We start from the raw sequence: 230,686 nt of genomic DNA, 5'->3' as shown, positions 1-230,686 counted from the left end.
GTTTTTTGATTGTTGTAAAACATTTTTTGTTTACCTTTGTGGCTTATCAAAACTGATTTTGTGTTAGCAAAGCAACATTTATTTTAGTTCCGAATCCGAAACAAAACTACAAATAATTTAGGTAGAACGGTCGGAGGCCGTTCTATTTTGTTTTTTAACACAAACATATATCGTTGTTAATTATGGCAAAGTTTCAATATTATACTGCAGAGGCCTTAGACAAATTGAAGGCAGAATTACACCACTTGAAGATTCAAGGACGTTCTGACATGGCCAAGCAAATTGCAGAGGCACGTGACAAGGGCGATTTGAGTGAGAATGCAGAATATGATGCAGCTAAGGATGCGCAGGGCTTATTGGAATTGAAGATTTCTAAATTAGAAGAAATCGTTTCAAATGCGCGCGTTTTGGACGAATCAACCATTGATTTGACCAAGGTTTCGATCTATTCCATTGTGGAGATTCGCAATACGAAGAATAATGCAACCGTAAAATATACCATCGTATCGGAGGAAGAAGCTGATTTACGTGCCGGTAAGATTTCGGTGTCCTCGCCGTTTGGCAAAGGCCTATTAGGCAAAAAAGTGGGGGAGTTAGCGCAGATTCAAGCGCCTGCGGGTCACATGGAATTTGAGATTATGTCGCTTTCACGCTAATATCTACCCGTTGAACTAATTTAAAAGCCTCTTCGTGAGGCTTTTTTTATGCTCTCGGTCCAAATATTGCGGAACCTACACGTACCATGGTAGAGCCAGATTGTGCGGCAAGTAGATAATCGCCCGACATGCCCATGGAGATTTCTTGCCATTTAACTCGTCCGCTTTCTGTTCCCAGTTCTTGACTTTTAAATGAATCAAATAATCTTTTTAGGTTTTCAAATTCCTGTTTGATTTGTGCTTGATTTTCAGTGAATGTAGCCATTCCCATCAGCCCAATGATTTCGATGTTAGTTAACGTGGATAAAATCGGGTCATTTAATAATGCGGCTGCCTCTTTTTCGTCCAATCCAAATTTGCTTTCTTCTTGAGCAATATACATTTGCAGGAGGCAAGGAATCGTCCGATTATTTTTTTCAGCCTGTTTGTTGATTTCCTTCAGGAGATTCATGGAGTCTACTGAATGAATGAGGTGGATGAAAGGAGCGATGTATTTTACCTTGTTCGTTTGTAAATGCCCAATTTGATGCCAGCGGATTTCAGAGGAAAATTGGTCTTGTTTGTCGACCATTTCTTGAACCCGGTTTTCCCCAAAATCAAGGATTCCTGCCGCATGAACGGATTTGAGTTCATCGATGCTGCGCGTTTTTGTCACCACAATGAGTTTGCTTGAATAGGGCGCCAACTCGTTTTGTATTTTATTGATTTCGGTAGCTATGGACATCGGGTCTTAAAAAAATTGTGATGTAAAATTAATTTATTATTTTTGATTCTACGGTACGCTATGAAGAGCGGCCTCAATTCGTTATAACAATGCAATCAGATTCGATGAATTCCCGAGAAAAACGATTGGAGCGCCTGGTCTATCTGTTGACCTTTTTGGTGGTTCTTTTGGGTGGGTTATTTTTTATCGAAAAATATCAACCGGGTTTTTGGAATCTCGGTACGGAACAAGAAACCTTTGTCGAGGATGCGAAAGAGCGTTTGGATTCTATTTCCAAGCAATTACAAGTTCGCATGATCCAGATTAAACGATTGGGGGGACGTGTCAATGAATTGGAAAAAGCGCGCTTGCAAATCGAGGGAGATCAGAAGGAATTAGCAGAACATCCGGAAATGGGGCAGGCGGAACTTCAAAAGAAGTTGGCCTATTACTTGCGTTTATTGGGTATCAAAGATCAAGAAATCAAAAAATTACGTCGGGAAAATGTGGTATTGATCGCACGAAATGATTCCCTAAGCCGCGAAGCGAAAATATTGCAAGATGGCCTTTCGAATGTGCAGAAGGCTTTGCGTGATTCCAGCACGACCTTCGGTTTGGAGAAAAAGGAATTAAATGAGCGTTCTCGTATTCTCGAGGTGCGTAATCAAGAGTTGGCCGAAAAGGTTTCGGTGGCAGCAGCGCTTCGCGCAGAAGGCGTAAATGTTTATGCCATATCTTCTCGGGGTAAGGAGACAGGGATGCAAAATCAAAAGGCAAAGCGAATTGATAAGATTCGTGTCATTTTCCATTTGCAGAATAATCCCTTGGCTACGCGCGAGATAAAGACGATTTATTTACGGATTATTGAGCCGACGGGTAATACGTTGTCAGATTATGCCTTGGGCTCGGGAACGGTATTATTTAAAGGGAAGGAGCTGGTCTATACGGCCAAGCAACGTATTTTTTACGAGAACAATCACCAAACGGTGGAATTTATTTACGCCCGTTCGACCCCATATCGCGAGGGTAAGCATGAGATCGAGCTTTATTCGGAAGGATTTCTGATCGGCTTGGGCACCTTTGAAGTCCGATAATTTCAATTTATTTCAAGCTAAGTTTTTGATTGTTAAGTATTATTCCTACTTTTGCAATCCAAATTTTTTTTAAGTTTTTAAACAACAATTTTGTATGCAATTAAAAAACTACGAGACGGTGTTCATTTTAACTCCCGTTTTGTCTGAGCAACAGACAAAGGACGCCGTTGAAAAATTCAAAAAATTATTGGTAGATAATGGTGCTCAAATCGTACATGACGATGCTTGGGGCTTACGTAAGTTGGCTTACCCAATCCAAAACAAGCACACAGGATTCTATCAAATCTTTGAATTTGCAGCGGATCCTCAACTAATCGCGAAATTAGAGCTTGAGTACAAGCGTGATGAGCGTGTTATTCGTTTCTTAACTACTGCGCTTGATAAGCACGCGGTATTGTACAATGAGAAAAAGAGAAAAGGTTTAGTAGGTAGAAAACCAGAAAAAACAGAAGCATAATATGACACTAGTTAACGAACCAGTAGATAAAAATAGTAATCGCAAGAAATATTGCCGTTTTAAGAAAGCGGGCATTCAGTACATTGATTACAAAAACCCAGACTATTTATTGAAGTTGGTAAATGAGCAAGGTAAAATCTTACCTCGTCGTATTACAGGAACTTCATTGAAATTCCAACGTAGAGTGGCTCAAGCGATCAAACGCTCACGTCATTTAGCCTTGATGCCATATGTGGCGGATGGTTTAAAATAAACTGGGGATAACCTGATAAACATTTGATTGTAAAATAAGATGGAAATTATATTAAAAACGGATATTGCTGGATTAGGATATAAGAACGATGTGGTAGCGGTGAAAGCTGGATACGGTCGTAATTACTTAATTCCACAAGGGTTTGCTGTGATGGCAACTCCATCCAATCGTAAAGTATTAGCTGAGAACATTAAGCAAGCAGCGCACAAAGTGGAGAAGATCCGTCAAGATGCGTTTGATTTAGCTGCTGCCATCGGCGAAATGAGTTTGACTATCGCTGCAAAAGCAGGAGATAGTGGTAAAATCTTTGGTCGTGTAACGAGCTTGCAGGTTTCTGAGATGTTAAAGGAAAAAGGATTCGATGTAGATCGTAAGAAAATTTCATTTGATTCAGAAGTTAAGACAACTGGCGATTACACAGCGACTTTGGATTTGCACAAAGATGTAAAGCACAAAATTGCTTTCTCTGTAGTAGGAGAGTAATTAGATTACGCTTAATAAGTATTGAAGTCGTATTGGTGAACCAATACGACTTTTTTTGTATTTTCGTTTTCTAATAAACTTTGCGACATGAAATTTTGGGCTTTGGGTGTTTTGTTCCTTTTAACGCATTGGGCGACAGCTCAAACCAAAGTTCTTTTTCCCTATGAACGCCAAGTTTTCCAACGGAATCAGTCTAACGAAGCCACGATTTCTATCTTAGGGAATTGCTCAGTCGAGGCAAATCGTGTACAAGCCAAATTAGAGGTTGTGAAAGCAGGTCAGGGGGAATCCACTGCTTGGCAAGATATCAGCCCTCGTCCTGCGGGAGGATTATTTAATGGCAAGATTCAAGCTAAAGGAGGCTGGTATACCTTAAAGATCCGTGTTTTTAAAGGACAGACCTTGCTTGATTCAGCACAAGTATCCCGCGTAGGGATAGGCGAAAACTACCTAATTGCCGGTCAGTCGAATTCGCAAGGTACCATTCGTCAGACAAATGAAAAAGGAGCTACGGATGACCGCGTTATTGCGGCTAATTTCTATTCCAAAGACTTGGAGTCTAATCAAGGGGGTAATTATCGCTATTTAGGCGAGCAAAATTTGGATTTTCCGATGGATCAGTTTGTTCAGATGGATAGCCTCTCAACCATTGGTCCCATTGGTTTATCGCCCTATTATTGGGCTGCCTTGGGGGATAGTTTAGTCAAAACCTATCAAGTGCCCGTGTGCTTTATTAATACCGGGTGGACGGCTACCTCTATTCGTAATTGGGTGGAATCGGCAGAGGGCTTAGCTTCGACTAATCCATGGGCATCTATATTTTCGTATCCCAAAGGATTCCCATATGAAAATCTAAAGCGTTCTCTGCAAGTATTCGGAAAAAATATGGGCTTCCGGGCAGTTCTTTGGCATCAAGGCGAAACGGATAGTAATTTCGATATGCCCAAGCTTGAATACCAAAATTACTTGAAAAAACTTATTCAATACTCCCGCCGGGATGCCGGTTATAACATTCCATGGCTAGTATCTGAAGCGTCCTATTTCGCCGCATTGAAAAGCACAGGATGTACGCCTGGCAAAATAAACGCCGACATCATACAGGCGCAAAGAGACATTCTAAAGTTGGACGACTTGCCATCTGTTTTCGCCGGCCCAAGTACCGATGACGTTGAAATTCCGCGAAAAAGCGATGATATTTCGCTTTGTGTGCATTTTACCAAAGAGGCTTATGGAGAACTCGCTCAGCGGTGGTTAAGTAAAATCAAAATCTTAGTTGACACGAAGGATGCGAAGCCACTTTTGGCCGACAACCTACCCGTTATTTCAGCCGCTTGTTTGACGGATACGTCAAAAATTGGCGTAGCTCAACTAATTGCTTTGCCGGGTAGAAATGTGGACTGGGTTGATGCGAATGGTACAGTCATTGCATCTGCTAGCAAGAGTCAAAGCCTATCAGCTGGGAAATACCAACTAGCAATTTCCGACTCGTTAGGCCAAAAGCAATTGACTCCTTATTTTAGTCTGAGTCAAATTGCTAAGCCAAGTCCCCCAACGATTACAGCTTTGGGTTCTTTGCAGTTTTGCCAAGGCCAACAAGTCACATTAGAGGCAAAGTCGGGGGAAAAGAATTTCATTTGGACTTCTGGAGAAAGCACATCCGCGATTACCGTTTCTAATTCTGGAATCTATCGGGTACAAGCTAAGGATGAGTTGAATTGCATCTCTAGTTTCTCCTCGAGTGTTACAACACGTATGTATTCAAATCCAAACAGCCCTACGGTTAGTCAAATAAGCCCTTATTTCTTAAATGGGGGTGTGAAATTAACGGATATTGAATTTAACTGGTCGGTTAACAATGGGCCTATTTTACCTGATAAAGGAGTGAATTTACGGGTCAATCAGTCTGGCGTCTATAAAGTATTTGCCTCTAAGCAATACATTGATGGGCCCAAGTGTGTATCAAATGCTGTTGAGTTAACCTATGCGCTGCCGAATGATGGTGGTGTGACGGTTTATCCGAACCCTGCGACAACTTCCGTGGTAATTCAATCGAAGGCAAATTTGGCTGGAGCTAAATTTGAATTATACTCAATAGACGGTCGAATGATTCTCGATGGAACGATCAATCAGGATGGCGCATTTGGACTAAAGACAGATGGATATGCCGCTGGTGTCTATAAATTGGTCATTCGATCACAGTCGAATGAAATTCTTCAAAAGACCATTGTGATTGGTCAATAAAAAAAGCCATCCGTTGAAAAACAGATGGCTTTTTAATTTAATTCCTTAACAGCTTATGCCAAGGCAGCCTTAAGGTTAGTATCCAAAGCTTCCAAGAACTCCTCTGTGTATAAGTAGTGCTCGCCATGATTCACTTTGTTTCCGTGAATACATACGGCAAGGTCTTTAGTCATTTTACCTGACTCAACCGTTTGAACACAAACCTTCTCAAGCGTTTGGCAGAAGTTAACCAAAGCTGCGTTGTTATCTAACTTACCACGGAATTCCAAACCTCGTGTCCATGCGAAGATCGATGCAATTGGATTCGTAGAGGTAGGCTTTCCTGCTTGGTGATCACGGTAGTGACGAGTCACTGTTCCGTGTGCCGCTTCAGCTTCCATTACTTTTCCATCGGGTGTGATTAACACAGATGTCATCAAACCTAATGAACCGAAACCTTGTGCAACCGTATCTGATTGAACGTCTCCGTCATAGTTTTTACATGCCCAAACGAAATTACCATTCCACTTCAAGGCAGACGCAACCATGTCATCAATTAAACGGTGCTCGTAAACGATACCCGCCGCATCAAACTTAGCCTTGTAATCATTTTGGTAGATTTCCTCAAAGATATCTTTGAAACGACCATCGTATTTTTTCAAGATCGTATTCTTTGTAGATAAGTATAATGGCCATCCTTTGCTCAAAGCCATGTTAAAGCATGAGTGAGCGAATCCTTTGATCGACTCATCCGTGTTGTACATGGTCATCGCAACACCATCCCCTTTGAAGTTATATACCTCAAACGTTTGTGCTTCGCCACCATCTTCTGGTTGGAACGTAACCGTTAATTTTCCTTTTCCTTTTGTAACGAAATCTGTTGCTCTGTATTGATCACCGAATGCGTGACGACCAATCATGATGGGAGCTGTCCAGTTAGGTACTAAACGTGGAACATTTGCACAAACGATTGGCTCACGGAATACCGTACCATCCAAGATGTTACGAATCGTTCCGTTGGGTGATTTCCACATTTGCTTCAAATCGAACTCTTTTACACGTGCCTCATCCGGTGTGATGGTTGCACACTTGATACCCACACCGTATTTTTTGATTGCTTCTGCAGCCTCGATCGTCACTTGGTCATTGGTCTCATCGCGATATTCTACACCTAAGTCGTAGTATTTGATATCTACATCCACGTAAGGTAAGATCAACTTATCTTTGATAAATTTCCAAATGATGCGAGTCATTTCGTCTCCATCAAGCTCAACGACCGGATTGGCCACTTTAATTTTTTCCATTTTGATACAGATTGTTTATAAGCTTTCAAATCAACCAAGCTTAGGCTTGATTAATCTTGCAAAGGTAAATAAGGAATTCTTTTTTATTCATGATTTTGAGGTAAATTTGAAGGATTTACCGAATATTTTTTATGGAAACCGTAATTAAGATTGCCTGTCAGGATGAAAAAGGACTTGTGCATAAAATCACAGGCATTTTATTTGAAAAATTATTGAATGTCACACGTACGAATGAATTCGTAGACGAGGCATTTAATCAGTTTTTTATGCGGGTCTCCTACGTGGGGAATTGTGATATCGAGCAATTAAATGCCGAATTGAAAGCCGTTCTACCCACGGATGCGACGGTCGATATCATTCCACCTGCTGTCAAACGTGTCGTTTTACTCGTTACCAAAGAACATCATTGCCTAGGTGATTTGCTCATCCGCTCTCAATTTCAAGATCTTCCTTTTCAAATTGAAGCGGTTATTGGGAATCATGCGACCCTGGAAGGACTCTGTAGGCAATTTCAAATCCCATTTCATCTGATCAGTGCGGAAGGGGTGACGCGCGAAGCGCATGAAGATTTAATTCAACAACAAATCGATGCCTATCAGCCTGATTATATTGTTTTGGCGAAGTACATGCGGATATTAACTCCTGATTTTTCTGCGAAGTACTTGGGTAAAATGATTAATATTCACCATTCATTTTTGCCGGCTTTCATTGGGGCGAAGCCTTACCAACAAGCCTTTGACCGTGGCGTAAAAATCATTGGGGCTACCGCCCATTTTGTGACGGATGATTTGGATGAAGGTCCCATCATTTGCCAAGACGTTGTTGCAGTTAATCATACCTTCTCGGCCAAAGAGATGGCCAAAGCGGGGAAGGATGTGGAGAAAATTGTATTGGCCAATGCGCTGAAAATGGTCTTTGAGGATCGTGTATTTTTGCATCAGAATAAGACCATCATTTTTGAATAAGAATTTGCGCCAAAATGCGTAAATTGCATTCCTTTTTTATAGCACTATGTTTGAAAATCTAAGTTCCAAGTTAAGTACCGCGATGCGTACCCTCAAAGGAAACGGACGCATCACCGATGTGAACGTTGCCGCCACCGTCAAAGAAATTCGACGGGCTTTGATGGATGCCGACGTAAACTATAAGGTTGCCAAGGAAATCACCGATCGCATCAAAGATCAGGCCATGGGCCAAAAAATCTTGATCGCCGTTGAGCCAGGCCAACTCCTCGTGAAGATTGTTCAGGAGGAATTAACCCAATTAATGGGTGGAACTAAACAAGATATCAACCTAAAAGGAGACCCTGCCGTTGTGTTAATCGCCGGTTTACAGGGTTCAGGTAAGACAACCTTCTCAGGGAAGTTGGCCCAACACATTAAAAAAGGGGGACGCAACGTCCTATTAGTTGCCTGCGATATCTATCGCCCGGCAGCGATTGACCAATTGAAAGTATTAGGTGAGCAAGTAGACGTCGAAGTTTATGCTGAACCCGAAAATAAAGATGCTGTTTCTATCGCTCAAAATGCGCTATCCTATGCGCGTAAAATGGGCAAGAAAGTCGTTATCGTCGATACTGCGGGCCGTTTAGCGGTCGATGAGGCGATGATGAACGAAATTGCCGCGGTCAAAGAGGCCATTCGCCCAACAGAGATTTTATTCGTGGTGGATTCCATGACGGGTCAAGATGCGGTAAATACGGCAAAGACCTTTAATGATCGTTTGAATTTTGACGGTGTTGTTCTAACGAAATTGGACGGTGATTCACGTGGTGGAGCAGCACTTTCTATTCGCCAGGTAGTTGATAAGCCGATTAAGTTTATCTCGACGGGAGAGAAGATGGAGGCGCTGGATTTGTTCTATCCAGATCGTATGGCCAACCGGATTTTGGGGATGGGAGACGTGCTATCCTTGGTGGAGCGTGCCCAACAAGCCTTTGATGAGGAAGAAGCGGCACGATTAAATAAGAAGATTCGTCAGAATAATTTCTCATTTGAAGATTTCTATGCGCAATTGCAGCAAATTAAGAAAATGGGAAATATCAAGGATTTGATGGGTATGGTTCCGGGCATGGGACAAGCCGTCAAGGATGTTGATATTTCGAATGATTCATTTAAACCCATCGAGGCGATTATCCAATCGATGACTTTGAAGGAGCGTCAAAATCCAGATATCTTAAACCCGACTCGCAAGAATCGTATTGCGGCAGGTTCAGGAACTTCGATTCAGCAGGTTAATGGCTTATTGAAACAGTTCGAGGACATGCGTAAAATGATGCGCATGATGAACAAAGTGCAAGACGGAAAAATGAAAATGCCGAACATGGGTAACATGTTCAAACGATAAAATTTGGCAAAGCCTTGATTCTATTTACGAATCAAGGCTCCCAATTCCTTCTCAAAGCGCGTGATCAATCGATCCATCGTCGCATCAATAACTTTATCAGTGAGTGTTTGCGTCTCATCTTGTAAGATGAAGGATACCGAATAAGCTTTCTTGCCTTCGCCGAGATTTTTTCCTACATACACATCAAACACGGATACGTTTTTCAATAGGTTTTTCTCCGTTTGTTCTGCGACACGCTGTATGGCTTGCAAGCTAACACTTTGGTCAATGACTAATGAAAGGTCCCGACGTACTTCTGGGAACTTCGAAATCTCTTGATAGACAAAATTTCCTTTCTCCTGTTTCACCCAGAAATCCCAATCGAAGTCTGCCATAAATACTTCCTGCTTCACATCGAATTGCTGAGCCAATTTCGGATGAACCAAGCCCAAAGAAACACAAGCCTTTTTGTTTACCGTTATCGTTAAACCATAAGCGAAAACATTGGATTGCTCAATTACGCTGGTATCAAATTGAGATACACCCAATTGCTTCATGGTCGCAATCACCTGTGCATATAATTGATGCAACTGACTCTTTTGTGGTGCACGTGACCAGGTTTCACCCTCCGAAAGTCCCGTCATGTAAAGTGCCAAGTGGCGCTTTTCGATGAACTTTTCTCCCTTCTTGTGATAGGTCTTTCCGAATTCAAAAAGCTTCAAATCTTTTTGACGGCGGTTAATGTTGTGTGCAAGAACTTCCAAGCCGTGGAACACCAAATGTTGGCGCATAACACCTAAATCCTCCGATAATCGATTGAGAATTTCGACTGTATCGAAGCTTAAATCTTTAGCGATTAAGCCATGGTATTCGCCTTTGGTTAAGGAATTGCTGATGATTTCCTGGAATCCACGTGCGGCTAGACTTTGGCCAAGGCTTAATTGTACCTTTTCTTTGTCTAAAGCAGGGAATTCAGAGATGAATTTAGCGCTTAGATTCTCCGACAAGGGAATATTGTCTAATCCATGGATACGTAAGATTTCCTCGATAATATCAGCTTCGCGCGACACATCCACGCGATAGGCCGGTGCGATGGCTAAAAATCCTTCGTTCGTTTTATTCTTTAATTCAAAATCCAAGGCCATTAAGATCTCTTGGATTCGCTCCGCTCCAATTTCGATACCGATGAGTTTCTTTACGCGCTCATAGGTCATCGGAATTTCAGCTAAAACAGGTTTTTCGGGATATATATCGACCAATTCGGAGCTGATTGTACCCCCCGCAATTTCTTGAATTAACAATGCCGCATATTGTATCGCAAAGGCTTTCGCCTCGATGTCGGTTCCGCGCTCAAAACGGAAGGAAGCATCTGTTTTTAAGCTGTGAATTTGTGCCGCTTTACGAATACGCTCCGGTTTGAAGTAAGCAACTTCGAGATAAATTCTGGTTGTCGAATCTTGAATGGATGAATCCGCTCCGCCCATCACACCAGCTAATCCAATAGGTCCTTCCGCATCACAAATCATAATTTCCTCGCCAGACAATTTGCGCTCCGTTCCATCCAAGGTAACGAATAGGCTATCTGCTTTCGCTTGTTCTACGATTAATTTTCCGCCACGTATTTGATGCCAATCATAGGCATGCATCGGTTGGCCCAACCCATGACAGATATAATTTGTCACGTCGACAATATTGTTGATGGGACGCAAGCCAATGGCCGTCAAGCGTTCTTGCAACCAGGCCGGTGAAGGAGCTACTTTTACGCCATCGATGCTTAAACCACAAAAGCGCGCGCATCCCGTGTCTTTAATTTGTACATCGATTGGGAATGCGTTGTTTGCTATCTTAAATGCAGCGACATCCGGTAACGTAACTTCGATGCCACTGACTGCTTTGATGTCACGCGCCACGCCCCAATGCGAGGCGGCATCTGCACGGTTGGGGGTCAAACCAATTTCTAAAACTAAATCTGAATCAATCTGGAAATAGTGTGCTGCCGGTGTCCCATTAGGTAGTTGAGTGTCTAACACCAAAATACCATCATGCGAGGTGCCAATACCGATTTCATCTTCTGCGCAAATCATGCCTTCGGATGGTTGGCCGTATACCTTCCGTTTTTCGATGGTGAACAAAGCTTTTCCGCTGGCATCATATAAGGTGGTGCCGGGTGTTGCTACGATAACTTTTTGGCCGGCTGCGACATTGGCTGCTCCACAAACGATGGTTAATATTTCTTCTAAACCGGCATCTACGGTTGTTAAGCTTAAGGTCTTTTCTTTGACTTGGAATTTTTCACAGGTAAGTACTTCCCCCACAACGAATCCACGTAATCCTCCCGGGATTTTTTCGTGAGATTCCACGGCTTCTACTTCTAATCCCGTGTTTGTCAACAAAACATCGAGTTCCTCGGCAATACCTTGTTGGGGCAAACGAGCCAAATCGATAAAATCACGTAACCAATTAATTGAAATCTTCATGTTGCTGAATTAGCGGGATAACTTCATTTTATAGTCCACAGAAACCTTCCCGCGGGTAATGTCACTTAATTTATTTTTGATCATTCGTTTCTTCACCACATTGAGGTGGTCGGTAAATAAGATACCTTCAATATGATCATATTCATGTTGGATAATGCGCGCAGCAAATCCTTCAAATACATCGGTGCGTTCTTCCCCACGCTCTGTCCAATAGTGAATTTTTACGTATTCTGGTCGGAAAACCTCTCCCCGAATTCCCGGGATGGAAAGGCATCCTTCCTCGAATCCCCATTCTTCCCCTGTTTCATCTAAGATCGTTGCGTTTACAAACACCTTTTTGAAATCAATAAGAGACGGGTCGATATCATCGTCTTCTTCACCTTCATTCATGGGTCTGCCATCGACCACGAACAGCCGAATATCCATCCCGATTTGGGGTGCGGCTAGTCCGACGCCACTGGCGGCATACATCGTTTCGAACATGTCTTCTGCAAGTTTCACCACGTCGAGACTTTTGAAGTCCAAGGGTTTTGCCACTTTTCGAAGAACGGGGTCACCGTAAGGAATGATGGGGTATATCATGATATTAATAAATCAAACGGCAAATTTAACGAAAAAACGGGAAAATGTGGAATTTTTAAAAGGCTTTGGACTCTCTCCAATTCCTTATTTTTTTGTAATTTGCGAAGATTATACAACCTAAGTTGATTTTTAAAGTTTATAAAAATATGAATCGTAACTTTTTTAAAGCTCATCCATGGCACGGAATTCAGATTGGAGACCAGATGCCTGAACAAGTAACTGCTTTTATTGAAATCGTACCAACGGATACGGTAAAATATGAAATTGATAAGCAAACGGGATATTTGAAGATTGATCGTCCTCAAAAATTCTCGAATATAGTCCCTGCCTTGTATGGCTTTTTGCCGCAAACCTATTGTTCAGATGGAATCGCGGAGTTGGCACGAAAGTATTCCGGCAAGGATATTACACAAGGCGATGGTGACCCCTTGGATATTTTAGTGCTTTCTGAGCGTGCGATTACCCATGGAGATATTTTATGCCAGGCGATTCCCATTGGTGGAATTCGTATGATAGATAAGGGAGAGGCGGATGATAAGATTATTGCGGTTTTAAAAGATGATCCGATTTACGGCAAATGGCGTGATATTTCGGATGCTCCGAAAGATATAGTACAGCGTTTGCGTCACTATTTTTGGACCTATAAAATGTTGCCCGGAGAGACGACTTCGCCGGCCGTAGACATTGATGATGTATATGGTCGTGAGATTGCGCATGAGGTGATTCGTCAGTCACGTGAGGACTATCGGAAAAATTTCGGATAGCCCTTTTGACCGTTGGTCACATTTGCTTGCCTAATTAAATGAAAGGATTCGATATTCGAATTAACTTAAAAGATTACTATGTGGCAATTTGTTAAATATTCGTTGGCAACCCTGGTGGGGATCTGCCTTTTCTTTGTCTTCGCATTGCTTATGCTTGCGGGTTTAGGCGCTGCTATGGGTGATTCAAGCGCTGAGTTTGAGGTCAAGGAGGAATCCATACTTCATTTGGATCTGAATAGACCCATTGTGGAGAATGCCTCGACGGATGAAAATCCCTTGTCGGACCTTCCAAATCCTATCTTTTCCAGTACGGATAATTTAGGTTTGATACAGGTTTTGTCTGCTTTGGAGCGCGCTCGGGTGGATTCCAAGATTAAAGGTATCTATCTGAATGTAAGCTTTCCAATGGCAGGTTATGCCAAATTAACCGAGATTCGGAATGCCTTGTCGAAGTTCAAAAAGTCAGGAAAGTTCATTTATGCCTATGCGAATTCCTATTCAGAAAAGGCTTATTACATCGCTTCAGTTGCGGATGTCGTATACTTAAATCCGGCTGGTTTGTTAGACTTTAATGGAGTGAGTGTACAATACATGTTCTATAAAAGGGCATTTGATAAGTTAGAAATTGAACCCTTGGTTTTCCGTGTCGGGCAGTATAAATCTGCTGTCGAACCCTTCATTCGCGAAGACATGAGTCCGGAGAATAAGATGCAAACGCTATCCTTTATTCAATCGGTCAATAAAGAAATCTTCCAAAAAATCTCCGAAAGCCGTGGCATTTCCGCGGGAAGATTAAATACGATTGCTGATAGTTTACAGGCCTTTGATCCCAAGAATGCCGAGCGTTTAGGGATGGTGAAGTTGGGATATTTCGATGAGCTTGAAGCGAAATTGAAATCCTTGACGAAGAAAAAGAAGGACGAGGAATTGAATCTAGTCAAGTTGGCCGATTACCTACATGCCAAAAACCCTATTCCGGCGGTTGAAGGAAATGCTAAAATCGCGGTTTTAGTAGCTGAAGGTGAGATCGTGGGAACGAAGGGTGGCGATGGAAGTATCGGATCCGATGATTTTGTGAAGGAATTACGAAAGTTACGTGATAATAAATCGGTGAAGGCCATTGTCCTACGCATCGACTCGCCAGGAGGTTCTTCTTTGGCGTCTGATATCATGTGGCGCGAGATTGAATTAGCCAAAAAAGTGAAGCCCATTATTACCTCCATGTCCGATTATGCGGCATCGGGTGGCTATTACATGGCGATGGGTACGGATGTGATTGTGGCGCAGCCGACAACGATTACCGGGTCCATTGGTATTTTTGCGCAATGGTTAAACTTCGACAATTTCTTCAAGAATAAATTGGGGATTACGCAAGACCATGTGAATACGCATGCGCACTCCAACTTCATGTCTTCGCCGAGCGCATTGACCGATTTTGAGAAAAACGTTGTGCAAAATATGGTCAATCAAGGATATTTGAGTTTTACCTCGAAAGCAGCGAAGGGGCGTAAAATGTCCTTGGAAAAATTGCAATCCTTGGCGGGTGGTCGAGTTTGGACGGGTGTGCAAGCCAAGCAAATTGGTTTAGTGGATGAATTGGGGGGATTAGATCGGGCCATTGAGATTGCGGCGGATCGCGCGAAATTGACACCTTTGAGTTATAAGGTTGCCGTGTATCCGAAGGCTAAATCGTTCTTCGACGAATTAGTTGCGAGTGCTTTTTCGGAAAGTTCGATGGAGTCACGTTTTGTTCAGAAAAATATGCCGTGGACAAAGTCGATCTGGGAGTTGGATCGCATGAAGAAGCGGGAAGGATTTTTGGCTTTGATGCCATTTTTGATGGAATTGGAATAGTAAATACGAATATGGAAATTAGAAATAATTGGACACGCGAAGAGGTTGAGCAGATTTTCAACCAACCTTTTTTGGATTTAGTTTATCAAGCGGCAACGGTGCATCGGGCTTTCCATGACCCGAATGAGGTGCAAATCAGTACCTTGTTGTCGATTAAAACAGGAGGCTGTCCAGAAGATTGCTCGTATTGCTCGCAAGCAGCCCGTTATCATACCAATGTCAAGGTACAAAAGTTGCTGCCTTACGAGGAAGTTATTCAAGCCGCAGTTCGTGCAAAGGATAATGGAAGTTCTCGTTTCTGTATGGGAGCTGCTTGGCGCGAGGTGCGTGACAACAAAGATTTCGATCGTGTTTTAGACATGGTAAAGGGTGTCAACTCCTTGGGGATGGAAGTATGTTGTACCCTAGGGATGTTGTCGGAGGATCAAGCACAGAAGTTGAAGGACGCAGGTCTTTATGCCTACAACCACAACATCGACACGAGCGAGGAATATTATGATGACGTGATTTCGACACGCACCTACGATGATCGATTAGAGACTTTGGGAAATGTCCGCAAAGCAAAATTATCTGTTTGTTCGGGTGGTATTATTGGAATGGGAGAGAGTACGGCAGATCGAATTGGGATGTTGTTAACCTTGGCGAATTTGCCAGAGCATCCAGGCTCAGTTCCCGTGAATAACTTGGTACCTGTGGAAGGTACCCCTTTCGAAAACCAAAAGACTGCATCGGTTTGGGATTTAGTTCGTGTGATTGCTACAGCCAGAATCATGATGCCTAAGTCGGCCGTTCGTTTATCTGCAGGCCGACTCGAGTTGAACTACGAAGGTCAAGCTTTTTGCTTCATGGCGGGTGCTAATTCGATTTTCTCGGGAGATGTTTTATTAACAACACCGAACCCAGATGCAAAGTCGGACAAAGAATTGTTCCAAATTTTAAATATCAAACCGAAGGAAGCCTTCAAGGATGAAAAGAAATTCGGGATTGAATTCAACCAGATCCCAAGTGCCCAAGGCCTAGAACATAAACACTAAGAGCGAGGCGCTATTCCGAAAGGGGTAGCGCTTTTTTCATGCGGTAATGCTGAATCTCCCCGAACAGCAAATAGGATTCCTGTTCAATTTCATAACCTAAACTTTGGTAAAAAGGAACGGCATTTTCACGGGCCTCTAACACGATTTCATTCCACCCCAATTTGGCTGCTTCTCCTTCGAGTGCAAGCATGATTACCTTGCCGACCCCTTTTCCTTGCTGGTCCGTTGCCACCGCCACACAGCGTACTTGTCCTTGCTGAGGAGCTGATTCGTGCATACGAGCAACCCCAATTGCCTTGTCTCCCTCCAACGCCATGATATGAATTGCCGATGGTTCATCCCCTAGTACCTCGGAACCTAGGGGTTGATTCCATGGTTCACGCAAAACGGTATAGCGTAGGGCATAATAAGCCTTCCAATGAGCGTCTGTATGTGGTGAGATGAGTTCCATAAAAAGTAAACGCTGCTGGGATGATGGTTCCAGCAGCGTTTGCAAATTACTAGTTTATTACTTGATTCAAAATAGTCGGCCCGACTACTTGGCAAAATTCACGGCCCGCATTTCACGGATAACCGTTACTTTGATTTGGCCTGGATATTGCATTTCCTTCTCGATTTTTTGCGAGATATCAAATGATAGCTTCGATGCCTTATCGTCGCTTACGTGCTCGGAATCAACCAAGATACGTAGCTCACGACCTGCTTGAATTGCATAACATTTTTGTACCCCTTGGAACGATGTGGCTAAGTCTTCCAAGTCGCGTAAACGCTTCATGTAAGACTCCATCATTTCCCGACGGGCACCTGGGCGTGATCCTGAAATCGCATCACATACCTGAATAATCGGAGAAATCATCGATGTCATTTCACATTCATCGTGGTGAGCTCCAATCGCGTTACATACTTCTGGATGCTCCTTGTATTTTTGTGCAAGCTCCATTCCCAACAATGCGTGTGGTAGTTCAGGCTCTTCGTGCCAAACTTTACCAATATCGTGAAGTAAACCTGCACGTTTGGCTAACTTAGCGTTAAGTCCTAATTCAGCGGCCATTGTTGCACATAATTTAGCTACTTCACGGGAGTGCTGTAACAAATTCTGTCCGTACGATGAACGGAAACGCATACGTCCCACCATTTTAATCAATTCCGGATGTAAACCGTGAATCCCTAAATCGATGACCGTCTTTTCCCCAATCTCAATGATTTCATCGTCGATGTTCTTTTTGGTTTTATTAACTACCTCCTCGATACGTGCGGGGTGGATACGGCCATCTTGTACCAAACGGTGCAAAGATAGGCGGGCAATTTCCCGACGAACCGGATCGAAACCGGAAATGATAATAGCTTCTGGGGTATCATCTACGATAAACTCAACTCCGGTAGCCGCTTCCAGTGCGCGGATGTTACGTCCTTCCCGACCAATGATTTTACCCTTGATGTCATCTGACTCAATATTGAAAACAGATACACAGTTTTCGATGGCATTTTCCGCTGCCGTCCGTTGGATCGTCTCGATAACGACCTTCTTCGCCTCTTTCGTCGCTGTCAATTTCGCTTCCTCGATGGCTTGTTTTACCAATGAGCTTGCCTTGCTTTCCGCCTCAGCTTTTAGGGCATCTATCAATTGCTGACGAGCCTCGTCGGCAGATAAATTCGCAATCTTCTCTAATTGATTGATTTGATTGGCCAACATCGCTTCCGCTTCCTCACGCTTCTTCTCCACGTCTTCCATCTTCTTGCGATAGTTTTCTTCTTTGGATTGAAGGCTCTGCTTTTGAGCGTTCAAGTCTTGCTCTGCCTGCTTTTGTTGTTCTTGTTGCTGCGTTAAACTACGCTCTTTCTCGCGTAATTTTTGCTCATTCTCCAATAGAATACCTTTCTTCGCTTGAGTCTCTTCCTCGAATTCCCCGCGCAAACGCAAGAAATTTTCTTTGGCTTCAAGCATGCGGTCTTTTTTCAAGTTTTCCGCTGCGAATTCTGCATTTTTTAGGATTTCAGCGGCTTTGCGCTGTGCTTCTTCTTCGTAATTTTTGTTTGATTTGGAGGAAAATGTTTTTCCCACAAATAATCCACCCGCTGCCGCGATGATGGATAAAATAATGGATATCGTAATGGTCATTATATGTTAGTTTATGAACATCGGCGACCTAAACGACTGAAATAAAAAGGGGGATTATAGTTTGAATTCTTCTACGAGCGATAATAATTGCTCGTTTTCCGAATGAACATTGTTATTTAATGATCGTGTCTCCGTCTCGAATTTCAATCCACACATAGCCAAATCCAATGCCACCAGGGCCATAATCTTACTCGGATCTGAACTATTTGTCTCTTTCTCGTAAAATTTTACAAGTCGGTTAACCAAATTTGCCGCTTTCCGCACACAGGACTCCTCCTCTTCACTAACCTTTAGCGCGACATTTTGAATGCCCAAAAGGAGGTTACAAGGTAGTTTAGTACTCATGGTTTGCGTAATTGCTCAATACAATGATCTATACTTACTATATATTCGTCTAACTTTTTCTTCAGTTCAGCTTTTGCTGCCTCTGTATCTTCTGTATTAACTACAAGTTTACCAATTTTATCTGATTTTTTAAAGCTTTTCTCCAATTCTTTTATCTGGCTCAAAGCGGTTTGTAGTTCTATCGTTTGCTCATCATATTTTCGTTGGAGCGCCGCATGATTCCGCTCTAACTCCTCGATTTTCCCGTCATTTTCTTGCAAACGCGCAAGCATCAAACTTATTTTTAGTTTGAGTTGAAGGTATTGCGTTTTCAATTCTTGCTTCATGCGGGACTATTCAATTAATTTAGGTTTTCCTGTTTTCCAAGAAAATTCACGGCCTAATACAAGGGCCATTAAACCGATCACGGCTAAATTTTGTGCCAGGAATTCGGGTATCACACCTGTTTTGCTTAAGGTATTCGCCCCATAAATCAAGATGGCTCCCAACAAGATATAAAATAAATCACTTTTCCAGCGATAGGGTGTTGGGGAATATTTTTGCCCACCCAAATAACAAAGCACTGTCATCACAATGCTTGATGCCAAAAACGAGTACGCGCAGGCCATGTAACCATAGCTAGGGATAAATAAAATATTGCCGATTAAGGTGACAGCTAAACCGATTAATGTGATTACGGTACCAAAGTAGGTCTTATTTGTTTGTTTAAACCAAACCGATTGCGTGTAGTATATTCCTAAGAACAAATTAGCAAGTAATAAAATCGGAACGATACCCATGCCTTCCCAATATACCGCTCGACGAAGAAATAAGGTTTTGATCCAAAATAAATTACACGACACCCCCACCCAAAGAAAGGTACACACAATCACAAACCAATGGGTGATAAGAGCCAGGTTTTCTTTGCTGTTTTCGGCTGTTTTCTTACCTAAAAAGAAGGGTTCGGCAGAATACTTAAATGCCTGAATCGCCAAACTCATAAAGACGGAAAGCTTATAACAATTGCCATAAATGCCTAACGCATCTTGGGATGTCTTTCCTGGATAATAGCCTTCCGGCAAGTAAGATTCCAGCAACAATCGATCAAACATCAAATTAAACATAGCCGCCAAGCTCATGAACATGATTGGATACGCATATATCCAAAGTGCTTTGAATTCCGTCCAATCCCAACGCCATCGATATGCTTTGAATTCAGCTGAAAGCCAATAGAATAAACTCGCATTCGCGATTAAGTTGGCTAAAAAGATATACCCCGCCCCAATTCCCGGTTGGTATAATTCCCGGAAAAAGCGCGGCACATCGAGCTGAATTTCCCCTTCGGCTAAGGGCTTTAAGAGCATGAGGAAAAACAAGTTCAGGCCAACATTCAAGAGGATTGAAACGATCTTTGCCTTGACAAATGTTCGGATTTTATTCTCCAAACGTAGTCTAGCAAATGGGATTGCTGTAATCGCATCAATGGCTAAAATGAGAGCCAACCAATTTAAGAATATCCCCTTTCCCGGGTAGCCCAATTGGACCATAATCGGATCCGCAAATAAGAATAAAAACAGTGTAAAGCAGCCTGAAGTGACAATGATTGCCGTCAGGATGATATTGTAGTACTTTTCCGGGGCTTCTTTGGCGAATCGGAAATAGGCCGTTTCCATGCCATAGGTGTAAATAATGTTTGCGATGGCCACGTAGCCATAAAGCTTCACATTGACTCCTAGTTCTGCCGGAAGAAATGCCCAAGTATGGACGAATACCAATAAAAAATTAAGGGATCTTCCTAAGATGGTGCTAAAGCCATAGGAAAGTGTTTCGCCCGCTAATTTTTTCAGAATGGACATAGTTGTATATTTGCCAAAAATCAAAGTTACATAAATTGTTAGTCCCAATCAAAACCTCCGATTTTCGTAACGCAAAACCCTATTTGATGAAAAAATCACTCGCCATTCTTGGCTTTTTGTTTGCCTCCACATGCCTCGTTCAAGCACAATCCATTTCCTATTACCCTTTCAACTCCCAATTGGCGATTTCGACGAATCCGACAAACACAGCTTGGGCAGAAATGCGTATGCAAATGAATTCAGCGACATCCGCTTTGACGTCTGAATTTGGCCCAATGCTTACTGTTCACAAAACCAAAGATGCTCTATTTTATGTAGGGGGTGGAGTCAATGTGGGCTGGATGTCCAATGTGTTCAACCAATCCTCGATTCTGAAGGGATATTACGGGAGCGTAGGCGTGCGTGCGTTTCCATTCACAGCAGTACCTCGTCTCGGTTTGAATTTTGAGGTAACTCCCTACACTGATTCCAAAGTGCAAACGGGTTTATTGCGTGCTTGGTTAGGGGTGAATTACCACTTTGGGAAAAAGAAGCTAAAATAATTACTCTTTTTGGTAGCCAATCGTCTGATAGAATTGTTCGGAATATGAATCGCTCAACGGGATATGATTCTCCCCAATTTTGACTTTTTGATTCCGAATGGATTCGATTTTTTTCAGCGAAACGATGAAGGATTTGTGTATCCGCAGGAATTCATCTGATGGTAGTTTTTCGCTGATTAGCTTCATGGTCATCCGACAAACAATCGGGAATTTCTGATTCCGCAAATGGATTTTGATGTAATCCTTCAAACCCTCAATGTATAAAATATCCTCAAACATGATTTTCATGAGGGAGTAGTCGGCATGTATGAAAATATAATCTGCCTTCACCTCCGGCTTATTCAAATTGCCCAACAGCGCTTGCTTGCTCTTGTAGAAATCCAAGGCTTTATGGCTCGCCTTGAGGAATCGCTCGAACGATATCGGTTTTAAGACATAATCGATTACATCCAAGTTAAAACCCTCCAAAGCGTATTGTTGGTAAGCCGTCACAAAGATCACCATCGGTTTCTGCGTCAGCCCTTCCAAGAATTGTACACCCGTCAAACCGGGCATTTGAATGTCTAAGAAAATGAGGTCTACTGCGTTATTTTGTAGGTATTCGATCGCTTCAAAGGCATTTCGGCAACGCGCCTCCAATTTCAAAAAAGGTACTTTGGCAATGTTGTCCTCCACCAAGTCCAAGGCCAAACTCTCATCGTCAATGGCGATGCACCTTAAGATGGTGCTGGGCAGTTCTGAAAATTGTTCGTTTTCTTCCATTGGATTAGCTGTGTGTGATCATCAAATCGACCAAGTAGGTATTATCTTTTTCGGTGATGACCAATTTATGGGATTCGGGATAAAGTAATTCCAAACGTCTTCGCACATTCGTCAACCCAATTCCCGAACTCTCATCTTTTTTCTCAGTCGAATGGGGACCTATTTTGTTTTTTACGACAAAGTGAAGGTATTGTGTGTTATCGATGAGTTGAATGGTAATTGTGGGTTTCTCCATCATTCCCACCCCGTGCTTAAAGGCATTTTCCACAAAGGGGATGAGCAACATGGGTTCGATAGTTCCCGAGGAGCCTGAAATCTCGTTTTTGAATTCAATCTCGATATCGTTTCCAAAGCGTAAACGCTGCAATTCGATGTAAGACTCTAAATAGTTTGCTTCTTTTAGGATGGCTACCTTGGCGTCGCTCGTCTCGTAAATCATATAACGCATCAATTCCGATAATTTGATTACGACGGGCTCCACATTATCCGGTTTTCTCCTTGAAAGTGAAACGATACTATTCAACACATTAAACATGAAATGCGGGCTAATTTGCGAACGAAGAAAGGAAAGTTCCGATTTCAAGCGCTCGTTTTCTTCCTCTTTTTTGGCCTCTTGTTCCTTCATATTGTCCGACAAGAATCGGTAACTGATTCCGATAGCGATGATGAAAAGGTATTGAAAAATAATCCGTAGGTAGGTGAATCGCTTCATGCCGCCACCACCTCCTCGAGGGCGTTGTGGGGGAGTTAAATCTTTGAAGAGAATTTCAAAAATTAAATCATTTAACCCCACCATGATAAAATACCCAACTACTAGGAAAAGCAGGTAAACAACGAGTTTTTGGCGTTTGAGGACTTTCGGGATTAAAACTTCCGTGTTGATGTAGAAGATGGGAATATTGGCTAATCCAAATACGAAAAAGAATAAATTCCACTGAAAATGACGTTGGATTTCCTCCGGGTTTTGTGATTGCGAGCTAGGTCCTAATAGAATCGGCAATGCCAAAAGACATGCCCAGAACAGGAGATGCAATAAAATGGGCCTCGAAAGTAACTTGAATTTTGCCATGTATTCACGAATTTGGATTCGAAGTAAACAATTTGCAAAATATTCTTTGAAAATATGCTACCAGTATACTGATTGTGCCGATGAAATAGTTCATACTTTTTTGTTAGATTTGCTAGAAGAACCTTTTTAACTATGCTTATGCGCAACATTCTCTTGCTCAGCCTATTGTCGTGGGCCTGTTTGGCCCAACAACCGGTTAACCTCATTGATTTATCCGCCTTTAAGTCTCCAAGTGCTAATTGGACCATCGAGGGAGCTGTACAGGCTGCCTACTCCGACAGTTCCTTTCAAGTAGCTACAGGGAAGGGTATTTTAGTAAACACCATCCGAAACGGGAAGTACCATCGCACGGATGATCTTAGCTTCGGATTTTCACATGGAGATATTCATTTGATGTTTGACTTTATGTTGCCTAAAAAAGGGAATTCAGGCGTTTACCTGCAAAGTCGCTATGAAGTTCAATTAGCTGATTCATGGGGTAAAAAGAAGTTGAATTTTGGTGATTGTGGCGGAATTTACGAGCGTTGGGATGATGCACGCGGTAAGGGAAAAGAAGGTTATGAGGGCTATGCACCGATGCAAAATGCTTCGAAGGCGCCAGGCCTTTGGCAAACCATGGAAATCGATTTTCAAGCGCCTCGTTTCGATGCTAATGGTAAGAAAATTCAAAATGCGATCTTTAAGAAAGTCATACTTAACGGCATATTAATTCATGAGAATATCGAAGTGCTGGGTGTAACGCGTGGCGCGGTATCTACCCAAGAAGTTGCCTCGGCACCTATTCTTGTGCAGGGTGATCATACGCAAGTCGCTTTTAAAAACATTCGTTACGAAACCTATGATAAACCCTCTGTCAAGATGGGTCCGGTAACTTTTGATTATTACACAGGTAAATTTACCGAACCTGTCATTGGCAATGCTAAGGCCGTTGAATCTGGAAAATTAGATCGCTTGACCTATAAGGTTATCAAAGCTAAAAATGATTATCTGATTCATTATAAATCGGAGATTGAGGTGCCTGAAACAGATGAATACGAATTTCAGTCATACTGGACCGGTTCAGGTGTGGTGAAAGTAGATGGGATCGAACTTAATCAAGGAGCGCATTGGTATTCCGAAATGGTGTCGGCCAAAACGAAGTTAACAGCTGGCAAGCATCAATTAGAGGTCATTCAAATTAAGGATTTTCCTTGGGGTCCGCAGGCCTTGGGTTTGTATGTTAAGCGTATCGGTTCTCACCCAGTTGCTATGCATGAGCGAACTTCTTTACCTGACCCAGAAGCGGTCGGACTCATTGAAGTAAAAGCAAATGCTGAGCCTGTATTCCAGCGTTCATTTGCCTTTCATCAAGGAAAGAAAAAGACGCATGTTATTCAAGTGGGAGATCCCTCGGGAATGCATTATTCCTATGATTTGAAACAAGGGGCCTTACTTCATATATGGCGTGGCCCCTTCTTAAATGCGACTCAAATGTGGGAGAATCGTGGTGAGCCACAAACCTCTGAGCCTATGGGTGTTTCGGTTTCATTGGATGGCCAATTTCCATTGGTTTTAGCACATCAGGTGCAAGCTGATTCGACAGAGCTTGTTTATAAAGGTTTCCGTTTGAAGGACGGCCGACCGGTATTTATGTATCAATGGCCTGCTGCCAACTTAATGCTGGAGGATTACATTCGTCCAAACGCATCTGGAACGGGTCTCGAGCGGACCTTGACTTATAAGTCAACGAGCTCCATGCAATCGGCCGGTGAATTGGTGTTAGGCAATAGCTATCATGGCATTGCTCATGTTCAGCCGAATCTAATTGGCTTACAAGGTCAATCCTATTTTGTTCAGTGGGATGGTCGGTCAGGTGAGGTATTAAGTCCGAAAAATGGCTTGAAGCAGCAGCGTATACCGGTGCAGGGAAATGAAATTTCGTATCAGTTGATTTGGTAAGCAGATGAAAAACATACACTATACAATCGCATTATTATTAATCTCTATTTGTGCTATTGCACAGAAGCCGGCACAAAAAACGGAAAAGGATTATTATGAAATTAAAACCCTTCCGATTCCGAAGGAAATCTATTTGGAGATAGGGGGGATTGCCACGATGCCAGATGGCCGATTGGCCGTAAGTACGCGTCGGGGAGAGATTTGGATTATCGAAAATCCATATCAAACCACGAATCATCAGGTGCATTACAAGCGCTTCGCTTCGGGTATGCATGAGGTATTGGGGCTTGCCTACAAGGATGGGGCTTTCTATTGTTCACAGCGTGGGGAGTTGACGAAAATTACGGATACCGATCGCAACGGCGTGGCGGATTTGTATGAACCGATTTATCAATTTGAGTTGTCGGGAAATTACCATGAGTACACTTATGGGCCTGTCTTCGACAAAAACGGGGATATGCTCGTTACGCTAAACCTAGCATGGGTTGGATTTGGCGAGGGTAAATTCGCTAAATGGCGCGGTTGGTTAGTAAAGATTCATCCGGATGGTACTTTGGAGCCATTCGCAGCAGGCTTGCGTTCTCCTGCGGGTTACAGCATTAATCAAGATGGGGATATTTTTTATGGCGAGAATCAAGGGGATTGGGTAGGATCTGGACGTGTAACTCACTTGGCAAAAGGTGATTTTGCAGGAAATCCAGGTGGTTTAAAATGGGCCAAAGAGCCGAATAGTCCTTTCCGTCTAACCCTAGAGGAGATCCAAGATAATGGTGCTCCAATGTATGAGGCGGCAGCCAAGGTGAAGAATTTGAAGTTACCAGCTGTTTGGTTTCCGCATGCAATTATGGGTATTTCGACTTCCGATATTTTACAAGATACCACGCGCGGGAAATTCAGTCCATTCCCGGGGCAATACTTTGTGGCCGACCAAGGGCAATCCAAGGTGATGCGCATGGGTTTGGAAAAAGTGAATGGGGTTTATCAAGGATTTTGTATCAATTACCGGGAAGGATTTCAGTCGGGTATTTTACGTGAGCGATTTGGCTTAGATGGGTCGATGTTCGTCGGGATGACATCACGTGGATGGGGTTCTACGGGTAAGGAGGAGTTTGGTTTGCAGCGTCTGGTTTGGAATGGAGTGATGCCATTTGAAATTCAAGATATTCAAGCAAGACCGGATGGTTTTGAGATCAGCTTCACGCAGGCGGTGGATGTGAATTCGGTCAAAAAGGCAGCGTCTTATGCCTTGAGATCGTATATCTACAAATACCAACATCAGTACGGAAGCCCGATTATTGAATTGAAAGATTTGAAGATCGCTGCGGTGGATGTTTCATCCGACAAGCGTAAAGTGCGTTTGGTGATCGATGGCCTACGTCAATATTACATCCATGAATTTAAATTGGAAGGCATTCGCAACGAAGCCGGAGAGCCACTCTTGCACGAAACAGCTTATTATACCTTAAATCAAATTCCATCAGGGAGCAAATTATCCGTGCAAAGTGCAAATCGTCCGGTACAGGTAGCTGAGGTAAAGCAAGTTGAGGCGAAGCCCACCAAGAAAGCAAAAACAACTGTGATTAGCGATGCGGAGGCGATGGCTTTATTGAAGAAACATACTTGTTTAGCTTGCCATGCCAAAGAGGCAAAGGTTGTAGGTCCTTCGTATGCAGATATCGCGAAGCGCAATTATACGGATAAACAAATCTTGGAATTGGTTTATAAGCCTAATCCGCAGAATTGGCCGGATTATGCGACGGAGATGGCGCCAATGAGTCATGTGCCAGCAGGCGATGTCTTGAAGATAGCTTCGTGGATTAATGGATTGCGCGGTAAAGCACTGTTGAATCACGACTAAATAAAAAAGGGACGCTCGAGTGAGTGTCCCTTTTTTGATTGTGATAATTTTGGCCTATTTCTTGGGCTGAACCGTACCTGAGATAAACAATTGGATTTGCTGAACCTCTCCGTTATTTACCACAGTGATGGATTTATTAAAGTTCCCTGGGCGACCGGTTGAGTTGTAAGACGCGGTTACTTTCCCTGTTTTTCCTGGCATAATTGGCTCACGAGTCCATTCCGGTGTTGTGCAACCACAAGAAGGTTGTACGTTGGAGATAACTACGGGTGCTTTACCTGTATTCGTGAATTCAAAGCTGTAAGTAGCTTGCGTTCCTTCGACAATTTTACCAAAATCGTGTTTTTCCGACTTGAATTTGATAGCACCTTGTGCATTTGATTGAAAAGCGAATCCAATGATTAGCGCTAACACGCCTAAAAATTTCTTCATGGTTGTTTTTATTTTGGTTTACTAAGTGGGCAAATCTAAAACAATGTAAAGATTCGGCAAAAGAAATGTTCGAGTTTTTCTGAAATAAATGGCTTAGGACTTATTTGGTCGCCGATTATTTTGTTGTATTTTTACATGTTAAATTTAACAGGATACCGTTGACTTCGTTGAATCATTATTCCTTTTCTAATCCTGCTATTTCATTTGATCCTGAAAGGGTATTAGATGACTACCGGCTCGCTTCAATCAGTAGAGCATGCAGTATGTTGGTTCGAAAGGAAGTCTTTTCAGGACGGGCTAAATTTGGAATTTACGGGGATGGAAAAGAGCTTTGCCAATTGGCTTTGGCGCGTTCCATGCAGCCTGGGGATTATGTCTCGGGTTACTACCGTGATCAGACGATTGGGGTGGCTATCGGTGATTTAACCTGGCCCCAATATTTTGCACAATTGTACGGACATCCCGATATTCAATTCGATCCCCATTCAGGCGGTCGGCAGATGAATAATCATCACGCCACCCGCTGGTTGGACGATAAGGGAGAGTGGATTGATCAAACTACGCGCTATAATTCGGTTGCAGGTATATCTTCTACAGCAGCCCAAGCACCACGTGCTTTGGGAATTGCATATGCGTCCAAATTATATCGTGAGCGTGCTGATTTGGAAGCCCATAGCGCCTTGTTTTCGAAGGGTGGTCAAGAGGTTTGTTTTACGACGATCGGGGATGCCTCGACTTCGGAGGGGATGTATTTGGAATGTATTAATGCTGCAGGAGTTCTGCAGGTTCCGATTGTTTTTTCGGTTTGGGATGATGGCTATGGTATTTCGGTTCCGATTGAATATCAAACGACTAAGTCATCCATTTCGAAGGCATTGTCTGGTTATCAACGAACGGACACGGAGAAGGGATTAGAGATTATTCAGGTGAAGGCTTGGGATTATCCAGGCTTAATTGACGCATATCAGCGGGCTGCTCGTTTGGCACGTGAAGAAATGGTGCCATGTATGGTTCATGTGATAGAATGTACTCAACCACAGGGTCATTCGGCGTCTGGTTCACACGAAAGATATAAGTCGGCTGATCGCCTTCAATTCGAGCAGGATGCCGATTGTAATTTACATTTTGCTGCTTGGATTGTTTCACAGGGTTTTGCGACAGAGGAGGAGATACAGGCCATTGATGTGGAGTCGACGGCTTTAGCGAGGAAGTATCAAAAAGAAGCTTTTGCGGCCTATATGGCGGCGATTGATGTTGATAAGAAAGCTTTTTTACGCATAGCGAAGAATCTTTATGATTCGACGAATGAGCCGGGCTTGTTGGAGCCTATTTTGGCGGAATTGAATGAATTGCCTTATCCGATATTTAGTGATTTGGTGCGTGCGGGTCGTAAGGCATTGCGGGCCTTCCGCTTCTTTCAGGGACCTGCAGTCAAGTTGCTGAGAAAGTGGTTAGCTGAATTAGAGGCGCGGAATCACCGCCGGTTTAGTTCGCATCAGATGAGCGAATCGAAGGATAGTCCGCTATTAATTCAGGAGGTAAAGGCGGTATATGACAAGGAGCCTATGATGGTGGATGGTCGGGAGATTTTGAATAAGAGTTTTTCGAAGTTTTTGGAGGATCCTCGCGTGTTTATTTTGGGAGAGGATGTCGGTCAAATCGGGGATGTGAATCAAACCTTAGCGGGCTTGCAGGAAAAATTTGGTCCTTTGAAAGTTACAGATACGGGAATTCGCGAAATTAGTATTGTGGGTCAGGGATTGGGGGCTTCCATGCGTGGTTTGCGTCCGATTGTGGAGATACAATACTTGGATTATATTTTTTATCCCTTCGCGGTATTGTCGGACGATTGGGCCTGTTTGCACTATCGTACGGCAGGAGGTCAAAAGGCGCCGATGATTTTGCGTACACGTGGGCATCGATTGGAGGGTATTTGGCATTCGGGCAGTCCGATGGCGGTGTTATTGAACGGTTTGCGTGGGGTACATTTTTGTGTGCCTAGAAACATGACACAGGCTGCGGGTATGTACCGAACCTTATTGGCCGGGGATGATCCGGGACTTGTTGTGGAATGTTTAAATGGATATCGCTTAAAGGAGCCGATGCCTGCTAATTTAGAGGAATTGGTGGTGCCTATGGGGGTGCCCGAAATCTTACGTGAAGGGAATGATTTAACGGTGGTTACCTATGGTTCGATGTGTCGGATCGTTATGGAAGCGGCGGAGGCATTGTCTGAGATGGGTATTTCGGTGGAGGTAATTGATGTGCAGACCTTGTTGCCATTTGATCGGTATCATCATATTTTGACGTCGATTCAAAAGACGCATCGTGTCTTGTTTGCGGATGAGGATATGCCGGGAGGTGCCTCGGCTTATATGATGCAGGAGGTGTTGGATAAGCAGGGAGCTTTTGCGTGGTTGGATAGTCCAGCCAGATGTTTGGCGGCTAGGCCTCATCGTCCTGCCTATAGTTCGGATGGAGACTATTTCTCTAAGCCTAATGTGGAGAATGTTGTAGATACAGTTTATGAAATGATGCGGGAGTCTGATCCCTCTTCATTCCCAGCAATTTATTTTTAAGATGTCTGCGATTGGAACCTATTTCAAGGAGATTTTCGAGGTGGTTCAAAGCACCCGCAAGGGGATGGCGTTGACTTGGAAACATGCTTGGAATGCGAGAAAGCGGCGTTCGGTACATCAAATTCAAGATTCGGCATATTTTCAGAATCCAGATGGAATTGTAACTTTGGAATATCCCAATGTTGAGATTCCAACACCGGTAAATGGGCGTTATCAGTTGCACAATGAGATGGACGATTGTATCGTTTGTGATAAATGTGTGAAGGTTTGTCCGGTAGATTGTATTGATATTGAACCGATTAAAGCTACAGGCTTGGTGGGGCATACTTCTGATGGTTCGCCAATTCGTTTGTATGCAGCTAAGTTTGACATAGATATGTCGAAATGCTGCTTTTGTGGTTTGTGTACGACGGTTTGTCCGACGGAATGTTTAACCATGACTTCGGAATATGATTTTTCCGTATTTGAGGTCAAAGATCATAATTTCTCATTTGCCAATTTGACGCCTGAGCAGGCTGATGAGAAGCGGAAATTGTATGAGCAGTTTGTAGCGGAGAAGGCGGAGATGAAAGCGGGTGCTAGTCAACAGTCGCTAGTCGCTAGTCCCCTTTCTGAAGGGGAGCGTCCGAAGGAGGATAATGATAGTTCGGAGTCCGAAGTCCAAGGTCCAATGACCAATGACCAAAGTCCAACGACTAAATCCAAGCCTGCGTTCAAGCCCGGGTTTAAGCCGAAGGCGGTGGCTAGTCAACAGTCGCTAGTCGCTAGTCCCCAGTCTGAAGGGGAGAGTCCGAAGGAGGAAAATGATAGTTCGGAGTCTGAATTCCATGGTCCAATGACCAATGACCAAAGTCCAACGACTAAATCCAAGCCTGCGTTTAAGCCCGGGTTTAAACCAAAGGCGGTGGCTAGTCAACAGTCCGTAGGGGAAAGTCCGAAGTCCGAAGTCGTAAGTCCGAAGGAGGAAGGGGAGAGTCCGAAGGTGGATAATGATAGTTCGGAGTCTGAATTCCAAGGTCTAATGACCAATGACCAAAGTCCAACGACTAAACCGAAGCCTGCGTTCAAGCCTAGTTTTAAAAAGCCAGTCATTCCAAAGTCTGATGACCCAAGTCCAACGTCTAATGACTAACATCTAAGCCCATGTCTCCCATTATCCTAGCTTTTTTGTTTCTGGTTTTGCTCACGTGCGGAAGTGCGTTGGTAATGCTATGGACGAAAAACATTTTGCATGCGGCATTGGCTATGTTTATGACCATGTTGGGTTTGGCTGGGCTGTATGTGTTAGCCTATGCGGATATCATGGCGGTTTCTCATTTGTTGGTCTATGTAGGAGGCGTGTTGATCCTAATTCTTTTTGGAATCATGTTGACCAATCAGTCGGGACGTGGGGATAAAAATCAAAATGATTTGCTTACCGAGGAGTCTTCACGGTTTTGGCCTTTACTGATCGGCGGAATTGTATTTGCTTCCTTGGTCTGGGTGATTTGCCGAGGAAATTTTGAAGGTGCTGAGATTGCCAATTCAGGGTCTAAACTAAGTTTTGTCGGTGTGGCTTTGTTGACCGATTATGCTATGCCCTTTGAACTTGTTGGGATTTATTTATTAATCGCCTTGATTGGCGCGACTTATATAGCTAAGCATCATGACTGAGATACCCTTAGTATTGTTTTTATGGGCGGGTGCTTTGTTGTTTGCGACAGGATTTAGCATGCTATTGCTGAAACGAAATGCCATTTTCGTATTGATGGGTATTGAGTTGATGTTGAATGCGGCTAATTTAAATTTGATTGCTTTTTCGAGGCATGACAGCTCGAATCAGGGTTTGATGCTTGGAATCTTTGTCTTGGTGGTAGGGGTTTGTGAGATGGCTGTAGCTTTGGCCTTGGTGATACAGGTCTACCGTCAAGTACAGCATATTGATATTGGACGATTTAAATCGAGAGATTAGGCTTTTTCGTCGAGCCATATTTTGATTTGGCTTCGGAGCATTGGGGCTTTGGCTTTTCCTACAACCTTTTCGAGTTCATCCATCGGGGCTTCGTACATCTGGCGAATGGTCCCAAAATGTTTTAATAATTTTTGTGCAGTGAGTTTGCCGATGCCCTCGAGTTCTTCGAGTTGGCTGACGAGGAAATTTTTACTTCGCCGATTTCGATGGGCAGTGATGCCAAAGCGGTGTGCCTCATCCCGGAGTTGTTGGATCAATTTGAGTGACTCAGACTTCTTATCGATATATACGGGTAGGCTATCCTCGGGAAAGTAGATTTCCTCTAATCTTTTGGCGATTCCGATGATGGGAATTTGTCCGTACAGGCCGATGGCTTTTAAGGCATCGCAGGCAGCGCTGAGTTGGCCCTTACCTCCATCGACAATAATGAGGTCGGGCAATTCGGCTTCTTCTTCGAGGAGGCGGGTGTACCGACGGGTGATAACTTCATGCATGGTGGCGAAGTCGTCAGGTCCTTCTACTGTACGTGGGGTAAATAGTCGGTATTCCTTTTTAGCAGCGGTGGCTTGGATAAAACAAACCATGGCGGACACGGGATTGGTTCCTTGCAGGTTGGAGTTATCGAAGCATTCGATGCGTTTAGGTAATTGAGTTAAGCGCAAATCGTTTTTCAAGGTGAGCATCACGCGCATTTTGCGGTCGCCTCCACTTTCTTCGGCGGCTTTTCGGTCGGCCTTTTCTTTTCGGAAGTAAAGGACATTTTTCAATGACATGTCGAGAAGCTTTTTCTTATCCCCCATTTGTGGGATTGTATTTTTGGCTCCTTTGAATTCGATAGTCATTGGGATGTTGGTGAGAATCTCTTTCGCTTCACTGTGAAATTGGTCGCGCTTCTCCCAAATCATCATCGTCAATAAATCAGCTTCGTCTTCGTTGAGTTTTTTCTTGACTTCCCAAGTCTGTGATTGCAAGATGGTACCGTTGATGACTTTCATGAAGTTGATGTAAGCCAATTGTTCGTCGGAGACCATGGTAAAGACATCCACGTCATGGATAGCGGGATTAACGACGGTGGATTTAGCTTGGAAGTTTTCTAGGAGTTCCCATTTCTCCTTCCATTCCTGGGCTTCTTCAAAGGCTAAACGTGACGCGGCATTTTGCATGCGTTCGATGAAGAGGCCTTTGGGTTTTTGGTAGTTGCCTTTGAGAATGTTGCTTATTTGGTCGATGTACACGAGGTAATCGGCTTCGGATTGTAGGCCTTCACAGGGGCCTTTGCAATTACCGATATGGTATTCGAGACAGACTTTGAATTTTCCTTGTTCGATATTACTAGGCTTTAAGGCTAGTGAGCATGTTCGAATGGGGTATAATTGGTGAAGCATTTCCAACAGGCTGTTCATTGCCTTGGGATTTGCGAAGGGGCCGAAGAAGGTGCCTATTTTATGATCAATGCGCCGCAGGGTGATGAGGCGAGGGAAGTCTTCATTCGTTAGGCATATAAAAGGATAGGTTTTATCATCACGCAGAAGGATGTTGTATTTGGGTTGGTACTGCTTGATGAGTGTGTTCTCCAATAGTAGTGCGTCAAACTCGGAATGGACAATGGTAAATTCAATTTTGCGAATTTGCTGTACCAATTTCCGGGTTTTGGTATTGTGGTTTTGGATGCTAGTAAAATAGCTGCTGACCCGGTTCTTGAGATTTTTGGCTTTCCCTATATATATAATGGTATCCGTTTCATCGAAATAGCGATAAACCCCTGGTTGTTCGGGGAGCGTGGGTAAGATGCTTTTCGGATCGAAGTTGGACATGTCTCAAAATTAGGGAATTATATGGAATGTGCTTTTGGATTTTTTGGACAATTGTAAATTTTAGACAAAGCGCAAGAAAAGGACAGTTTGTAGGATTATTAACCGATTTGGTCGCAGGAATTGTAATCGTTTACATCGGCTTCGTTCCCGTTTTATTGAATTTCAATGTATGAAATTGATAAAATAGGGCTCATTTAAAGCGCATTTAGTGAATAAATGACATTTTTGCTTTAAAAAGTTAAAAAATATCATTAAAAAATTTGCAAGAGTTCTTGCCTTTATACATATTTGAGGGCTTGGAACAGCATAGAACAGTTGTGATATTGTATGATTCCGATAAATTGAAAGTTTAACCTTTAAGCCTATTTATTGTACTATTTAAAGAAGAGCTTTTAAACCTATTTTAACTTATCATTTATAAACCTATTAATTAACTAAAAAAGAAAGGAGACCAGTTATTGAAGCAAAAACTCGATTAAAATCATTTAAATCTTATTTAGAAAACTAATTAAAACGTATTATGAAAAACAATTTTTACCAAAGTCTTCGAAGCTTCTTATTGCTCGCGATTGTGATGCTAGGGAGTTTTTCGTCATTTGCGCAAGATCGTAAGGTAACAGGTAAGGTTACTGATGCGAACTCTGAAGGAATTCCAGGTGTGAGTGTTGCTGTAAAAGGAACAACGACTGGAGCTACAACAGATGCTAATGGTGCATTCTCGGTTACCGTTAAATCGGGTAACGCTGTTTTGACAATTTCAGCAGTAGGTTACAAAACAAAAACGGTTTCAGTGGGATCTCAATCTTCAATCGCAGTTTCTTTAGATGAAGATGTGTCTCAATTGAGCGAAGTAATCGTAACGGGTTACTCAGTGACAAACAAAAAGGAGTCAACTGCGGCTGCTTCAATCGTTAAGGCGGCGGATTTGCAAATTGCACCAACGGGTAACGTTGAGCAAATGTTGCAAGGTCGTGTTGCCGGTGTGACTTTGATCACAAACGGTCAGCCAGGAACTAACTCAATCATTCGTGTACGTGGTTTTGGTGCCTTCGGTGGTAACGAGCCTCTATACGTAGTGGATGGGGTTCCCGTTGGTTCTACTGATTTCTTATCTCCAGATGATATCGAGTCAACAACTGTATTGAAAGATGCGGCTGCGGCTTCTATCTATGGTGCTCGTGCAGCCAATGGTGTAATCGTATATACGACCAAGCAAGGTTCACGTGGTAAGAAAGGTTTGAGCATTACTTATAATGGTATGTACGGTGCTACAGATCCAAACGTAGCAGGTGCTCCAAAAATGTTGACTCCACAAGAGCAAGCAGATTGGACACACGTAGCATATCGTAACAACGCAGCTGCTAACGGTACTGCTGTTGCTTACACTCACCCTCAATATGGTTCTTCTGCACAAGCGGTTATTCCAACTTATTTGCATGCAAATGGTCAAAATGCCGTAAATAACGTAGATTTAGCAGCAATTACAGCTGCACGTGCTGCAAACCCAGAGAACGTTTTCTTAATTAAAGCAAACAAGGCGGGTACTAACTGGTATGATGAAATTACACGTTTGGGTGCAACTCAACGTCATTCATTAGGATTTTCAGGAGGTTCTGAGTCAGGCCGTTTCTACTTAGGCTTATCGGGTCAAAAGCAAGATGGTATCTTGATTCAAAATGATTTCTCTCGTTATTCAGCTCGTTTCAACTCTGAGTTTAGCTTAGGAAAGAAAGTGAAAATTGGTGAGAACTTGCAGTTCACTTACCGTTCGGTACGTGGTCAAGCAGGTGGTAACAACGGTTTAGGTGTTGCAGGTGATGAGTCAGTAATCTTATCTGCTTATCGTATGCCAACGGTTATTCCAGTATTTGATGAGTTTGGTGCTTATGCGTCGACAAAGGCTGCAGGTTTCAACAACCCACGTAACCCAGTTCGTCAAATTGTGTTGAACAACTCAAATGATAATAACTACAATGCAAACGCAGTAGGTAACATTTATGTTGACTATGAGCCAATCAAAGATTTGACATTGCGTACAAGCATCGGTGGTCAATACAACGGTTCTGCTTACAAGAACTACAACTACCGTTACTTAGGAGACTCTGAGCCAGAGGCTTCGAACTCATTCTCTGAGGGTCAAGCTTACTCATTTGCTTGGGTAATGACTAACACAGCGAACTACAAATTCCAGTGGAGAAAGCATGGTTTCAAAGTGTTAGCTGGTTTAGAAGCCTTGAATACAGGAGCTGGTCGTTCAATCAACGGTTCAGGTATTAACCCATTCTCAATGGACTTGGATTTCGTGACAATGAACTCAGTTCAGTCACCAGTTGTTAACTCAAACTTGTTCTCAGGTGTTAACTTCTTCTCGGTATTCGGTAAGTTAGATTATAACTTCAACGAGAAGTATTACTTCACAGGGGTTGTTCGTCGTGACGGTTCATCTCGTTTCGGTTCTGAGAATCGTTACGGTATCTTCCCAGCATTCTCAGCTGCTTGGCGTGTGACTTCAGAAGAATTCATGAAGGATCTTCCTGCAATCACAGATTTGAAAATCCGTGGTGGTTGGGGTACAATGGGTAACTCAAACAACGTAGACCCAGCTAACCAGTACTCTTTATATGCTGCGAACAGAGGTAACTCATTCTACCCAATAGATGGTCAATCATCTGGAGCGAACGAGGGTTATTACCGTTCACGTATCGGTAACCCTGCTGCGAAGTGGGAGACTGCAGTAACTTCTAACGTCGGTGTTGATGCAACCTTGTTAAATGGTAAGTGGGAAGTTGTATTTGATATTTGGAGAAAAGATACAGAGGATTTGTTGTTCAACGTACCACTTCCAGCGGTTGTTGGTCCGGCAGCGTCTGCACCTTCAGTTAACGTAGCAAAAATGCGTAACCAAGGTATTGATATGCAAATCATCAACCGTGGTAACTTGACTTCTGACATCAAGTATGAATTGACATTCAATAACTCATTCTTGAAGAACGAAATCGTTCAATTTGCGCCAGGTATCACGAACTTAATTGGTGGTTCATTCCGTGGAATTAACCCAATTCGTATGGAAATCGGACGTTCATTGTCTTCTTTCTACGGATACCAAGTTATCGGATACTTTAACTCAGCTGCTGAAGTAGCGTCTTCTCCTGAGCAATCAGGTAAGGGTGTAGGTCGTTTCCGTTATGCGGATACCAACGGTGATGGCAAGATTACTCCTGCTGACCGTACTTACTTAGGGTCACCAGTACCAACTTACACTGGTGGTGTTAACGTAGGTTTGACTTACAAAGATTTCGATTTGAACATGTATTGGTATGCTTCTGCTGGAAACAAAATTTGGAACCAGTCTAAGTGGTTTACTGATTTCTACGGAACATTCGAAGGATCAGGAAAAGGTGTACGTGCGAAACAATCTTGGACTCCAGCATTGGGTAACGCTGCTGAAGCACCAATTTGGGAATCAGCATCTAACATCTCAACTTCTGCAGCAGAAAACTCTTGGTACGTAGAGGACGGTGATTACATCCGTTTACAAAATATCTCTTTAGGTTATAACATCCCTAAGAGCATCATCTCTAAAATCGGAGTTAAAAATGCTAAGTTGATCGTTTCAGGTAACAACTTGATTACTTTCACTAAGTATAAAGGATTGGATCCAGGAGTTGGTGGAGCTGCTGATACAAGCTTTGGTATTGACGTAGGTAACTACCCAGTTACGCGTTCATTTACTGCTTCTATCAACTTGAATTTCTAATTTTGCGAAAGCCAATTTTAAAAATTAATAACATGAAAAAATATCAGATTTTAAAGCGATTAAGTTTAGTTAGCGCGTCAGCGTTTATGTTGACGTTCGCTTGTAAGGATCAGTTTTTGGAGGTTCCGCCGACAGCTTCTTTGGCTCAGGCGCAGTTATCTTCAAAGGCTGGTGTGGAAGGTGCCTTGATCGGTACTTATGCACAGTTGGCAGGTAAAGGATTCTCTCGTTTGGCTGCACCTAACAACTGGGTGTGGGGTTCTATTCGTGGTGGCGAGAGTAACAAGGGTACTGACCCAGGTGACTACTCAAACATCAACGTAATGCAACGTTACGAGGTTCCTGCAGTAGACGGAGACTTGAACTCAACTTGGCAAGCAAAATACGAAGGTATTGCGCGTGCAAATGCGACGATCAACTTAGCGAATGGTTCGAAGGAATTATCTGCTTCGGACAAGACTCGTGTTGTAGCGGAGGCTCGTTTCTTACGTGGACACTACTACTTCGAATTGAAGCGTTTGTTTAATTCAGTTCCATATGTAGATGAAACTCAAGATTACGGAAAGGGAATTGAGAAAGTTCCTAATTCACCAGATATCTGGGGTAAAATAGAAGCTGACTTCAAATTTGCTTACGACAACTTGCCAGAGACTTCTTCTTCTGCAGGTCGTGCAAACAAGTGGGCAGCAGGTGCTTACTTAGGTAAGACATATTTGTATCAGAATAAATTTGCTGATGCAAAAGCAATCTTTACTACGGTAATTGCTAATGGTAAGACTACGAATGGAAAGAAATACGGTCTAGTTTCTAAGTTTGCTGAAATCTTCAACGCGGAGAATGATAACAACGAGGAGGCTGTATTTGCGGTTCAATCTGCGATGAACACAGGTAACGTGAACAACGCGAACGGATTCGATGACTTGAACTACCCATACAACACAGGTTCTGATGGTCCTGGTAACTGCTGCGGTTTCTTCCAGCCTTCATTCTCGATGGCGAATGCATACCGTGTAGACGCTTCAGGTCTTCCATTATTGGGTGAGCAAGCGGATGGTACTCCAGATTATAACTTGGCTGCGAATGCAGTGAAGCATGACTATGGTGTTGCTTCTTCAGCTCCATTCACTGAGGATGCTGATCCATTAGATCCACGTATTGACCACACGATCGGTCGTCGTGGTATCCAATACTTAGACTGGATTGAGCATCCAGGTGCTAACTGGATTCGTGCTCAGCCTTATGCTGGTCCATATTCACCTAAGAAGTATATCTACTACAAGCGTCAAGAGAATACCTTGACTGATGGATCTTCTTGGACTCGTGGTTATGCGACTATGAACTTCAACATCATCCGTTTCGCGGACGTATTGTTGATGGCTGCTGAAGCTGAAATCGAAGCAGGAAGCTTAGCGACTGCATTGGGTTACATCAACCAAGTTCGTGCTCGTGCTGCAAATCCAGCTGGATTTGTTAAGAATGCGAAGACAGGTGCTAACGAAGCAAACTATTCAATCTCGACCTATTCTTCATTAGGCGACCAAGCAAACGCTCGTAAGATCGTTCGTATGGAGCGTTTATTGGAGTTGGCGACAGAGGGTCACCGTTTCTTCGACTTAGTTCGTTGGGGTACTGCAAACAAGACTTTGAATGCATACTTGAAGCATGAAGCTAAGTTATTAGTAACTAAATTTGGTGGTGCATCTTACCAAGATACAGATGCTTACTTGCCAATTCCTCAATCACAAATTGATATTCAAGGTACTTCTGTATTGAAGCAAAACCCTGGTTATTAATCGATTGATTTTTATTAAAAAAAGGTGGGGAGAAGTCTCCACCTTTTTTTATTTTAGTAGTTCAAAGAATTAGCCCAATATGTATACTCGTTTATTATCTGCCTTCCTAATTTTAAGCCTTTTGGCATCTTGCAAGAATAAAACCACATTCGAGCAATTATCCGGTGATGATACCGGTATTCATTTTTCAAATTCGATTGCTGAAAACGATACGCTCAATATTTTGAAGTATGAATACCTATACAACGGAAGTGGCGTAGGGATGGGTGATTTTAATCAAGATGGACTGCTGGATATATTCTTTTCGGGAAGTCAGGCCAATGGAGCTCTTTACCTGAACAAGGGTCAAATGAAATTTGAGGATGTTTCCAAGCTAGCAGGTATCGATACTAAGAATCGTTGGTGTTCGGGTGTTTCTATTGTGGATATTAATGGAGATGGCCTCTTAGATATCTATGTTTCAGCAACGATGAAAACTTCGATTAAAGACCGTGAAAATTTATTGTTTGTTCACCAGGGTGTAAAAAATGGTACGCCGACATTCAAGGAAATGGGAGTCGAGTATGGTGTGAATGATGCCGGACATAGTGAACATACTGCCTTTTTTGATTACGACCGTGATGGAGATTTGGACATGTATGTCTTGACGGACGTTATTGATCAATTTCCTTCCTTATATCGTGCTAAAGTAACGGATGGGTTATACCCGAATACCGATCGACTTTATCGTTGTGATTTCTCCAAAGAAAAGGGGCATCCCGTTTATACCAATGTATCCAAAGAAGCAGGAATTACGATTGAAGGTTATGGACTTGGAATTAATATCTGTGATATTAACCAAGATAATTGGCCAGATATCTATGTGACAAACGATTATTTGTCAGACGATATTCTGTACATCAATAACCACGACGGTACCTTTACGGATCAAGCCAAAGTGTATTTTAAACATACAAGTTTAAGTGCGATGGGTAACGATGTTGCGGATATTAACAACGATGGCTTACAGGATATTGTGGCGCTGGATATGTTACCGAAGGACAATGAACGCAAAAAGCAATTAGCGCCTCCTAATAGTTATCAAACCTATCAAAATTCTGATTTGTATGGATATACCTATCAATATATGCGAAATACTTTGCAGGTAAATTCGGGGAAAAGTGCAGCAGGGGCGGCCTTGCCTTTCCAAGAAATGAGTTTGATGGCTGGGGTCGCAGAGACTGAATGGAGTTGGTGTCCTTCCTTGGCAGATTTTGACAACGATGGATATCGTGATTTGTTGATCACGAATGGATTTCCGCGTGATGTTACCGATCGGGATTTCATGTCCTATCGGGCAGATGCCCAACAGCTTGCTTCGGATGCGGTGCTTTTAGAGCAAATGCCTGTCATCAAAGTCAAGAACTATGCGTTCAAAAATAAAGGTGGATTAAAGTTTGAGGATGTAAGTGCGGTATGGGGAATCAATGTTCCTTCTTTTTCGAATGGTGCGTCATACGGAGATTTAGATAATGACGGGGATTTGGATTATGTAGTAAATAACATCAATGATGAAGCCTTTGTCTATCAGAATAATACGATGGAAGAAAGTCCTGAAAAGGGTCGTTATCTCCGCGTGAATTTTGAGGGGAAAGGACTAAATAAACAAGGTATCGGCGCGCGCATTGAGGGCGAATTTGTGGATGGGACGCATTTTTATTACGAGAATAATCCATATCGTGGATATTTGTCAAGTGTTGAGCCCGTAGCTCACATCGGTTTAGGAGCCAAGCAAAAGATCAAGGAATTGCGAATTATATGGCCCAATGATTCCATGCAAGTGATTAAGAATCCAGGTAGTAACCAAGTTCTTCATGCTTCGATGGCAAAAGCAAATCAGGCTTATGTCAGCTTGTTTACTCAGCCGAAGGCCTTATTTACAGATATTAGTGAATCGGTTCAATTAACAGATATTCATAAAGAATACGATTTTATCGATTTCAATTTCCAAAGTACGACACCACAAAAATTGTCTCAATTGGGTCCAGGAGCCTCCGTGGGGGATGTGAATGGAGACGGTAGAGAGGATTTATTTGTCGGAGGTGCGAAATTTTATTCTGGGATATTTTATCTCCAACAAGCGAATGGGACATTTACCAAGAAATTCCTAGAAGGAGCTTATGATGCACCAAAGAAGTTGGGAGAGGATTTGGGAAGTTTATTGATTGACATGGATAAGGACGGCGATTTGGATCTCTATGTTGCTCGAGGTGGAACAGAGGAAAAAGTGGGTTCAAGTTCCTCTCAAGACGTTGTTTACCAGAATGATGGTAAGGGCAATTTTACGCTGCAAGTATATGCGTTGCCAATTTTTACGGAGAGTAACTCAGCCGTTCGGGCATCAGATATTGACCACGATGGGGATTTAGATCTGTTTGTTAGTGGACGTAACGTTCCATTCCAGTATCCTAAGGGAACCGTTTCTCGTTTATTACGAAATGATTCGAAAGCGGGGCAGATTAAGTATGTAGATGTTACGAAACAAATAGCCCCAGAATTATTGCAAGAGGCTTTGATTTGTGATGCGGTTTGGAGTGATTACAATCAAGATGGTTGGGCCGACTTAATCGTTGCTGGAGAGTTTCTGCCTATTCAAGTTTATGAAAACGCAAAGGGCCGCTTGAAGAAATTGACGGATACGGGATTGGAGCAAGCCTCCGGGATGTGGGGATCGATTACCTCAGCTGATTTCGATCAAGATGGCGATATGGATTTTGTCGCAGGAAACATGGGTAAAAATACCCTATTGCGAGCAAGTGCGAAACAACCTGTCGAGGTAGTACATGGCGATCTAGATGGAAATGGGGTTTACGATGTTTTCCCGTTTGTCTATTTCCAAAATGCGGAGGGGACTCCCGTTTCTGCGCCTTTATTCGGAAAAGATGACACGCACAAACAAATGAATTCAACACGTGCAAGATTCGTTTATTACAAGGATTTTGGCAAGGTAACTCAAGAAACATTCTTGAATGATTCGGAGAAGAAAAAGGCACAAAAATTATCTGTAACAGAAAATGCTTCCATGTATATTGAGAATAAGGGGGGAGGTAAATTCGAATTACATGAATTGCCTGCCATGGCTCAGGTTTCGGCCTTAAATGGTATGCAGGTCATGGATGCCAACCAGGATGGTTACCTAGATATTATTTACATCGGAAATAACTTTGGGAATGAGGTTGCCATGGGACGTTATGATGCTTCGAATGGTGGCGTTTTATTGGGCAGTCCCAAGGGCTTTCAATACATGCCTAATTCAGGGATTTTGGTTCCAGGAGATGCTAAATCTTTCGTCGGAATTCAAGTAGGGAATGAGCTTGCTTACGTGGCTTTGCAAAACCGAGGAGCGATGAAGGTGTTCAAGCCGGTCGCGCCTTTGGTAAAAGCGGCCGTTCCGGCAGGGAAGGACTTTAGCTACACATTTAAAGGCCGTAAGCAAAAGATTGGATGGACTTATGGAGCGTCCTATTTGAGCCAAAGTAACCTAGGGCAAAGTTTTATCCCCGCCGGGGCAAAACTAGCGCAATAGATTCTTTACATAATGCATTTGTAAGCCAGGTGGGACATGCTCGCCTGGCTTTCTTTTGCCAAATTGGTAATTTCCTAATAGAATATCTAAGTCTCCGTCCTTATCTACGTCCCCCGCGTCCATGACGATGTAATGTGGGCCCTCTGCGATGCCTAAATTACTAACTTTAAAAGTCATGTTTCCTTGATTTTGGAAATACAGAAATCCTTCATTTTTCCCTTTATCGTTTTCGGCAAAAAAGGCAATCATGGCGAGATCGAGATCTCCATCTTGGTCAAAGTCACGCGCAATTGTTTTCGAGGCCCCGTAAGCAGGGAAGAAATAGGATTCTTTGAAATTGTTCCGACCGTCATTTAGGTAAATGTGGACACCATGAAAAGCCTTCTTTGAGAAAGAGTAATCAGCATTATCTCCATTCGAAACGATGATGTCGGCATAGCCATCTTTGTTCATGTCGGCTACCTCCATGTAACTACTTCCAAATACAGCGTCAAATTGTAACAAAGGTTTTTCGATAAAAGCCCCCTTGCCTTTATTAATGAACAACGAAACGCCTTCTCTCGATTGTGCCGTTAAGACCATCAAATCAGGCTTTCCCTCCCCGGTAAAATCTCGAATAACGACATTTCGGGCGCCAGCCTGCATTTTGAGTGGATGTTTTTCTTTTGTTTTTCCGTCTAACCAGATTAGTTGGCCCTGTTCAAAGCCATATTCACAAATGACATAATCAAGTATACCATCTTCATTTAAATCAGCTACCTGAAGGTCAACTGGCCTTTTCAGTGAATCTAAAATAGTTACGGGCTTTGATCCCTGTAATTCATACATGGTTCCCAGTTTTTCGTCATTGGGATACATTTTCCCGATTCCCGTTAGGAAGGTACGAGATCCGATAAATTGGGTAGAAATATTAGAGCTCCGGGTTTCGAAATGACCTTTGGCTTTAAGGTTTTTATCCAGAACGACCGTTTGGTGCGTTCGCATACCTACCCAAACCTCCGGTTTGGTCGGATGAATTTTAATGGAGGTGACCCCCGCAATTTGGTCATTCGGGGTGATGTAATTCTCCACCTTAAAGTGGAATGCATCAAGATTGATCGATTCTTTTTTCTTCTGTGGAGTAGGTTTCGCGGGGGCGTTTCGTGTGTAATAATTGACAATGGCCTGCCATTCTTCGGGTGAAATAGTCGGGGTCTCGGGATAGATATTGAGCTGCATCGCGCTTTGATATTGTTCCTCTGAGATGCGCGTCATTAATTCAAATCGATTCCCCAATCCCAAGCGGTAAGACATCTCGGGCAATACACCGGTCTCCCAAGTCTTTTTGTCCAAAAGATTGGGTTCTGGAAATTTATGGCAAGAGCCACAGGTCTTCTTTGCGATTGCCTCTTCTTTCTCTTCTTGGGTTTGTTGGCACCCCATCAGCCATAAACCGACAAAACTTAGGTATAGAATGGATTTCATTTTCATTACTTAGGGATCAACGATGGCGGTCGAATCTGCTCCAGCAGGACGGCCTAAACACGTTAGGTCAAAGGCAAAATTTTCCGGTTTCGTGAATGGCATTTTTCGATATCCTTCAATGGCTAAGGATTGGTCGCTGTACACTTTTTCCATGAATTTGGCATAGGCTGGCATGGCCATTTTAGCGCCTTGACCGAGCGCCAAGCTACGGAAGTGGATACTTCGGTCGTCTCCACCTACCCAAACGCCAGCAACGATTTTTTGGGTTACCCCCATAAACCATCCATCCGAATAATTCGACGTCGTCCCTGTCTTTGCCCCGATCTCATTTCCATTCACTAGCGAGGTTCGTTTTAAGCCTTCCGCTGTTCCTCCGGGTTCTTGCACGGCACCTTGAAGCATATAGGTCATCAAATAGGCTGTCTCGGGTTTAATCACAGCTTTTACCGGTGGAGAATATTCTTTTAAAACATTGCCCACCTTATCCGTAATGCGCAAAACCAGGATTGGGTCAATGCGTTCTCCTGCATTAGCCAGGGTACTATATCCAGCTACTTGTTCATACAAAGATACTTCCGAGGCACCTAAACAAAGTGATGGAACTTCATGCAATGGACTTTCAATACCACATTTATGGGCGAATTCGGCGACTTTATCTGGCCCTAATTTTTTCATCAATTTAGCAGAAATTGTGTTGATGGATAATCCCATGGCCCGACGGAGTTTCATGCTTTGGTAGCTGTATTTCCCGTCTGAATTATGAGGTGTCCACGTTCCGCCGCTCAAACCATCTTCTTCGCCAAAGGTTACTGGTTCATCCACCAGCGCATCGCATGGCGTTACGATTTCATTTTCAATCGCAGCGCCGTAAACAAATGGCTTGAAAGTTGAGCCAGGTTGTCGTTTGCTTTGCGAAATATGGTCGAATTTAAAATACTTGTAATTGATACCACCCACCCAGGCTTTCACATGTCCGTTCGTTGGGTCCATGGCCATCATGCCACAATTCAAGATTCGCTTATAATAGTTCAAGGAGTCCATTGGGCTTAAGGTCGTGTCTTTGTCACCATCCCACGTAAAAACGGTCATTTTGATGGGTCTGCGTAGCTCTTCCCAAACCTTGAATTCATCGTTGTTATAGGCTGCCATCAGGTCGCGGTAACGTTGCGTGCGCCGCATCGCATCCTTTAGGAATCCTTTGATTTCCTTCATTTCTTCATTTACCCAGGGATTACGTCCCCTCCAATGGTCGTAGAATAACTTTTGCTCAGCACGCATGTGTTCCTTCACGGCTTCGTCTGCATATTTTTGCATGCGCGAATCGATACTTGTATAAATACGTAAGCCACTCGTGTATAAGTTCAGTTGCTGGTCCTCCGGTCGGTCCTTGTTCAGTTCTTTGAGGGCCGACAAAACCTGTTGGCGAATCGCCTCACGGAAATAGGGTGCTGCTCCCGTATTTTGGTTTTCAACTCGGTAGTGCAGATTAAGATCCTCCGCTTGCATTTTTGCCAAGTCCTCTTGAGGAATGAATTCATATTTGGCTAATTGCCCCAATACCACATTGCGGCGCTCCAAAGTCCTTTCCGGGCGAATTCGTGGGTCATATAAAGAGGGGTTTTGTAACAAACCAATCAGGGTAGCGGATTCCGTGAGGCTAATGTCTTTTAATTCTTTTTGGAAATAAGTCTTACATGCTACCTGTATTCCAAACGCATTATTTCCAAAACTCACCTCATTGAGGTACATAGCAAGGATTTCTTGTTTCGTGTATCTTCGTTCCAAACGTATCGCTAAAATCCATTCCTTCACCTTTGCGATGACGGTGCGAATCCCGTCTATTTTCATCAATAATCCCATGTAAAGGGGGTCGTCCTCCCCAAATTCCATGGAGCGTGTGTGAAATAGGTTTTTAGCTAATTGCTGGGAAATGGTACTTCCCCCACCCGAGGTACCAAACGAGAAAAGCACGCGGAACATCGATCGAATATCAATCCCCGAATGCGTGGTATATCTTGCATCCTCGGTTGAAATTAATGTATTGACTATGTTGTCGGGTAGTTCCTCAAAACTCAAGGGATTACGATTTTCACGAAAATATTTGCCAATTTCCTGTCCGTCTTCCGATATGATTAAGGAAGCCACTTGGCTTTTGGGATTCTCTAATTCTTGAAGACTTGGCATGCCGCCAAAGAGCCATAAAAAATTGAAGTTCACCGCCAAAATGAGCAATATTAAACCTAAAGTCGACCCGATAAAGAATCGATACATAAATCGGATGAATTTTTCGTATTTCCCGGTTTCAAGCATACGCATTAGTTTTTAGGGATAGCATTCAATCTTTCCGCTGCTTCTTTCTTCAAAGGACTTGCAGGGAAAAGTTGGATGAATTGAGTTAAGGTTTTCACATATTGCTCCCGTTCTTTAAGTCCGGCATAGCATAAGGCACTTAAAAATACAATTTTATCCTCCGATTTGCTACCCGGGAATTGTATTCTTAGCGTTTGGCATGATTTTAAACATAAATCGAATCGGTTAGCCTTAAATTCTGAGTAGGCCGATTCATAGGCTTTTTCTGCCTGTTGCTCTTTCGAATCCGATAAAGTTCCGGATTCAAGTTTCAAAATGGTTAGACGGTAAATTGAATCGGGAAAGCGATCAAACAAAAGCGTTTTGTACTTATTTTTCTGCGTCTGCGTTTCAGAACTCAGGTATTGTAAATAGAGCGCTTCAGCTTCCAAGGATGTGTACGGAAATTCGTTCATTAAGCGTTCCAAATGAAGCAATGCCAGCGCATTGTTACTCATTTGTGTCTTTACGTGTTTTCCAAGTTCAAATAAGGCTTGCTCTTTCTTTTTGTTTGATGCTAGCATTTTTGTATCGTTTCTTGGAATCGCGTCAATCCATAATTGCATGGAATCGGTGCTGCTAACGTTGGAAGAAACTAACGAGCTATCCTTTATGGATGTGGCGGACAGGGAGTTAACGACGGTCGGGGCGTTTTGCTTATTCTTTCGGTCCCAGTAATCCTCCAACGTACGTATCCCCCATTTCATGGTGAATTCTTGTTCTCCACGTAAACGCGCTTGTTCATTGTAGAAATAAAAACTTTGTTGATCGGCGCTCGGCGGTCGGCGTGTAAAGGTAACTGCTACTTTGATGGTCTTGCTTTGCGACTTGGCAAGGGAATCATTGCGTGTACTTTTTTTGGCTTGTGCTTTTTCATAGATCGCCTTTAATTCTGACATGGACAGCTTTGCTAGCTTTTGAAGCGAATCTTCTTGTTGAATAATCTGTTCCAAAGCTACATATTTATTCCAATTTTTTTGGGCTTTGACCGCCAATGGATAATTCGGATTTGAGTTTGATAAATAGGTAGTTGCGGAGTCAAAATAGGCCGATGCACGGGCATATTCATGAAGTTGATCGGCATAAAGGCTTCCCAATTGAAAATAGAGCTCCCCTCTATTGGGATTATTTTTCGTGGCTTGTTGCCAAGCATTTTTTGCCTTCGCTAAATCTTTTTCCTCCAAATAGATCTTTCCTAAGGCGATATAAATTTCCGATTTTTGATCTTCGTTTTTAGGGTCTTCTAGAAGTTTTTCTAATGAGGAAACCGATTTTTCCAAGGCTTTATTGGCAATATTTGCCCGAAGCGTTAATTCATAATTTGATTTTTGGCGCATGCTGCTTTGATAGGCTTGCTGCGCTAGGCCCGACTGATTGTTTCGTTCAAGCATTTGGCCTAAGATGAAATAGAGCCGACTACGATCTTGGCGATTTTTGGTATCTCCAACGAGTTGGTTGACTAATTGAATGCTCGATTTCACCTCGCCTTTCAGTTGGTGTTCGTAGGCTTTAACTAGGAAGTACGCCCAAGATTCCAGGCCATTTTCAAGAATGAAATTTTCTGTTTTTTCAGCAGATTCAAAATCTCTTTGCACGAGGTAGACCTGATACAATAAGGTCATTGCTTGACGCTGTGTTTGTTTGTCGGGATTGAGCGTATTGATGTATTTTAGCGTTTCTAGTGCGTTTTTTAAGTCACTTTGGAAGTACCTTCCTTGCGCGATTAGTAGGTAGGCGTCGTCGACATACTTGGAATTTTGATGTCTATCGATCACCAACGAGGCTTTTCGTATTAGGTTCGCAATTTCTAATTTGTGGGTTATGCCGAAACTGGAGTCAACAGGGGCGATGATTGGTAATTCATTCGCGTAATTTTCAATGCGCTCGTTTCGGAATTGGCTCTGTAGATTCTGGAGGAGTTGGTCAGCTTGCCAGATGGCATTGTACTTCGAATTGATGTTATGAAACGTTACGGCAGCGGGTTTGGTGCTGTTTTGAGAACAGCTCCAAGTTATCAAAAAGATAAGGGCTACCAAAAGGAGACGAATCATAGGTATTGGGGCATACAATTTTCAAATTTACGATATATATAAGTGAAAATTCATAAATTTAGTATGTCCAACGAGGAATATTTTTAAATCGATGAATTCATACCAGCGTTTTATTGGAGCGGCTTTTCAAATGTTAGTGACCATATTGGTGGGGGTGTATCTCGGGCGCTACTTGGATGCTTATTTTCATACGATAACGCCATGGTTTACCCTTGGATTTTCGTTGGGATCTATCGCTTTTGCCATGATTGCGTTGATTAAAAGTCTTCCCAAATAATTCGTATTTATTCCGTAAATTGGGATTATTTTTCATCTAATTTCACCTGCGCGTGTTCGAAGGTCGCCGTCTGATTCTTTTCTTGGTATTTGTGAGCATTGGTTTGGTGTTCATCGGAAAATTATTTTATCTACAATTATTGGATGATACCTATGAGAAGGCGGCGGATAATAATGCCATTCGGAAAATTATTCAAGTACCATTTCGAGGCGAGGTTTATGACCGTCATGGTAAATTAATTGTCTACAATACGCCGGTGTATGATGTTTACATTACACCACGTAAAGCGGTTGTGCAGGATACGAATCGCTTTTGTCGCTTATTCGGAGTTACCCGAGGCTATTTTGATTCGGTGACGAAACAAGCCTATGCCTATTCAAGGGTTAAGCCCTCGCTTTTTATTAAACATTTAACGAAAGAGGACTTTGCGCGTATTCAAGATGCCATGGTGGACTACCCCGGTTTTTCGATAACAACCACGGCCTTTCGGACCTACCAATCCAATGCTTTTTCGAATGCCTTAGGCTATGTGGCTGAAATTAATCCAAATTCCTTGAAAGATCAGCGGGATGATTATTATCGGCAGGGTGATTACGTCGGTATTTCGGGATTAGAGTCCTATTACGAAGATGTTTTACGTGGACAGCGGGGTGTAAAGTACCGAATGGTCAATAGCAATGGGGTCGAAAAGGGGGATTATAAAAAGGGGAAACTGGATGTGGATCCTGTTGCCGGCCGGAATTTATATACATGCATTGATATACGATTGCAGGAGTATGCGGATAGTTTGATGATGCATAAGGTGGGTAGTGTGGTGGCTATAGAACCGTCTACGGGAGAAATCTTGGCCATGGTATCGGCTCCATCCTATAACCCTAGTTTGTTAGCAGGGCGAAACTTCTCTAAATATTATCAGAAACTTGCGCTTGATCCTTTGAAACCCTTGATTAATCGACCGCCATCCGCGTATTACCGGCCGGGGTCGACTTTTAAATTGGTTCAGGCATTAGTGGGCCAACAGCTTGGCATTATTTCTGAGAACTCCGTTTTTGGTCATGCAGGAGCACCCGTTAAGTGTCACGCACACAACACATCTCACAACGATTTGCATAATGCAATTCAGTGGTCATGCAATCCTTATTTCTACCACGCATTTCGTAAAATTTTGTATGATGGAACCACAGGGGATACCTATGAACGTTCGGCACAAGGTTTGCAACGTTGGACAGAGTTGGTGGCCAACTTTGGATTTGGGCGCAAATTGGGGGTTGACGTGAGTAATGAGAAAAAGGGAATTTTACCCAATGTCGACTATTACAATCGTGTCTATAAAGGGGAGAATACATGGAAATTCTCGAATATTTATTCGTTGAGTATTGGGGAAGGCGAATTGGTCGTAAGCCCTCTTAAAATGGCTAATTTTGCTGCGATCATTGCAAACAGAGGTTGGTATATTCCGCCGCACCTCGTGAAAGGAATTGGGGAGAAACGTACGATGGATCCTTTTTACAAAAATCCTATTTCTGTGGGGGTTGATGCCAAGTATTTCCCTGTGGTCATCCGGGGTATGCAAGATGCGGTTCTGCATGGGACCGTTGGAGCGGATGGACGTATTCCGGATATTACCATGTGTGGTAAAACGGGAACTTCACAGAATCAAAAAGGAAAAGATCATTCTATTTTTATTGCCTTTGCGCCCAAAGATAATCCCAAAATTGCCATCGCGGTTTTCGTAGAAAATGCCGGATTTGGGGGATTTGCAGCGGCTCCGATTGCCTCATTAATCGTGGAGAAATATTTGAAAGGTCGGGTCGATCGCAAGGCAGTTGAAACGAAATTTATGAATATGAGTTACCTGGCGAATGTGACATACAATCGTCCGATCAAAAAAAACACGAGCGATAGTTTACGAAAATGAGTCAATCATCTGGAAATATGGCAAGTCGGTTGGACTGGTGGAGCGTCGGTTTGTACGCACTTTTTGTCTTGTTAGGCTGGATGAGTGTTTACTCAGCTGTATACAATCCTGAAGCTCCGCTCAGCTTATTTGATCCCGCTTTTTATACCTCCAATGCGGGGAAACAACTTATTTGGATCGGGGCTAGTATGGTTTTGATCATGTTCATTTTTGCCTTAGATTATCGCTTTTTTGAGTCCTTTGCTCCGGTAATCTATGGCTTATTTATCTTGCTTTTGATTCTCGTTCCATTTTTGGGCGTAACCATTAACGGCTCACATTCTTGGTTTAAGGTAGGAACAGCGACTATTCAACCCGCTGAGTTTGCCAAAACGGCGACCGCCCTGTTAATTGCTAAATACTTGAATGATCCGCAGGTGAGTTTAGTCCGTTTTCGAGATCAATGGAAAGTAGCGTTGATTATTGGGCTACCCATCGTACTCATTGTTGCCTCTAATGAAACAGGCTCTGCCTTGGTTTATGTATCCTTTATCATTCTATTGTACCGAGAAGGGCTACCTGGAGAATATCCTGGCCTCTTGTTGGGTGGGATTTTTTTGTTTGTCAGTGCGTTGATTTTGAAACCATTAACGATTTTGATTCTCCTCCTTATTTTGGCTGGACTGTTAATCTTAGCCATGCCGATTTATTTACAACGTATGTATCAAACCTACGTAAAGGCAGCATTGGGAATAACGGTCATTATGACACTTGCCATGTTGGTTGAATGGGTTGTAAACCATGTGTTAAAAGAGCATCAGCGTAATCGTATTAAGGTCTTGTTGGATCCAGATTTTGATCCACGCGGACTGGGATATCAGGTAACTCAGTCGAAAATTGCCATCGGTTCCGGTGGTTTTTGGGGCAAGGGTTATTTAGGGGGTACACAAACTAAATTTGATTTTGTTCCGGAGCAAAGTACCGACTTTATTTTTTGTACCATTGGAGAGGAATTTGGGTTTATCGGAGTAGCTGGAATCATTATCTTATTTTTAGTCTTTTTGTGGCGTTTGATGTATTTGGCAGATTTGCAGCGCTCTCGTTTCGCCCGTGCTTATGGCTATGGGGTGGTCGGGGTATTATTCTTTCACTTCTTGGTAAATATTGGCATGACCATTGGTCTGATGCCCATTATGGGGATTCCATTGCCATTTTTTAGTTATGGGGGATCATCACTTTGGTCCTTCACCATTTTACTTTTTATATTTCTAAAATTGGACTCTCATCGGTCTGATATGCTTTCTCGCTAGTATGGAAAACGAAACAATTTCTTCCAAAGCCAAAATGCTCATCGCAGTGGCCGCTCTCGGTTACTTTGTTGATGTCTACGATTTAATCTTATTCTCGGTCGTACGAAACCCGAGTCTAATGAGTTTAGGCTTAAAAGGCCCTGAACTGTTAAATCAGGGTCTCAATTTGATGAATATTCAAATGGGAGGAATGTTGTTAGGCGGAATTTTGTGGGGGATTTACGGCGATAAGAAAGGACGAAAGTCCGTTTTATTTGGTTCTATTTTATTGTACTCCTTGGCGAATGCACTGAATGGTTTGGTGACGGATTTGAATCTCTACGCCTTATTGCGGTTTATTGCTGGTATCGGATTGGCCGGGGAATTAGGTGCCGGAATTACGTTGGTCAATGAGACCTTACCTCCTTCAAAACGAGGAATTGGTACCTTGATTATTGCGGGTGTTGGAGCTGCAGGTGCCGTGTTTGCCCCTATTATTGCAGGATTGAGCTCGGATCCCGAATGGTGGAGGACTTGTTATTTTATTGGTGGCGGAATGGGATTGGTCTTATTGCTTTTGCGTTTAGGCACCTTTGAATCATCGATGTATTCGCACATGGATGCGGATGTCGAGAAAGGGAATTTCTTTCAATTATTTTCTTCGCCAGCTATTTTTAAGAAATACCTGTATTGCATTTTGATGGGATTGCCCATTTGGTACATTATCGGAATTTTGGTTTTTTCGGCTCCTGAGATTTTAAAAGGGAAAGTTAATGCAGGAGATGCGATTATGTTCTGTTACTTGGGCTTGGCAATAGGGGATTTTGCTTCCGGGGCATTGAGTCAATGGCTTAAGAGTCGTGGAAAGGCTGTTCTAACTTATTTGTTTATCGCCGTTATCCTATGTGTATATTACCTATTTGGAATTACAGAAGTTTCCTCCGCCCAAGCAAAATTAATCATTACATTACTGGGTTTCTTTGGTGGCTATTGGGCTGTGTTTTTAACGTATTCGTCTGAGCAGTTTGGGACAAATGTTCGTATGACGGTGACAACGACGGTGCCTAATTTTGTGCGTGGGGCATTGATTCCCATTTCATTACTTTTTAAGTTTTTAATTCCTACCAATGGCTTGATTCATGCAGCGGCCTATGTAGGGGTCTTGTGTTTTTCTTTAGCGATTTTTTCCGTTTCCCAATTAAAAGAGACCTACGGTAAATCTTTAGACTACGTCGAATAATGGCTCTGATTTCCAAGAAAAAGTCCCCTTTTCGGATTAATAACCAGTTGCGCCGGTATTTGCATAAATACAACCGCGAGCATGCGATGAACATTTCCTATCAGGATCTATTGCGCTATGAGAATGCCATCGTGTTATATGATAAGAATGGGCAGGATACGCTCTGGGAATCGGTCTTTTATTCTCCCTCAGATCAGGAGGAGGTTTATGAGTCCTTGAAACAGATTTATGCCGATTTGAAGACAGATGGAAATGAGGAGGTTATCAAACACTTGGTCATTGATCGCGTGGATTATTGTACCTATGGGAATACGCATCCTTTTCGTATTCGCATTGTGAATCGCGTGAATGATAACTTCGATTATTTCTACATTAAAATAGCGGATGCCTCACGGGTTTATGGATTGGAATTGGAACATATTTTGTCCCCTAATCGGATTAATTATGTGACATACGATAATACCTTGGTCGAGGAACATATTGCGGGAATTCCCGGGGATGCGTTTTTAAAACAAGATCTGGAGAATGATTTAGAGTCTCCCATTCGTTTGGCCAAAGAATTTGTCAAGTTCAACGAACGATGTTTGGTTCAATTGTTGGGCGATATGCACAGTGCCAATTTTGTAATCATTACGAACCCTGATTTTGAGGAGATTTACTATCGGATCCGACCGATTGACTTCGACCAACAGTGTTATGAGGGGAAGAAATCGGTCTATATGCCGCAATATTTCAAGCAAAACAATGCTTTGATTGAATTAGGTATGAAATACATGACTCCTGAGTCGGTTTGGCAATACCAGATAGAAGAGCGATCTATGATTGCGAGCCGCTTGAAGTCGGAGAGCCAACGCGTCTCCGATCTCATGACCGTGATGTCCAAAGACGAAATTGCACCACCCGAGAATATCGAACAATTGAAATCCGAATTAGCGAAACATTACGATGATGTACGATTCTTGCAATGCAAGACGATGGGAGAGATTGTTTGGAATAGCCTTGAATTAGTGATGCGTCACTAATTACTGTTTCAACGTTGCGTAGGCCATTAATCCTAGCCCTGTGATATAGGCCAATCCGCCAAGCGGAGCTACAGCACCCCAAAGGACATTTTGTGTGATACAGATCAGGTACAGGGCGCCTGGGAAGATGATACTCCCCGTAAATACTAGATATCCCGCCGTTTTCAAGAATTTATTGGAGATTTGCATCTGCCAAACCCCGAGCAGAATCAGAATAAGTCCTCCATACATTTGATACCGCGCCGCCGTTTCAAAGGTCTCTAATCGATTAATCGCCCGTAAATAATCTTTCCAGGCATGGGCTCCAAAGGCGCCCATTGCGACAGATAAAGCTGCGATTAATGATCCGGTAAAAAGCGAGAATTTTTTCATGGGGGAGAGGAACAAAAAAGGCCCTGTTTCCAAGGCCTTTTCAATTAAGATGCTAAAGAAACTTTTAAATCATTGAGTTTCCGCTTAATCGAGTCGTCGATTTGTTGGTCACCCACTTTCAAAATGAATCCACCGATTAGACTTTCATCAATTTTCTCGATCAACTCAACTTCTTTACCTGTGTAATCTTTGACAATTTTAGACACTGTTGCTTTCTGTTCTGCCGTTAGGGAAGAAGCAGTCGTTACAGTTGCTTTTTGAATTCCTTTGTAATCTGTGTACATGGAAATAAATTCCTTGGCAACAGCTGGCAGGATTTGCTCACGGTTTTTGTTCGTGATAATCACGAAGATACCGTAAGTAACAGGGTTAAATTTATCCTTAAAAAGCTTGGCTAAAATGGCCAACTTGGTATAATGCTTGATGATTGGGCTCTTCAGCGCTAATACTAGATCATAGCTTCCTTCGCATGTATCTGCGAAGTCAATCATGTCTTTAGCTACAGCTTCTACCGCATTTTTTTCAATGGCGAAGTCGAGTAGTGATTTAGCGTAACGGTGAGCGACAATTAATTCTGACATGGTCGTTTCGATTAAGATAATTTAACGTCAGCCATCCACTCAGTGACTAATTTCTCCTGAGCTGCTTTGTCTTTTAATTGACTTTTTAACACTTTTTCCGCTAAATCTAACGAAAGGGTAGCTGCTTCTTTACGAATAGCAGCAACTGCACTTGCTTTTTCTTGTTCGAAGGCAACGCGTGCTTTTTCGATTTCTTGATTAGCGGCTGCTTGAGCGTCTAATTTCGCTTGCGCAATCATTGCATCGGATGCTTCTTTTGCTTGCTTAATTAAGGCGTCACGTTCAGCACGAGCTGATGCGATTAATTGTTCGTTACCTGCTTTTAACTCGGCCATTTCAGCACGTGTTGTTTCAGATAATTTGATCGCTTCGTCGATGGATTGCTCACGCTCGGCTAACGATTGAATGATTGGTTTCCAAGCAAATTTGGCTAATAGGAAAAACAAAATTCCAAAGACAAGTAATTGCCAGAAGATAAGTCCAAAGTCTGGGGTGATTAACTCCATAGTATTTTTATTTTTTATAAATCGAGTTGAAAAACGCAATTTGGCGCCTAATGCATTCCAAATTGCGTTTCAAGTTTTTTGAACGAGTATTCCAAGGCTAACCCTTGGGCTCATTCGATTGGTTTCTTATTTCAAAGTTACCAATAGACAAATTACAGCAGCGAATAACGCAACCGCCTCAACGAAGGCAGCAACGATCAACATCGCACCCTGAATTTTTCCAGATGCTTCTGGTTGGCGAGCGATAGCTTCCATTGCAGAACCACCGATACGACCGATACCCATTCCAGCTCCTAAAGCAGCTAAACCAGCACCGATACCTGCAAGACCAAGACCTACAGAAACTTCTAATAAAATCGATAAAATAGACATACGATTTGGGTTTATATAAATTAAAAAAAATACAAATTATTAATGATGATGCTCCTCAACCGCCGCTCCGATGTAGGTAGAAACCAACATCGTAAAGATAAACGCTTGAATAAAGGCAACAATCAGCTCGATCACGTTCATGAAAAGCGAGAAAGGAACTACTGCTAGACCCAATGCCGCATTTTCAAAAATGAAAATCAAGGAAACTAAACTCAATAAAATGATGTGACCTGCCGTGATGTTCGCAAATAAACGAACCATCAAGGAGAATGGCTTCATGAAAATACCTACGATTTCAACAGGTGTTAAAATCACCAACATCCATTTCGGTACACCTGGCATAGCGAAAATGTGCGTCCAATACGTTGACCGACCATTGAAGTTGGTCACGAAGAATGCGATAATCGCTAAAACTAGTGTAACGGCAATATTACCTGTTAAATTGGCCCCGCCTGGAACTAAGCCCAACATGTTATTAAACCAGATAAAGAAGAATACCGTCAATAAATACGGCATAAAACGGCGATAATGCTTCTCTCCGATGTTGTTTTTGGCAATCTCATCACGTACAAAGATGATAATAGGCTCAAACATCGATTGGATACCTTTCGGTGCACGGTGCGGATTTTCTTTGTAGCGCTTGCCGATTCCGATGAAGATGGTTAACAATAATACTGCTGAAACTAATAAAGAGGCTACATTTTTAGTAATGGAGAAATCATATACCCTCTCGCCATTTTCTGCATGGATTTTGCCGTGTTCTAAAACGAAGCCGTTGTATGGAATTTCTTCATGGTGTTCGTTTTTGAAATTAGCCGATGAAAATACTTGAAGACCTTGTGATGCGGTATAAACGATGCAAGGTAAGGGTAAAGTCGCGTGAAAATGTCCGATGGTAAAGAAATGCCAATCATGCTCATCGGCAATGTGATGCAAAATTAGTTTACCTGGATCGAATTTGGTGGATTCTGCTTCATGCGCAGCAGGTGCCGCAGCATGTGATGCTGTGTCAGTATGCGCTTGGGTTGTATCGTGTACCGCTTCACCCTCGTTGGCAAGCAAAGAAAAGCTTGAAAAACTGAATAATAATCCGAGGATTATATTTGAAAAATACATTTTCTTGAAAAAAGTCTTAATCGGCATCGTAATTCTTGCTTTTACTTTATTGTTTTCAATTGATTCGCTAATTCGTTGATTAGCTGAGTTTTGGGCAGAAAAAAAAGAAAAATTTTATCAGTCTTTTCTAAAAACGTCGCAAGTTACGAAGCAAGCCAATTATTTCAAAATTTGCACTACATAAATAGAGTGCAAAAAAGTTGATTACGAATAAGAATATCTGGGGGGTGCCTGAATAGGCGAAAAATCCGATGAATGAAAGGCTTAATAGGAAGCGTATGGTTAGGTTTATCATTTGAAACTGAATGAATTTCTCTTTTCCATCTTTTAAGCCAATTTGTGCGATGCTGTAGGTTAGGTAGGATTGAAATGCTAAAAAAACAACGATAAAGGAAATATTGGGATGAAGGATGTGTGCCCAAGAACTTTGATTGATCCCGTAAAGGATAGCTGCTATTCCGACATAAACGAGAATAAGTTGTTTCATGGGGCAAATATCATGAGAATTTTGGAATTTCCTGATTTCATGATTTACTTTGTCTCCTCGTTCAGTCGCTGTGAGGCATTGAATTATAAAGAAGAAGGGAGAGACTAGGCTCATTGATCTTCTGGCAACCCGTCAAAATTTGACCCCGGTGCTAATTCCTACCCCAGGCGTTTGCCTGTTTAGGGAAATATAAAGCTTTGATGATGCAAGCAGAATTTAGACACTATCACTATCCCCATACTTTTCCCTTAGAGAGCGGAGCATTTTTGCCCCAACTTGATTTGGCTTACCAAACCTGGGGTCAAATGAATTCGGTGAAAGATAATGTGATTTGGATTTGCCATGCATTTACGGGTAGCCAAGATGTGGCAGATTGGTGGCAAGGCTTGGTGGGTCCGGGCAAATTGTTCAATCCTGAGAATAATTTCATTGTTTGTGTGAATATTTTGGGTTCGCATTATGGCTCGACGGGTCCTTTGTCGGTGAATCCGCAAACAGGAGAACCCTATTACAGTTCATTCCCGGATATTACGATTCGAGATGTGGTGCACTCCTTCGAATTATTGCGAAAGGAATTAGGAATTAAGCGCATCAAGACCTGTATCGGTGGTTCAATGGGAGGTCAGCAAGCTGTTGAGTGGGCCATCATTCATCCGGATTTGATTCAAAACTTGATTTTAGTAGCGACCAATGCAGTACACTCCCCATGGGGTGTCGCATTTAATGAGTCCCAACGGATGTCGATTGAGTTGGATAAAACCTGGGGTGATTCAAATCCCAAGGCTGGGATTGAGGGGATGAAGGCGGCACGTGCAACGGCTTTGATTTCGTATCGAAATTATGAAACCTATCAAATTACGCAGGCCCGTCAGGATCATTCTTTAGAGAAGACGCTTCGTGCAGTGTCTTATCAACGGTACCAAGGCGAAAAATTAGCACAGCGCTTTAATGCCTATTCGTATTACATACTATCTAAAATGATGGATTCCCAAGATGTGGGAAGAAATCGGGGAGGAATTATTCCCGCATTAAAATTGATCAAATCAAATACCTTGGTCATCGGAATCAAGTCTGATGCCCTTTTTCCGATTGTTGAGCAGGAGTTTCTGGCAAAACACATTCCGGGTGCGTCGTTTCAAGTCATTGATTCCTTGTATGGTCATGATGGTTTCCTAATCGAGAGTGGCTTAATGACCAAAGCGATTCGCTTGTGGCAGAAGTTGCAACTGCTCGAAGTTAACCCAATGGCAGAGTTTTTCAGGGAGCTGGAAAGTTTGTAGAGACGCGATACTTCGCGTCTTTGGTGGTTTAGATGTGGTTTAACTAGACGCGAGGTATCGCGTCTCTACGAGTTTATTTGGCTCATCTGGGATACGGTTTTTCATTAATGTAGAGACGCGATACTTCGCGTCTTTTTTTTGGGACACGAGGTATCGTGTCGCTACTTTTCTATATTTGACACATGGATTTCAAAAACAAAATTGTCTGGATTACAGGTGCATCCTCGGGAATCGGGGAGGCAATAGCCTATGAATTTGCCTCAAAAGGTGCTCATTTGGTGCTATCGGCTCGTCGGGAGGCAGAACTCCAACGGGTAGCCAAGGCTTGTGAGGTGCACGGAAACAGTGTGCTGGTCTTGCCCTTTGATATGGTCGACTTGGATAGTCATGCGCGCCAAGTGGAGCAGGTAATACAGACATTTGGCCGACTGGATGTCTTGGTTTTGAATGCTGGGGTAAGTCAGCGATCTTTTGTGTTGGATACGAAGTTCGAGGTTTACCGACGATTATTTGAGATTAATTTCTTTTCCATTGTGCATTTGGTGCAAAAAGTTATCCCGCAATTTCAATCTCAGAAATCCGGAATATTCGTGCCGATAGCCTCTGTTGCCGGGCGTATATCGACGCCCCGTCGCGCTGCGTATGGCGCGACCAAGCACGCATTAATTGGCTTTTTTGATTCGGTTCGTGCTGAATTACACAGCTATGGCGTGCAAGTAAGTACGATTTTGCCGGGTTATATTCGCACCGAGATATCCATCCATGCGATGAATGAACATGGGGAAAAATATGGCAAAATGGATCCGAATCAGGCCAAAGGGCTAGACCCTGCTTTGACGGCGAGGAAGATTGTCGACGCAGTAGCCCAAGGCAAAAATGAATTTTTTGTGGGTGGTGCGCTGGAACGATTTGGTCTTTTGGTGAAACAATTCGTCCCAGCGATTGTACCCTGGATGCTTCGAAAAATCAAGAATACCTAGGCGATTTTTTTCTTGTCTTGGAAGAATAAAATAAACAAAATCAATACCAATAAGGCGATTCCAGCGGGTACCATCCAAACGGATTTCCAATCATGAATGCCATTTTGAGTATACATATCCAATACAATTCCGGATAGTTTAGAGCCTATTCCCATGCCGATTCCGTAGGTGGCTAGGGTGATTAAGCCTTGTGCCGAATTCTTGATATGCGGACCAGCTTTTTGATCGGTGTAGATTTGGCCGGTTACGAAGAAGAAATCGTAGCAGACTCCATGTAAGATGATTCCGATGAAGAGAATCCATTCACTCGAAATTCCATCTCCATACCCGAAGCATACAAAACGGATAATCCAAGCGATTAAGCCGACGATGAGCATCTTTTTTACGCCAAGTCTGGTAAATGCAAATGGAATTAACAACATGAATACGACCTCGGATACTTGACCGAGCGACATTTTGTTTTCCACATTGCTCATGTGCGAATCTGTTAGGGACGGATTAGCCATGGCATAATAGAAAGACAATGGGATACAGATTAAGATGGAAGAAATAAAGAAAATTAGGAAAGATCGGTCTTTAAATAATTGCAGGGCATCTAATCCAATTATCTGTGCAATTGAGGCATCTTTGTCAGCTTTTGGGGGAGTGTCTGGTAGGAAAAAAGCATAGATACCTAAAACAAATGAGCTGTACATGGCAATCTGAAAAATTGCCACATTGTCACCCAAGGCATAAAATCCAATGATATTGGTTACGACAATCCATGCGACTGTGCCGGTCACTCGGATATTCGCAAATTCTTTCTCGGGATTGTTCATTTGCTTCATCGCGATCGAATTTGATAAGGCCAAATTGGGCGCGAAGCAAAGTGTATAAGCTAAAATATACCAAAAGAATACCTCTGGGTCTTTGGTTTGTGCCAACAAATAAAGTAGTATACCTCCTAGGATGTTTAATACCCCCATCACTTTTTGAGCGGCGAAAAAACGGTCGGCAATGAGTCCCACAAAAAATGGAGCTACTAGGGATGCAATGGCAAAGGTTAAATAGGCGTTGCCCACTTGGTCGCCTGTGGCGTGTAAGGTGCTTAGTAGGTATTTACTCATCTGACCGTACCAGGCTCCCCAGCCGAAGAACATGAGGAACATCATGGTCATGAGTTGTAATCGAGTTGAATTTTTCATTTTAATAGGTTTCTTGTAGGTCAAAAATACGAATTTGAAAGAAATATCAAATTTTCGAAAAATATATTTTTGGGCTTATTCTATTGATTTCGAAAAGCAGTTTTCGCATAATTCTCCAATTTTTTCCAAGAATTGGTCAAAATAAAATCCTGTTTTTCGGAATTTCGCAAAAAATGTGTTTTAGGCCTTTAAATTGCAACCTCACCTGTTTTTTTGTCAACCTGTTAAGTATTTGATTTTCAGATTTATTTGTCATTCTTTTGATGAAATATTTAGATGTAGTACATGCAATTCGCAAATGTTTTATTGATTTCAGCTCGGCCAACGGGTTCCTTTCAGGGATCCATGACCTTGTTTTTGGTGCTGTTTTCATTCATTGCTTTTGCCTTAATCGGCGTTGGGGTTGTGTTGTATAAAAAGCGTCAATCTTGGATTGCACATTCCAAGATGACTTACGGGAAAATTGTTGAAATTTCTAAGCGTTATGCACGGGATGATCACTCAGGTCGTTTCCCGATTTATTTTCCGATTGTGTCGTACTATGTGAATGGTTCTGAATTTCGTCGGGAGGCGGATAAAGGTTTAGCTCGTAATTGCGAGGTGGGCCAGGAAATACCAGTACGTTATTTAATGGATAATCCATATGAGGCTTCTCTGAATGAAACATCGATTCCGGTTTTGAATCCAACGGTATTTTTTGTGTTGGGGATATTGATGTTGATCAGCTCGATAGCTTTATCGTTTTTGCATAAATAGGAGTTAAGACTTTAGACGTTGGACTTTAGACGTTAGTCTATTCCATATATAAAAAAAGACGCGAAGTATCGCGTCTCTACAATGTTTAACGTCCAACTACCAACCATCATCTTTTTTAGGTTTAGCATTGGCCGTATTCTTCTTAGCGGGTGCGGGTGTGCTTACGGCTTTTGAGGCTGTCGAGGCGCTACCTTTTAGGCTAACATCTAAATTTACCCGACTGAACACGCGCGTTACGATTTTCCATTCTCCGTTTATTTCTAGTAGGCTCAATAGATCGAGGTATTTGAAGTCGGCAAATTGCAACTCGACCGCCGCAAGGCCTGAAATGCCTGCATAAGAATAGCTGATTAGTTTCCCGCTTGCTTTTACTCCGCCTACGGGAGTTTTGGAGATAAAGGTTTTGATCGGAAAGTCTTGAACTTTACCCGAACTAGCATTCACGGTGCGTAGAATTGCTGCGCTATGAAAGGCCTTGTTCAATTTTGCGGTATCTCCGGTTGTAATGCCTTCAAAGTAATTAGCAACGGTCGCTTTGATCGCATCATCTGTATTTTGAGCGAAGGCAATTGTGCTTAGGCAAAATAAGCAGAGGCTGAGGATGAGTGATTTTTTCATATCGGTTGATTTAATTGCCGCCTTGTACAAACTCAGCGGGTAGGGCTTCTCCTTTCAGGAACAAGTTAGCCTTTTCTGGGTATAAAATGGATTGAACTATATTTACTTTTGATAATGCGTGATTTGCCATATTTCCTAGGATAATGATCGCTGAATTGTCCTTGGGATTGTGTAGGTAATAATTTTTGAAGCCATGCCACCAACCGGTATGGTAGGTTAGCCACTCGCCATTGTCTAATTGGGCGAGTCTCCATCCAAAACCGTAGTTTTTAGGAAGGACTTTGGGCGAAGTGTGTTGCGGGGTAAAAGCCTCTTCTAGCGTAGAGAACTTCACGAGTTTTTCTTCATTGAGTGCCGTGTCCCAATGGTAGAGATCCTCGACTGTCGAATATATCCCTTTGTCTCCTGTCACGCCATCGAGGTGATTAAATTCAGAAACGACGGGTCCTCCTCGCCTAGGTACGTAACCTGTCGCGGCGGTTCGAAGCATCTCTGGGTGCAAAGGGTCATAAACAAATGACTCCGACATACCCGCTGCTTCAAAAAGGTTTTTCTTCGCGTATTCTCTGAAATTCATACCACTGAGTTTTTCTACGATGTAGGCTAGTAGCATGTAATTGGTGTTGTTGTAACTGAATTTAGCGTTCGGGCGGTAATCGATGTGGGGTTTCAGTCGAACCATCATTTCGACAACTTTCTGATTTGTCAGAGGAACTTTTTTGTCATAAATCTTATCCATATTATACGCATAATCGGATAATCCTGAACGATGCGTTAAGAGACTGCGGATCGTTAGGCTGGAATCATAAGGAAACCCCGGGATGTGTTTGTAAATGGGATCGTCGTAATTCAGCAGGCCTTTTTCTTTCAATTGCATAATTGCCACTGCGGTAAACTGTTTGGAAACAGAGGCTAATTGAAAATGGGTATGCGTATTGATATTGCTTTTGGTGAAGTAATTTGAATAGCCAAAACCCTTTTTGTAAATGATTTTGCCATATTGGGCAACCAAAACAGCTCCATTAAATCCATACGTGGCTTTTAATTTATTGAAGAATGTGTCGAGTTTGATTGACTTTTGTTTAGCAACCTCGGGATTAAATAAATTAGCCAAAGAATCATTTCGTTTTTCGGCCAACGTTTTGTTATGGAAAAAACTTTGTGTGGGATGAGAGGCGGCTAATAGTCCTAATAATATACAAATTGAAATGGCGCCAATGATTTTTGGCATTTTAGGTAAGTGAAGCATGTAATCAAGCAAGCGTTTCATTTCAAAGCAATTTAGCTTAAATCGTTTTTTAAATCAAGGGCTGATTCTCTTTATTTACAGGAAACTCTGTAACTTGAAAGCCTAATTAAGCATGTTGGATGAAGTATATATTTATCTTATTGATCAAAATTTACCAGGGGGGCATCTCTCCATTCCTTCCTAACGCTTGTCGATATCAGCCCACCTGTTCGGAATACGCTAAGCAGGCCTTTATGAAGTATGGCTTTTTAAAGGGTTTTCGACTCAGCGTTAAACGTATTTCCTCCTGTCATCCTTGGGGTGGAAGTGGCTATGATCCGCTGCCCTAATGGGAGTTGAACAGTTTAGCACTGTCCAAAAAATACAACAAATTGGATTATTCCGTTTTTGATCAAATTCTTGACAGGTAATTCATTGCCGATAAATAATTTGATTTTTTTTCAAAAAATTTTCTATTGAAAAAATACAATCCCTTTTGAGCATTTTTAGGCACATTCAGGAGCTAAATATACCTTGCTGAATATATATAAGTATAAATTAGATTATTTCGAGAATCTGTCCTACACTGTGCTACTTTTCAAGAAATTCTAATTTTCGTCCTATTTGTTTGGGCAGAATCTCCGATTCATTAATGAAAATCATTTTTTTATTCAATTTTTTATTCTTTTTTTTGCCTTGGTTTTGAAATTAGCCATGGACTCTAAACGTTTACATAGCAGTTTTTGGTCGAAACAAAACCACAAAGAATCATTAATCATTTTTAACCCTTAATTTTTCACTTATGATTCATTCTTACAAAAGAGTGGGTCGCCTTGTGCGATCAAGTGTAAGTAACCTAGGCTTCAAACAAGCTTTTAGTGTTGCTGTAGCACTGTTAATTTCCTTGGGTGCTTTTGCTCAAGATGTAGTAACGGGAAAAGTTACTGATGCTGCTGATGGCTCAGGTATCCCAGGTGTTTCTGTAGCTGTGAAAGGTACTACTCGTGGTGCTCAAACAGATGCAAATGGTAACTATAAAGTGAATGCAGGTGGCAATGCTACTTTGGTATTCTCTTTCGTAGGTTACACGTCAAAAGAAGTTGCAGTAGGTTCTAAATCTGTTGTTAACGTTTCTTTAGCTGCTGACAACAAATCTTTAGAAGAGGTAGTGGTCGTAGGTTACGGTACACAAAAGCGTAAAGAGATCTCAGGAACGGTAACTTCTTTAGGTTCTCGTGATTTCAACGCCGGTGTTGTAACAAACCCATTAGCTGCTGCGCAAGGTAAGGTTGCTGGTTTGGTAATCACACAGGCTTCTGGTGATCCTAACGCTCGTCCTACTGTTCGTTTACGTGGTACGGGTTCATTGAACGCAGGTTCTGAGCCTCTATACGTAATTGATGGTGTGATTGGTGCTCCGATCGAAAACATTGCTCCAGAAGATATCTTATCAATGGACGTGTTACGTGATGCTTCATCTGCTGCGATCTACGGTTCTCGTGGAGCGAATGGTGTTATCTTGATCAACACGAAACGTGGAAAGTCAGGTACTCCTTCAGTAGATTATTCAGCTTATGTAGGTTCTGAGTCTATCTCACAACGTCCAGAGTTGTTAAATGGAGCTGAATTCCGTGCTGCTGCTGCTAAATATGGTCAAAAATTTGATGATTTAGGAGCAAATACAGATTGGTTAGATGTTATTACGCAAACTGCTTTAACTCAAAACCATAACGTAGGTGTTTCGGGTGGATCTGAAAACGTATCTTACCGTGCTTCCATCGGTTATTTAGATCAAACTGGTACTTTAAAAGGTTCAGGTAAGGATCGTTTAACAGGTCGTTTGAACTTAGATGCGAAAGCATTGGAAGGTAAATTGGTTATGAAAGTAAACATGTCTGCTTCTCAAACGAACAACCAGTTTACAGATAACCGTGCAGTAGGTTTCGCGATGAACATGCGTCCAACTGACCCAGTTTACAATGCGGATGGAACTTATTTCCAGATTCCTGGAACATTTGCCAACTTCAACCCATTGGCTACTATTGAAAGCAAGACAAACAAGCAACGTTTACATGACTTCTTGTTTAATGCTTCTGCTGGATACACAATCTTAGATGGTTTGGTATTTAACGTATCAGGAACTTTGCGTACGCAAACAGCTGATGGTTCTTATTTCGCTAAATCTACTCCAGGTAACTTATTAGCTACTGTAGGTGGTAATGCGGCTAACCGTCAGTTAAACTCAATTACGGATAGACAATTAGAAACTACTTTGAATTACTCGAAGAAATTGAACGATGTTTCTACATTGAACGTATTAGCGGGTTACACATACCAAGATGTAGTTGCTGATGGTTTCGGTGCTGGAAATAACAACTTCTTAACAGATGCCTTCGAAGCAAATAACTTAGGAGCTGGTTTAGGTATCCGTACGAATCCAAACTTGTTGTTCTCTTACAAGAATGAATACAAATTGGTTTCTTTCTTAGCACGTGCTCAATATTCATTATTGAACAAATATTTCGCTACTGTTAACGTTCGTCGTGACGGTTCTACGAAATTTGGTGATAACAACAAGTGGGGTATCTTCCCTTCAGTTTCAGTGGGTTGGGCATTATCTGAAGAGCCATTCTTGAAAGGTAACGCAACTATTGATAACTTGAAATTGCGTGTTAGCTGGGGACAAACAGGTAACTCGGAAGGTATTCGTCCGTTGTTATCTAAGTCATTCTACGGAGCGTCAGGTTCTTACTTTGATGGTTCTGCAAACGACTTCTTGCCTGCATACTCGATCCAATCTAACCCAAATCCAAACTTGAAGTGGGAGATCAACGAAAACTACGGTGGAGGTATTGACTTCTCATTGTTCAAAGGTAAATTGACTGGTAACTTAGATGTTTACACACGTACGACAAAAGACTTGTTATACACTGTAAACGTACCACAAGAGAAAGGTTATGTATACCCAACCATGTTGGCTAACATCGGTTCGATGCAAAACCAAGGGGTTGAGGTTTCATTAACTTACCAAATCGTTGAGAACAAGGATTGGAACATTGCCACGACGTTAGCTGCTTCATTCAACAAGAACGAAATCGTTTCATTGAAGAATGATTCATTCGCTGCTCCAGACCAAGTATTCTTGTCTACCTCTTTAGGTTCATTTATCCGTGGTACATCAGCTGTTAACTTCTCAGTATTACAAGCTGGTCACCCAGTAGGTGAGTTCTACGGAGCGAAAGTTGCTAAAATCGAGAACGGTAAATATGTATTCCAAGACTTGAACGGTGACGGTGTAGTAGATCCTAACGCGAAAGACCGTACGTATTTAGGAAATCCTAACCCTACTTTCGTAGGTGGTTTGACTACAAACATCCGTTACAAAGCTTTCGACTTACAATTCCAATTGACAAGCCAATTAGGTGCTAAGATCGTTAACACGAACGCATTGTTATTAGGTCGTCAAGATGGTCGTTTAGCTGAATCAGGTGCATTGAAATCTGCATTGACTTCAATCATCAATGATGAGCGTACAATCCCAATGGATTACTATGTAGAGTCTGGTGACTTTTTACGTATCAACAACGCTTCATTCGGTTATACATTGCCTGTAAAAGGTGTGTTTAAGCGTGCACGTATCTACGTAGCAGGAAACAACTTAGCTGTGTTCACTAACTACTCAGGTGTTGATCCAGAGGTTAGCCAAAACTTAGCAATTGGTGCTGCTGCTCCAGGTATCGACGTTCGTGAGACTTACTACAAAACTCGTGCGATTACTGCGGGTGTAAATCTTTCGTTCTAAGCAAACAAAATCGTATTCAATTAGTTAAATAATCGAATCAATAAATTTATTAATAAAATGAAAAAATATATCTATAAAGTACTCTCAGTAGGTGTTTTCGCTTCGTTAGCCCTATCGTCTTGTACAGATTTAACTGAGCCGGTTTACGATGCGATCCCAGCGGATCAATTCTTGAAAACAGATGCTCAGATTGCAGCTGCTTTGGGACCTGCATACGGTGGTCTTCGTGGTATCACTTGGGATTGGTTCAATCCAAGTGAGGCTTCTTCAGATGAGTTGATCGTTCCTACACGTGGTGGTGACTGGTACGATGGTGGTGACTGGTTGGCATATTCTCGCCACACTTGGACTCCACAACACGGTCCTATCAACGGAATGTGGGGATTCATCTTTGGTAACATCTCTCAGATTAACCAATTGATCCCAGTTGTTAAGACAAACCAAAAAGCAGTAGATGAGTTACGTGCAGTACGTGCTTTCTATTACTTTATGGCAATTGACGCGTTTGGAAACGTCCCTATCGTAACTGATAATGCTTCAGTAGGTGGTACTAAAACGCGTGCAGAAGTTTATGCTTTCATCAAGTCTGAGTTAGAGTCAGCAATTCCAAACTTGGTTGCTGGTAAGGCTTATTCCCGTATGACGCAAGATGCTGCTCGTATGTTGTTAGCTAAGTTGAAGTTGAACGCCGGTGTTTATTCAGGTACTCCAGATTGGCAAGGTGCTTATGATGCTGCTAACGCGGTAATCAACTCGAAAAACGGTTGGTCATTATCTTCTTCTACTGTTTCTAACTTTATCGTAGCGAACGAAGGATCAGGAGAGAATATTTGGACTATTCCTTTCGATAGCTTCAAAGCAGGTGGTATGAACTTCCAAATGAGAACGTTACACTATGCAAACCAACAAACATATGGTTTGGGTAACTCACCTTGGAACGGTTTCTGTACATTAGCGGATTTCTATAACTCATTCGAGTCTAAAGATTTACGTAATGCAATGTGGATCAAAGGTCAGCAATATGCTGCTTCAGGTGCTGCATTAACAGATGCTAAAGGTGCTCCATTGGCGTTTATCGCTGACTTCAACAAGGATCAAATGACGGATGCAGATCCAGAATTCCAAGTTGCTGGTATCCGTTCGCAAAAATATGAGATTCAAAAGAACAACCCGAACGGGGATCAATCAAACGACTACGTAGTATTCCGTTTGGCTGATGCGATCATGATGCGTGCTGAAGCTGCTTTCCGTTTAGGAAAAACTGCTGAAGCTTTAGCTGACGTGAACACAATCCGTAAGCGTTCAGGTGTAGATCCATTGACTTCGTTAACTGCAGCTGATATCTTAGCTGAGCGTGGTCGTGAGTTTGCATGGGAAGGATGGAGACGTAACGATATGATTCGTTTCGGTACATTCTCTTTAGAGCGTAAGTTCATGAAGAATTTAAACAAGACTCGTGAGTTGTTCCCAATTCCACAACCACGTATCGATGCGAACCCATTGTTGAAACAAAACCCTGGGTATTAATTCGTACTTAATTTAGTAAAAAGGCAGAGCCATTGGTTCTGCCTTTTTATTTTATATCTAAGGCCTTTTTTGTATTTTTGCAGTCCATTTTTGATCGTTCCATGAAGCATTTTGTACTCCTTTGTAGCGTTGCTTTTTTAGCCTTCGCTTGCTCAACCAAAGAAGATACCCTCTTCGAAGAATTACCTGCATCTGAAACTGGTATTGACTTTGTCAACCGTAGTTTGGAGAAGAAAGAATTCAACATCTTCAATTACCGAAATTTCTATAACGGAGGCGGAGTTGCCATAGGAGATGTTAACAACGATGGATTATCCGATTTATTCGTCACCTCAAATTTCGAGGACAACAAACTCTACCTTAATAAAGGGGGAATGCACTTCGAGGATATTACCAAACAAGCAGGTATTGTGGGTAAAAAATTCTGGTCGACCGGCGTAACTTTCGCCGATGTGAACGGTGACGGTCTCATGGATATCTACGTGTGTAACTCAGGTTCACGTGACGCTCGTGGTAATCAATTATACATCAATCAAGGAATCAAAGGTGGCATTCCACAATACAAAGAAATGGCCAAAGAAGCTGGCCTAGAAGACGGCGGTCTTTCGACACACGCTGCCTTTTTCGATTACGATCGTGATGGGGATCTAGATATGTATCTATTGAACAACAGCTTCACACCCATCGACAAGTTAGGATATACCAACCTGCGCGATATGCGTGATAAATTAGGCGGCGACAAATTGTTCCGCAATGACAGTCCAGACGGCAAGAGCATCAAGTTTACGGATGTTTCCGAAAAAGCAGGCATCTATGGCAGCTTAATCGGTTTTGGTTTAGGAATTACAATCGGGGACGTGAATAACGACAACTGGCCCGATATTTATATATCAAACGATTTCTACGAACGTGATTATTTGTACATCAATCAACACGATGGAACTTTTAAAGAGGATCTAGAAAATCAAATGCCGCATACCTCCTTGAGTTCCATGGGAGCCGATATCGCGGATATCAACGACGACGGAAACCTCGATATCTTTGTGACCGACATGCTTCCTGGCGATGATCGTCGTTTGAAAACGACATCCATCTTTGAGGGATATAACCTGGTTGAACTTAAGTTGAAACGCGGCTTTTGGCATCAATACATGCGTAATAACCTCCAGTTAAATAACGGAGACGGTACTTTCAGTGAAGTTGGCCAATTAGCAAGCGTACATGCGACCGATTGGTCTTGGGGTGCATTGATCTTCGATATGGACAACGATGGTCAAAAGGATATTTTCGTGGCGAATGGAATTGCCAAAGATTTGACCGATCAGGATTTCGTGGATTTCTTAGGTGATCGCAATACAATGCAACAGATGTTGAACGGGAAGAAGTTCGACTACAAGGAATTTACCGACAAAATTTCATCCGTACCTATTCCGAACTACGCCTTCAAAAATGAAGGAAGCCTTAAGTTCTCAAACCAAGCAAAATCTTGGGGATTGGAAGGACCTGGATTTTCGAACGGTTCTGCCTATGGCGATTTGGATAACGACGGTGATTTGGATTTAGTGGTGAATAACGTGAACGCTCCTTTGTCTGTATTTAAAAATAAGACGAACGAAAAATTAAAGAATCATTATTTAACCATTCATCTAAAGGGAACTGGCCGTAATTTGAATGGAATTGGTGCGAAGGTTACTTTATACCAACAGGGTAACATCAAGGTGCTCCAACAAATGCCTAACCGTGGTTTTCAGTCCTCGAGTGATCATCAGATGCTATTTGGTTTAGGTCAAAATGGGAAAATCGATTCACTTCAGATCATTTGGCCGGACGACAAGATGCAAGTTTTGAAGTCGGTGAAAGCAGATCAAGTCTTAACACTCGATTACCAGAAAGCATCCCAACAATTCAACTATTCACCCTTTGTAGCCAAGCAATATTTCGCAGATGTTACATCGACAAGATTAAATTATACCCATCAAGAAAGTCTCTTCAACGATTGGGACCGTGATGTATTATTGAAGCAAAAATTCTCCACTCAAGGGCCAGCCATGGCCGTGGGAGATGTGAATGGCGATGGCTTGGATGACTTATATATGGGAGGAGCTGCCGGCCAAAAGAAACAATTGTTTATTCAGCAAGCGAATGGGCAGTTTAAGGAGAGTGCGCAGGCCGACTTCAATTTAGACCAAACCACGGAGAATACGGATGCCTTATTCTTTGACGCGGATGGCGACAAGGATCTCGACCTATTTGTGGTGACGGGAAGTAATGAGTTTGAGGTGAATGCGCCTGAGTTACATGATTTATTGTATTTGAATGATGGTAAAGGGAATTTCAAGCGTGATTTACGCTTCCCAACAATCTTTGAGAATGGATCATGCGCAACAGCAGCCGATATGGATCACGATGGAGATCTCGATTTATTCGTGGGTTCTCGAATGATTTCAAGCAAATATGGATTTAGCCCTAGCAGTAATTTGTATATCAATGACGGAACAGGTGGCTTCAAAAATTATTCGAAACGTTTCATGCCAGAAATTACCGAGTTAGGCATGGTGACGGATGCGGAATGGGCCGATGTGAACAAAGATGGTTATGCGGATTTGGTCGTGGCTCAGGATTGGGGTGGAATTGTAGTGTTCAAAAACGAACGCGGACGTAAACTCGTGAAGCAAGAAATGGTACCCGGCTCAGAGGGACTTTGGGGATGTTTGAAACCTGCGGATATCGATGGCGATGGCGACATGGATTTCATTGCGGGGAACTTTGGCCTGAATTCAAAAATCAAGGCTTCAGCTGAATTCCCAGCTACACTATCAGTCAATGACTTCGATAAAAATGGTACCGTGGAACAGATTATCTCGTGCGTAACTGAAGATGGTAATTCCTACCCGATGGTCTTGAAAGGGGAATTGCAGCGGGCGACACCGGCCATCAAGCAGAAGTTCATCAAGTACAAAGATTATGCGAACAAGACGGTAGAGGAATTGTATTCCGATGATCAACGTGAGGGGATGGTTCTTCGCCAAATCACAACGACTGAATCGGCCTTCCTAATCAATGATGGAAAAGGTAATTTTAGCCTTCAGGCATTGCCTTATGAAGCACAATTTTCTCCGATTCGGGGAATTGAGGTGTCTGATTTTGATCACGATGGAAAGGTAGATATCCTCTTAGCCGGAAACTTCTTCGATTCATTGCCTGAATGGGGTCGTTTCGACGCCATGTATGGTTTGATGCTGAAAGGACTAGGTAAAGGGAAATTCGTTGCGCAACGATCAAAAGAGACCGGCTTCCAGACGCGTGGTCAGGTTCGCAAGATGTCTATCGCGAAATCAAAAGGAGGGAATTTTGTTATCCTCGCTAAAAACAATGACAAAGCACAAGTGTTTCAAGTAAAATAATAAGTAGTCTATGAACAAGTATCTCGCATTTTTCATTTTATCCATCGGTTTTCTTTCATGTAAATCAGGCGATGACGTGCAATTGTTCGAGAAATTGCCTGCCTCGAAAACACACATTGATTTCACCAATCAAATCAAGGAAACCCCTGATTTCAATATCCTGGATTACCTCTATTTTTACAATGGAGGAGGAGTTGCTTCCGGGGATATCAATAACGACGGCTTGGTCGATTTGTTCTTTACCTCAAACCAAGGCAAGAATAAATTGTACCTGAATAAGGGTAACATGGAGTTTGAAGATATCTCGGTGAAGGCGGGGATTGAGGGATTCTCTGACTGGAAAACGGGTGTCACCATGGCCGATGTCAATGGAGATGGTTACATTGATATTTATGTTTGCTCAGTGAGTAATTTTAAAGGGATGGAGGGTTCGAATGAGCTTTACATCAATAATGGAGATAATACGTTCACAGAGAAGGCGAATGAATATGGCCTAGATTTTACAGGATTTTCTACGCAGGCCGCATTCTTTGATTACGACAAGGATGGCGACTTGGATTGTTATTTGCTAAACCACGCCGTTCACAATACCCGTTCATACGATCGTGTGAATACGCGTATGTTGAAGGATAATGAAGCTGGCGATTACCTATACCGTAACGACGGCGGCAAGTTTAAAGACATCTCCGCAGAATCCGGAATCTACCAAGCGGCGATGGGATATGGATTGGGAATTTCAGTTGCGGATTTGAACAATGACGGTTGGCTCGATATCTATGTCAGCAACGACTTCCATGAGGATGATTATTATTACATCAACCAAAAAGACGGCACCTATAAAGAAGGCATCAAGGAGCATTTCAAACATTTGAGTCGCTTCTCCATGGGTTCAGACATTGCCGATATCAACAACGATGGGTATCAAGACGTCATGACCTTGGACATGTATCCCGAGGACGAAAAAGTAGAGAAATCATCGGTGGGAGAGGATCCTTTGGATATCTACATGTACAAGTTACAGTTCGGTTATTTCAATCAATACAGTCGGAACTGCTTGCAGTTAAACATGAGCGGTCAAAAATTTGCCGACATCGCTGCTTCCTCAGGTGTAGCTGCCACGGATTGGAGTTGGAGCACCTTGATGGCCGATTACGATGGGGATGGCTTAAAGGATATTTTCGTTTCGAACGGAATCCTACGTCGGCCAAATGACTTGGATTATTTGAAATTTGTGATAGGGGATTCTTTGCACTACGGTTTACCGACTTCGCATAAATTAGACCAACAGGCCATTGATTTAATGCCAAGTGGAAAGGTTCACAATTACCTTTTCCAAGGCTCCAAAGATTTACGATTCAAGGATAAATCTTTGACTTGGGGATTTGAAGAGGAAGGAATTTCGAATGGTAGCTCCTATGCCGACTTGGATAATGATGGGGATTTGGATTTGATTTCGAATAATTTGAATGAGCCGGCTGGTATCTATGAAAACCACTCGCGGGAATTGTTGAAGAATAATTTCGTGAAGGTGAAATTCAAAGGAGAGGGCATGAATACCTTCGGGATTGGTGCGAAAGTAATCTTGAAAACGAAGGACGGGCAGCAGCTTCAGCAAATGATGCCTACGCGTGGATTTATGAGTTCGGTGGAGCCGACTTTATTATTTGGTATTGGACAATTGACCCAAGTTGATTCGTTGATCGTCATTTGGGAAAATGAGAAAATGCAGATAATCAAGAACCCGAAGATCAATGAATTATTGACATTAGATCAGAAGAATGCACAGATGTCGGTGAATGATTATCAATTCTTCATTCTGACCAAACCGATGTTTGAGGAGGTGACGAATAGCATTAACATCCCTTATTTACATCAGGAAAATACTTATTTTGATTTTAATCGTGAGCTTTTGGTTCCGTTTAAAGTATCGATTGAAGGACCAAAACTAGCTGTGGGTGATGTGAATGGCGATGGTTTGGAAGACTTCTATGTGGGTGGTGCGAAATACCAGGCAGGTCAATTGTATGTTCAAAAAACCAACGGCTTTGCCTTGTCTCCGCAAACCTCATTTAAGGTCGATAGTATTTACGAAGATGTGGATGCCTTGTTTTTTGATTCGGATGGCGACAAGGATTTAGATTTATACGTGGTTACGGGTGGAAATGAGTTTTACGATAAGATGCCTGAACAATTTGACCGTCTGTATAAAAACGATGGAAAAGGAAATTTCACGCGCGATTTCAAGGCTTTGCCCGCGATGTATGATAATAAATCCGTTGTGCGACCATGCGATTTTGATCGCGATGGAGATATCGATTTATTCGTAGGGGGTCGTGTCGTAGGGTATCATTATGGCTATTCGCCAAAATCTTATTTATTGGTGAATAATGGCAAAGGCCAATTCGCGGATCGTACGCAGGCTTTGGCGCCCGACTTGCGTGAGGCGGGGATGTTGACAGAGGCGATATGGGCGGATATTGATAAGGATGGTGATCAAGATTTAACGGTTGTTGGGGATTGGATGCCGATCAAGACTTACGAAAATCAGAAGGGTAAATTTAGTCTGATTGAGAATGGTTTGGAGGAATTTACCGGATTTTGGGGTGGATTGACGAGTGGCGATTTTGACAAGGATGGGGATGTCGATTTCGTCGTGGGGAATCTTGGAACAAATACCAAATTACGCAAGCAAGTAGATGGCAAGTTGCGCATGTTGATTAAAGACATTGATAAAAATGAAACCGAAGAGCATATCATTTCCTACAATCGCGGGGATGATTGGTTCCCGATCAACAGCAAAGATGAAATGGGTAAGCAGATTCCAAGTATCATCAATAAGAAGTACACGAAATACAATGAATTTGCTGGGAATACGTTGGAAGATTTGTTTGGCGATGACGAATTGAAAGATGCCACGGAGCGTATGGTGAATACCTTTGAGTCGGTATATATCGAGAATAAAGGAAAAGGGAAATTTGAGATGCATTTCTTGCCGGCATTGGCGCAAGTTTCCAAAGTCATGGTACTTCGCACAGAGGATGTGGATCAGGATGGGAACTTGGATGTCTTGTTAGGCGGCAATTTCAATGGAGCATCGATGTACCAGGCACGCTATGATGCCTTCTTTGGATTGATTTTGAAAGGAAATGGCAAGGGTGGATTTAGTCCAATGATTCCTACGGAAACAGGATTCTTACAGGATGGTGATGTTCGTGATATCAAGATTGTACATACGCCAAAAGGTCCCTTGTTCTTTGTGACACGTAACTCGGCGAATATGCAAATTTTTAAACGCTTGTATTGATGCGTATCATTTACGGCTTACTGGCGGTATTTTTTCTGACGTTTGCGTCTTGCAAACCTGACGTAAAGGAAGGGGAACAATTAGCGAAACAATACTGCCAGTCATGCCACTTATTGCCTAGCCCTGCCTTATTGCCTCAAAATGTATGGAAATATTCGACACTTCCGTACATGGGAATTATGCTAGGAGTTTCGCATGAGATTGACCAGTTGGAAAAGCCACTTTCCGATTATGCCATTTTGCGCCCAGCTTCTCAGTTGATCCCCGACGATGACTGGGAGAAAATCAAGGAATATTATTTGACCGAGTCCCCTAATGGATTAACGTTTCCAGCTTATGCGGCACTTCCCGTAGAGAATTCTTTATTCTCCATCGAAGATTTGTCGGTCGCTTTACCCAAAGCGACAATCCCCAATTTTACAGCTGTTCGTATTGATTCGAAGAAACACCAGATCATTGCTGGGGATCAATCGAATCGCGTGATTTGGCTTTTGGATGCCAAAGGAAAACCCTTGAAGCAATTGGAAAATCAGGATGCCTTGACTTATGTGGAGCCTTGGAAAGGACAATATCTATTTACGTTTATTGGTACAACGACCCAGGCGAATCCGGATGTCAATGGTTCCGTTCAAGTGTATGGGGGCGATTCCCCGACGAGTTTAATCAAGGGTCTTAATCGCCCAATTGAATTGAAAGCCGTTGACCTAAATGGCGATGGTCAAGAGGAGTTAATTTCCAGTGAGTTCGGATTCAAGGAAGGTGGAATGACTGTATGGGCGAAGCAGGGAAAAACTTGGAATAAGCAGGTCCTGAATCCCCAAACGGGTGCGACCCATGTCGATGTTCGCGATTTTGATGGTGATGGACGTTTGGATATTGTGGCGCTTTTTGCCCAAGGGGATGAGCGAATTATGCTTTACTCGAACAAAGGGGGGCTGAAATTTGAGGAGCGGATGTTAATGCGTTTCCCATCGATATATGGAACAAGTTCCTTTGATATGGGCGATGTAGATGCTGATGGGGATTTGGATATTGTTTGTACGGCGGGAGATAATGCAGATTTCTCAACGATTTTAAAACCTTACCATGGGGTTTATGTCTATACGAATCAAGGTCAAATGCGCTTCAAGCAACAGGCATTTTACGCTCAAAATGGCGCAACCAAAGTGATGCTGGCTGATGTTGATCAGGATGGGGATTTAGATATGTTATCCATTGCCCTGTTCCCAGACGTGGAAAAACGTCCGGCCGAGGGATTGATTTATTTTAAAAATATGGGTAAGCAATTTGCCCAAATGACGATTCCTGTAAATCATCTAGGTCGCTGGTCGGTGATGGATATTGCCGATATTGAAGGCGATGGTGATTTGGATGTCGTGTTAGGAAGCCATGCTGTGGCGAAATTCCCTGCGGGTGCTTTTGATCCGGCATGGAAGAATGCTAAAGGAATTTTAATCTTGCGAAATAAAACGAAATGAGGCAGATATTTCTATTGGTTTGCCTGTTGATTTCATTCGTTTCGTTTGGTCAAAAAAGAGGTTATTTTATTTTTTCAGGCACCATTCAAGATATGGAAACCAAGGTGCCAATTGAAGGTGCGTCTGTCTTGTTTTCGGGATTATCGATCGGCGCGCGAACCGATTCCACGGGTCATTTTTCGGTAACGCTTCCCTCACGGTCCTATCAAATGGTTTTCCGAAGTTTGGGTTACAAATTCAAAACCGGGAAAGTTGATTTGAAAGAAAATGCGAGCATGAGCGTCTTCTTGGAGAAATCAGAACAGATTTTAGATGAGGTAGTCATCTCCGCGGAGAAGTCGGACGCGAATGTCAATCGAACCATCATGGGGGTGGAAAAGATGTCGAGCAAGACACTCAAAAAATTACCCAATCTGATGGGCGAGGCCGATGTCATTCGGTCCATTATGTTGTTGCCAGGCGTCTCTACCGTAGGGGAAGGTGCTTCGGGATTCAACGTCCGGGGTGGCAACGTCGATCAAAATCTTGTTTTATTAGATGGCGTTCCTCTGTTTAATACCTCCCATTTATTTGGTTTTTTCACAGGATTTAATGCCGACATGGTTCAGGATTTAAGTCTTTACAAGGGCGGTATCCCGAGCATGTACGGCGGCAGGGCCTCATCTGTGTTAGACGTTCGGGTAAAAGAAGGAAATTTCGATAAATGGAGTTTGCAAGGTGGGGTAGGTCCTATTTCGAGTCGTTTGTTAATTGATGGTCCTTTAGTGAAGGGCAAAACCTCCTTGATTTTAGGTGCGCGGGGTTCTTTGTCCGACTTCTATTTGGGTTATTTTCCGAATCCTTCCTTGCAGAAAAGTAAGGCCGATTTTTACGACGTGAATTTTAAGTTGACACACCGGATTGGGGAAAACCAACGGATATCTTTGTCGGGCTACATCAGTCACGACGGCTTCAAATTTGCGTCCGACACACTTTATTCATGGCAAACGAAGACCTTGAGTTTTCAGCACCACGCGCTTTGGAAGAATTGGTCACATCATTTTACGGCTTTTACAAGTGATTATTCGTACGGAATTGATGGTTTAAAATCAGGTTACGAGTTCACTTGGCGGCCTTCGATTAGCCAGAAAACGTTACGGGAAGATTTGAGTCTGGATCTGAAAGAGCGGGGACGAATTGATTTTGGTGCGGAGATTAACGCCTATCAAAATGATGCGGGAACTTTTCGTCCGAATGCGGAGAAGTCAGTCGTTAACACCTTCCCCATGCAAGCGGAAAGTTCACGCGAGATGGCCGTTTATGTGGGACATAGTTTGCCCATCGGAAAACGTTTGAGTTTAGATTATGGTATACGGTATGCCTACTATCAGTTGGTGGGACCGCAAAAATTCATTCAATATAAACCGGGTATTCCTCGAGTTTTCAATTCCATCATGGATACGCTTCAATATGCCTCGGGCGATGTGATTCAATCGTATGGAGGTTTTGAGCCACGTCTTTCATTGGCCGTTAAATTGGATACGAACACATCCGTTAAATTTGGATTTAATCGGATGCAGCAGTTTATGCATTTGTTGTCAAATACGATGGCGGTTTCGCCAGTGGATATTTGGAAGAATTCGAATCCCTATTTACCTCAGCAAGTGGCGGATCAATATTCAATGGGTCTATTTAAGAATTTTACGAATGCCCAAAATGCCGTCTTCGAGGCTTCGGCGGAGTTTTATTACAAGCGCTTATCGAATGTGATTGACTACATCGACGGGGCTGCCTTGTACTTGAATCCGACGGTGGAGACTCAGTTGCTTGTGGGTAAGGGCCGTGCGTATGGAGCTGAATTTTTCTTGAAGAAGGCAAGAGGAACGCGATTGACGGGGTGGGTTTCATATACCTATGCGCGTTCTTTTCGTCTGATTGAGGAGAATGAAAATCAGCCGGCGGCGAATTTTGGGAAAGAATTTCCGGCCAATTTTGACATGCCGCATAACTTCAAATTTGTGTTAAATAATCGTTTGACCAAACGGATATCGTTTAATGCGAATTTTACTTATACATCTGGCCGACCGATCACCTATCCCAATGCTCGCTATAAGGTTTATGCTTACAATGATTTATATGATTATGAATATGCATCGGGTAATTTTCCGCGGCCGGGTTATCAACCCAATAGCTATGTGTATAATGGAAGTACATTTACCTATTTAAGCGGCACGACGATCGCACCGGTTTTGGATGGTTACTCCTCTCCGAGTTTTACCTTACGAAATCAAGAGCGAATACCATTTTACATGCGTTTAGATGTAGGATTTACGATTGAGCCGAAGGAAGGAAAACGTTGGCAGGGAAGCTGGAATTTTTCGGTTTATAATTTACTCGCCCGACAAAATGCCTATTCGATTTTTTTCCGTTCGTCGACGGGATTAATTAATCAAGCACGAACGTATCAGCTGTCTGTCTTGGGATCTGCCATACCATCCATCACCTATAACTTTAAATTCTAATGAAAAGGCTTTTACTATTTTCATGGATGTTGTTGTTGATGGCCTGTGAAACGGAGATCACCGACTTTAAGACGCAAAATTTGAGCAATGCCATTGTCGTCTATGGTGAAATGACCAATATGGCTGGGCCCTATTCGGTTCGATTGAATTATACTTCGGGATATTCACCCTTTGATGTGACGGAGTTTCAAGGACAAGCAATTCAGGGTGCGGATGTTCGCATCGTGGATGCGTCAGGAGCTGCGATAAGTCTCAAGGAGACTACTAAAGGATATTACCAGACTCCTAGCTCGTTTGTCGGCATCATAGGCAAAAAATACCAGTTGAAGATCATGACCAAAGCCGGTCAAGACATTGCCTCGGATTGGCAAACGCTATCATCACCTACAGCGGCAGAGGGTTTGGATTATACATTTGTGACGGCCGAAAAAGTTGAAAATATACGCTTTGATTTAGCTGGCTATGTGTCAGATAAAAAGCAGGTTGAAAATTATTATTTCATCAAGCGTCAAGATTTCATTCAGTTTTTGACTACTTGTCCAGAACCACCGCCGCCACCAGCACCGGTTCCTGCTTGTGATTGTAAATGTTGGCAAGCCCCTCAAAATACCCAACCCATTTTACTCACGGATTTTTTAGTCGACGGCAGTAAGATTAAGCTTCCCCTCGGTTCCATTGATTACCGTGATTTTACGGATTGGGTTGTGCAATTAGAGGTTTATTCGGTGGACAAGGCCACACATACCTATTGGCAGCGCCAGGAGGATCAGCGTAAATTGGGTGGCGGGATTTTCGATAAGGTACCTGCGCAGATTATTGGGAATTTGAAATGTTTGAATAATCCGGACCAACAGGTATTGGGCTACTTTATAGTAGCCGGAAAAACGAAATCACGTTTGACCGTCGATCGATACAATGGGATCCCCTTCGAGACTTACAATAAACTGGTCAATTACGTCGAATTCAATAACATTCGGTATAAAAATTATCCCCTGTGGGATTGTCGGAAAGCAGCCTGGATTCCTTACAATATCGGGTTAAATTTACCAGCTTATTGATCGTTTTTTTACTTCTGTGGCTTTACCTTTGGCAAACCGGGAAGGATTGCCAAAGGTAGCGTTTCGATGTAAAATATAGTATGCTTGCATAATAAATTTTTTCTCTGCAAATTTGTTTCCATCTAAACTGAAAATTTATGCCGAGAGAATATGACCGCCGTAACCTCGACTTCATTCTGAAAGAGGTATTCAATTATGGATCTTTGTGCCAATATCCCCGATATGCGGATTATGCACCTGATATGTTTGATATGGTGTTGGATTCCGCCGAGCAGATCGCGGAGCGCCACCTTCGTCCCCATTATGTAGATTCTGATCGCAAGCAAGCAGAACTTGTTGACGGTACTGTTCAGGTACATCCAAGCGTTGAGGCTTATGTGAAAGAAATGGGGGAATCGGGTATGATTGGAGCCACATTTTCCTATGAAAAAGGGGGCCAACAATTACCATCGATTGTCGGCGGAGCCCATGAATTTATCCGTGGAGCAGCCAATAATTCTATCGTTATGTTTACGGGATTAAGCAATGGTGCGGCGCATTTGATTGCGAGCTTTGGTTCCGAGGAATTGAAGCAAGCCTTTGTTCCCAATATGCTATCCGGAAAATGGACTGGAACCATGTGTTTAACCGAACCCCAAGCGGGCAGTTCGTTGAACGACGTGACAACTTCAGCAAAGGATTTGGGCAATGGAACTTATTCCATCAAAGGTCAAAAAATATTTATTTCAGGGGGTGATAATCACTTTTCAGAAAACATCATTCACTTGGTATTGGCACGCTTGGAAGGTGCGCCTAAGGGTACAAAAGGTATTTCGCTTTTTGTGGTTCCGAAGCGCCGACAAGAAAATGGGCAGTGGGTTTCCAATGAGGTTATTTCGATGGGACTTTACCATAAAATGGGCCAAAAGGCAACACCAGCCTTACACCTTTCCTTTGGGGATAAAGGGGATTCAATTGGGTATTTAGTCGGGGAGCCCAACAAAGGTCTTTCCTACATGTTCCAAATGATGAACGAAGCGCGCCTTGGCGTGGGAATGGGCGGTGCTTACATTGCATCGGCGGCCTATCATTTCTCAAAACAATATGCGTCCGAGCGGAGCCAAGGAAGAAAGTTGACCAATAAAGATCCAGAAACCCCGCCGACACTCATTCAAAATCACCCGGACGTACAACGCATGTTGTATTACCAAAAATCGATCGTCGAAGGAGCCATGGGTCTTCTATTCCAATGTTTCCTTTGGGAGGATCTATCCAAATGCCTCGAAGGCGAAGAGAAGTTGGAAGCCCAATTACTTCTCGATCTCATGACCCCAGTCGCGAAAACCTATCCGGCCGAAATGGGAATCTTGTCGGTCAATCAAGGTTTACAGGTTTTAGGTGGCTATGGATACACTGAGGATTTTCCTTTGGAGCAAATGGCACGGGATGTACGGATTATGTCAATTTATGAGGGTACGACGGGTATTCATGGCTTGACGTTATTAGGTCGCGGAATTCCAAGTGCCCAAGGTAAAGCGGTACAGGCTTTGGTGAAGCAGATTCAGGCGGATATCCAACAAGGGATGCAGCATGAAATGACGAAGCCCTATGCGGAGGCATTGGCCACAGAGCTTGCGAGTCTTAATAAAGTGACGATGCATAAATTGAGCAAAGCGGGTCAGCCGGATGTTTTCTTGGCGGATTCTACCCTGTATATGGAACTATTTGGTTTGATTGTGGTGGCTTGGCAATGGCTGAAGCAAGGGATTGTGGCGGCTGCTAAACTGGATTCACCTGAAAAATCATTCTATCAAGATAAGATTCATACGATGAAGTTTTTCTATCATTATGAGGTTCCGAAAGCACTTGGTTTAACAAAACGTTTGCTTGACGATGAGATTTTGACGATTTTTGAATAATTATAGACTTTAACCTTCATCACTATGCTTAAAAAGCTTTTGGCATTCGGTCTTTTGTTAGGCTCTTTGCAAGTTTCAGCGCAATATAATGCGTACGAATTATTCCATCCATTATGGAACTATGGTCCCGTTTCTTCCGCTCGCTCCGCGGCAGGTGTTCCAGGTCCTGCATATTGGCAGAATGTAGCTGATTACAAGATTTCGGCTTCATTAGACGATACCAAGCACAAAATTTCGGGCGATGTAGAAATTACCTACAAGAATTACTCGCCGGATAAACTTCCTTTTCTTTGGTTACAATTAGACCAAAACTCATTCAACACCAATTCACGCGGTGGCAAAACAACGCCTGTTTTAGGTGGTCGTTTTGGGAACGTAGGGTTCGATGGTGGTTATCAAATTGAGAGCGTCTTGGTTGATGGCCAACCTGCCAAATACATCGTGGAAGATACGCGGATGCAGATTCGTCTGGCCGCACCTTTGTCGGAGAAAACAGGCATCGCTAAAATCAAAATCGTTTACTCATTCACGTCCCCTAAAAACGGTTCCGACCGCATGGGTATTCAAGAGACGAAAAATGGAGATATCTACACGGTAGCGCAGTGGTTCCCACGCATGTGTGTCTATGATGACATCGAAGGATGGAATGTATTGCCTTATTTGGGAGCAGGCGAGTTCTACTTAGAATATGGAAATTTCGAATACTCGATTAACGTTCCTGCGTCTCACATCGTAGTGGGTTCTGGTGAATTATTAAATCCTGCGGAAGTTTACACAGCCGAGCAAATGAAGCGTTGGGCTGCTGCGAAAACGTCTGAAAAAACGGTGATCATTCGTTCAGCTGCTGAGGTAAAAGAAGCGTCCTCTCGTCCTGCCAAGGATCGTTTGACTTGGAAATTTGCTTGTAAGAATGCCCGTGATGTTGCCTTTGCTTCGTCTAAAGCCTTCATTCAAGATGCGGCGATGATTAATTTGCCGAGCGGTAAAAAGGCGACAGCCGTTTCCGTTTATCCGGTGGAGTCCGATGGAGAAAAAGCTTGGGCGCGTTCAACGGAATATGTGAAAGCATCGATTGAGCATTATTCAAATTGGTTATATGAATACACCTATCCCGTGGCGACCAACGTGGCGGGTATCGTTTCTGGGATGGAATATCCAGGCATTATCTTCTGTGGATACCGCGATGAGACGGCCTCACTTTGGGGGGTAACTGATCATGAATTTGGTCATAACTGGTTCCCTATGATCGTGGGAAATAATGAGCGTAAATTTGCTTGGATGGATGAAGGCTTTAATACCTTTATTAATTTCTATTCAACGGATGCGTTCAACAAAGGAGAATATAAGAATCCGAAGTTCGATATGCACCAGTTGGCCCCTCGTATCTTCCGTGCGGAGGCGGATCCGATCATGAGCATTCCGGATGTGATTCAAGCGCGTAATTTGGGTTGGGAAGCTTACAATAAACCGGGTTTTGGTTTACGTATTTTACGTGAGAACATTCTAGGACCGGATCGTTTTGATTATGCTTTCCGTAACTACATTAAGCATTGGGCATTCAAACACCCAACTCCTCGTGACTTCTTCCGTGCGATGGAAGACGGAGCCGGTGAAGATTTGGGCTGGTTCTGGCGTGCTTGGTTCTACGAATTGTGGAAACTTGATCAATCCGTGAAAGATGTGGTTTACATCGATCAAGACCCTGCGAAGGGAGCTCTCGTAACGATTGAAAACCTAGACAAAATGGCGATGCCAGCGATTGTTGAGGTAGAAGTTGCGGGTGGTGCGAAAGAGCGCTTCAACTTCCCAGTGGAAATCTGGCAGCGTGGCGGTTCTTGGACATTCAAGACAGCGACCAATTTGCCTATCAAATCTGTAACCATCGATCCGGACCATGTCTTCCCAGACATCAACGGAAAGAATAATACGTGGAAACCGGTTGCTTACAAAGCACCGAAAGCCAACTAACAAAAAAGCCCCGATGCGAGTCGGGGCTTTTTTTATTGCTTGTTTAAAATGCGACCAATGTCGTTCGCCTTGCCTAATTCCTCTTTCAGTTTATCGTAGCTGCCTGAGAGCATAAGTCCTTTGTATTTCAGCAGGGTATTAATGTATTCGTCCAGTACGTCCATGAGGTTGTCTTGGTTTTGATGGAAGATTTGTGACCACGTTTCCGGAGATGATTTGGCCAAACGGACGGTCGACTCAAAACCCGTGGACGCCAATTCAAAAATCCGCTCCTCGTTTTTCTCTTTTTCCAAAACCGTATTCGCCAAAGCGAACGAACAGATGTGCGAGATGTGTGAAATATAGGCCGTGTGAACATCATGGTCAATCGAATCCATGTAGATCAAATTCATGCCCAATCCATCGCGGTATAATCGTTCGATGGTCGCAGCAGCCTCCGGTGAACTCAATTCCTTATCACATATCACACCGCGTTTTCCCGTAAATAATCCATCTACGGCAGCCTCGGGTCCTGAAAATTCCGTTCCGGCCATCGGGTGTGTTGATACGAATTGTGTTCTTTTGGGGTGATTTTTAAGCGACTCGTAGACCGGTGTTTTCGTCGAACCCACTTCAATGACCATTTGATGGGGTTTTAGAAGGTCTAAAACCTGCGGGATGATTTGTACTAATATATCCACGGGAGTCGCGCAAACAAATACATCCACGGATTGTACTGCCTCTTCCAAGGTCTGAACCTTATCGACTAAACGTAAGGAGAGTGCTTTTGCGGCGTGAACTGGATTGGCTTCAATACCAATTAATTCCGATGCCCAGCCCGAGGTCCGCAAGGCTTTGGCAATGGACCCTCCGATTAGTCCGATTCCGATGATTCCTACTTTCTTAGATTCCATTGCTTTGATTTTTGATGCGATCAATCGCCGTTTGAAATACCTCTTCCTTTGCACAGAGTGAAATTCGGACATAGCCATTTCCCTGTGTACCGAAGATTCCCCCCGGTGTAATAAACACCGCATTTTCATCTAAAATTTTATCTGAAAGCGCATAGCCCGATTCAAAATGGGCCGGAATACGAGCCCAAACGAACATGCCTGTTTGTGCTGGATCGTATACGCAATTCAATAAATCCAAAAGTTCAAATACCTTCTTTTGGCGCGATTGGTAGATCTTGTTTTGTTGGGCAAACCAGGTTGCATCGGCCGACAAAGCCTTTACCGCTGCCTCTTGCAAAGGCAAGAACATGCCTGAATCCATGTTGGATTTAAACTTCAAGACAGGTGCTAATAATTCCGCCCGACCGAATGCTGCACCAATCCGCCAACCCGCCATGTTGTGGGACTTGGACAAGGAGTTTAATTCGATCGCCACGTCTTTCATGCCGGGCACGGCCAACAGGCTTATTGGGTTTTCGTTGAGAATAAAGCTATATGGATTGTCATTCACGAGTAGGATCGAATGCTTGATGGCAAAATCACGCAACTTCGCGAAGAATGCTAAATCCGCTTTGGCCCCTGTGGGCATGTGTGGGTAATTGACCCACATGATTTTCACCTTGGATAAATCTTGTTGGTCTAATGCCTCTAAATCCGGCAACCAGCCATTCGCCTCACTTAATTCATAGGCCTGAACGGTCGCACCGGCCAAGGAACATGCCGCTTGGTAGGTTGGATAGCCCGGATTCGGAATCAATGAGACATCCCCGGCTTCCAAATAGGCCATGGCGATGTGCATGATGCCTTCCTTGGAACCGATGAGGGGTAAGATTTCATTGGCAGGGTCCACGTTCACCCCATAATGTTTCGCATAAAAGGCTGCAAAAGCTTCGCGCAAAGCGGGAATTCCTTGATAACCTTGGTAGGCGTGATTCGCAGGATTTGCGGCGGATTGGGTCAATGCCTCGATCGTTTCCGAAGAAGGAGCGAGGTCTGGGCTGCCAATTCCCAAGTTAATCACGGGAATGCCGGCAGCACGTAAGGACGCAATCTGCTTGAGTTTCGTGGAGAAATAATATTCCTCAACGGACTTTAAACGAGACGCGGGTGAAATGGAAAAGCTCATAAAATAAAAATGCCGACTCACAGGCCGGCGAAAATAAGTTAACATCAAAAACCTATCAAACCGGTTATGCGCAGACGTAATATCCTGCGTAATAATAACCTGCGTAATAAGTAGTCGAATTGAAATTCATGTCCCAAAGGTATGAAAAAAATGATTTTATGCAAATCCCTTCGGGAAAAGACCCTTTAATACTTGCGATATGAGTCCGGGCTCAAAGCCTTTCGACAAGCCGGTTCGATAGCATTTTTGGTATTTTTCGTTCGGTGTGCCTGTTTTTAGGGAAGCGGCTTTCTTTTCGAGCAATTGTTTGAGGGCCTCACTGTAATCCGTCTCCTCGATTTCATCCCAATGGGCCTGTATCTCCGAATCGGAAATCCCTTTTTTGCGCAATTCGAATTGAATCTTGCCACGCCCCCATTTTTTCTGGTTGAATTTTGATCGGATGTAAAGACCTACGAACCTGCTTTCGTTTAGGTAATTATTTTCTTGAAGCCAGTGAATGTATTCCTGCTCGTCGGCAGTGCCATCTAATTCGGTGATTTTCTGTTTGATTTCCGCGATGCAACGTTCCTGATAGGCGCAATAACGGGCCAATTTATTCAGAATTGCGCTATCCATGGGATTAGGATTCTTGCTCGTCGTATTGTTCGAGGTTGAATAAATCATTCAAGACATCCACCATTGCCTCTGAATCGCCACGTTTACAAGCAGCTTTCAAATGTATGATGGGTTGTTTGATGATTTTTTGGACTAATGAGGCCGTAATTTTTTCAAGCTTCTCTACTTCCTCCGCAGATAAACCTTTTAGGTGACGATTGATCTCTTCCTTACGAATTTGTTCCAAGGCACCTTTTAGTTTGTGGATGGTTGGGGAAACTTCCATTTCCTTCGACCAGTCATTGAAACTCTCAATGCTTTCTGTGATGATACGCTTCACATCGGGAATCGAAGCCATACGTAAGGCCAAAGCCTCATCCGCACGCTCCTTCAACGAGTCAATGTTGTACAACAAGACACCGGTGACTTTTTCAACGCCTTCTTCGATGCTACGGGGTACCGATAAGTCGATGAAATATTTGAATGAAAGCAATTGCATCGCCTTCAATTTTTCCTGTGTTATAATTGGAGAATCTGTCCGAACCGATGAGATGATGATGTCCGCTGCTTCGACTTCCTTACACATGTCCTCGAAAGGCGCCACGCGGAAGTTTTTTCCTTGGGCGATGCGTTCCGCTTTCTCCAAAGTACGGTTCATGACAGTTACCTCAGCGAAATCCTTGTCTTCGAAGTTTTTGCAAACATCGATGCCAATTTCACCAAGTCCTAAAATAAGGATTTTCGGTGCGGGTAAGGCTTGGGATAATTCCTCCGACAAGGCTACGGTTGCGTAAGAAACGGATGCCGCTCCATCACGGAACGAGGTTTCTTGTGCCACCCGCTTGTTGGAGTAGAAAATGGTATGCATTAAGCGATGCAAATAAGGGCCCGCCATGTTGTGGTCGGCCGCTAATTGATACGCTTTTTTGATCTGATTGGGGATTTGTAAATCACCTACCACCTTCGACTGTAAACCTGTAGCTACCTCAAACAAATGGTTTAAGGATTCATTCGTTTCGTTCATTTGAACGAAATAATTCAGGTATTCAGCGGTGTTAGGAATTCCCTTTTCGATTAAGAGAGCCTTGATCAAGGATACAGAGATATCTTCCTGGGAGGTGAAATAGAGTTCTGTACGATTACACGTAGAAACGATCAACAATTCTTGCAGGCCAAAAAGGTCCTTACATTTCAATGTAAAAGCTTTGCATTCTTCCTCATTGAGTGCAACCATCTCACGAATGGTGAGTGGGGCGCTGCGGTGTGAAATACTGACTGACTTAAACGGTGTGATCATTAATTATTCGGGATCAAAACTAGTTCACAAAAGTACAACGCAAAAATTAAATTTTGTCAAGTCTTTGCAATAAAATCGTAATTTAGATAAAGTTTAATTTCAACAACATGGACTTCAAAAACAAAACGGTTTTTATTACGGGCGCTTCGCGTGGAATTGGTTTGGCAATTGCTAAAAAACTTGCTTCAGAGGGCGCCAACGTGGTTATTGCAGCTAAGACGGCTGAGCCCCATCCCAAATTACAAGGCACTATTTTTTCCGCTGCCGCTGAAATCGAGGCATTGGGTGGGAAAGTGTTGCCCTGTGTTGTCGACATACGTGATGAAAATCAGGTTTTAGCGGCTGTGGCCAAGGCGGTGGAGAACTTTGGGGGCATCGATGTTTTGATCAATAATGCTTCCGCCATTCAATTGACTGGTACGCTAGAAACGGAGATGAAACGCTTTGATTTGATGCATGGCGTGAATGCGCGCGGGACCTATTTGGTTTCTCGGGCATGTTTGCCTCATTTATTGAAGTCGGCTAATCCGCATGTGCTCACGCTTTCTCCTCCTTTGAATTTTGAGGCGCGCTGGTTTCAGCACCATGTGGCATATTCGATGGCGAAATTTGGGATGTCCTTGGTAACCTTGGGTATGGCTGCCGAATTCAAAGGCAAAGTAGCCTTTAATTCCTTATGGCCACGAACCATTATTGCGACGGCAGCCATTGAATTTGCGGTGGGAAATGCGGAGATGTTGCGTTGTGCGCGTAAACCGGAAATCATGGCGGATGCTGCCTTTGAGATTTTAAAACGTGATGCTAAGGAGTGTACGGGCAATTATTTTATCGATGATGCGGTGCTAGCTGAGGCTGGCGTGACAGATTTTGCGCCGTATCGCGTGGACCCATCGGTCGACGAAAAATCCTTAATCCCTGACTTTTTTATTTAATGCGCGCATACAAAGCTCCATTTTGGTTGCCGGATGGTCATAGTCAGAGTATTTATCCGTCCTTATTTCGAAAAGTACCCTTGACACATTCGCATTCCGAACGATTGGAATTGCCGGATGGGGATTTTTTGGATGTGGATTGGCATTTGCGAAATGGGGAATTGCATGAGAAACCCTTGTTGATTGTCTCACATGGGTTAGAGGGAAACAGTCGGCGACATTACATCACCGGATTAATTCGTTCGTTTCCGGATTTTCATGCCTTGGCCTGGAATTACCGAAGCTGTTCAGGCGATCCCAATCAGAATCTTCGATTTTACCACAGTGGGGCAACGGACGATTTGGATTTTGTGATTCAGGAGGCCTTGTCGCGGGGGGTAAAGGATATCTATCTGGCGGGTTTTAGTTTAGGTGGCAATTTGAGCTTAAAATGGTTGGGAGAAAATGGCAAAAAAGCATCGCAATTCGTTCGAAAAGCTGTGGCATTTTCTGTACCTTTGCATCTTTCCAGCAGTAGTCAGCAATTGACTCGTTGGGAAAACAGACTCTACACACATCGCTTCTTACAAACGCTATTAGAAAAAGTTACCGAAAAGTCGGCCCGGTATCCGCAGGATATCACGCCGTCTATGTTGGCGTCTATACGCAGTTTGTATGAATTTGACAATGTGATAACGGGTCCCTTGCATGGATTTAAGGATGCGGAGGATTACTATGAACGAAATAGTTCCTTGTATTTTTTGTCGGGAATTCGGGTGCCCACATTAATTGTGAACGCGAAGAACGATCCATTTTTATCGCAGGAATGTTTGCCTGATCAAATTGATTCGGATTTTGTCCAAATCGAATTACCTGATTCAGGGGGGCATTGCGGGTTTTATCCGAGTAATTATCGGGGGCAAACCTGGGCTGAGCAAAGAGCTGCTGCATGGTTTAACGGAAATTGAAAATTGAAAAACATGTCAACCAAAGAGTTAGCGCAATTAACCATCGTCATTGATTTTGACAGCACATTTACGAAAGTAGAGGGTCTTGATGAATTAGCCCGAATCGCCTTGGAAGGGAATCCCAAGCAGGCCGAAATCGTAGGCAAGATTCGTGAAATCACCGATAAAGGCATGACGGGGGAATATTCGTTTGCGGATTCATTGCGTGAGCGTGTGGCTTTATTGCCGGCGAATCGTTTGCATGTAGATCAATTGATTGCTTACCTCAAAGGAAAAATTTCGGAATCCTTCAAGCGCAACAAGGCATTTTTAAAGGAGCACGCAGATCGTATTTTGATTGTTTCGAGTGGCTTTAAGGATTTTATTGTACCGGTTGTTCAGGAAATGGGAATCGCTGCCGAGAACGTGCATGCGAATACATTTACCTTTGATTCTGATGGCAATATTACGGGTTATGATCATACGAATTTATTGTCTCAAGATAAGGGCAAGGTTCGTTTATTGCAGGCCTTGGCTTTGGAGGGGGAGGTTTTTGTGATAGGGGATGGCTATACGGATTATGAATTACGTGAGGCTGGATTGGCCAACAAGTTTTTTGCGTTTACGGAAAACGTATCGCGCAAGGCGGTGACGGATAAGGCGGATTTTGTGGTTCCATCCTTGGATGAGTTCTTATACATCAATGGATTGAGCCGTGCGCAATCTTATCCCAAGTCTCGCATCAAAGTTTTATTGTTGGAGAATGTCCACCCGAAGGCCGTTGCTTTGTTTACCAAAGAGGGTTTTCAAGTGGAGTTGTTGAAGGGAGCTTTAGATGAAGACGAATTGATTGAAAAAATCAAGGATGTCTCGATCATCGGATTGCGTTCCAAAACCAATTTGACGAAAAAAGTATTGGAGCACCCGAACGCATCACGCTTGATGTGTGTGGGCGCTTTTTGCATTGGTACCAATCAAATTGATTTGGCGGAATGTGAGAATCGTGGTATCGCGGTGTTTAATGCACCGTATTCGAATACACGAAGTGTAGTGGAATTATCGATTGGTCTGATGGTGATGTTGACGCGTAACATTTTCGAAAAATCAACGAAAATGCACGCAGGTGTATGGGATAAATCCGCAACGAACTCTTACGAGATCCGTGGAAAGAAAATTGGTTTAGTGGGCTACGGAAATATCGGTACGCAGATTTCGGTCATTTCAGAGGCTTTAGGCATGGAGGTTTATTTCTACGACATCGTTGATAAATTGGCACTAGGAAATGCGAAGAAATGCAATAGCTTGAAGGAATTGTTGTCGACGGTTGATTTCGTGAGTTTACACGTGGATGGCCGTAAGTCCAATACCAATATCATCGGAAAGCAGGAGTTTGGATGGATGAAGGACAATGCTATTTTCTTGAATTTGTCGCGTGGCCACGTGGTGGAGATTCCGGCTTTGGTGGATGCGATTAAGTCGGGTAAGGTTTGGGGAGCTGCCGTAGATGTATTCCCGTACGAGCCTAAGACAAATGATGAGGAATTTATCAATGAATTACGTGGCTTGCCGAATGTTATTTTGACGCCACATATTGGAGGAAGTACGGAGGAGGCGCAAGCGAATATTGGGGAATTTGTTCCTTCGAAATTATTGCAGTTTATGAATAACGGTAGCACCTATGGTTCGGTGAATTTCCCCGAATTGCAATTGCCACCCTTGGAGAATGCACACCGTTTGTTGCACATTCACCACAATGTTCCGGGTATTTTGGCGCAGATTAATAATGTATTTGCGAAATACCATGTGAATATCATTGGTCAGTATTTGAAGACGACTGAGAAGACAGGTTATGTGATTACAGATGTGGCGAAGGAATATGCGGATGATATCGTGAATGAATTGAAATTGATCGACAATACGATCAAATTTAGAATGTTGTACTAATATGAGCACTTTTTTTACACCGGGTCCTGCGGCATTGTATCCTACTGTGGAGGCGCATTATGCCGAGGCATTTCGTCAAAACATCGGTTCGATATCGCATCGTTCGTCGGCGTTTCGTAAGATTTACCAGCATGCTGATGAGCAGTTGCGCATTCTTTTCGGATTACCGAAGGAGACTGCGGTTCTATTTACGGGTTCAGCTACGGAGATTTGGGAGCGTGCCATCATGAATACGGTGGAGCATGAGAGTTTTCATTTAGTCAATGGCTCATTCTCCAAGAAGTTTTACGATTTCTCGAAAGAGTTGCATAAGTATGCACATGCGATGCACAAACCATTCGGGGAGGGGTTTGATGCCTCGGAGGTAGAGGTTCCGGAATATGCGGAGTTGATTTGTTGCACGGCAAACGAGACGAGTTCGGGCGTTCAAATGAAGGCGGCGGAGATTCACAAAATCAAGAAAGCCAACAAAGACAAATTGGTGATGGTGGACATGGTTTCCTCGGCACCGTATACAAACCTGGATTTTAAACTAGTGGATTCGGCCATGTTCTCGGTTCAGAAGGCATTTGGTATGCCGGCGGGTTTGGGGGTTTGGTTAGCCAACGAGAAAATGTTGGAGAAATCTGAGCGCATGAAATTACATGAGGGTATTGTGGGGACATATCACTCGTTGCCGAGCCTTTGGGAAAATTACAAGAAGTTTGAAACACCGGAAACGCCAAATGTGATGGGGATTTATGTGTTGGGGAAAGTAGCAGAAGATTTCAATAAGATTGGGGTTGAGGAGATGCGGAAGGAGACGGATCGCAAGGCGAAAGCTTTGTATGATTTCGCTGCCAAATCATCGAATTTTGAAATATTTGTCGAAAATGTGAATCATCGTTCAGCGACGGTGGTGGTGTTAAATTGCAAGGGATTAGCGGGGGATATCATCAAGCAAGTACAGGCGAAATCGGATATGATTTTGGGTTCGGGTTATGGCAAGATGAAGGAAACACAAATTCGAATTGCGAATTTCCCAGCCGTTAATTTTGAGCAAGTTCAAGCTTTAATTGCTACATTAGGAACTTTATAAGTACAATTGTCTAAACCTATGATTCAAACTGGAAAGCCCATTCGTTGGGGTATTTTGGCGTGTGGTGGTATCGCTACCAAATTTGCGGATGATCTCGTTCATGCCAAACACGGATATTTATCGGCTGTCTCATCACGTGATTTAGGACGTGCCAAAGCTTTTGCGGCGAATTACGGTTCGGAGGTAAAGGCCTATGGTTCCTACGAGGAGATGTTGGCCAGTGGCGAAATCGATGTCGTATATATCGCATCGCCCCATGGATTACATTACGAACATACGTTGATGTGTTTGGAGGCAGGCGTACATGTGCTTTGTGAGAAGGCTTTTGCGATTAATAGCCATCAAGTTAATGCGATGATCGCCAAAGCGCGGGAAAAGAAACTCTTCTTAATGGAGGCCTTGTGGACGCGTTTCCATCCTTCGGTGGCCAAATTACAAGAAATCATTGCCTCGGGGGTCATCGGGGAGATTAAGCATGTGGTGGCGGATTTTGGCTTTAAAGCTGCATATGACGAGGAGGCTCGTTGGTTTAATCCGCATTTGACCGGAGGATCTTTGTTGGACATCGGTATTTATCCTTTGTTTATCTCCAAGTTATTGTTGGGCCAACCCTTGGAAATGAAGGCTACGGGCGTCATGGCACCCTCGGGTGTTGATATGAATTGTTCGATTGCGACGAAGTATGCGTCGGGAGCGACAGCAAGTTTATTTTCGACCTTTGCGGCACAGACCGATACAACTTGTACAATCTATGGAACATTAGGTAAGATATACATGCATCCCCGTTTTCATGAAACGAAGGGGATGACCTTGACGATTTATGGTGGTGAGGAAACCGTGTTTGAAACGGAACGTAAGGGTTGGGGCTATAGTTACGAGGCCGATGCCGTGCAAGAAGACTTGTGGGCCGGTCGGACAGAGAATGCTTGGATGTCGCATCAATTCAGTCAGGAGTTGATGGGTTTATTAGATGAAATACGTGAACAAATTGGTTTAAAATATCCCAATGAATAAGATACTACTCGCTTTATTGCTTTTTGTCAGCACGAGTGTGTTGGCTCAAAATCCGTTTGAAAAGGAGATTTTGGCTTACGAGAAACAGGACTCTTTGTCGATGCCTGCCAAAGGGCAAATATTGTTTATCGGAAGCTCCAGTTTTCGTTTGTGGAAAACTTTTGAGGCCGACATGAAAGGTCTTCCCGCTTCGTTTAATCGGGGTTTTGGGGGATCCACTTTGGCGGATGCCTTGTATTATTTTGATCGGATGGTAGTGAAATACCAGCCAAAATGGATCATGATGTATGAGGGAGATAATGATTTAGCTAAGGGGAAATTGCCCCAGCAAATCGCTGCAGAATACGATGAATTCAAGGCGCGTTTGAAAAAACAGGTACCGGGTGCGAAATTGGTTTTTGTGGCGGCACGTCCGAGTTTGGCACGGGTAGCTTTGGTGGAAAAGCAGAAGGAGTTAAATGCCTTGATTAAGGCCAGAGGGGATTATTTCATCGATATGCATTCCCCCTTTTATTTGGCGGATGGGAGTTTGATGATGGATATTTTTGTGGCGGATAAGTTGCATTTGAATGAAAAGGGTTATGCCATTTTCGCGAAACAAATTCGTCAATTTGTTCAATCAACAATTAAGTAAATGGAACAGAAGGAGCAATGGTTGCCGGGTATTTCTGTGGATTGTGTGATATTCGGTTTTCATGAGAATTCATTGAAGGTCTTGCTTTTGAAATTCAAGAGGACCCCTGTTTGGGCTTTGGCTGGCGGATTCGTAGGTCCAGAAGAGGATGTTGATCAAGCGGCTCAACGCATTTTGGCGGAGCGGACGGGTTTATCGGATATCTATTTAGAGCAATTTTACACCTTTGGGGATTTGGCTCGTAATTATCGGGCGGTGGATGAACATCGGGATGTAAACAATGCCATGGGCGGTTCTCCTTTGAAAATGGATTGGGTGGATCAGCGATTTATCACCATCGGCTATTATGCCTTGGTAGATTATTCCAAAGTTGTGGTTAATCCGGGAGGTGTTTCTGATGCCTCAGAGTGGATGGATGTGTCGGCTTTACCCAAATTATTCTTGGATCACAATCGAATCGTATTGAAAGCGCTCGAATCGTTACGTCGTAATTTGGATGAGAAGTTGGTTGCCTTCGAGTTGTTGGGGGATACGTTTACGATGTCCGACTTGCAAATGGTCTATGAAACGATTTTAGGAAAGCGATTGGTGCGAACGAATTTCCAGCGTAAGATTTTGAGTCTTGAGATCTTGGAGCGCATTGAAAAGAAATATACGGGAGGGGCTCATAAGGCACCTTATTTATATCGCTTGAAAAAGTAAACGTATTAAAAAAGGCCATCCGCAGATGGCCTTTTTTGTTATCCCATATTGTGGTAGACGTTCTGTACATCGTCATCCTCTTCGAGACGCTCAATAAGCTTTTCTACATCCGCAACTTGGGCGTCAGATAATTCTTTGGTTTCGTTGGGAATGCGCTCAAAATCGGCTCCCAACAATTCAAATCCTTGTCCTTCGAGGTATTTCTGAATGCCACCGAAAGCGGTGAATTCGCCATAAATATTGATTTGATTCGTTTCGTCGTCCAAGAATACCTCGTCTACGCCTAAATCAATTAATTCAAATTCTAATTCTTCTAAATCGATTTCCGGTTTTGCCGCGATTTTGAATACGGACTTGCGGGTGAAGATGAAATCAAGCATCCCGGTAGTTCCCAAAGAGCCACCGCATTTGGTGAAGGAAGAACGGATGTTGGCCACGGTCCGGTTGATGTTATCCGTTGTCGTTTCCACCAGAATCGCGATACCATGTTGTGCGTATCCTTCGTATACAATCTCTTTATAGTCTTCTTGGTCTTTCGACGTGGCGCGTTTAATTGCACGTTCCACGTTTTCTTTCGGCATGTTGACCGCCTTCGCGTTCTGTATAATCGCTCTTAAACGGGAGTTGGAAGTGGGATCTCCGCCACCTGCTTTCACGGCGATGACAATGTCTTTACCGATTTTGGTGAAGGTTTTGGCCATTTGGCCCCAACGTTTAAATTTTCTTGCTTTCCGGAATTCAAAGGCTCTTCCCATGCGTTTTTCGATTTAATGTGCTGCAAAAATAATCAAGCCCTATAAGACCCACAAGTCTGATGTGAAAATAACTTACCTTTGTTTGTTAACCGAAGTTTAAATCGATGAAAAGAATTCTCATTCTCCTTTGTTTGTTCATCATTCCCTTCTTGTCTCAGGCACAGAAAATCAATGAGCATTTTCAAATGAACATTCAAAAAACAACCGGTAGGGTTCAGATTGATGGGATTTTGAATGAACAGGCTTGGTTTGATGCGGCAGCTGTCAGTGATTTCATGATGTGTAACCCTTTCGATTCCCTCTGTGCTCAGGTACGGACGGATGTGAAGATGGCTTACGATGATAAATACCTTTACATTTCAGCCGAATGTTTTTTGAAGGAGCCGGGTGCTTTCGTGGTCGAGTCCATGAAGCGGGATTTTTCCTTTGGAGTGAATGATAATTTTTTGGTCTTTATTGACACCTTTGAAGATAAGACAACGGGTTTTGCTTTTGGGGCGAATGCGGCGGGGGCACAGTGGGACGGACAGATGTCGGAAGGCGCGAAGGTTAACCTCAACTGGGACAATAAATGGGAATCTGCGACGACCTACAAGAAGGACTCGTGGGTTTTTGAAGCAGCGATTCCCTTTAAATCGATACGTTACAAGGATAATGTGAAGCGCTGGGGGATTAACTTCTCTCGCTATGATTTGAAGGCCAAAGAGAAGTCGGCCTGGGCACCCGTCCCTCGTCAATTCCCCACGGCATCCTTAGCCTATGCGGGGGTCTTGGTTTGGGATACACCGCCGCCGGCACCGAAGAAGAATATCTCCATTATTCCCTACGGTCTTTCGGGCTTAGCGGCAAATTATGAAACCAAGGACCCAACTTCGGTTCGGGGCCAAATTGGTGGAGATATTAAGGTGGCGATTAATTCGGGCTTGAATTTGGATATGACATTGAATCCGGATTTTTCGCAGGTAGATGTGGATCGCCAACAAACGAATTTGGATCGATTTGAATTGTTTTACCCGGAAAAGCGGCAGTTTTTTATTGAGAATTCGGATTTATTTGATGGATTTGGGACGGAGAATATTCGGCCATTTTTCTCGCGACGAATCGGTTTGGCATTGAATAATAAGACGGGAATTTATGAGCAGACCCCGATTACTTATGGGGCTCGGGTCAGTGGGAAGTTGAATCCTGATTGGCGCATTGGGGCCTTGAATGTACAATCGCAGCGGATCGATGCAAAGGGGGTTCCCACGCAAAATTATTCAATGATTGCTTTGCAACGGAAGTTGTTCGCTCGTTCGAATTTTGGGGCATATATGGTGAATAAAGAGTCCTTTATTGATACGGATTTACAGAAGGCGAATGGTTATCAGCCATTTAATCGCGACATCGGTTTTGAGTATAATTTGGCTTCGAAGGATAATTTTTGGACCGGATCTTTGTTTTATGCCAAGACCATTAGTCCACAGAGTCTAGGTCAGGATTTTTCACAAGCAGCATCTTTGGCTTATGCGGATAACAATTGGGCCTTTTCGATTAAGCAGCAGTGGGTGGGTCAAAACTATAATCCGGAGGTAGGTTATGTGCCTCGGGTGAATTATTTCCAGATTCAACCAGAGGCGGGGAAGATCTTTTATCCGAAAAATAAGTCGACCAATGTATTTTATACCAGCCTCAAAATGATGTCGGTATCCTATTGGAACAACCAAGGGGATTACACCGAAAATACAAGTTTTGTGGCATATGATGGTACGATGAAGGATCGGTCGACTTTCGGAATTTATTTATCCTATGACTACGTGAAATTGCAATACAATTTTGATGCGACTCGCATGGGCAATACGGCGTTGCTAAAAGGAACAGAACATGATTGGTATGCGGTTAATGCGCGTTATGGTTCCTCGCCGATTAAATTGTTTACCTATGCATTGACTTCGCGTTTCGGCGGGTATTTTGGAAATGGCTGGCGTACAGGAATTACGGCAGATATTGGATATCGTTTCCAGCCATATGGCTCGATTTCAATGGCCTTGGATTTTAATGATATTCAAGATGTGGAAATACCGGGGACAGCCCTGATGATGGCCAAAAAGGTTTCCTCGCGGTTTTGGATTGTTCGTCCGAAGTTGGACATTACGTTTTCAAATAAATTATTTTTTGCCACCTTTTTTCAGTTGAATCAGCAGACGAAAAATGTGAATTTAAATGCACGTTTACAATGGCGTTACAAGCCGGCGTCTGATTTATTTTTGGTGTATACGGATAATTATTTTCCAGAAATCATGCAAATTCGTAACCGGGCCATCGTGTTAAAACTAAATTATTGGCTTAATTTGTAATCTCAATAAACATACATAACCATGAAAAAGTATTTAGCAATTTTATTTAGTGTAATGACATTTGGAGCATTTGCTCAAAAGGCGCCTGCTTCACCTCCAGCAGTCGTAATTCAGAAGGTAGGAACGACAGAGGTGATGATTAAATATGCACAACCCGCTGTGAAAGGTCGTTTGGTATTTGGCGATAAAGCAGCTAAACCCTTGGTTCCATACGGAGAAGTTTGGCGTACGGGTGCCAACGAGGCAACAACCATCGAGTTTTCTTCGGATGTTACGGTACAAGGTAAGCCATTGGCGAAAGGAGTTTATTCGTTGTTTACGATCCCTGGCCCGACTGAGTGGACGGTTATCTTTAATAGTGACGCGAAACAATGGGGAGCTTATACGTACAAAGCAGAAAAAGATGTTTTGCGTGTGACTGGAAAAGTTAGCGAACATGCGATGACAGAAAAATTCACGATTGGTGTCAGTCCTACGGGACAAATTACCATGGATTGGGATAAAGCATCCGTTTCCATTTACGTGAAATAAGGAAATTGAATTCATTTTAAAAGCGACTCCAAATGAGTCGCTTTTTTATTGCGTAATTTCAATTGTTTCCCTATTTTTACTCGTATGTGAGGTTTATCCTCGAATAATCAAATCGAATTTTATGAAAAAAGTATTAATCGCCGAGGACAGTTCTGTTATTCAAAATTTAGCGCGCAAGATTTTAGAATTTCAAAATTTTGAGATTCATGCGGTGAAAAATGGCCAACAGGTGTTGGACGAATTAGCGAAAGCAGATTTTGACATCATTTTATTGGACATCAACATGCCGGTAATGGATGGAATGGATTGCGCAAAAGCGGTTCGTGCTTTGGCTGATCAGAAAAAAGCAGCGATTCCGATGATTGCCATTACAGGGAATGCACGTAACTATACAATGGAGGATTTCAAGGCGGTCGGTTTTGATGATTTTTTGGCGAAGCCTTTGAATTTTGATGCATTAGTTTCACAAGTGAAGGCATTAACTGAATAATTCAATGTCCCCAATCCAGGTACGCTTTTTAGGGACTGGAACATCGCAGGGGATTCCTATGATCGCTTGTAGCTGTGAGGTATGTAGCTCGGAAGATTCTCGTGATCAACGGCTTCGTGTCTCCATGCATATTGAGGTGGATGGGAAGAGTTTTATCATTGATACGGGTCCGGATTTTCGGCAGCAAATTCTTCGGGCCGGCATTCGTCATGTGGATGCCGTTTTGTTTACCCACGAACATAAGGATCATACTGCGGGCCTCGACGATATTCGGGGATTTAATTTTGTGCAGCAAAGGGCAATTCCATTGTATGCGCGCCAACAAGTAATCAATCAATTAAAACGTGAATTTGCGTATGCATTTGGGGAAAATAAATATCCCGGGGTGCCTGAAATTGATGTGTATGAGATTGATGATAAGCCATTTATTGTGGAAGGAATCGAAGTGATTCCGATTTTGGTCAAGCATTATTTCTTGGATGTATTAGGCTTTCGTTTCGGGGATTTTACTTACATCACGGACGCGAATTTTATTGCTGACGAGGAGTTAGTGAAAGTCAAAGGAACTAAAGTCCTTGTCATCAATGCGCTTCGCAAGACAAAACATATTTCGCATTTTACGTTGGATGAGGCTCTGGAAGTCATTGAAAAAATTCAACCGGAGCAAGCCTATATAACTCATATTAGTCACATGATGGGTCTCCACGCGGAGGTTCAGCGTGAATTGCCTCCAAATGTATTTTTGGCGCATGATGACTTACGTCTTACGATATAAATCATGAAAGCAGTATTATTTGACATGGATGGAGTCGTAGTCGATAACTTGCCTTATCACGTGGATGCTTGGTTACTGTTTTGCGAACGCCATGGTATCCCTTTAACCCGTGAGGTATTTTATCGAGAACTAAATGGGATGAATTCCAAAGATACCTTTGAATGGTTTTACAAGCGTGAGATGACAAGGGAAGAGATTGAAGTGTTGGAAGAGGAAAAAGAAATTTTATACCGAGGTTTTTACCGAGATCACCTAAAGCCTGCGAATGGCTTATTGGTATTTTTGAAATTATTGCGTTCGCAGGGTATTAAGACTGCCCTTGCCACATCTGCAGGTCCTGGAAATATTGATTTTATTGTGGATGGCCTCGGAATTCGCGATCAGTTTGATGCGATTATCGGTGGGGCTGAAGTAAAAAAAGGAAAACCGGATCCTGAGATTTATTTGAAGGCAGCTGCCATGGTTCAAGTTGACCCCGCTGATTGCTGGGTCATCGAGGATTCGCTGCAAGGTATTTCGTCTGGTTTAAATGCTGGAATGCAAGTTGTAGGCATCACTACCTCCCATACGGAGTCCGAATTAGCTCATACTCATTTGATTGCGGCGGATTTCGTCGATTTGTTTGAAAAATTACAGGCAAAAAGTGCCTGATACCACTATCTTCGTCTTATGAAAAAATACGTCTACTTCATCCTGTTCTTTTTGCTTGGTTCATACGGGCTTTTAGCTCAAAAGCTTAAAATGGAATTTAAGCCGGGCATCATGGTGGAGGAGTATACTCCAGAAAAATCGGGGATACATCGGGAATTGCCGGAGGGCTATTCGAAGCGAATTTTGGAGGAAATTCAGAACCGCAACGCGCGAAGTACACAATCTCAGCAGGCGACTCAAGCAGGTACACAAGTGATTGTTACCTATGAGGTTCCGCCTCCAGCCGATGTTAAGGCGATTTTTGAGCGCGCGGCTAATCTTTGGGCCACCTCCTTGAATTCGGATGTGACAATTAATATTTATGTTCGATGGAAATCACTCGCTTCGGGTGTTTTGGGTAGTGCGGGTGCTTCGACGAATGTCCGAAACTTTGTAGGCTGTAATCGATTGAATACTTGGTACCCAATTGCTTTAGCCGAGAAAATGGCTCATAAAAACTTAAATGGAGATAATCCGGATATCGTTGCCACGTTTAATTCGGATTTTACGGATTGGTATACAGGTTTAGATGGGGTACCAAAACTGAATCAGATCGATTTATATTCCGTCGTGCTGCATGAATTTGGACATGGCCTAGGATTTATCGGGCAGATCAATGAATCGAGTGCAGATAATACGATTGCTGGTTATGGATATCCTGGGATTTTTGACCAATTTATTGTCAATGCGGCCAATGCAAATTTAACTGATACCACGAAATTTGATAATCCGTCCACGACGATTAAAAGCCAAATAACCTCCAACGGTTTATTCTTATCCTCTCCAAGTATCCAACGTTTGAACGGAGATAAGGCTAAATTATATGCGCCTACAACCTATTCCAGTGGTTCGAGCGTTTATCACGTCGACCAGGCTAAATATAAAGTTGGGGATATTAATGCCCTAATGACTCCACAAATAGCCCGTGGTGAGGTGACTCGTGATATTGGGCCGATTGTACTTGGGGCTTTTAATGATTTCGGGTGGTATTCCTCGAATATTATTGCGGATAACTTTACCGATACGGAGGATACGAGTAAGGACATTGTATTTACTGCGAAAGTTTACTCGGATACTCTCATTGATGAATCTTCGGTGAAGTTAATGATGGCGATTGATAAGAGTATTTTGTCGGCGACTTCCATGCCCTTAGTGAAATCAGGAAATACCTATACATATACTTTGCCTAAATCGCCGGCACGCCGACAAATTAATTATTACTGGACAGCGAATGATGCGGGGGGTAAGAAATTCACAACACCTGCGGAGGCGCCTGTCATTGCGGGCACGAACTTTGGAAGTTATTTTGATTTTGTGGTTGGCGCAGATACCGTCAAGCCGGTGGTCATTTATGCCAATCCGCTGAAGTACATCTTTACCTCACAAACCAAGATTGATTTGCCTACCCTGTTAACCTCTGACAATATTGGGATCAAGGATGTTTACTTAGAATATTCCATCAATGGGGCATCATTTGTCCGTCAAGATTTTACCAAGGTTGTCGGAGAATCCTTTAGCTACACGAATGCATTTAATTTTACTCCGGGACAATTGAAATCGGGTGATGTCATTCGATACCGTGTCGTCGTTTCGGATGCTGCAAAGGTAGCCAATGTGGTTTATAGTCCAGCAGCAGGTTATTATGAATTTAAGGTGTTGGCATTAGCCCAAGCGGTGCCGGCCTATTCTCAGAATTTCGATAGCAATGCATCGGATGACTTCTTTTTGAAGGGATTCAGTATTACCCAAACGACGGGATTTTCAAGTCCGGCCTTGCATTCAGCACATCCGTATGCGGATGGTTCGGAGGAATCCTATGATGGAGAAGGGGGGTCCGACAAGTTTACGAATAGCGATGCAATTCTGTTAAAACCCATCAAATTGTCAGCAGAGAATCCAAAAATTGTCTTCGATCAGATCGTCTTGGTAGAGCCGGGAGAAGCAGGGGAGCCTTTCCTAAATGCGGATGGCACGGTGAATCGGAGTTTCTTTGATTACGTTGTAGTTCAAGCTTCGAATGACCAAGGTAAATCCTGGTTTAATTTTACGAATGGATGGGATTCCAATTTGAATTCAGCCTGGGCAGCTCGTTGGAATAGTTCCGTGGATAAGGATGGGAATTCGACAGCCTTGCCAACTAGCGCATTGGTTCGAAGTCAGGAAATCGATATGTTGGCTTCAGGCAAATTCAGCGTCAATGAAGAGGTGATTATTCGTTTCCGTTTACATGCGGATGTAGGAGCGCATGGCTGGGGTTGGGCTGTGGATAACTTGAAAATTCAAGCACCCAAGGTCGACCCGATACTGGGTTTAGAACCTAGTTCGCTAATCACTGGCTTGCAGGTTTCTCCCAATCCAAGTTCGGGGCGGATTCAAGTGAGCTACCGTCAGGCAGGGGATTTGAATGGGGTTCAAGTACGAGTGTTCGATTTACAAGGGAAATCGGTCTACCTTCAAAATTTTGCTACCCAAGGGAATATATTTGAGCAAAACTTAGATTTGGGATATTTAGGCTCCGGTACCTATGCCTTGCAATTACAGGTTCAGAATCAATGGGTTTTGAAGCGATTTGTGCTCGTTAAATAGGGAAGTAAAAGCCTTTTTTATTTATCTTTGCAAACATTTTAATTTAGCATTATGTCTTGGTTTACAAGAAAAGATAAAGGGATTCAAACCCCCACCGAATTTAAACGAGAAGCTCCAGACGGCCTGTGGTATCAGTGTCCATCATGTAAAAAAGCATTGCATACCCGCGAGCACCGTTTATTTTCATTTACCTGTTCAAGTTGCAATTACCACGAGAAAATAGGTTCACAAGAATATTTCGAATTGTTATTTGATCAATCTCGTTACACGGAATTAGATCCGATGTTAAGTTCGGGTGACCCATTGAATTTTACCGATACGAAAAAATACACGGATCGTGTGAAAGCGACCGAATATAAAACGGGTTTGAAGGATGCGGTTCGTGCCGCTTATGGGGAAATGAACGGTCAGCCCATCACCATCGCCGCGATGGATTTCAGTTTCATCGGGGGATCGATGGGTTCGGTAGTAGGGGAGAAAATCTCACGTGCGATTGATCATTCTTTAAAAACAGGGACTCCATTCTTGATGATTTCGCGTTCGGGCGGTGCTCGAATGATGGAGGCGGGTTTTTCTTTGATGCAAATGGCAAAGACATCTGCTCGCTTGGCCTTGTTAGCGGAAGCCAAGATTCCTTACATTTCGCTGTTGACGGATCCAACGACGGGTGGAGTTACCGCTTCTTTCGCGATGCTAGGTGACTTTAATATTGCGGAACCTGGTGCATTAATTGGTTTTGCCGGTCCTCGTGTTATTAAGGAGACGATAGGTAAAGATTTGCCGAAGGGTTTCCAAAGTGCCGACTTTGTTTTAGACCATGGTTTCTTGGACTTTATTGTCGACCGAAAGGATATGAAAGACAAACTGAGCGCCCTACTCGGGATGTTGAAGAAATAAGAAAAAGCCCTGCCGAAAGACAGGGCTTTTTTATGGCCCAATAAAAAAGCCTAACAGGAAGTTAGGCTTTTCAATGTATGAATGGTGTTTGCTTATTCAGCTGTTGCAGCGGCGGCTGCAGCTTTACCACGTGTTTTCTTTTCTTTCTCTGGTGCTGGGATTGGATCTTCAACACCGGCTAGAATACGACCACAGTGCTCGCAAACAATCAATTTCTTCTTGTCCTTGATGTCTGTTTGACGTTGTGGAGGTACCGAGCTGAAGCAACCGCCACAAGCACCACGTTTCACCATGACCACGGCTAAGCCGTTGATCGCGTTTCCACGTAATTTTGTGTAAGATTTCAATAGGCGCTCTTCAACGCTCTTTAACGCCTTCTCGCGATCTTTTAAGAATTTTTGCTCATCTTCTTCGCTTTCGCTGATGATAACCTCTAATTCTTTTTGCTTAATTTCTAAATCCTTTTTACGCTCAAACAAAGCAGATTCTACGGAAGCGATTTCGTCATTCTTGTTTAAGACTTTGAAATCGATTTCTTTGATGCGCTTATCTGCGATTTCCATCTCCAAGCCTTGTAATTCGATTTCTTTCGAAATTGCATCGAATTCACGGTTGTTACGAACGTTCATTTGTTGCTCCTTGTACTTAACAATAAGCTTCTCAGAATCCTTTTTCGAGATTTTATAGTTCGAAATTTGTTCCTCGAAAGAAACGATTTCCGACTGGAATTTAGTTAAACGTGTTTCTAAACCAGCGATTTCATCCTCTAAATCACGAACCTCTTCGGGTAAATCACCTCGTACTTTCTTGATATTGTCTAAGGCTGAATCAATGGTTTGAAGCTTTAATAATGCTTCTAACTTTTGGGCAATTGTAGTTTCGGTAACTGTAGCCATTCTTGTTGTTGCGTTTGAATTATTAATTCGCTCTAATTTTAAGCATAACTCACAGGATTGCTGTTGGTCATACTTTTCAGAACGGCAAAAGTACTAAAATTATTTGATAAATACGCATGGATAGCATCCTTTATCATGACTTCCGATTCATAATGCCCAATATCGCAAATGGTGCAATGATTTTCCGCATCAAAGAATTCATGATATTTGAAATCTCCGCTGATATAGACATCCGCCCCCGCTTTCTTGGCATCCCCTAACAAAAAGCTACCTGCTCCACCACATACGGCAATGCGCTGAATAGGTCGACCCAACCAAGCCGTATGACGAAAGTGACTCAACCCTAAGGACTGCTTCAGGTGTTTCGAAAACTGATCAGCATCCATGGCATGTGGCAATTCTGCTACATATCCAGAGCCGACTTCATTCCATGTATTGTCCAAGCTTGTCAAAAAATAGGCTACCTCCTCGTAGGGATGTGCTTGGAATAAAGCCGCTAAGACCCCATTCTCTAAGTGTGCCGGAAAGATAACCTGAACTTGTTCCTCGTTCACCTCTTCTGCTTTTTTTGCCGATCCTATCGTTGGGTTAGCCAATTCATTGGGCGTAAATCGCCCTATCCCTGTCTGGCTAAAACTGCATTCCGAATAATTTCCAATGTTTCCCGCACCGGCGGCATGTATCGCTTCACGGGTTTTTGCAGCAGATTCTGCAGGGACAAAATAACTTAGTTGTTTCAAAGCTTGCTGGAAGGGGCGAAGAACTTTGCCATTGATTAGGCCTAATTTATTTGCTAAATGAAAACTCACTCCCTGAGGGGCATGGTCTAAATTCGTGTGACTCGCATAAATGGCAATGTCGTTTTTAATGGCCAAAATCATCGTCCGCTCTACATAATCCTTACCCGTTAAGGATTTTAAACCCTTAAATACAATGGGGTGATGGGCGACAATCATGTTACAACCTTTTTCGATTGCTTCTTGAACGACAGCTTCCGTGCAATCCAGGCTAATAAGTACTCCACGAACTGTTTGGTTTCTACTCCCGCATAAAAGTCCTGCGTTGTCATAGGATTCTTGCCAACTCAATGGCGCCCATGTTTCCATGGAATGGCAAACGTCTTGTACGGTCATTTGGTGTGTTTTAATTGTACAAAGGTAGGACAATTCGAAAAATAATATTAATTTGAAGTGTATTACCCTAATTTATGCGTTGCCGTCCTGCCTTAGTCTTACTTGAAAACAATCATGTACTCGTCATGAAGTATCAATATAGCGAACAATTTATTTATAATCTTCCTGGTGGGAATCCCGATCCCGGCGAATTACTAAGCGAAACCATTTCCCGTGAATGTAGGGAGGAATTGGGAATCGATGTAGAGGTAGGTCAAATGCTGCTCATGGGACAAGTTAGTGGTACCGAGAACCGGGACGATGTTTTGCATATCCTTTTTGAAGGTGAGCTGATTGGCGGGATCCCCGAATTGCAAGTGGGCGAAACCAACGCCCAAGAAGTCCTTTGGTTGCCCATCAATCAGTTGAGTCAAGTAACCATGTATCCCAACATCGGAATGGAATTAACCGACCTCTTAATTACTCAGCAAAAAGGGAAATATGTCGGCGCTATTCAGCAACCTTGGTTGGCCTAGGAAATAGGTAGGTTCCGGCCAACAGCCCCATCAAACTTGCCGCCAAACCGAACCAGATGGATGGAATTTCCTGGGGTGCCATGAAATTAAAGTAAGCCCAAACGAATAATCCCAATAACATACTCAGGTGGCTGCCCATCGCACTGGCGCGCTTCCACCACAATCCAGCATTCAAAGGAATAAATAGTGACACCAAGCTGAAAGCGGAGGCTTCACCTACCAGTTCAAAGATGTTTTGCCGACTCACCGCCATCCAGATACATGCTAAGGTCACCCAAACGACAGAGAATCGGATAATCAGGAGGACTTTTTTGTCGGAAGGATGTTTTAACAATGGTTTCCAAAGGTTCTCTCCGAGCACGGATGCCGGCGCTAAAATGGCTCCGCTTGTGGTGCTTAATAAGGCCGATAGCAAAGCCCCTAAAAATAGAATCTGTATTCCATAAGGCATGAACTGCATGACCAAATGTGGAATCAAAAGGTTGTCATCGGACAATAAACTTGGATATAATCGAACGCCTATTAAGCCGATTAGCAAGGGAAGTAATGCAATCGTGAGGTACATGCCTCCTGCGGCTAGACTCGCTTTAGCTGCAATTGGGCTGCTTTTTGCCGACATGACCCGTTGGAAGATATCTTGTTGCGGTATACTGCCCAACCCGATAACCATCCATGCGCCGATGTATTTTAACCACTCGACCGGTTCGGTGCTTTGTGGGGTGAATCGGAAAAAACCTTTTGGCTGTAGGGCCAAAAACGCATTAAAATCCGGAATCTTATCGAGCAAAACATAGGCCAATAAGAGGAGCCCCATAATCAATATAATGTTATGAAGGAAGTCGGTAATGGAAATCGACCACATGCCCCCCATGAGCGTATAGGTCATGACTAGGAGCGCACCAATCACAATGCCCATTTCGGTGCTGATAGGTAATAACAAATGAAGTGTTAGACCTAGGGCCACCAATTGCGCTGAGATCCAACCAAAGTAGGAGGGGATCATGACGAGGGCGGAAATCTTCTCGGATAAGCCGCCGAAACGGATTCGGAAGAAATCGCTGAAGGTTAAAACGGGTAATGGGTAAAGTTTGCGCGCGTAGATGGCGCCTACGATGAAGAGCCCCAAAGCTGCTCCGAAAGGTTCTTCGATGACAGCGTACAATCCACCATGGACAAATTCTCTCGGCGCGCCAAGTAGTGTCTCTGATCCGAACCAAGTCGCGAAGGTAACCATGGTGGCGAGTCCCAATGATAGCGTTCGGCCCGCTAGCACAAAGTCGGTCGTTGTCCGCACTTTCCTACTGGCAAACCAGCCCACCAATAAATTCAGTACCAGGTAAAAGATGACAAAACCTACGAGCATTCTTCAAAAATAAGCACGAAAATACAGATTTTTTTTACCTTTAAGCTATGAAAAAAATCTTGCCATTCTTGGCTCTTGCTTGTTTTGCCTTTTCTTGCACCACGCAGCGCGTGAATCATGCCTTTAAAAAAGGAGGACTCAAGAATCAGGCGTCAGGGATATTGGTTCAGGAGCTGCTTACGAAGAAAGTGGTTTATCAGCATCAGGCCGACCAGTATTTTATGCCGGCATCCAATGCGAAGTTGGTGACTTTTTTAGAGGCCAATCGGATTCTAAAGGATTCAATTCCCGCCTATCGGTATTATGAAACGCCGGACACCCTATTTTTCTGGGGTACAGGTGATCCAAGTTTGCTGCACCCTCAAATGAAGGGAGATGTTTTGTTAAAAAAGCTTTTGTCATCATCAAAGGTTTTGGTCTTAGCGGATTCAGATGAAAATGTTCGTCCTCTTGGTGATGGCTGGGCGTGGGATGATTATACGGATGATTATTCGGCTGAGATATCTTTACTTCCCGTTTATAACAATCAAGTTTTAATCTCAATCAAAGATAGGAAAACTACCGTTGAGCCAGTTTATTTTGAACCTAGTACACAGGTATGGAACAAGTCCTTCGCTCAAAGGGATCGTAATACGAATCGATTTCAAATTCCTTCGGTGGCAAATTATGCCAAAGTTGCGCTCCCATTTATTACCTCATCACAGCAATCTGCTGAACTTCTAAGTGCGCTGATCAAAAAAACGATACATACCATCCCTAAATCCTTTGATGCGCAATCTAAATTAGTCTATGCAGGGAAGATTGATAGTTTATTTCGGCCAATGCTACATGATAGTGATAATCAAATTGCTGAGCAATTGCTGTATTTGATTGCAGCTAATCGAAACTGGGTAGGGCCGAGCGCTCAGATAATTAATAAACTCCAAAAAGAAGATACGCTGCTTGCTTCCTTAAAATGGGTCGATGGCTCCGGATTGTCTCGCTATAATTTGATGCGTCCAAAGGATTTGGTGGCTACACTTTTCCAGTTGAAAAATGAGATTTCAGAGGACCGACTATTTCGTCTATTGCCTGAATCGGGAAAAACAGGAACAATTCGCAAGATGAAACCCTTGCAACCAAGTTCATCATTTTGGGCGAAGTCAGGTTCTTTTGGAAATACTTATAACCTCGCGGGTTACTATAAAAACGCCCAAGGGAAAATGTATGTGTTTTCCATCATGGGCAATTTGGGTAATCGACCAGCTTCAGCTATCAAGCAAGATGTTATGGCTATTTTAAACGCGCTCAGATAAATTGAAGCGGTAAATCAGATAGCTTAACAAGATAAAAGCAGCCACAAATGGAATACTGGCAGAATTCTGCACTAAAGTTCCCAATAAAAATAAGCTTGAGATGAGTACGAGTGCTATCGGCAAATAGGGGTATGCCCAGACACGATAGGGTCGAGGAAGATTGGGTTCCGATTTTCTTAATTGCAACAAGGAGGCGAATCCTGCCAAATAACTTGCCACAAAAAAGAAGGTAGCAATGTCGGAGAGTCGGTCGCTAATCGATTGACTACTGATTAAAAACAAACAGGCTAAGCCCACGGTCATGTGGGTTGCTACCGTAGGACTACCGTGCTTATTCACTTGTCCAGCACTCGCAAAAAATAGGCCATCCCGACTCATTGAAAAGATAACGCGCGGGGCAAACATTACCTGCGTATTCAAAATGCCAAAAATACTGAGCATCAAGAAGGTAGTCACCCAGCGACCTGTTTGCGCACCTAATATTTTCTGCATGGCATCGGCGGCGGCAAGTTTACTTTGGCTTAATTCAGGAAACGAGAGCGTATAAAGAATTCCGATGTTGATGAGCAGGTAGATGACAGCAACGACGATCACGCCGATGAACATCGATTTTGGCATACTTTTTACGGGATCCTTGTTTTCCTCAGTGAAGTAAGAGGCGGTGTGCCAACCGTCGAAGGCGTAAAAAATAGAGAGTAGTGCGGTTAAAATTCCCGACCAAAGCGGCATTCCCGTGGGAGCTGCGGGGCTGGAGGTCCAGGTGCCACCTTCGCCTGCGAAGAGGCAAATGAAAATGAATCCGACTAAGGCAAGGGCCTTGATACCACTAAACCATTCTTGGGATTTACCGGCCACGATAACGCCTAATTGATGAAAAAACCATAACAACAATAACATTCCCACAGCGCTATAGAGTACATAATCCTGTAAGGCAGGGAATAAAATTGCGAGGTATTCGCTGCATGTATAAGATCCAAAACCCAAAGCTGTCACCGTGCCGAGCCATGAACTTAAACCGACGAGAAAACCAATGTAACGCCCAAAGGCACGTTCCGCATAGCCATACCAGGATCCTGCTTTAGGGATAGATAAACTTAATTCCAAGACGCAGGAAACGCCTAGTAGGGCATAGATGGCAACAATTACCCAAAGCGCAATGATTAGGGTAGGGTTATGTAATTGCTCAGCAATAGGTCCAGGCTTGCGCAAGATTCCGGTTCCCACCGTGCCCCCCAATGTAACCGCAACGCCAAAGCTGGTGCCCAGCACTTTCCACAACTGATTATTTGATTTTTTCTGCATAGCTAATGACAAAAATAGATGAATTTTTCGTTTTACCTGAGTAGATTTAAACTCGATGAAATACCTTTTAATCTTATTGGCAGTGATGGGTCTTTCATACCCGGGAAATTCCAGTTCCCTGGATTCTTTGAAAGAGTATGGTTTGGGCTTTCAATGGAATCCCAAACACAAGCGTCTCGTCATTCCTTTTGAGATGTATGCTAATTTGATTGTCATTCCGTTGCATATCAATCATTCAGATACTTTACGGTTTTTAGTTGACACAGGCCTTGGAACCACTTTGTTGACGGATTCAAGCGTCTACCAAAAATTGGGATTGCAATCACTCAGAAAACTAAGTCTTTTGGGCTTGGGAACCGGAGATCCGATCGAAGCGGATGTCATTATCGATAACCAGATAAGGATTGGGAAGGCTATCGCTTTGCACCAAAATTTAATCTATGTTTCAAGTGATCAGTTGAATTTATCTGAATTTGTAGGTACCCAAATCCATGGAGTGATTGGCTATGAATTATTTGCCAATTTAGTCGTCACGATTGATTATGTGCACCATCAATTGATATTGACCCAAGCAAATCGATACCGTTATCGTAAACGCAAGGGTTTGCGATTTGACTTGGAGGTTGCGGAAAACAAACCCTATATCCATACAATGGGAATTCAAAGTAAACAGGGGGAATTGACGAATCGCTTGTTGCTGGATTCAGGTGCAGGACATGTGCTTTTTTTAGAGGGGGACGGTATCGATTCGAGCCAGTTTAATCGTGCGGATCAATTTGTTTATCTCGGAAAGGGATTGAATGGAGCCATTGTTGGACAATGGGGCCGGGTGCCCTCGGTGCGTTTGGGTCCTTGGAAATGGTCAAATGTTCCAGCGGCTTTCCCACAAAGTAAATTGCGCATGGACTTTTCGCGTGCCAAACTTCAAGGTAGTTTAGGTGGCGAATTTATGCGTCGATTCGTCATCACATTTCATTATTTGGATCAATATGTTTTGTTCCAACCGATTGGTAGAAAATGGAAAAGGGATTTTGACTTGGGGATGTCAGGGCTAAATATTCGTGCCAAGGGGCCACAATTCAAGGTTTTTGTGGTTGAGGCGGTTCAGGAATTTTCGCCAGCGGCCATCGCTGGCATCTTAGCTGGCGATGAGATTTGGATGATTAATGAAATTCGGGCCGATAGTCTTAGCCTAGGCGACATTAACCGTATGCTGCGGAAAAAGTCGGGGCAAAAAATTGAGTTAATTATTCGTCGGGGAAAAGAATATCACTGGATTCAGTTCGAGCTAAGACCCTTATTTTAACTCGTAATCCGCTGCGATGGGGAAGTGATCCGAATATTTGATGTTTCGTAGGGTAACAAATTGATTTATCCGGAAGTCTTTTGAACAAAATTGATTATCAATTCGCACAAGATAAGGACTTCGGTTTAGCGTAAATCCGAATCCGCGTCCGGCCTCCTCATAAGAATTTTGTAAGCGTTCGCGCAAGGTTCCATAAGCCCAGCCGTAGGGCGTTTCGTTTAAATCACCCACTAAGATTACGGGATATAAGCTTTCTTGAATGAGTCGGTTAATTTGCGTCATTTCATCTCGATGATGAATGAATCCCTTGCGAAGTGAGTTCATGATTCCTCGACCTTCTTTTTTGGCATCCTCGTAATCTTGATCACGAATTTTTCCAGTTACCCGACCAACCCTTATGCCCATTGACCATAATTGGACATTGATGATGCGAAAAGTATCCTCTTTCGCAACGATGTCGGCATATAAATAACCGTTCGCTGAATTCCCGAACTGCTTACCCGCCTGTTTGATGATGGGGTATTTAGAAAAAATAGCCAAGCCCATTTTCTCTTTGGCCTCAAAAAAATCTTCTTTCAAGGGAATAAAGGCATAATGTGGATAGTTTTCCTTCATCATGTTGATTGTGCGAAACGCTTTTCGATCCGCATGCGAATAGAGTTCTTGGAAACATTTGATATCCGCTTGATAGTCTAGCATAAAGCTTTTTAATGCCTTTACTTTTTCCTCGTTACCCGCATAATTGTTCGAGTACATGCCATAGACGTTATAGCTCAATACACGTAAATCATTTTTGGATGGAGTTTTTGCCGTGTTCCACACTATGCTGCGTGGGATAAAGCCATAACCCAATGCCAGAACAATTAGGGGTAATAATGCTCTTTTGGCGCGACGAAAGATCCAATAAATCAAGGAAATTAAACAGAGCACTTGGGCATAGGGAAGGGTCATCATGATAAACCCCGCCAGCCAATGATCAATGATGAGCGAATAGCTCAATAAGTAGGTCAATAGCGTGTAGAGGCACAAAGGCAAGGTGCCTAACCATATCAAGGACGATATGATTTTCTTGCGAAGGGGTTCCTCTATTTTTCGTTTGGCCATGTTTCAAAGATACACAATCCCAGGCATTTTATAAATTTTACAGAGACCTTTGGGATTTTTCAAAATTTTGTCTACTTTTGCAATCCCTTTAGGGGAAAACCAATTTTAGCGCATACAATTTTAAAAATACAATATTATGGCAAAGGTTTGTCAATTGACTGGAAAGAGAACTCGTGTAGGTAACAACGTATCACACGCGAACAATAAGACGAAGCGTAAGTTTTTCCCTAACTTACAAACTAAGAAATTTTTCTTAGAGTCAGAAGGTGTTTGGGTTCGTATGAAAGTGTCTGCAAAGGCTATCCGTACGATCAACAAAAATGGTTTTGAGAAGACTTTAATCGCTGCAGCTCGTAAGGGTACGTTAAGCGTTTAATTATATCAATATTTTTATCGAAATTAGCCTCCTTGAAAACAAGGAGGCTTTTTTATTTCCCTATGTTGAGTCCTGACGAATTTAAACGCTACCAAAAACAGTTGGCCATTCCCGAATGGGGGATGGACCAACAGCTGCGCTTGAAATCCTCGCATGTCTTGGTGATTGGCGCCGGAGGACTCGGTGTGACGGTCATTCCTTATCTCGCTGCTGCGGGAGTCGGACGCTTTACCTTAGTAGATCACGATGTGGTGGAGTTGAGTAATTTAGGCCGACAAACCATTTACCGAAACGATCAAATCGGTCAATCCAAAGTTTTGTGCGCCAAAAGCTATGTCGAGGCATTGGATCCACAAGTTCAAGTGGAGGCAATCGTAGAAAAGTTTTCAATGAGCAATCTGCAATTGGTGGAGGCGGCGGATTTGGTGGTCGACTGTACCGATAATTTCGAAACGCGCTACCTCATTAATGATGCATGTGTTCGCTTTGGCAAGGCTTTCGTGTATTCGGCGATTCATACCTGGGAGGGGCAATTAGCTGTTTGTAATGCGCATGGAACGGGGCCCACGTACCGTTGTCTATTTCCCGATGAACCTTCGGCTGGCGAGATTCCAAATTGCAACGAGGCGGGTGTGCTCGGATTTTTGCCAGGTATCATGGGACTGATGCAAGCCAAAGAAGCTATTTTCTATTTGGCAGGATTAAGCTCACCTGCGCAATCGTCCTTAATTCGATTCGATGTTCGAAGCATGCGAATGCAACAGTTTACGATGGAGCGTTCATCTGATGCTTCTGATCGAATTTTCCCAACTAAAGTAGCTTTGCCTTTAGAGATGGAGCCAGCAGAAGCTCAAAAAGCTTTAGCGGCCGGCTATGTTCATTTTGTGTTGGATGTTCGCGAACCTTTTGAATGGGAATTGGCCAGTTTAGAAGGGACGATTAATATGCCCATGAATCAATTACGCGTTGACATGATCCCCAAAGACCTACCCGGTCTCGTGATGTGTCACCATGGGATGCGCTCCATGTATGTCATCCGCCATTTGCAGGCGCAGGGTTTCGATAAACTCATTAATCTAGGCGGAGGCATCGATGCCTGGTCCCGTGAAGTAGATGCGCGCGTTCCGCGTTATTAAGAAACGATATCCCCGTATAAATCGAATTCCTCCGCTTTGTTGATTTTCACCTGTACGAAATCTCCTTGACGTGCATATTGCTCGGCGGGAATTAAGACCTCGTTGTCGACCTCGGGAGAATCATGTTCGGTCCGACCGATAAAGAATCCACTTTCCTTGCGGTCCACCATGACCTTAAAGGTTTGGCCAATTTTCGCTTGATTCAATTCTTCCGAAATGCCTTGTTGGAGCGCCATAATCTCATCCGAACGCTCTTGTTTCACCTCTTCGGGTACATCATCTTGCACTAAATAGGCATGGGTATTTTCTTCGTGCGAGTAATTGAAAATACCTAGTCTGTCGAAACGCATACGTTCCACAAAGGAATAGGTCTCCTCAAAATCCGCATCCGTTTCCCCTGGATAGCCCGAAATTAAAGTCGTACGCAGCGCAATTCCGGGTACCTTTTCGCGGATGTCGGAAATCAATTGCTCCGTTTTTTCACGGGTAATGCCCCGGCGCATGTGCTTCAGCATGGCATCGGATCCACTCTGTAGCGGCATATCTAAATACTTACAGATATTATCACGTTCCGCCATGGTTTGCAAAATTTCCATAGGGAAACCAGCTGGATAGGCATATTGTAAACGGATCCATTCGATGCCTTGAACGTCCGATAGACGCTCTAACAGTTCTTTGAGTTGGCGACCAGATTTCCCCTCACCCTTTAAATCCAAGCCATAAAAAGTTAAGTCTTGGGCAATCAAAATCAATTCCTTCGTTCCTTTTTTGGCAAGTGAAGTCGCTTCTTTCACGAGTTCATCCATCGGTCTCGAGACGTGACCTCCACGCATTAATGGTATGGCACAAAAACTGCAAGGACGATCGCAACCTTCGGCAATCTTCAAATAGGCATAGTGAGCAGGGGTGGTCAATAAACGCTCTCCCACCAGTTCATGCTTGTAATCGGCTTTTAAGGCTTTCAGTAATCTGGGTAATTCATTCGTCCCAAAGAACGAATCCACCATTGGGATTTCTTTTTCTAAATCGTCTTTGTAGCGATGCGACAGGCAACCGGTTACGTATAGTTTATCGATTTTGCCGGCCTCTTTAGCATCGGCATAACGAAGGATTGTATCGATGGATTCTTGCTTCGCATTGTCGATGAAACCGCAGGTATTCACCACCACGATGTTCGCAGTGTCTTTTTTTGCCTCATGTGTAACTTCTAATCCATTCCCTTTTAATTGGGTAAATAGGACTTCGGAGTCTACGAGGTTTTTGGAACAACCGAGTGTAACAATGTTGATGGATGGCTTCGGCCTAACTTTGGTTTTCATGCTTGCGTTGAATAAGCGTGCAATTTACGAATTAATTTGCCAAAGCCGGAGGAAAATAATCGGCACGGGATACAAGTATAGATTTCTTTTTTTAGTATTGTAATTCATAAACTTATTTACCTACATGAAAAAATTCATATTGATTTGCGCTTGCATGGCATCGGGTTTGATGGCATTTGGGCAAGGACTAAACACGCTTTCGAAGCAAGAAAAGAAAGACGGCTACAAATTATTATTTGATGGTAAGACCTTTACGGGATGGCATACCTATGGTAAACCGGGTAAAGTGGGCGCATCTTGGACAATTATGGACGGGGTAATTGGATTTGATTTAGCGACCAAAGATGGTGGTGACTTGATTACCGATGCCGAATACGTGAATTACGATTTCTCCGTGGATTGGAAAATTTCTCCCAATGGAAATAGCGGTATCATCTTTAATGTAACGGAAGATGCAGCTAAATACCACAGTACTTATAATACTGGGCCTGAAATGCAAGTACTCGACGATGCGGGTCATCCGGACGGAAAGATCAACAAGCACAATTCAGGAGATTTATATGATTTGATTAAATCATCTTCCTTTGTTACCAAGCCTGTAGGCGAGTGGAATACGGCGCGTATCGTGAATAACCGTGGTTTGTTGCAGTTATATCTAAATGGAACGAAAGTAGTTGAAACACGGACGGACGATGCTAATTGGAAAGCCATGATCGCTGGCTCTAAATTCAAAACGATGCCAGGCTTTGGCGTGAATATGCAAGGACGTATTGCTTTGCAAGATCACGGGAATCCAGTTTGGTTCCGAAACATCAAGATTAAAGAATTGTAAAAGTAATAGGGGGCTGAGGCCCCCTATTTTATTTTGATTCGCAATAGATTCATGTCGGAGGTAATGAATACATATTTACCATCCGCGCCTCCAAAGGCCACATTCGAATTTCGATTTCCTGTGGCAATTCGTCCGAGTAATTTACCCGCTGAATTGATGATCAAAACCCCACCCGGTCCTGTCGTCCAAACATTCCCTTTCGCATCTACTTTCATGCCGTCATAACCACCACGAATGCCTTGCTTGGCAAGTTCAGCTGCATCAAAAAACACTCGACCTTCTCCTAGATTTCCTTGTTTGTCCAGGGGATAGGCCTTAATGTAGGTAGGAGCTTCCGACGTTCCCACGTATAAAATGCTTTCATCGGGATTGAAGGCTAGGCCGTTCGGCCGACCGAGGTCTTTGATTTGTAAACTGATTTCCCCTTTCGTATTGATGCGGTAAACACCCTGGAAATCCAATTCCTTGGCAGGTTCGGGTTTTCCTCTACCTGGCAATCCATAGGGAGGATCCGTGAAATAATAGTCCCCGGATTTTTTCTGAACGAGGTCATTTGGACTGTTCAATTGTTTGCCTTCGAATGTATGGGCGAGGGTCTTCTTTTGCTCAGGATGATTAAGTGGCATTTCGGCAATCCGACGATCCCCGTGTTCGCAAGAAACCAAGTTACCTTTCGTATTAATGATCAAACCATTCGCTCCCGGTTCTTCCGAGTACACGCCGGTTCCTGTGTAACCCGAAGGTTTTAAGAAGACTTCCAGGCCTTTGGACTCCGACCACTTATGAATGGTGTTTTCGGGCACGTCGGTGAAAAGCAAATAGCCTTCTTTTTTGACCCAAACCGGACCTTCCGACCACGTAAAGCCTTGGGCAACAATTTCTATTTTGGCTGTCGTGTCCATTAAAGCATCTAATCCAGCATCGTAACGATGGATTTTACCAATCGTTTGATATTGTGCCAAGGCAGCCGTTCCTAAGGTAAGTAGACTTAATGTTCCAAGTAGTTTTTTCATAAGACAAAAAAAATGGGCCGAAGCCCATTTTCATTAAAGGTTTTTCTTTTTACTTTCTTTCACAGCAAAGTCTGCGGCACGCGCTGTCAATGCCATGTAGGTCAACGAAGGGTTCACGCATGAAGTTGATGTCATACAAGCGCCATCCGTTACGAATACGTTCTTTACTGCATGCAACTGGTTGTTGCCATTTAAGACTGAAGTCTTCGGATCACGACCCATACGTGCCGTTCCCATTTCGTGAATGGCCATACCTGGATAGGAACCATTGTCGAAGGCACGGACATTTTTCAAGCCTGCGCTTTCCAACATCTCTTTCGCGTCTTCCATCATATCCTTCCGCATCTTTTTCTCATTCTCTTTAAATTCTGCGTCGAATACGACCACTGGAATGCCCCACTTGTCTTTTGTCGTTGGGTCCAAATACATTTTATTTTCGTGATACGGCAAGGTCTCCCCGAAACCACCCAAGTTCATGGTCCATGGTCCTGGTTTCGTCATCGCATCCTTGTAATCCGCTCCGAAACTCATGTCGTTTACGCCGCGATTCCAGCTCTGACGAGATCCGCCACCTTGGTATCCGAATCCACGTAAATAATCACGCTTATCATTACCGATGTTGCGGTACCGTGGAATGTAGATACCATTTGCCCGACGGCCAATGTAGTATTTATCTTCATCACCTTCCCAAGTACCCGCTGCACCCACACGGAAGTGGTGATCCATCAAGTTATGTCCTAACTCGCCTGAATCATTTCCTAATCCGTTTTGGAAACGAGATGATTTTGAATTCAATAATAATGCAGTTGATGCTACCGTCGAACCACAAACGAAGATGATTTTCGCAAAATACTCACGAACATCTTTGGTTACGGTATCAATCACGCGTACACCCGTTGCCTTTTGTTTCGCATTATCAAACAAGATTTCCGAAACAACAGAATCCGGACGTAAGGTTAATAATCCTGTTTTCGCAGCCGGTGGCAAGGTACAAGATTGCGTACTGAAATACGCGCCATATGGACAACCCAAACGGCATTTATTACGATATTGACAAGCCGAACGGCCAATTTTCAATTGAGCTTCTTTCGCTTCGGATAAGTTGGCCACCCGACCAATTGTCATGTTACGTCCCGGAAAATTCTTTTCGATTCGTTGGCGAACTTCTTTCTCTACGCAGTACATGTCCATCGGTTTCAAGAATTCCGAGTCCGGTAATTGAGGTAGGCCCAAAGCCTCGCCCGAAATTCCTACGTGTTTTTCCACGTAGGAATACCAAGGAGCTATGTCCTTGTAACGAATTGGCCAGTCCACCGCGATGCCATCTTTTAGGTTGGCTTCAAAGTCGATGTCCGACAAACGATACGTTTGACGTCCCCACATGATGGATTTTCCACCCACGATATCTGGACGGAACCAGTCGAAGCGCTTAACTTCCTTATAAAGCGAGTCGGAGTCATTCATCCAATACTTCTCGGTCATCTCGTTGTAGGGATAATCGCGGGCTAGTTTTGGGTGTGAGGCCTTTTGCTCGTTGGTCAATAAACCATTGTATTTAAAATCCCACGGATCTTTATAGCTTGGCTCGTAGGCCGTTACGTGGTCGAATTTCTTTCCTTTTTCCAGGACTAATACACGTAGTCCTTTTTCGGTCAATTCCTTGGCAGCATATCCGCCAGAAACGCCTGAACCTACGACGATTGCGTCATAAGTCATTGATTTGATTGCGTCGATATTCAGATTCATAGTGCCCAGGTTTTTTGTGTGGAAGTTAATGGCATACAACCATCGAATTTGCCAGGAATTGGCAAGTATTCTAATGCTTTGGTTGCGCCGATTTCAGACGTAAAGTAGCCGGTGGTTGTCAATTCCTTAATCATGAAGAAGAAGGTTGGCTGCCCTTTGACACTTTTGCGGGTTGCATCGGATTCCAACATACAGGTGGTCAATGCTTCCTTGCGTTGTGTGCTCGAGGCATCGATGAATCCTTTGCCAAATCTTGCTTGACAATCCGCGTCTAATTTCGCGAGCCCTTGGGCAAATACTTTTTGGCTGGCTTCTGGATAACAATCCTGAACCACGCGGATGATAAATTTCTCCACGCCGGCAGCCTTAGCACCAGGAGTGTCGGTCGTTGGGATGATGGTATCGGCGATTTCAGCAACCAAGGATTCTTGGGCGGCTGAAAACTGCACGAAGGTTGCATGTGATTTTTGGCCATTGAGTCCAGCCATCGCAGGTGCGGAAATCATTCCACCCATCAAGATGCTTAGCCTTTGTATGGCTTCCCGTCTGTTTACGTTCATAGTTAATTAGATTTTTCGTATCAAATATAGGATATTTTTTTACGTTGCCAAACAGGTCGGGTTTCCGTAGCTTTGCCAAAGCATTCCTTAATTAAGTTCATCGCCCAAGAAATAGCTATATGTCGCTTGTGTCAGTCAACACATTATCTCAGCAAATCCAAACCGCCATTTCCGCGATGTATGACGTAAATGAGGCCAAAGCGATTGCACAAGCCTATTTGAATATGAAATGTGGGACAAGTAACCTGGATATTTTGCTCGGAAAGGAGGTCGAAAAACCAGACGAGTTTGAATCCGATTTTCGACGATTATCTCTTGGGGAACCCCTACAATACGTGACAGGAAAGGCTTATTTTTTGGATCGATTGTTTTCCTTGAATACCGACACCCTAATCCCAAGGCCCGAAACCGAGGAGCTTGTTATTCAAGTTCTCAATCGTTTGGGGAATTCTGTGAAAACTGTCTTGGACATCGGTACGGGTTCCGGATGCATCGCGATTTCGATGGCGCTCGAGGCACCCAACGCTCAGGTTACTGGATGGGATATTGCGGAGGCTGCGGTCCAACAAGCCCGAATGAATGCGAAGGATTTAGGTGCAAACGTTGATTTTAAGCAACAAGATGTATTTGAGTGGGCCCAAGATGTGAACACCTGGGATTTTATTGTGTCCAATCCACCCTATGTTTTGGATGCTGAAAAAGTAGAAATGAAACCTCATGTGTTAAATCATGAGCCGCATTTGGCCTTATTTGTTCCCGATGAGGATCCGCTTTTGTATTACCGAGTGATAGGTGAACTGGCATCTTGCCGACTCGCCCCTGGGGGCTATCTTTGTTTCGAAATTAATCGAGCATTTGGGGAGGCGAATGTTAAGCTAGCTATCGAACAAGGTTTTGAACATATTCAGTTATTGAAGGATTTTCATGGCAACGATCGCATGCTTATTGCGCAGCGACCGTTGCATTAATTCCAATCAAAAAGGCATATTCTTTCGCGATATCCTTGAAGCGTTTATAACGTCCCGAGGCTCCTCCGTGTCCGGCCGACATATCGCAATCCAATAATAAGATCTTATTGTCGGTTTTCAATTTTCGCAATTTGGCGACCCATTTCGCGGGCTCCCAATATTGAACTTGGGAATCATGTAATCCCGTGGTCACTAAAAGGTGTGGGTAGTCTTGCGCAACCACATTATCATAGGGGGAATAGGACTTCATGTAGTGATAATGCGTTTCGTTTTTAGGGTTTCCCCATTCTTCCCATTCGCCGGTGGTCAAGGGTATCGTTTCGTCCAACATCGTCGTGACTACATCCACAAAGGGAACAGCAGCGATCACGCCTGCGAACAAATCAGGAGCCATGTTGATCACCCCGCCCATCAGCATGCCGCCGGCTGACCCTCCTTGCGCAAAGAGCCGTTTGGCATCCACTTTCCCCGCGGAGATCAGATAATGGCCGCAATCGATGAAGTCGGTGAAAGTATTCATCTTCCGCATCATTTTCCCATCTTCATACCAATGCCGTCCCATTTCTTGTCCACCGCGAATGTGGGCGATGGCAAAGGCGAAGCCTCGGTTCAGCAGCGACAAACGGCTCGCTGAAAAATAGGGATCCATGCTGTAGCCATAGGAACCATAGGCATAAAGTAGAAGAGGTCCCTGATCAAAGCCTTTCTTGTAAACGACGGAAATAGGTACTTGAACACCATCGCGGGCAGTGGCCCAGAGGCGCTCGGAAGCGTAATCGTTTTTATTGAATCCTCCTAAGACCTTGTCTTCTTTGAGCAGGTTGGACGTTTTTGTTTCCAAATCGTATTCAAGAACTGAATTCGGACAAGTTAGCGAGGTGTAATTATAGCGTAGTTTATTGCTCGTGTAATGGACATTTATTCCGATGTTGACTTGGAAAACGTCCTCGTCCATGCGGATAAATTCATTGGTATCCCCCTGAATGACCTGAATTTGAGAAAGGCCATTGGTCTTTACCTCCAAGGCAATCCATTCGGTGGTGGCATCAAAATCTTCCAAGAATACGTCGGGACGATGTGGAACCAAGGTTTTCCAGTTACTCTTGTCTGTTGGACCGGCTGTCGAACAACTCATCAATTGAAAATTCGTCGCTTCATCCAGATTGGTACGAATCAAAAATCGATCTGCTTGGTGTTCGATGAAATATTCCAAGCCTCGTTCGCCGGGATGAAAAACTTCAAAATTCCCGGTGGGCTTATTTGTCTTTAGAATCCGATATTCTGAATAAACGCCTTGTTGGCTCGAGATACTGAAAATATATTCTTTCGATTTACTACGGCTCAATCCCATGTAGCACTCTTCATTCATTTCTTCATAGACCAAAACGTCTTCATGGCTTGGCGTGCCGATTTTATGTCGGTAAACTTTCGAGGCCAGTAAGGTTTGCGGGTCGCGAAGCAGGTAGAAGAAATAGTTCGAGTCCGCTGACCAAGCGTAGGATCCACCTTCCGTATTTTCGATTTTATCGGGAAGGATTTCGCCAGTTTGAAGGTTTTTGAAATGTACGGTGTAATTTCGCCGACTGACCGTATCGATGGCATAAGCTAAAATCTGTTCATCGTCGGAGAGCGCCAATCCCCCCACGGCAAAATAGGCTTCGTCTTTACCAAGTAGGTTTCCGTGTAAAAGGATTTCTTCTTTGGCATCAAGGCTCGCTTTTTTCCGACAGTAGATTGGGTATTCCCCGTCTGACTCATAGCGGTGATAGAACCAATCCTTGCCGTTGAAATAGGGAACAGATTGCTCGTTGGCGACGATGCGTCCCTTCATCTCTTCGAATAATTCTTCTTGAAGATTTTCGCTGGGTTTTAAAAGCTGTTCGGTATAGCTGTTTTCTTGATTAAGGTATTCGATGACCTTAGCATCTTCGGGATTATTTAACCAGAAATAAGGGTCTTGACGAACATCACCGTGTATGATTAGCTCCTTTTGAATTTCGGTGGCACGAGGCGGATTGGGAATATTTTTGAACATGTTAGCAAGTTAAAAATAAATTTATAGAGGGAAAAGGAACGTTTATCCTTGAAAAAGCATTTTGATGTAAAAAATGGCATGGCATGATGAAATATTTATACCTTTGCCTGACAACAAACCTTTAATTTTTATAACAATGAACAAGACAGTTTGGATTGTATTAGGCGTTATTGCTTTGGTCGTATTTTGGGGCGTAGGTGCTCGTAACAGCATGGCGACAAGTGACCAGGAGGTAAAGGCCTCATGGGCAAATGTGCAAAGTGCGTATCAGCGTCGGGCCGATTTGATTCCGAATTTGGTAAAAACGGTACAGGGAGTGGCAAATTTTGAGAAGTCTACTTTAACTGCAGTTATTGAGGCGCGTGCTTCAGCAACACAAATGAAATTAGATGCAAAGGATTTAAGTCCGGAGAATATGCAAAAATACCAGGCGGCTCAATCTTCTTTGGGTGGGGCTTTATCTCGATTAATGGTAGTCGCAGAAAATTATCCGCAATTAAAGGCGACAGAGAATTTTTCTGAATTACAAGCACAATTGGAAGGAACAGAAAACCGCATTAAGGAAGAGCGTGATCGATTTAATGAGTCGGTGAAAGGATATAATACCTTAATCGTTACATTCCCTAACAGCTTAATTGCGTCTTTCTCAGGATTTGCTGAGAAGGGATTCTTCCAAGCGGAGGCAGGTTCTGAAAAAGCTCCGGAGGTAAATTTTGACGAGAAGAAATAAGATGCATTTAAGCGTAGCACAGGAAGCGGAAATTATTCAAGCGATTCAAGAGGCGGAGAAAAAGACGTCTGGCGAGATTCGTGTGCACGTGGAGAGTCATTGTGAAGGGCACCCGATCGAACGATCGAAGGTGCTCTTTTTTCAATTGGGGATGCATCAAACCGATTTACAAAATGGGGTCTTGGTTTATTTAGCCGTCAAGGATCGTAAGTTTTCAATTATTGGGGACAAGGGAATTGATGCCAATGTGCCTTTGGAATTTTGGGAAACGATCCGGGATGAGATGCGACCTTTGTTGGCCAAAGAAGAATATGGAAGTGGATTAGCTCTTGGCGTTCGGCGGATCGGGGAGGCTTTGGCTGTGTATTTTCCTTATCAACGGGATGATGTGAATGAGTTAACGGATGAGTTGTCGTATGGGGAATAGGTTTGCGTTATTTATCGGGTTTTTATTGATCGCTGCATCGGTCTGGGCGCAGGATATACCGGCTAAACCCGATGGATATGTGCTGGATTTATCAGGCAAACTGCAGGCGGATGAAAAGACGACGCTCGAACAAAAATTACGTGCTTATGCGGATTCAACATCCACGCAATTTGCGGTGGTAATTGTGCCGAGTACCCAAGGTTCGGATCCCTATGATTATGCGATTTCTATAGGTAAGACCTGGGGAGTTGGTCAGAAAGGGAAAAACAATGGTGTCGTGATTTTGATTGCCTCGGAGGATCGAAAGATTCGGATTGTAACGGGTCGTGGGATCGAAGATGTGCTGCCAGATGCCATCTGCAAACGGATTATTAATCGGATTTTAAAGCCGGCATTAAAGCGTGATGCTTATTACGAGGGGTTGAATGAGGCGACCACCGAAATGATGCAACGGGCGAGTGGGCAGTTTCAAGCAGAGGAAGATGTTCCCGATGGCGTGCCCGTTTTTTTAATTGTCTTTTTATTTTTTGTCATCATCAATATTATTCGCGCCATTAAAAATAAAGGGGGCGGTTCTGGACCAGGCTCTCGCGGTGGTGGCATGTTTTTCCCTCCTATTTTCTTGGGAGGTGGAGGTTATGACCGGAGTGGATCTTCGGGCGGAGGCGGATTTGATTTCGGCGGATTTGGGGGTGGCGATTTTGGTGGAGGCGGAGCCGGTGGGGATTTTTAAATAATGCGTATCTTTATGCAAAATTAAATTCACTTGAAAGCAATTATCCAAGCCAATCTTCAAGAGGCACAGCAAGTTTTAGATCAGTTTTTCAGCAATCCTGCGAAGATTGAATCCATTGAAAAGGCAGCAAATTGTTTGGTGGGGGCTCTCCAACAAGGTAAAAAAATCATTGCCTGTGGCAATGGGGGCAGTCATTGTGATGCCATGCATTTTGCGGAGGAGCTATCTGGGAGGTATCGTGAAAATCGTCCCGCATTAGCTGCGATGGCGATTTCGGACCCTTCTCATATTTCCTGTGTGAGTAATGATTTTGGCTATAATTATGTCTTTTCGCGGTTTATTGAGGGATTGGGGAAAGAGGGAGATGTTCTTTTTGGTATATCGACAAGTGGTAATTCCGCAAACATTATCGAAGCGGTCAAGGCTGCTCAAACAAAAGGAATGGCTGTTGTTTTACTGACGGGAAAAGATGGAGGGCAGTTGGCCGCATTTGATAACGTCTTTGAAATTCGCGTGGACCATTTTGGTTATGCGGATCGTATCCAGGAAATTCATATCAAGGTGATTCATATATTGATTCAGTTGATTGAGAAGGAGTTGGGGTTTTAGACATTGGACGTTAGACGTTGGACGCTAGACATTGGACGCTAGACATTGGACGTTGGTTATTTGACTTAGTAAAGAGTATAGTAAATTCATGTGGCTTTTAGGTTGTATTTAGACGAATGTCTAAAGGCTAACGTCAAGAGTCTAAACAAAAACATTTTGACATTTAAGGAACTAGGCTTAGCCGAAAAATTATTAGAGGGGATCGACTCCATGGGCTATAAGACGGCCACACCGGTTCAAGAACAGGTGATGAAACCGATTTTAGCTGGACGGGATGTCCTCGCATCGGCGCAGACTGGTACGGGTAAAACGGCGGCTTTCTTGTTGCCGATTATTCATAAATTATTGTCCGAGGATCATTCGGAGAATCACATCAATGCCTTGATTATTGTCCCAACGCGTGAATTGGCTGTGCAAATTGCAGGGAATATGGAAGGCTTGGGGTATTTTACCAATGTCTCGTGTATGCCCGTTTATGGTGGTGGGGATGGAAATTCATTTACATCCGAAAAAACAGCATTGACTTCCGGTGTGGATTTGGTGGTATGTACGCCAGGCCGCATGATTGCCCATTTGAATATGGGTTATGTGGATTTGTCACATGTGAAATATTTGGTATTGGATGAGGCTGACCGCATGTTGGATATGGGTTTTCACGATGACTTAATGAAAATCACGGGCTACTTGCCTAAGCAGCGTCAAAACTTATTATTTTCAGCGACGATGCCCCCCAAAATGCGGGATTTAGCTCGGAAGTTGATGAATGACCCCGTGGAGGTAAACATTGCTGTATCTAAACCGCCGGAGGCGATTGTTCAAGAGGCATTTGTGGTCTATGAGAAGCAAAAGAGTCCCTTGGTGAAGTATTTATTAAAGCGTCAAGATTACACCCGTGTCATCGTCTTCTGTTCGAGAAAACAAAACGTTAAGTCCTTAACATCGGATTTAAAACGTGCCAGATTTTCTGTGGAGGAAATTCATTCCGATTTAGAGCAGGATGTTCGCGAGCAAGTATTGCAGGATTTTCGTAATAAGAAAACCAAGATTTTAGTAGCAACCGATATTTTAAGTAGGGGCATCGACATCGACGAAATCGAATTAGTCATCAATTACGATGTACCCAATGACGGGGAGGATTACATCCACCGAATCGGTCGGACGGCCCGCGCTCAAACCAAAGGAACAGCCTATACGCTGATTACGGAAGCAGAGCAGCGTAAGTTTGCGGCCATCGAACGTTTGTTGGAGAAAGAAGTAACTAAATCCCCTGTACCGGAGGAATTTGGAGAGGTTCCTGCTTATAATCCAGCCGCGGCAAAAGCTCCACATACAGGAGGAGGATTTAAAGGAAAGAAGAAGGTTTGGAAAAAAAGACCTCCAAAGGCATAAAAAAAAAGACGCTACTTGTAGCGTCTTTTTTGTTTAGTTATTGTCTCCGTAGGATCCTCCATCATTTCCATCGGAACCTACGAGGGAATCGACTAAGCGGCCAAAAATATCACGGATACTTGGTGGAGCCGTTTTCGGTTTATCCGGTGTCGTCTTACCGCCAGTTACAGGAATATCAGGTACTTCCTCTTCGTTTTCTTCATTCGATGCATTCAGCTGGTCGAAGTATACTTGAACCAAACCGATGGATGTTGCAAAGGCTGGATCTTTTAAATTAGCTCCGAGACCTAGGGCCGCAGTGGCTTCAGGTTCACCAACGCGCGTTTCAATTCCCGTCACCTTGTTGAACAACTCGGCGATATCGGGCAGCTGAGCTCCACCGCCACAAAGAACAATCCCTCCACGGAGTAATTGAGCCTGAGTAACTTTTTGAATTTCTGCCATCACGATAGCCGCCAATTCCTTCATACGTTCTTCGATGATGATGGCAACATTTTTGACAGAAATGGGACTTGGTTTCCGACCCGCAATTCCGGGAATCAATACAACTTCATTTAAATCAATCAGGCGGTGTAGTGCCGTACCAAAACGAGTTTTTAACGCTTCTGCATGTTCGGTCGTCACGTCTAAGCCTATGCGAATATCTTCTGTGATGCGATCTCCACCCCAATTTAACACGGTTGCGTGTTTTAAACGTTTGTTTTGGTAGATGCTGATTTCAGTCGTTCCACTTCCGATGTCAACCAAGACAACGCCTTGTTGTTTTTCATCGGCATTGAGCACGGAGCTTGAACTCGCTAAGGGGCTGAAATAAAGATTACCGCCTTTGATATGTTCGGACTCGGCAGATTTAAGCGTTCTGCTAAACAAATCAAATTTTTCAAGCTGTGCGGTAATCACCATAAAGTTTCCTTGAATAGTGGCGCCAATTTGCCCAATAGGTTCTAAGGTTTCTAGTAAATTACCTACTTTAAAACCGATCGGAAGGGTATGTAAAACGCAAGGATTTTTCTCTGCAACGTTCCTTTTCGCTTCGTCGGTGATATCCAAAATATCTTTTCTGCTAACTGGTTCAGCTGCGTTTTTGCGCGTCTTCGAGTTGGTGTAGGGTAGCACCTTGATGTGGCTTCCCGACAAATTGGAAGAGAAATAATATTCTTTCGATTTTCCGGGTAGGGCTTGCGCAATTTGGTTAATCGCATCTGCGATAGCGGCAGATGTTTTATTCACGTTCACGATTTCACCATGCAAAATATAGCCTGATGTACTTGAAGTTCCGGTTGCTACGATTTCCAATTGGCCATTTTCCAATTGCCTTCCGGCAACAGCTCGTACCGATGAACTTCCAATATCAAGACCAATGATTAAATCGTTTCGCATAATTAAGAACTAAAAATATGGTGGATTTTACTAAAATATAAAATTAGGCAATTAATCACAAATTACCTGATTCTTATATTTCAGGTGTACCCAGTGATAGGTATTCCAACCTTTATTAGGGATAATTTTTTTATAAAAGAGATCTAATTTTTTGAATTTGGTTTCAATGTTTACGGGTAAACCAAAATCAATATACGTTTGTCCAATCGCTGGAATTAAAACAACTCCACCGTCTTCCGCAACAATCACTTGTGTAATTTGGGCACGCCAAAACTCATTGTTATTGATAAATTCAAACAAAGGAATTAAGGTTTTCCCTCGCTCGTCTAATAGATTGGTTCGCTTTCCCGAGAAAAAGGGGCCCGATGCTAAAAGTACGCGCGGGGTAAATAAAGAACTTGTCCCGATGAATTTACCTTCTTGGGTAACATATTGATCTTTGTAGTTTGATTCTCCTCCAGTGAAATGCAGAATTCGCGCAATTGGGCTGTATTCTTTTACTGAAACAATGATCTTACCACTAAAATCGACGTGTGCTTCACAGGATTTCACGAGTGGGATTTTTTTAACGCGTTGCTCAATTTGATGCAATGAAATTTCCTCGATGGGACGATCCAAAAAATAATCCGTTCCCTCGTTGGTCACCATAACATCGATATCTTTTTTACTGAGTAAGGGACGTTCGTTCTCAGAATCTAATCGAATGACAACCCCGGTGCATTTTACTTCCTTGGCTTGGATTTCAGCGAATATGATTGCGCCAATAGCTAAGCCGGCTAATAACCCATAGGTTAATAGCTTTTTAACGCGCGCGAAATCAATTCGAATTTTCTGGCTCATATGAAATATCTTACGAAGTTACAGCCATTTTTAAATCATTCAAAAGCAAGTCGATATCCCCTGCGCCCATGGTGACTAAAAGTTTAGGCTTTTCTAATCGCATTCGATCAATAAAGGCTGTTTTGCTAATTACTTCCTTTTTTTCGCTGGGTATTTTTTTCAATAATAAATTAGAATCGATCCCAGGAATAGGTAATTCACGAGCTGGGTAGATATCTAATAAATATATTTCGTCAGCCAAAGCCAAACTCTCACCAAATTCTTCTAGGAAATCACGAGTCCGGGAAAATAAATGGGGCTGGAATACGGCGACTAGTTTTTCATTGGGGTATAATGCTTTCACGGATCGCAAGCATACGGAAATTTCCGTCGGGTGATGCGCATAGTCATCGATCATCACATGTTCCTCTGTTTCCAGGTGATATTCAAAGCGGCGTTTCACCCCTTTAAAGCTCGCAATTCCAGCTTTAACTTCATCGGGACTTAGTCCATGAAACATGGCCAAAGCTGCCGCTGCAAGTGCATTCTCAATATTATGAAAACCGGGGATTCGCAACGGGATATCGGTAATTTTTCCGCCAGGATATTGTAAATCAAATACCATGCGGTGATTCTCGATCCGTATATTTTGGGCTTGATAATCCCCTTTTTCGATTCCAAATGTTTGGGATCCTGCGGGTCCCTTTAAGGTTAGGCCTTCTTTTTGGATGAAGAACCCTCCCGGTTTAATCTGATCAACGAACAATTGAAAGGATTCTAAAACCTGCTCCGCCGCCCCGTAAATATCAAGGTGGTCGGCATCTGTGGAAGTAACCACCGCAGCTTGGGGATGAAGAGTTAAAAAGGAGCGATCATATTCGTCGGCCTCAACGACACTTACGATGTTCTCTTGGCCTTGATTGGGAATAAAGTTCGTCCCATAATTCTGCGTAATTCCACCCAAAAAGGCAGTTACATTTTTATGGGCATGAACCAAAAGGTGGGTTAGGAGCGAAGAGGTCGTTGTTTTTCCATGTGTTCCTGCTACCGCAAGCGTCGGAATTTGTTCCGTCATCCAACCTAAAATCTGGGAGCGTTTCCATAGCGTTATGCCTGCATTGATTAGGTAGTTCTTCTCGATGTGATCCGCTGGAATGGCCGGAGTGTAGATAAACAAACAAGCTGCAGGGTTTTCCAAACAGATGGATGGAATCATCGCTACGTCATCTGTGTAGTGAATGTCCATGCCCTCTTCCACCAAAGTCTTCGTTAATGGACTTTCTGTTTTGTCGTAACCGGCTACGGGGAATCCATTTTGTAAAAACCAACGGGCGATGGCCGACATCCCAATGCCGCCTATACCTAGGAAATAGACCTGTTTTAGTTCGGCTAATTTGATATCTATGCGCATTTTGAATCGTTTAATATGGTCTCCGCAATTTGTTGGGCTGCCTTAGGCTTGCCCATTCCGAAACTGTTTTCGGCCAATTGGGCCAACAGTTTTTTATCTTCTAGCGTCTTGAGCGCGGAAGGTACAAGGTTCTCTTTCGCTTGCGAATCGGGGATTAAAATAGCCGCGTTTTCCTGAACTAAGCTCTTTGCATTTTCTGTTTGGTGGTCTTCGGCGGCATTAGGGAAGGGCACCAAAATGCTTGGTTTCCCTGCCAAACAGATTTCAGAAACAGATAAAGCACCCGCGCGCGAAATGACCAAATCTGCCATCGCATAGGCCAAATCCATTTCATAAATGAAAGCGGATACATAAGCCGGTAATTTTGGGTGCTTGGCACAGGCAGCCTTCGCTTCGGATTCAAAACTAATTCCCGTTTGCCAGATAATTTGAACATCCGTTTTCGCGAGTTCCGCTAAGCCATGTGAAATGGCTTGGTTGATGCTGCGGGCACCTTGGCTTCCTCCGATGATTAGGATCGTAGGCTTGTCGGCCGACAACCCAAAAAAAGTAGCTGCTGCCGCTTTCTTTCCCGAGATATCAATCAAGTCTTTTCGAACGGGATTACCGGATAGGGTGATTTTATCCTGAGCAAAAAACTTTTCCATGCCCGGATAGGCCACAAATATGTGTTTTGCCTTGGAGCTTAATGCTTTATTGGTAATGCCCGCATAGGAGTTTTGTTCTTGGATGTAAAACGGAATTCCCTTCGCCCAAGCTGCTAATAACAGGGGTCCTGAGGCATAGCCTCCCACACCAATGGCTACGTCGGGTTTGAAATCAGCTAATACCTGAAATGCCTTTCGCAGACTATTGATTAATTTAATCGGGAAAAGAATATTTTTTAGTAAATGTGCGCGATTGATTCCTACGATGGGTAGTCCGATGATATTAAATCCAGCTTTGGGCACTTTTTCCATCTCCATTTTTCCTTCGGCACCCACAAATAAGAATTCGATGTTTGGGTCAATTTCTTTTAATGCTGAGGCTATGGCAATGGCTGGGTAGATGTGTCCACCAGTTCCTCCTCCTGAAATGATTATGCGCTTGATACTCAAAATACTTAAATTTTAGTTTCCATCTCCTTGTCTCGGCTGATGGATAAGATTAGGCCAATACTGATGGCCGTGAATACGAGTGAAGTTCCCCCGGCGGAGATCATGGGCAAGGGTTGGCCAGTAACGGGACCCGCACCTACTGCTACGAGCATGTTGATAAATGCCTGAATCACGATCGAAAAAGTAAGACCAGCCGAGAGGAGTCCTCCGAGCGGCTTACCGCTATATCGTATGACGGAAGAACCTCGCCACATAAACCACAAGAAGAATAGGGGTATTAATATCCCCATGAACAAGCCATATTCCTCCAGGATAATGGCATAAATAAAATCGGATTCTGCTTGCGATAATAAATAGCGGTATTGGCTGTTTCCTGGGCCTTTTGGGATCAATGCTCCCGTCGAAATCGCATATTTACTCAAGTTGATTTGGTAATTTTCATCACTTTTATTCATCTCCTTGAGTTTCGTTTTATCCTGCTCAAAGGCTCTCGACATAAAAGTTGATATACGATTTCGAACCGTGGTAGCCCGTTGGCCAATCCCCAAATAAACCACCATGAACGCGAGAAATGCAACGATTCCCACAATTCCACTGATGTATTTGATGGGTACTCGTCCAAAAAACATCAGGACGATACTCGTTAGGAAGATCAAAATGCTTGTAGAGAAGTTGGACAACATAATTAAGAAACACGTCACCCCGATCAAGATCAATATTACGATGGCTGTCACGATGTTGTATTGACTTTGGTCTGCTTGTCTACTGGAGAAAATCTTTGCTAAACTTGCTGTTAGGCATAATTTGGCCATATCGGAGGGCATGAAAGACACAAAACCGAGATTGATCCAGCGACTCGCACCCCCTTTGCTTTCGCCAAAAAAGAAGGCAAACAGAATGAGTCCCCAGGATAAAAATAAGAACAAATTACTCAGTCGGGTGACCTTAATGTAATTCTGTCGGGAAATCCAGGACATCAAATAAAAGGATCCAATGAGGATGGCGATGGTCTTGATGATGGAGGTAAGCGGCTCAAAGGGCCCTTCCATGGTCATCCGACTTTTCGTTGAGAATTGGATTAACAATCCAAAAACATTTAGGAGGATTACGATGAACCAGATTTGGTAGTCTCCTACCAGGTGTTCCTTAAGGTATTTACTAATTTTAGATTCCATGGATCAAATGCTTAACAGTGGCCTTGAATTGGTCACCACGGTCCTCATAATTTTTAAATAAATCAAAGCTTGCGCAGGCGGGGGAGAGCAGGATGATATCTCCTGAATTCGCCCAATCCATGGCTTGCTTGATGGCATTTTCTAATTGATTGGTTTGGGCGAAAAGCGCGATACTTTTGCCAAAATGGGCTTCCAATTTCGAATTGTCTGTTCCCAGGCAAACCATTCCTTTCACCTGATTCTTGACCAATTCATCCAATACACGGTAATCATTTCCCTTGTCTACGCCACCGATGATCAAAATGATCGGTTTCGTAAAGCTATTTAAAGCATAATAGACAGCGTCCACATTCGTCGCTTTCGAGTCATTGATGAATTGAACCCCTTGCCAGTTTCCACAAGGCTCTAATCTGTGTGGGGCATTCTGGAAGGTAGGTAGGTGTTTAACGATTGACTCCCAAGATACGCCCGCGGATCTGGCGGCGAGGATAGCGGCCGACAGGTTCATCGCATTGTGCGGCCCTTGAATAGGTGCCGTAGCACGTTGAATGCTTCCGTTCTCGAAGATAATCTCCTCCTCGGTGATCGTGGCGCTTCCTTGGGCAGGGGAAAATTGAATCTCCTGAATCTGCGTATCGGTTGGGATCAACGATTTATATTGTTGGATCACCTCATCATCTCCCCAATAGATACATGTGTTGGCAGCTTTCGCATTTTGGAAAATACGGAACTTGGAATGAATGTAGTTCTCAAACTTATAGTCATATCGATCTAGGTGATCGGGGGTAATGTTCACGAGCACCGCGATATCAGGGGAAAATTCAAAACAGCGATCGAGTTGAAAGCTTGAAATTTCCAGTACATACCAGTCGAAGGATTGCTCCATGACTTGCTTTGCGAAGCTATGTCCAATGTTTCCCGCGAGCCCCACATGATAACCGGCTTCTTTTAGCAGGTGATAGGTGAGTAGGGTTGTGGTGGTTTTTCCGTTACTCCCTGTAATAGCGATGAGCTTAGCATCTGTGTAACGCGCGGCAAATTCAATTTCCGAAATGAGGGATATCCCTTGTTTTTTGATGGCTTGTACTAATTCGGATTTTTCAGGAATCCCAGGACTGATGATGATATCATCGGCTGCTAAGATTCGCTCGAGGGTATGTGTACCAGTCTCGAAGGGAATTTGGTATTCATTTAATTCAGCTTGATAGACGGCTTTCAATTCGCCTTGATCGGATAGAAATACTTGATGTCCTTTGGCTTGCGCTAAACGAGCGGCGCCTACGCCACTTTCTCCTCCACCTAATATCACAATCTGGGCCATTGAAGCTGAAATTTATACGAAAACTGAACTAAGAATTTTACCACAATTTAGAAAATTGTCGGGATTAATTCAAGTGGGATGGAGGGAGAAGGGAATAAATAGGCCAACAAAAAAAGGCCAGCGTTTTGGCTGGCCTTTTTGAATCTATTTTGATGGAATTAAACCAATGCGATACGTTTGAACGTAGAAATTGTCAAACCTTTTTGAGTCGACTCAACGAGTTGACGAATGGTGATTGACGGATCTTTTACGAACTGTTGGTTCAACAATGTTTGCTCTTTGTAGAACTTCTCTAATTTACCGACAGCGATTTTCTCCGACATAGCTTCTGGCTTTCCTTCTTGACGTGCTTGGTCTTTTCCAATCTCGATTTCACGCTCGATTGTTTCAGCATCTACGCCGTCTTTATCTAAAGCAACGGGCTTCATCGCAGTGATTTGCATCGCGATATCTTTACCAACTTCTTGAACATCAGCACCTTGAACGTTTTCGAATGCTACTAAAACACCGATTTTGTTGTTTGAGTGGATGTAAGAAACAACCTTCTCAGCTGAGATATTTTCGTAAGCGGCTAATGTGATTTTCTCACCAATTTTACCTGTTAACTCGATGATGTGTCCTTCTACAGAACGACCATCCGCTAAAGGCTCAGCTAATAAATCATGTGCGGATGGCGCGTGAGATTTCACGGCTGCTTCCAAGATGTTTTTCGCTAAGTTGTTGAAATCTTCCACTTTAGAAACCGGCTCTGTTTCACAAGCAAGGGCAATTAATTTACCGTTTGAATGATCTGCATTCAAAGCGATTAATACAACACCTTCATTTGTTTCGTTGTCGGCACGTTTTGCGGCTACTTTTTGACCTGCTTTACGTAGGATATCGACTGCTGCTTCGAAGTCACCATTGGCTTCTGTCAAAGCTTTCTTGCAATCCATCATACCAGCGCCAGTCATTTGGCGTAATTTATTAACGTCTGCGGCTGTAATTGACATATTATGAATATTGTTTATTCTTGTTCTGCTTCTTTTTCGTACTTAGCGGCTACTTTCGCAGCTTCTTGCGCATCAGCTGCGTCTACTGCGCGCTTTGCTTCTTCTTCTTCAGCGATACGGGCATCGTCTTTATCTTGCTTACGCTCAGATAAACCTTCTTCGATTGCCTTGCTGATTGCTTTTACGATGATAGCGATTGATTTGTATGCATCATCATTAGCTGGGATTGGGTAATCCACTAACTCAGGATTTGAGTTCGTATCGCACATTGCGAAAACAGGGATACCTAATTTCTTAGCTTCGGATACAGCGATGTGCTCACGCTTCACGTCGATTACGAACAATGCCGCAGGAAGACGAGTCAAGTCGGTGATACCACCCAACACACGCTTTAATTTTTCTTCTTCACGAGTCATCATTAAACGCTCACGTTTCGCAAGTGTTTTTACGATAACCTCGTCTTTCAACATCTTGTCGATGCTTGACATTTTCTTGATCGACTTGCGTACGGTCGCGAAGTTTGTCAACATACCACCTAACCAACGGTCAGTTACGTATGGCATCTTTAATTTATCTGCTTCTGCAGTGACTACTTCTTGCGCTTGTTTTTTAGTCGCAACGAACATGATCTTACGACCAGAACGTACGATAGCACGCATTGCTTGCGATGCTTCTTCAAGGCTAGAAATTGTTTTGTTAAGATCAATGATGTGGATACCATTTTTCTCCATAAAGATGTATGGAGCCATTTTTGGATCCCACTTACGCGTCAAGTGACCGAAGTGAACGCCTGCGTCAAGCAAGTCGTTGTAGCTTAATTGTGCCATTTTGGTTGTTTAAGAATGTGAATAATAAAAAAGTGGAAAAGGCATCGGCAACAGACAAGCCTTTTCCACGAACCCTTTTTAACGCTTCGAGAACTGGAATCTCTTACGAGCTTTCGCACGTCCTGGTTTCTTACGCTCAACCATACGAGGGTCACGCGTTAAGAATCCTTCTTTTTTCAAAGGAGAACGTAATTCTGCATCTTGCGTTTGAAGTGCACGTGAAATTGCTAAACGAAGCGCTTCAGCTTGTCCTTTGATACCACCGCCATCTACGTTAGCTGTTACATCAAATGAACCTACTGTGTTCGTTAAAGCGAATGGCTGATTTACCACAATCTGAAGAATCTCAGATGGGAAGTAATCAGTCAATGTACGGCCATTGATTTTGATTTGGCCTTTACCAGGAGTCATAGAAATACGAGCAATAGCTGTCTTTCTTCTTCCAATTTTACTTGTTATTTCTGCCATTGTAATGTCCGTTAAAACTTGATTTCTTTAGGTTGTTGTGCTGCATGTGGATGCTCAGATCCTGCATATACAAATAAGTTGTTGAACAAAGCACGTCCTAAACGATTCTTAGGTAACATACCTTTTACGGCTGCTTCGACAACCCCTCTTGGGTTTTTCGCTAAAACCTCACGTGGTGTAGCAAAACGCTGACCACCTGGATACCCCGTGTGACGGATGTAAACCTTGTCAGTCATTTTCTTACCTGTCAAACGAACCTTATCAGCATTGATAACGATCACTTGATCTCCACAATCTACGTGCGGTGTGTACGAAGCCTTATGCTTTCCACGAATAATTTTCGCGATTTCAGAGCATAGACGACCTAAAATTTGGTTTTCGGCATCTACTACCACCCAGTCCTTTTGAACTGTAGCTTTATTGGCAGAGATCGTTTTGTAACTTAAAGTATCCACTTTTAATAATGTTTAACTGTTGAATCATTTCCACCAAGACCACGGAATTTGCCTTAAGGATTTGATTATGACCTATTTTATCTTTCAAACGGGCATTCAATCGAAAAATGGGAGTGCAAATTTAGAAAATCAATAACTAATATGCAAGGGCATATCGAAAATATTTGGCAATAAAAAAGGAGGCCTTCGCCTCCTTCCTTCAAATGCACTTTTTGGTCTTAAATTCCACTCATGTCAAATGTTTCCATGAAGGCTGTTGTGAACTTACCCGACTGAAAACCAGGGTCATCCATCAACTTAATGTGGAAAGGAATCGTTGTTTTGATGCCTTCGATCACAAATTCCTGAAGGGCTCTCTTCATACGAAGTAATACCTCTTCGCGGCTTTGACCACTCACGATCACCTTCGCGATCATCGAGTCATAGTTTGGTGGGATGGTATAGCCTGAATACACATGGGAATCGATACGAACTCCGTGGCCACCCGGTAGGTGTAAGTTCGTAATTTTTCCTGGTGAAGGGCGGAAACCATTGGCTGGATCCTCCGCATTAATCCGGCACTCCAACGCGTATAATTTCGGGAAGTAGTTTTGGCCCGAAATCGGGATACCTGCCGCTACTTTGATTTGTTCTTTGATTAAGTCGAAATCTGTTACTTCTTCGGTAATTGGGTGCTCGACCTGAATACGGGTATTCATTTCCATGAAATAGAAGTCGCCGTTCTTGTCGACCAAGAATTCAATCGTTCCAGCTCCTTCATATCCGATGGCCGAAGCACCTGCGATGGCAGCTTCACCCATTTTCTTACGAAGTTCGTCGGAAAGAGCAGGGGATGGCGTTTCTTCACACAGTTTTTGGTGACGTCGTTGGATGGAGCAATCACGTTCAGATAAGTGACATACCTTTCCAAAACGATCACCTACCACTTGAATTTCAATGTGGCGAGGCTCTTCCACGAATTTCTCCATGTACATGCCGTCGTTTCCAAAGGCTGCTGCTGCTTCCATTTTGGCATCATCCCACAACTTACGGAATTCCGATTCCTCGCGGATGATACGCATACCACGGCCACCACCACCGGCTGTTGCCTTAATGATTACCGGATATTTAATGGATTTAGCTAATTCGATGGCTTCCTCTACGGTATCCAATAAACCGTCTGAACCTGGAATGACAGGCACACCGGCTTTCTTCATCGTATCTTTCGCGGTAGCCTTATCTCCCATTTGGTTGATCATTTCCGCTGAAGCGCCAATAAACTTGATGCTATGTTCCGCACAAATGCGCGAAAATTCGGCATTTTCAGATAAGAATCCGTAACCTGGGTGAATGGCATCTGCCCCAGTTACCTCCGCCGCTGAAATTAAAGCAGGGATACTTAAGTAAGAGTCGCGGCTTGGCGGTGGTCCGATACAAACGGCCTCATCCGCAAAACGCACGTGTAAACTCTCACGGTCAGCCGTGGAATACACCGCGACTGTTTTTATTCCCATTTCCTTGCAAGTACGAATGATGCGCAAGGCAATTTCACCTCGATTTGCAATTAGTATTTTTTTAAACATAGTAATTGATTTGTCTAATCGCATACTCAAACCCAAGGTGGTATGCGCTAGGCTCATAATTAAGCTTTTTCTACCAAGAATAACGGTTGGTCAAACTCCACAGGGCTTGCGTTATCCACCAAAATTTTCACGATTTTACCCGATACTTCCGAGTCGATCTCGTTGAATAATTTCATCGCCTCAATCATGCAAAGTGTTTTGCCCGGAGCGATTTCTGATCCTACTTCTACATAGTTTTCCTTATCCGGTCCAGCCGCACGGTAGAATGTACCGATCATTGGTGATTTAACGGTGTATAGATTATCTGCCACAGGTGCCGCTGCGGGTGCTGCTGCTGGAGCCGCGGGTGCTGCTGCTACGGGGGCTGCTGCCGCAACCGGTGCAGGCGCTGCCGCGACTGTTACCGTTGGAGCTGCTGCACTATTTTTTTTCACTGAAACTTTTAATCCCTCTGTTTCGATGCTTACTTCTGCAAGCGGTGATTTTGCGATATAATCCAATAATCGCTGTATTTCTTTCGTATCCATTTCGGTTTTATAATATAGGTTGACCGTTTTACTAAGTTTTGACAAATGTAGCAGAAATTACTTAACGCGTTCAGCGTATGCGTAAGTTCTTGTATCTACTTTGATGATTTCATCTTGTTCAATGAAAATAGGAACTGTAATCGTAGCGCCTGTTTCTACCGTTGCCGGTTTTTTCGGTGAGTTGGCGGTATCTCCACGAACGCCTGGTTCTGTGTAAGTTACTTTCAATTCCACGAATGGAGGCAATTCGCATGATAGGGCAGAATCATCTTCTGTATTGATTAAAATCTCTACTTCTTGTCCTTCTTTCATCAAATCAGCCATTACCACTAGATTTTCACCTAATAAGATTTGCTCAAATGATTCATTGTCCATGAAGTTGAATCCAAACTCATCCTTGTAGATGAATTGGAATTTTCTGCGCTCCACACGTACCGGGTAAATCGATACGCCCGAATTGAACGTGTTATCAATTACCTTTCCGGATGTTAAGGAACGCAATTTAGTCCGAACGAACGCTGGACCTTTTCCTGGTTTTACGTGAAGAAATTCAATGATCGAATATAAATCGTCATTGTACTTGATCACCATCCCATTTTTAATATCTGCTGTAGTTGCCATTGTGTTTTGTTGATTATTTTGGATCGTAAGCCCATGTTACGTAGGCAGATCCCCATGTAAAGCCGCCGCCAAAGGCCGCGAATATTAATTTATCTCCTTTTTTCAATTGATTCTCGTAATCCCACAAGCAGAGCGGAATGGTCGCCGCTGTGGTATTGCCGTATTTCTGGATATTCAACATCACCTTGTCTTCACTCACTCCCATACGATTCGCCGTCGCATCAATAATACGCTTGTTGGCCTGATGAGGAACCAAGAAACGAATATCGTCGCCCACCAAGTGATTGCGTTCCATAATCTCCGCTGAAACATTCGCCATACGAGTTACGGCAAATTTATAAACCGCTTGTCCTTCTTGACGGATATAATGTAATTTTTGTTCTACCGTTTCGTGCGTTGGGGGATAAGCACTTCCGCCACCCTTTTGCATCAAACTTTCACAACCTTCTCCATCCGATTTCAAGATGAAATCTTGAACACCTAGGCCTTCCATATTTGGTTCCAACATCACCGCTGCCGCTCCGTCTCCAAATAAGATACAAGTGGTGCGGTCCGTGTAATCGACAATTGCCGACATCTTATCAGCACCTACCACAATAACTTTGTTATAACGACCGGATTCGATGAAAGCGGTCCCAACTGCCAAAGCATTTAAGAATCCCGAACAAGCGGCCGCCAAATCAAAGGAGGCTGTCTCGCGAATGCCTACCGCCTTGCAAATCATATTCGAGGCGGAAGGGAATAAGTAATCTGGGGTTACGGTCGCGCAGATTAATAAGTCGACTTGGTCGGGAGTAACGTTCGTTTTACGTAATAGTTCTTCTACCGCTTTGGCACCCATGACGGATGTTCCCTGACCCTCACCTTTTAAGATGCGACGCTCTTTGATTCCGGTCCGGGTGGTAATCCACTCATCGTTTGTATCAACTAGCTTTTCTAATTCTTCGTTTGTTAGCACATAATCCGGGACATATCCTGCCACACCGGTTATCGCTGCACTTCGTTTGTTTGACATGTTATATTAGTTGTTTTCGAACGCAGCCTTAATTTTTTGGCTAACCTTCGATTTTACTATGTTTTGGCACAATTTAACCATGTTCATGATGGCGGTTGGGCTTGAAGCTCCATGCGCAATGATGACATTTCCATTGATACCAATAATAGGACTTCCTCCGTAATTCTCGTAATTGGTACGATCCACAAATTCGTTCACCATACCCTGCTCCTTCATGATGTTGTAGATGGATTCGCCCATTTTTAGGACAATATTTCCTGTGAAACCATCTGTGACGATCACATCCGCTTTTCCACGGAAAACATCTTTTCCTTCGAGGTTCCCAACAAAATTTAGTTTATCATTTGCTTTTAATAAAGCATGCGTAGCCTGCGTCAAGATCGACCCTTTTTGTTCTTCTTCTCCAATGTTCAATAAACCCACGCGAGGACGCTCGATACCACGGGTTGCCGCTGCATAAACGGATCCCAACACGGCCCATTGCTCCAACATCTCTGGTTTGCAGTCGGCATTCGCACCAATGTCCAACATAACCGAATGCGAACCATCCGTTTGCGGAATAAATCCGGCAATCGCAGGGCGTTGAATACCTTCAATGGTTTTTAGAGAGAATAAAGAGCCGACCATCATAGCGCCCGTATTTCCGGCTGATGCGAAAATATCGGCTTTGCCTTCCTTTAAAAGCGCAAACCCAACTCCGATGCTGGAATTGGGTTTTTGCGATAATGCTCGGGTGGGATGTTCTCCCATTTCGATAACGTCGTCCGCGTTGATCACGCGAATTTGGCTGCCCGTGTAGGTACGATCAGCTAAAAGTTTATTAATTGTATCGGCTGGTCCTACCGCAAGAATAGTCTCTTCCGGTGCTAAGTTTGAAATCGCTAAAAGAATCCCATCAACTACTGCTTCGGGGGCATAATCCCCGCCCATCACGTCGATTGCTATGTTCATTCAATAGGTGTTTAAATACTAAATCGAAAGACAAAAATAGCATTAATTTTAGTCAAAAAATAGTATTTTAACGGGATTTTTTCGCAAAGCTCAAAAAAAATCAAAAATTTGGCCTGCCAGGGTTAATTAACGTGTAGAATATCCTTCTACAATCATTTTACCCTTGTAATACAAGTTTCCTTCATGCACGTGTGCACGGTGGAATAAATGTGTTTCGCCTGTTTGACTATCTACTGCCAATTGCTTTGGTGTTCCGAAATCATGTGCTCTACGAGTATCACGACGTGTTGTAGAATGTCTTCGTTTAGGATGTGCCATGGTATTTGTTAATTAATTTTATTTTAAATCTTTAAGTTTTTGAAGTGCTGCCCATCTCGGGTCAATCGCCTCTTCATTCGTTGAGGCAGGTTTTTCATCTGCCCGATCCGTCGTGTAGATGAAAACATCTTCCGCCTCGGGATCTTCATCTGCCAAAAAACGTGGATGTAACTTTTTCATCGGGACCTCTAGGGCAATGAAATCGAATATATCCTGCGACAGATCTAATTTTGGTTCCTTTCTATCCAACAAGAACAGATTGTCACCCAAATCCTCCGAATGGTCTGAATACTTATAAATAAGCTTTTCGTTGACATTCAAGGGGTAATCAAATGTTTCCAACGAGCGATCGCAAACTAATTCAATCGAACCCGTAATCTGCATTTGTACCTGTATCATGAGGGCTGACTTCGTTAAGTCAACCTTTACATCAAATTTGCCTTTTTCTACCCAATCCTGCTCGAAAGCGGCGAAAAACGAATCATCTCCCGCGAAGGTATATGCGTACGTTTTGTCCTCTAGTGCGATAATAGGTATCTGAAATGCTTCTAATACTTTCATGACGACCTTGGTTAAAAAAAGGAATGCAAAATTAGGTAATTTTTTGGAAACAACAAGTTATGCGTTTACCTTTTTCGTAAAATCTTCCGACCTTTGGTTTCATGAAACGACTGAATGGGGCATGGCTTGCCTATTGGATACTATTTCTTGTGTTTGAAGTTAGCATCGTAGCATACATCCAACGATACGACCGCTTTGATCAAATGCGAATTATTAATAATTGGCATGTTTTGCCGGTGGATAATCTTTTCCGAGGGCTAACGTTTTTGGGGGAATTGCTTGTTCCGATCGCGCTACTCATTTATTTTATATTCAAAAAGAAGGCATGGATTAAGCCCTTTCTTTTTTCCTATGCGGCTTCAACGCTGATTGTTCAGGGCTTAAAGCACCTCGTTTTCCCGAATGCCTTGCGTCCGTATTCGTACTTTAAGGCGGTGGATATTCCTTGGTATTTGGTGAAAGGAGTCGAGATGAATGAATACAATAGTTTTCCCTCCGGCCACACGGCTGCTGCTTGGTTCTGCTTTATCTGGGTTGCCTTGGTGTTTAAAAAGCCCTGGGTAGGCGCTATCGCTGCAATACTGGCCGCTGGTGTTGCGCTCTCGCGTGTCTATTTGTTCCAACATTTTCCGGTTGATGTGGCGTTTGGGGCTTTGATCGGAATTAGTTGTTCATCGATTTTTTACTACCTATATCATGAAACTCTTACAAAATAGACCTTATTTATTTTGGGTGTTGATCGGATGTATTGTCTATATTCCTTTCTTGGGATCGTCTCAATTATTTGATTGGGATGAAATCAATTTTGCCGAAGCTGCTCGTGAGATGATGGTGACTGGGGACTACTTGACGGTACAAATTAATTTTCAGCCGTTTTGGGAGAAGCCACCCATTTTTATGTGGTTGCAGGTATTGAGTTTTCAGTTTTTCGGCACCTTTAGCCCAGATGCTTGGACTTCGATGGAATTTGCTGCTCGCTTTCCGAATGCCCTGGTTGGGATCATAACCTTGCTCTTGATCTTTCGGATCGGGAAAAAGCATGTGTCGGATAGCTTCGGTCATTTGTGGGCATTTTCTTATTTGGCTGCATTTACGCCGCATGTTTATGCGAGTTCGGGTATTATCGACCCACTTTTCAATTTATTTATCTTTCTAGGTATTTATGCTTATTCACAATTTTATTCGAATCCCCAATCGCTGCGATGGATCGTATGGTCCGGATTGAGCATCGGTTTAGGGATGTTGACCAAAGGTCCTGTCGCCCTATTACTTTGGGGGGCTAGTTTATTGGTATTCGGAATACTGCAAAAATCATGGAAGCTTCCTGTGATTGCCCGATTATTGGTCGGGGCATCATTTTCCGCGCTGCTATCAATTCTCCTTTTTGCCTCGTGGTACGCGGTAATTATCGTGAAATTGGGTTGGGGAATTTGGGATGATTTTGTGGCGTATCAATTACGCTTATTGACAACAGGAGATGCGGGACATGGCCAACCGGTTTATTATCATGTATTGGTTTTACTCTTGGGTTGTTTGCCGATTTCCGTTTGGGCCGGTGCGCGGTTGTTGCGGCGTGGGCATGTGGAGGTGCCGACCGACCTGACGCGCTGGATGCAAGTTTTGTTTTGGGTGGTATTGGTTGTATTTAGTTTGGTAAAAACGAAGATTATTCATTATTCGTCGATGTGTTGGTTGCCATTAACTTATTTTTCTGCCCAAGTATTGTTTGAATTCCAGTCGGGGAAATGGACTTGGAAGCGTTCCTATTCCTTTGTTTTGGGTCTCGTGGGTTTGATTTTTGGAATCGTAATGATGTTGGTTCCCTTGATCGGCATGTATGCGTTTGAGGTTTCACCCTACATTCAGGATGCATTCGTTCGAGGAAATTTGCAGGCACCCGTGTATTGGGCCAGTTGGGAATGGATGATTGGCGTTTTTTTTATCGTATTGGTGGGATGGACGGTGATTCGGAAGGAAGTAAACTATTCCGCGCTTATTCGATTAATGCAAGGAAGCGTGTTGGTGATGATGGCCTTTATGGCTATCGTTTTACCGAAGATTGCGGGATATACGCAAGCTACGCCGATTGATTTTTATGTTTCGCATGTGGGCCAAAGGGTATACATTGAAACCGTTGGTTTTAAATCCTTTGCACACTTATTGTATTTTGAAAAGCAGGGCCCGGGTCCGGATGTGGATAGTTTAATGAAACAATCCTCGACAGACCGTCCCACCTATTTTGTGATGAAGTCGGATGCCGAGGATCGATTTAAATACCATCCCAATTTGCAATTAATCAAAGAGGAGAATGGTTTCTTGTTTTATAAACACGTCAATTAGTTTCCTTCTGGAAAGAAGAAATGACCTTCGATGGCAGCGTTTTCGTCTGAATCGGAACCGTGGATGGCATTGGAACTTAAGGAACGTGCGAAACGCTTACGGATTGTTCCTTCCTCGGCTTTAGCGGGATCGGTTGCTCCAATTAATTTTCTGAAATCTTCTACTGCGTTTTCTTTCTCCAAGATCATTGGGATGATGGGATTCGAAGACATGTATTCGCATAATTCGCCATAGAATGGACGTTCTTTATGCACTTCATAGAATTTACCCGCCTGCTCGGGAGATAAATGTACCTTTTTTATCGCTACGATTCGGAAACCCGCTTCTTCAATTTGTTGGATGATTGGCCCTGTAAACCCGTCAATAACTGCATCGGGCTTAATCATGGTAAATGTTCTATTTGTTGGCATTACGTTTTTTTTGCAAATTTATCTCTAACTTTGCGAACGCCCAAATTTGTCGGGCCATATGTATTTTTATGTCTTCGATTTCCGGTCTTCGCGACCTTTTAATTCCTGGTCAGCACGTTGTCATCACGACCCATTTTAATCCTGATTCTGATGCGATTGGTTCAAGTTTAGCTTGGCAGCAATATTTGCAAAAGAAAGGTTTACATGTTGATGTGATTATTCCGTCCGGTTTGTCACGCAATTTGTTGTGGATGAAAGGCGCGGATTCGGTTTTTGATTTTGAAAATATATTGCATAAGTCGGCGATAGAGGAAAAAATTCAACGGGCCGACTGGCTTTTTTGTCTCGATTTTTCGGGCTTGCAGCGGTTGCATGGATTGGCGGGTATGGTGCGGGCGGCAAGGTGTCCGAAAGTGGTGATTGATCATCATTTGGATCCGGAAGATTTTGCGGATTACTATTATCATCGAACAATTGCGGCGTCTACTTGTGAATTAATTTTTGATTTAATTCAAGAGTGGGGGGATGATTCGTTGATTGATTCGGAGATGGGATCTTGTTTGTATTCGGGAATTATGACGGATACGGGATCTTTTCGCCATCCCAATACGACGGCCCATGTGCATGAGGTAGTTGCGGAGTTGATTAAGAAGGGGGTGGATACGAATGCGGTGCATCGTAAGGTATTTGATTCGGCGAGTTTACATCGTTTGCGTTTTTTGGGACATGTCTTAGCAAACCGCTTGGAGTATTTGTCGGAATATCATTTGGCGCTGATGTGGATAACCGAGGAAGATCAGAAGCAATTTAATTCGCAAGCAGGAGATACGGAGGGTATGGTGAATTATGGCTTGCAATTGGAGGGAGCAGTTTGGGCAATCTGCATGATTCAGCGTCCGGATGGAGTTAAGTTGTCCTTTCGATCGATCGAGCCTTTTGCGGTGAATCAATTTGCGGCGACTTATTTTGAGGGGGGCGGGCACAAAAATGCGTCGGGAGGAAGATTTTCGGGAGGGGGAATTGAACAAGCGAAGGAAAAATTACAGGAAGTGTTACCTTTGTATCTTTCTGAAATAAAACGAGTTAAAAATTTATAAATATAAACTAAAAATCATGCGTAAATCAATTGGATTATTGGCTGTGGCTGCTGCGATGCTAGTGGGATGTGGCAAAGACAAAGTGGAAGTTATTGATGGGGTGAAAATACAATTTCACGCTCACGATGATAAGGCACAAAAATTAAAGGATGGCGACATTATCACTTTTGATTTAGTGATTAAAAATGGTGCAGATTCAGTTTTGCAAGATTCGCGCAAGGATGGTCAGCCGAGCAAAGGGATGATCCAGGCTCCACAAGGTGCTCCGGGTGCCTTTAAAGGTACGTTTGAAAATGGTTTACGTTTACTTTCTTTGGGTGATTCAGCAACGATTTTAGTGCCGATTGATAGCTTAATTAAGACGGTTCAGGCACCTTTGCCTCCATTCTTGAAGCCGGGAACGGATTTGAAATACACGGTAAAAGTGATTAAGGTTCAATCCAAGGCTGAGTTTGAAAAAGAAATGGAAGCGGAAGCTGTAGAGGCGAAGAAAAAAGCTGCAGTTGAAATCGCAAAGGAGCCAGCTTTAATTGCTGCATTCATCGCGAAGACCGGCAAGACATTTCAAAAAACAGCCTCAGGATTATATTATTCAACTGAGAAGCCTGGATCAGGTCCATCGCCTCAAATGGGTGAAACATGGGTAGTTAATTACCGTGGAACGTTCTTGAATGGTAAGGAATTTGACAAAGGAAGTGCAGCAGAAATGCCATTGGGGCAAATGATTCCAGGTTTTAATGAAGCTTTAACATTGATGAAAGCTGGCGGAAAAGCTACTTTCGTGATTCCTTCATCGATTGCTTACGGAGATCAGCCACGTGGCCCGATTCCTGCTAATTCGGTTTTGGTTTTTGAATTGGAAGTTATTTCGAAGAAATAGTTTAAATCTACGTTGCTCACGTACGAAATGCTAGCTTAAATCGTTAGCATTTCGTGTATGAATAAATTCAATTAAATCTCAAGTAGTTTGAAGAAATTAATCATTTTCATGGGTATCCTTTTCGGTATGACGTCCTGTTTGACGGACGTTGAATTAGCTGATGAGGCAAAAGCAAAAGAGAGCAAAGCCCAGATTTTGGCATATTACGCAAAATTGAACCAAGTGCCGGTTCAGATGGCGGATGGATCTTATTACTATGTGACCAAGGCGAATCCGAATGGGGAATTGGCTTCGAAGGGGGATACCTTGAGTATGCGTTATATCCTTTCCAATTTAGTTACGGGAGAGGTTTTGGATAGCACCAAGGTGCCTTTGGTCTATCAATATGGATATTTAAATCCTGTTTATGCTAAATTGATGGCCTATTTAAAGGAAGGTGAGCAAGCTGTGATGGCGATCCCGGGAACTTCGCAAAGCTTTCCAGGTTTACCTGCGTTTACCCCTTTGAAGGTTACCGTTAAGGACTATGTTGTTCGTAGTCAAAATGATCAGATCGAAGATTTTATTGCCCGCAAGAAACTAACAGTAACGGAGAAGGATGCGAATGGTTTGCGTTTTATTCGTTTATCTCCTGGCACGGGAGAAATTCCGACGAACGGAAAGATTGTTAAATTAAAATACACGGGTCGTTTTTTAAATGGTTTTGCTTTCGATGGGAATATGGCCCGTACGGATAGTTTTTCGGTAACGGTTGGTGGAACCTCGACCGTTATTGGTTTTCAAACGGGTATCGAAAAGATGCGTTTAGGGGAGCGTGCTATTTTGGTTTTCCCATCTTCCATTGGTTATGGAGAAAAGGGGTCAGGGGCAACTATTCCCGGATTTACGCCTTTGTCATTTGAAATTTATGTAGCCAAAATTCAATAACATGAAGCAGTTAGTTATTTGTTTATTGCTCACTATGGGCTTGTTATCAAGTTGTGCATTCAATGAAATAAATCAACAAAATGAACAAACTGATAACGATATTCAGAAATACATTAAAGACCGTAATTTGACTATGCAAAAGACGGCCGATGGAATGTACTATTTCATTGATTCAAAAGCTTCTACAAAGAAATCTGCAAGTGTATCCGATTTGATTAAGTTTCATTACAAAATGACATTGTTGGACGGGACGTTAATTGACTCCACTAATCGAGTATTAAATCAATTTAATACGGAGGTTTGGGGTACGAAGGCTACCGTTTTTTCATTGCCTTTGAGCAATATGAGGGAAGGGGAATCAGGTATTTTTATCCTTCCTGCCTCCTTGGCATTTGGAGGTAGTTCATTTGGGAATGTACCAGCTTATGCAACCATTCGATTGGATATTACAATTACTTCGATTCGAACGGAGTCCGAGCAAATTGACGATATGAAAACCCTGTATGCGATGCAAGGAGCTGAATTAACTACATCTGGTATGTTGTTTAAGAAGTTGGTTGAAAAGCCTGCAGCCTCACAAGTTTTAATTGGTCAGAATGTGGTCGTGAGTTATGTGGGTAAATTTGGATATAGTATTAAACAGCAAGATGCTGCAGGTAAATGGATTTATAGTTCAACCTTTGGTCAAGGTACTATTGGATCTGCAACAAGTGCCTATTATGCAGGATCTGGGAATTTGATTTCTGGTTTCGAAGAGGCTGTCATGAAATTACGAATTGGTGAAAAAGCATCTATTATTTTGCCGTATAAACTAGCTTATGGAACCTCTGGGAATTCCGCTATACCGGGTTATTCTCCATTGTATTTCGAAGTAGAAATCATTTCGGCTCAATAGCATGGTTAAACCTGGTCTTTATTTGGCTACTCAAAATTCACATAAAGTGGATGAAATAAAAGATCTCCTCGGGGATCTTTTTGACATTCGTACGGTATCTGAATTAGGACTCGTAGAAGACATCCCGGAGACGGGTCAGACCTTGCATGAAAACTCTTTTCAGAAAGCTTCCTATATCGCTGAGCGTTTTCAGGTTACTTGTTTGGCAGACGATTCAGGCTTGGAGGTAGCGGCTTTAGGCGGTGCGCCAGGCGTTTATTCCGCACGTTATGCCGGGGAACCGAAGAATGATCCTGCCAATTTGCAAAAGTTATTGAGGGAAATGGAGGGGCAAGCTAATCGTTCAGCACGTTTTGTGACCGTCTTGACATTTCACCATCAAGGTCAGTTCGAGCAATTCGAAGGAGAGGTTCTTGGCAAAATCACGAAGGAGCCAAGGGGGGATCAGGGATTTGGCTATGATCCTGTGTTTCAGCCCCAGGGCCATATACGTACTTTTGCCGAAATGTCCATGGCGGAGAAAAATCAATTAGCCCATCGTGCACGCGCACTCCAAAAATTCAAAGCCTTCCTTTCGAATACAAGAATTTTTCCGGATAGATAGCGGATTGAATTCGCTAATTCGTATTTTTGATTGATTTATTATCCCTTTTTCATGTTGAAGTGTGGTGGCCTTTGTGGGCTTCTTTTTATTCTTAGTCTATACATGCAAACGGCCTACGCGCAGGTCGTGGTTAAAGGGCGTGTTACCGATGCTTCCACTGGCGACCCCATTCCTTTCGCATCTGTAGGTTTGATAGGGTTAAATTACGGGACAAGCTCAAATTTTCAGGGCGAGTTTACCTTAAATGCCAAGTCGGTCAGCGACTCGCTTTTTGCCTCCGTGGTGGGCTATAAAAAGCGTATTAAGTGGATTGATCGTAAATCAAAGTTGATTGAAATTGATTTTCAATTAGAATCCGCCACCAAAGAAATGGCTGAAGTTGTCGTCTTTTCTGGCGAAAATCCTGCCTTTAAGATTCTACGAAATGTTGTCAAGTATCGTTCGAACAACGATCGAAGTAAGCTGGAGTCCTATGAATATTCCTCCTATACCAAAATGGAATTGGATGTTGATAACATTTCCGATAAATTCAAGGATCGGAGAATCATGCGGGATATTTCGGATGCTGTCAAGAAATTTGAGAAGTTGGCCGGAGATGATGGTAAACTTGTCATACCCACCTACATTTCAGAATCCATCAGTAAATTCTATTACCGAGAATCTCCCCAGCGTAAGCGGGAGCATATTTTAAAGACCAACATCAAAGGTGTTGGGGTGAAGGAGGGGAGTGTCATTTCGCAATTGGTTGGCGGTAATTTAGTGGCCAATTATAATTTTTATCAATCCTATGTTTCCTTTTTTGGCAAAGATTTTGCTAGCCCGATTGGTGATCATTGGAAAGGTAATTATTCCTTTTTCTTAAGGGATACGGTCAACGTGGATGGTCATACATGTTATCAATTGGATTTTGATCCTAGGAATCCTGCGGATTTGGTATTTACAGGTCAAATGTGGATTGATACGACTTCATTCGCTTTGGTACAAATTGATGCCTCTGTGGGCAAGTCGGCCAACATCAATTTCATCGATAAAATTAAGATTTCTCAAGAACTTGAGAAGACGGAAACGGGGGCTTGGTTGCCTGCCAAGACACGGTTTTTGATCGACATTGATGAAATTACCAAGAATTCAGCGGGGATGTTGTTGAAGATGTATATCTCCAATAAAGATTTTGTGGTGAATAAACCGCATCCACTTCCTTTTTATGATCTCGCTTCGGAAGTGGCGGAAGATGCCAAGGAACCCGATCCTGAGTTCTGGAAATATGCACGGCATGAACCCCTGAGCCGCCAAGATTTAATCGCTTCTTCTTTGATTGATTCGGTTAAAAATTTACCCGTTGTAAGATCTTACATAGAGGTGGCAGAGATTGTGGTGAGTGGTCATAAAAAATTCAATGACATTGAGGTGGGACCCTATCTTTCGGGTTTTGCCATCAATAAGATTGAAGGCGCACGTTTTCGTTTGGGATTCCGTACGAATGCGAATTTTGATAAGAACTGGATCTTACGGGGAAACGTGGGTTTTGGTACCAAAGATTTAGTGCCGAAATATTCGGCAGAGGTAGATTATTTGTTTTCGAAGAAGAAGTGGACGATTGCAGGAATCCGACATAGCTATGACATCGAACGAGTTGGTTTAACCCCCGAATTGATTGGGGATAATAAATTATTTTATGCCTTTACCCGTTGGGGGGCATTTTCGGGTGCATTTTTCAGGCGGGAGAGTGAAGCTTTTTTCAGCACCGAATTGATCAAGGGATTGAGTGTGACGACTTCGCTCAATGCGCGTTCATTTGACCCTTTGTTCCGTTTTCAGTTTAGGTTAAATCCGGAATTAGGGGCTAATTCGCCGGTTCAAGATTATTACCAAGAATCCTTTGTAACCTTGGAGGCTCGTTTCGCTCGTAATGAAACTTACATCATGAATGGGAACGAGAAAGTCACCTTGGCCACCAAACGTATTCCCGTCATAACCTTTAAATACCAGCGAGGTATCAAAGGATTTTTAGGTGGGGATTTTGATTACGAACGATTTACGCTCAAAGCCCATCAGACTTTCCGATTAGGCAAAATGGGCCGTTCCGATTATACGCTCACCGCAGGGTATACACCTTCCAATTTACCCGCTCCCTTATTGTTTCCACACCTGGGGAATGAAACGTTTTTCTTCGTTCGAAGTGCCTTTTCTACCATGAATTATTTTGAATTCGTGAGTGATCAATATGTCTCTTTACAATACAATCATAATTTTGAGGGCTTGTTTTTCAATCGATTGCCTCTGATCAAAAAAATGAAATGGCGATTTATTGCGAGTACGAATATGGTGATGGGTAGTCAGCGGAGTGCCAACAAAGAAATCATGAAGGATGTAAATAATCCTTTGAAGTCTAAATTCTTAGACCAATACGCCTTTGATTCATTAGATCCACATAAGCCTTTTGTTGAGGTAGGATATGGGATTGATAACATATTTAAAATTTTCCGGCTACAAGCATTTCATCGGTTAAACTATTTAGACCATGGAAATCCGCAACGTTTTCGCTTGATGGCATCCATCAATTTCTCGTTCTAATCGGGCTTTTTGGTATATTATAAAGACGAAAATTTAAACATTTCAAGAACTTTTTTAATCTTCTTGATTTTAGGTGTATTGGGGCCTATATTTGAAAAACGGCAATAAAATGCCTATTAACGAAATATGATTTTTATTATTGCAGGGCTTTCTATTTTAAGTTATCTATTGGGATCGATCCCAACTGCAATTTGGTACGGTACCACCTATCATGGTGTCGATATCCGCACACAAGGAAGTGGGAATGCGGGCGCCACCAACACGTTTCGTGTTTTGGGTAAGAAGGCGGGAAGTATAGTTCTCTTTGTGGATGCATTGAAAGGGTTTTTGGCAACGGGTTTAGCGGCTGTCATGTATTATTTCCACCTCATCGATTGGCAGACGTGTGTGACCTTGAAAATTTTCTTCGGGTTCTTGGCTATTATAGGACATTTGCTCCCGATTTTTTGTGATTTTAAAGGAGGTAAGGGTGTCGCTACCACCTTGGGTATGGTTTTGGCTTTGCATCCCATGGCTGCGCTCGTGAGTATCCTCGTTTTTCTCGTTGTATTTAGTATTTCTCATTATGTTTCGCTGGGTTCGATGATCGCATCCTTGGTCTTTCCTTTGCTGTTGACCTATGGCGTATTTGGTGAGGAAATTCCTACCCTCATTTACTTTGGTTATTTTATTGCCTTCTTGGTAATTTTTACCCACCGAATGAACATTGTACGTATTTTTCAAGGCAAGGAAAATCGCATGTATCTGATCCCTTCAAAGAAGTAAAGCCTCAGTTTATTTTTTTATATTTGTTTGTGGAATGAAAAATACGTCCGCCAATAAATATCATGACAAAGACTCAACAATACATTGACGCAAATCGCGATCGTTTTTTAGCTGAATTACTTGATTTCTTACGTATTCCGTCCATTTCGGCGGATCCTGCCTATGCGGATTCGGTTCGCCAAACGGCCGCTTGGGTAGCCGAGCAGTTGCGAAAAGCTGGTGCTGATGAAGTTCGTTTAGAAGAGACGGCTGGCTTCCCGATTGTCTATGGAGAGAAGATGGTTGACCCGAATGCGCCAACTGTTTTGGTGTATGGGCATTATGACGTTCAGCCAGCCGATCCTTTAGAGCTTTGGGATAATCCTCCCTTTGAGCCGGTGATCAAGGATGGCTTGATATTTGCTCGTGGAGCCTGTGATGATAAAGGTCAGGTGTTTATGCATGTGAAGGCTTTCGAGGCGATGTTGGCCAGTGGCGAATTAGCTTGCAACGTGAAGTTTATGATTGAGGGAGAGGAGGAAGTCGGTTCCGATAATTTGGGCTTATTCGTCGAATCACATAAGGATTTATTGAAGGCCGATGTGATCTTGATTTCGGATACAGCGATTATTGCCAATGATATTCCATCAATTGATGTAGGCTTGAGAGGATTGAGCTACATGGAGGTAGCTGTTCAGGGGCCAAATCGGGATCTACATTCAGGTGTATATGGGGGAGCTGTGGCAAACCCAATCAATATCTTATGTCAAATGATTGCGTCCTTGCATGACGAGTTTAATCACATTACGATTCCTGGCTTTTACGACGGCGTGTTGGAGGTGAGTCCCTCGGATCGTGCGGCGATGGCGCAGACACCTTTTGATTTGGACGCTTATCAAAAGGATTTGGGTATTCAAGCGGTGCATGGCGAGAAAGGATATTCAACCCTTGAACGAGCTTCGATTCGTCCTACCTTGGATGTGAATGGAATTTGGGGTGGTTATACGGGGGAAGGCGCTAAAACGGTTTTGCCATCGATGGCTTATGCGAAGATTTCGATGCGTTTGGTACCCAATCAAAAATCGGATGAGATTACCAAATTATTTACGGAGCATTTTTTATCAATTGCGCCGAAAGGTGTGAAAGTTACCGTAAAGGCCCATCATGGTGGGGAGGCTTATTTGATGCCGACCGACAGCATTGCTTTTCAGGCAGCATCGGATGCTTTAGCGACGACATTTGGAAAACAACCCGTCCCAACGAGAGGAGGAGGAAGTATTCCGATTGTCGCTTTGTTTGAAAAGGAATTGGGCGTTAAGTCGATCTTGATGGGATTTGGTTTGGATACGGATGCAATCCATTCCCCGAATGAGCATTATGGCTTATTCAATTTTTACAAGGGCATCGAAACGATTCCCCATTTCTTTGCGAATTACAAGGAATTATCAAAATAAGATGACAGAGAATTTAACATCGCTAGCAACAGAATCTAGCTCGAAATACGAGGATCTCGATAAACAGTCGGTCGATACCCTTTTGCGCCAAATCAATGCGGAGGACCAAACGGTTCCTTTGGCAGTGGAAAAGGTGATTCCTAATATCGAAGCATTGGTCAATCAAATCGTTCCGCGCATGGAGCAAGGAGGTCGACTGTTTTACATCGGAGCGGGGACATCGGGACGTTTGGGTGTCGTGGATGCATCAGAGTGTCCGCCAACTTACGGGGTTCCCTTTGATATGGTGATCGGAATCATTGCTGGCGGGGATGGCGCAATTCGGAAAGCGGTTGAGAATGCGGAAGATGATCCGGAACAGGCTTGGAAGGATATGGAGGCTTATGATATTGGCGCGTTGGATACGGTGATTGGGATTGCGGCGTCGGGTCGGACGCCTTACGTGATTGGAGGATTGAAGTCGGCAAATGCCAACGGGATTTTAACGGGATGCATCGTTTGCAACGGCGGTAGTCCGATTGCGGCGGAGGCACAATATCCGGTGGAGGTTATTGTAGGGCCTGAATATGTCACGGGAAGTACGCGAATGAAGTCGGGAACTGCCCAAAAGTTGGTCTTAAATATGATCTCAACAGCGGTGATGATTCGCTTGGGTCGTGTGCGGGGAAACAAGATGGTGGATATGCAATTGAGCAATCATAAATTGGTTTTACGCGCGATTCGGATGGTTTGTGAGGCGACGGGAGTGGGGGGAGAAGAGGCAGCTGCTTTATTGGAAAAGCACGGAAGTGTTAGAAATGCAGTGGATTCTGTGAAAAAGGGATAGATTTTTCCCAAAAAATGCTTTAATTTGGTGCTTTAAAGGTTTAACCTGAATACAAAATTTATATATGAAAACGATCTCGAAATTAATTATGACAGTGGCTTTGGGAGTTGCTGCATTTGGATTTGAAGCGAAGGCGGAGGATTTCCCAGCTGACATTAAGCCATTGATGCAAAAGTATACTTGCTTTGCATGTCACAAGGTGGATGCCCGTTTAGTGGGTCCGGCTTACAAGGATGTAGCGAAGAAAAAATATTCAGTTGATAAGATTGTTGCGCTGATTGCGAAGCCACAACCATCTAATTGGCCAGGTTATCCGCCAATGGCACCTATGACAAATGTTCCGAAGGATGATGCGGTTAAGATTGCAAAATATATTAACTCATTGAAATAAATAAAAAGGCCTCGAATGAATCGAGGCCTTTTTTTATAGATTTTTAATCATCCAAATATCGCATCCGTCATGTCCGCTATTTCCGAGTGGATGGGAGAGTTTTTCAAATCCTAACTTTTCGTAGATGGATACGGCTTTTGCCAGTTCCGGCATGGATTCCAGGTAGACTTGGTGGTAGCCATTTTCTTTTGCCCATTCCAAGGATTTTTCCAGCAATCGTTTTCCTGTTCCCGTTCCGCGGGCGGATTTTTTCACATAGAGTTTAACGAGTTCGCAGGTGCCTTCAGGCAAGTTTGCTGTGGGGAAAATTCCACATCCACCTAAAAGTTTCTCCTCTGAATCTGTCGCGACGAAATAATAGGAACCGGTCGTGCGAAATAGTTCGAAGAGCGCATCGGTTGTCGGGTCAAAGTATACGGTCCCTGGTTTATTGGCCCCAAACTCGGCTAATGCCGTACGAATGATTTCGGCAATGGCTTGATTGTCTTGGGCTTCAATGGGTCGTATGCGGATGACCTCCTCCATGTTGGCTTGAATTATTTTACTGCTTTTTTAGCGGCTGGTTTTTTCGCAGGTTTGGCTTCCTTTTCTTCCTTCGCTTCTTTTTCTACTTTAGCGGCTTTAGGCGCTTTCGCAGGGAATAATTCAGGAAGGTTGGTGAAAAGGATCAGGTACCAGCTTAAGATTTTTTTGATGTCGGAAGCAAACACACGATCTGAATCGTAATTCGGAACGACGTCACCTAAGATGGCGTACAATTCTGCATCAGCTGCTTTTTTAGGTTCTAAAGGGAGAACGCCATTGAATTTTCCATGGATTTGTAGAAATAAATCGGCAAGCGGTAATGTACTGTCTTGGTGATCATCTAAGTAAAGCGAGATGTCTTTCAAAACGGAGATACGCGTTTGGCCTCCTACGACTGATTTTTGCTTGGCTGCATCAAGTGTTTCAACGATAACGCCGGTACGGGTTGGTTTTAACACTTTAAATAATCCTGGTTTCCCGGAAATGTGAGCAACTTCGTTTAGTAATTCCATGTGTATATAGCTAATGATGGCTGCAAAAGTATTAAGATTTCCCTATTTTGTAAGGGGATGATTGAATTAATTCCTCGATGTTGGCCAAAATTTCTTCCCGGCCTACATGCTTTTCAGCTGAGGTGATAAAAATTTCAGGTAGTTCATCCCACATTTCCAACAGGTAGTTTTTGTAGGCGTCTACGCTTTCATTGATTTGTTTCTGGGAAAGCTTGTCGGCCTTCGTAAATACCATATGAAACGGAATTTCATGTTCCACCATGCGGTTCATGAATTCGATGTCAACAGCTTGGGGTTTTAATCGAATGTCGATCAATACGAACAAGCAGGTCAAATTTTCGCGATGAATCAAATAATCAAAGATCATTTTCTCGAAATCGCGTCTTTTTTCTTTACTCACTTTTGCGAAACCGTAGCCTGGTAAATCCACCAGGTACCATTTTTCATCAATCATGAAGTGATTGATTAATTGGGTTTTTCCGGGTGTTTGCGAGGTTTTGGCAAGTCCTTTGTGAAAGGTCAATGAATTGATCAAGGAGGATTTGCCTACGTTGGACCGACCAATAAAGGCAAACTCCGGGAAGCGTGCGGGAGGGCAGGCTTTGAAATCTGTGTTGCTGGTGACGAAACGTGCAATGAGTTGTGACATAGGATGTAATTGAGAGGCAAAGGTAGGGAAAAAAAGTTGCTAGTCAGTAGTCAGTGGGCAGTGGTCAGTAGTCAGTGGGCAGTATTCAGTAAATTATAATTAGGTTTTAATATTAAGTGATTTAGTTAATGAATATATCATTTTTCCTATTTCATCTATTGATTTAAAAAATTTATTCATCTCAATATCAGAATAGTAACCAAGTTTGAAACCTAAATAAAGCATTGATTTAACCTCGCTGCATGAGCCCTTTGCAATATTTAGAAAACGGATAAAGTCTTTATTCGTTGATCGTTCGAAACCCTCAGCAATATTATTTGATATGGAAAAAGCAGCTCTTCTGATTTGATTTGAATATCCAAAGTCAGTATGTTTTTCAAAATGTTTATGGAGTATTACAGCAATATCAATTGATTTTTGCCAAACTATTAAGTCTTCGAATTTCTTAACCTTCATAATTTTTTTGTTTTAGATGGGTAAAAAAAACAATGAAGAATAGCTTTGTCAAAGTAGTTGGCTGATAATCAATGGAGAATATAAATAATCTTAATTCTGTCCACTGATTCCTTCCCACTGACTACTGATTGCTTCCCACTGACTACTGATTACTTCCCACTGACTACTGACTAGCGACTTTTTTCCTTATCTTTGCAAGCTCAATTAGCTTATGGAAAAACTAAAAAACGACCTAATTCTTCGTGCTGCGCAAGGCTTGCCAGTGGAACGTGTTCCCGTATGGGTCATGCGACAAGCGGGTAGAATCCTGCCTGAATATCGCGAAGTGCGTGCTAAAGCCGGTTCATTTATTGGATTGGCTACAAACCCCGAAATGGCCGCAGAAGTAACCATTCAACCTGTGGATCGTTTTGGCGTAGATGCCGCGATCATTTTCTCGGATATCCTGGTGGTTCCTGAGGCGATGGGTTTGCCCTATTTGATGGAGGAGCAAAAAGGTCCTGTTTTTCCGGATGTCATTCGTTCCGTAGCCGATCTTGCTAAAATTCGAGATGCGAATCCGGAGGAGGATTTGAAATATGTTTTGGACGCTATTAAAATTGTCAAGAAAGAATTAGCGGGTCGTGTTCCCTTAATCGGTTTTGCCGGTGCGCCATTTACCATTTTCTGTTACATGGTGGAGGGTCGCGGTTCGAAAACCTTCTCGCAAGCCAAGAAAATGCTCTACGCGGAGCCGGAATTGGCACACGCCTTACTTCAGAAAATTACAGATTCGACGATATCGTATTTAAAAGCGCAAGTTGACGCTGGGGCGAATTTGTTGCAAATATTTGATTCTTGGGCGGGAATTTTATCGCCTATTCAATACAGTGCATTCTCCACGCCTTATTTAAAACAAATATGTGATGCGATTGCAGAAGTCCCTGTAACCCTATTTGCCAAAGGCGCTTTTTTTGCGCGTGAGGAAATGGCACAATTGAATTGTGCGACGATTGGTTTGGATTGGAATATGGATATCGCGGAGTCGAGAAGATTGGTAGGGCCCAACAAAACCTTGCAAGGAAACCTAGATCCTTGTGCACTCTATGGGGACTTCAAAATGGTGGAAGCAGAAACGAAAGCGATGTTGAAGGCTTTTGGTACCCAACGGTACATTGCCAATTTAGGGCATGGGGTTTATCCGGATATTCATCCCGACAAAGTTCATTGCTTCGTCGACACGATTCAGAATTATCAAGCATAAAAAAAAGGCCTCGCGATGAACGAGGCCTTTTTGATTATTTCGCTGAATAGTTCGGCGCTTCTTTCGAAATGCTGACATCGTGTGGGTGACTTTCTTTCACCCCAGCGGAAGTGATTTTCACAAACTTCGCTTGTTGCATCGCCTCGATAGATGCCGCACCACAGTAACCCATTCCGGCTTTTAATCCGCCGACCATCTGATAAAGAATTTCAGTGACTGATCCTTTGAATGGGACACGTCCTACGATTCCTTCGGGTACTAATTTTTTGATATCATCTTCCGCATCTTGGAAATAACGATCTTTCGATCCGTCTTCCATGGCTTCCAAAGAACCCATACCACGGTATGACTTGAATTTACGTCCTTCTAAAATGATCATTTCACCCGGTGCCTCATCGGTTCCGGCTAATAAAGATCCCATCATTACTGTACTCGCTCCTCCAGCAATGGCTTTCGCCACATCACCTGAATAACGAATACCTCCATCTGCAATTACCGGCACATCGTATTTCGCTAATGCTTTCGCAGCTTCATATACGGCTGTTAATTGAGGCATTCCGACACCAGCGATGATACGCGTGGTGCAAATACTTCCTGGGCCTACGCCAACTTTCACCGCATCGGCTCCGGCTTCCGCTAAGGCAACCGCCGCTTCACCTGTCGCGATGTTACCTACGATGACATCCAGGTTGGGGAATGATTTTTTGACGTTCTTCAAGGCATCAATTACGCCTTTGGAGTGACCGTGTGCCGTATCGATACTAATAACATCGACACCTACATTCACCAAGGCTTGTACACGGGCAATTAAATCTGGAGTTACCCCAACGGCCGCCCCGACGCGCAAACGACCTAAGGAATCTTTTGATGCCAACGGATGTGACTTGCGTTTTAAAATATCTTTATAGGTAATCAAACCGATGAGCTTACCGTTCTTATCGATGATGGGTAGTTTCTCAATTTTATATTCTTGCAGAATGCTCTCGGCTTCTTCCATGCTGATGCCTTCCTTGGCCGTGATCAAATTGTCTTTGGTCATGATTTCAGCCACCGGACGAGCGGTCTGCTTTTGGAATCGTAAATCACGATTCGTCAAAATTCCTACCAAACGACCCGCATCATCAATCACGGGAATACCACCAATCTTGAATTCCTTCATGATTCGTTGGGCGTCGCCAAGTGTTTGATTATCCTTCAAAGTAACTGGGTCGATGATCATGCCCGACTCGGAACGCTTCACTTTGCGAACCTGAGCGGCTTGTTGGTCAATCGTCATGTTTTTGTGAATGATACCAATTCCTCCTTCCTGTGCTAGGGCAATTGCGAGGTCGGCTTCCGTAACCGTATCCATTGCCGCTGAAACAATCGGAATGTTCAGGGTGATGTTACGCGTTAAACGAGAAGCTGTACTTACTTCGCGGGGAAGAACTTCTGAATAGGCAGGCAACAACAATACGTCATCGTATGTTAAGGCCTCAAAAAGAAATTTGTTGGAATCGAGCATGGCAAATAATTTGATGGAGTGTGAGAACTACTCTTATTTGCCGGACAAAATTACAGGATTTTTTTGATTTTTTTTCACCAACGGCGAAAATTACTTGAATTGGAAAGTATGCGGATTTTTAACCATGATTTTTTTCTTAAAAATCTGAAATTTTAGATTTTATGGAGTAAATTGCGGCTTCATTTTTTAAGCCTTTGTAATGAACTATCAACCACAAGATTTTCTGCCGATATTCGTTCAGCTTCTGGCAGCATTAGCCTTTATTTTTGCAACCATGTTTGCGACGCATGCTTTGGGTCCCAAGCGCCACTCGGCCAAGAAGGATGATACCTTCGAATGCGGGATTGAGTCTATTGGTGATGCACGTACGCCCATTTCTGTTAAGTATTTTCTAGTCGCGATCTTATTCGTGCTTTTCGATATTGAAATTGTGTTTATGTACCCTTGGGCGGTTAATTTCCGCGAATTGTCATGGAATGGCTTCTATGATATGTTGGTATTCATGGGTCTGTTGTTAGCAGGCTTTGTGTACGTAATCAAAAAAGGAATTTTAAAGTGGGAAAAATAAACATTCGGGCCTAGGTCCTTGTTTATCATTCATCAGATAAAAAGATATGAGTAATTCAACGGTTAATGTTGCTGAAGCGCCTCCTGGAATTGAAGGAGCAGGTTTTTTTGCTACAAGTTTAGATAATTTGGTCGGTTTGGCTCGTGCGAACTCGCTCTGGCCATTGCCATTTGCGACGTCATGTTGCGGGATTGAGTTCATGTCGACGATGGCATCTCATTATGATATTGGTCGTTTTGGTGCGGAACGTTTGAGTTTTTCTGCCCGTCAAGCCGATGTCTTGATGGTAATGGGAACGATTTCTAAGAAAATGGCTCCGGTGGTGAAGCAAGTATATTTACAGATGGCAGAGCCCCGTTGGGTGCTATCGGTTGGTGCTTGTGCATGCTCGGGCGGTATTTTTGATACCTATTCGGTGTTGCAGGGAATCGATCGGATTATTCCGGTGGACGTATATGTGCCGGGTTGCCCGCCACGTCCGGAGCAAATTTTGGATGGCTTTATGCAGATCCAGGAATTGGCCAAAAATGAATCTACACGCCGTCGTAACGAGCCTGAGTACAAGGCTTTGTTGGCATCTTACGGTATCGAATAAGTTAACATGGAGAATCAACAAATAACGGACGCATTGGTTGCCCAATTTGGAGCAGATGCGGTTTATGGAGTAACGGAGTCACATGGTATTTTGCAGTTTACTACAGGGGTAGAGAACATCGTTCCGATGTTTCACTTTTTGTATGCCCATCCGGTATTTAAATTTCAATTCTTAACGGATTTAGCGGGAATTCATTTTCCTGATGCGAAAGGTCAAGAGCTAGGTGTTATCTACCATTTGCACAGTTTGGAAAACAATGTGCGTTTGATGATGAAGGCTTATGCGCCGATTGAAGCACCGCATTTCCCAACAATCACGGGTTTATTCGCGACAGCCAATTGGATGGAGCGCGAGGCCTTTGATTTTTACGGAATTATTTTTGATGGACATCCTAATTTGACGCGTATCCTGAATATGGACGAGATGGATTACCATCCGATGCGGAAGGAATATCCGTTAGAGGACGCGACGCGTCACGATAAAATTGATGAATTATTTGGACGATAAAAGCCAACAAGCATGTCAGAAGTAGCCTTAGTAAATAATCCAAATGTTGGTTTAGATAAGACGCAAAAGGGCGGACCTTATGTAAACGAGCTTTCAACGCTTAATTTGGGGCCTACGCACCCTGCTACCCACGGTATTTTTCAAAACATCTTGACGATGGATGGGGAAACGATTGTGGACTCCGAGCAGACAGTGGGATATATCCACCGTGCGTTTGAGAAAATTGCGGAGCGTCGTCCATTTTATCAGATAACGACTTTGACCGACCGGATGAATTATTGTTCAGCCCCGATTAACAACATGGGCTGGCACATGACGGTGGAGAAATTATTAGGCATCGAGGTGCCGAAACGCGCGCAGTACATGCGTGTGATCATGATGGAGCTTGCGCGTTTGACGGATCACATTGTTTGTAACTCGATTCTAGCGGTGGATACTGGAGCTTTGACCGGTTTCTTGTATGTATACCAATGGCGCGAATTTATCTATGAGATTTATGAGGAGATGTGCGGTGCACGTCTAACAACCAACATGGGTCGTTTCGGGGGTATGGAGCGTGATTTTACACCAGTAGCCATCGAAAAGATCAAGAAATTGTTGAAGGAGTTGCCAGCAGCTTTGAAGGAATTTGAAGGCATGGTGATGCGTAATCGTATTTTCATGGATCGTACGCAGAATGTGGGAGGAATCTCGGCGGAACGCGCATTGAACTATGGATTTACGGGGCCCAACTTACGTGCGGCGGGTGTTGATTACGACGTTCGTGCGTTGAATCCGTATTCATCTTACGAAGATTTCGAGTTTGATGTACCCGTAGGAACGAAAGGTGATACCTATGATCGTTTCTTGGTTCGTGAGGAGGAGATGTGGCAGAGTTTACGCATTATCCAACAGGCGATTGATAATCTTCCGGAAGGACCTTATCATGCCGATGCGCCGCATTATTATTTGCCTCCTAAGCAAGAGGTTTACAAGAACATGGAGGCCTTGATTTATCACTTCAAGATTGTGATGGGTGAGATTGATGCACCGGTAGGTGAGGTATATCACTCGGTTGAAGGAGGAAATGGGGAATTAGGATTCTATTTGGTTTCTGACGGAGGTCGGACACCTTATCGTTTGAAATTCCGTCGTCCAGGATATATATATTATCAAGCGTTCCCAGAGATGATTAAGGGAACGAGTTTGTCGGATGCGATTGTTACGATGTCATCCATGAATGTTATTGCGGGTGAGTTAGATACATAAGATATGAGCAACATTGTATTTCCAGCCGAAACGCTGGACCTAGTGAAAAAAATTATTGCCCGTTATCCGGACGGAAAACAGAAGTCGGCCTTGTTGCCTATTCTTCATTTAGCGCAAGCCGAATGGAAATGGTGTTCTCCAGAGGTGATGGATTATGTGGCGTCTTTGTTATCCATTGCACCGATTGAGGTATATGAGGTAGCGTCGTTTTACACCATGTTCCATTTGGAGCCTGTGGGCGAGCATGTGATTGAATATTGCCGTACGGGTCCTTGTTGTTTGATGGGTGGGGTGGAAGTGTATGATCACTTGAAGAAGCGTTTGGGAATTGAAACAGGAGAGACGACGAAGGATGGTAAGTTTACCATCAAGGAAGTGGAGTGTCTGGCAGCTTGCGGATGGGGCCCCGTGTTCCAGATTCGTGAGAAATACTACATGCATTTGACGAATGAGAAAGTGGATCAGATTATTGATGAATTAAGCAAATAAGCCGAGCATGAAGATTTTAACTCAACATATAGACGTACCCGGAATTGAGACCATCGATGTTTTCATGAAAAACGGTGGTTACAAGGCAGTCGAGAAGGCACTTAAAAAAATGACCCCAGATGAGGTGACGGAAGAAGTCAAGAAGTCTGGATTACGTGGTCGTGGGGGTGCTGGTTTCCCGGTGGGAATGAAGTGGTCTTTTTTGGCGAAGCCAGAAGGTGTGCCTCGTTATTTGGTATGTAATGCCGATGAGTCTGAGCCAGGAACATTCAAGGATCACTATTTAATGTGGAAGTCGCCACATACCTTGATCGAAGGGATGATCGTCTCGAGTTTTGCCTTAGGAGCAAATACCTCTTATATCTACGTTCGTGGGGAGTTGATGTATGTCATCAACATCCTTGAAAAAGCGATTCAAGAGGCTTATGACAAGGGTTTATTAGGAAAAAATATCTTGGGTTCAGGTTATGACTTGGATCTATTTGTACAGCCGGGTGGTGGTGCTTATATCTGTGGGGAAGAAACAGCCTTGTTGGAATCTTTAGAGGGGAAACGCGGTAATCCACGTAATAAACCTCCATTCCCAGCGGTGAAAGGTTTGTGGCAAAGCCCAACGGTTGTCAATAACGTGGAATCTATTGCTGCTACTTCGTGGATTGTCAATAATGGAGGAGATGCATATGCGGCAATTGGTGTAGGACGCAGTACGGGAACGAAATTGATTTCGGCTTCGGGTCATATTCGTAAGCCGGGTGTGTATGAGATTCCATTGGGAATTACCGTAGAGGAGTTTATTTATTCAGATGAATATTGCGGAGGTATCCGGGAAGGACATAAGTTGAAGGCTGTCGTAGCTGGAGGTTCGTCTGTGCCGATTTTACCTGCGGAGAAAATATTAACCACGGACGCTGGCGAGAAGCGTTTGATGACCTATGAGTCTTTGTCGGAAGGTGGTTTTGCAACCGGAACGATGTTGGGGTCCGGCGGATTTATCGTGATGGATGAGACGACATGTATCGTTCACAATACTTTAACGTTCGCACGCTTTTATCACCATGAGTCTTGTGGGCAATGTTCGCCATGCCGTGAAGGAACGGGTTGGATGGACAAGGTTATTAAGCGTATCGAAACAGGTAAAGGACGTTTGGAAGACATCGATTTATTGGTGGATGTGGCGAAGAAGATTGAAGGAAATACGATTTGTCCTTTAGGGGATGCAGCTGCTTGGCCGGTGGCCGCGGCGATTCGTCATTTCCGTGATGAGTTTGAATGGCATGTAACGAATCCAGAAGAAGCAACGAAACCGGGCGCTGTGTATATGCGACCAGGAGCGAGTTGGTCTAATTAATTTACATGACTGAGAGCAAGAAACTTTTTGTCGGCCATGACGCAAATCGTGCCGGGGCTCAATTGGTTCTCCTACATTGGTTACGGGAACGCAAAGCTCAGGGTTTGACGAATTACGTGTTGTTGGTAGACGGCGGAAGTTTAGTAGAGGAATATAAGAAAGTGGCCAAAGTGTGGGTTTGGAAGACAGATCGTCCACTTTGGTATAGGGTCCAACAAAGAGTTCCTATACTCCGGAAAGACGGGGAATGGGACAAGACACCGAGTGAAAGCAAGGTGGCGGCCATTATGGCTTCATTAGCGTCGGAATCTTTTGAATGCATCATCGGAAATACGGTTTCGTCGGTTTCCTTACTGCGGGAATTGATTCCATTGAAGGTACCTTTTGAGGTTTATGTTCATGAGTTGAGTTATTCGATTAAGACGTTCACGTCAGAGGAGGATCGCAAATTCATGGCTTCAGCGGTTAGACGGGTATACGCCGTTTCCGGACTCGTGAAAACCGTATTAGCGTCGGAGGTTGGGATTGATGCAGCGAAAATAGATTTATTGCCGCCGATTATTGAATTACCGGCAGCGACTAATAATACGCAAGATCCAGTGCGCGCGAATTTGGGAATACCGATGGACTCTCCGATTGTCTTTAGCTGTGGATTAGCTGAGTGGCGTAAGGGGCCGGATGTATTTTTAGAGGTTGCCAAGCAATTGATTGCCAAAATGCCAACGGTGCATTTTATTTGGTTAGGGATATTGGACAATGAATATTCGAAAGAGTTGGTTTCGAGTAAGGAGGCGTGGGATGTGAACAATCAGGTACATATGTTACCCGTTTGTTCCGACAGTCGCCCTTATTTCGAAGCGATGAACGTCTTTTTTCTTTCGTCCCGTGAGGATCCCTTTCCTTTGGTGATGTTGGAAGCTGCCCATGTGGGGCGCCCGATTGTGGGAGTTCGAGCAAGTGGCGGTGTGAATGATTTTTTGGCTGGCCTCGATGATTTACTCGTGGAAACATGGGATGTCGATGGTTTTGTGGAGCGAATAGAAGCGCTGTTGGCATTGGATTCTGCCAAACAAGCTGCGTTTCAGCAAGAATTAAAAAAACGGGCAGTGAATTATTCGGCTGCTTTATTTATGGACCGTTGGTCTGCATTACATAGCAATGAACCGGGAAAGACCCGCTAGATGATAGATTATGAAAGTAACGATTGACAACATCACCCTGGATGTAGAACCGGGAACCACCATTATGCAGGCTGCTCGTATGATCGGCCCGGATGTGGCTCCTCCTGCGATGTGTTATTATGAGCCTTTAAAAGGTTCGGGTGGCAAGTGCCGTGCTTGTTTGGTTAAAGTGACCGCAGGTTCTGAGAAGGATCCGCGTCCGATGCCTAAATTGGTGCCCGCATGTATCACAGCTGTCCAAGACGGCATGATCGTTGAGAACACGGTCAATGAGCAGGTGTTGGAAACACGTAAAGGCATTGTTGAATTTTTGTTATTGAATCATCCCTTGGATTGCCCTGTTTGTGACCAGGCGGGTGAGTGTCACTTACAAGATTTCTCATTTGAACATGGGGTTTCTTCTACGCGAACGGTGGAGGAGCGTAATACCTTTGAGCCGGTTGATTTAGGTGAAAACATTAAATTAAACATGAACCGTTGCATTTTGTGTTACCGCTGTGTATACACGGCCGACCAAATTACTGACGGGCGTGTGCATGGTGTGATGCATCGTGGGGATCATGCAGAGATCAGCACATACATTGAGAAGGCCATTGATAATGACTTCTCAGGCAACGTGATTGACGTATGTCCGGTGGGTGCTTTGACGGATAAGACCTATCGTTTTAAGAGCCGTGTTTGGTTCTCGAAGCCGATGGAAGCACATTGTGACTGTGAGAAGTGTTCTGGTAATGTGACGTTGTGGTACCGTGGTGATGAGGTGATTCGTGTGACGGGTCGTAAGAATGAGTGGGGGGAGTTGACCGAATTTATCTGCAATACGTGTCGTTTTGATCGCAAAAAGACGATTGATTGGGTGATTGAGGGACCAACAAATGTTTCGCGTCATTCCGTGATTTCAGCGAATAAATATGGGGCTAATTTAATTCGCCCAGCATTCCCTATCGCGCAAGCGGCACGGGATTTCAAGCAGATCGACGATGATCGTGATCGTAGTTTTTTAACGAATCCAGCTTCTTTACCAGCTAAGAAATAAGATATGGAATTATTGAATGATGTATTTACGGCCAAGGCCATTTTTATTGGAATCGTTTTCGCGATTACCTTAGGGGTAGCGGCTTACTCAACCTATTTTGAGCGTAAAATCGCTGCATTTATGCAGGATCGTATCGGTCCAGATCGCGCGGGTCCGTTTGGTATTTTACAACCCCTTGCGGATGCGGTGAAAATGTTCATGAAGGAAGACTTTATTCCGGCTAACTCAAACAAATGGTTGTTCATCGCTGGACCATGTTTATCGATGTTAACGGCCTTAATGACTTCTGCAGTCGTTCCTTTTGGGGATACGGTGACTGTCGGAGGTGTGACATTTGATCTTCAAGGAATCGATGTTAACATTGGGATTCTTTGGGTTTTTGGTATCGTATCGCTGGGTGTTTATGGTATTTTAGTGGGGGGCTGGGCGTCCAACAATAAGTATTCACTTTTGGGTGCAATTCGTGCTGCTTCGCAAAACATCTCGTATGAATTGGCGATGGGTATGTCGATTATCGCAATCTTGATGTTGTCGGGATCCTTGTCGACGAAGGCGATTGTGGAGGCCCAACAAGCGGGACATTGGAATATTTTATCCCAACCGATTGGCTTTATCATTTTCTTGATTTGTGCGTTTGCGGAGTGTAATCGTACGCCTTTCGACTTACCTGAGTGTGAGACGGAATTAATTGGCGGTTACCACACGGAGTATTCTTCCATGAAGTTGGGCTTTTACCTTTTTGCGGAATACATCAACATGTTTATTTCGGGAGCGGTCATGGCAACATTGTTCTTCGGAGGATATGATTACCCGGGTTATTCATTCATCGCTACTCAATTTGGTTCGAATGCGGCGGCATTCTTGGGTATGGGTGCTTTGATTGGCAAAGCCTTATTCTTCGTATTTATCTTTATGTGGGTGCGTTGGACATTACCTCGTTTCCGTTATGACCAATTGATGGGATTAGGATGGACGGGTTTGATTCCCTTGTCGATGTTTAATGTTGTGGTGACGGGATTTGGTATTTTGATTGGCCAACCGATTATTGCGGGTGTGGCAGGAGTTGTTATTTTGTTAGTGGGCTTGTTTGTGAATGATGCCCTATTCAGAAAGAAAAAAATAGCTTAGGCATATGAAATTAAGTAATAAAACAAAGGTTTTAGAGCAGGGGGAAATGACCTTAGCGGAGCGTATGTACTTGCCAGCGATTGTTGGTGGTATGGCGACTACCTTAAAGCACTTTTTCTCTAAGCCGGTAACCATTCGTTACCCAGAGCAACAGCGTTATTTAGGTCCTATTTACCGGGGTCACCATATCTTGAAGAAAGATGAGCAAGGTGCAGAGCGTTGCACGGCTTGTGGTCTATGTGCGGTGGCTTGTCCTGCGGAGGCGATTTCGATGGTGGCTGAGGAGCGTAAGAAAGGAGAGGAGCACTTATACCGCGAAGAGAAGTACGCGAAGGTATACGAGATCAATATGCTTCGTTGCATTTTCTGTGGTTTGTGTGAGGAGGCTTGTCCAAAAGAGGCGATCTTCTTACGTCATGACAAAATGGTTCCTGTGTTCAGTACGCGTGACGAGGTGATTTACGGGAAAGATAAATTAGTTGAAAACATGGACCAGCGCTACTTGCGTGACGGTTGGAAATAAGCATATTATGGAGATTACAAATATTTGGTATTTTCTATCAGCCTTGACGCTTCTTAGTGCGCTGATGGTCGTTTTTGCTAAGAATCCGATTCACTCGGTTTTATACTTGGTGTTTACTTTTTTCTGTATTTCAGGCCATTATGTGTTATTAAATGCACAATTCCTGATGGTAGTGAACATCATTGTTTACGCCGGTGCGATCATGGTACTCTTCCTTTTCGTGATCATGATGCTCGACTTACGAAAGAATATGCCGGAATCAAAAACCTCTTTGGTTAAGTTGGCCGGCTCCGTTGTCGCAGGAACGCTTTTGGTGATTTTAGTTGCCGCTTTCCATAAGAATTCATTGCCTGCACCTTCGGCTGAAACAACCCCGAATTTTAGTTCACAAACGGGTATGGTCGAGAACTTGGGTAAAGTGCTTTATTCGGAATATTTATTGCCTTTTGAATTGGTTTCTATTCTGTTTTTCGTCGCGATGGTCGGAGCTGTCTTATTAGGTAAGCGTGAGGCTGGCGAAAGGAATTTCTAGTAGATTATGATGTATAAAAAAAGGCTTTCAAGAAATTGAAAGCCTTTTTTTATGATTCTATTTTTTCTTTTTCCAGGTGTGGTCGAAGAGCCCTACTTTCAAGCCAACGCTTCCCACGAATCCTTGCATTTCTGAGGTGCTGTTTTCTCCGAAGGCAAAGCGGTAATTCGCTGCACCGAATAATCGAACTTGCTTTAAGACATTAAGTTCAAGTTGAACCCCCGGTTGAATTCCCAACGATTTAGGTCCTCTCCAGAATCTGTCACCGTCACGCATTCCATCACGGTGTCCTCCGTATTGCGTATTGGGATCAGGAATCGCCAAACTCATATCAGTGTTGTGCGATGTAATTGCCCCTACTAACAAAGGAAAGCTTAGGTGGATAAGACTATTGGCTTTCGCCGTGTATGCGATCGAAAGTGCACTGAATTTCTGGTCTAACGCTGGATTAGTGATTTGAGCATCCCGGTCCTTGCGAAGGGTACTCGAAAATGCAGCGCCAATTTCCCATTTGTTGTTCAAATGCAATGCCATTGCGAAACCTGCCTGCGGCCCCATGGATCCGAATTGAAAGCTGGGTGCTGCTGAAAAGCCAAAGGATTTAATTTTTCCTTCGAAAAGTGTTTGTGTTTTTTGGGTACTGTCTTGTTTGATCAGTACGGCTTGTTGGGCGTTTAGTTGAGTCGATGCGAACAAAACAAAACAAGATGTGATTAGACGGATTGAATGTCTCATGTGTATGGGTTTTAATTTTTGCACAAGCTAGCGCAATATACTTTATGAATTTTAACGATTCGATGAGTCAAGGAATTTTGTTGACGAAAGAAGGTAAATTCAGTAATCGGCTGAATTAGGGTATTAGTCGACGAGATGCCTTGCCTTGTCCTTTGTATTTTCTATTTCGACCTGAATCCCTAGCTTTGTAGGGCAAACAAATTGATTATGTGGCGCGCCTGGCAATTACCCAAAACTAAATTAACGTTTAAGATTCTATTTAATCTCATCCTTTGGGGTTTGTGGATAGGATTACCTTTGTTGAGCCCCGTTCACCAAAGCCATGAGAATGATCATCCACATGGACACGTTAATCCCGAGTTTTCGGAGCATATCTGGTTGGAGCTCCTCACCGTTGTCCCTCTTTTTTATATCATCACGCTCTTTTTAGTTCCACGGGTTTTCAAACGTTTTGGCGTTTTCTGGTTTTTTGCCAGTTTGTTCGGGATGATTGTCTTATTTTTTGGTATCCAAAGCCTTTATCATATCTATTTCCTGCCTTTCGATAAGCATGAAGGCTTCTTCGATATGAAAGGAATTTTTCCCCTCGTAATGATTTCGGGAATCGGTTCTACGTATGGACTTTTGTTGGAGTTTATCAACATCGAATTCGAAAAGGAGGAGCGAAGTAATGAGCAGCTCAAGTCTGAATTAGCCTTCTTGCGTTCCCAAATCAGTCCCCATTTTATTTTCAATATTCTGAATAGCATCGTTTACTTGATTCGTACCAAGGCGGATAAACAGGCGGAGGATGTGACGATTCGCTTGTCGTCTTTGATGCGTTACATGCTCTATGATTCGGATCAAAGTATGGTGGCATTGGATCGAGAATTAGAATACTTACGGAATTACATTGATTTGCAGCGCATGCGTTTTGAAGGGGATGTAAAGATTGATTTTCAGGTGGAGGGTACCGTTCGGGGTTGTCGGATCGAACCGATGTTGCTTATCCCGTTTGTAGAAAATGCGGTGAAACATGGCGTGGCTTTTGTGGATAACCCGTTTATTTATATTTATTTTTCGATTGATCATGGACACATGAAGTTTGAGGTGAAGAATAAAAAGGGCCAGCTCCATGATGATGTCAAGGATGAGAGTTCGGGTATTGGGTTGAAGAATGTCTTACGCCGTTTGGACTTATTATATCCGAATCAACATCGATTGGATATTCGGGATACGTCGGACGTTTTTGAAGTGAATTTGGAAATGACTTTACAACAATTTTAATAAGATGGAAAAGATGAATTGCCTCGTCGTGGACGATGAAAATATGGGTCGTAAATTGTTGGAGGAAAATGTCCGCCAAATTCCCTACTTGAATTTAGTCGCTTCCTGTAAGAATGCGTTTGAAGCCATGGAGCAGATGCAGACCCATGCGGTCGATTTGATTTTCCTCGATATTCAGATGCCTGGGATGCTGGGTACCCAATTCATTCATACACTGACACACAAGCCTCTCATTATTTTTGTGACGGCCTACGATAATTATGCGGTGGAGAGTTACCAACTCGATGCCGTGGATTATTTAATGAAGCCCGTTAGTTTGGAGCGCTTTTCCTTGGCGGCCAACAAAGCCTACCAATTATTCAATCAAAAGAAACCAACAGCGCCTCAGACAACTTCAGTAGCTTCCGAGCCATTGGAGGATTTCTTCTTTGTCAATGTCGAATATTCCTTGGTTCGAATTTCGATCCCTCAAATTTCACACATCGAAGGCTTGAAGGATTATGTCAAAATTTATCTAGAAGGTGAGCGTCGTCCCGTTTTAACGAAGTTGACCATGAAATCGCTGGAGGCCAAAGTTATTCCCCACGGTTTTATGCGTGTTCACAAGTCCTTTATTGTGAACTTACGCAAGATCGAGTCGATCAAACAGCAACGAATAACAATTTCAACGTTTGATATTCCGGTGAGTGATTCTCATGCCGCCGAATTAATGGAGAAGTTGAATTTCACAAAACCCAACTAAAGCTTAAGCTTTAAGCCGGTTTGAAAGAATCGTCCCGGTGCGGCATTGTAGAAGCGATTTCCTACCGCATTCAAATCCGGTCCGGAGACATAGATTTCATCGAAGAGGTTTTCTGCTCCAAACCAGATTTCCCAATGTTTTTGTTTGAGCTGAATTCGGCTATTCCATACGCGTGAGGACGGGAGAATTTCCGTATTCGCATCATTGAGAAATAACTGATCGGTGAATAGGAATTGGGTGGTCCAACTAAGCTTTGGAAGTACATCCCATTGCAAAATACTAGCATGTTGGAAGGGACTCGTTCCCGTCAATCGGTTTCCGCTGTAATTTTTGGTTCCTGCGATGTAATTATTGAAACGAAAATTCTGAATACTTTCTGAATTTCGTAACTGTATATTTTTGGCAATTTGAATTCGATAGCCCAATTCAATCCCTTGCTGGGTGGTGCCTCCTGCATTCACAAAATAATCGGAACCATCGGCTGCCCGACGAATCACGATGCTTTCCGTGAGATCAAATTGGTACAAATTGAGGTCCCAATCAACGAATGAATAATTTCCCCGCCAGGAGATTTCTTTGTTCCAGCCTTTCTCGGCTTTTAAGTTGGTATTGATGATTCCCGTAGAAGGGCGCATCTCCGCGATGCTCGGGGGTGAATAGCCGGATGCAACTTTGAATACGAGTCTTTGTCGGTCGCCCATTTTCCGCACCACCGCAATTCGGGGTGTTAGGTACGTTTCATTTCCAATGTACTGTGTCCAATAGCCGTTGGCACTTAAGGAAATCGTCGAATTCCAGTTTTTATTGATCTGATAATCCCACTGGGCGAAAAGGTTTCCGCTTTGGATATTCGTGTTTTGACTCAGCTGTAAGGTGTCTTTTACGCCCCTTCGGTTTCCAAAGGTTTGGCTATCGAATTGTCCGATTTGGAACTCGTAGCCAAAGTCGATGGCACTTTTGTTTTGGCGGTAGTGGATGACGGCCCGACTGCTGAAATTGGGTTCGTGGCGAATTTCGTAATTCCGGATCGTCGGGTTTTCAATGTGATTCACTTGAATGGAATTGGCAAGGTTATATCCCCAATTTCCGTTCCAGGCGTTTTGAAGGTAAAAACCTGTGCCGTAGGATTTTAATTTGAAGGTGGCTTGTTGGTCCGCAGAACTTAAAAATGCTCCAGAAGCCGGTCTTGCCTGAAAGGGCTTGGCATTGAATTGTGCGCGAGTCAGTCCTCCGGGTGTTTGGTAGGCTACATCCGCATAGTAGGAAGTCAAAAGAAGTAAGCCGTTCTGCCCAATGGTCCGTTGGTATTCGTGACTAATGAGCTGTTTTTTCATCGCCGACCAATCTCTTGCGCCAGGTTGTTGCCAAAAAGAGGCATACACTCGGTTACCGGCATATTGAATATCCCAGCTCTGTTTGTACCCCCCAAGGGAATTAGCCTTTTCTTGGTGTTCCAACTTTTTACCATGGAGTGTCGGACCCTGGAAGAGCATACTTCCGCCTGTTCCGGCACCATAAATTCCCCCGGAAGGGCCTTTTAAGATGACTAATTGGTCCATCATGTCGGGCTCGAGAATCGCTAGGTAGGAATTGTTCCCCGCATCCGTGAAGGGGATGTTGTTCCAATAAATTTTGACATTGCGAACACCAAAGGGAGCGCGAAGTGAGCTTCCCCGAATGGCCACTCGGTAGGAACCTGGACTACGTTCTTCGAGACGGACGCCGGGTTGCGTATTTAGGGCTGCGGTAAAGCTATTTCCATGAACGGCTTGAATGTCTTTTACCGGAAGCAAGTTAAAGGCATCTGGGCTTGACAGTCGGGTTCGGTTTTGCTCGAGAACACGTACTTCTACATTCGCCAATTCTTGCGTGCTGTCCGGGGCACAAATAAGCCAAGCTGACATAAGAAGGTTTAGTAGCATGGCTTAAAAATGGTAAGTAAGGAGTGTCGAAAATAATTTTGCTTCGGAGCTTGGAATGGTTTTTGAATTGGTGTTGCTAGCCGCCCCGATATTCAACAATTCATATTGAAGTGTTAGGCCAAATTTTTTGACTTGAAATTCAAGGCCCGTCTGGTAGCTGATGGAATTGCTTGTGGTTAGTGTTGAATAAGGCACGCCAACGTATTTTCCATACAAGGTTATATCATGGTATAAAGGTTCAAAAACTTTGGCATGAAGCAACAACTTAGATTGTTTCATTTGAGTGGCATATTGCAAGCCTAAACTGATCCCGTGCAGCGCATATTTTTCCTCTTCGATGTATTGGGAGCGGTCGGATGTAATTTTGCGTGCGATGGATTTACTGTATAATTCAACGATCGGTTGTAGACCTGAACTGAATTGCCAAAGAATTCCTAATTGTGCTTGTCCCCCACGGTAATTTGCATAGAGTGCTTCATTGGGCCCAAGTGGTTTATTTTTACTGCTCAACGGAGGCTCGACAAATTTATATTGTGATCGATCGACGAGTGAGTTATGTACATTTCCGAGTGTTTTCAATTTCGCGTAAATTTGATAACGTTTTTGGGGGAGCTTAAAGGTGAGCTGTGCTCCCAGGTCAACCGTTGTTTGATTTTCGTGCCAAATAAAGTAGGACGTTCCAATACTCGAAGCGAAACGAATTTTCTGACTCATTCCATTAAAGCAAAGGAAAATAAACGCCAAAAAGGGTAAAACAACTTTCATTGATTTTAAATATACAGCATATTACCAATATTTCCCTCCTTTTTTCCGCGCGAAATTTATTCCCCGAAGGATGATGATGAGGTGGCTCCAAAGTGCATTCCCAAAGCCGAAGTGTCTCTTTAAAACCTCAAAGCGTTCTTGCCAGGAGCGTTTTAAATTTTGTACGGATGCCCCACCGATAAGGTACTGGCAGATTGGCGCTGGAATTTGAATAATTTCTTTGGCAAGCTTTAAGCATTTGATCTCCCAGTCGATGTCGGAACTTAAGCGAAAATGTAGATCAAATAAGGGCGCAATGTTGCGCTTGGCCACAAAAGACTGGTGGCATATCACCATGCCGAATTGAAAAGATCTCCAAGAAAGATTCGTTGGGATTTTGTGTGGAGTTACTTCACTGCGTAATCCGAGGGTTTTTCCGGCTTCGTCGACAAACATGGCGTCGCCGACAATGACATCTGGATTTGATTCCATCGCGGAGATGAGTTGGCCAACGGTCTTCTCATCCGCAAAGCGATCCCCCGCATTCATAAAAATGACATAGTCACCTGATGCTCGTTGAAGCCCTTTATTCATCGCATCGTAAATGCCTTTGTCGGGCTCCGAAACGAATTGGTCAATCTGATTCGTATATTTTTCGATTATCGCTAAGGTCCCGTCTTTGGATGCGCCATCGATCACAATGTATTCGATCGCATCCCGGTGACCTTGGGTCAAGACACTTTGGATCGTCCGTTCCAGGTATTTCTCCGCCTGGTAGGTGATGGTGATGATACTTAGCTTAGCCGACATGCTCGTAGAATTTGAGATGTTTTGCAGCAATAATGCTTTCCGAGTACGCTGATTCCGCTTTCTGTCTAGCGGCTTGTTCGGGTGCGTTCGTTAAGGTCCATTGTAGTCCATGATGGAGATCTTCCACGGATTGGTAGTTCGCCACGTAGCCATTCACCTGATGTTCAATCATTTCCGGAATTCCCCCGATGTTAAAGCCGACGCAGGGTGTTCCACAGGCGAGTGCCTCCATGATGGTATTGGGTAGGTTTTCCTCCAAGGACGGGGTCACGAAAACATCCGCGGCTTGGTATACTTCAATCATTTTTTCTGGCGACGAAATATGACCTAATTTATGAGCGATCAAGCCGAGTTCCGGAATGTCCTGGGCGTTCCCGGCGATGATTAATTCATATTGCTTGGAATCCAATCCTTTCAGTGCCTCTTGCAAAAAGTGAAATCCTTTCTTGGGGGCATTGACGCGCATGGCCACGAAGAGTAAGTGTTTTTTGTCGGGGTTTAATCCCAAAATGCGCTTCGCATTTTGCTTGTCGGCAGGTTTGAATAGCTCCGTATCGATGGCATTCGGGATGCTTTCGATAAGATGGTTTTTTAAAATACTACTTGAAGCGGCACGATTTTTCAGCCAATCCGAGCAGGTGATGATGTGCAAATTTGGCGCTTGAAAAGCTTCGAATTTCTTTGCCCACAATTGATGGCTCAAATCATTTTGGGTAGGTAGCTTGATGAATTCTTGGCAATTTCCACAGGACTGTTGGAAATTAAGACAATTGCCACTGTGGTGACAACCGCCCGTGAAGGCCCACATGTCGTGGAGTGTCCAATATACCGGCTTGCCCGTGTTAAGTAGTTGGCGGATATTTTGAATGGACAACATGCCAAAATTCACCCAATGCAAATGAATGATATCGGACTGCTGTATCAAGGGGTGTTTACTAATATCGCGTCCGTAGATTCCAGGATTAAAAAGAAATCGAACGGCTTTACTTTTTTCGGATGGCAGGTAGGTCAAACGCTCCCAAATGAAATTGATCCAGGCAATCGCTTTTTGCCAAAGCGTTGTATTTAAAGGGATCGAGGCATCGTTTCCACTTTTTTCTTGGACGAGCATGCTGACCTGATGGCCTGCTTTTTCTAAGGCATCGCGCAAACGACCACAAGCAATCCCGGCACCACCATTTTGGTTGTGATAGGAGAGGAGGACGATTTTGAGCGGTTTGGCCATGTTTTACGCGAAAAGTTCTTGAATTTTTGCAGCGATTCGTTCGGCGGCCTTTCCATCCCAAAGGGGTGGTACTTGGCCTTTTTTACTTTGACCTTCTAAGATTTTGAGTAGGGCTTCGTAAGTTTTGTCAGGATCTAAATCGGCCAATAATTGGTTGGTCCCCAAGCTTACCGTGATCGGTCTTTCCGTTGAATCGCGGAAGGTTAAACATGGTATACCCAAATAGGTTGTTTCTTCCTGGATTCCACCGGAGTCGGTGAGGATGGCTTTCGCATGACTCATCAACTGGATAAATTCCAAATAGCCTAAAGGCTCTGTTAAGATCAAATTCGGGTTACTTTCGATGGCATTCAACAAACCAAATTTCTCCATGTGAGCCCGCGTGCGCGGATGGATGGGGAAAACAATTTTGGTGTTTTGTGCGCTTAGTTCAATTAAGCGTAGGATGGATTTTAGCCCGGCTTCCGTGTCGACGTTGGCGGGGCGATGCATGGTCATGACGATATAGTCGCTAGTCGCTAGTCTTAAGTCGGGGAGTATCGTACTACTTTTTGCTTTTTCTTGGTATCGTACCAGGGAGTCGATCATCACATTCCCGGTAAAGAAAACCTTATCATCCGATACGCCTTCGCGTTTCAGATGATCGATGCCACTCTGTTCTGTCACGAAAAGATAGTTGGCCACGGAATCCGTTAAGATCCGATTGATTTCCTCCGGCATGTTGCGATCGCCGGAACGCAATCCTGCTTCTACATGCGCTAAGGGAATGCCTAATTTAATGGCCACCAAGGTACAGGCAAGTGTTGAGGTAACATCCCCCACCACGATGACTAAATCGGGTTTTTCTTCTAATAGAATGGGTTCGAAGGCTAACATGATTTTGGCCGTAACCTCAGATTGGGTTCCTCCCCCGATGCCCAAGAAGAAATCGGGTTTGGGGAGTTCCAATTGCGTGAAAAATACGTCGCTCATTTTCGCATCAAAATGCTGACCGGTGTGTACGATTTTGGAGGTCCAACCGGGAAGATTTTGAATGGCACGATGCAGCGGGGCTACTTTCATGAAATTGGGGCGTGCCCCGACAACCTGAATTACTTTCATGTGGGAATCTTTGTGAGGATAATTAAGGACAAAGATAGGGAATTTAACAGATTGTAGAGACGCGATACTTCGCGTCTTTTGTTTTTTAAAATTATACGTGAGGTGCTTTAAGTTAGACGCGAAGTATCGCGTCTCTACAATTTCCAGAAATTGTCACGAGGTATTTTAAGTTAGACGCGAAGTATCGCGTCTCTACAATTTCCAGAAATTGTCACGAGGTATTTTAAGTTAGGTTCGATACTGCGCGTCTAAAATCACTCAAACTTCAGAACTGCTTTTCCCTTTTGCAAGATGAGACCATTGCCATTTCTTTTTCCAATGGCTTTATCTGTTGAATTAATCAGAACATTTCCGTTGCCAAACGAATCAACATGTACATTTTTAGCGACGAGGGCTCCTGCATCAGTCTTTCCATTCCCCTCATTTTTTAGGTTCAATTCTCCCACGTTACCGCGTAAGAATGCGCTTCCGTTTCCTTCATTATAGAAGTAGAATGAACTTTGATTTTTTACGTGTACGCTGACCGAACTATTTCCTTGTTTGTAGACCTCGGTTAGTTTAGGGCAAGTTATTTTAATTCGAATTCTTGGGTCAAAAATATATTTATTATTTTCTCTCGTGTAATTGAATTTGATTTGAAGTTCGTTGTTGTTTTCCGTTACGAAGAGAATAGGTAAATACTTATCCCGCATTTTTACTTCGACTTTAAATATATCACCTATTTTAATTTCGGTCTCCCCATCTATATCAAGTAAAGAAATCTTTGAAAAATTGGAATAGATATATTCTTTCTTTACGATTTTTTCGGTACCGGAAAAAGGATCAGATTGTCCTAAGCTAGCTGAGGATATTGTAAGAAATAAGAGAAGATATAGTCGGATGTTTTTCATAGGGTCAATGTTTATTTTTCAGGCTTCGTTTTTGTAGTTCTTTCTAGAGGATGTAATGTTTGAATTCGTTCTTGATTTATTTTAGCAATATTTCATTGGAAAGCTCCAATTTTTAATAGGTAATCCACCGGATGCTCGTAAGCAAAGACTAACACGGAAATATATGATCAGACTGAGGAATACATCGATTTTCTAAGTCCCCAGGTTAAAACCGGGGGGTATAAACTTATGAATCGACGCGAAATGCGTCCCAAACTTTGGCAAACCTGTTAAGGATTGCCAAAGAGCTTCATGCGTAAGAAGTCTTAAAATGTACAGACGCGAGGTGTCGCGTCTCTACTTGTGACTCCCGATCGCATACCTAAACGCCTCCATGTAGTTCCCTAAAACCGTATGAATATTAATCTCCTTTTGGATAATCTCTTGTGATCGTTTTCCCATCAGGGCAATTTGTTCCGGATGAGCGAATAGTTTTTCGATCACTGAAACCAAACTTTTCACCGAGCCCGATTCGAAAAAGTGTCCATTATAACCTTCGCGTACCAATCGTTTTTCGGTGCCATCAGCAACCGAGCAAATCACAGGTTTCGCAAAACACATGGCTTCATTGATAGATAAGCCGCCCATCCCAGCCAAGACATAGATTCCCGCCTCACAAGTGATTTGGCCTAATTCACGCATGTCATAAATACCCCCGTGAAAGGTAATAAAATCATGTCCTGCCGCTTGTGCTTTTAAGGCCTCCAATTCCGGGCCATCTCCCACGATGCTGAGTTCTGTTTCTGGGTATTTCACATGAAGCGTAATCGCCGCCTCGATTAAAACGTCTACTTGCTTCCATTTTACTAAACGACCAATATGCAACATACGGAAAGGATTGGATTTGATCTCCTTTAAGGCCTCTACATGCTCAAAAATCACATCCGTATCTGGCGAATTCGCCGTCACAAATACTTTTTCTGCCGGAACTCCATAAGAAGCATGCATCGCCACAGCCTCATCCAGGTAGTTGATATGCGCATCCACCAAATTGCTAAAAAGCCGACGGGTTTCCCGGACAATCATGAATTTGATCCGAGCCAAAACCGATTTATTTTGTTGGTGCGCCTGGTTATTCTCCGTCACACCCCCTCCATTCAAATAATAGGAGATTGCCTCCCCATAATGCGGTACCTGGAAAGGAATCTCCTTGGAAACCAAGGCAACATTGTTCCGTCGTAAGAAATTATACCAACCGGGGTAAAAAACAAAGGCTGCCTGATAGGGCCAATTCACCATCAATACATCCGGTTTTTCCTGCAGGATTAATTCCTTTAGGCCCTTGAAAAACTTCTTGCCGTAATAGGTCGTGTACTCTTCCTGGTAAAACACCTTGAACTCAATGCCGTCCTTACTCTCAAATACCCCTGCACCTAAGGTCGCTCCTTTGGTCGATGGCACTACCACACACACCTCTACCCCCATCTCTTTTTGGAGCTTATTCAATACCAAATTGTAATAATGCGGCAATCCCCCCGCCAAGGACATCAACTTCATTTCTTTAATTTATTTTCGATCAACTGACGGATGTCGGGGGATAAATTAAATCCCCAACAAGCCAATGTGAACAACAAGGTAATGGCGCCTGAACGCACGCCGACGTTTATAAACCAATTATCGCCCAACACGGGAATGGCCAATACCACTGCGCCAATGATTAAGGAACAGATAAGTATACCCATGGTATTTCGGTCGAAAGGCTGTAAGCCCATCTTATACCAAAGGAAAAAATACTTAATAGCATTGTAGCCACCCAGCGCAAGAAGCGATGCTAAGGCAGCCCCGTTGTAAGAATACATGGGGATAAAAATTAAATTTCCCACGACGATTCCAATCGCTAAAATCAGGTAAAAGACCAGGTCGTAACGGTAGTATTTCGAGTTGATCAAAATCTCGGAATTCAAGCCCGTTCCCATGTCGATTACCTTGCTGATGCTCACCATTAAAACCACCCATTTACCAGCTTCGTAAACCTCATGGTTAGGGATGATTTGGTAGATAAAATCGAGGTTGCACCAGATGCCGAGGAAGAGAAAACATCCGACCAACAATAAATTGGCCGAGGATTTTTTGTAGATATCTGCGATCTGACCAAAGTCCTCGCGCTTCCAAGCCTGGGCTAAAATGGGGGTGCTAATCGCCGCAATGACATTGCGTGGGATGGCGATCATCAAGCCCATGCGGGAATTGATGTCGAAAACCGCCGTCGTCCCTAAACCGCCGGCATAAGCAGGCAACATCAGCTTCTCGACGTGTTGGATTAAGGTAAAACTTGCACCAGCCAAAATCACCCAACCGCCATATTGCAACATTTCGTGGAAGACCGGTTTCCTTAAAAAGGAGAAATCCAGCCCTGTGTAGAAACGCTTTAATTGCTTGATGTAGATCAATAAACCGATGACCGCAAACACATAGGAAAGCGTAATTCCCAAAACCAATTGGTCCAGATTCAAATAGCCAAGACCAAATCCCAAGATCAAAGCCGAGTTAGAAAGCCGGAGCAACAATTCCCGAATAATCGCCGGTACCACAATCCGTAAATGCACCCGCGCATAGGCTTCCAAGATCGCCATGTACAAAAAACTTCCCGTTAAGGGAATGATGTAATAGAAATATTTGGGAAGCAAGGGCGAGGTATCCGCATAGATCGCATTGAAGGTCTCACGCAAGGCAAGGTAGCCCAAGGTAAATAGACTTAAACCAAACAAAGGTGCTAGTAACAAGAAGCTAAAAAACCCGTTGTGGCCATTTTCGGGGTCATCGAAGTGCGGGAAAAACCGAACGGCGAGTTGGGGGATGCCCAACTGCGTAAAGGAGGCAAAGATGAGCGGGATGCTGACCAAGGCGCCGGCAATAAGGCCAACTTCGTCTTGATTTAAAAACTGATTATAGAGGAAAATGACATTGAACGTCCCGATCGCCGTCCCCAGGTAGGTGACGATGGAGGCTTTAAGACTTTGCCGTATGACGATTCCCATGCATTATTCGAATAAGAAACAAAAATACACTTATTTTAAAATAGTTTTGATTTTTTGACTCAGCTTCACCACATCGTAATTTTCAACCACGTGTTTCCGAGCCGCGATGCCCATTTTAGCTATCTCTGAAGGATTTTTCGCTAGAAAAATACAGGCCTCTGCCATCCCTTTTATATCTTTTTCGTCGGTCAGAATTCCCGTTTCTCCCTCGATGACCGCATCAGGAATTCCGGCATGTCGCGTAGAAACCGTGGGTAATCCACAAGCTGACGCCTCTAAAATCGCTACAGGTGTCCCTTCCGAATCCCCCGCTTGGGTGATAACGGAATGTTGGATGAATACATGGGCAGCTTGTAACAGAGGCAGGTATTCGTCTTGAGATTTGGGTCCTAGAAAGGTGACGTGATTTTCAATGTTATTTTCTTTGACGAAGGTTTTGGCTTCCTCCCACATGGGACCATCGCCAACCATAAGTAATCGGGCTAATGGAATTTCGTTGAATACCTCGACGAAAGCGCTCAAGCTATGAATGGGTCCTTTTTTCTCCGCAAAGCGTGCGACAGAAATGAAGGTGATTGGGTCATTTTTCGAACCAGCAGGTTTGAATCTTTCTGTATCCACGCCGCAGGGGATGAAATGCAGATTCGTGAGTGGTCCGGCGATTGCCTCTAAATTGGCTCGCATGGATTGCGCAACAACGATGACCGATTTAGCCTTAGGAAGCATCGCACGGTAGTCGGCCTGATACTGCGTCAACGTCTTTTTCTCATTCGCATCAAATCCCAAAAACACGATGGAGTAAGGGATTCCCGCTTCCAGGCATGCCTCATAGATATTCGAACCCAATGGTCCATAATTGGCTAAAAAGGCATCAATCTGATTGCTACGAATGAATTTAATCAGGTAGTGATGGTAGATCTTTCTGAAAAATTTGGGGAAGAGATTTCGAAGGGTTCCTCGAACGACTAATTGATTCAAGGGAAAGGGATAAACGGATTTTCCGCTGTAGGTTCGATTCGGTAACCAACCTTCGTAAAGTACCTCTTTGGGGGCCAATTGTTTGATTTGCTCGTCGATAAACGTCTCAGAATAGGAATGGAAATTCGAACGGGCAATGAGCAAATTCATAGATGGGCTATATTTTATACGAATTTACCCTATTTTTGTTTCACATTAAATGGACATGGAGAAAATTCTACTTGTTGGCGGTGCAGGTTTTTTGGGCTTCAATCTCCTCGATTTTGTACAAAATCAATTGGGGGACGAAGCTCCTGAAATTGTGGTATTGTCGCAAGAGATTCCTGATTCTGCCATTCATTTTCCCGATGTATTGTTCGTGGAAGGGGATTATTCAGATGCCAACTTGTTGAACCATCTCTTTGAAACGCATCGTTTTTCCCACGTTTTCCATTTTGCCAGCTCCATTATTCCGGCTTTATCAACCCAGAATATCCAACGCGATGTGGAAACTAATTTGTTACCTACCATCGGATTGATGGAGGTCATGAAGGCATTTGGCTGTCAAAATCTTTTGTATTTATCTTCTGGTGGTGCGGTGTATGGAAATGAAATGCCAACACACAAGACGGAGTCGCAGGCATGCCAACCGATTAGTTCCTACGGGATTATTAAATTGGCCGTTGAGCATTACATACGCCTATATGCCAATCTCTACCAAATCGATTATTTGATTTTGCGATTATCCAATCCATTTGGTTTGCATCACCGATCTGCGACTCAAGGTGTCATTAACATCGCCATTCGAAAGGCTTTGCGAGGTGAGACCTTGGTAGTTTGGGGCGATGGAAGTCAGGCCAAAGATTATCTTTTTGCGGAGGATATTTCTCGTGCCATCATGGATTTGATGGTAGCCAAAGTGAAAAATGTGACGCTGAATGTCGGCTCCGGGTTTACGATGACACTCCTGGATATTATCGATATGGTTAAGGCTAAAGTTCCGCACTTTCAGGTGGAATTCATGGAGGCTATGCCGACAGATGTCCAACAAGTGAGTTTAGATATTACGCAATTGAAATCGCAGATCGATTTTGAATTGACTTCCATCCCGGAGGCGTTTGAAAAGACCTTTGCGTATGAAGAAGCTCGGATTAATGAAGGTTAAGTAGCCGTTTTTGTTCTACGATGGAGTTTTTGTATTCCACAAATTCTGCCGCTTTTTTGGCGAACTGATGTCCCTTGGCCTTATTTCCTTTTCGGTGCTCTAATCGAGCGATTCCTAATAAAGCCAATCCGTGGATGTCTTTCGTAAAACGTTCCTCCCATGGATGTGTAAGGGCTTTGGCATAGTAGGCCTCGGCAATATTGTATCGCTTTTTTTCAAATTCCTCTCGCATACCTCGGAATACATGGGCCGCACCTTTGAAATAAGAGGAGTTGAGTTTTTCCAACTGATCCACGAATGGCTCGGCGGCTTCGTATTGTCCCGATAAGGTTAGTAGCTCAGCACGTTGCAAAATATACCAATGGTTATTCGGAAATTGTTGAATCAATTGGGTGTTGTAGGGAAGTCCTTTTTGGGGTGTTCCCTCGTATTTGTTGAAGACATAGCTGTAATAAAACAGGGATTCGTTCCGAACAAAAATGGTTTTCCGGGTACCGGCTTCCAGCATAGCTAAGCCCGTTTTTTTGTTGCCCTCTTCGAAAAAGACCATCAAGGGCTTAATGATCGGATGCAATTCGGGGTAGGCGACGCGGTAGTAATTGTAGATACCCGAGGAATATAAAAATTCCGGTTGGCGCTCTGTGTTTTTGATCCCTATTTTCATAAAGGCATAGGCCTTGCGTGCATAGGAAACCGCTTTCATAAAATTTTGGTTGTCGGCCTCGTAGGCCGCCAAAAATCCAAGCGATGCCGTGCAAAAGAAGGAGGCTTCCAAATCATTGTTATTCTTGTCGTAGGCTTCTTGTGCCAAATTATAGGATAACTCGAGGAAGGCTAAATAGGCCCGACTCTGCGCCGGATGATCTTTGAGTGGGAAAAATTGTTGTTCGTATTGCATGGCCGAAAGCAAATAACCGGCCGGATGTTTGGGGTACAGCGCCTTAACTTTATTGAAATCTTCCGTTGATTCTTTGAAATCGTATTGGTATAAGTGGTTCAGCCCCTGCGTGATAAGATTCCGTGCCTGCGCATTCTGCAGCAATTGAGCGGGGCTCAAAAAAGAAACGAATGTGAGGGCTAAGACGAATAAAAAACGCATCATTAAAATTTGGTCCGTAAAAATAGGGAAGCTCTGTGGTTTTTGGGCCTAATTTTTTACTTTTGTTTCTATTTCATTTTTCCCACATCCTCATGATTTCATTTCAGCAATTCACCTTAGCCAATGGACTTCAAGTGATTGTGCATGAGGACCCCAGCACGACGTTAGCCGTGATGGATGTGATTTATGATGTGGGCTCTCGAGACGAAGATCCAGAGCGTACCGGTTTCGCCCATTTGTTTGAGCATTTGATGTTTGGGGGTTCGGTAAATATCCCAAATTATGATTCGCCACTGCAATCTGTCGGTGGGGAAAACAACGCATTTACGACGCCGGATTTAACGAATTATTACATTTCCTTGCCTTACCAAAATTTGGAGACCGCATTCTGGTTGGAGTCCGACCGGATGTTATCCCTTGCGTTTAATCCCCAGTCTCTGGAGGTGCAACGCAAGGTGGTGATCGAGGAATTTAAACAACGTTATTTGAATCAACCCTATGGCGACGTTTGGTTGAAATTCCGTCCGATGATTTATGAAAAACATCCCTACCAATGGGCAACCATCGGGAAGGAAATTAAGCATATCGAGGAGGCGACTTTGGAAGATGTGAAGGCATTCTTCCAGAAATTTTATGTTCCAAGCAATGCGATTTTGGTCGTAGCCGGCCGTGTGAAATTGGAAGAGGTGAAAGCCTTGGCTGAAAAGTGGTTTGCCCCCATTCCGGCAGGGAAAAAGCCGCAACGGAATTTACCGAAAGAGCCTGTGCAGACGGAAGATCGTCGCATGGAAATTAAGGCTGATGTTCCCTCTAATCGTATCTATCTGGCCTATCCAGTGGTGGGTCGTTATAAAGCGGGATATCATGCGATTGATTTATTGTCTGACTTATTAGGTCGAAACGAATCATCCTATTTGTACATCGAGCTGGTACAAAATCAGCGAATCTTTGATTCCTTGGGAGCCTCTTTAACGGGATCGATGGATCCAGGATTATTGGTTATATCCGGTCAAGTTTGCGAGGGCGTCGATGTAAATCATGCCGAAAAGTTACTATTGGATACGATTCAGGCTTTTGTTCAAGACGGGATTCATGCGGATGGATTGCAACGCGTGAAGAATCAGGCGGAGGCTTCCTTGGTTTTTGGGGAGGTAGAAGTATTGAATCGCGCGATGAATTTGGCGATGGCGGCGAATGCGGGGAATGTTGATTTCGTGAATACGGAGGCAAATCACATTGCGAATGTTAGGTTGGAGGATATACAAAATTGGGCCAACAAGCTGTTTGTTCAAGGGAAAAAGAATACATTGCTTTATCTTAAACAAGGATAATCATGAAAATACGGGTAGGACAAGGATATGATGTGCATCGTTGGGTGGAAGGACGTCCCTTTATTTTGGGAGGTGTGGAGATTCCGAGTGATTTTGGACCTTTGGGGCATTCGGATGCCGACTTGGTTTGCCATGCATTATGCGATGCGCTTTTAGGCGCCGCCAATATGCGGAATATTGGTTATCATTTTTCGGATAAGGATCCGATGTGGAAGGGAGTTGCCTCGACATTGTTGTTGAAGAAGGTCATGGAGATGATTCGTGAGAAAGGCTGGGAGGTAGGCAATGTGGATGTGACGGTGGTTTTGGATCAGCCCAAATTGAATCCGCATATCCCGGCGATTAAAGAAAATTTAGCTAAGGTGATGGAGCTTGACGAGGAACAAATATCGGTCAAAGCCACCACTTCGGAGGGTTTAGGTTTTGTAGGAAGACAAGAGGGTATTTCGGCGATGGCAGTCGCCCTAATTCAAGCGAAATAGTGTGATGAAAATCGATTTAGAAGCAGAAAGACTGGAAATTTTAAAGCGTTATCGCAAGCTTTTGCGTACGGCTAAGCCCTACCTAAAAGATGATGATGCCAAAGAAATCAAGAAGGCATTCTTGCTTTCCGCGGATGCGCACAAGGAAATGCGTCGCAAATCCGGGGAACCTTATATCTACCACCCTTTGGCAGTTGCTCAAATCTGTGTCGAGGAAATCGGTTTGGGACCTACGTCGATCATTGCGGCTTTGTTGCATGATGTCGTAGAGGATACAGACACAACCCTGCAGGAGATTGAAAAGATGTTCAATCCCAAGATTGCACAGATTATCGACGGTTTGACGAAGATTGCGGGGACGTTTGAATATGGTACGTCCCAACAAGCCGAAAACTTCCGGAAGATGTTATTGACGCTCTCGGATGACATTCGGGTGATCTTGATTAAGTTGGCCGACCGACTTCACAACATGCGGACGCTGGACAGCATGGCCAAGGAAAAGCAGTTGAAGATTGCCTCGGAGACGATATACTTATATGCACCTCTGGCTCACCGCTTGGGGTTGAACGCGATCAAGACAGAGTTGGAGGATTTGGGCTTGAAGTTTACGGAGACGGAAGCCTACCGCGACATTGCACATAAGTTGATGGAGAATAAGCAAAACCGCGAGAGTTTTGTGGAGCAATTTATTCGTCCGATTAAGAAATCCTTGGATGAGCGTGGAATGAAATATACCATCAAAGGCCGTCCAAAATCCATATATTCCATTTACAATAAGATTAAAAAATCGAACACGCCCTTCGAAAAAATCTATGATTTATTCGCGATTCGGGTGGTGTTAGATGTGCCTGTGGAGCGGGAAAAGGGGGAATGCTGGGAGGTGTATAGTATTGTGACCGACCACTACCGACCCAATCCAAGCCGTTTGAAGGACTGGGTTTCTACCCCGAAATCGAACGGTTATGAATCCTTGCACACGACGGTTATGAGTATGCCATTTGGCAATGACAAGGAGGGACGCTGGGTGGAAGTTCAGATTCGGACGAAGCGCATGGATGAAATTGCGGAGAAGGGGGTTGCGGCGCACTTTAAGTACAAGGGAACAGACACAAGAACCTCGCAGGCCTTTGAGTCTTGGTTGAGCCAAGTGCGTGAGGCTTTGGAGATGAATGACAAGAGTCAATCGGCTGTTGAATTAGTCGATGATATCAAAAACTCCTTGTATCATGAGGAGGTATTTGTGTTTACGCCGAAAGGAAAATTAGTGGTATTGCAGGCCGGCGCCACGGCGCTCGATTTTGCTTTTGAGATACACTCGGAGGTGGGTGCGCATTGCATCGGTGCCAAAGTCGGGGGTAAATTGGTTCCACTTTCCCATAAGTTGAGTAACGGTGATCAGTTGGAAATCCTCACCTCCTCCAAGCAAAAGCCTTCTGAGGATTGGTTGCGCATCGTGACGACGACGAAGGCGAAGGCGCGCATTAAGGATTGCATCAAGGAAGACAACAAAGGTTATTTGATTCAGGGCAGGGATATTGTGGAAGCGCGTCTAAAGCATTTGGGATACCCGAATTTGACGTTGGAATTAACGAATCAGTTGCGTGCCTATTTCAATGCGAAGGATGCGAATGATTTGTTCTATCGTTTTGGGAAGGCCTATATATCGGTTGATCAGTTGAAGCACTGGAAGGCCGACAAAGAAATGCATGAGCGGAAGCAAGCGGAGAAGGCCATTAAGGCGCCGATTGTAGATAGCAAGTCCTTTAAGAGGGGGATGCAACAGGTGGAGCAGGGACGCAAGGAGTCGGATATCTTGTTGATTGGCGAGGACATGGACAAGGTGGATTATACCTTGGCGAAGTGTTGTAATCCGATTTCGGGGGATGAGGTATTTGGATTTGTGACGATTAATGAGGGGATCAAAATCCATCGGACGACATGTCCGAATTCGCCGGAACTGTTGTCTAGGCATGGTGATCGGGTAATTAAGGCACAATGGACGAGTCAAATTCAGATGTCATTTGTTGTCGAATTAACGATTCGAGGAATTGACCGCGTAGGCTTGGTGAATGATGTGACGCGTGTGATTTCGGATGAGTTAAAAGTAAACATAACAGCCCTGTCGATTGGTGTGAAGGATGGCTTATTTGAGGGAAAGATTTCCTTAATGATTCAGGATACTTCGCATTTAGAAAGCTTGGTATCGGAGTTGGAAATGGTGGCTGGGGTCATCGAGGTTGCGAGGGATGAATAAGTAGTTTTATTCCGTTTTTTTTGCTTATTTTACGTTGTTTTTTTTTCAAGAATGTCCGCAGAAATAGAGAAGTTTGATTCGGTTAAAAAGATTTTCACAGCTTATTTAGAAAATAAGGGTCTGCGGAAAACGCCGGAGCGCTTTGCTATCTTGGAAGAGATCTATTTGCGGGATGATCATTTTGATGTGGAGGAGTTATACATCTCCATGAAAAACAAGAAATATCAGGTGTCGCGTGCGACGGTTTATAATACGCTGGATGTGTTGGTGGAATGCGATTTGGTGGTTAAACATCAGTTTGGTCGTAATCAGGCGCAGTTTGAAAAATCCTATGGACGTCGGCAGCATGATCATTTAATCTGTACGGATTGTCACAAGGTGACGGAGTTTTGTGATCCGCGTGTTCAGACGATTCAGAGTTTGGTAGGACAGATGTTGGAGTTCAATGTGATGCACCATTCCTTGATATTTTATGGGTCTTGTACCAAAAAGAATTGTGAGTTTCGGGATCAGTACCAGGCTCAATCACCGGAGTAATTTTTTATCATTTATATTCGAATTTTATGGCAGTTGATGTATTGTTAGGCTTACAGTGGGGAGACGAAGGCAAAGGAAAGATTGTGGATGTTTTGGCACCTCGTTACCAAGTTGTTGCGCGTTTTCAAGGGGGACCTAATGCAGGTCATACACTTGAATTTGATGGATTTAAGCACGTATTACATCAGATTCCATCGGGAATTTTTCGTCAAGAGGTTCAGAATATCATTGGTAATGGGGTTGTTTTAGATCCGATTATTTTCAAGAAAGAGATCGAGGGCTTAGCACATTTCAATTTGGATTTGCGGAAGAACTTGGAGATCTCGAAGAAGGCTTCGATTATCTTGCCGACACACCGTTTGTTGGACGCCGCGTATGAGAAAGCGAAGGGCGATGCGAAGATTGGTTCGACATTGAAGGGTATCGGGCCCACTTACACGGATAAAATTTCGCGTCAGGGATTGCGTGTGGGTGATATGATTTCGGCAGATTTTCATGCTAAATACAATGCCTTAGTGGATCGTCACAAGGCGATTCTAGATGTATATAAATTCGAATATGATTTGGCTGCTGCGGAAAAAGAATTCTTCGAGGCGGTCGCCTTCATGAAGGAATTTCATTTGGTGGATTCGGAATATTCGGTGAATCATGCGATTCAGGCGGGTAAGACGATTTTAGCCGAGGGTGCCCAAGGATCTTTGTTGGACGTTGATTTTGGATCTTATCCATTCGTAACTTCTTCGAACACGATCACAGCGGGTGCTTGTACCGGTTTAGGTGTTGCGCCGAAAAACATCGGTGAGGTTTATGGAATTTTTAAGGCCTATGCGACGCGTGTGGGTTCGGGACCTTTCCCGACGGAATTAGAGGATGAAGTGGGTGAGCGTATGCGTCAAGAGGGACGTGAGTTTGGTTCGACGACGGGTCGTCCGCGCCGTTGTGGTTGGATTGATCTGCCGGCATTGAAATATGCGATGATGATTAATGGGGTGACTCAATTGATTATGATGAAGGCGGATGTCTTGAATATTTTTGAGGAGATTTTAGTTTGTACGGGCTATGAAATGCCGGATGGTACGATAACGGATCAAATCCCATTCGAGATTACGGATATAAAAGTGAAGCCGGTATATGAGACCTTGAAAGGATGGAATTGCTCGTTAGAGGGCATGCGTCGTTTTGAGGAATTGCCAGCAGAGCTTTCAGCGTATATTAAGTTTTTAGAGAAGCATTTAGATTTACCGATCAACTTCATTTCAACAGGCCCGGATCGTGAGGCCTGTGTGTTGCGCGGTGCATTAGCATAAGATGACAGAGGGAATTGATTTAGCTGCGCTGTATGAGAATGAGGTAATCTATTGGATTACGTCGGAACGTCCATTGGAGCAGCTGAATCAATCCCCTGTTTTACCTACCGAAGAGGTGGTAGAAGTAGGAGTTCCTGCCATTGATACTCCATGGTTGGTGATTGGGGCCATTAATGAGGCTGAAAAATCCCGTTTACAATTGATTTTCTCGGCTCCTCCTTTGACCTTACCGGTTTCGGATTGGTCGATTTTGGAGGCGGATCAAGTTCAGGTTTCCTTGGAGGAATTTGTAACTAAGTCGAAGCCAAGCCGTTTTATTTTCTTGGGCGAGCAATCAATCGTTGGATTACAGGCGAATCAGGTGGTGGCTGTTGGCGATAAGCGCGTGTATTATTTTCCTCGATTGATTTCGACGCTGACCGATGCGGAGAAGGCGCTTAAGTTGGAGTTCTGGAATGCCCTGAAAGGGTTAGTGTAGAGACGCGATATTTCGCGTCTTTTTTTGATTTGTAGAGACGCGATACTTCGCGTCTTTTTTGTGATCTCTGTTTTTTAGACGCGAGGTATCGCGTCTCTACAATTTGGTTATTTAGACGCGAGGTATCGCGTCTTTACAATTTGGTTATTTAGACGCGAGGTATCGCGTCTTTACAATTTGGTTATTTAGACGCGAGGTATCGCGTCTCTACAATTTGGTTATTTAGACGCGAGGTATCGCGTCTTTACAATTTGGTTATTTAGACGCGAGGTATCGCGTCTCTACAGATTGTACCTCGCCAATGGCGTCACGTCTTGATCGGTGAATTCCCCTGCCTCGTATTTAAAATGTCCTGCCATGGCGATCATGCCAGCATTATCTGTGCAATATTGAAATGCCGGAATAAATACATCCCAGCCTTCTTTTTCACCCATCTCACTCAATCGGGAACGTAGTCCGGAATTCGCCGAAACACCACCCGCAATGGAGATCTGTTTGCATGATTTTTCGCGCATGGCCTTTTTGACTTTACGCAAAAGCATATCGATCAGACTCTTTTGGACGGAGGCGCAGATATCAGCTTTGTTTTCCTCCACGAACTGTGGATTTTTCTGGGTTTCTTTTTGAAGGAAGTACAGAATTTGGGTCTTAATTCCCGAGAAAGAGAAATTCAAACCGGGCATTTCGCCCAATGAAAATGGGAAACGATCCGGGTTCCCTTCTTTGGCGAGTTTATCGATAAGCGGTCCACCCGGGTAAGGCAAGCCGATGAGTTTGGCAGTCTTGTCGAAGGCTTCGCCCACCGCATCATCTTGGGTTTCCCCAATGACCTCCATGTGTAGCGCATCTTTGACCCAGACCAATTGCGTATGTCCGCCACTGACTGTTAGGCAAAGGAAAGGAAATTGTGGTTTGGGGTCCTCGATAAAATGAGCCAATACGTGCGCCTGCATGTGATTTACCTCGATGAGGGGAATGTTAAGCGCAAGGGATAATGACTTCGCGAAAGAGGTTCCCACGAGCAATGCACCCAATAAACCAGGCCCCCTTGTGAAGGCAATGGCATTCAGTTCATTTTTGTTTATATTTGCTTTTTGGAGAGCCTCTGTTACGACAGGAATGATCGCTTTTTGATGTTCTCTACTGGCTAATTCGGGAACGACACCACCCCATTCTGTGTGGATGAGTTGGGTCGAGATGACGTTTGATTTTAAAACTCCATCCACCATGACGGCGGCGGAGGTTTCATCACACGAAGATTCGATGGCGAGTAGGTTCATTTTGCGAATTGTTTGCAAAAATAAGGCAAAAAAAATAAACATGGTAAAATACCTAAAGATCCTAGCCAAATCAGTCCTATACGGGTTGGTAGGAATCTTTTTGCTTATTTTTACCTTCATTTTGCTGCTTCGGGCCCCGGCCAATCAAATGCTTTTGGCCGATTACTTCAAGCCCATTATCAAGCGTGAGCTGGGTTATCCGGTCGACTTGAAAGGCATTCAAGTCAAATTTTTCGATGAATTAAGCCTGACTGGACTACGGATTCATGATCCTTGGGGAAAGGAAATGATTTACATTGAGCAACTCGATGTCAACTTTAGTATTTCCGATTTGTTCATGGGCGGTGATAAGCCTACGCTTGATTATGCCCGTTTATTCCGTCCGCGCGTACATTTAATCTTAGAGAAGAAAGCGGGTCAGGTGAATTTAAATCACTTTGTCGACCAGATAATTGCCTGGGTGAATCGTATTTCGCCAGGTCCCTCCCAAGGTTCTAGCGTCTTCATCATTCGGGAAGTGGATGTCGTGGATGGGAAGTTTATTTTAGACGACGAACAAGAGCCCAATTTAGCTACAAGTACGCATTTCGACTTATCACATTTTACTGTTTCGCACATTAATTCCAAGGTGAAACAATTCTATTCCAAAGGGGATACGATTGGCTTAGAGACCGTTGGCTTCCGCGCCGCGCATGAAATGACCCGATTGCAAGTTAAGCGCATGAATACGCATTTCATGATTTGTGATCGCCAAATGCGCTTTGATCAATTGGATTTGTCGGTCAATGATTCCTACATCGCTAATCAGTTTTTGGTCAATTATAGGAAAATTGACGATTTGACGGAATGGTTTGATAAGGCGAATATGCAGGCTAATTTGGTCAATGCACGCCTGAACTCAAATGATGTCGGACGATTCGTCGAGTCCATGTATCCATACAAAGGCAACTACAAGTTGCAAGGAAAGTTGTCCGGTACCGTGCGAGATTTGGCATTGAAGAATTTCCAATTAGGTTTCGGCACCAAGAGTGTCCTACGAGGTGATTTCTCATTCAAAGGCTTACCCGATATCCCGAAGACCCAGATGGATTTTGTGATGCAAAATTCATTATTTATTCCCGAGGATTTAGCCGTATTTATCACCAAACCGGCCGCAGATAAAATGCGGATTCTTGGACCCGTTTCCTTCTCCGGTTTGTTTAAAGGGACGAATGCCAACTTCCGGACAGCCGGCAAAGGCAATACAGGTTTAGGCTACTTGGAGGGAGATTTTTCGATGCGCATGCGCGATTCCATGGCTTTGTCGGGGTATGATGGTCGGGTCGCTTTGAAGAAGTTTAAACTCGGAAAATTATTGGTATTGGAAGACTACCTCGGTACCATCGATTTGACCGCAAAAATCAAAGGAACGGGATTTTCGAATGCCTCGGCAAATGTCGACTTTGATGGCATGATTTCGGAAATCAATTTCAATAAATACGCCTACAACCGAGTGAGTTTGAAGGGTAATTTGCAGAAGCAATTATTCAAGGGTACCGTGGCGGTGAAGGATTCCCATTTATTGGCCACCATGGAAGGGGAAATTAATTTGCGTCAATCGAAGCCCCTGTACCAATTGGACGGACGAATTGAGCGGGCCGATTTAGCCACTTTACATTTCACGAAGGAGGCCATTCGACTAAAAACGGCCTTTGATGTTGATTTATCGTTGAATTCCTGGGATGATTTAACCGGACGCGGATTCTTCCAAGACGTTTATCTTCAGAAACCCAACATGGCAGATTTATCCATGGATTTGGTTTCGTTTAATTCGGATGTTCGTTCGGGTGGTAAACGGCATTATTCGTTGAATTCCCCCTATATTTCTGTGGAAGTGAATGGGGATTTTGTGCCAAGTCGCATGCAAAATGAATTGCTGCAATTGTGGGATGAATACCAACTCTATTTCCAAAAAAACGAGCAGGAACGTAATGTCTATTATGCCTCCAAAACCCATGATACGGAAAGTCGGTACGGCGCAGATTTCACCATCGTTTGCCACGATGCGGCACCTTTGTTGAGTCGCTTTTTCCCTTCCTTGGGTGTGGCGCATAACACTGTTTTCTCCGGAAATATCACCAAAGGACGTAGTTTTCAGGTGAGTTTAGAGGCTTATCCGGATACCTTGGTGATGGGAGGCTATTCGTTTTATCAATCGGTATTTTCGTTTCAAAGTTCCAAATATTTGGGAGGTCCCGAGGTATCCTCTAGTTTGATTTTTCAATCGCGAAAGCAGCAATTGAATTTCTTAACCCCGACCGAAAATTTTAAGTTGGACGCCCTCTGGGACCAAGACCGAATTAATTTCGGCTTGGATTTCAAGCAGCAGGGGGAAGAAAACATGGCGCATTTAGGAGGCCTATGGAAATTTGAAAAGGATGGTTTATCCTTGAAATTCAAGGATTCCTATGTTCGTATTTTGGGGCAAGATTGGTCCATCGACCCAGAGAATCGAGTTCGGATTCAAGGCCAGGATTTGAAGGCGGAACACGTATTGATTTCGAATAAAAAGCAGTCGATTGCCTTGCAGGGAAGTATCTCGATGGATTCGACGGAGACGCTGAAATTGAAGGTAAAGAAGTTCCAATTAGGAACACTTGCTCCTTTGTTTGCATCGAAGGTGCAAGGCGAAATGAATGCAGAATTTAGTCTGCAAAATTGGTATCAAAATACCCGTTTAGATTCGTGGCTTCTGTTGGATTCTTTGCGGATGGACAAGTTTTACATCGGCGATCTGCAGGGGGTGGGTACGTATGAATCGGCGTCCCAATTGATGGATTTGAATTATCATTTAAACCGTTTGGGCGAATCCGTTTTGTCATTGAGTGGTACTTACCGGCCGTTTGAGGAATCGGATAAATTGAATGTTCGGGCGGAATTAAATAAGACCAATTTGCAGATTCTTGAACCTTTTGCCAAGGGGCTATTTTCGGATTTAGGCGGGGAGGCATCGGGCGAATTGCGAATCGGCGGGCGGATACAAGAGCCCATATTGGATGGGCGGATTATCGTTCGGAATGGCAAGACGACCTTTGATTATTTGAATACACGGATATTGTTTGCGGATACGGTGCAGTTTGCTTCCCGACAAATCATCGGTCAAAACTGGTTGCTAAAGGACCCCGAAGGAAATACGGCGCGCATGAATGCCCGACTCAGCTTTCCGAAAGGAAGTCCATTTGAATTGGATCTCAAGGCGGATTTATCGCGCTTTAAATTATTGAATACGATTCGAAACCCGAAGTCGATCTATTATGGCACCGGTTTTGCGACAGGACCATTCGCGATTCGGGGGACCTTGGATGGATTGGTCATTTCGGCGGATTTGAAGAGTGATCGGGGGACAAGATTGTTTATTCCCTTAGACCGTGAATATGAGCAAACGGATCAGGGGGATTATTCGTTTTACAGCCATAGCTTGGCTGCTGCTGCGGAGTTGAATCAGAAGCCTCTGGTGAGCCAATTGAAACAAGATGGGATCACGATGGACCTGAATTTAGCCTTTACGCCGGAGGCCTATGGGGAGGTGCAATTTGACCAACAAAAAGGGGACATCATGCGTGTTTACGGGATGGGGAATATCAAGATGACCTTGGATAAGAAGGGGGATTTCAAGATGAATGGCGACTATGCGATTGATCAAGGGGATTATACGTTTACACTACAGAATTTGATTAATAAGAAATTCGCGATTCAGCGGGGATCGAAGATTTCGTGGAAGGGGGATCCTTTGGAAGCCAATGTGGATATCAAGGCGGTCTACACGCAATATGCATCACTTTTTCCGATCTTATTGGATACGACCAACAAATCTAATTTGCCCGAATTTAAGCGTCGCTATCCGGTCGATGTGACGATCAATTTACAGAACCGCTTATTATCGCCCAACATCAGTTTCGACATCGGCGTTCGGGATTATCCCAAAGATGTTCATTTGAATGGTGCTGTGACGGCATTTGCGAACCGTATTCGGACGGATGAACAGGAGTTGACCCGTCAGGTAAGTAACGTCTTATTGTTTGGTCAATTAGTCTCGCCTTACGGAGGCTCGGGAATTGCCATCAGTAGTTTGATGGGGAATTTCACGGAGATGCTTTCGAATCAGTTGAGCAACCTAGCATCGAAGATCAACAAGGATTTGAACGTGGATGTGTATTTAGGGGGAGGAAGTTTGAATCAGGATTTGCTATCTAATTTACAATTGCGCGCGTCCTATAATGTGAATGATCGCTTGCGAATTACCCGAAGTGGCGGGTTTACGGATGCACGAAATCAGACAAGTCCGCAGTTATTATTGGGTGATTGGGCGTTGGAATGGTTCGTTAACCGGGAGGGTTCATTACGACTTAAGACTTATAATCGAAACGTGCAGACTTCGCTGGCAGGGTCTTTGAACTCGTATCAAATCAATCAGACGATTGGTTCGAGTCTTTTGTTTACAACGAGTTTCTCGAAGTGGTGGTGGGAGAAATAGAAATTAGATTTTAGTCATTGGACTTTGGCCGCTGGACTGTAGAGACGCGATACTTCGAGTCTATTTTTTTTCAATATTATTGGGCTGGATTCTTTCATCCTTTATTTAGACGCGAAGTATCGCGTCTCTACAGTCAAATGCTTAAAAAAAAAGAACCCCGAGATATTTCCCAAGGTCCTTCAAATTTTGTTAATCTCTAGCGTTTAACATCCAAAGTCTAACGTCTAACGTCCAATGACTTTACTTTACTTCAAACGTCCCTACACCCACATTAAATCCTTCGGCGATTAATTCAACCGTGTATTTACCTGGCTTGTAAGTAACGCCACCACGTGGATAAATGATACCCACTTCTTGGTTGTTGTTGCTGTAAGTCACAACTTGTTTCGTTGTGTAAACCACATCTTTTCCGTTTACGTTAACCTTGCCAGATCCAATCGCTTCATCCGAAAGCGTTGCACCTTCGCCATCGATGACACGTAGGTAAATGGTCTTGTTTTCCAATTTTGTGATTGGGTTATTCGCTAAGTTGAAAACTACTTTCAATTTCTCGATTTTCTTTCCGTTCAAGCGCGCACGCTCAGTTTCTTTTCCTTTCGCATTGATAGCCAAAACACGTAAATTTTGTGCTTTCAAGGCTGCTGCAATGCTAACCTTACGAGCCAACTCTTTGTTCTTTGCCGCTACATCAGATAAGGTATCCGACAACGATTTGTTTTGCGTCTTAAGGCCAGTATTCTCATTATTTAAGCTTGTATTTTGTGCCGTCAATACTTGGTTGTTCTCGGTCAAGATTCCATTTTGTTTCTTCAACTCGACGATTTCGCCATCTTTTTGCGTCAACACTAAATTGTATTCTTTGATTTTCGCCTCATACGATGCAATCGTTGCATGGTTGGTTAGTTTCAAAGATGCTTTGTCTTGCTCCAACTGACCTTTCAAGGCTTCTAAGTCAGCTACTTGACCGCCCAAAGACTTTATTTCAGCGATTTTAGCATCCAATTGCGTAGAGATTGAATCTAAAGAAGCACGTGTATTAGCTAATTCAGTCGCTTTTTCTTCAATAGTGGTTGCTTGTTCTTTGTTCAATTGATTTGAACGAATGTAGAGTACACCTAAAACAGCTACGAGGACTGCTAAAACAATCAGCGCAATTCTAGAACTTTTGTTGGAAGATTCCATGGGGATTAAATTGATTTTAAGGGTTTATTTTTTTTTCAGAGGGCAAAATTACAATAAATTATCAACATTTCATTTCTAATCCCCTTTTTGGTTAATTTGCAGGAAAATCGAAGACAGGATGCCGACGTATGATTTTATTGTGATTGGTTCAGGGATAGCGGGATTATCCTATACGGTGAAGGTTGCGCAATACTTTGAGGACCGCAACGTCCCCGTCAAGATTGCGCTGATCACCAAGACCATCGCCGAGGAAACAAACACCAAATATGCCCAAGGTGGTATTGCAGCCGTTTGGGATACGGAGGATTCCTTCGAAAAACATATTGAAGATACCATGGTCGCAGGCGATTTCGTAAGCGATCCTGCCGTTGTTGAGATGGTGGTTCGTGAAGCCCCGGAACGTCTGAAGGAATTAATCGCCTACGGTACGGACTTCGACCGAAAATCCGATGGTTCATTTGATTTAGTCAAAGAAGGCGGCCACTCGGATAAACGAATTCTGCATTACAAGGATTCCACTGGAAATGAGATCGAACGTGCCCTTTTGGCCAAAGTAAAATCCTTTCAGTCCGTTGATTTCTTCACCCATTACTTTGCGATTGATTTAATTACCCAGCATCACTTGGGCGAGAAGGTCACCAAAGACACCCCCGGCAAACAATGTTATGGGGTCTATGTATTAAATAAAAGAACCGAAAAGGTAGAAACCTTTTTGGGAAAAACAACCCTTCTGGCGACGGGAGGTATTGGCCAAGTGTATCAGTCGACGACCAATCCCACCATTGCTACCGGCGACGGAATTGCCATGGCCTACCGTGCCAAAGGTTTTGTGCAAGGGATGGAGTTTATTCAATTTCACCCGACGGCCCTTTACAATCCGGGAAAGAAACCCTCTTTCCTCATATCCGAAGCTGTTCGTGGACATGGGGGAATTTTGAAGAACCAAAATGGTTCAACTTTCATGGAGAAATACGATGCGCGTTTGTCTTTAGCACCGCGTGATGTGGTTGCGCGTGCGATTGACTCCGAGATGAAAAAGCATGGCGTGGATCATGTGTATTTGGATACGCGCCATATTCCCAAAGAAGAGATACTTCAGCATTTCCCGATGATCTATGCGCATTGTCTGAAGGAGTTAGGTTTAGACATGTCACAGGATATGATTCCTGTGGTGCCGGCCCAGCATTATTTATGTGGGGGAATTATTGTGGATCAATATGGTCAGACAAATATCGAAAACCTCTATGCCGCCGGCGAATGTTCTTACACGGGTTTGCATGGTGCGAATCGTTTAGCCTCGAATTCGCTATTGGAAGCCATCGTTTACGCACACAATGCTTTCGAGAAATCGCTTAGTCAATATGGAACGCAGGTTTTACCCGCTGGTATTCCCGATTGGAATGATGAGGGAACCCGAAATCCAGAGGAATTGGTTTTGGTGACTGAAATGACTAAGGAATTGGAATCCATCATGTCCAATTATGTGGGTATCGTACGAACCGATCGCCGCTTGAAACGGGCCTATGATCGTTTGGAATTAATCTATCTCGAGCACGAGGAATTGTATCGCCAGTCTCGCATCACGGTTCCACTTTGCGAATTGCGGAATATGATTAATGTCGCCTATTTGATCATCAAACATGCCCGTGCCCAGCGCCAAAATAAGGGCCTGCATTACAACATTGATTTAAAGTAAAGCGCTCATTTCGAATCTTTTCGGGGATATCTTAGGCGGAAAAAAATTTAATATTTAATTTCGACTAAAATGGGTTAAAACCTCGTGTCTTGACTCAATCCTAGTTCTACCTAATGAAACACCCTGTCTCTTCGACGAAGCGCCGCTGTGGTGTTTGGTTGATTATATTTTTTACGATTGCCTTGGCTTTTTCAGGTCAAGCACAATCCTATAAATGGTCGATCGGTTCTGCGATTACCCATTATCAATTCCAAAATTCCAAAGGTTTAGCTATTGAATGGATGAAGCCCTCTGCGGGTTTGCATGTGGAGGTATCGCATGAGAATGCCTTGATTGATACCGTCCGACTCATCTCCAAATTCTCAAAATCAGCCTTGTTTTTCAACAATCATCCCAAGCTGGCGAAGACCTTGAGTCACCTGAATTATGCCGTCGGATTAAATTATCATCAATTGAACGCCATCGGGGATGTGCGGCAAATAGCTTTCTCCTATCAAACGGATTTTGTGGGCTTTTCGGCTTCTTTAGGTCCCAAATATACGATTTACCGGGGCTGGGCCCTAGGTCTTTCGGGCGTTATGATGGGCCAACAGCTGATTGCGGGGAATCAATTGCTTGGGCAACGGTATTTTCCACTGACCGAGGATACCCAGTTTAATACCTTTAAGGTCTTTGGGGGCTATCAAGCCGAAATATCGAAGTCGGTGAATGCCAACGTCCGCGCCTTCGTACTCATCCGCCGAACAGCCAGTTTATTTTCCCCGCAAACGCCGACGGGGACCTTGGATTTTTTACCCATGACGATTTCGATGGGGATTAGCATTAAACGTTGATTCCCGAAATGATGAAGCATTTATACCTTCTTTTCTTGTTGATTACTTGGGGGGCTTGGGGCCAACAAAAAGGCTTGAGTTATCAGGCGGTTATCGTGGATCCCAATACGATCGAAATCCCAGGGCAGGTCATTACAGGAGCGCCTTTGGCGAATGGGAAGGTCTGGATTCGCTTTAGTTTGATTTCGAAAACGGGGGTGGAATATGAGGAGGTCCAACAAACCGTTACGGATGAATATGGTCTGGTCAATTTAACCATCGGGTCAGGAACGCCGAGTATCGGTAAATTCGATGCGTTGGTGTGGGATGCCTCGCTGAAACGATTACGAGTGGCGGTGAATTTTACGGGGACCGGAAATTACACGGAAGTAAGTAATCAGTTGTTGACCTTTAGTCCATATTCGCTATATGCGGAGTCGGTGGATTACAAAAACGTGCGCGATTCTCCCACGAATTTAAGTCAATTTAGGAATGATGTGGGCTATTTGATTCCCAAAGATTTAGATCCCATTAAGAAGGATGTGGGAGCGGCATTGACGGGAGTCCAGGAAAATTCCGCCAAGATTGAGGCGAATCAAAATGCAAACAAAACGCGTTTTGGGATCATAGATCAGTCGATTTCCGGATTAACTACTCAACTTGGGAAACAAGCCGATGACATTAAGCAGGTGAATACCACCTTGAATGATCATGATGTACGCATTCAGCAGAATTCAAGTCAAATTCAATCGACGGCCTCTACGATTCAAGGCCAAATCGGTTCCTTGCAATCGCAACTAAATTCGACGCAGAATACGGTTGCGAATCTCTCGGGAACCTATGAAAACATGGCCAATAAATCGGCCGCCATCGATTTAGGGAATTCCAATCCGAGTAATAGCCTCTATCCGACTCAGCGTGCGGTGAAATCGTATGTTGATAATGCGATATCATCGGTTGTTGCCAATGGTGTTTCGGACGCAACGACTTTAGCAACAGGAAAGATACAATTGGCCGGTGATTTGGGTGGAACGGCAACTGCTCCGACGGTTCCGGGTTTGGCTCAGAAAGAAAGCTTAGGAAACAAGTCGACGAATGTTGCCACCGACGCCACCTCGAACACCAAATACCCATCGGTCAAGGCGGTGAAAGATTATGTGGATCAGGTCGCAACGAGTGCTACGGTGGTGGATGCGGATGCGGCGACCAAGGGCAAGATTCAATTAGCGGGTGATTTGGGGGGAACGGCAGCGGTGCCAACCGTTCCAGGTCTGGCGCAAAAGGAGGATGTTGGGAATAAGTCGGTCAGCGTTTCAACGGATGCCACCTCGAATACGAAATATCCATCGGTGAAAGCGGTGAAAGATTATGTGGATTTGGCCACGACGGGGGTTGCGTTGCAGGCTTCGTTGAATAATAAGGCGGATTTGAATTCGCCAGTGTTTACGGGAACGCCGAGTTTGCCGACGGGTACCACGGGCGTGACGCAAACGTCTGGAAATAATTCGACGGCCTTGGCTACCACGGCCTTTGTGCAGACGGAGATGGCGAGTGCTACGGTGGTAGATGCGAACACGAGCACGAAAGGGAAGATTCAATTGGCTGGAGATTTAGGTGGAACGGGAACAAACGCGGCTGCGCCGGTGATCAGCGATAATGCGATTAGTACGGCGAAAATCGCCAATGGTGCGGTGACCGATGCGAAGTTTTCTGGAAGCTTGTCGGTGGGAAAAGGAGGAACGGGTGCCACGACATTAACGGGCATTCTCAAGGGGAATGGAACGAATGCGTTTACGCAGGCGACGATCAATACCGATTATAGTTTGGTGCGCTTCGTGTCCGATGAGTATACGGTCGCTACTGCGGGTCAAACAAGTTTTACGCTGACACAAACCCCGAATGTCAATTCGACCATTCGTTTATTTATCAATGGGGTTCGTATTTCGAAGACGGCTCTCTCCGTTACGGGAACGACTTTGACTTATAACCCGACGAATAATGGGGCGGCAACCTTGGTGGTGGGCGACCGGATTCAGGTGGATTATTACTATTGATGTATGGGTGGGGGGAAATTAAATGCTTTTGGGTTCAGGACGGCCGGGATGATTTTCCTGTGCCTAGTGAGTTTTTGGGCGAATGCCCAGCATAGCGATGTTCGAATTACCTCAGCGGCATCGAATAGCAATGGGACATGGGCCTATGCCCAGAACGGAACGTATACGTTTTCGCCCACGGCAGATAATGCCATCTTAAGTGCAACAGATCTACAAAACAAATTGGCTGCCTATGCTTCGGTCGAAATCAAAACAGCTCGCACGGGCGGAACGCAATCGGGAAATGTTACATTTGAAGCGGCGGTGACGCAGTTGAATTGTTACTATTATGTAAATCCGAGTACATTTCGAATTACGAGTGGGGGCGAAGTTCAGTTTAATGCGAATTTGAGGTTAAGAACTACAAGCGTTTATTTGCCCTGCAATGTGATATTGAATTCGGGGAGTCATGTTCGCTTGAATTCTGTCATTGATATTAGTGGGGGTTCGGCAGGTTTTCAAACGCAAACCTATCCGTCAGCAAGTATGACAATGGTCATCGGAGGGGATTTATTAGTGGGAGCCTCGGGGCAAGTCCTAACCAAAGGTTGGGAAAATATTACTCCAAGCAATGATGGTTATAATGGTGGCATTGGAGGTGCCCAAACCTATACGGTAAGCGGTTCCGTAAGTTTGTCGGCTGGAAGCATTTTGAATGCAACCGGAGGGAATTCGATTTTAACGTATCAAACTACTGCGGGAACCGGTGGAGCCATTACCATCAATGCCGTCAATTCAGTTTTAATGCGTGGATCTGTCTTATCAAATGGAGGGTATGGTGGTCGAGGAGGTAACGGAGGTGCGATCAGCATTACGAGTAGTACAAGTACCTTGGATTACAGTGGCGTGTTAAGTAGCGAGGGTGGGAATGATTTTGGTGGACCTGTTGGAGGAAATGGGGGCAATATCACCCTAAATGGATCGACCGGATTAAGCATTCGAAACAACGTGAATGCGGGTTTAGGCAGGGGATCTAGTTATACGGGAGGTGGAATTGTGACATTGTCTACGGGCAATACAACACGAACGACGGGAGGCGGAGTGAATGATGGCATGGTGGGTTCTTCCATTATTCGAGGGTCAAATTTTATCAAGTCGGGAGCTGGGGTTCTCTCCTTAGGTGCGGTTAATGCGTATACGGGAACAACTAATTTGAACGGGGGTTCTCTGTATTTAGCAGTCGCTGGGGCAATTCCATCCGGCACGGCCTTAACTTCGAGCACGGGAACGGAGATTGATGTGGTTGGCAATTCGTTGACATTAGCTAGCTTGGATGGCGGCGCGAAAATCACCAACAGTGTAGGTGGTTCGGTGACACTTACGGTCGGTTCGAACAACTCATCGACGAGTCATAGTGGCGTGATTGAAGATGGGGCAGGGGTATTGAGTTTCGTTAAGATGGGAACGGGTAAATTGGCAATTACGGGGGCGAATAGCTATACGGGTCCGACCAATATTACGGCAGGTATTCTGAGTGTGGGGAATTCGACAGGCTTGGGCTCGGTGCAAAGTGGTACAACGGTCAATTCAAATTCGATTTTGGAGTTTTTTGGTGGGATTAATGTGGGTGCAGAGGCATTAAGTCTGACGGGAACGGGGATCAGTTCTCAACGAGGAGCCTTATACAATTTAAGCGGGGTAAATAGCTTTGCAGGTGAAATAACAGTGACTTCAGGGGTTCGCATAATGGGTTTTAATGGGACCTTGAATCTAACGGCTACGAATGTGATTACCGGCACCAATGCCAATTTGCTTTTTGGAGGTTATGGAATTTTGAATATTACAGGGATCATCAATATTGGTACCGGCGGAATTACCTACGATGGTGGGGGAAGTCTGTATTTGATGACGGATAATGTCTACAGTGGCTTGACCCAAGTGACCGGTCGGAATGGAACTTTGCGTGCCGGTTCCAATGGCGCTTTGGGATCCAATTCAAGTGGAATCGTGGTAGCTGATCAAGCTGCTTTAGAGTTAACGGGTGGAATCTCTATCCTCGGTAAATCCTTGACGGTATCCGGTTTGGGCGTTGGAGGGAGTGGCGGATCCATCCGAAATGTGAGTGGGGATAATGTGTGGTCGGGGACAATTACCATGGCTGGAACTGTGGGAATTGGGCTGGGTAGTATCTCGGGCAAATTGAGTTTGACCGGCACTCCTGCCATTGCGGCGAGTAGCTATGGCTTGAAAGTCTATGGTTCTCCGGGTGGCGTGGTCGAGTTGGTCGGCGAGGCTTTGTACACCGGCCAAACCGAACTCATCGGAGGATCCTTGTTATTGGGAAATAACGAACGTATTCCCGATGTGAGTTCATTGAAATTAAGTGGAGGTGATTTATCAACTGGCGGTTACACCGAAACATTGGCAGAATTAATTCTCAACACGCTCTCTAGTATCTCCTTGGGTAATTCGGTGCATACGCTACGGTTTAGTGGGTTGAGTGGTTTATTTGATTTTCATTATTTGACGATTAACGGTTGGCAGGGGACCTATGCTAGTCCGGGGTCAACGGGATCTGCGGGTCGAATTTATGTGGGTGCGAATGCAGTGTTATCACCGGACCGCTTAGGCCAAATGTTTTTTTATAATTCGTCCACAGCTGTTCAATCCAATACCTTGCAATTAACGGATGGTGAATTAGTTCCGGGTTCGCTTAAGTTCACGGGTGCTACAGGACATAGTGATGTACGGATTACTTCGGCTGCGACGAGTAGCAACGGTGCGTGGACGTTGACGCAAAGTGGCGTCTACCGCTTTAATCCTACCGCGGATAATGCCATTTTGAGTGCGGCAGATTTGCAGAGTAAATTGGGGGCTTATTCATTTGTGGAGATTAGTACGGCTCGTAGCGGTGGGACCCAGTCGGGGAACATGGTTTTTGAATCTCCCGTCACCAATCTCAATTGCTTGACGAATGGCAGCAATACCTCTTCGTTGCGGATAACGAGTGGAGGGGTGGTTCAGTTTTATGCCAATATGACCATTCGGTCGTCCCAACAATATTATCCGTATAGTTTGATATTGAATGCGGCGAGCATTGTGCGGTTAAATTCGGTGATTGATTTAAGTGGATCCATGGCAGAATTTGCCTCGAATACCAATCCGACAGGAAGCGTGACCATGGTGATTGGTGGAGATTTGGTGATAGCGGGTACGGGACAGGTTTTAACGAAAGGTTGGGAAAATGCCAAAGCGAGTGATGCTGGATTCAATGGAGGCTATGGCGGTGCGCAGACCTATACGGTAAGTGGCTCGGTGAGTTTGGCAGCAGGAAGTGTGTTGGATGCCTCCGGTGGAAATTCAGTCTGGACCTACCAGACAACGGCAGGAACGGGTGGTGCTATTGCCATTAATGCGGTCAATTCCGTTTTAATGAGAGGTTCGGTCTTATCAAACGGTGGTCGAGGTGGCTGGGGTGGAACGGGAGGAGCGATTAGTATTACGAGTACAACGGGTAATTTGGATTACAGTGGCGTTTTGAGTTCAGAAGGTGGCCTCGAATCGACTAATGTTGTTGGTGGGAATGGCGGCAACATCAGCTTGAGTGCGCCGGGTGGATTAAGTATTCGTAACAATATCAATGCGGGTTTAGGAAGGGGAACGAATTACGTCGGTGGTGGAAATGTGACCTTGTCTACGGCTAATACGACCCTGACGAGTGGAGGTGGTGTAAACGATGGTTTGGTGGGTGGTTCGATTATTCGTGCCTATCATTTCACCAAGTCGGGTGCTGGTGTTCTCAATTTAAGTGGGGCGAATACGTATACGGGAAGTACGACCGTGAATGCTGGTAAATTAGTATTGAATGTGGCACAGGCGATTCCGAGCACGAGTGATGTCACGTTAGCGGCGAATACGATTTTGGATTTGAATGGTTTTAGCAATACCGTTGCCTCGATTACAGGGGTCTCCTCGACAAAAATCACCAACAGTAGTTCGAATGCGAGTACCTTTAAATTTGGGACGAATAGCTCGACTTACGATGGATTAATAGAAGATGGTGTCGGGGTAGTCCATCTGGAAAAAGTGGGGACGGGAACGACTACTTTAGCCACGACGGCGAATACCTATACGGGTTTGACACGAATTAGTGGGGGTAATTTGGCCATTAGTCATGCCTCTTCATTAGGATCTACCAATGCTGGGACGATTGCAGATGGGGGCGGATTGCGCTTAAATGGTGTAACGGTTTCCGGGGAAGCGTTGACCTTAGGTAGTTTGCCGACGCTCGGTGTTTTGTATGCCAACACAGGTTCGAATGTTTGGAATGGAACGCTTAATTTGTCGGCAGCTTCATCCATTTATGTTTATTTGAGTTCAAGCCTAAGTATCAATCCACTGACTGGACCGGCGATTCAGGGGACAAATACCAACCTGACGTGTAATGTTTACGGAACCTTGAATATCAATGGGGAGATTGCTACGGGGAATGCCACTTTGACCAAGAACTATACGGGAATTCTGAATTTGAATACGGCGAATTCCTACACCGGTTTAACGACCTTGACAGCGGGTCAAACCCTTGTGAAAAACGATTTGGCTTTAGGTTCAAATTCAGCGGGAACCGTTATTTCTTCTGGGGCGAATTTGACTTTGGATGGGGCACTGAATGTATCCGGGGAAACGCTAACGATTACGAGTAATGCGATTACAGCCAATGGCGCGTTGTTAACCAAAAACGGGGCGAGTACTTGGTCGGGGAATATAAGTCTGGCGGGCACGGCGGTCAGCTGGAATACGGAGTCGGATTTGACAGTGACGGGTGCCATTGCGAATGGGAGCACCTTGTGGACGGTGGGTCGGACAACGGGGTCGACTGGGAATCTAATCGTGAATGGAATTATTTCGGGAACGGGGGGCTTGGATAAAACGGGTACGGGTCAAATGACGCTGAATGCGGTGAATACCTATTCGGGCCTGACGCGGATCACGGCGGGCCGTTTGGTATTGGGAGGAAATCAAGTGATTTCGAATGCGAGTAATGTTTATTTTAACGGGGGTACCTTGAGTACGGAGGGCTATTCGGAAACGCTGGGGCAATTGTTCATCAGTGATAATTCCACCTTGCAATTAGGTGCGGGAGCGCATACGATCAATTTTGCTTCGGCCGGGACTTTTACGACGGGAAAGACCTTGACCGTCAACGGATGGGATGGCGTATATAGTATTGCGGGGAGCGGTTCATCACCTAGTTTAGAAAATTCGGGGATGTTGAAGACCACATCTACGAAATTTATTTCCTCGAATGGCGTCTTGCGTTCTGCGGGTGCCATTAATCAGTATGGGCAGATACGGGTGTCTGGTCAAAGTGGAACCTCCGGAAACTTTTTTGTAGGTTCCCCATTAAGCGCGAGTGCGTTGAATCAAATCAAGTTTTTTAATGCAACTGCGAATACCACCCACTTTTCCGTGCAGTTAGGGACCAATGAGGTCGTACCTGATTTTACGAGGTAGTAAAAGCGATTAAACTTGGGCCTTCAGGAAATGTACGATAACTTCCAATCCTCGTTCAAAATGATCATTATTGGGAATAACAATGTCACAAGATCGCTTATGCGGTCGGATGAATTGCTCGTACGTCGGCTTTACGTGGTATTTCCAGCGGTACATGACATCTTGTAAATCATAGCCGCGCTCCTCGTTATCGCGCTTGATGCGGCGTTTTAATTTCACCTTATCCTTCGCATCGATGAAGATCTTCAAATCCAATAATTTGGCAACTTCCGGAAAATGAAAGACGAAAATACCTTCCACTACCAAGATCTTACGTGGGTGGAAATGCAATAAGTCGGGAACTTTCGATGTATTGTTAAAGGTATACTCTGGACGTGAGACAACCTCGCCAGCCCGTAATTTCTCGACATCCGCTGCGAAGGCTTCATCATCAATCGCACCCGGTAAATCGAAATTTTCAATTCCGTTGTGGTCCTTCGTTTGCTCGTGGATCGGTCGGTAGTAATTATCCTGGGACAATAGACAAATCTCATCCGCCTGGAATTGCTCCATCAAGCGCTTCAAAAACAACGTCTTCCCAGACGCACTGCCTCCCGTAATTCCGATGATAAATGGTTTGTCGATGTTGCTCATATAGGCCACAAATTTGCGAAAAGCATCGCTAGGAATCAAGCCTCCCGACTGAATTTTAGGTATTCAGCTTCCTGATCTTTCTTGCAGCGTCGCATTACTTTCATGTCGATGGATTCAAATAGGGCAATCAATTCATCTGCTCGAAACAATTTCTTGCCACATCCTTCATGTATTTCACCGGTTAATATTTCCTCCACGACCACGCTGCCGCCCTCTTTTAATACCCGATTGATTTCCTGTAAAACGGCAGACGGATGATCCATTTCATGTAAGCTATTCAACAACCAAATTTGGTCCACCGATTCACGCCCCAAAGGAATATTCATGGCATCCGCATGAAATAGTTGAATGGGACTCGTAAGTCTTTGGTCGAATTGCTTTTCGAAATAAACGATCGTCTCGTCGATGTCGGCCCGGTTTAAGACATGGGTATTGGAGTCCAAAAGTAACAATTCCCCTGCCTCGTTTTGGATGACCTGATTAATCTCCCACCAGCCGGCTCCGCAGCCTAGGGATAGGATGCAATCATCGGCCGACCATTCTCCCACCTCGAATAAACTTTTCTCCATGCAGCAAATTATCAATTCTGTTTATCTTTGACAAAAAAAGAATCCAATGGCTCGTTTTATTGCACCCACCGCTAGCGTCATGGGACGCGTGAAAATCGGAAATGATGTAAGCATCTGGTACGGCGCCGTCGTACGCGCGGATGTGGAGGAAATCCACCTCGGCGAAGGCTGCAACATCCAAGATAATGCCGTTTTACACGCCGATGAGGGAGATAAAACCATCATTGGGCCTCGCGTAACGGTGGGTCATTCCGCCATTGTTCACGGTGCGGAAATTGGAGAAGGTTCATTGATTGGCATGCATGCCACGGTTTTAAATCGGGCCAAAGTGGGCAAATGTTGTTTAATCGGCGCCCATGCGCTTGTGACCACCGGGATGGAAATTCCGGATTATTCCCTGGTTTTGGGTAGTCCAGCCAAAGTGGTAAAAACCCTCAACCCCGAGCAAATCGAGGCCTTGAAATATGGGGCAGACCATTACATTAAGATGGGTGCCAAACACGCCGCCGGCGAATTTCCATTGATTAAGTCATGATCGAACTGATCCTCATCCGACATGCGCATGCGGGCCCCTATACCTTGCCCGATGAAGCCCGAAAGCTTTCGTCGCAGGGTTTGGAGGAGGCGCGCCAACTGAAGCCTAAATTGAAAGGAATGCCAGAAGGACATTGGTTGGTTTCTTCCGTTGTAAGGACCCGACAAACCTTTGAGCTGATCAGTGAATCAAGCGCGGAATTTTCAGAGTCTTGGTACCATGCTTCGGGTCCGGCTTATTTGGAAATGATTCAGGAACGAGGAGAAAAGGTGATTTATTTGGTGGCTCACAATCCGTCGATATCGTATTTAGCCTCTTATTTTTCCGGGGAACAAATTCAGATGGAGACAGCCAATTGCGTACATTTGCAATGGCCTACGCTCGATTCCTGGAAAGAAGTCACCCGCGGCAGTGCCATCGTTCAAACACGTATCTAATATGAAGAATCAAAAAATATTCCGTTGGGTCATTATCCTATTCACCCTATTGATGATCGGTTTGGCGATCGATATGGCGCGGAATACCACGGCGCCGTGGAACAAGAAGAAAGAGGTTAGAGGTAAGAGGTAAGAGGTAAGAGGTAAGAGGTTTGACTTTCTGTTCGGAGGATGTTCATACACCTCTAACCTCTTACCTCTAACCTCTAATGTATGGTTGCAAAAAAGACGCGAAGTATCGCGTCTCTACATTCTAATAACCAACCTCTTACCTCTAACCTCTAATGTATGGTTGCAAAAAAGACGCGAAGTGTCGCGTCTCTACATTCTAATAACCAACCTCTTACCTCTAACCTCTAATGTATGGTTGCAAAAAAGACGCGAAGTGTCGCGTCTCTACAGTCAAAAGTCCAAAGTCTAAAGTCTAAAGTCTAAAGCACTGATTGTATATGCTTCAAGTGATGCACAGAGTGCCAAGCATAAATCCCTAACACGCGATCCAATGGATAGCTAATTCCACGCTCCGGGTGGAAATAAGTCTTTGACCAATCCGATTCTTGCATCGTCTTCATCAAATATACCCAACGCAAGTGGATGTATTTGATTCCCTCGATCGACCACTGAATAGGTGCCTCGTTGCCATCAGGCATTTCTGCCCACGTGTTTTCATCGTAGGGTTTGATGGTTGGGTTGTCTTCCGTCAAGGCCATCTTGAAACGGATGTACGAATTAATGTGGCTGTCGTAGAGGTGGTGGATGACCTTGCGGGCCGACCAGCCTCCTTCGCGGTAGGGTTTCTCCAAAAGCGTTTCATCAACACCGTCTAGCAAAGCTGCCAATTGTCCCGGAAGATCCTCGATGGTTTTAATCCACTCCGCACGCAATTCCGGTGAGATGATTTCGGGTGCAGAAAATTTACCAATTGGGTATTGTAGCGGATTGAGTTCCATGTTAATTCGTATAAAATGCGGTGATATCTGCCCCCGCTTGACGCGTATGAGCAATCAAGGGATGTACTCCCTGATGGATACTATCTAATAATTCTTTGTGGCTGTCTTTGGCCAACTGCGCCGTGTGCAATACATATTCGATTTCTCCCTCCTCTACTTCCAATGCCACAACTACCTTGTAGGCCTGATTTCCCAAAGCCGCTAGTCGGGCAGCTTCCTGTTTTGCAGCCTCAAAACTCGTCTCTAAGTTGTTGATATCTACCTGAATCAATACAGCTTCCTGCGATTTTTTCAAGTCAATCAGTGTGCGAATTTCTTTATCCAATCCCTCCAATAACTTGCGGAAGATGTGGTAATTCTTTCCATTGCGCATGCGCTCACGAATCGATTGGCGAATGAAATACGTAATCGAATCGGTTACACTTAAACCAATTTCCGCCATCTGCTTGAAAATCAAGGATGTGGGCGACATGCCCGGAATCGTATTCGGATCATGCAGAACAACCGTTCCATCCGACCGTAAAAATCCATCGATACGCGTGCAAACCCCGAATCCTAAATCATCAAAGGCTTGCTTCACCTGTGCCTGAATTTGCTGCAAGTGTTGCAAGGACGCATCCATCGGGATACGTTTACGCGTTAATTTCGATTTGTATTTGGCGTTGAAATCAAAGACTTCCACCGACTCGTCAATGACAATCTCCGTAGGCGGCAAGGCAACTGATTCCCCTTTCGGCGTTTGAATAACCCCACAACTAAATTCATTGCCGTTCACAAAGGCCTCCAACAACACCGCATCCTCCGAGTGCATCGAATGTATGCTTGCCTTGGTGACCGTATGCACAAAATATTCTTTCAACGCGGCCAATAATTCCACCGGATGAACATAAACCTGGTGATTAAATCGAACCGGGAAACCAATTCCCTCGTCCAGATTCACCATTTTTTGTAACAATTCAATTTGCTGTTCGTCCGAATAAGTGATCCAATCCTCGCGGTAAATCTCCTGAATGAACAAACATTTTTTTATCGCCTGGTCAAAGACTTCCAAGGAATCCTCCTTCACAAATGCCAAACCTATTGAAGATCCCTGATGCGGCGCTTTGGCCACAAACGGGATACCGATGGCCTTTTTGACTTGCTCGAATAAGGTCTCCCGACCGTATGCTTCGTAGTCGGCACGCTGCAACACGAAATATTTTTTATCGAGGCCGACGCTTTTGGCCAACCAATCATTCTGCTTCACCTTGTCGATTCCGATCGACGAACCCAATACACTCGGACCCGAATAGGGAATGTTAAACCACTCCAACAATCCTTGAATGCTGCCATCTTCTGCTCCGGGTCCGTGCATCGCAATAAATGCGAAATCGATGTGCTTCGCGAAATCGGATGGGTTTAGGACGGTTCCGATTTCCGCCAACATGGCCGAGTAATCGTTGATGTCCGTCAAGGATTCCGTGTAAACCGAGAAAGGAGCTCGTTGGTAGGAAAGGGGAGGAAAGAAGTTACGAATGGCTTCTTGGTAAATTAATTCCTCCTTGATGAGGATGAAATTTCCGAGTCCATCGACAAATATTGGTACGGGTGTGAATAGGGCTTTGTTGATGTGTGCCATGGCGGTTTTCCCGCCGGCAAAACTGATCTCACGCTCGCGCGCCTGTCCACCAAAAAATATTCCTATACGCATCATTCTATTTTGATTTCTTCTACGGCCTTGATTTCGGGTACATCGCGACGAATGGCCTCTTCTACACCGGCACGAAAGGTCATGGCCGACATGTTGCAAGATTGGCAATTACCCACCAAGGCTAATTTTAAAATATTGTCCGTCGTAATTTCGACGATTTCCACATTGCCTCCATCAGCCGCCAAATAGGGTCTAATCCCATCAAGGGCTGTTTGGATTTTTGAATAGAGTGGGTGATTTTCCATGTGCTTATTTTGCGTTATTGATCGCGATTTGTTGCGCCAAATTCGCCGCTATTTTTCCAAATGCCTCCGAGGTTGGGCCTTCTTCCGCTGCGATCGGTTTCCCTGCATCGCCCGCTTCCCGAATGCCTTGTACCAAGGGTACTTCGCCCAAGAAAGGCACATCGTATTTTGTTGCTAATTCCTTTCCGCCGTCTTTGCCAAACAAATAGTATTTGTTGTCGGGCAATTCCGCCGGTGTGAAATAAGCCATATTTTCAACCAATCCCAAAATAGGGACATTGATTCCATTTTGCTTAAAGAATTGCAAGCCTTTGGTCGCATCGGATAAGGCTACTTTTTGAGGTGTTGTGACAATCACCGCGCCGGTCAATTTAATTAATTGAACCAAAGTCAAGTGAATATCCGAGGTTCCCGGAGGTAAATCGATTAATAGATAATCCAATTCATCCCAGTTGGTATCTCCAAAAAACTGGCGCAAAGCCTGCGTCATCATCGGTCCACGCCAAGGTACTGGACTTTCTGTCGGGGCTAAAAAGCCCATGGAAATTAATTTAATGCCGTATTGGTTGATCGGTTGGATGCGATTCTTGCCATTTACTTCTTGCACCAATGGCTGCATATCTTCCGCCCCAAACATCACCGGTATCGATGGACCGGAAATATCCGCATCCAAAATACCTACTTTGGCACCTGCCTTCTTCAAGGCCATCGCCAAGTTCGCCGTTACGGTCGATTTTCCTACGCCACCCTTACCCGAAGCCACCGCGATCACGTTCTTCACTCCTGGAATCAAGGGATCCTGTTGTTGTAAAGTCGTTACCTCGGCCGTCATGTTGATGACAACCTTTAAATCTGGATGCACCAATTTCTGAATGGCATCCACACAATCTTGTCTGATTTTCTCCTTCAATGGGCAGGCCGGTGTCGTTAACACCACCGTGAAGCGAACTTCCCCTACGCCCAATTCGATATCCTTTATCATACCCAAGGTCACCAAATCCTTTTTCAAGTCGGGCTCCTGTACCGTGCTCAAAGCACCTAATATGATTTCTTTTGTTACACTTAATTCTCCCATAATGCGTTCTTGCCTTTCAAACTTCAAATATAGGGCTTTGTATTAAGATAAGGCCAAAATTTGTTGGTCTATTTTTGCCAATAATTTGCTCGAATCAATCCCCGATTGATCCTTCTCCACTTCTTTCCGCAATCGCTTTAGCACTTCCACATGCTGCGCGTTTTGCAAGGGATGCGGACGATGTTGCAAGGTGTTATGGATTTCCTGCCATCTTTTGGCGATTTCCAACATGGAATCATCGAAATGCGTGATTTTAAATCGCTCGTAAATGTAATTCACGGCTTGGTCGGTCGGGTGAATTAAATCTGCCTGATAAAAGCGGTAATCCCGTAATTCATCCATCATGATTTCGTAGGCCGGGAAATAGCTGACCTGTTCCGGAAATTTTTGGGCCAATTGGTCCGCTGCCAAACGCAAAATGGCCTTCGAAACCGAATTTTCGGGCATCCCATCCCGTGTATGTCGAACCGGTGAGACACTAATGATGACTTTTAGGAAGGGTCTCTTACGGAGAAATTCCTCGTATACCGCACATATTTCTTCTACGCTGCTCAAATGCTTTGTAAAGCGTGCAGGTAATTGTTTGTGGCAATTCGCAATCGCTCTTCCGAGTACTTTGTCTTCGTAATAATAGGCAGTTCCCCAGGTGATAACCAAAAATTGACTCGCCTTTAAAAACTCGAGCGTATTCGTTTTTAAGGTATTTAGTTGGGCCAAAAACGACGTGGAGTCTGCTCCCATGAATTGGGAATGGAAGTCGGGATGCACAAAATTATCCCCTTGCTTATACAACTCCTCCTCCTTCAATTCCTGCGGCTGCAATGAGCGAAGGATATTCAATGGGTGGAAGAGTGTTCCCATGGCCTGGCTAGAGACCTTCAATGGTAAATCGGCTAAACGATTTCCCATGTTTTCCGCAAAGCAAGACCCGATGCAAAGGATTTGATTCTCGGCGCGGATGGGGTAGGGAGAACGGGGGATGGAGAAGGTGGTGGTGAGTTTCATGTTATTTGTGGCGGCGGGATATTTTTGTAGAGACGCGATGTATGCAACGCTGTTTTTGTAGAGACGCGATACCTCGCGTCTTATTGTTTTTTTGTAGAGACGCGATACTTCGCGTCTTTTTGTTAAATATTTAGACGCGAGGTATCGCGTCTCTACAATTTGTTTTTGCAAAGACGCGAGGTATCGCGTCTCTACATTTGTTTTTTTTGCAAAGACGCGAGGTATCGCGTCTCTACATTTGTTTTTTTTGCAAAGACGCGAAGTATCGCGTCTCTACAATTTGTTTTTTTGCAAAGACGCGAAGTATCGCGTCTCTACAATTTGTTTTTGCAAAGACGCGAGGTATCGCGTCTCTACAATTTGTTTTTTTGCAAAGACGCGAAGTATCGCGTCTCTACAATTTGTTTTTTTGCAAAGACGCGAGGTATCGCGTCTCTACAATTTGTTTTTTTGCAAAGACGCGAAGTATCGCGTCTCTACATTTGTTTTTTTTGCAAAGACGCGAAGTATCGCGTCTCTACAATTTGTTTTTGCAAAGACGCGAGGTATCGCGTCTCTACAAACTTTTCGCCCAGCGATTCATTTTGTTTTCCATGACATCCAAAGGCATGTTGCCATCCTTTAGGATCTCATCGTGGAAATCGGATAACTTGAATTTCGTGCCGAGTTCCTTGCTCAAACGCTCACGGATCTCCCGGATTTTCAAGGCCCCAATCTTATAGGATAGCGCTTGCGCGGGAATCGCCATGTAACGCTCGATTTCGGCGATGGTGCCTTCTTCGCTCAGCGGTTCGTTGTCCATCATGTACTTGATGGCTTCCTCGCGTGTCATGTTTTTCGAGTGCATACCCGCATCCACCACCAAACGAATGGCACGGTGCATTTCATCACCCAAGGCGCCCATGTATTGATAAGGATCCGTGTACAATCCCAATTCTTTCCCTAGACTTTCGGTATACAATGCCCAACCTTCTGCGTAGGCCGAATTACCTCCGAATCGACGGAATTTGGGTAATTGACTATTTTCTTGTTGGAGACTCACCTGGTAATGATGCCCTGGAATCGCCTCATGTAAGAATAAACTCTCCATGCCGGATGTCGTATTGAATTTGGTCGCATCTAAAATGGGCACATAAAAAATACCTGGACGTGTCCCATCTTCCGATCCTTGGAAATACTCCGCCGATGCCGATGCCGCACGGAATGCCTCCGTTTGACGAATCTCGAATGGCGTTTTCGGTACTCTTCCAAACATCGTTTTTAATGCCGGTTCCATCTTCTTGTGAATGGCATGAAATGCCGCTAACACTTCAGCTGGCGTTTTGTAAGGCGTGAATTTCTTGTCGGTCCGCATGTACTCAAAGAATGCTTTGAGGTCGCCTTGGAAGCCGACCGCCTGTTTGGTCTTTTCCATTTCGGTCCGAATGCGCTTTACTTCTGCTAAACCCGTTTGATAGATTTCATCGGCAGGTTTGTCGGTCGTCGTCAACACCCGAATCAAAAATTGATAATAGGCCGCACCATTCGGAATGCCCGAAATACCGGTTGTGGTCCGAGCTTTTGGAAGGTATTCCGTTTGCATGAATTGCGCTAAACGGGTGTAGGCTGGGATGATTTCCGACTGGATAATTTGGCTGTATTCTTTCGTGAATTTCTCCTTATCAGCTTCGGTGAAGTCTTTCGGGAATTTCGTTAATGGACCGTAGAAGGTACTCTGTTTGATGTCGGAAACATGAAAGGATTGCAATTGTGGAATTACTTTCACGACCAAAGCTTTTGGCAAAACCACATTGGCAGCCAACCCACGCCTGAAATAAACAATGCTTGAATCCAAGTAGGCTGCTCCCAAGTGCATCCGCTTCGCCCAGTTCTCGTAGTCTTTTTTGTTGGTGAATGGCTGCATTACTGAACCACTGCCCAACTGCGCGAAGGTTAGGTGAAAACCATAAAATTGGTTCAGGGGCATTAAATTGTCTTGGAACGTTAACCCTTCCAGGCCTAAATCGATGTCGCGCTTCAACATGTCATAGGTAATCTGGTCGTTGTCGTCCAAGGATTCGCGATTGATGTCCGACAGGCTTTTTTGCGTTTTTTCTAAAAGCGCCTTTACTTTCGCGCGGTGGGAATCGGTGAAGTCGATGCTCAACTGGTCATTGTAGCGGTTGTCGCCATTCGCGGTTGCCGAAACGGGATTGAGTTTTAATTGTTCTTCGTAGTAGTTGTCTACGAGTGTGCTGAGTTCTTTTTTGGCATCGCCTGATTTACAAGCTAGGAAGGCCAAAAGGCATAATAGATACGTGAGTTTTTTCATTTTGTTGATTTAGAATTTCGAATATAAAAAGAAAGGCGAACATCCCGTGCATGGTTCCTCGTTTTGTCCTTTTTCTACAAGATGGATTTCCATCAAAAATTCTATATTTGTGGTTTACCATTCATATCAACAACGTCTAAGCATTTATAAATTTATGTCACATAAGGGAGCTGAACGCGAACGACTGAGTCTTCGTAATGATAATAAAGGTTGGAAAAAGTGGGGGCCTTATTTGACAGAGCGTCAATGGGGCACGGTTCGTGAAGATTATTCAGCGAGTGGGAATGCCTGGGAGACGATTTCACACGACATGGCCCGTTCCAAGGCATACCGTTGGGGTGAGGAGGGAATTGGTGGTATCTCCGACAATAAACAACATGTTTGCTTTGCTTTTGCCTTCTGGAATCACCGGGATCATATCTTAAAAGAGCGCTTTTTTGGCCTTACGGGGAATGAATCGAATCACGGCGAAGACGTGAAGGAATTGTACTATTACCAAGATTCTACGCCGACGCACTCCTACCAAAAGATGCTGTACAAGTACCCGCAGCAGACTTTTCCCTATCAAAAACTCATCGATGAAAGCAAGAAACGCTCGCGTTTGGAGCCGGAATATGAGATTATGGATACAGGCGTTTTTGATAACAATGAGTTTTTCGACATCACCATGGAATATGCCAAAGGGGATGAACAAGATATTCTCATTCAAGTAACGGTGGAGAATCGTTCGAAGGTTGCCGCACCGATTACTGTTTTGCCGACTATCTGGTACCGGAATACCTGGTGCTGGGGATATGAAAATTACAACTACAAACCGATGTTGACGGGCGTAGGTCATTCGTTTATTGAGGTGGACCACCGCGTCGTGGGGCGTTTTAAGTTATATGCGGAAGAAGCGGATGAATTCTTGTTCTGTGATAATGAGACCAACTTTGAGCGTTTGCATGGTTCTGCGAACTTATCGCATTACACCAAAGATGGAATCAATGATTATGTCGTAAATAAAAACAAGCATGCCGTCAATCCGAATCATATTGGAACGAAGGCTTCGGTTCGTTATGCAGCGAAGATACCTGCGGGAGGCAAAAAGGTTTTTCGTTTGCGTTTGACGACTTTGACTTTACGTGAGCCCTTCGCGGATTTTGATGAAATCTACGCGGCGCGGTTGAGGGATGCCAATGATTTTTACGCCGATTTGCAAAAGGATATTCAAGATGATGGCTTGCGTAATTTGCAGCGTCATGCCTATGCGGGGATGTTGTGGACCAAACAGTGGTATTATTACAATGTTTTCGAATGGATCAAAGGTGATCCGGCCATGCCAAAACCGGATGCATCACGCAAGCACGGACGAAACAATACCTGGCGGCACATGTATGCGGCGAATATTCTTTCCATGCCGGACAAATGGGAATACCCATGGTTCGCAGCTTGGGATTTGGCTTTCCATACCTTGCCTTTGGCGCGTTTGGACCCGGATTTTGCGAAGCGCCAATTAGCCGTTATTCTGCGGGAATATTACATGCACCCGAATGGGCAGATTCCTGCCTATGAATGGTCATTCTCGGATGTGAACCCACCGGTTCATGCTTGGGCGACTTGGAAGGTGTATGAGATCGATAAGGAAATGAACGGGAAAGGGGACGTCGTCTTCTTGGAACGTATCTTCCATAAATTGCTCTTGAATTTCACCTGGTGGGTGAACCTGAAGGACGAGGGAGGAAACAACATCTTCGGGGGAGGTTTCTTGGGGATGGATAATATTGGGGTGTTTGACCGTTCGGCGCAATTGCCTACGGGTGGACACTTGGAGCAGGCCGATGGAACGGGTTGGATGGCGATGTACAGCTTAAACATGTTGCGCATAGCTTGTGAGATTGCCATTGAAAATCCGGTTTACCAGGATATGGCTTCCAAATTCTTTGAACACTTCTTGCACATTGCCGGTGCGATGCAGTCGATCGGTGGCGATAAATTGAATCTTTGGGATGAAGACGACCAATTCTATTATGACATGTTGCATAAGGAAGATGGTAGTGCGGAATTATTGAAGGTTCGTTCGATGGTGGGCTTGATTCCCTTGTTTGCGGTGGAGGTATTGACCTCAGAGATGTTGGAGAAATTACCAGCTTTCAAACGCCGAGTGGAATGGGTATTGAATAACCGTCCGGATTTGGCGAGTTTGATCTCTCGCTGGTATGAACCTGGAAAGGGGGAGACGCGTTTGCTTTCGATCCTGCGTGGTCACCGGATGAAGATGATTATGAAGCGGATGTTTGATGAGACGGAGTTTTTATCCGACTACGGAATTCGTTCGCTCTCCAAATATCACAAAGAGCATCCTTATAAATTTAATTATGAGGGAGGAACCTTGCAGGTGGATTACACGCCGGCGGAGTCGACGGGCAGTATGTTTGGGGGTAACTCCAACTGGCGTGGCCCGATTTGGTTCCCGATGAATTATTTGATTTTGGACTCCTTGAAAAAGTTCTCCGATTATTATGGTTCGGATTACGAGGTGGAATTCCCGACAAATTCCGGCGAAATGATGAATATCAAGGATGCCGCGGAAGGGGTTTCTCGTCGTTTATTGGCCATGTTTGTGCCGAACGAAAAAGGAGTTATTCCAATGTACGATGGGCATGAAAAGTTACATGCGGATTCTCATTTGTTCTTCGAGTATTTCGATGGGGATACGGGTAAAGGCTTAGGTGCGAATCACCAAACCGGTTGGACCGGCTTGATTTCAGAAATCATTCTTCAATTACATAAGAAATAATGCAAACAGCAGACGAACGCTTTGCGGCCTTGGGCCTTGAATTACCACCCGCCCCGAAACCTTTGGGAGTCTATAAGCCCGGTTTACAGGTTGGGGAGTTTTACTATGTTTCTGGTCATGGTCCGGTAAGGACGGATGCATCCTTGATTATCGGTCGGATCGGTGCGGAGCTGGATATCGAGGAGGGGAAACTGGCGGCCCAACAAGTAGGGCTGACGATTTTGGCGACCTTGAAGGCGCAATTGGGTTCCTTGAATCGCGTGAAGCGGGTGATTAAGGTGTTGGGGATGGTGAACGCGACGGATGATTTTTTGCGTCATCCGTATGTGATTAATGGTTGTTCGGAATTATTTGCCAAAGTCTGGGGTGATGAAAATGGCATCGGGGTTCGTTCCGCGGTGGGCATGGGAACCTTGCCGGATAATATTCCGGTGGAGATTGAGGCGATGTTTGAGTTAGACAGTTAAACGTGATCAATCACGTTTAACTGTCTAACAGTCGATAGTCTATTTGGCAAAACTTGTAGAGACGCGATACTTCGCGTCTTTTTCCCCATGATAATTTTGGTTTTATGATCCAACCCGGTTAGACGCGAGGTATCGTGTCTTTTTTGGGTACAGATTGTAGAGACGCGATACTTCGCGTCTTTTTTTCAATAATTATTACGGTTTTATAATCCAACCCGGTCAGACGCGAGGTATCGCGTCTCTACATGGGATTTGTTCAGACGCGAGGTATCGCGTCTCTACACGGGATTTGTTCAGACGCGAGGTATCGCGTCTCTACATGGGATATGGTTAGACGCGAGGTATCGCGCTTTTTTTATGAGTACGGATTGTAGAGACGCGATACTTCGCGTCTTTTTCCCTATGATAATTTTGGTTTTATGACCCAACCCGGTTAGACGCGAAGTATCGCGTCTCTACTATGCGGAGATTTCAAGCATTTTTTTGAGCGCCTTGTAGGCCGGTACGCGGATGGATTCCTCCAAATGAATTTCCGGCAATTCGTAATACAAGGCATTGTACAACTTCTCCAAGGTATTCATTTTCATGTAGGGACATTCGGAGCAGGCACAGGTATTTTGTTCGTTTGCCGGCGCGGGAATCAAATGCTTGTGCGGCACGGCTTGCTTCATTTTGTGCATGATACCAGCCTCGGTCGCTACGATGAAGGTTGAATTTGGAGAGGTTTCCACGTATTTCAACAGCGCGGTGGTAGAGCCCACGTAATCGGCTTCCTTCAAGATGACTTCTTTACACTCCGGGTGTGCGATTAATAAGGCATCTGGGTATTCCTTTTTCAAGGTCGCTAATTTTTCCAGGGAAATATCGATGTGCACCATGCAGGCGCCTTCCCAAAGAATCAATTCCCGACCCGTCTTGTGCGCCACATAGCGGCCTAAATTCGCATCCGGTGCGAAGATGATTTCACGATCTGCAGGGATGGACTCGACGATTTGAACCGCATTGGATGAGGTACAAATAATGTCGGTCATTGCCTTGATTTCCGCCGAGCAATTGATATATGATACCACGATGGCATTCGGGTGAGCAGCTTTGAGGGCCGCAAATTCCGAGGCTGGAACAGAGTCTGCCAACGAACATCCCGCGTTGAAATCGGGAACAACAACTTTCTTGGATGGGTTTAGAATCTTAGCTGTTTCTCCCATGAAATGCACGCCGCAAAATACGATCAAATCGGCTTCCGTTTTTTCTGCCGCTTGGGAGAGTCCGAGGGAATCGCCAACATAGTCGGCCAATTCCTGAATTTCCCCATCCACGTAGTAATGCGCTAAAATGACTGCATTTTTCTCCTTTTTGAGGCGTTGAATTTCGGTAATCAGCTCGACGCCTTTGGGAGTGGAGCGGGCAATGTAGCCCACGGAGGTTGCTTCGTCTACTAGATTCATTTCGCTTTCAGGCTTAAGTCTAAACTTTTCACTTGGTGGGTTAAGGCACCCACCGAAATATAATCAACTCCGGTTTCGCCAAAGGCGCGGAGTGTTTTCTCATTAATACCGCCAGAGGCTTCTGTCGGGAAGCGACCGTCTATTTTTCGGATCGCTGCGCGGAGGCGTTCCGGGTTGAAATTATCCAACATGATTCGCTTTACGCCACCGATTGCCAAGACCTCATCCAATTCGCTCTCATTTCTGACCTCGATCATGATGTCCAAAGGCACTGATCGTTGGGCATTATAAGTAAATGCTTTTTCCAGGGCATTTTTAATTCCACCCGCAAAATCCACGTGGTTGTCCTTGATTAAAATCATGTCAAACAAACCATACCGGTGATTTACCGCGCCGCCGATCTTGCAGGCCCATTTTTCCGCCAAACGGAAGTTGGGCGTCGTCTTGCGCGTATCCAATAATTTAGCTCTCGTCCCTTCCAAGATATTGACCATGGAACGGGTGTAGGTTGCAATCCCCGACATCCGTTGCATGCAATTTAAGACCAATCGCTCGGCTTTGAGGATGGATTGAGAGGAGCCGTGCACTTCCAAGATCACCTGACCCACTTCGATCCAGGTGCCATCTTGAATGAAGACATCTACTTGTAGTGTGGGGTCAACTTCCTTGAAAATGGCTTGGGCTAATTCAACGCCTGCCAATACGCCTCGGTCTTTCACGAGCAATTGAGCCGTTCCTTTGGCATCCGCAGGCACCGTGGAAAGGGAGGTGTGGTCACCATCGCCGATGTCTTCCTGAAGGGCAGCTTGGATGAACGCTTGGATGTAAGACGGTTCTAAATAATTGAACATGCGTTTTTTTTGGAAGGACAAATTTACGAAAATTCTATTCGGAATTGATTTCTAAGAAAATTATCCTATTTTTGCTCCCTATCATGCAAAAGAAGGTCAATATTTTCCACTTATTGTTGTTTATGCCCGTGCTTTTTTGGCTCGTGGCAAAGCCAATATCCTTGGTGAAGGCCGATACCGCGCATGTCAAAACGGAGAAACAACAAAAGACTATTCAAGTTGCGGAGCAGCATGTTTACCAAACAAGCTCTAGCACCCAGCTCGATTTTCCTCAGGATTTTGTCTTCCCAAGCCTTCAAGTAGTCATTGCGAAGGTTTCCAATGTGTCCATTAAATTGCCGACCGTTATTCATCGGACGCAATTCATGCGAATTCTCTTGACGCAATTCATCGCCACGTTGGCGCCATGAAAGATCAGGGGTCAGTAGGCAGTAGTCAGTAATCAGTGGTCAGAAGTCTATTATCCAACGTCTAAGGTCTAACGTCCAAGGTCCAACGTCCAATGTCCAACGACCAAGGTCCAATAGAATATTTACAATTTATTATTTTCAATTTAACTTAAAGTTATGCGTTACAAAAGTGCCATTATTTGGCTGTCAACAATTATTTCAGCCTTATGTATTTTCTTCCTATCGTTTACGTGGAAGTCAAATCAAATTAAAGAACAAGCGATTAAGTATGCGACTTTGGCGGATGGAAAAGTAGATCCAGCGAAGCGTTTACATTTTATCGATTCGCTTTGGAAGCAACCGGTTTACATCGGTTATACGTTACAAGAGGTGACTCAATATGCCTTGCAAAAGGGTCTTGACTTGGAAGGTGGTTTACACGCGGTATTAGAGGTATCTCCCGTAGAGATTTTGCGTGCGCTATCAGGCCAGTCGAACGATCCAAACTTCGAGAAGGCTTTAGCGGAAGCAAGTGCTGCGCAAGCGACTTCGACGTCTTCGTTCAATGAATTGTTTTATGAGGCATTCGCTCGTATTGCTCCCAAACAATCGTTGGCATCTATTTTCTCTAACTCGGTGAACCGTGGAAAGATTTCATCTACTTCTTCGGATGCGCAAGTGAAGCGTGTGATTGATGCGGAGATCGACGGAGCGGTGGATCGTGTTTATAAGATTATCCAAGCGCGTATTGACAAGTTTGGGGTTGCGAATCCAAACATTCAGCGTTTGCCAGGTTCAAACCGTATCCAAGTGGAGTTACCTGGTGTGGAGAACCCAGAGCGTGCGCGTAAATTATTATCGGGTGCAGCGAAATTAGAATTCGTTGAGTGTTATGAATTGAATGAGTACGGTGCAGGTTTAAATGCCCTAGGTGCTTTGTTGGATCGTGAGGCAAAAGCTCCAAAAGTTGCTTCTCCAGCGGCGGCTCCAGCGGCGAAAGATACGGCTGCGAATGCATTGGCATCTCAATTAGCTGCTCCAGCGAAAGATTCAGCAGGAAAGGCGAAGGCTGATACTTCCGGTACGGCTTTGACGAAATTGTTCATTCAAATGGGCAATGGTATCGGTGTGTATGTAAAAGATACAGCGCGTGTGAACGCTTTGTTCCGTCGTTCGGATGTAAAAGGATTCTTCCCAGCGAATATCAAGTTTGCTTGGGCGGCGAAAGGCGTGCCTGCAACCAACGGGGATGAGATTTTAGCATTAGAAGCATTGAAGCAAGCAGAGGGTCAAAAAGCTCCATTAGAGGGTGATGTGATCACGGATGCGGCTCAAGATTTTGACCAAACAGGTCGTGCGGAAGTAACGATGTCAATGAACGGAACAGGTGCTCGTATCTGGAAGAACTTGACAGGCGCGAACATCGGTCGCCGCATTGCGATTGTATTGGATGGTTATGTGTATTCAGCACCGGTGATCAACGGGGAGATTCCAGGTGGTCGTTCATCGATCTCAGGTAGCTTCACGGTGGAAGAGGCAAAAGACTTAGCGAACGTATTGAAGGCGGGTAAATTGCCAGCGCCAACACGTATCGTGGAAGATGCATTCGTAGGTCCGTCATTAGGAGCGGAGGCAATCAACCAAGGATATATGTCGATGTTGTTAGGCTTATTGTTGGTGATTGTGTTCATGGTAGGTTATTATGGCTCACCGGGTTGGATGGCTAATTTGGCCTTGTTCTTCAACGTATTCTTTATCGCGGGTGTGTTAGTTCAAATCCAAGCGGCTTTGACTTTACCAGGTATCGCGGGTATCGTGTTGACCTTGGGTATGGCGGTGGATGCCAACGTACTAATCAACGAACGTATTCGTGAGGAATTGAAGTCGGGCAAAGGCTTGTTGGACGCGATCAACGTGGGTTACGAAAAGGCATTAAGTGCGATTTTGGATGGTAACATTACGACGATTTTGATTGGTGTGATTTTGATCATCTTCGGTTCGGGTTCGGTAAAAGGATTCGGTGTGACTTTATGTATCGGTTTGGTGACGTCGGTATTTACGGCGGTATATATCTCTCACTTATTGGTTGAGTGGATGGCGAAACGTGCGATCAAGGCAGGTAAGGAGAAGGAGATGACGTTTGAGACATTTATCTCACGTGATTTGTTCAAAGGAATGAACTTCGACTTTATCGGAAAGCGTAAGTATTCGTACTGGTTCTCTTGGTTGTTAATCGCAGCGGGAGCGATTGTGGTGATTATGCAAGGAGGTTTCAACTTGGGTGTCGACTTCAAAGGTGGACGTTCATACGTCGTTGAGTTCAACCAAGCGGTACCGACAGATAAGGTAAAAGAAGCCTTGACAGATGATTTCGGTGGCAAAGGCGTGGAGGTGAAGACTTTCAACGGCGCGACGAAATTGAAGGTGACTACGTCTTATTTAGTGGAAGATGAGTCGATTAAGGCGAACCAAACTGTTCGTACGGCTTTGGAGACGGGATTGAAAGAGTTTGCTTCGGCATCACCACGTGTGGTATCGGAGTCGAAGGTAGGAGCAACGGTAGCGGATGATATCTTGATGCAATCGTTTGTGTCGATTTTCTATGCTTTGATTGCGATCTTTATCTACATCTTGATTCGTTTCCGTAAGTGGCAGTATTCATTGGGTGGTATTGTAGCCTTGTTGCACGATACGCTTGTGGTATTGGGTATGGTAGGAATCGTTCGTTTGTTCGGTTTCGAATTAGAGGTTGACCAAGTATTTATTGCGGCGGTATTGACGGTGATCGGTTATTCGATTAACGATACTGTGGTTGTATTTGACCGTATCCGTGAGGAGATCGGTGTGGATCCAGATTTAGGTAATAAGGCCTTGATGATTAAGACCATCAATGAGTCAATTAACCATACGATGTCACGTACGGTGATGACGGCGACTACTGTATTCTTGGTAGTAACGGTGTTATTGATCTTCGGAGGTGATGTGTTACGTGGATTCTCGTTTGCGATGTTTATCGGTGTTGTTTTTGGTGCATATTCGTCTATTTTTGTAGCGGCGCCAATCGTAATCGACCTCGGAACATCTTCTAAACCCAAGAAATAAGTTCAAATGCCGGTTGTTCGAAGGGATGACCGGCATTTATATTTTCCAACAAATTAATCAACTATGAACAACAGTATCTGGAGAAAGAAACCCATGCACATGTTTGAGCAAGACATGCAAAAAAGCGAGCTCAAGCGGGTATTGGGCAAATGGAGTCTAACAGCGATCGGTATCGGTGCGATTATTGGTGGGGGTGTTTTTGTATTAACAGGAACGGCTGCACACTTTCACGCGGGTCCGGCTTTGGCGATTTCATTCATTATTGCGGGTATCGGATGTATTTTCGCCGCGCTTTGTTATGCTGAATTTGCGGCGATGTTGCCGGTTGAGGGTAGTGCTTATGCATACGCTTACGGGACAGTCGGTGAATTATTTGCCTGGATTATCGGTTGGGGCTTAATCCTCGAATACGCCATGGGTGCCATGACGGTAGCCGTATCGTGGTCGGGTTATTTCAATAAGCTCTTGCACCTCTTTGGCTTACATCTTCCGGAGAACTTAACGAATGACCCGGTGTCTTATGGTGGCGCGGCGGTGAATTTACCAGCCTTGGTGATTGTGTGGTTTGTGACTTGGATCTTAGTAAAAGGGATTAAAGAAGCGGCGAGTGCGAACAACATGATTGTGATCTTGAAGGTGGCGGTGATTTTGTTTGTGATCATCATGGGTGCGTTTTACATCAATGTGGAAAACTGGACACCGTTTATTCCTGCTGAATCATTGGTAGAGCATGAGAATGGCGAGATGTTGCCAGCGTATGGCTGGGGTGGTATCATCTCGGGTGCTTCGGCGATTTTCTTTGCCTACATTGGATTTGATGCGGTGTCTACCCAAGCGGGTGAGGCGATCAATCCGAAGAAAGATATGCCCTTTGCGATCATTGCGTCGTTGTTGATCTGTACGATTTTATACATCGCGGTATCCTTGGTATTAACGGGGATGTTGAACTACAAGGACATCACGGGCGATGCGTTAAAGGCACCGGTGGCGTATGCATTTGATGTAGCGGGACAGCCTTGGGCGGTATTCGTGATTACGGCAGCGGCGACGGCAGGTTTGCTTTCGGTGATGTTGGTGATGATGTTGGGCCAAACGCGTGTTTTCCTAGGCATGGCGAAGGATGGTTTATTGCCAGGTTTCTTTGCGGAGGTTCACCCGACCTTCAAGACGCCTTGGAAATCGACGATCTTAGTAGGAGCGGTGGTATCTGTTGTAGCAGGTTTTACACCGATTTCATTACTGGGTGATATGACGAGTTTCGGTACTTTGTTTGCCTTTACGATGGTGTGTTTAGCGGTTTGGATTTTACGTTTCCGTGATCCGGGTCGTGATCGTCCATTTAAGGTTTCAGGATTGAACATCGTGGCACCGTTGGGTATCTTGGTGAATACCTTCTTGATTTTGAATTTAGGGCGTACGGCACAAATCTTCGCATTAGCGTGGTTGGTGTTCGGTTTGGTGGTGTACTTCTTGTACGGCCGACCGAAGTCGCACTTGAATACGAGAGAGTAAATGAAAAGCCCCTGATGAAGGGGCTTTTTTGTTTTTGTGTAGAGACGCGATACTTCGCGTCTATTTTGATTTTGTGTAGAGACGCGACACCTCGCGTCTATTTTGATTTTGTGTAGAGACGCGATACTTCGCGTCTTTTTTGTTTTTGTGTAGAGACGCGATACTTCGCGTCTATTGTTTTTTAAGACGCGAAGTATCGCGTCTCTACAATTAGGTATCGCGTCTCTACAGAATTGCCTAAGCGATTTTTTTGGCGTATTTTTGCAGCTTGATTTATCATTATGCAAAAGCTTGACGCGGAAATTGCCAAACGACGGACCTTTGGTATCATCTCTCACCCCGATGCGGGAAAAACAACCCTAACGGAGAAATTGCTTCTTTTCGGAGGGGCGATTCAAACGGCCGGGGCGGTAAAATCGAATAAGATTAAGAAGGGGGCGACCTCCGACTTCATGGAAATCGAGCGCCAAAGAGGTATCTCGGTCGCGACGTCCGTGATGACCTTTGAGTACAATGATGTGAAAATCAACATCCTGGATACGCCGGGTCACAAGGACTTTGCGGAGGATACTTATCGGACCTTGACGGCTGTGGATTCAGTGATCTTGGTGATCGACTGCGTGAAGGGTGTCGAGGAACAAACGGAGCGTCTGATGGAGGTGTGTCGCATGCGCAAGACGCCGGTGATTATCTTTATCAATAAGATGGACCGCGAGGGCCAAAACCCGTTTGATCTTCTCGATGAATTAGAGCAAAAATTAGGAATCTCGGTTCGTCCCTTAACTTGGCCGATCAACATGGGCCAAAACTTCAAGGGCGTTTATCATTTGCTTGATCGTTCCCTGAATTTGTTCTCGGCAAATAAAACGAAGATTGAAAAGAATGTGGTTTCGGTGGATATTGCGACGCCGGAATTGGATGCACGCGTGGGTGAACGGGATGCCAATCAATTACGCGAGGATGTGGATTTGATTGAGGGCGTTTACGAACCCTTTGATCGCGAGGATTATTTGAGTGGTGACTTGGCACCGGTGTTCTTTGGTTCGGCGGTAAACAACTTCGGTATTCAGGAACTCTTGGATACCTTTACCAAAATCGCTCCACCTACCCAAGCCCGTGGGACCGATGTGCGTGTCGTGGAACCGAATGAGAAGAAATTCACTGGTTTTGTGTTTAAGATTCACGCGAATTTGGACCCCAAACACCGAGATCGAATTGCCTTTTTACGGATCTGTTCTGGGGTTTTTCAGCGCAATACCTTTTACCAACATATTCGATTAAAGAAAAATGTTCGTTTCGCGAATCCC

Annotated in this window: 198 protein-coding genes and 1 riboswitch (1 of these 199 running past the window's edge); of the genes, 112 read left to right on the top strand and 86 right to left on the bottom strand. The window is 43.9% G+C overall.

Going from position 1 to position 230,686, the window contains the following annotated elements:
- Positions 1-182: 182 nt before the first annotated feature.
- Positions 183-656: a transcription elongation factor GreA gene (greA, locus tag ACMH5P_RS06095; RefSeq protein WP_459493449.1), complete on the top strand. Its 474-nt coding sequence runs from the start codon at positions 183-185 to the stop codon at positions 654-656.
- Between the two features lie 46 nt (positions 657-702).
- Here the strand turns inward: greA and ACMH5P_RS06090 are convergent, their stop codons facing one another.
- The gene (locus ACMH5P_RS06090) at positions 703-1,380 is read right to left on the bottom strand and encodes a YggS family pyridoxal phosphate-dependent enzyme (protein WP_459493448.1); all 678 of its coding nucleotides are present in this window, start codon (positions 1,378-1,380) and stop codon (positions 703-705) included.
- 104 nt (positions 1,381-1,484) lie between these two features.
- Here ACMH5P_RS06090 and ACMH5P_RS06085 point away from each other — a divergent pair, with 104 nt between their 5' ends.
- From ACMH5P_RS06085 to ACMH5P_RS06065, 5 genes are all read left to right on the top strand, one after another.
- The gene (locus ACMH5P_RS06085) at positions 1,485-2,453 is read left to right on the top strand and encodes a hypothetical protein (RefSeq protein WP_459493447.1); all 969 of its coding nucleotides are present in this window, start codon (positions 1,485-1,487) and stop codon (positions 2,451-2,453) included.
- A 94-nt stretch (positions 2,454-2,547) separates the two neighbouring features.
- Positions 2,548-2,910, top strand: coding sequence for a 30S ribosomal protein S6 (gene rpsF / locus ACMH5P_RS06080; RefSeq protein ID WP_377976775.1), 363 nt, complete (start codon positions 2,548-2,550; stop codon positions 2,908-2,910).
- 1 nt (position 2,911) lies between these two features.
- Positions 2,912-3,163 (top strand): 30S ribosomal protein S18, encoded by a 252-nt coding sequence (gene rpsR, locus ACMH5P_RS06075; RefSeq protein ID WP_377976776.1) that lies wholly within the window; start codon positions 2,912-2,914, stop codon positions 3,161-3,163.
- Between the two features lie 39 nt (positions 3,164-3,202).
- Positions 3,203-3,646 (top strand): 50S ribosomal protein L9, encoded by a 444-nt coding sequence (gene rplI / locus ACMH5P_RS06070; protein ID WP_459493446.1) that lies wholly within the window; start codon positions 3,203-3,205, stop codon positions 3,644-3,646.
- 87 nt (positions 3,647-3,733) lie between these two features.
- Positions 3,734-5,887, top strand: coding sequence for a sialate O-acetylesterase (locus tag ACMH5P_RS06065; RefSeq protein WP_459493445.1), 2,154 nt, complete (start codon positions 3,734-3,736; stop codon positions 5,885-5,887).
- 53 nt (positions 5,888-5,940) lie between these two features.
- Here ACMH5P_RS06065 and ACMH5P_RS06060 read toward each other — a convergent pair whose 3' ends face one another.
- Entirely contained in the window at positions 5,941-7,170 is a 1,230-nt protein-coding gene (locus ACMH5P_RS06060; RefSeq protein WP_459493444.1) for an isocitrate dehydrogenase (NADP(+)), read from the bottom strand.
- Positions 7,171-7,301: 131 nt separating this feature from the next.
- Here ACMH5P_RS06060 and purU point away from each other — a divergent pair, with 131 nt between their 5' ends.
- Together purU and ffh are read left to right on the top strand one after the other, a co-directional pair.
- A complete protein-coding gene (purU, locus tag ACMH5P_RS06055) occupies positions 7,302-8,135 on the top strand; it encodes a formyltetrahydrofolate deformylase (RefSeq protein ID WP_459493443.1) in 834 nt (277 codons plus the stop codon).
- 46 nt (positions 8,136-8,181) lie between these two features.
- On the top strand, positions 8,182-9,516 hold the full coding sequence (gene ffh, locus ACMH5P_RS06050) for a signal recognition particle protein (RefSeq protein ID WP_377976781.1): 1,335 nt from the start codon (positions 8,182-8,184) through the stop codon (positions 9,514-9,516).
- 20 nt (positions 9,517-9,536) lie between these two features.
- On the opposite strand, the gene pheT is transcribed toward ffh, so the two are convergent.
- Both pheT and def read right to left on the bottom strand, forming a co-directional pair.
- The gene (gene pheT / locus ACMH5P_RS06045; protein ID WP_459493442.1) at positions 9,537-11,972 is read right to left on the bottom strand and encodes a phenylalanine--tRNA ligase subunit beta; all 2,436 of its coding nucleotides are present in this window, start codon (positions 11,970-11,972) and stop codon (positions 9,537-9,539) included.
- Positions 11,973-11,981: 9 nt separating this feature from the next.
- A complete protein-coding gene (gene def, locus ACMH5P_RS06040; RefSeq protein ID WP_459493441.1) occupies positions 11,982-12,554 on the bottom strand; it encodes a peptide deformylase in 573 nt (190 codons plus the stop codon).
- Positions 12,555-12,700: 146 nt separating this feature from the next.
- Between def and ACMH5P_RS06035 the strand changes: the two genes are divergently transcribed.
- From ACMH5P_RS06035 to bioB, 3 genes are all read left to right on the top strand, one after another.
- The gene (locus ACMH5P_RS06035; RefSeq protein WP_459493440.1) at positions 12,701-13,318 is read left to right on the top strand and encodes an inorganic pyrophosphatase; all 618 of its coding nucleotides are present in this window, start codon (positions 12,701-12,703) and stop codon (positions 13,316-13,318) included.
- A gap of 78 nt (positions 13,319-13,396) precedes the next feature.
- Entirely contained in the window at positions 13,397-15,172 is a 1,776-nt protein-coding gene (sppA, locus tag ACMH5P_RS06030; RefSeq protein WP_459493439.1) for a signal peptide peptidase SppA, read from the top strand.
- A gap of 11 nt (positions 15,173-15,183) precedes the next feature.
- The gene (gene bioB, locus ACMH5P_RS06025) at positions 15,184-16,206 is read left to right on the top strand and encodes a biotin synthase BioB (RefSeq protein ID WP_459493438.1); all 1,023 of its coding nucleotides are present in this window, start codon (positions 15,184-15,186) and stop codon (positions 16,204-16,206) included.
- Between the two features lie 10 nt (positions 16,207-16,216).
- Here bioB and ACMH5P_RS06020 read toward each other — a convergent pair whose 3' ends face one another.
- The 5 genes from ACMH5P_RS06020 to ACMH5P_RS06000 are packed head-to-tail and all read right to left on the bottom strand — an operon-like array spanning position 16,217 to position 20,505.
- Positions 16,217-16,702 (bottom strand): GNAT family N-acetyltransferase, encoded by a 486-nt coding sequence (locus tag ACMH5P_RS06020; RefSeq protein WP_459493437.1) that lies wholly within the window; start codon positions 16,700-16,702, stop codon positions 16,217-16,219.
- 39 nt (positions 16,703-16,741) lie between these two features.
- Positions 16,742-18,325 (bottom strand): ribonuclease Y, encoded by a 1,584-nt coding sequence (rny, locus tag ACMH5P_RS06015; protein ID WP_459493436.1) that lies wholly within the window; start codon positions 18,323-18,325, stop codon positions 16,742-16,744.
- Between the two features lie 54 nt (positions 18,326-18,379).
- Entirely contained in the window at positions 18,380-18,670 is a 291-nt protein-coding gene (locus tag ACMH5P_RS06010) for a cell division protein ZapA (RefSeq protein WP_459493435.1), read from the bottom strand.
- Positions 18,667-18,996, bottom strand: a complete 330-nt coding sequence (locus tag ACMH5P_RS06005; protein WP_459493434.1) for a hypothetical protein — start codon at positions 18,994-18,996, stop codon at positions 18,667-18,669. Before ACMH5P_RS06005 ends, ACMH5P_RS06010 begins: the two co-directional genes overlap by 4 nt.
- A 6-nt stretch (positions 18,997-19,002) precedes the next feature.
- Positions 19,003-20,505 carry a lipopolysaccharide biosynthesis protein gene (locus ACMH5P_RS06000; RefSeq protein ID WP_459493433.1) on the bottom strand — a complete coding sequence of 501 codons (1,503 nt, stop codon included), beginning with the start codon at positions 20,503-20,505 and terminating at the stop codon, positions 19,003-19,005.
- Between the two features lie 86 nt (positions 20,506-20,591).
- Here ACMH5P_RS06000 and ACMH5P_RS05995 point away from each other — a divergent pair, with 86 nt between their 5' ends.
- Entirely contained in the window at positions 20,592-21,047 is a 456-nt protein-coding gene (locus ACMH5P_RS05995; RefSeq protein ID WP_459493431.1) for a hypothetical protein, read from the top strand.
- Here ACMH5P_RS05995 and ACMH5P_RS05990 read toward each other — a convergent pair whose 3' ends face one another.
- Both ACMH5P_RS05990 and ACMH5P_RS05985 read right to left on the bottom strand, forming a co-directional pair.
- Positions 21,048-21,809, bottom strand: coding sequence for a LytR/AlgR family response regulator transcription factor (locus tag ACMH5P_RS05990; RefSeq protein ID WP_459493430.1), 762 nt, complete (start codon positions 21,807-21,809; stop codon positions 21,048-21,050).
- Between the two features lie 4 nt (positions 21,810-21,813).
- Positions 21,814-22,878 (bottom strand): sensor histidine kinase, encoded by a 1,065-nt coding sequence (locus ACMH5P_RS05985; protein WP_459493429.1) that lies wholly within the window; start codon positions 22,876-22,878, stop codon positions 21,814-21,816.
- 138 nt (positions 22,879-23,016) lie between these two features.
- Here ACMH5P_RS05985 and ACMH5P_RS05980 point away from each other — a divergent pair, with 138 nt between their 5' ends.
- Positions 23,017-24,816: a family 16 glycoside hydrolase gene (locus tag ACMH5P_RS05980; RefSeq protein WP_459493428.1), complete on the top strand. Its 1,800-nt coding sequence runs from the start codon at positions 23,017-23,019 to the stop codon at positions 24,814-24,816.
- Positions 24,817-24,820: 4 nt separating this feature from the next.
- Positions 24,821-26,674 (top strand): hypothetical protein, encoded by a 1,854-nt coding sequence (locus tag ACMH5P_RS05975; RefSeq protein ID WP_459493427.1) that lies wholly within the window; start codon positions 24,821-24,823, stop codon positions 26,672-26,674.
- Between the two features lie 54 nt (positions 26,675-26,728).
- On the opposite strand, the gene ACMH5P_RS05970 is transcribed toward ACMH5P_RS05975, so the two are convergent.
- Entirely contained in the window at positions 26,729-27,106 is a 378-nt protein-coding gene (locus ACMH5P_RS05970; RefSeq protein WP_459493426.1) for a DUF1573 domain-containing protein, read from the bottom strand.
- 158 nt (positions 27,107-27,264) lie between these two features.
- On the opposite strand from ACMH5P_RS05970, the gene ACMH5P_RS05965 reads away from it, so the two are divergent.
- The 4 genes from ACMH5P_RS05965 (at position 27,265) to nuoK (ending at position 31,636) form a co-directional block, all read left to right on the top strand.
- The gene (locus ACMH5P_RS05965; RefSeq protein ID WP_459493425.1) at positions 27,265-29,685 is read left to right on the top strand and encodes an alpha-ketoacid dehydrogenase subunit alpha/beta; all 2,421 of its coding nucleotides are present in this window, start codon (positions 27,265-27,267) and stop codon (positions 29,683-29,685) included.
- 1 nt (position 29,686) lies between these two features.
- The gene (locus ACMH5P_RS05960) at positions 29,687-30,817 is read left to right on the top strand and encodes a 4Fe-4S binding protein (protein ID WP_459493424.1); all 1,131 of its coding nucleotides are present in this window, start codon (positions 29,687-29,689) and stop codon (positions 30,815-30,817) included.
- Between the two features lie 74 nt (positions 30,818-30,891).
- Positions 30,892-31,338, top strand: coding sequence for an NADH-quinone oxidoreductase subunit J family protein (locus ACMH5P_RS05955; protein WP_459493423.1), 447 nt, complete (start codon positions 30,892-30,894; stop codon positions 31,336-31,338).
- On the top strand, positions 31,331-31,636 hold the full coding sequence (gene nuoK / locus ACMH5P_RS05950) for an NADH-quinone oxidoreductase subunit NuoK (protein ID WP_459493422.1): 306 nt from the start codon (positions 31,331-31,333) through the stop codon (positions 31,634-31,636). Before ACMH5P_RS05955 ends, nuoK begins: the two co-directional genes overlap by 8 nt.
- Here the strand turns inward: nuoK and uvrC are convergent.
- Entirely contained in the window at positions 31,633-33,450 is a 1,818-nt protein-coding gene (gene uvrC, locus ACMH5P_RS05945; RefSeq protein ID WP_459493421.1) for an excinuclease ABC subunit UvrC, read from the bottom strand. The two genes, nuoK and uvrC, sit on opposite strands and share 4 nt — an antisense overlap.
- A gap of 520 nt (positions 33,451-33,970) precedes the next feature.
- On the opposite strand from uvrC, the gene ACMH5P_RS05940 reads away from it, so the two are divergent.
- The 3 genes from ACMH5P_RS05940 to ACMH5P_RS05930 all read left to right on the top strand — a co-directional run bounded on the left by ACMH5P_RS05940 (position 33,971) and on the right by ACMH5P_RS05930 (position 42,565).
- Complete coding sequence (locus tag ACMH5P_RS05940) at positions 33,971-37,207, top strand: SusC/RagA family TonB-linked outer membrane protein (protein ID WP_459493420.1); 3,237 nt, start codon at positions 33,971-33,973, stop codon at positions 37,205-37,207.
- Positions 37,208-37,239: 32 nt separating this feature from the next.
- Positions 37,240-39,000, top strand: coding sequence for a RagB/SusD family nutrient uptake outer membrane protein (locus ACMH5P_RS05935; RefSeq protein ID WP_459493419.1), 1,761 nt, complete (start codon positions 37,240-37,242; stop codon positions 38,998-39,000).
- Positions 39,001-39,079: 79 nt separating this feature from the next.
- Positions 39,080-42,565: a VCBS repeat-containing protein gene (locus tag ACMH5P_RS05930; protein WP_459493418.1), complete on the top strand. Its 3,486-nt coding sequence runs from the start codon at positions 39,080-39,082 to the stop codon at positions 42,563-42,565.
- On the opposite strand, the gene ACMH5P_RS05925 is transcribed toward ACMH5P_RS05930, so the two are convergent.
- The 3 genes from ACMH5P_RS05925 to porW are packed head-to-tail and all read right to left on the bottom strand — an operon-like array spanning position 42,554 to position 48,429.
- Positions 42,554-44,029, bottom strand: a complete 1,476-nt coding sequence (locus ACMH5P_RS05925; protein ID WP_459493417.1) for an FG-GAP repeat domain-containing protein — start codon at positions 44,027-44,029, stop codon at positions 42,554-42,556. The two genes, ACMH5P_RS05930 and ACMH5P_RS05925, sit on opposite strands and share 12 nt — an antisense overlap.
- 9 nt (positions 44,030-44,038) lie before the next feature.
- Positions 44,039-46,345, bottom strand: coding sequence for a penicillin-binding protein 1A (locus tag ACMH5P_RS05920; protein WP_459493416.1), 2,307 nt, complete (start codon positions 46,343-46,345; stop codon positions 44,039-44,041).
- On the bottom strand, positions 46,345-48,429 hold the full coding sequence (gene porW / locus ACMH5P_RS05915) for a type IX secretion system periplasmic lipoprotein PorW/SprE (RefSeq protein ID WP_459493415.1): 2,085 nt from the start codon (positions 48,427-48,429) through the stop codon (positions 46,345-46,347). The genes ACMH5P_RS05920 and porW overlap by 1 nt, the downstream gene beginning before the upstream one ends.
- Positions 48,430-48,520: 91 nt before the next feature.
- Between porW and ACMH5P_RS05910 the strand changes: the two genes are divergently transcribed.
- Genes ACMH5P_RS05910 through ACMH5P_RS05890 form a run of 5 tightly spaced genes read left to right on the top strand, consistent with a single transcriptional unit; the run spans position 48,521 to position 54,154 of the window.
- Positions 48,521-48,706: an AtpZ/AtpI family protein gene (locus ACMH5P_RS05910; RefSeq protein ID WP_459493414.1), complete on the top strand. Its 186-nt coding sequence runs from the start codon at positions 48,521-48,523 to the stop codon at positions 48,704-48,706.
- 52 nt (positions 48,707-48,758) lie between these two features.
- A complete protein-coding gene (locus ACMH5P_RS05905; protein WP_459493413.1) occupies positions 48,759-50,624 on the top strand; it encodes a penicillin-binding transpeptidase domain-containing protein in 1,866 nt (621 codons plus the stop codon).
- Positions 50,621-51,913 carry a rod shape-determining protein RodA gene (rodA, locus tag ACMH5P_RS05900; protein WP_459493412.1) on the top strand — a complete coding sequence of 431 codons (1,293 nt, stop codon included), beginning with the start codon at positions 50,621-50,623 and terminating at the stop codon, positions 51,911-51,913. The genes ACMH5P_RS05905 and rodA overlap by 4 nt, the downstream gene beginning before the upstream one ends.
- Before the next feature lies 1 nt (position 51,914).
- Positions 51,915-53,132, top strand: coding sequence for an MFS transporter (locus tag ACMH5P_RS05895; RefSeq protein ID WP_459493411.1), 1,218 nt, complete (start codon positions 51,915-51,917; stop codon positions 53,130-53,132).
- Entirely contained in the window at positions 53,132-54,154 is a 1,023-nt protein-coding gene (locus ACMH5P_RS05890; RefSeq protein ID WP_459493410.1) for a hypothetical protein, read from the top strand. Before ACMH5P_RS05895 ends, ACMH5P_RS05890 begins: the two co-directional genes overlap by 1 nt.
- On the opposite strand, the gene ACMH5P_RS05885 is transcribed toward ACMH5P_RS05890, so the two are convergent.
- The 6 genes from ACMH5P_RS05885 to ACMH5P_RS05860 all read right to left on the bottom strand — a co-directional run bounded on the left by ACMH5P_RS05885 (position 54,155) and on the right by ACMH5P_RS05860 (position 57,588).
- Positions 54,155-54,526, bottom strand: coding sequence for a DUF423 domain-containing protein (locus ACMH5P_RS05885; protein WP_459493409.1), 372 nt, complete (start codon positions 54,524-54,526; stop codon positions 54,155-54,157). It abuts the gene before it with no gap.
- A gap of 44 nt (positions 54,527-54,570) precedes the next feature.
- Complete coding sequence (atpH, locus tag ACMH5P_RS05880; RefSeq protein WP_459493408.1) at positions 54,571-55,107, bottom strand: ATP synthase F1 subunit delta; 537 nt, start codon at positions 55,105-55,107, stop codon at positions 54,571-54,573.
- 11 nt (positions 55,108-55,118) lie between these two features.
- Complete coding sequence (atpF, locus tag ACMH5P_RS05875) at positions 55,119-55,613, bottom strand: F0F1 ATP synthase subunit B (protein WP_459493407.1); 495 nt, start codon at positions 55,611-55,613, stop codon at positions 55,119-55,121.
- A 126-nt stretch (positions 55,614-55,739) separates the two neighbouring features.
- Positions 55,740-55,985 (bottom strand): ATP synthase F0 subunit C, encoded by a 246-nt coding sequence (gene atpE, locus ACMH5P_RS05870; RefSeq protein ID WP_130894949.1) that lies wholly within the window; start codon positions 55,983-55,985, stop codon positions 55,740-55,742.
- A gap of 39 nt (positions 55,986-56,024) precedes the next feature.
- On the bottom strand, positions 56,025-57,128 hold the full coding sequence (gene atpB / locus ACMH5P_RS05865) for a F0F1 ATP synthase subunit A (protein WP_459493406.1): 1,104 nt from the start codon (positions 57,126-57,128) through the stop codon (positions 56,025-56,027).
- 100 nt (positions 57,129-57,228) lie between these two features.
- Complete coding sequence (locus ACMH5P_RS05860; protein ID WP_459493405.1) at positions 57,229-57,588, bottom strand: hypothetical protein; 360 nt, start codon at positions 57,586-57,588, stop codon at positions 57,229-57,231.
- An 80-nt stretch (positions 57,589-57,668) separates the two neighbouring features.
- Positions 57,669-57,784: riboswitch (SAM riboswitch) on the top strand.
- 4 nt (positions 57,785-57,788) lie between these two features.
- Here ACMH5P_RS05860 and ACMH5P_RS05855 point away from each other — a divergent pair.
- Both ACMH5P_RS05855 and ACMH5P_RS05850 read left to right on the top strand, forming a co-directional pair.
- The gene (locus ACMH5P_RS05855; RefSeq protein ID WP_459493404.1) at positions 57,789-58,868 is read left to right on the top strand and encodes a homoserine O-acetyltransferase family protein; all 1,080 of its coding nucleotides are present in this window, start codon (positions 57,789-57,791) and stop codon (positions 58,866-58,868) included.
- Positions 58,869-59,050: 182 nt separating this feature from the next.
- Positions 59,051-59,848 carry an SDR family oxidoreductase gene (locus ACMH5P_RS05850; protein WP_459493402.1) on the top strand — a complete coding sequence of 266 codons (798 nt, stop codon included), beginning with the start codon at positions 59,051-59,053 and terminating at the stop codon, positions 59,846-59,848.
- Here the strand turns inward: ACMH5P_RS05850 and ACMH5P_RS05845 are convergent.
- Positions 59,845-61,032 carry an MFS transporter gene (locus ACMH5P_RS05845; RefSeq protein ID WP_459493401.1) on the bottom strand — a complete coding sequence of 396 codons (1,188 nt, stop codon included), beginning with the start codon at positions 61,030-61,032 and terminating at the stop codon, positions 59,845-59,847. The two genes, ACMH5P_RS05850 and ACMH5P_RS05845, sit on opposite strands and share 4 nt — an antisense overlap.
- 285 nt (positions 61,033-61,317) lie before the next feature.
- Here ACMH5P_RS05845 and ACMH5P_RS05840 point away from each other — a divergent pair, with 285 nt between their 5' ends.
- Complete coding sequence (locus ACMH5P_RS05840; RefSeq protein WP_459493400.1) at positions 61,318-61,788, top strand: DUF3592 domain-containing protein; 471 nt, start codon at positions 61,318-61,320, stop codon at positions 61,786-61,788.
- A gap of 96 nt (positions 61,789-61,884) precedes the next feature.
- On the opposite strand, the gene ACMH5P_RS05835 is transcribed toward ACMH5P_RS05840, so the two are convergent.
- Together ACMH5P_RS05835 and ACMH5P_RS05830 are read right to left on the bottom strand one after the other, a co-directional pair.
- Positions 61,885-62,406 (bottom strand): nuclear transport factor 2 family protein, encoded by a 522-nt coding sequence (locus ACMH5P_RS05835; protein ID WP_459493399.1) that lies wholly within the window; start codon positions 62,404-62,406, stop codon positions 61,885-61,887.
- Between the two features lie 10 nt (positions 62,407-62,416).
- Positions 62,417-63,676, bottom strand: a complete 1,260-nt coding sequence (locus ACMH5P_RS05830; protein ID WP_459493398.1) for a serine hydrolase domain-containing protein — start codon at positions 63,674-63,676, stop codon at positions 62,417-62,419.
- 98 nt (positions 63,677-63,774) lie between these two features.
- On the opposite strand from ACMH5P_RS05830, the gene yidD reads away from it, so the two are divergent.
- The 10 genes from yidD (at position 63,775) to ACMH5P_RS05780 (ending at position 84,574) form a co-directional block, all read left to right on the top strand.
- Positions 63,775-63,984 (top strand): membrane protein insertion efficiency factor YidD, encoded by a 210-nt coding sequence (gene yidD, locus ACMH5P_RS05825; protein ID WP_459493397.1) that lies wholly within the window; start codon positions 63,775-63,777, stop codon positions 63,982-63,984.
- A 452-nt stretch (positions 63,985-64,436) separates the two neighbouring features.
- Positions 64,437-67,436 (top strand): SusC/RagA family TonB-linked outer membrane protein, encoded by a 3,000-nt coding sequence (locus ACMH5P_RS05820; RefSeq protein WP_459493396.1) that lies wholly within the window; start codon positions 64,437-64,439, stop codon positions 67,434-67,436.
- Positions 67,437-67,493: 57 nt separating this feature from the next.
- The gene (locus ACMH5P_RS05815) at positions 67,494-68,963 is read left to right on the top strand and encodes a RagB/SusD family nutrient uptake outer membrane protein (protein ID WP_459493395.1); all 1,470 of its coding nucleotides are present in this window, start codon (positions 67,494-67,496) and stop codon (positions 68,961-68,963) included.
- Between the two features lie 101 nt (positions 68,964-69,064).
- On the top strand, positions 69,065-72,367 hold the full coding sequence (locus tag ACMH5P_RS05810) for a VCBS repeat-containing protein (RefSeq protein WP_459493394.1): 3,303 nt from the start codon (positions 69,065-69,067) through the stop codon (positions 72,365-72,367).
- Between the two features lie 10 nt (positions 72,368-72,377).
- The gene (locus ACMH5P_RS05805; protein ID WP_459493393.1) at positions 72,378-75,671 is read left to right on the top strand and encodes a VCBS repeat-containing protein; all 3,294 of its coding nucleotides are present in this window, start codon (positions 72,378-72,380) and stop codon (positions 75,669-75,671) included.
- On the top strand, positions 75,671-77,149 hold the full coding sequence (locus ACMH5P_RS05800; RefSeq protein WP_459493392.1) for an FG-GAP repeat domain-containing protein: 1,479 nt from the start codon (positions 75,671-75,673) through the stop codon (positions 77,147-77,149). Before ACMH5P_RS05805 ends, ACMH5P_RS05800 begins: the two co-directional genes overlap by 1 nt.
- Positions 77,146-79,650, top strand: coding sequence for a TonB-dependent receptor (locus tag ACMH5P_RS05795; protein WP_459493391.1), 2,505 nt, complete (start codon positions 77,146-77,148; stop codon positions 79,648-79,650). Before ACMH5P_RS05800 ends, ACMH5P_RS05795 begins: the two co-directional genes overlap by 4 nt.
- A complete protein-coding gene (locus ACMH5P_RS05790) occupies positions 79,650-80,708 on the top strand; it encodes a DUF4249 domain-containing protein (RefSeq protein ID WP_459493390.1) in 1,059 nt (352 codons plus the stop codon). Before ACMH5P_RS05795 ends, ACMH5P_RS05790 begins: the two co-directional genes overlap by 1 nt.
- A gap of 137 nt (positions 80,709-80,845) precedes the next feature.
- Positions 80,846-82,606, top strand: coding sequence for an acyl-CoA dehydrogenase (locus ACMH5P_RS05785; protein WP_459493389.1), 1,761 nt, complete (start codon positions 80,846-80,848; stop codon positions 82,604-82,606).
- A 24-nt stretch (positions 82,607-82,630) separates the two neighbouring features.
- Positions 82,631-84,574 carry a M1 family metallopeptidase gene (locus tag ACMH5P_RS05780; RefSeq protein ID WP_459493388.1) on the top strand — a complete coding sequence of 648 codons (1,944 nt, stop codon included), beginning with the start codon at positions 82,631-82,633 and terminating at the stop codon, positions 84,572-84,574.
- Between the two features lie 32 nt (positions 84,575-84,606).
- Here ACMH5P_RS05780 and ACMH5P_RS05775 read toward each other — a convergent pair whose 3' ends face one another.
- The 4 genes from ACMH5P_RS05775 to hemA form a co-directional block, all read right to left on the bottom strand.
- Positions 84,607-85,539 carry a prephenate dehydrogenase gene (locus ACMH5P_RS05775; protein ID WP_459493387.1) on the bottom strand — a complete coding sequence of 311 codons (933 nt, stop codon included), beginning with the start codon at positions 85,537-85,539 and terminating at the stop codon, positions 84,607-84,609.
- Positions 85,457-86,632, bottom strand: coding sequence for a pyridoxal phosphate-dependent aminotransferase (locus tag ACMH5P_RS05770; RefSeq protein ID WP_459493386.1), 1,176 nt, complete (start codon positions 86,630-86,632; stop codon positions 85,457-85,459). The genes ACMH5P_RS05775 and ACMH5P_RS05770 overlap by 83 nt, the downstream gene beginning before the upstream one ends.
- Positions 86,633-86,788: 156 nt before the next feature.
- On the bottom strand, positions 86,789-87,250 hold the full coding sequence (locus tag ACMH5P_RS05765; protein ID WP_459493385.1) for a regulatory protein RecX: 462 nt from the start codon (positions 87,248-87,250) through the stop codon (positions 86,789-86,791).
- A gap of 4 nt (positions 87,251-87,254) precedes the next feature.
- Positions 87,255-88,526, bottom strand: coding sequence for a glutamyl-tRNA reductase (gene hemA / locus ACMH5P_RS05760; RefSeq protein ID WP_459493384.1), 1,272 nt, complete (start codon positions 88,524-88,526; stop codon positions 87,255-87,257).
- A gap of 107 nt (positions 88,527-88,633) precedes the next feature.
- Here hemA and ACMH5P_RS05755 point away from each other — a divergent pair, with 107 nt between their 5' ends.
- From ACMH5P_RS05755 to ACMH5P_RS05725, 7 genes are read left to right on the top strand one after another with little or no spacing between them, the layout of a single operon-like run.
- Positions 88,634-89,458: an SDR family oxidoreductase gene (locus ACMH5P_RS05755; protein WP_459493383.1), complete on the top strand. Its 825-nt coding sequence runs from the start codon at positions 88,634-88,636 to the stop codon at positions 89,456-89,458.
- The gene (locus tag ACMH5P_RS05750; protein WP_459493382.1) at positions 89,458-90,405 is read left to right on the top strand and encodes a YheT family hydrolase; all 948 of its coding nucleotides are present in this window, start codon (positions 89,458-89,460) and stop codon (positions 90,403-90,405) included. The genes ACMH5P_RS05755 and ACMH5P_RS05750 overlap by 1 nt, the downstream gene beginning before the upstream one ends.
- Before the next feature lie 12 nt (positions 90,406-90,417).
- Entirely contained in the window at positions 90,418-92,328 is a 1,911-nt protein-coding gene (gene serA, locus ACMH5P_RS05745) for a phosphoglycerate dehydrogenase (RefSeq protein ID WP_459493381.1), read from the top strand.
- A 1-nt stretch (position 92,329) separates the two neighbouring features.
- The gene (locus tag ACMH5P_RS05740) at positions 92,330-93,406 is read left to right on the top strand and encodes an aminotransferase class V-fold PLP-dependent enzyme (RefSeq protein WP_459493380.1); all 1,077 of its coding nucleotides are present in this window, start codon (positions 92,330-92,332) and stop codon (positions 93,404-93,406) included.
- 18 nt (positions 93,407-93,424) lie between these two features.
- The gene (locus tag ACMH5P_RS05735; RefSeq protein WP_459493379.1) at positions 93,425-94,420 is read left to right on the top strand and encodes a Gfo/Idh/MocA family protein; all 996 of its coding nucleotides are present in this window, start codon (positions 93,425-93,427) and stop codon (positions 94,418-94,420) included.
- A complete protein-coding gene (locus tag ACMH5P_RS05730) occupies positions 94,413-95,054 on the top strand; it encodes a GDSL-type esterase/lipase family protein (protein WP_459493378.1) in 642 nt (213 codons plus the stop codon). The genes ACMH5P_RS05735 and ACMH5P_RS05730 overlap by 8 nt, the downstream gene beginning before the upstream one ends.
- Positions 95,055-95,756, top strand: coding sequence for an NUDIX hydrolase (locus tag ACMH5P_RS05725; protein WP_459493377.1), 702 nt, complete (start codon positions 95,055-95,057; stop codon positions 95,754-95,756).
- Between the two features lie 38 nt (positions 95,757-95,794).
- On the opposite strand, the gene ACMH5P_RS05720 is transcribed toward ACMH5P_RS05725, so the two are convergent.
- On the bottom strand, positions 95,795-96,511 hold the full coding sequence (locus tag ACMH5P_RS05720; protein ID WP_459493376.1) for a YebC/PmpR family DNA-binding transcriptional regulator: 717 nt from the start codon (positions 96,509-96,511) through the stop codon (positions 95,795-95,797).
- Positions 96,512-96,615: 104 nt separating this feature from the next.
- Here ACMH5P_RS05720 and ACMH5P_RS05715 point away from each other — a divergent pair, with 104 nt between their 5' ends.
- The 7 genes from ACMH5P_RS05715 (at position 96,616) to accD (ending at position 104,816) form a co-directional block, all read left to right on the top strand.
- Positions 96,616-98,847: a DUF5916 domain-containing protein gene (locus tag ACMH5P_RS05715; protein WP_459493375.1), complete on the top strand. Its 2,232-nt coding sequence runs from the start codon at positions 96,616-96,618 to the stop codon at positions 98,845-98,847.
- Positions 98,848-98,868: 21 nt separating this feature from the next.
- Positions 98,869-99,378, top strand: a complete 510-nt coding sequence (locus ACMH5P_RS05710; RefSeq protein WP_459493374.1) for a DUF2911 domain-containing protein — start codon at positions 98,869-98,871, stop codon at positions 99,376-99,378.
- A 121-nt stretch (positions 99,379-99,499) separates the two neighbouring features.
- Positions 99,500-99,868 carry a response regulator gene (locus ACMH5P_RS05705; RefSeq protein WP_459493373.1) on the top strand — a complete coding sequence of 123 codons (369 nt, stop codon included), beginning with the start codon at positions 99,500-99,502 and terminating at the stop codon, positions 99,866-99,868.
- 13 nt (positions 99,869-99,881) lie between these two features.
- Positions 99,882-100,643, top strand: a complete 762-nt coding sequence (locus tag ACMH5P_RS05700) for an MBL fold metallo-hydrolase (RefSeq protein WP_459493619.1) — start codon at positions 99,882-99,884, stop codon at positions 100,641-100,643.
- Between the two features lie 3 nt (positions 100,644-100,646).
- A complete protein-coding gene (locus ACMH5P_RS05695; RefSeq protein ID WP_459493372.1) occupies positions 100,647-101,294 on the top strand; it encodes an HAD family hydrolase in 648 nt (215 codons plus the stop codon).
- 18 nt (positions 101,295-101,312) lie between these two features.
- Positions 101,313-103,919: a T9SS type A sorting domain-containing protein gene (locus ACMH5P_RS05690; RefSeq protein WP_459493371.1), complete on the top strand. Its 2,607-nt coding sequence runs from the start codon at positions 101,313-101,315 to the stop codon at positions 103,917-103,919.
- 51 nt (positions 103,920-103,970) lie between these two features.
- Positions 103,971-104,816: an acetyl-CoA carboxylase, carboxyltransferase subunit beta gene (gene accD / locus ACMH5P_RS05685; protein ID WP_459493370.1), complete on the top strand. Its 846-nt coding sequence runs from the start codon at positions 103,971-103,973 to the stop codon at positions 104,814-104,816.
- Between the two features lie 92 nt (positions 104,817-104,908).
- On the opposite strand, the gene ACMH5P_RS05680 is transcribed toward accD, so the two are convergent.
- Together ACMH5P_RS05680 and ACMH5P_RS05675 are read right to left on the bottom strand one after the other, a co-directional pair.
- Positions 104,909-105,712, bottom strand: coding sequence for a zinc ribbon domain-containing protein (locus tag ACMH5P_RS05680; protein ID WP_459493369.1), 804 nt, complete (start codon positions 105,710-105,712; stop codon positions 104,909-104,911).
- 38 nt (positions 105,713-105,750) lie between these two features.
- Positions 105,751-106,845 carry a Nif3-like dinuclear metal center hexameric protein gene (locus tag ACMH5P_RS05675; protein WP_459493368.1) on the bottom strand — a complete coding sequence of 365 codons (1,095 nt, stop codon included), beginning with the start codon at positions 106,843-106,845 and terminating at the stop codon, positions 105,751-105,753.
- A gap of 74 nt (positions 106,846-106,919) precedes the next feature.
- Between ACMH5P_RS05675 and ACMH5P_RS05670 the strand changes: the two genes are divergently transcribed.
- Positions 106,920-107,360, top strand: a complete 441-nt coding sequence (locus ACMH5P_RS05670) for an NUDIX domain-containing protein (RefSeq protein WP_459493367.1) — start codon at positions 106,920-106,922, stop codon at positions 107,358-107,360.
- On the opposite strand, the gene ACMH5P_RS05665 is transcribed toward ACMH5P_RS05670, so the two are convergent.
- Entirely contained in the window at positions 107,335-108,723 is a 1,389-nt protein-coding gene (locus tag ACMH5P_RS05665) for a high affinity choline transporter 1 (RefSeq protein ID WP_459493366.1), read from the bottom strand. The genes ACMH5P_RS05670 and ACMH5P_RS05665 overlap by 26 nt on opposite strands.
- Positions 108,724-108,770: 47 nt before the next feature.
- Here ACMH5P_RS05665 and ACMH5P_RS05660 point away from each other — a divergent pair, with 47 nt between their 5' ends.
- The gene (locus ACMH5P_RS05660; RefSeq protein WP_459493365.1) at positions 108,771-110,018 is read left to right on the top strand and encodes a D-alanyl-D-alanine carboxypeptidase; all 1,248 of its coding nucleotides are present in this window, start codon (positions 108,771-108,773) and stop codon (positions 110,016-110,018) included.
- Here the strand turns inward: ACMH5P_RS05660 and ACMH5P_RS05655 are convergent.
- Positions 110,001-111,320 (bottom strand): APC family permease, encoded by a 1,320-nt coding sequence (locus ACMH5P_RS05655; RefSeq protein ID WP_459493364.1) that lies wholly within the window; start codon positions 111,318-111,320, stop codon positions 110,001-110,003. The genes ACMH5P_RS05660 and ACMH5P_RS05655 overlap by 18 nt on opposite strands.
- Before the next feature lie 55 nt (positions 111,321-111,375).
- Here ACMH5P_RS05655 and ACMH5P_RS05650 point away from each other — a divergent pair, with 55 nt between their 5' ends.
- A complete protein-coding gene (locus tag ACMH5P_RS05650; protein ID WP_459493363.1) occupies positions 111,376-112,626 on the top strand; it encodes an aspartyl protease family protein in 1,251 nt (416 codons plus the stop codon).
- Here the strand turns inward: ACMH5P_RS05650 and ACMH5P_RS05645 are convergent.
- Positions 112,618-113,730 carry an endonuclease/exonuclease/phosphatase family protein gene (locus tag ACMH5P_RS05645; protein WP_459493362.1) on the bottom strand — a complete coding sequence of 371 codons (1,113 nt, stop codon included), beginning with the start codon at positions 113,728-113,730 and terminating at the stop codon, positions 112,618-112,620. The genes ACMH5P_RS05650 and ACMH5P_RS05645 overlap by 9 nt on opposite strands.
- Before the next feature lie 136 nt (positions 113,731-113,866).
- Between ACMH5P_RS05645 and rpmB the strand changes: the two genes are divergently transcribed.
- Entirely contained in the window at positions 113,867-114,106 is a 240-nt protein-coding gene (gene rpmB / locus ACMH5P_RS05640) for a 50S ribosomal protein L28 (protein WP_459493361.1), read from the top strand.
- Positions 114,107-114,168: 62 nt separating this feature from the next.
- Entirely contained in the window at positions 114,169-115,242 is a 1,074-nt protein-coding gene (locus ACMH5P_RS05635; RefSeq protein ID WP_459493360.1) for a ThiF family adenylyltransferase, read from the top strand.
- Here the strand turns inward: ACMH5P_RS05635 and rimO are convergent.
- Positions 115,239-116,561 carry a 30S ribosomal protein S12 methylthiotransferase RimO gene (gene rimO / locus ACMH5P_RS05630; protein WP_459493359.1) on the bottom strand — a complete coding sequence of 441 codons (1,323 nt, stop codon included), beginning with the start codon at positions 116,559-116,561 and terminating at the stop codon, positions 115,239-115,241. The genes ACMH5P_RS05635 and rimO overlap by 4 nt on opposite strands.
- 124 nt (positions 116,562-116,685) lie before the next feature.
- On the opposite strand from rimO, the gene ACMH5P_RS05625 reads away from it, so the two are divergent.
- Positions 116,686-117,393, top strand: a complete 708-nt coding sequence (locus tag ACMH5P_RS05625) for a 3-keto-disaccharide hydrolase (protein ID WP_459493358.1) — start codon at positions 116,686-116,688, stop codon at positions 117,391-117,393.
- A 23-nt stretch (positions 117,394-117,416) separates the two neighbouring features.
- On the opposite strand, the gene ACMH5P_RS05620 is transcribed toward ACMH5P_RS05625, so the two are convergent.
- Genes ACMH5P_RS05620 through ACMH5P_RS05610 form a run of 3 tightly spaced genes read right to left on the bottom strand, consistent with a single transcriptional unit; the run spans position 117,417 to position 120,712 of the window.
- Positions 117,417-118,406, bottom strand: a complete 990-nt coding sequence (locus ACMH5P_RS05620; RefSeq protein WP_459493357.1) for an SMP-30/gluconolactonase/LRE family protein — start codon at positions 118,404-118,406, stop codon at positions 117,417-117,419.
- Between the two features lie 33 nt (positions 118,407-118,439).
- Positions 118,440-120,152 carry a GMC oxidoreductase gene (locus ACMH5P_RS05615; RefSeq protein WP_459493355.1) on the bottom strand — a complete coding sequence of 571 codons (1,713 nt, stop codon included), beginning with the start codon at positions 120,150-120,152 and terminating at the stop codon, positions 118,440-118,442.
- The gene (locus tag ACMH5P_RS05610) at positions 120,149-120,712 is read right to left on the bottom strand and encodes a gluconate 2-dehydrogenase subunit 3 family protein (protein ID WP_459493354.1); all 564 of its coding nucleotides are present in this window, start codon (positions 120,710-120,712) and stop codon (positions 120,149-120,151) included. The genes ACMH5P_RS05615 and ACMH5P_RS05610 overlap by 4 nt, the downstream gene beginning before the upstream one ends.
- Positions 120,713-120,831: 119 nt before the next feature.
- Here ACMH5P_RS05610 and prmC point away from each other — a divergent pair, with 119 nt between their 5' ends.
- Positions 120,832-121,680 carry a peptide chain release factor N(5)-glutamine methyltransferase gene (gene prmC / locus ACMH5P_RS05605; protein WP_459493353.1) on the top strand — a complete coding sequence of 283 codons (849 nt, stop codon included), beginning with the start codon at positions 120,832-120,834 and terminating at the stop codon, positions 121,678-121,680.
- On the opposite strand, the gene ACMH5P_RS05600 is transcribed toward prmC, so the two are convergent.
- Positions 121,655-123,715 (bottom strand): S9 family peptidase, encoded by a 2,061-nt coding sequence (locus tag ACMH5P_RS05600; RefSeq protein WP_459493352.1) that lies wholly within the window; start codon positions 123,713-123,715, stop codon positions 121,655-121,657. The genes prmC and ACMH5P_RS05600 overlap by 26 nt on opposite strands.
- A 136-nt stretch (positions 123,716-123,851) precedes the next feature.
- Here ACMH5P_RS05600 and ACMH5P_RS05595 point away from each other — a divergent pair, with 136 nt between their 5' ends.
- From ACMH5P_RS05595 to ACMH5P_RS05575, 5 genes are all read left to right on the top strand, one after another.
- On the top strand, positions 123,852-124,445 hold the full coding sequence (locus ACMH5P_RS05595) for a LemA family protein (protein ID WP_459493351.1): 594 nt from the start codon (positions 123,852-123,854) through the stop codon (positions 124,443-124,445).
- Between the two features lies 1 nt (position 124,446).
- Positions 124,447-124,872 (top strand): TPM domain-containing protein, encoded by a 426-nt coding sequence (locus ACMH5P_RS05590; protein ID WP_459493350.1) that lies wholly within the window; start codon positions 124,447-124,449, stop codon positions 124,870-124,872.
- Positions 124,862-125,605: a TPM domain-containing protein gene (locus ACMH5P_RS05585; protein WP_459493348.1), complete on the top strand. Its 744-nt coding sequence runs from the start codon at positions 124,862-124,864 to the stop codon at positions 125,603-125,605. The genes ACMH5P_RS05590 and ACMH5P_RS05585 overlap by 11 nt, the downstream gene beginning before the upstream one ends.
- Before the next feature lie 33 nt (positions 125,606-125,638).
- Entirely contained in the window at positions 125,639-126,217 is a 579-nt protein-coding gene (gene lpcA / locus ACMH5P_RS05580) for a D-sedoheptulose 7-phosphate isomerase (protein ID WP_459493346.1), read from the top strand.
- 156 nt (positions 126,218-126,373) lie between these two features.
- The gene (locus ACMH5P_RS05575) at positions 126,374-127,606 is read left to right on the top strand and encodes a DEAD/DEAH box helicase (protein WP_459493345.1); all 1,233 of its coding nucleotides are present in this window, start codon (positions 126,374-126,376) and stop codon (positions 127,604-127,606) included.
- A gap of 33 nt (positions 127,607-127,639) precedes the next feature.
- Here ACMH5P_RS05575 and ftsA read toward each other — a convergent pair whose 3' ends face one another.
- From ftsA to ACMH5P_RS05490, 17 genes are all read right to left on the bottom strand, one after another.
- A complete protein-coding gene (gene ftsA, locus ACMH5P_RS05570) occupies positions 127,640-128,986 on the bottom strand; it encodes a cell division protein FtsA (protein ID WP_459493344.1) in 1,347 nt (448 codons plus the stop codon).
- A 51-nt stretch (positions 128,987-129,037) separates the two neighbouring features.
- Positions 129,038-129,826, bottom strand: coding sequence for a cell division protein FtsQ/DivIB (locus ACMH5P_RS05565; protein ID WP_459493343.1), 789 nt, complete (start codon positions 129,824-129,826; stop codon positions 129,038-129,040).
- Between the two features lie 10 nt (positions 129,827-129,836).
- Positions 129,837-131,216: a UDP-N-acetylmuramate--L-alanine ligase gene (gene murC, locus ACMH5P_RS05560; RefSeq protein ID WP_459493342.1), complete on the bottom strand. Its 1,380-nt coding sequence runs from the start codon at positions 131,214-131,216 to the stop codon at positions 129,837-129,839.
- Positions 131,207-132,307, bottom strand: a complete 1,101-nt coding sequence (murG, locus tag ACMH5P_RS05555) for an undecaprenyldiphospho-muramoylpentapeptide beta-N-acetylglucosaminyltransferase (protein WP_459493618.1) — start codon at positions 132,305-132,307, stop codon at positions 131,207-131,209. The genes murC and murG overlap by 10 nt, the downstream gene beginning before the upstream one ends.
- An 11-nt stretch (positions 132,308-132,318) precedes the next feature.
- On the bottom strand, positions 132,319-133,488 hold the full coding sequence (locus tag ACMH5P_RS05550) for an FtsW/RodA/SpoVE family cell cycle protein (protein ID WP_459493341.1): 1,170 nt from the start codon (positions 133,486-133,488) through the stop codon (positions 132,319-132,321).
- Positions 133,478-134,809, bottom strand: a complete 1,332-nt coding sequence (gene murD, locus ACMH5P_RS05545) for a UDP-N-acetylmuramoyl-L-alanine--D-glutamate ligase (protein WP_459493340.1) — start codon at positions 134,807-134,809, stop codon at positions 133,478-133,480. Before murD ends, ACMH5P_RS05550 begins: the two co-directional genes overlap by 11 nt.
- Before the next feature lie 158 nt (positions 134,810-134,967).
- Complete coding sequence (tsf, locus tag ACMH5P_RS05540; RefSeq protein ID WP_459493339.1) at positions 134,968-135,801, bottom strand: translation elongation factor Ts; 834 nt, start codon at positions 135,799-135,801, stop codon at positions 134,968-134,970.
- A 14-nt stretch (positions 135,802-135,815) separates the two neighbouring features.
- Positions 135,816-136,628, bottom strand: a complete 813-nt coding sequence (gene rpsB, locus ACMH5P_RS05535; RefSeq protein WP_459493338.1) for a 30S ribosomal protein S2 — start codon at positions 136,626-136,628, stop codon at positions 135,816-135,818.
- A 78-nt stretch (positions 136,629-136,706) separates the two neighbouring features.
- Complete coding sequence (gene rpsI / locus ACMH5P_RS05530) at positions 136,707-137,096, bottom strand: 30S ribosomal protein S9 (RefSeq protein WP_315577074.1); 390 nt, start codon at positions 137,094-137,096, stop codon at positions 136,707-136,709.
- Between the two features lie 11 nt (positions 137,097-137,107).
- Positions 137,108-137,551, bottom strand: coding sequence for a 50S ribosomal protein L13 (rplM, locus tag ACMH5P_RS05525; RefSeq protein ID WP_315577075.1), 444 nt, complete (start codon positions 137,549-137,551; stop codon positions 137,108-137,110).
- Positions 137,552-137,769: 218 nt separating this feature from the next.
- Complete coding sequence (accC, locus tag ACMH5P_RS05520) at positions 137,770-139,113, bottom strand: acetyl-CoA carboxylase biotin carboxylase subunit (RefSeq protein ID WP_459493337.1); 1,344 nt, start codon at positions 139,111-139,113, stop codon at positions 137,770-137,772.
- A 59-nt stretch (positions 139,114-139,172) separates the two neighbouring features.
- Positions 139,173-139,640, bottom strand: a complete 468-nt coding sequence (gene accB, locus ACMH5P_RS05515) for an acetyl-CoA carboxylase biotin carboxyl carrier protein (RefSeq protein WP_459493336.1) — start codon at positions 139,638-139,640, stop codon at positions 139,173-139,175.
- Between the two features lie 57 nt (positions 139,641-139,697).
- Positions 139,698-140,261 carry an elongation factor P gene (efp, locus tag ACMH5P_RS05510; RefSeq protein ID WP_459493335.1) on the bottom strand — a complete coding sequence of 188 codons (564 nt, stop codon included), beginning with the start codon at positions 140,259-140,261 and terminating at the stop codon, positions 139,698-139,700.
- 13 nt (positions 140,262-140,274) lie between these two features.
- Positions 140,275-141,276, bottom strand: a complete 1,002-nt coding sequence (locus ACMH5P_RS05505) for a beta-ketoacyl-ACP synthase III (protein WP_459493334.1) — start codon at positions 141,274-141,276, stop codon at positions 140,275-140,277.
- Between the two features lie 6 nt (positions 141,277-141,282).
- Positions 141,283-142,227, bottom strand: a complete 945-nt coding sequence (gene plsX, locus ACMH5P_RS05500; protein WP_459493333.1) for a phosphate acyltransferase PlsX — start codon at positions 142,225-142,227, stop codon at positions 141,283-141,285.
- A gap of 126 nt (positions 142,228-142,353) precedes the next feature.
- Entirely contained in the window at positions 142,354-142,545 is a 192-nt protein-coding gene (rpmF, locus tag ACMH5P_RS05495; RefSeq protein WP_377976883.1) for a 50S ribosomal protein L32, read from the bottom strand.
- 18 nt (positions 142,546-142,563) lie between these two features.
- A complete protein-coding gene (locus tag ACMH5P_RS05490; protein ID WP_459493332.1) occupies positions 142,564-143,106 on the bottom strand; it encodes a YceD family protein in 543 nt (180 codons plus the stop codon).
- 101 nt (positions 143,107-143,207) lie between these two features.
- Between ACMH5P_RS05490 and ACMH5P_RS05485 the strand changes: the two genes are divergently transcribed.
- Positions 143,208-143,822: a phosphatase PAP2 family protein gene (locus ACMH5P_RS05485; protein WP_459493331.1), complete on the top strand. Its 615-nt coding sequence runs from the start codon at positions 143,208-143,210 to the stop codon at positions 143,820-143,822.
- Positions 143,803-145,446: an ArnT family glycosyltransferase gene (locus tag ACMH5P_RS05480; RefSeq protein ID WP_459493330.1), complete on the top strand. Its 1,644-nt coding sequence runs from the start codon at positions 143,803-143,805 to the stop codon at positions 145,444-145,446. The genes ACMH5P_RS05485 and ACMH5P_RS05480 overlap by 20 nt, the downstream gene beginning before the upstream one ends.
- Here the strand turns inward: ACMH5P_RS05480 and ACMH5P_RS05475 are convergent.
- On the bottom strand, positions 145,443-145,856 hold the full coding sequence (locus ACMH5P_RS05475; protein ID WP_459493329.1) for a nucleoside-diphosphate kinase: 414 nt from the start codon (positions 145,854-145,856) through the stop codon (positions 145,443-145,445). The two genes, ACMH5P_RS05480 and ACMH5P_RS05475, sit on opposite strands and share 4 nt — an antisense overlap.
- 68 nt (positions 145,857-145,924) lie before the next feature.
- On the opposite strand from ACMH5P_RS05475, the gene ACMH5P_RS05470 reads away from it, so the two are divergent.
- The 10 genes from ACMH5P_RS05470 to ACMH5P_RS05425 all read left to right on the top strand — a co-directional run bounded on the left by ACMH5P_RS05470 (position 145,925) and on the right by ACMH5P_RS05425 (position 156,248).
- A complete protein-coding gene (locus tag ACMH5P_RS05470) occupies positions 145,925-146,953 on the top strand; it encodes a DHH family phosphoesterase (protein ID WP_459493328.1) in 1,029 nt (342 codons plus the stop codon).
- 16 nt (positions 146,954-146,969) lie between these two features.
- Positions 146,970-147,833: an FKBP-type peptidyl-prolyl cis-trans isomerase gene (locus ACMH5P_RS05465; protein WP_459493327.1), complete on the top strand. Its 864-nt coding sequence runs from the start codon at positions 146,970-146,972 to the stop codon at positions 147,831-147,833.
- Between the two features lie 87 nt (positions 147,834-147,920).
- The gene (locus tag ACMH5P_RS05460) at positions 147,921-148,760 is read left to right on the top strand and encodes an FKBP-type peptidyl-prolyl cis-trans isomerase (protein ID WP_459493326.1); all 840 of its coding nucleotides are present in this window, start codon (positions 147,921-147,923) and stop codon (positions 148,758-148,760) included.
- Position 148,761: 1 nt separating this feature from the next.
- Positions 148,762-149,655 (top strand): FKBP-type peptidyl-prolyl cis-trans isomerase, encoded by an 894-nt coding sequence (locus ACMH5P_RS05455; protein WP_459493325.1) that lies wholly within the window; start codon positions 148,762-148,764, stop codon positions 149,653-149,655.
- A gap of 22 nt (positions 149,656-149,677) precedes the next feature.
- The gene (rdgB, locus tag ACMH5P_RS05450; RefSeq protein WP_459493324.1) at positions 149,678-150,259 is read left to right on the top strand and encodes an RdgB/HAM1 family non-canonical purine NTP pyrophosphatase; all 582 of its coding nucleotides are present in this window, start codon (positions 149,678-149,680) and stop codon (positions 150,257-150,259) included.
- A gap of 102 nt (positions 150,260-150,361) precedes the next feature.
- Positions 150,362-152,833 (top strand): DUF5686 and carboxypeptidase-like regulatory domain-containing protein, encoded by a 2,472-nt coding sequence (locus ACMH5P_RS05445; RefSeq protein ID WP_459493323.1) that lies wholly within the window; start codon positions 150,362-150,364, stop codon positions 152,831-152,833.
- A 126-nt stretch (positions 152,834-152,959) separates the two neighbouring features.
- Positions 152,960-153,598, top strand: coding sequence for a glycerol-3-phosphate 1-O-acyltransferase PlsY (gene plsY, locus ACMH5P_RS05440; protein WP_459493322.1), 639 nt, complete (start codon positions 152,960-152,962; stop codon positions 153,596-153,598).
- A 62-nt stretch (positions 153,599-153,660) separates the two neighbouring features.
- Positions 153,661-155,031 carry a dipeptidase gene (locus tag ACMH5P_RS05435; RefSeq protein ID WP_459493321.1) on the top strand — a complete coding sequence of 457 codons (1,371 nt, stop codon included), beginning with the start codon at positions 153,661-153,663 and terminating at the stop codon, positions 155,029-155,031.
- A gap of 1 nt (position 155,032) precedes the next feature.
- Positions 155,033-155,857, top strand: a complete 825-nt coding sequence (gene murQ, locus ACMH5P_RS05430) for an N-acetylmuramic acid 6-phosphate etherase (protein ID WP_459493320.1) — start codon at positions 155,033-155,035, stop codon at positions 155,855-155,857.
- Between the two features lie 64 nt (positions 155,858-155,921).
- Entirely contained in the window at positions 155,922-156,248 is a 327-nt protein-coding gene (locus ACMH5P_RS05425) for a c-type cytochrome (protein WP_459493319.1), read from the top strand.
- Positions 156,249-156,281: 33 nt separating this feature from the next.
- On the opposite strand, the gene ACMH5P_RS05420 is transcribed toward ACMH5P_RS05425, so the two are convergent.
- From ACMH5P_RS05420 to ACMH5P_RS05405, 4 genes are all read right to left on the bottom strand, one after another.
- Positions 156,282-156,773: a GNAT family N-acetyltransferase gene (locus ACMH5P_RS05420; protein WP_459493318.1), complete on the bottom strand. Its 492-nt coding sequence runs from the start codon at positions 156,771-156,773 to the stop codon at positions 156,282-156,284.
- A gap of 11 nt (positions 156,774-156,784) precedes the next feature.
- Entirely contained in the window at positions 156,785-157,285 is a 501-nt protein-coding gene (locus tag ACMH5P_RS05415) for a DUF5606 family protein (protein WP_459493317.1), read from the bottom strand.
- Positions 157,286-157,316: 31 nt separating this feature from the next.
- Positions 157,317-157,934 carry a ribosome biogenesis GTP-binding protein YihA/YsxC gene (gene yihA, locus ACMH5P_RS05410; protein WP_459493316.1) on the bottom strand — a complete coding sequence of 206 codons (618 nt, stop codon included), beginning with the start codon at positions 157,932-157,934 and terminating at the stop codon, positions 157,317-157,319.
- Between the two features lie 99 nt (positions 157,935-158,033).
- A complete protein-coding gene (locus tag ACMH5P_RS05405; protein ID WP_459493315.1) occupies positions 158,034-158,390 on the bottom strand; it encodes a four helix bundle protein in 357 nt (118 codons plus the stop codon).
- 211 nt (positions 158,391-158,601) lie between these two features.
- Here ACMH5P_RS05405 and hemE point away from each other — a divergent pair, with 211 nt between their 5' ends.
- Positions 158,602-159,633, top strand: coding sequence for a uroporphyrinogen decarboxylase (gene hemE / locus ACMH5P_RS05400; protein WP_459493314.1), 1,032 nt, complete (start codon positions 158,602-158,604; stop codon positions 159,631-159,633).
- A 34-nt stretch (positions 159,634-159,667) separates the two neighbouring features.
- Here hemE and guaB read toward each other — a convergent pair whose 3' ends face one another.
- On the bottom strand, positions 159,668-161,137 hold the full coding sequence (gene guaB / locus ACMH5P_RS05395; protein WP_459493313.1) for an IMP dehydrogenase: 1,470 nt from the start codon (positions 161,135-161,137) through the stop codon (positions 159,668-159,670).
- Between the two features lie 199 nt (positions 161,138-161,336).
- Here guaB and ACMH5P_RS05390 point away from each other — a divergent pair, with 199 nt between their 5' ends.
- Genes ACMH5P_RS05390 through ACMH5P_RS05340 form a run of 11 tightly spaced genes read left to right on the top strand, consistent with a single transcriptional unit; the run spans position 161,337 to position 170,292 of the window.
- Positions 161,337-161,705, top strand: a complete 369-nt coding sequence (locus ACMH5P_RS05390) for an NADH-quinone oxidoreductase subunit A (protein WP_377976903.1) — start codon at positions 161,337-161,339, stop codon at positions 161,703-161,705.
- 46 nt (positions 161,706-161,751) lie between these two features.
- On the top strand, positions 161,752-162,300 hold the full coding sequence (locus tag ACMH5P_RS05385; RefSeq protein ID WP_459493312.1) for an NADH-quinone oxidoreductase subunit B: 549 nt from the start codon (positions 161,752-161,754) through the stop codon (positions 162,298-162,300).
- 6 nt (positions 162,301-162,306) lie between these two features.
- Positions 162,307-162,807, top strand: a complete 501-nt coding sequence (locus tag ACMH5P_RS05380) for an NADH-quinone oxidoreductase subunit C (RefSeq protein ID WP_459493311.1) — start codon at positions 162,307-162,309, stop codon at positions 162,805-162,807.
- A gap of 12 nt (positions 162,808-162,819) precedes the next feature.
- Complete coding sequence (locus ACMH5P_RS05375) at positions 162,820-164,055, top strand: NADH-quinone oxidoreductase subunit D (RefSeq protein WP_459493310.1); 1,236 nt, start codon at positions 162,820-162,822, stop codon at positions 164,053-164,055.
- 3 nt (positions 164,056-164,058) lie between these two features.
- Positions 164,059-164,544: an NADH-quinone oxidoreductase subunit NuoE family protein gene (locus tag ACMH5P_RS05370; RefSeq protein WP_459493309.1), complete on the top strand. Its 486-nt coding sequence runs from the start codon at positions 164,059-164,061 to the stop codon at positions 164,542-164,544.
- Between the two features lie 7 nt (positions 164,545-164,551).
- Positions 164,552-165,892, top strand: a complete 1,341-nt coding sequence (gene nuoF, locus ACMH5P_RS05365) for an NADH-quinone oxidoreductase subunit NuoF (RefSeq protein WP_459493307.1) — start codon at positions 164,552-164,554, stop codon at positions 165,890-165,892.
- Positions 165,893-165,897: 5 nt separating this feature from the next.
- Positions 165,898-167,073, top strand: a complete 1,176-nt coding sequence (locus ACMH5P_RS05360) for a glycosyltransferase family 4 protein (protein WP_459493306.1) — start codon at positions 165,898-165,900, stop codon at positions 167,071-167,073.
- A gap of 10 nt (positions 167,074-167,083) precedes the next feature.
- Positions 167,084-168,109 carry an NADH-quinone oxidoreductase subunit G gene (locus ACMH5P_RS05355; RefSeq protein WP_459493305.1) on the top strand — a complete coding sequence of 342 codons (1,026 nt, stop codon included), beginning with the start codon at positions 167,084-167,086 and terminating at the stop codon, positions 168,107-168,109.
- 3 nt (positions 168,110-168,112) lie between these two features.
- Positions 168,113-169,237 carry an NADH-quinone oxidoreductase subunit NuoH gene (gene nuoH, locus ACMH5P_RS05350; RefSeq protein WP_459493304.1) on the top strand — a complete coding sequence of 375 codons (1,125 nt, stop codon included), beginning with the start codon at positions 168,113-168,115 and terminating at the stop codon, positions 169,235-169,237.
- A 4-nt stretch (positions 169,238-169,241) separates the two neighbouring features.
- Positions 169,242-169,760 carry a NuoI/complex I 23 kDa subunit family protein gene (locus tag ACMH5P_RS05345; RefSeq protein WP_315577109.1) on the top strand — a complete coding sequence of 173 codons (519 nt, stop codon included), beginning with the start codon at positions 169,242-169,244 and terminating at the stop codon, positions 169,758-169,760.
- Positions 169,761-169,767: 7 nt separating this feature from the next.
- The gene (locus ACMH5P_RS05340; RefSeq protein ID WP_459493303.1) at positions 169,768-170,292 is read left to right on the top strand and encodes an NADH-quinone oxidoreductase subunit J family protein; all 525 of its coding nucleotides are present in this window, start codon (positions 169,768-169,770) and stop codon (positions 170,290-170,292) included.
- Between the two features lie 57 nt (positions 170,293-170,349).
- Here the strand turns inward: ACMH5P_RS05340 and ACMH5P_RS05335 are convergent, their stop codons facing one another.
- Positions 170,350-171,027, bottom strand: coding sequence for a hypothetical protein (locus ACMH5P_RS05335; RefSeq protein ID WP_459493302.1), 678 nt, complete (start codon positions 171,025-171,027; stop codon positions 170,350-170,352).
- Positions 171,028-171,234: 207 nt separating this feature from the next.
- Here ACMH5P_RS05335 and ACMH5P_RS05330 point away from each other — a divergent pair, with 207 nt between their 5' ends.
- Both ACMH5P_RS05330 and ACMH5P_RS05325 read left to right on the top strand, forming a co-directional pair.
- Complete coding sequence (locus ACMH5P_RS05330; protein WP_459493301.1) at positions 171,235-172,293, top strand: sensor histidine kinase; 1,059 nt, start codon at positions 171,235-171,237, stop codon at positions 172,291-172,293.
- Between the two features lie 4 nt (positions 172,294-172,297).
- Complete coding sequence (locus ACMH5P_RS05325; protein WP_459493300.1) at positions 172,298-173,035, top strand: LytR/AlgR family response regulator transcription factor; 738 nt, start codon at positions 172,298-172,300, stop codon at positions 173,033-173,035.
- On the opposite strand, the gene ACMH5P_RS05320 is transcribed toward ACMH5P_RS05325, so the two are convergent.
- From ACMH5P_RS05320 to ACMH5P_RS05280, 9 genes are all read right to left on the bottom strand, one after another.
- On the bottom strand, positions 173,032-174,939 hold the full coding sequence (locus ACMH5P_RS05320; protein WP_459493299.1) for a TonB-dependent receptor: 1,908 nt from the start codon (positions 174,937-174,939) through the stop codon (positions 173,032-173,034). The two genes, ACMH5P_RS05325 and ACMH5P_RS05320, sit on opposite strands and share 4 nt — an antisense overlap.
- 21 nt (positions 174,940-174,960) lie before the next feature.
- Positions 174,961-175,722, bottom strand: a complete 762-nt coding sequence (locus tag ACMH5P_RS05315; RefSeq protein ID WP_459493298.1) for a hypothetical protein — start codon at positions 175,720-175,722, stop codon at positions 174,961-174,963.
- Positions 175,723-175,743: 21 nt separating this feature from the next.
- Complete coding sequence (locus tag ACMH5P_RS05310) at positions 175,744-176,511, bottom strand: glycosyltransferase family 2 protein (RefSeq protein ID WP_459493297.1); 768 nt, start codon at positions 176,509-176,511, stop codon at positions 175,744-175,746.
- Positions 176,501-177,736 carry a glycosyltransferase gene (locus ACMH5P_RS05305; protein ID WP_459493296.1) on the bottom strand — a complete coding sequence of 412 codons (1,236 nt, stop codon included), beginning with the start codon at positions 177,734-177,736 and terminating at the stop codon, positions 176,501-176,503. Before ACMH5P_RS05305 ends, ACMH5P_RS05310 begins: the two co-directional genes overlap by 11 nt.
- 3 nt (positions 177,737-177,739) lie before the next feature.
- The gene (gene wecB / locus ACMH5P_RS05300; protein ID WP_459493295.1) at positions 177,740-178,837 is read right to left on the bottom strand and encodes a non-hydrolyzing UDP-N-acetylglucosamine 2-epimerase; all 1,098 of its coding nucleotides are present in this window, start codon (positions 178,835-178,837) and stop codon (positions 177,740-177,742) included.
- 254 nt (positions 178,838-179,091) lie between these two features.
- The gene (locus ACMH5P_RS05295; protein WP_459493294.1) at positions 179,092-179,727 is read right to left on the bottom strand and encodes a GIN domain-containing protein; all 636 of its coding nucleotides are present in this window, start codon (positions 179,725-179,727) and stop codon (positions 179,092-179,094) included.
- A 336-nt stretch (positions 179,728-180,063) separates the two neighbouring features.
- Positions 180,064-181,263, bottom strand: a complete 1,200-nt coding sequence (locus ACMH5P_RS05290; protein WP_459493293.1) for a glycosyltransferase family 4 protein — start codon at positions 181,261-181,263, stop codon at positions 180,064-180,066.
- On the bottom strand, positions 181,260-182,744 hold the full coding sequence (locus tag ACMH5P_RS05285; protein ID WP_459493292.1) for a lipopolysaccharide biosynthesis protein: 1,485 nt from the start codon (positions 182,742-182,744) through the stop codon (positions 181,260-181,262). The genes ACMH5P_RS05290 and ACMH5P_RS05285 overlap by 4 nt, the downstream gene beginning before the upstream one ends.
- 30 nt (positions 182,745-182,774) lie before the next feature.
- The gene (locus ACMH5P_RS05280; protein ID WP_459493291.1) at positions 182,775-183,872 is read right to left on the bottom strand and encodes a glycosyltransferase family 4 protein; all 1,098 of its coding nucleotides are present in this window, start codon (positions 183,870-183,872) and stop codon (positions 182,775-182,777) included.
- Positions 183,873-183,927: 55 nt separating this feature from the next.
- On the opposite strand from ACMH5P_RS05280, the gene ACMH5P_RS05275 reads away from it, so the two are divergent.
- The gene (locus ACMH5P_RS05275) at positions 183,928-184,866 is read left to right on the top strand and encodes an NAD-dependent epimerase/dehydratase family protein (protein WP_459493290.1); all 939 of its coding nucleotides are present in this window, start codon (positions 183,928-183,930) and stop codon (positions 184,864-184,866) included.
- Here the strand turns inward: ACMH5P_RS05275 and ACMH5P_RS05270 are convergent.
- Positions 184,853-185,968 carry a tetratricopeptide repeat protein gene (locus tag ACMH5P_RS05270; protein ID WP_459493289.1) on the bottom strand — a complete coding sequence of 372 codons (1,116 nt, stop codon included), beginning with the start codon at positions 185,966-185,968 and terminating at the stop codon, positions 184,853-184,855. The two genes, ACMH5P_RS05275 and ACMH5P_RS05270, sit on opposite strands and share 14 nt — an antisense overlap.
- An 89-nt stretch (positions 185,969-186,057) precedes the next feature.
- On the opposite strand from ACMH5P_RS05270, the gene ACMH5P_RS05265 reads away from it, so the two are divergent.
- From ACMH5P_RS05265 to ACMH5P_RS05240, 6 genes are read left to right on the top strand one after another with little or no spacing between them, the layout of a single operon-like run.
- Complete coding sequence (locus ACMH5P_RS05265; RefSeq protein ID WP_459493288.1) at positions 186,058-187,296, top strand: M16 family metallopeptidase; 1,239 nt, start codon at positions 186,058-186,060, stop codon at positions 187,294-187,296.
- A 2-nt stretch (positions 187,297-187,298) separates the two neighbouring features.
- Complete coding sequence (gene ispF / locus ACMH5P_RS05260) at positions 187,299-187,778, top strand: 2-C-methyl-D-erythritol 2,4-cyclodiphosphate synthase (RefSeq protein WP_459493287.1); 480 nt, start codon at positions 187,299-187,301, stop codon at positions 187,776-187,778.
- Between the two features lie 4 nt (positions 187,779-187,782).
- Entirely contained in the window at positions 187,783-190,032 is a 2,250-nt protein-coding gene (locus tag ACMH5P_RS05255) for a RelA/SpoT family protein (RefSeq protein WP_459493286.1), read from the top strand.
- Positions 190,033-190,083: 51 nt separating this feature from the next.
- The gene (locus tag ACMH5P_RS05250) at positions 190,084-190,569 is read left to right on the top strand and encodes a Fur family transcriptional regulator (RefSeq protein ID WP_459493285.1); all 486 of its coding nucleotides are present in this window, start codon (positions 190,084-190,086) and stop codon (positions 190,567-190,569) included.
- A gap of 26 nt (positions 190,570-190,595) precedes the next feature.
- The gene (locus tag ACMH5P_RS05245) at positions 190,596-191,876 is read left to right on the top strand and encodes an adenylosuccinate synthase (RefSeq protein WP_459493284.1); all 1,281 of its coding nucleotides are present in this window, start codon (positions 190,596-190,598) and stop codon (positions 191,874-191,876) included.
- A gap of 1 nt (position 191,877) precedes the next feature.
- On the top strand, positions 191,878-192,354 hold the full coding sequence (locus tag ACMH5P_RS05240) for a hypothetical protein (protein ID WP_459493283.1): 477 nt from the start codon (positions 191,878-191,880) through the stop codon (positions 192,352-192,354).
- A gap of 281 nt (positions 192,355-192,635) precedes the next feature.
- Here ACMH5P_RS05240 and tsaD read toward each other — a convergent pair whose 3' ends face one another.
- Positions 192,636-193,634: a tRNA (adenosine(37)-N6)-threonylcarbamoyltransferase complex transferase subunit TsaD gene (gene tsaD / locus ACMH5P_RS05235; RefSeq protein WP_459493282.1), complete on the bottom strand. Its 999-nt coding sequence runs from the start codon at positions 193,632-193,634 to the stop codon at positions 192,636-192,638.
- Between the two features lie 40 nt (positions 193,635-193,674).
- Here tsaD and ACMH5P_RS05230 point away from each other — a divergent pair, with 40 nt between their 5' ends.
- The gene (locus ACMH5P_RS05230; RefSeq protein WP_459493281.1) at positions 193,675-198,147 is read left to right on the top strand and encodes a translocation/assembly module TamB domain-containing protein; all 4,473 of its coding nucleotides are present in this window, start codon (positions 193,675-193,677) and stop codon (positions 198,145-198,147) included.
- A 240-nt stretch (positions 198,148-198,387) separates the two neighbouring features.
- Here ACMH5P_RS05230 and ACMH5P_RS05225 read toward each other — a convergent pair whose 3' ends face one another.
- Positions 198,388-199,329: a hypothetical protein gene (locus ACMH5P_RS05225; protein ID WP_459493280.1), complete on the bottom strand. Its 942-nt coding sequence runs from the start codon at positions 199,327-199,329 to the stop codon at positions 198,388-198,390.
- A 118-nt stretch (positions 199,330-199,447) separates the two neighbouring features.
- On the opposite strand from ACMH5P_RS05225, the gene nadB reads away from it, so the two are divergent.
- The 4 genes from nadB to ACMH5P_RS05205 all read left to right on the top strand — a co-directional run bounded on the left by nadB (position 199,448) and on the right by ACMH5P_RS05205 (position 209,384).
- Positions 199,448-201,025 carry an L-aspartate oxidase gene (gene nadB, locus ACMH5P_RS05220; protein ID WP_459493279.1) on the top strand — a complete coding sequence of 526 codons (1,578 nt, stop codon included), beginning with the start codon at positions 199,448-199,450 and terminating at the stop codon, positions 201,023-201,025.
- Between the two features lie 113 nt (positions 201,026-201,138).
- Entirely contained in the window at positions 201,139-201,858 is a 720-nt protein-coding gene (locus ACMH5P_RS05215; RefSeq protein ID WP_459493278.1) for a hypothetical protein, read from the top strand.
- Between the two features lie 8 nt (positions 201,859-201,866).
- Positions 201,867-203,891: a hypothetical protein gene (locus tag ACMH5P_RS05210; RefSeq protein WP_459493277.1), complete on the top strand. Its 2,025-nt coding sequence runs from the start codon at positions 201,867-201,869 to the stop codon at positions 203,889-203,891.
- A 3-nt stretch (positions 203,892-203,894) separates the two neighbouring features.
- The gene (locus tag ACMH5P_RS05205) at positions 203,895-209,384 is read left to right on the top strand and encodes a beta strand repeat-containing protein (protein ID WP_459493276.1); all 5,490 of its coding nucleotides are present in this window, start codon (positions 203,895-203,897) and stop codon (positions 209,382-209,384) included.
- 9 nt (positions 209,385-209,393) lie between these two features.
- Here ACMH5P_RS05205 and udk read toward each other — a convergent pair whose 3' ends face one another.
- Positions 209,394-210,017: a uridine kinase gene (udk, locus tag ACMH5P_RS05200; RefSeq protein WP_459493275.1), complete on the bottom strand. Its 624-nt coding sequence runs from the start codon at positions 210,015-210,017 to the stop codon at positions 209,394-209,396.
- Between the two features lie 35 nt (positions 210,018-210,052).
- Complete coding sequence (locus ACMH5P_RS05195) at positions 210,053-210,586, bottom strand: class I SAM-dependent methyltransferase (protein ID WP_459493274.1); 534 nt, start codon at positions 210,584-210,586, stop codon at positions 210,053-210,055.
- Positions 210,587-210,632: 46 nt separating this feature from the next.
- Between ACMH5P_RS05195 and ACMH5P_RS05190 the strand changes: the two genes are divergently transcribed.
- From ACMH5P_RS05190 to ACMH5P_RS05180, 3 genes are read left to right on the top strand one after another with little or no spacing between them, the layout of a single operon-like run.
- Entirely contained in the window at positions 210,633-211,121 is a 489-nt protein-coding gene (locus tag ACMH5P_RS05190; RefSeq protein ID WP_459493273.1) for a gamma carbonic anhydrase family protein, read from the top strand.
- On the top strand, positions 211,118-211,558 hold the full coding sequence (locus ACMH5P_RS05185) for a SixA phosphatase family protein (protein ID WP_459493272.1): 441 nt from the start codon (positions 211,118-211,120) through the stop codon (positions 211,556-211,558). Before ACMH5P_RS05190 ends, ACMH5P_RS05185 begins: the two co-directional genes overlap by 4 nt.
- A 1-nt stretch (position 211,559) precedes the next feature.
- Complete coding sequence (locus tag ACMH5P_RS05180) at positions 211,560-211,691, top strand: hypothetical protein (protein WP_459493271.1); 132 nt, start codon at positions 211,560-211,562, stop codon at positions 211,689-211,691.
- Between the two features lie 298 nt (positions 211,692-211,989).
- Here ACMH5P_RS05180 and ACMH5P_RS05175 read toward each other — a convergent pair whose 3' ends face one another.
- The 6 genes from ACMH5P_RS05175 to ACMH5P_RS05150 all read right to left on the bottom strand — a co-directional run bounded on the left by ACMH5P_RS05175 (position 211,990) and on the right by ACMH5P_RS05150 (position 218,834).
- Positions 211,990-212,508, bottom strand: a complete 519-nt coding sequence (locus tag ACMH5P_RS05175) for a YfiT family bacillithiol transferase (RefSeq protein WP_459493270.1) — start codon at positions 212,506-212,508, stop codon at positions 211,990-211,992.
- A gap of 1 nt (position 212,509) precedes the next feature.
- Positions 212,510-214,201: a D-alanine--D-alanine ligase family protein gene (locus ACMH5P_RS05170; protein WP_459493269.1), complete on the bottom strand. Its 1,692-nt coding sequence runs from the start codon at positions 214,199-214,201 to the stop codon at positions 212,510-212,512.
- Entirely contained in the window at positions 214,198-214,443 is a 246-nt protein-coding gene (locus ACMH5P_RS05165) for a NifU family protein (RefSeq protein WP_459493268.1), read from the bottom strand. Before ACMH5P_RS05165 ends, ACMH5P_RS05170 begins: the two co-directional genes overlap by 4 nt.
- Positions 214,444-214,447: 4 nt before the next feature.
- Positions 214,448-215,518, bottom strand: coding sequence for an Mrp/NBP35 family ATP-binding protein (locus ACMH5P_RS05160; RefSeq protein ID WP_459493267.1), 1,071 nt, complete (start codon positions 215,516-215,518; stop codon positions 214,448-214,450).
- Positions 215,519-215,560: 42 nt separating this feature from the next.
- Positions 215,561-216,523: a GSCFA domain-containing protein gene (locus ACMH5P_RS05155; protein ID WP_459493265.1), complete on the bottom strand. Its 963-nt coding sequence runs from the start codon at positions 216,521-216,523 to the stop codon at positions 215,561-215,563.
- 556 nt (positions 216,524-217,079) lie between these two features.
- Entirely contained in the window at positions 217,080-218,834 is a 1,755-nt protein-coding gene (locus ACMH5P_RS05150) for a DUF885 domain-containing protein (RefSeq protein ID WP_459493264.1), read from the bottom strand.
- A gap of 154 nt (positions 218,835-218,988) precedes the next feature.
- Between ACMH5P_RS05150 and ACMH5P_RS05145 the strand changes: the two genes are divergently transcribed.
- On the top strand, positions 218,989-221,613 hold the full coding sequence (locus tag ACMH5P_RS05145) for an MGH1-like glycoside hydrolase domain-containing protein (RefSeq protein WP_459493263.1): 2,625 nt from the start codon (positions 218,989-218,991) through the stop codon (positions 221,611-221,613).
- Entirely contained in the window at positions 221,613-222,080 is a 468-nt protein-coding gene (locus ACMH5P_RS05140; RefSeq protein ID WP_459493262.1) for a RidA family protein, read from the top strand. The genes ACMH5P_RS05145 and ACMH5P_RS05140 overlap by 1 nt, the downstream gene beginning before the upstream one ends.
- A gap of 458 nt (positions 222,081-222,538) precedes the next feature.
- Here the strand turns inward: ACMH5P_RS05140 and nadA are convergent, their stop codons facing one another.
- Both nadA and nadC read right to left on the bottom strand, forming a co-directional pair.
- The gene (nadA, locus tag ACMH5P_RS05135) at positions 222,539-223,525 is read right to left on the bottom strand and encodes a quinolinate synthase NadA (protein WP_459493261.1); all 987 of its coding nucleotides are present in this window, start codon (positions 223,523-223,525) and stop codon (positions 222,539-222,541) included.
- Complete coding sequence (nadC, locus tag ACMH5P_RS05130; protein WP_459493260.1) at positions 223,522-224,376, bottom strand: carboxylating nicotinate-nucleotide diphosphorylase; 855 nt, start codon at positions 224,374-224,376, stop codon at positions 223,522-223,524. The genes nadA and nadC overlap by 4 nt, the downstream gene beginning before the upstream one ends.
- A gap of 83 nt (positions 224,377-224,459) precedes the next feature.
- Between nadC and ACMH5P_RS05125 the strand changes: the two genes are divergently transcribed.
- The 4 genes from ACMH5P_RS05125 to ACMH5P_RS05110 form a co-directional block, all read left to right on the top strand.
- Complete coding sequence (locus ACMH5P_RS05125; RefSeq protein ID WP_459493259.1) at positions 224,460-224,786, top strand: hypothetical protein; 327 nt, start codon at positions 224,460-224,462, stop codon at positions 224,784-224,786.
- Between the two features lie 156 nt (positions 224,787-224,942).
- A complete protein-coding gene (gene secDF, locus ACMH5P_RS05120; protein ID WP_459493258.1) occupies positions 224,943-227,867 on the top strand; it encodes a protein translocase subunit SecDF in 2,925 nt (974 codons plus the stop codon).
- Between the two features lie 63 nt (positions 227,868-227,930).
- Positions 227,931-229,379 carry an APC family permease gene (locus ACMH5P_RS05115; protein ID WP_459493257.1) on the top strand — a complete coding sequence of 483 codons (1,449 nt, stop codon included), beginning with the start codon at positions 227,931-227,933 and terminating at the stop codon, positions 229,377-229,379.
- 281 nt (positions 229,380-229,660) lie between these two features.
- Positions 229,661-230,686 carry the 5' portion of a peptide chain release factor 3 gene (locus ACMH5P_RS05110; protein ID WP_459493256.1) on the top strand. It continues 567 nt past the right edge of the window, so 1,026 of the gene's 1,593 nt are visible here — the first part of the coding sequence; it begins with the start codon at positions 229,661-229,663; the stop codon falls past the right edge of the window.

The organism is Aquirufa sp. 5-AUSEE-100C1, from assembly GCF_054558655.1.
This window is presented reverse-complemented; position numbering and strand designations above follow the sequence as displayed.

Excerpts from the sequence above, each read along its gene's own strand:
- ACMH5P_RS05650 (WP_459493363.1), top strand. The coding sequence starts at position 111,376 with ATGAAATACCTTTTAATCTTATTGGCAGTGATGGGTCTTTCATACCCG.
- ispF (WP_459493287.1), top strand. The coding sequence starts at position 187,299 with ATGAAAATACGGGTAGGACAAGGATATGATGTGCATCGTTGGGTGGAA.
- ACMH5P_RS05850 (WP_459493402.1), top strand. The coding sequence starts at position 59,051 with ATGGATTTCAAAAACAAAATTGTCTGGATTACAGGTGCATCCTCGGGA.
- ACMH5P_RS05305 (WP_459493296.1), bottom strand. The coding sequence starts at position 177,736 with ATGGCCAAACCGCTCAAAATCGTCCTCCTCTCCTATCACAACCAAAAT.
- nadA (WP_459493261.1), bottom strand. The coding sequence starts at position 223,525 with ATGAATCTAGTAGACGAAGCAACCTCCGTGGGCTACATTGCCCGCTCC.
- tsf (WP_459493339.1), bottom strand. The coding sequence starts at position 135,801 with ATGTCAATTACAGCCGCAGACGTTAATAAATTACGCCAAATGACTGGC.
- ACMH5P_RS05445 (WP_459493323.1), top strand. The coding sequence starts at position 150,362 with ATGCAAACGGCCTACGCGCAGGTCGTGGTTAAAGGGCGTGTTACCGAT.
- ACMH5P_RS05330 (WP_459493301.1), top strand. The coding sequence starts at position 171,235 with ATGTGGCGCGCCTGGCAATTACCCAAAACTAAATTAACGTTTAAGATT.
- ACMH5P_RS05765 (WP_459493385.1), bottom strand. The coding sequence starts at position 87,250 with ATGGATAGCGCAATTCTGAATAAATTGGCCCGTTATTGCGCCTATCAG.
- ACMH5P_RS05980 (WP_459493428.1), top strand. The coding sequence starts at position 23,017 with ATGCGCAACATTCTCTTGCTCAGCCTATTGTCGTGGGCCTGTTTGGCC.
- ACMH5P_RS05405 (WP_459493315.1), bottom strand. The coding sequence starts at position 158,390 with ATGAAGGTTAAGAAATTCGAAGACTTAATAGTTTGGCAAAAATCAATT.
- ACMH5P_RS05820 (WP_459493396.1), top strand. The coding sequence starts at position 64,437 with ATGATTCATTCTTACAAAAGAGTGGGTCGCCTTGTGCGATCAAGTGTA.
- ACMH5P_RS05285 (WP_459493292.1), bottom strand. The coding sequence starts at position 182,744 with ATGGGAATCGTCATACGGCAAAGTCTTAAAGCCTCCATCGTCACCTAC.
- ACMH5P_RS05245 (WP_459493284.1), top strand. The coding sequence starts at position 190,596 with ATGGCAGTTGATGTATTGTTAGGCTTACAGTGGGGAGACGAAGGCAAA.
- ACMH5P_RS05780 (WP_459493388.1), top strand. The coding sequence starts at position 82,631 with ATGCTTAAAAAGCTTTTGGCATTCGGTCTTTTGTTAGGCTCTTTGCAA.
- ACMH5P_RS05225 (WP_459493280.1), bottom strand. The coding sequence starts at position 199,329 with ATGGAATCTTCCAACAAAAGTTCTAGAATTGCGCTGATTGTTTTAGCA.
- ACMH5P_RS05230 (WP_459493281.1), top strand. The coding sequence starts at position 193,675 with ATGGTAAAATACCTAAAGATCCTAGCCAAATCAGTCCTATACGGGTTG.
- atpH (WP_459493408.1), bottom strand. The coding sequence starts at position 55,107 with ATGTCAGAATTAATTGTCGCTCACCGTTACGCTAAATCACTACTCGAC.
- ACMH5P_RS05475 (WP_459493329.1), bottom strand. The coding sequence starts at position 145,856 with ATGCCAACAAATAGAACATTTACCATGATTAAGCCCGATGCAGTTATT.
- ACMH5P_RS05465 (WP_459493327.1), top strand. The coding sequence starts at position 146,970 with ATGCGTAAATCAATTGGATTATTGGCTGTGGCTGCTGCGATGCTAGTG.
- ACMH5P_RS05845 (WP_459493401.1), bottom strand. The coding sequence starts at position 61,032 with ATGAAAAATTCAACTCGATTACAACTCATGACCATGATGTTCCTCATG.
- def (WP_459493441.1), bottom strand. The coding sequence starts at position 12,554 with ATGATATACCCCATCATTCCTTACGGTGACCCCGTTCTTCGAAAAGTG.
- ACMH5P_RS05385 (WP_459493312.1), top strand. The coding sequence starts at position 161,752 with ATGAGTAATTCAACGGTTAATGTTGCTGAAGCGCCTCCTGGAATTGAA.
- ACMH5P_RS05680 (WP_459493369.1), bottom strand. The coding sequence starts at position 105,712 with ATGGCTACAGTTACCGAAACTACAATTGCCCAAAAGTTAGAAGCATTA.
- ACMH5P_RS05505 (WP_459493334.1), bottom strand. The coding sequence starts at position 141,276 with ATGTCAAACAAACGAAGTGCAGCGATAACCGGTGTGGCAGGATATGTC.
- ACMH5P_RS05925 (WP_459493417.1), bottom strand. The coding sequence starts at position 44,029 with ATGAAATCCATTCTATACCTAAGTTTTGTCGGTTTATGGCTGATGGGG.
- ACMH5P_RS05115 (WP_459493257.1), top strand. The coding sequence starts at position 227,931 with ATGAACAACAGTATCTGGAGAAAGAAACCCATGCACATGTTTGAGCAA.
- ACMH5P_RS05860 (WP_459493405.1), bottom strand. The coding sequence starts at position 57,588 with ATGAAACAACTTATTCTCGTTTATGTCGGAATAGCAGCTATCCTTTAC.
- ftsA (WP_459493344.1), bottom strand. The coding sequence starts at position 128,986 with ATGCGAAACGATTTAATCATTGGTCTTGATATTGGAAGTTCATCGGTA.
- ACMH5P_RS05635 (WP_459493360.1), top strand. The coding sequence starts at position 114,169 with ATGTTGAGTCCTGACGAATTTAAACGCTACCAAAAACAGTTGGCCATT.
- atpF (WP_459493407.1), bottom strand. The coding sequence starts at position 55,613 with ATGGAGTTAATCACCCCAGACTTTGGACTTATCTTCTGGCAATTACTT.
- ACMH5P_RS05315 (WP_459493298.1), bottom strand. The coding sequence starts at position 175,722 with ATGAAAGTTGTTTTACCCTTTTTGGCGTTTATTTTCCTTTGCTTTAAT.
- nuoK (WP_459493422.1), top strand. The coding sequence starts at position 31,331 with ATGACTGAGATACCCTTAGTATTGTTTTTATGGGCGGGTGCTTTGTTG.
- ACMH5P_RS05730 (WP_459493378.1), top strand. The coding sequence starts at position 94,413 with ATGAATAAGATACTACTCGCTTTATTGCTTTTTGTCAGCACGAGTGTG.
- ACMH5P_RS05990 (WP_459493430.1), bottom strand. The coding sequence starts at position 21,809 with ATGGAAGAAAACGAACAATTTTCAGAACTGCCCAGCACCATCTTAAGG.
- rpsR (WP_377976776.1), top strand. The coding sequence starts at position 2,912 with ATGACACTAGTTAACGAACCAGTAGATAAAAATAGTAATCGCAAGAAA.
- ACMH5P_RS05995 (WP_459493431.1), top strand. The coding sequence starts at position 20,592 with ATGAAAAAATCACTCGCCATTCTTGGCTTTTTGTTTGCCTCCACATGC.
- ACMH5P_RS05490 (WP_459493332.1), bottom strand. The coding sequence starts at position 143,106 with ATGAAAGTATTAGAAGCATTTCAGATACCTATTATCGCACTAGAGGAC.
- ACMH5P_RS06090 (WP_459493448.1), bottom strand. The coding sequence starts at position 1,380 with ATGTCCATAGCTACCGAAATCAATAAAATACAAAACGAGTTGGCGCCC.
- accB (WP_459493336.1), bottom strand. The coding sequence starts at position 139,640 with ATGGATACGAAAGAAATACAGCGATTATTGGATTATATCGCAAAATCA.
- ACMH5P_RS05810 (WP_459493394.1), top strand. The coding sequence starts at position 69,065 with ATGAAGCATTTTGTACTCCTTTGTAGCGTTGCTTTTTTAGCCTTCGCT.
- ACMH5P_RS05935 (WP_459493419.1), top strand. The coding sequence starts at position 37,240 with ATGAAAAAATATCAGATTTTAAAGCGATTAAGTTTAGTTAGCGCGTCA.
- ACMH5P_RS05250 (WP_459493285.1), top strand. The coding sequence starts at position 190,084 with ATGTCCGCAGAAATAGAGAAGTTTGATTCGGTTAAAAAGATTTTCACA.
- ACMH5P_RS05975 (WP_459493427.1), top strand. The coding sequence starts at position 24,821 with ATGAAAAACATACACTATACAATCGCATTATTATTAATCTCTATTTGT.
- ACMH5P_RS05435 (WP_459493321.1), top strand. The coding sequence starts at position 153,661 with ATGACAAAGACTCAACAATACATTGACGCAAATCGCGATCGTTTTTTA.
- ACMH5P_RS05150 (WP_459493264.1), bottom strand. The coding sequence starts at position 218,834 with ATGAAAAAACTCACGTATCTATTATGCCTTTTGGCCTTCCTAGCTTGT.
- ACMH5P_RS05480 (WP_459493330.1), top strand. The coding sequence starts at position 143,803 with ATGAAACTCTTACAAAATAGACCTTATTTATTTTGGGTGTTGATCGGA.
- ACMH5P_RS05695 (WP_459493372.1), top strand. The coding sequence starts at position 100,647 with ATGAAAGCAGTATTATTTGACATGGATGGAGTCGTAGTCGATAACTTG.
- uvrC (WP_459493421.1), bottom strand. The coding sequence starts at position 33,450 with ATGTCCAACTTCGATCCGAAAAGCATCTTACCCACGCTCCCCGAACAA.
- hemA (WP_459493384.1), bottom strand. The coding sequence starts at position 88,526 with ATGATCACACCGTTTAAGTCAGTCAGTATTTCACACCGCAGCGCCCCA.
- rplI (WP_459493446.1), top strand. The coding sequence starts at position 3,203 with ATGGAAATTATATTAAAAACGGATATTGCTGGATTAGGATATAAGAAC.
- murD (WP_459493340.1), bottom strand. The coding sequence starts at position 134,809 with ATGGCCCAGATTGTGATATTAGGTGGAGGAGAAAGTGGCGTAGGCGCC.
- ACMH5P_RS05805 (WP_459493393.1), top strand. The coding sequence starts at position 72,378 with ATGAACAAGTATCTCGCATTTTTCATTTTATCCATCGGTTTTCTTTCA.
- prmC (WP_459493353.1), top strand. The coding sequence starts at position 120,832 with ATGTCGCTTGTGTCAGTCAACACATTATCTCAGCAAATCCAAACCGCC.
- ACMH5P_RS05420 (WP_459493318.1), bottom strand. The coding sequence starts at position 156,773 with ATGGAGGAGGTCATCCGCATACGACCCATTGAAGCCCAAGACAATCAA.
- ACMH5P_RS05155 (WP_459493265.1), bottom strand. The coding sequence starts at position 216,523 with ATGAAACTCACCACCACCTTCTCCATCCCCCGTTCTCCCTACCCCATC.
- ACMH5P_RS05665 (WP_459493366.1), bottom strand. The coding sequence starts at position 108,723 with ATGCTCGTAGGTTTTGTCATCTTTTACCTGGTACTGAATTTATTGGTG.
- ACMH5P_RS05955 (WP_459493423.1), top strand. The coding sequence starts at position 30,892 with ATGCTATGGACGAAAAACATTTTGCATGCGGCATTGGCTATGTTTATG.
- ACMH5P_RS05940 (WP_459493420.1), top strand. The coding sequence starts at position 33,971 with ATGAAAAACAATTTTTACCAAAGTCTTCGAAGCTTCTTATTGCTCGCG.
- ffh (WP_377976781.1), top strand. The coding sequence starts at position 8,182 with ATGTTTGAAAATCTAAGTTCCAAGTTAAGTACCGCGATGCGTACCCTC.
- ACMH5P_RS05165 (WP_459493268.1), bottom strand. The coding sequence starts at position 214,443 with ATGGAAAATCACCCACTCTATTCAAAAATCCAAACAGCCCTTGATGGG.
- ACMH5P_RS05815 (WP_459493395.1), top strand. The coding sequence starts at position 67,494 with ATGAAAAAATATATCTATAAAGTACTCTCAGTAGGTGTTTTCGCTTCG.
- ACMH5P_RS05660 (WP_459493365.1), top strand. The coding sequence starts at position 108,771 with ATGAAAAAAATCTTGCCATTCTTGGCTCTTGCTTGTTTTGCCTTTTCT.
- ACMH5P_RS05205 (WP_459493276.1), top strand. The coding sequence starts at position 203,895 with ATGGGTGGGGGGAAATTAAATGCTTTTGGGTTCAGGACGGCCGGGATG.
- ACMH5P_RS05265 (WP_459493288.1), top strand. The coding sequence starts at position 186,058 with ATGATTTCATTTCAGCAATTCACCTTAGCCAATGGACTTCAAGTGATT.
- ACMH5P_RS05320 (WP_459493299.1), bottom strand. The coding sequence starts at position 174,939 with ATGTCAGCTTGGCTTATTTGTGCCCCGGACAGCACGCAAGAATTGGCG.
- ACMH5P_RS05690 (WP_459493371.1), top strand. The coding sequence starts at position 101,313 with ATGAAAAAATACGTCTACTTCATCCTGTTCTTTTTGCTTGGTTCATAC.
- ACMH5P_RS05360 (WP_459493306.1), top strand. The coding sequence starts at position 165,898 with ATGACTGAGAGCAAGAAACTTTTTGTCGGCCATGACGCAAATCGTGCC.
- ACMH5P_RS05625 (WP_459493358.1), top strand. The coding sequence starts at position 116,686 with ATGAAAAAATTCATATTGATTTGCGCTTGCATGGCATCGGGTTTGATG.
- ACMH5P_RS05195 (WP_459493274.1), bottom strand. The coding sequence starts at position 210,586 with ATGGAGAAAAGTTTATTCGAGGTGGGAGAATGGTCGGCCGATGATTGC.
- ACMH5P_RS05610 (WP_459493354.1), bottom strand. The coding sequence starts at position 120,712 with ATGAACGTAAACAGACGGGAAGCCATACAAAGGCTAAGCATCTTGATG.
- ACMH5P_RS05145 (WP_459493263.1), top strand. The coding sequence starts at position 218,989 with ATGTCACATAAGGGAGCTGAACGCGAACGACTGAGTCTTCGTAATGAT.
- nuoH (WP_459493304.1), top strand. The coding sequence starts at position 168,113 with ATGGAATTATTGAATGATGTATTTACGGCCAAGGCCATTTTTATTGGA.
- ACMH5P_RS05755 (WP_459493383.1), top strand. The coding sequence starts at position 88,634 with ATGGACTTCAAAAACAAAACGGTTTTTATTACGGGCGCTTCGCGTGGA.
- porW (WP_459493415.1), bottom strand. The coding sequence starts at position 48,429 with ATGATTCGTCTCCTTTTGGTAGCCCTTATCTTTTTGATAACTTGGAGC.
- ACMH5P_RS05355 (WP_459493305.1), top strand. The coding sequence starts at position 167,084 with ATGAAAGTAACGATTGACAACATCACCCTGGATGTAGAACCGGGAACC.
- ACMH5P_RS05425 (WP_459493319.1), top strand. The coding sequence starts at position 155,922 with ATGAAAACGATCTCGAAATTAATTATGACAGTGGCTTTGGGAGTTGCT.
- ACMH5P_RS05910 (WP_459493414.1), top strand. The coding sequence starts at position 48,521 with ATGAATTCATACCAGCGTTTTATTGGAGCGGCTTTTCAAATGTTAGTG.
- ACMH5P_RS05890 (WP_459493410.1), top strand. The coding sequence starts at position 53,132 with ATGGCTCTGATTTCCAAGAAAAAGTCCCCTTTTCGGATTAATAACCAG.
- secDF (WP_459493258.1), top strand. The coding sequence starts at position 224,943 with ATGCGTTACAAAAGTGCCATTATTTGGCTGTCAACAATTATTTCAGCC.
- ACMH5P_RS05720 (WP_459493376.1), bottom strand. The coding sequence starts at position 96,511 with ATGGGAAGAGCCTTTGAATTCCGGAAAGCAAGAAAATTTAAACGTTGG.
- ACMH5P_RS06085 (WP_459493447.1), top strand. The coding sequence starts at position 1,485 with ATGAATTCCCGAGAAAAACGATTGGAGCGCCTGGTCTATCTGTTGACC.
- ACMH5P_RS05210 (WP_459493277.1), top strand. The coding sequence starts at position 201,867 with ATGATGAAGCATTTATACCTTCTTTTCTTGTTGATTACTTGGGGGGCT.
- purU (WP_459493443.1), top strand. The coding sequence starts at position 7,302 with ATGGAAACCGTAATTAAGATTGCCTGTCAGGATGAAAAAGGACTTGTG.
- ACMH5P_RS05620 (WP_459493357.1), bottom strand. The coding sequence starts at position 118,406 with ATGAAAAAACTACTTGGAACATTAAGTCTACTTACCTTAGGAACGGCT.
- ACMH5P_RS05710 (WP_459493374.1), top strand. The coding sequence starts at position 98,869 with ATGAAAAAGTATTTAGCAATTTTATTTAGTGTAATGACATTTGGAGCA.
- atpE (WP_130894949.1), bottom strand. The coding sequence starts at position 55,985 with ATGTCTATTTTATCGATTTTATTAGAAGTTTCTGTAGGTCTTGGTCTT.
- guaB (WP_459493313.1), bottom strand. The coding sequence starts at position 161,137 with ATGCTCGATTCCAACAAATTTCTTTTTGAGGCCTTAACATACGATGAC.
- ACMH5P_RS05855 (WP_459493404.1), top strand. The coding sequence starts at position 57,789 with ATGATGCAAGCAGAATTTAGACACTATCACTATCCCCATACTTTTCCC.
- ACMH5P_RS05835 (WP_459493399.1), bottom strand. The coding sequence starts at position 62,406 with ATGAAAAAATCACTCATCCTCAGCCTCTGCTTATTTTGCCTAAGCACA.
- ACMH5P_RS05170 (WP_459493269.1), bottom strand. The coding sequence starts at position 214,201 with ATGATGCGTATAGGAATATTTTTTGGTGGACAGGCGCGCGAGCGTGAG.
- plsX (WP_459493333.1), bottom strand. The coding sequence starts at position 142,227 with ATGAACATAGCAATCGACGTGATGGGCGGGGATTATGCCCCCGAAGCA.
- ACMH5P_RS05585 (WP_459493348.1), top strand. The coding sequence starts at position 124,862 with ATGGGGAATAGGTTTGCGTTATTTATCGGGTTTTTATTGATCGCTGCA.
- ACMH5P_RS05380 (WP_459493311.1), top strand. The coding sequence starts at position 162,307 with ATGGAGAATCAACAAATAACGGACGCATTGGTTGCCCAATTTGGAGCA.
- ACMH5P_RS05725 (WP_459493377.1), top strand. The coding sequence starts at position 95,055 with ATGGAACAGAAGGAGCAATGGTTGCCGGGTATTTCTGTGGATTGTGTG.
- ACMH5P_RS05185 (WP_459493272.1), top strand. The coding sequence starts at position 211,118 with ATGATCGAACTGATCCTCATCCGACATGCGCATGCGGGCCCCTATACC.
- ACMH5P_RS05140 (WP_459493262.1), top strand. The coding sequence starts at position 221,613 with ATGCAAACAGCAGACGAACGCTTTGCGGCCTTGGGCCTTGAATTACCA.
- accD (WP_459493370.1), top strand. The coding sequence starts at position 103,971 with ATGTCTTGGTTTACAAGAAAAGATAAAGGGATTCAAACCCCCACCGAA.
- ACMH5P_RS05160 (WP_459493267.1), bottom strand. The coding sequence starts at position 215,518 with ATGGGAGAATTAAGTGTAACAAAAGAAATCATATTAGGTGCTTTGAGC.
- wecB (WP_459493295.1), bottom strand. The coding sequence starts at position 178,837 with ATGAAAGTAATTCAGGTTGTCGGGGCACGCCCCAATTTCATGAAAGTA.
- ACMH5P_RS05125 (WP_459493259.1), top strand. The coding sequence starts at position 224,460 with ATGCAAAAGAAGGTCAATATTTTCCACTTATTGTTGTTTATGCCCGTG.
- ACMH5P_RS05295 (WP_459493294.1), bottom strand. The coding sequence starts at position 179,727 with ATGAAAAACATCCGACTATATCTTCTCTTATTTCTTACAATATCCTCA.
- ACMH5P_RS05345 (WP_315577109.1), top strand. The coding sequence starts at position 169,242 with ATGAAATTAAGTAATAAAACAAAGGTTTTAGAGCAGGGGGAAATGACC.
- ACMH5P_RS05415 (WP_459493317.1), bottom strand. The coding sequence starts at position 157,285 with ATGGAATTACTAAACGAAGTTGCTCACATTTCCGGGAAACCAGGATTA.
- ACMH5P_RS06065 (WP_459493445.1), top strand. The coding sequence starts at position 3,734 with ATGAAATTTTGGGCTTTGGGTGTTTTGTTCCTTTTAACGCATTGGGCG.
- ACMH5P_RS05310 (WP_459493297.1), bottom strand. The coding sequence starts at position 176,511 with ATGTCGGCTAAGCTAAGTATCATCACCATCACCTACCAGGCGGAGAAA.
- rodA (WP_459493412.1), top strand. The coding sequence starts at position 50,621 with ATGAGTCAATCATCTGGAAATATGGCAAGTCGGTTGGACTGGTGGAGC.
- ACMH5P_RS05740 (WP_459493380.1), top strand. The coding sequence starts at position 92,330 with ATGAGCACTTTTTTTACACCGGGTCCTGCGGCATTGTATCCTACTGTG.
- ACMH5P_RS05600 (WP_459493352.1), bottom strand. The coding sequence starts at position 123,715 with ATGTTCAAAAATATTCCCAATCCGCCTCGTGCCACCGAAATTCAAAAG.
- rpsB (WP_459493338.1), bottom strand. The coding sequence starts at position 136,628 with ATGGCACAATTAAGCTACAACGACTTGCTTGACGCAGGCGTTCACTTC.
- ACMH5P_RS05340 (WP_459493303.1), top strand. The coding sequence starts at position 169,768 with ATGGAGATTACAAATATTTGGTATTTTCTATCAGCCTTGACGCTTCTT.
- rpsI (WP_315577074.1), bottom strand. The coding sequence starts at position 137,096 with ATGGCAGAAATAACAAGTAAAATTGGAAGAAGAAAGACAGCTATTGCT.
- pheT (WP_459493442.1), bottom strand. The coding sequence starts at position 11,972 with ATGAAGATTTCAATTAATTGGTTACGTGATTTTATCGATTTGGCTCGT.
- rpmB (WP_459493361.1), top strand. The coding sequence starts at position 113,867 with ATGGCAAAGGTTTGTCAATTGACTGGAAAGAGAACTCGTGTAGGTAAC.
- ACMH5P_RS05215 (WP_459493278.1), top strand. The coding sequence starts at position 201,139 with ATGAAACACCCTGTCTCTTCGACGAAGCGCCGCTGTGGTGTTTGGTTG.
- ACMH5P_RS05885 (WP_459493409.1), bottom strand. The coding sequence starts at position 54,526 with ATGAAAAAATTCTCGCTTTTTACCGGATCATTAATCGCAGCTTTATCT.
- bioB (WP_459493438.1), top strand. The coding sequence starts at position 15,184 with ATGGAAATTAGAAATAATTGGACACGCGAAGAGGTTGAGCAGATTTTC.
- ACMH5P_RS05985 (WP_459493429.1), bottom strand. The coding sequence starts at position 22,878 with ATGGCAAAATTCAAGTTACTTTCGAGGCCCATTTTATTGCATCTCCTG.
- ACMH5P_RS05255 (WP_459493286.1), top strand. The coding sequence starts at position 187,783 with ATGAAAATCGATTTAGAAGCAGAAAGACTGGAAATTTTAAAGCGTTAT.
- murQ (WP_459493320.1), top strand. The coding sequence starts at position 155,033 with ATGACAGAGAATTTAACATCGCTAGCAACAGAATCTAGCTCGAAATAC.
- ACMH5P_RS05655 (WP_459493364.1), bottom strand. The coding sequence starts at position 111,320 with ATGCAGAAAAAATCAAATAATCAGTTGTGGAAAGTGCTGGGCACCAGC.
- ACMH5P_RS05240 (WP_459493283.1), top strand. The coding sequence starts at position 191,878 with ATGACAGAGGGAATTGATTTAGCTGCGCTGTATGAGAATGAGGTAATC.
- ACMH5P_RS05375 (WP_459493310.1), top strand. The coding sequence starts at position 162,820 with ATGTCAGAAGTAGCCTTAGTAAATAATCCAAATGTTGGTTTAGATAAG.
- ACMH5P_RS05550 (WP_459493341.1), bottom strand. The coding sequence starts at position 133,488 with ATGGAATCTAAAATTAGTAAATACCTTAAGGAACACCTGGTAGGAGAC.
- ACMH5P_RS05775 (WP_459493387.1), bottom strand. The coding sequence starts at position 85,539 with ATGTCCGAATTTCACTCTGTGCAAAGGAAGAGGTATTTCAAACGGCGA.
- ACMH5P_RS05645 (WP_459493362.1), bottom strand. The coding sequence starts at position 113,730 with ATGGCCAAACGAAAAATAGAGGAACCCCTTCGCAAGAAAATCATATCG.
- ACMH5P_RS05920 (WP_459493416.1), bottom strand. The coding sequence starts at position 46,345 with ATGCGTATGCTTGAAACCGGGAAATACGAAAAATTCATCCGATTTATG.
- ACMH5P_RS05370 (WP_459493309.1), top strand. The coding sequence starts at position 164,059 with ATGAGCAACATTGTATTTCCAGCCGAAACGCTGGACCTAGTGAAAAAA.
- udk (WP_459493275.1), bottom strand. The coding sequence starts at position 210,017 with ATGAGCAACATCGACAAACCATTTATCATCGGAATTACGGGAGGCAGT.
- ACMH5P_RS05180 (WP_459493271.1), top strand. The coding sequence starts at position 211,560 with ATGAAGAATCAAAAAATATTCCGTTGGGTCATTATCCTATTCACCCTA.
- ACMH5P_RS05270 (WP_459493289.1), bottom strand. The coding sequence starts at position 185,968 with ATGATGCGTTTTTTATTCGTCTTAGCCCTCACATTCGTTTCTTTTTTG.
- nuoF (WP_459493307.1), top strand. The coding sequence starts at position 164,552 with ATGAAGATTTTAACTCAACATATAGACGTACCCGGAATTGAGACCATC.
- nadC (WP_459493260.1), bottom strand. The coding sequence starts at position 224,376 with ATGTTCAATTATTTAGAACCGTCTTACATCCAAGCGTTCATCCAAGCT.
- ACMH5P_RS05785 (WP_459493389.1), top strand. The coding sequence starts at position 80,846 with ATGCCGAGAGAATATGACCGCCGTAACCTCGACTTCATTCTGAAAGAG.
- tsaD (WP_459493282.1), bottom strand. The coding sequence starts at position 193,634 with ATGAACCTACTCGCCATCGAATCTTCGTGTGATGAAACCTCCGCCGCC.
- ACMH5P_RS05390 (WP_377976903.1), top strand. The coding sequence starts at position 161,337 with ATGAACTATCAACCACAAGATTTTCTGCCGATATTCGTTCAGCTTCTG.
- ACMH5P_RS05770 (WP_459493386.1), bottom strand. The coding sequence starts at position 86,632 with ATGAGCTTTTCCATTTCACCCGCGTCTCGTTTAAAGTCCGTTGAGGAA.
- ACMH5P_RS05485 (WP_459493331.1), top strand. The coding sequence starts at position 143,208 with ATGAAACGACTGAATGGGGCATGGCTTGCCTATTGGATACTATTTCTT.
- ACMH5P_RS05735 (WP_459493379.1), top strand. The coding sequence starts at position 93,425 with ATGATTCAAACTGGAAAGCCCATTCGTTGGGGTATTTTGGCGTGTGGT.
- ACMH5P_RS05895 (WP_459493411.1), top strand. The coding sequence starts at position 51,915 with ATGGAAAACGAAACAATTTCTTCCAAAGCCAAAATGCTCATCGCAGTG.
- ACMH5P_RS05840 (WP_459493400.1), top strand. The coding sequence starts at position 61,318 with ATGCAATTCGCAAATGTTTTATTGATTTCAGCTCGGCCAACGGGTTCC.
- ACMH5P_RS05595 (WP_459493351.1), top strand. The coding sequence starts at position 123,852 with ATGAACAAGACAGTTTGGATTGTATTAGGCGTTATTGCTTTGGTCGTA.
- ACMH5P_RS05675 (WP_459493368.1), bottom strand. The coding sequence starts at position 106,845 with ATGACCGTACAAGACGTTTGCCATTCCATGGAAACATGGGCGCCATTG.
- ACMH5P_RS05565 (WP_459493343.1), bottom strand. The coding sequence starts at position 129,826 with ATGAGCCAGAAAATTCGAATTGATTTCGCGCGCGTTAAAAAGCTATTA.
- ACMH5P_RS06060 (WP_459493444.1), bottom strand. The coding sequence starts at position 7,170 with ATGGAAAAAATTAAAGTGGCCAATCCGGTCGTTGAGCTTGATGGAGAC.
- ACMH5P_RS05705 (WP_459493373.1), top strand. The coding sequence starts at position 99,500 with ATGAAAAAAGTATTAATCGCCGAGGACAGTTCTGTTATTCAAAATTTA.
- efp (WP_459493335.1), bottom strand. The coding sequence starts at position 140,261 with ATGGCAACTACAGCAGATATTAAAAATGGGATGGTGATCAAGTACAAT.
- ACMH5P_RS05670 (WP_459493367.1), top strand. The coding sequence starts at position 106,920 with ATGCGTTGCCGTCCTGCCTTAGTCTTACTTGAAAACAATCATGTACTC.
- ACMH5P_RS05930 (WP_459493418.1), top strand. The coding sequence starts at position 39,080 with ATGTATACTCGTTTATTATCTGCCTTCCTAATTTTAAGCCTTTTGGCA.
- ACMH5P_RS05470 (WP_459493328.1), top strand. The coding sequence starts at position 145,925 with ATGTCTTCGATTTCCGGTCTTCGCGACCTTTTAATTCCTGGTCAGCAC.
- ACMH5P_RS06000 (WP_459493433.1), bottom strand. The coding sequence starts at position 20,505 with ATGTCCATTCTGAAAAAATTAGCGGGCGAAACACTTTCCTATGGCTTT.
- greA (WP_459493449.1), top strand. The coding sequence starts at position 183 with ATGGCAAAGTTTCAATATTATACTGCAGAGGCCTTAGACAAATTGAAG.
- ACMH5P_RS05795 (WP_459493391.1), top strand. The coding sequence starts at position 77,146 with ATGAGGCAGATATTTCTATTGGTTTGCCTGTTGATTTCATTCGTTTCG.
- ACMH5P_RS06010 (WP_459493435.1), bottom strand. The coding sequence starts at position 18,670 with ATGAGTACTAAACTACCTTGTAACCTCCTTTTGGGCATTCAAAATGTC.
- ACMH5P_RS05280 (WP_459493291.1), bottom strand. The coding sequence starts at position 183,872 with ATGAATTTGCTCATTGCCCGTTCGAATTTCCATTCCTATTCTGAGACG.
- rpmF (WP_377976883.1), bottom strand. The coding sequence starts at position 142,545 with ATGGCACATCCTAAACGAAGACATTCTACAACACGTCGTGATACTCGT.
- sppA (WP_459493439.1), top strand. The coding sequence starts at position 13,397 with ATGTGGCAATTTGTTAAATATTCGTTGGCAACCCTGGTGGGGATCTGC.
- ACMH5P_RS05335 (WP_459493302.1), bottom strand. The coding sequence starts at position 171,027 with ATGAGACATTCAATCCGTCTAATCACATCTTGTTTTGTTTTGTTCGCA.
- ACMH5P_RS05970 (WP_459493426.1), bottom strand. The coding sequence starts at position 27,106 with ATGAAGAAATTTTTAGGCGTGTTAGCGCTAATCATTGGATTCGCTTTT.
- yihA (WP_459493316.1), bottom strand. The coding sequence starts at position 157,934 with ATGTCACAACTCATTGCACGTTTCGTCACCAGCAACACAGATTTCAAA.
- ACMH5P_RS05960 (WP_459493424.1), top strand. The coding sequence starts at position 29,687 with ATGTCTGCGATTGGAACCTATTTCAAGGAGATTTTCGAGGTGGTTCAA.
- yidD (WP_459493397.1), top strand. The coding sequence starts at position 63,775 with ATGAAGTATATATTTATCTTATTGATCAAAATTTACCAGGGGGGCATC.
- ACMH5P_RS05175 (WP_459493270.1), bottom strand. The coding sequence starts at position 212,508 with ATGGAACTCAATCCGCTACAATACCCAATTGGTAAATTTTCTGCACCC.
- ACMH5P_RS05790 (WP_459493390.1), top strand. The coding sequence starts at position 79,650 with ATGAAAAGGCTTTTACTATTTTCATGGATGTTGTTGTTGATGGCCTGT.
- rny (WP_459493436.1), bottom strand. The coding sequence starts at position 18,325 with ATGACCATTACGATATCCATTATTTTATCCATCATCGCGGCAGCGGGT.
- plsY (WP_459493322.1), top strand. The coding sequence starts at position 152,960 with ATGATTTTTATTATTGCAGGGCTTTCTATTTTAAGTTATCTATTGGGA.
- ACMH5P_RS05455 (WP_459493325.1), top strand. The coding sequence starts at position 148,762 with ATGAAGCAGTTAGTTATTTGTTTATTGCTCACTATGGGCTTGTTATCA.
- rpsF (WP_377976775.1), top strand. The coding sequence starts at position 2,548 with ATGCAATTAAAAAACTACGAGACGGTGTTCATTTTAACTCCCGTTTTG.
- ACMH5P_RS05275 (WP_459493290.1), top strand. The coding sequence starts at position 183,928 with ATGGAGAAAATTCTACTTGTTGGCGGTGCAGGTTTTTTGGGCTTCAAT.
- ACMH5P_RS05290 (WP_459493293.1), bottom strand. The coding sequence starts at position 181,263 with ATGAAGTTGATGTCCTTGGCGGGGGGATTGCCGCATTATTACAATTTG.
- rimO (WP_459493359.1), bottom strand. The coding sequence starts at position 116,561 with ATGAAAACCAAAGTTAGGCCGAAGCCATCCATCAACATTGTTACACTC.
- serA (WP_459493381.1), top strand. The coding sequence starts at position 90,418 with ATGTCAACCAAAGAGTTAGCGCAATTAACCATCGTCATTGATTTTGAC.
- ACMH5P_RS05715 (WP_459493375.1), top strand. The coding sequence starts at position 96,616 with ATGAAAAGAATTCTCATTCTCCTTTGTTTGTTCATCATTCCCTTCTTG.
- hemE (WP_459493314.1), top strand. The coding sequence starts at position 158,602 with ATGGAAAAACTAAAAAACGACCTAATTCTTCGTGCTGCGCAAGGCTTG.
- ACMH5P_RS05830 (WP_459493398.1), bottom strand. The coding sequence starts at position 63,676 with ATGAAACGCTTGCTTGATTACATGCTTCACTTACCTAAAATGCCAAAA.
- ACMH5P_RS05750 (WP_459493382.1), top strand. The coding sequence starts at position 89,458 with ATGCGCGCATACAAAGCTCCATTTTGGTTGCCGGATGGTCATAGTCAG.
- ACMH5P_RS05325 (WP_459493300.1), top strand. The coding sequence starts at position 172,298 with ATGGAAAAGATGAATTGCCTCGTCGTGGACGATGAAAATATGGGTCGT.
- ACMH5P_RS05190 (WP_459493273.1), top strand. The coding sequence starts at position 210,633 with ATGGCTCGTTTTATTGCACCCACCGCTAGCGTCATGGGACGCGTGAAA.
- ACMH5P_RS05590 (WP_459493350.1), top strand. The coding sequence starts at position 124,447 with ATGCATTTAAGCGTAGCACAGGAAGCGGAAATTATTCAAGCGATTCAA.
- murC (WP_459493342.1), bottom strand. The coding sequence starts at position 131,216 with ATGCGCATAGATATCAAATTAGCCGAACTAAAACAGGTCTATTTCCTA.
- ACMH5P_RS05800 (WP_459493392.1), top strand. The coding sequence starts at position 75,671 with ATGCGTATCATTTACGGCTTACTGGCGGTATTTTTTCTGACGTTTGCG.
- nadB (WP_459493279.1), top strand. The coding sequence starts at position 199,448 with ATGCCGACGTATGATTTTATTGTGATTGGTTCAGGGATAGCGGGATTA.
- ACMH5P_RS05615 (WP_459493355.1), bottom strand. The coding sequence starts at position 120,152 with ATGAATCTGAATATCGACGCAATCAAATCAATGACTTATGACGCAATC.
- ACMH5P_RS06035 (WP_459493440.1), top strand. The coding sequence starts at position 12,701 with ATGAATCGTAACTTTTTTAAAGCTCATCCATGGCACGGAATTCAGATT.
- ACMH5P_RS06005 (WP_459493434.1), bottom strand. The coding sequence starts at position 18,996 with ATGAAGCAAGAATTGAAAACGCAATACCTTCAACTCAAACTAAAAATA.
- atpB (WP_459493406.1), bottom strand. The coding sequence starts at position 57,128 with ATGCCGATTAAGACTTTTTTCAAGAAAATGTATTTTTCAAATATAATC.
- accC (WP_459493337.1), bottom strand. The coding sequence starts at position 139,113 with ATGTTTAAAAAAATACTAATTGCAAATCGAGGTGAAATTGCCTTGCGC.